This is a genomic window from Xanthobacter sp. 126 (assembly GCF_000526175.1).
GTDB classification, from domain to species: Bacteria; Pseudomonadota; Alphaproteobacteria; order Rhizobiales; family Xanthobacteraceae; genus Xanthobacter; species Xanthobacter aminoxidans.
Window position 1 is genome coordinate 891,627 of the sequence record NZ_JAFO01000001.1, and the last position, 224,429, is coordinate 1,116,055.

Genomic DNA, 224,429 nt, shown 5'->3' on the forward strand with positions numbered 1-224,429 from the left:
CTGCATCTGTCTCAAGGCCACCGGCTGGGCAATGCCATCGAGGGCATGTCGCGCATGTCCGAGGTCTGCGCCGCCACGGGCTTCATGGCCTGGTGCCAGAATACTTTGGTCTGGTACCTCATCAATTCCGAGAACGAGGCGCCCCGCGCCAAATATCTCGCCGCCGTCGCCACCGGACATGTGCTCGGCGGTACCGCTTTGTCCAACCCCATGAAGTCCTTCTTCGGCATTGAAGCCCTGAAGCTGAAGGGCACGCGGGTGGAGGGCGGCTACAAGGTGAAGGGCATCCTGCCCTGGGTGTCCAACCTCGGCCCCGACCATTTCTTCGGCTGCATCTTCGCCGTGGACGGCGCCGCGCCGGTCATGGCGATCATCGACTGCGCCGAGCCGGCCGTGACGCTGAAGCCCTGCGAGCCGTTCCTCGGCATGGACGGCACCGGCACCTACGCCGTGCAGGTGCGCGATCTGTTCATCCCCGACGAGATGGTACTGGCCCACGATGCCATGTCGTTCGTGAAGAAGATGCGGGCCGGGTTCATCCTGCTCCAGGCCGGCATGGCCTTCGGCCTCATCCGCGACTGCATCGCCATGATGCGCGAGGTGGAGGAGCCCCTCGGTCATGTGAACCGCTATCTCGACGTCCAGCCCGACCAGCTTTGCGAGATGCTGGCGGCCATGGAAACCGAAGTGAACACCCTCGCCGAGACGCCGTTCGACGAGAGCCCGGACTACTGGCGCCGCGTGGTCGCCGCCCGGCTGCTCGCCGGCGAGAAGAGCGTCGAAGCCGCCCACAACGCCATGCTCCATTGCGGCGCCCGCGGCTATGTGCGCGCCTCCCGCTGCCAGCGGCGCCTGCGCGAGGCCTATTTCGTCGCCATCGTCACGCCCGCCACCAAGCAGCTGAAGCTGATGCTGGACCAGATGCCGGCCTGAGGCCGGCCGCCCGTTTCAAAACATGAGGGGCAAAAGCCCCCGGTGCCTTCCGAAAGAGTGTCCTCCCGACCCGCAAGAGGGGATCACCATGAGCGCAATCCTGATTTCGCCGTCCGATCTTTCGACCCTCATCCTGTCTGAACCCACCGTGGTCATCGATACCCGCGACCCCGCGAGCTACGCCGCCGGGCACATTCCCGGTGCGGTGAACCTGCATGAAATCTTCACCTTCCTCGCCACCTCGACCCCCGAGGGCTATGCCGAGCTGACGGAAAAATTCGCCGACGCCTTCGGCAAGGCCGGCCTCTCCGGCGCCGAGACGGCGGTGATCTACGAGCAGTCGATGAATTCCGGCTTCGGCCAGTCCTGCCGCGGCTATTTCCTGCTGACCTTCCTCGGCTATCCCAAGGTGAAGGTGCTGCACGGCGGGTTCGCCGCCTGGACGGCCGCGGGCCTTCCTGTCTCCACCGACGTGCCCGAGCCGAAGGCCGCCACCTTCCCGGTGGACCAGGCGGCCGGCGAGGTCATCATCAATGCCAGCGCCATGCTGAAGGCGGTGGAAGACCCGGCCGTCGCCAAGCTCGACGTGCGCGACGTGGACGAGTGGATCGGCGAAAGCTCGTCGCCCTATGGCAAGGATTTCTGCCCCCGCAAGGGCCGGATCCCCGGTGCCAAGTGGATCGAGTGGTACCGCATGATGAAGCCGACTGCCGAAGGGCCGCGCTTCAAGTCCTCCGCGGAGATCCTCGCCGAGTGCGCCACCGTGGGCATTTCGCCCGAGACCCCCGTCTATCTCTACTGCTTCAAAGGGGCGCGGGCCTCCAACACCTTCCTCGCGCTGAAAGAAGCGGGGGTGAAGGACGTGAAGATGTATTTTGGTTCCTGGAACGAGTGGTCGCGCGATCCGTCGCTGCCCATCGAGGAGGGGCACCCGGCCGCGGCCCTCGGCTGAACCGAGCCAAAGGAGCCCCGCCGTGCCCGAGATCATCTGCTATTTCAGCCCCCAGTCCGGATATGCCTATCTGGGGCACGGCCGCCTGCGCGAGATCGCGCGCGCGGCGGGCGCCGACATCCTGTGGCGTCCCGTCGACATCCTGAAGGTCTTCGCCGAGGGCGGCTCCACCGCCCCGGCGAAGCAGTCGCCCCAGCGCAACGCCTATCGCAAGCAGGACATCGTGCGCTGGGCCAAAGTGCGCGGCATCTCCATCAATACCGAGCCGAAGTTCTGGCCCACGGATACGCTTCCCGCCTGTCGTCTCATCGCGGCGGCGCAGCTTGAGGGCATCGACCCCGCCGATCTCATCGGCGCCTGCCTTTCCGCCGTATGGGCGCGGGACATCCAGATTTCCGAGCGGGACAATCTCGTCCGCCTCGCCAATGAGGTGGGGCTGGATGGTGAGAAGCTCGCCACCCTCTCCGACAGCGTGGAAGCGGCCGACAAGATCGCGCGCAACACCGCGGCCGCCATCGAGGCCGGCGTGTTCGGTTCTCCCACCTATTTTGTGAACGGCGAGATGTATTTCGGCCAGGACCGGCTGCTGTTCGTCGCCGCCGCGCTGGGTGTGGCGCAGGAGCCGGTGGCGCAGGAGCATCTGTCGTGAGCGCGCCGCTCGTCATCATCGGCGCAGGGCAGGCGGCGGCACAGGCCGTCACCTCCCTCAAGGCCGAGGGCTATAGCAAGCCCATCATCGTCATCGGCGACGAGCCCTATCTGCCCTACCAGCGCCCGCCGCTCTCCAAGGCCTATCTCGGCGGCGAGATGACCGAGGACCGGCTGGAGCTGAAGGCGCCCGCCTTTTATGCCGAGGCCGGCGCCGAGATGCGCCTCTCCACCCGCGTCGCCTGCATCTTTCCCGTGGACAAGGAGGTGGAGCTTTCCGATGGCGCCCGCCTCACCTACGGCGCGCTGCTGATCGCCACCGGCACCCGCGCCCGGGCGCTGCCTGTGCCGGGTGCGGAGCTGCCCGGCGTGTTCTCCATCCGCAGCATCGACGATGTGAAGCACTTCCGCGCGGCGGCGCAGCCGGGCGCGCGGCTGGTCATCATCGGGGGCGGCTATATCGGGCTGGAGACGGCCGCCAAGGCGAAGACGCTCGGGCTTGATGTCACCGTGGTGGAAGGCGCGCCTCGGCTTCTCGCTCGCGTCGCCTGCACCACCATCTCGGATTTCGCCCGCCTGCTGCATGAGGGGCACGGCGTCACCGTCCTCACCGGCACTGGCGTCGCCCGCATTCTGGGCACCGATGGCGTGACGGGCGTGGAACTTGCCGATGGGCGGGTGCTCCCGGCCGATCTCGTGCTCTCCGCCGTGGGTGCGGTGCCCAACGGCGAAATCGCCGCCGATGCCGGCCTCGTCATGGAGAACGGCATCCGGGTGGATGAGGCGACCCGCACCAGCGTGCCCCACATCTATGCTGCCGGAGACGTGGCCAATTTCCCGAGCAAGCTCTACCGCCGGCGGGTTCGCCTCGAATCCGTGCAAAATGCGATCGATCAGGCCAAGGCTGCCGCAAAAGCAATCAGCGGTGGGGCGGTTGCATACGATCCGGTCCCCTGGTTCTGGTCCGATCAGTATGATGTGAAGCTGCAGATCGCCGGCCTTCTCGACGGGCACGACCGCACCGAATGCGAGGGCGACGTCGCCGCCGGACGCTTCTGCGTCAGGTACTTCTCGGGGGATCGCCTCGTCGCGGTCGCCTCCGTCAACGATCCCAAAAGCCATATGCTGGCGCGCAAGGCGCTCGCCACCCCGCCGCCCGTTCCTGTTCCCGGGTGAGCGTGGCACGGGCATTGCCCTATCCCAGCGTCACATTCGTCCGGTCCATCGCAAGCCCTCACGGAGAGCCCTGATGTCGATGTTTTCCAACCCGTTCTCGCTGAAGTCCACGCTGCGCCGCTGCCTGTGCGGGCGGCACGCGAGCGCGGAGGAGCATGCGGCGGCGGAGCGGGCTGCGACGCTCTCCGATGAGGCGCGCTACAAGGAGGTGGTCGCCTCCGGCCTCATGCGGGCGCTGTTTCCCAACGACCTGAAGCGCCGCGCCTTCCTGAAGGCAGTGGGCACCTCCACGGCGGCGGCAGCCCTCGCCACCTTCTTCCCGCTGGATGTCGCCACCGAGGCCTTCGCCCAGACCGGGAAGCCGGAGAAGACCGACCTGAAGGTGGGCTTCATCCCCATCACCTGCGCCACGCCCATCATCATGGCCCATCCCATGGGCTTCTATACCAAGCATGGCCTGAACGTGGAGGTGGTGAAGACCGCCGGCTGGGCGGTGGTGCGCGACAAGACCATCAACAAGGAATACGACGCCGCCCACATGCTGGCGCCCATGCCGCTCGCCATCTCGCAGGGGCTGGGCTCGAACCCGATCCCGTTCGTCGCGGCGGCCATCGAGAACATCAACGGCCAGTCCTTCACGCTCGGCATCAAGCACAAGGACAAGATGGATGTGAAGTCGTGGAAGGGGATGAAGCTCGCCATTCCCTACGACTTCTCCATGCATAACTATCTGCTGCGCTACCTGCTGGCCGAGAACGGCATCGATCCGGATACCGACGTTCAGCTGCGCGTGGTGCCGCCGCCGGAGATGGTGGCGAACCTCAGGGCGGAGAACATCGACGGCTTCCTCGCCCCGGACAACGTGGCCCAGCGCGCGGTGTTCGACGGCGTCGGCTTCATCCACTCCTTGTCCAAGACCATGTGGGACGGGCACCCCTGCTGTTCCTTCGCGGCCAGCAAAGAATTCATCTCCACCATGCCGAATACTTACGCGGCACTGCTGCGGGCCATCGTGGATGCCACCGGCTATGCCTCCAAGGCCGAGAACCGCAAGGCCATCGCCGAGGCCATCGCGCCGGCAGCCTATCTCAACGCGCCGCCGATCGTGCTGGAGCAGGTGCTGGTGGGCAAGTATGCGGACGGGCTCGGCAACATCAAGGACGACCCCAAGCGCGTCGATTTCGATCCCTTCCCGTGGGATTCCTTCGCGGTGTGGATGCTGACCCAGATGAAGCGCTGGGGGCAGGTGAAGGGTGACGTGGACTACACCAAGGTCGCCAACGAGGTCTTCCTCGCCACCGACGCCGCGAAGGTGATGAAGGAGATGGGCCTCACTCCGCCCGCCACCACGATGAAGTCGTTCTCGGTGATGGGGAAGGTGTTCGACCCGGCAAAACCCGCCGAATACGTCAATTCCTTCGCCATCAAGCGGAGCTGAGGGGATGAAGAGCCTCGGCGTGCGCGCCGGCCTCCTCTCGGTGCTGATGTTCGTCGCCTTCTGCGCGCTATGGCAGATCGCCGTCACCCCGAGCGCGAGTTCGGGGCCGGCGCTCGATCCCGAATATGCCAAGCTGATGGGCATAGCCACGGAGGGCGCCAAGTCCGCCATGCCGGGGCCGCTCGATGTGGCGGGCAAGCTCTGGGACAACCTGAAGCGGCCGTTCTACGACAACGGCCCCAATGACAAGGGCCTCGGCCTCCAGCTCCTCTATTCCATCGGCCGGGTGTTCATCGGCTACGGGCTGGCGGTGCTGGTGGCGGTGCCCATCGGCTTTCTCATCGGCATGTCGCCTCTGGCCTACCGGGCGCTCGATCCCTTCATCCAGGTGCTCAAACCCATCTCGCCCTTGGCCTGGATGCCGCTCGCCCTCTACACCATCAAGGATTCCTCCCTCTCGGCCATCTTCGTCATCTTCATCTGCTCGGTCTGGCCCATGCTCATCAACACCGCTTTCGGGGTCGGGGCGGTGCGCAAGGAGTGGCTGAACGTGGCGCGCACGCTGGAGGTGGGGCCGTGGCGGCGCGCCTTCACGGTGATCCTGCCGGCAGCCGCGCCCACCATTCTCACCGGCATGCGCATCTCCATCGGCATCGCCTGGCTCGTCATCGTGGCGGCGGAGATGCTCGTGGGCGGAACCGGCATCGGTTATTTCGTCTGGAACGAGTGGAACAACCTCTCCATCGCCAATGTGATCGTCGGGATTCTGCTCATCGGCGTCGTCGGCATGGCGCTCGACCTCATTCTCGCGCGCCTGCAGAAGCGCGTGACGTTTCCGGAGTGAGGGCCATGGCGAACGCTAAGAACGAGAGCGATCCCAAATTCATCTCCATCGAGGGCATCGCCCGGCGCTATCCGGCGGCGGGAGGCGGCTCCACCACCATATTCGAGGATCTCTGGTTGCCCGTGGCGCGGGGCGAGTTCATCTGCATCATCGGCCATTCCGGCTGCGGCAAGACTTCGGTGCTGAACATCCTCGCCGGGCTCGAGGAGCCCTCGGACGGCGTGGTGGTGGTGGACGGGCAGGCCATTTCCGGTCCCAGCCTTGATCGCGCGGTGATCTTTCAGGGCCATGCGCTGCTGCCGTGGAAGAGCGTCATCGGCAATGTGGGCTATGCGGTTTCCTCCCGCTGGCGCAAGGCGGGACGCGCCGAGGTGGAGGAGCGCGCGCGCCGCTTCATCGATCTCGTCGGCCTCAAGGGCAGCGAGCTGAAGCGGCCGGCCGAACTCTCCGGCGGCATGCGCCAGCGTGTGGGCATCGCCCGCGCGCTGTCCATCGAGCCGAAGATCCTGCTCATGGACGAGCCCTTCTCCGCGCTCGACGCGCTCACCCGCGGCACGTTGCAGGACGAGGTGCGGCGCATCTGCAAGTCCACCGGCCAGACCGTCGTCATGATCACCCACGATGTGGACGAGGCCATCTACCTCGCCGACAAGATCGTGCTGATGACCAATGGTCCGGAGGCGATGATCGCCGAGGTGGTCGAGAACCCGCTGCCCATGGAGCGCGCCCGCGACAGCATCCATCGCGAAGAGGATTACTACGCGGTGCGCAACCACCTGGTGGATTTCCTCGTCTCCCGCAGTCGCACTTTCAAGGCGGAGATGCCGGTGGGCTATGACCGCCGCCACCCGCCCGTGGTGCGCCTCGGCCGACAGCCGGAGCCCGCGCCCGCGCCGGCCAACACCATTCCCTTCCCCGCCATCGCCAGCGCGCGCGACTGACGGGCCTGCCTCTTCGACCGAACCCAAGCGGAGACCATAAGAAAATGAAGCGCGAGCAACTGACCGAGAAGCTCCTCGACATCAAGCGCGAGAAGGGCTGGACCTGGAAATACATCTGCGACGAAATCGGCGGCATGTCGCCAGTGCTCGTCGTCGGCGCTCTGCTGGGCCAGATGAAGCTGGTGAAGCCGCTGGCGAAGAAGGCCGCCCAGCTGTTCGGCCTCTCCGAGGTGGAAGAGCGGATGCTCAACGAGGTGCCCATGCGCGGCGCGGGCACGCCCATGCCTCCGACCGATCCGCTGATCTATCGCTTCTACGAGTTGGTGATGGTCAACGGCCCGGCGTGGAAAGCGTTGATCGAAGAGGAGTTCGGCGACGGCATCATGTCCGCCATCGACTTCAACATGGAGATGGTGCGCGAGCCGAACCCCAAGGGCGACCGGGTGCAGATCACCATGTCCGGCAAATTCCTGCCCTACAAATATTACGGCAACGAGCAGGGCATCCCCGACTACGGCTTCAAGGAAAGCTGAGCCGGCCCTTCGCCGCGCGGCCAAAGAAAAACCCCGCCGGGTGACCGCCGGGGTTTTTGTTTCGGTCGAAAGGACCAGACCTATTCGTTGAACAGCACCGGCTGCTCGGGCGCCGGCGCCTCGGCGGCAGCCTCGGTGCCTTCGCCGGCCCGGGTGCGGAAGCGGCGGCGACGCGGACGCGGGGCATCTGCCTCGGCGGCCTCTGCACCCTCCTCGCGGGGCGTTTCCGCAGCCGCCTTGGGCTCAGCCTTCTCCGCCTTGGCCACTGCCTTCGGTTCGGCCTTCGGCTCCGCCTTGGGTTCGCGGGGCTCCGCCTTAGGCTCGCTCTTCACTTCGGCCTTGGGCTCGGGGCGCTCCTTGGGAACGGCCGGTGCGCCGGTGATGAAGGACGGCAGGCCGAGATCCTGCTCCTCGACGCGGGGCGCGCGCGGCGGACGGGGCTGCTCGACCTCCTCATTGCGCGGCGCGCGATGCGGACGCGGCTGATCGCCATCGTCGCTGCGGGGCGCGCGGGCCGCGCGGGGCACGAAGCCTTCGCCATTGTCGTCGCGGTTGCGGCGGCGGAACTCGCGCGGCTCGCGCTGTTCCCTCGGCTCGCGCTGTTCCCGCGGGTCACGTTGTTCCCGCTGGTCGCGGGGCTCGCGCTGCTCCCGGGGCTCGCGCTGTTCGCGGGGGTCCCGATTCTCGCGGTTGTCGCGGGCCTCGCGAGGCTGGTAGCTCTCGTCGTCATCCCGATTGCGACGGAAATTGCCCTGCCGATTGTCGCGCTGGCCCCGGTCATCCCGCTGACCACGATCATCCCGCGGCCCACGGTCATCCCGGTAGCCCCGATCTTCGCGTTGGCCGCGATCTTCGCGCGGACCCCGATCATCCCGATTTTCGCGCGACTGGTAGGGTTGCTCGCCGCGGCCATAGGGCTGCTCGTTGCGGCCGTATGGCTGGGGTGCGTCGAGGGAGGACATGTCGTCCATGTCCTCGTCGTCGCCTTCCTCGTCGCGGCCGAAGCCGTTCACCGGGGCAAACTGGCCCTGCAGCGAGGCGATGAGGCGAAGATAGTGTTCCGCATGCTGGAAATAGTTCTCAGCCGCCACGTGGTCGCCGGAGGACTGGGCGTCGCGGGCGAGCTGCTGATACTTTTCCGCAATGTGGTGGGCTGTCCCGCGCACCTTCACATCCGGGCCGTTCGACTCATACACCCGCGTCAAAGGGTTTGAGCTGCGCCGGTTGTTGTTGCGGCCGCGCATGCGCTTCTGCTGACCATTTCTCATATGGATCGATCTCTACTCGCCCGGCGTTCACGCCGCCGTCTGCGCCCGGCCGCATCGCGCCGGTACAATCCGCATATCCCGCCGGGCTTCCCGCTCCGGCGGCGCGCATCTCATGAAACGAACCTTCGGAACTCCACCCCATTGGAATGGGTGCCGTGGAACGCTGCTCCGTCCGCAGGACAAGACCGTCAGATCCGCGGAAGCCGCCTGCGCCGGCGTCCGCGCTGGACCAAAGCGAAAGTCGTCAAGAAGTCAGGATCAGTCCGATCATCGAGCCCCGTTCCGTGCCCCCCAGCACGGGCGCCAATACACGAGATGCCGCAACCACAAGACGACATCGCCGAAGACGACATCACCCAAGATGCCACCGCCTAAGATGTCACCGACATTCCGTGGGCCGCGCGTATTCAGCACCGTGAAACGATCCAACCGCGGGACGCTCGCATGAGCAGCGCCATCGCGCGCTCCACGCTCTCGCATCCCCAGCGACCGAAACATCCGTTTGAGATTTCGGAAGCCCGCATCAGCCCTCTGGACCAATGCTCCGGTTCGATTCCTGCGACTGACACTAGCCATTTCCCTCAAAGGTTCCAAGCCTTTTTTCATCGGCCGGTGGGTGTGCGGCGCCGGGCCACCGGGCGCAAAGGGCGCGCGGGATGCCTCCGAGGTCGGCGCGCGCCGGGCCGAGAAGCCCCAGCCCTGCCGCTTGAACGAGGGCGGCGACGGCGGGTTCCTGCCCCGCGCCGAGTTCGAGAACAGCCGCGCCGCCGGGCTTCAGCAGGCGCGGCAGATCGGCGGCGATGATGCGATAGGCCGCCAGCCCGTCGGCCCCCGCAACCAGCGCCAGCCGGGGATCGTGGAGGCGCACGTCGACGGCAAGTCCCGCCATCTCATCCTCGGTGATGTAGGGCGGGTTGGAGACGACGAGGTCGAAGCCGCCGGCAAGTGCGGTGCCCCAGTCGGCGACAAGAACAGACGCGCGGTCGGCGAGGCCGTTCGCTTCGAGGTTGTCCCGGGCCGTCCGGGCCGCGTCCTCCGAGCGGTCCACGGCGATGCCCGTTGCGGCCGGCCGTTCCGAAAGCAGGGCTGCGAGGATGGCGCCCGTACCCGTGCCGAGGTCGAGGATGCGCAGCGGTGCGGCACGGTTGGGAAAGAGGGACAGCGCTGCCTCCACCAAAGTTTCCGTGTCTGGTCGCGGCACCAGCGTGTCCGGCGAAAGGCGGAAAGTGAGGCTCCAGAACTCCTTGTGGCCGAAGATGCGGGCCACAGGCTCCCCCGCGAGCCGCCGGGCGAGGAGCGCCTCGGCGGCGGCGAGGGTGTCGGGCGCGGCGTGGGCGGCGCCGTGGCTGAGAAGCTCGCCCGTCGGGCATCCGAGGGCATGGGCCAGCAGCAGCCGTGCATCCAACTCCGGCGTCTCCACGCCGCCGGCGGCGAGGCGCGCGGTCATCAGCCGGCGCAACTGGGCGATGGTCAGGTCGGCCGCGGGCGTGTCGCCGGGGCCGGGCACGGCTCAGGCCTCCTCGGCGGCTGCGAGCAGGGCGGCCTGGTGCTCGGTCAGCAGCGGTTCGATGATGTCGTCGAGCGCGGTGCCGGCGATCACCTCCTCCAGCTTGTAGAGGGTGAGGTTGATGCGATGGTCGGTCACGCGCCCCTGCGGGAAATTGTAGGTGCGAATGCGTTCGGAGCGGTCGCCGGAGCCGACCTGCCCCTTGCGGTCAGCGGCGCGGCCGGCCTCCTTGCGCTGGCGCTCCTCGTCCAGCAGGCGGGAGCGCAGCAGCGCCATGGCGCGGGCCTTGTTGCGATGCTGGGAGCGCTCGTCCTGCACCGCCACCACCGTGTTGGTGGGGATGTGGGTGATGCGCACCGCCGATTCCGTCTTGTTCACATGCTGGCCGCCGGCGCCCTGGGCCCGGAACACGTCGATCCGGAGGTCGGATTCGTTGATGTCCACGTCCACGTCCTCCGCCTCCGGCAGGACGGCGACGGTGGCGGCGGAGGTATGGATGCGCCCGCCCGCCTCGGTGGCCGGCACCCTTTGGACCCGGTGGACGCCGCTCTCGAACTTCAGCCGGGCATAGGCGCCCTTGCCGTGGACGGCGGCGACGATTTCCTTGTAGCCGCCCATGGTGCCCTCGCTCTCGGACAGCACCTCCACGCTCCAGCCCTTGTCGGCGGCGTAGCGCGTATACATGCGGTAGAGATCGCCCGCGAAAAGTGCCGCCTCGTCGCCGCCGGTGCCGGCGCGCACCTCCAGGATGATGCCGCGCTCGTCCATGGCGTCCTTGGGCAGGAGCGCGAGGCGCACGGCGGTGGTCAGCTCGGTAATCCGCGTATCCAGCCGCTCCACCTCGGCCTCGGCCAAGGTGCGCATCTCCGGGTCGCCGGCCGAATCGGCGAGCAGCTCCCGGGCGCCCTCCAGGTCGCGTTCCGCGCCGCGCAGCGCCAGCACCTGCTCCACCACGGGGGAGAGATCCGAGAACTCACGGCCGAGGCGGACGAACTCCTCCCCCTCCGCCCCATGCGACAGGGCGGCCTCGATCTCGGCATGCCGGGCGACCAGCTGGTCGAGTTTGGCGAGGGGCAGGGTGTTCATAAGGGGCTGACGGATCCGGACGGTTTCTGGAAAAGGGGCAGGAGCAGAGGCGCGGCAGCGCGCCCGCTAGAGCGGCAGGCCGCAGTCCCGCGCGAACTTGGTCAGCATGGCACGCGGATCGGCAGTGCCGGTACGGTCCTCGAGCAAGGGCAGCAGCACCTTGCGGGCGGCGGAGACGTCGGTCTCAAGGAGCATCGCCTTGACCGGCCCCATGGCCGCCGGGGAGACCGATAGAGAGCGGTAGCCCAGGGCGGCGAGGGCCACCGCCTCCAGCGGCCGGGAGGCCAGTTCGCCGCACAACGTCACGGGCTTGCCATGGCGGAGGCCCGCCTCCGCCACCAGCCGGAAGGCCCGCAGGGCCGGGGGGGAGAGCGGATCGAAGCGGTCGGCGACCCGCACGTTGGCGCGGTCGGCCGCATAGAGGAACTGCACGAGGTCATTGGAGCCCACCGAGAGGAAATCGGCGCGCGACAGGATCTCGTCCAGCTGGAAGAGCAGGGACGGCACTTCCACCATGGCGCCCACTTGGACCCGATCCGGCAGGGCGTGGCCGTGACGGCGCAGGTGAGTCAGCTCCCGCTCCACCATGGCCCGGGCCCGGTCGAATTCATCCACCGCGGCGACCATGGGGAACATCACGCGCAGCTCCCGCCCCGCGCCGGCGCGCAGCAGGGCGCGCATCTGGCTGCGCAGCAGGCCCGGCCGGTCGAGGCCAAGGCGGATGGCACGCCAGCCGAGGGCCGGATTCTCCTCCTCCACCGTGCGCATGTAGGGCAGCACCTTGTCGCCGCCGATATCGAGGGTGCGGAAGGTGACCGGGCGGTCGCCTGCGGCGTCCAGCACGGCGCGGTAGAGCTTCAGCTGTTCGGAGATGCGCGGGAAGGCCGACGCGATCATGAACTGAAGCTCGGTGCGGAACAGGCCGATGCCCGCCGCGCCGGTCTCGGCGATGTGGGGCAGGTCCACCAGCAGGCCGGCATTGAGGTTCAGGTCCACATGCACGCCGTCCTTCGTCACGGAGGGGCGGGTGCGCAGCGCGGCATACTGGGCCTGCCGGCGGGCGCGGAAGCGCACCTTCTCGGCATAGGCCTCCTCGACGTCGCCGGGCGGGCGCAGATGGACCTCGCCGTTCTGGCCGTCGACGATGACCGGATCGCCCTGGTCGGCGAGGCCGGCGGCATTCTCCACCTGTCCCACGGCGGCGATGCCGAGGGCGCGGGCGACGATGGTGACGTGGCTGGTGGTTCCGCCTTCCTCCAGCACGAGGCCGCGAATGCTGGTGCGATCGTAATCCAGCAGCGCGGCCGGGCTCATGTTGCGGGCGACGAGGATGGCGTTTTCGGGCAGCGCTTCCCGCTCCATGCCGCGGGACCGTCCGGTCAGCTCGCGCAGGAGCCGGTTGGCGAGGTCGTCGAGGTCGTGCAGGCGCTCGCGCAGATAGGGGTCCGAGGCGCGCATCATACGGGCGCGGGTATCGGACTGCACCCGTTCCACCGCGCCCTCGGCGGTGAGGCCCGAGAGCACGGCCTCCCGCATCTTGTGCATCCAGCCCCGGTCGTGGGCGAACATGCGGTAGGCTTCGAGAATGTCCCGGTGCTCGCCGGCCTTGGAGAGGCCGTCGTCCTCCAGCATCAGGTCGATGGAGTGGCGCAGCTTGCCGATGGCGGCGTCGAGCCGGGCGGTTTCCTTCACCACGTCGTCGGCGATGACGTTGGTCACCCGGATGCGGGGCTCGTGCAGCACCACATGGCCAAGGCCAAGCCCATCGGCGAGGGCGACGCCCTTGAGATGCAGCGGCCGGCGCACGGCGGGTTCGGCGCCCGGCTTGGCCAGCGCCGTCAGCTCGCCCGAGGCGATCATCTCCGCCAGCACCATGGCGGTGGTCTGAAGGGCCTCGATCTCCTCTTCCGTATAGGTGCGGCGGGCGCGGTTCTGCACCACCAGAACGCCCAGCGTGTTGCCGCCGCGCAGGATCGGCACGCCGAGGAAGGAGTTGTAGATCTCTTCGCCCGTCTCCGGACGGTAGGAGAATTCGGGATGAGACTGGGCGTCGAGCAAGGCGAGCGATTCGGCCTCGCGCGCCACATGGCCGACGAGGCCCTCATCCACGCTCATGACGGTCAGATGAACCGCATCCCGGTTCAGGCCTTCCGTAGCGTACAGCTCAAGGGTCTGATCGACGCGCAGCACGTAGACCGAGCAGACTTCCGCCACCATGTTGGCGGCGATCAGCACAACGATCTTGTCGAGGCGGTCCTGCGCGCTGACCGGCTCCGCCATCACCTCACGGAGACGCCGGAGCAGCACGCGCGGACCGCCGAGCGCGCCACGCATCGGCCGCATCCTTAAAAATGAGCGGGTTCAGTAACCCCGCGAGGCTATCCAACGGATGGCGCGCCCCCGCAGGGCTACCGTCAACGGTTCCGCCCTCAGCTGTCCAGCCCGTATAGCGAATGGAGAGTCCGGACCGCAAGTTCGGTATAGGCCGCATCTATCAGGAAGGAGATCTTGATCTCCGACGTGGTGATGGCGCGGATGTTGATACCACGGCCCGCCAGCGCCTCGAACGCCTTGGCGGCGACGCCGGCGTGGGAGCGCATGCCGATACCGATGACCGACACCTTGGTCACGTCCCCGGCGCCTTCGATCGCCTGGAAGGCGATGGAGTCGCGGGCCCGCTCGATCACCGCCTTGGCGCGCTCGAAATCGGCCGTGGGGACGGTGAAGGTGATGTCGGTATAGCCGTCCGCCGACACGTTCTGGACGATCATGTCCACATTGATGTGCGCGTCCGCCAGCGGGCCGAACACGGCGGCTGCGATGCCGGGCTTGTCGGCGACGCGGCGGATGGAGACCTGGGCCTCGTCCTTGGAGAAGGCGATGCCCGTGACCACCTGCGATTCCATCTGGCTTGCCACGATTTCCTCCTCGTCGCAGATGAGTGTTCCGGCCTTCTCGACCTCGCGCATCTCCGGCGCGTCGGGGTCCACAAGGCTCGAGCGCACGAAGGTGCGCACATTATGCACCATGGCGAGCTCCACCGAGCGCACCTGCAGCACCTTGGCGCCGAGCGATGCCATTTCCAGCATTTCCTCGAAGGCGATGCGGTCGAGGCGGCGGGCCTTGGGCACCACGCGCGGGTCGGTCGTGTAGACGCCGTCCACGTCGGTATAGATGTCGCACCGCTCGGCCTTCAGCGCCGCGGCCACCGCCACCGCCGAAGTGTCCGAGCCGCCGCGGCCGAGCGTCGTGATCCGCCCCGTGGGCAGGTGCATGCCCTGGAAGCCGGCGATCACCGCCACCTCGCCGCCCTCGATAGAGGTGGCCAGACGGTCGGCGTCGATGTCCATGATGCGGGCCGAGCCGTGGGCGTCGTCGGTGGAAATGGGGATCTGCCACCCCTGCCAGGACCGGGCGGAAACGCCCATCTCCTGCAGGGCGATGGCAAGCAGGCCGCTGGTCACCTGCTCGCCGGAGGCGACCACCGCGTCATATTCGCGCGCGTCGTAGAGCGAGGAGGCATCCTTGCACCAGGCCACCAGTTCGTTGGTCTTGCCGGACATGGCGGAGACCACGACGGCCACCTTGTAGCCGGCCTCCACCTCGCGCTTGACGTGGCGCGCCACGTTGCGGATGCGCTCGATATTGGCGACCGATGTGCCGCCGAACTTCATGACAAGCCGAGCCATCGCTCGTGCCTTTCTTCGCCAGATATCCTTGGGGTTGCACGCGTGCGGCGCCGATCACGGCGGCCGGCTTCAGCTCCGCATCATTTTCGCCGGCTGAGCCGGGCACGCGATGCCTGGGGTGCGGAGGTGGCCGAGCGGAACATCCCTTAAGTCCTTGCGCGCGGGGTTCTCGAAGGTCGCGCAGCTGTTGGGGCGCCTCCATAGCGGCAACAGCGGGCCGGGGCAACCGCTCTGCGCAAAGCCGGAAAACCCGCTTGCGGCGCCGGGACCGCACAGGCATCAACCGTCTGTCCCACCGGAGCCCCGCCCATGACCGAAGACGCCTTCGCGCTCGACCCCCGCCTCGCCGCGGATGGACCTGCCGTGGGGGACCTGCCGTTGTGTCATTTGCGGCTGGTGGAGGACCGGCGCTTCTTCTGGGTTTCCCTCACGCCACGCCGGGCGGCCATGTCCGAGGTTTTCGACCTCGATGCCGACGACCGCCTGACGCTCATGGAGGAGGTCGCCCTCGTCTCTCAGGCGCTGAAGGACATCACGGCCTGCGCCAAGCTGAACATCGCGGCACTGGGCAACATGGTACCGCAACTCCACGTGCATATCATCGCCCGGAATCCCGGCGACGCGGCCTGGCCGGGCGTGGTGTTCGGTGCCGGCGCCCGCGAGCCGATGAGCGATCTGGAGCGCCAATCCCGCCTCGATGCCCTGCGCGGGCGGCTCAATGTGCACAGCCCAGCCCTGCCCGTGGGATAGCCTTGCCTCGGCTCCAGCTGCGTGCGACGGTCGCCATCAATTCGCAGCCTGCCGCCTGCCGGGGTCGACTGGTCCATGTCCTTCATTTCCCGCCCCGATCTCGGCGTCTGGCCGACCCTTGGTTATGTGGACAGCCCGCTTGACCGCGCCTGCCACCTGCGTGCCGGCGCCGCCGATCTCCTCGATCATCCAGCCGCCCGCTTCTACCTTCTCGGCGGAGAACTGGTCGCGCTAAAAGGCGCGGGGCCGGTCTTCGATCCCCTGTTCGACCGGGCGGAAGCCGAGGCACGCGGGCGCGGAGAGGCGCTGTTTCTGGGCATCGAGAGCGACGGCGCGCCGCGCTTCGCCAAGGGGTTCGATCCTGCCTTGAGGGAGGCGCTGGAGGGCGATGGGCTCACGGTCCCCGACCTGCGCACCATCGCCGTCAGCGGCCTGATCGCGCCGCATCACCTCGGGCCCGTCGCCTGCGGCAAGGCGTTGCGCGCCTGGCATACGCGGCACGGCTTCTGCGCCAATTGCGGCGCCGCCTCGCGCATCGTGGACGCCGGCTGGCGGCGGGATTGCCCCTCCTGCGGCGCCCAGCATTTCCCGCGCACCGATCCCGTCGTCATCATGCTCACCGCCCGCGGCGACCGCTGCCTGCTCGGCCGGCAGCCGCATTTCGCCCCCGGCATGTGGTCGACCCTCGCCGGCTTCGTGGAACCCGGCGAGACCATCGAGGACGCCGTGCGCCGCGAGACCCTGGAGGAGGCGGGCGTCCGGACGGGGAAGGTTCGCTACTTCGCGACCCAGCCGTGGCCCTTTCCCATGTCGCTGATGATCGGCTGCATCGCCGAGGCAACCAGCGAGGAACTGGTCATCGATCGCAATGAACTGGAGGATGCCCGCTGGTTCGGCCGGGACGAGGTGACGCTGATGCTCACCCGCACACATCCCGACGGGCTGTTCGTGCCGCCGCCCATCGCCATCGCGCACCATCTGATCCGCAGTTTCATAGAGGGCGGGCATGCTTGAACCGGCGGCGCCCGATGGTGCTCCACGCCCGGCGCGCCTTGCCCGTCTGACGCATCTGCTCGACCGCTTCTTTCCTGATTCCCGCCGCGGCACGCGGACCGGGCGCCGGCCGCCCTCCCTCGTCTACGGGCTGGATGACCATGTGCCGCCCGCTGCGCTGATCCCGCTCGCCGCCCAGCACGCCATGCTGGCCGTGACCTTCCTGATCTATCCGGTGCTCGCCGCCACCGAGGCCAAGCTGCCCGCCGACCAGATCTCTGCCATGGTTTCGGCCTGCGCCATGAGCATCGGGGTCGCCACCATCATCCAGTGCATGCGCACCCGCTTCGGCTCGGGCTATCTCGCCGTGCACATCCCTGCGCCCGGAGCGATTCCCCTGGCGGTGCAGGCGCTGGCGCTCGGCGGGCTGGGCCTCATGGCGACGACGACGCTCCTCGTCGGCATCGCGCAATTGTTCATCGCCCGGCTGGTGCGGCCGCTCCGCGTGCTGCTGCCGCCGGAAGTCTGCGGCGTCGCGGTGAGCATGCTCGGCGTCTCGCTCGCGAGCCCGGCGCTCAGGCGGGCGCTCGGGCTCGACCATGGCGCGCTGGTGGAGGAGAATGCCGTTCTCTCCAGCCTCGCGACGGTGGGCATCATCGTGGCCATCACCGTGTTCGCGCCGCGGCGGCTGAAGCTGTTCGCAGTGTTCGCGGGGGCGAGCATCGGCTGGATCGTCGCCCTCTCGCTCGGGGCCGGACGCCCTGAAGCGCCTGAAGCCATTGCCGCGGCGCCGCTCCTCGCCTTGCCGACCCTGACGCTGCCATCCTTCCAGTTTGCCCCGGCGCTGTTTCCGCTGATGGCGTTGCTGGTGGTGATGAACCTCGTGGACGTGCTCTCCGTCACCGTGTCGCTCGAAAAGATGAACGATGCCGACTGGCGCCGCGCCCACATGCCGGCGGCGCAACGTGCGGTAACGGCCTGCGGCATCGGCAACATCCTGAACGGGCTCACCTCCGGCTTCCAGTCGGGGCTCTCGTCTTCCTCGGTGGGCCTCGCCTTCGCCACCCAGTCCACGGCGCGCGTCATCGGCTTCACCGCCGGCATCATGATCTTCGCCATCGCCTTCGTGCCCAAGGCGATCGTGGCGCTCACCCTCATTCCCTCGCCGGTGATCGGCGGCATCCTGCTCTACACCTCGGCCTATCTGGTGGTGGCGGGCATGGACCTCGTGACCTCCCGCCGCCTCAGCGAGCGGCGGGTGTTCGTGGTCGGGCTCTCGGTGCTGGCCGGGCTTTCGGTGGCGCTTTTGCCCATCACCCGCCAGCTTCCGCTGATGCTGCAGCCCTTGTTCTCGACGCCGCTGACGGTCGGGGCGCTCAGCGCCATTCTGCTCAACCTGCTGTTCCGCATCGGCATCGCCCAGGAGGCGGTGGAGGAGGTTCCGGAGGGCGCTCACGCCTTCCCCTTCGTGCGGGATTTCCTTGAAAATCAGGGCGATAACTGGGGCGCTCGGCGCGATGTGATCGCCGCCGCCATCCCCACCGTGGCCCAAGCCCTGGAACTGGTGGCCGACAGCGGTATTGCCGAAGGTCCCATCGAACTGCGTGCGCGGTTCGACGAAAGCCACCTCGATGTCTCGGTCGTCTATGACGGTATCGTCATGGAGGCCCCGAAGGAGCGCCCCTCACCGGAAGCGCTTCTGGGCGACGCCCAGGAGCAGGCTTCCTTCGCGGCCTATATGCTCACCCATCTGTCCGACCATGTGAGCTTCGGCCGCACCGGCGGCCGCGCCCGCATCATGGTGCGGTTCGATCATTAGGCGTTGCCTTCGCTCAAGCGCCGCGCGGGCTGGGATGTTGCCTTCGCTCAGGCGCCGCTCGGGCTTCTTGGCGAGGCTCAGATCGCCGGATCTGAGTCCCCGAATCGCGCCCGGTAGGGATGCGCGGGATAGACGCCCAGGATGCGCATCTCTCTGGAGAAAAAGGCTAATTCCTCCAGCGCCAGCTTCACGGACCGGTCGTCCGGATGGCCTTCCACATCGGCATAGAACTGGGTGGCGGTGAACTGGCCATCGAGCTGGTAGGACTCCAGCTTGGTCATGTTCACGCCGTTGGTGGCGAAGCCGCCCATGGCCTTGTAGAGCGCCGCCGGCACGTTCCGCACGCGGAAGACGAAGGTGGTGATGACCGGCCCGCGCCCCGCCGGAGCCCAGTCGGCGCCGCGGGTCAGGATGATGAAGCGGGTGGTGTTGTGGGCCTCGTCCTCGATGTTCTCGGCGAGGATCTCGAGGCCGTAGATGTCCGCCGCCAGGCGGGAGGCGATGGCTGCGCGGGTCACGTCGTTCGCTTCGGCGATCTCGCGTGCGGAACCTGCTGTATCTGCACCGATAATCGGCGTCAGCGATAGGGTGCGGATGGCCTTGCGGCACTGGCCCAGCGCCATCACGTGGCTCTGCACGGTCTTCAGCGTCGAGAGGCTCGCGCCCTTCACCGCCATGAGCTGGTGGGAGAGGGGCAGGAAGTACTCGCCGACGATGGAAAGGCTCGACTGCGGCATCAGATGATGGATGTCCGCGACTCGTCCCGCCACCGAATTCTCTATTGGAATCATGGCGTAAGCCGCCGCCCCGTTTTCCACGGCGGCGAACGCGTCCTCGAAGGTGGGGCAGGGGACGGCTTCGAAGTCGGGGAAGACCTCGCGGCAGGCGATGTGGGAGTTGGCGCCGGGCTCGCCCTGGAACGTGATGCGTCGGCTCATGGGCATGCTCATTTTTCCTGCGCGAGAAGGGCCCGTGCCCTTTCCAGATGGGACGGGGTATCGACCCCCAGCGGCACCGCGTCAACCACCGCCACGTCGATCCGCATGCCGGCCTCAAGTGCCCGCAATTGCTCGAGTTTTTCTCTTCTTTCCAGGGGGGAGGGCGGCAGGGAGACGAAGCGTTCCAGGGCCGCCCGGCGATAGGCGTAGAGGCCGATATGGTGGTACAATGGTCCCTCGCCGAAGGGGGCCGTGGCGCGGGTGAAATAGAGCGCGCGCAGCAGCCCCGGCGCCAGCGGCGAGCCCACCACCTTGACCACGTTGGGGTCGGTGCGCTCCTCGGCAAGGGTGATTTCGGCGGCCAATGTCGCGATGTCAGCCGAGGTTTCCAGTAGGGGAATCAGTGCCGTTCGGATGGTGTTCGGTAGAATCGTCGGCAGGTCGCCCTGCACATTGACCACGATCTCCACCTCGCCCGCCGGATCGAGGGTGGTGAGCGCCTCGAAAATGCGATCCGAGCCGGAGGGGTGGTCGGCCCGGGTCATCACCGCCTCGAGGCCGGCGGCAGTCACGGCGGCGGCGATCTCGGGGGCGTCGGTGGCCACCGCCACCCGGCCGATGCCGGCTGCGACCGCGCGCCGCGCCACCTCGACGATCATGGGGCGGCCGCCCACGTCGGCGAGCGGCTTGCCGGGCAGGCGCGTCGCGGCCATGCGGGCGGGGATGAGCACGAGCACGCGCCCGGCCTGATGCCCGGTGGGGGCTGGGGCGGGGGAAGGGGTGTCGGCCGGCATGGGCGGGGGTCCTCGGCGGGGTCCGGAAGGCCGCGCCGGGACAGACGCGGGGAGTGGCATTGGGGCGCGCCTTATACGGGTTGCTTCGACCGGTTCAAAGTGCTTAGTGTCGCCGACGGTTCGTGGGGCTCCCCCGCGCGCCATTCATCGACATGCTTGGGGCCGGGCAGCGCGCCGTTTCGGTGCAGCGCCCGGTGGGACACAGGACCTCCGAGGGGCGTAGCGCCGATGGACAGTTTTGAATTGAACAAGATCGCGGGTGCAGTTCTGGGCACGCTCACGCTGACCCTCGGCCTCGGGATCGTGTCCGAAATCCTGTTCACCCCCGAGGCGCCGGCCAAGCCCGGCTTCGAGATCGCGGTGCAGGAAGGCGCAGCTGCTGCCGGTGCGCCGAAGGCGGCGGCCGAGGTTCCGATCGAGCAGCTCTTCGCCACCGCTTCCATCGAGAAGGGTGCGGCTGCGGCCAAGAAGTGCGCCGCCTGCCACAATTTCCAGGAAGGTGCCGGCCCGAAGGTCGGCCCGGACCTGTACGGCGTGGTCGGCCGCGCGGTGGCCTCCACCTCGGGCTTTGCCTATTCCGCGGCCATGAAGGCCAAGGGCGGCGACTGGACGCCTCTGGCGCTCAACACCTTCCTCACCAATCCCAAGGCCGCCGTGCCCGGCACCGCCATGGCCTTCGCCGGCATCGGCAAGGAAGCCGAGCGCGCGGACCTGATCGCGTACCTGAACTCGCTGTCCCACGATCCCAAGCCCCTGCCCACCGCAGCGGCTGCGGCCCCGGCAGCGGCTCCTGCCGCCGCCCCCGCTGCGGCGCCCGCCGGGCACAAGTGATCTGAGGGCTGGGCTCGGGGCGTCTGCTCCGGCCTGATCCTGCTCTGATGAGTGAAGCCCTCTCCCGCCTGCGGGGGAGGGCTTTTTCTTTTGGGGCGGCACGCCGCCGAAAGGCGCGCCGCGTTCGGCGGCCCGGCGCTGTTGCCTCCTGTCATCATCGTCCGACCTCCCCTCTCCCTCTGCGGAAGAGGGCGTTCTGACGGTCAGGAGAAGGCGATGCGCTCGCCTCACCGCAGGTTGTCCGCTCCAGATTGTCCATCTGTCATCGCCCGGACGAGCCGGGCGATGACGGCGGTGAATGGGGAAGCCACCACCCCGCGCCGCCCCCAGTGCCGTTTCACGCCATTGTCATCCCGCTCGCACCGGCAGCCTTGCGCGCTGCCGCTCTCACACGGCCCGCTGATCCTGTCGCCTCAAGGCTTCCGCAGCGTCGCGGTCCGCGCCACCCCGTCCGGGCAGCGCCATGCCCCGCCCGTCGCCGCCATGTTTCTGCCGTCGCGGCGGGTGCCATAATCGGCTATTCCCGGATCGAAGCGCGATCCAACCGGAGTTGCCGATGCTTGCGTCCCTCGCCCGCCGCCTTGCCCTCGCCGCCGCGCTGAGCCTCGCCTTCGGGGCGCCCGGCCGCAGCGCGGAGGACGCGAAACCGGCGCCGGACCCGGCCGCACCTTCGTCCTCCACCGCCGCGCCGGCGGCCACGCCCGCAGCGCCCGTGTTCAGGCACGGCCTGTCGCTGATGGGCGAGCCCGCCTATCCCGCCGGCTTTCCCCATTTCAAATATGTGAATCCCGCCGCACCCAAGGGCGGTCTGCTGCGCCTCGCCGAGGACGGCACGTTCGACACCTTCAACTTCGTGGTGCCGCGCGGTACGCCCGCGGCGGGCATCAATCTGATCTACGACACGCTCATGGTCGCCGCCTCCGACGAGGTGGCGAGCGAGTACGGGCTGATCGCGGAAGGCGTGAGCTACCCGGCGGATTTCTCCTCCGTCACCTATCGCATCCGCGCCGACGCGCGCTGGCATGACGGCAAGCCCATCACGCCCGAGGACGTGGTGTTCTCCTTCGAGGCGCTGACGAAGAACAACCCCAACCAGCGCTTCTATTACAGCCACGTCACCAAGGCCGAGAAGACCGGCGATCGGGACGTGACCTTCACCTTCGACCAGGCCGGCAACCGCGAGCTGCCGCAGATCGTCGGCCAGCTCACCATTCTGCCCAAGCACTGGTGGACCGGCACGGACGCCAACGGCAAGCCGCGCGACATCGCGCAGGGCACGCTGGAGGTGCCGCTGGGCTCGGGCGCCTATCGCATCAAGAGCTTCATCGCCGGGCGCTCCATCACCTACGAGCGGGTGAAGGACTATTGGGCGAAGGACCTCAATGTGAACGTCGGAAAGGATAATTTCGACGAGATGCGCTACGAGTATTTCCGCGACGACACGGTGATGCTCGAAGCCTTCAAGGCCGACCAGTATGATTTCCGCGTGGAATCCTCGGCCAAGAACTGGGCGACCGCCTATGACTTCCCCGCCCGCGCCGATGGCCGCGTGGTGCTGGAGATGTTCGAGAACCGCGCTTCGGGCGTGATGCAGGCATTCATTCCCAATCTGCGCCGCGACAAGTTCAAGGACCCGCGGGTGCGCCGCGCGCTGAACTACGCGCTCGATTTCGATGGCATGAACCACACGCTGTTCTTCGGCCAGTACAAGCGCACCAATTCCTTCTTCTCGGGCACCGAGCTGGCCTCCTCCGGCCTGCCGCAGGGCCGCGAGCTGGAAATCCTCAACGGGCTGAAGGACAAGGTGCCCCCGCAGGTGTTCACCACCGCCTACACCAATCCCGAAAGCGGATCGGAAGAGGCGCGGCGGGCGAACCTTCGGGAGGCGGCGCGGCTGTTCAAGGAGGCCGGCTACGAGGTGAAGAACCGCAAGCTGGTGAACGCCAAGGGCGAGCCCTTCAGCATCGAATTCCTCATCTCCAGCCCGGCCATGGAGCGCGTGGTGGTGTTCTATCGCCCGGCGCTGGAGCGGCTCGGTATCGAGGTGAACATCCGCACCGTGGATACCTCGCAATACATCAACCGGGTGCGCTCGCGCGACTATGACATCATCGTCTCCGGCTGGGGCCAGTCGCTCTCGCCCGGCAACGAGCAGCGCGAATACTGGGGCTCGGAGGCCGCCGACCGGGACGGCTCGCGCAACCTCGCCGGCATCAAGGACCCGGCCGTGGACGCGCTGATCGAGAAGGTGATCTACGCCACCGACCGCGCCGACCTTGTCGCCGCCACCCACGCGCTGGACCGCGTGCTGCTGTGGAACGAATATGTCATCCCCGCCTGGGGGCTGAACTATACCCGCACGGCGCGCTGGGACCGCTTCGCCCATCCCTCGCAACTGCCCGCCTATTCCTTCGCCTTCCCCGACATCTGGTGGTTCGATCCGGCCAAGGCGTCGAAGACCGGCGCGGGGGCGGGCAAATGAGCCTCACGCGCCGCGCGCTGCTGGCGTCGTCCTGCGCGCTCCTCGTGCCCGCTCTGGCGCGGGCGCAGGGCGCTTCGCCCGCCCCTTCGGCGGCGGAGTCCGCGGCAGGGGAGGGCGGCACGTCCGCCGCCGCGGTGGAGCGGCACGGCCTCTCCTTCTTCGGCGACCTGAGGTATCCGGCGAATTTCGCCCATTTCGACTATGTGAACCCGGACGCGCCCAAGGGCGGGCCCTTCTCCCAGCTCGGCCGCGCCACCTATTACAACCAGTCGCTCACCACCTTCGACACGCTGAACCCCTACAACCAGCGGGGCAACGGCGCGCAGGGCATCGAGTTGATCTACGACACCCTGATGGCCGCCGCCGGCGACGAGAAGAGCGCCATGTACGGGCGACTGGCCTCGTCCGTGGTGATTTCGGACGAGGGGCTCACCTACCGCTTCAAGCTGCGGCGCGAGGCGCGCTTCCACGACGGCACGCCGCTGACCTCCGCGGACGTGGTGGCCACCTTCGAGGCCTTCAAGGCGGAGGGCTACGAGACCATCCGCATGGCCCTGCGCGACGTCACCGGCATCGAGGCGGACGGGCCGAACGAGGTGGTGTTCCGTTTCAAGCCGGGCCGCGCGCGCGACGTGCCGCTGACGGTGGCGGGCCTGCCCATCTTCTCCAAGGCGTTCCTCGCCAAGCACCCGTTCGGCCAGTCCTCGCTGGAGGTGCCCATGGGCTCGGGGCCGTACCGCATCGGCCGCTTCGAGCAGGGGCGCTACATCGAGTACAATCGCGTGCCCACCTATTGGGGCCGTGACCTCCCTGTCATGAAGGGGCGCTTCAACTTCGACCAGGTGCGCTACGAATATTTCCGCGACCGGGTGGCGGGCCTCGAAGGATTCAAGGCCAAGGTCTATCTCTTCCGCGAGGAGTTCACTGCGCGTGAATGGGCCACCGGCTATGATTTCCCCGCCGTGCGCGAGGGGCGGGTGAAGGTGGAGACGCTGCCGGACGAGAGCTTCTCCGGCGTGCAGGGCTGGTTTCTCAACACCCGCCGCCCGAAATTCTTCGATCGCCGCGTGCGTGAGGCCATCGGGCTCCTGTTCGATTTCGACTGGACCCGCAAGAACCTGATGTATGACAGCTATACCCGCACCGTCTCCTTCTTCCAGAATTCGGAGATGATGGCGCAGGGCCTGCCCTCGCCGGCGGAGCTGAAGCTGCTCGATCCCTTCCGCGACCGCCTGCCGGAGGAAGTCTTCGGCGAGCCCTACGTGCCGCCCCAGTCCGACGGCTCCGGCGAGGACCGCAACCTGCGCCGGCTGGCCCTCAACCTCCTCAAGGAGGCGGGCTACAGCGTGCAGCAGGGCAAACTGGTGGATGCCAAGGGCGAGGCCTTCAGCATCGAGTTCCTCGACAGCGACGGCAGCATGGAGCGCCACACCGCCCGCTTCATCGGCCATCTGAAGAAGGTGGGCATCGAGGCCACCTTCCGCATCGTGGACCCGGCCCAGTTCCAGCAGCGGCTGCAGAATTTCGACTTCGACCTCGTGGTGCGCCGCTACAGTTTCGCGCCCTATCCCGGCGACGAGCTGCGCGCCTATTTCTCCACCGAGGCGGCGCGCACGCGCGGTTCCTACAATGTGGCTGGTATCGCCGACCCGGCGGTGGACGGCCTCATCAACGCGGCGCTGGCCGCCCCCGACGCGGCGGCCCTCGTCACCGCCTGCCGCGCGCTCGACCGGGTGCTGCGGGCCGGCCGCTACTGGATCCCCCAGTGGTATTCCGGCCAGAACCGCATCGCCTACTGGAACCAGTTCGCCCGGCCGGCCACCAAGCCGCGCTACGAGCTGGGCGTGCTCGACACCTGGTGGAGCACCGGCACCGAGCCCGCTCGCTGAGGGTGGCGCCATATGGATGAATCTTCATGTGAAGCGGCAACCTTTTCCCGCCAATATGCTCTAGCCTCACCTGACGTGTCGCAACGGGACGCCTGATGCTCGCTTACATCGTCCGCCGCATCGCCCTCATGGTGCCGACCATTCTCGGCATCATGCTGGTGTCGTTCGTGGTCATCCAGTTCGCCCCCGGCGGGCCGGTGGAGCGCGTGATCGCGCAGCTGACCGGCGAGGACGTCTCCGCCACCTCCCGCGTCTCCGGCGGCGGCAGCGACTTCAGCGGGGCGGGCGCGGCGGCGCAGGCCGGGGCGGCGGCGGAGATGTCGTCCAAGTATCGCGGCGCGCAGGGCCTCGACCCGGCCTTCATCAAGGAGCTGGAGAAGCAGTTCGGCTTCGACAAGCCGCCCCACGAGCGCTTCCTGAAGATGATCACGGACTATGCCACCTTCAACTTCGGCAAGTCCTATTTCCGCGACATCTCGGTGCTGGAGCTGATCGGCGAGAAGATGCCCGTCTCCATCTCCCTCGGCCTGTGGATGACGCTCATCACCTATCTCATCTCCATTCCGCTCGGCATCGGCAAGGCCATGCGCGACGGCTCGCGCTTCGACGTGTGGACCTCGGCGGTCATCATCGTCGGCTATGCCATCCCCTCCTTCCTGTTCGCCATCCTGCTCATCATCCTGTTCGCCGGCGGCTCCTTCCTCGATCTGTTCCCGCTGCGCGGCCTCACCTCCGAGAATTTCTGGCAGATGAGCTGGCCCGAGCGCATCGCCGACTATGCCTGGCACCTGGTGCTGCCGCTCACCTCCATGGTGCTCGGCGCCTTCGCCACCATGACGCTGCTCACCAAGAACTCGTTCCTGGAAGAGATCCGCAAGCAATACGTCACGACGGCGCGCATGAAGGGGCTGTCCGAGAGCCGGGTGCTCTACGGCCATGTATTCAGGAATGCCATGCTGATCGTCATCGCCGGCTTCCCCAGCGCCTTCATCGCCGCCTTCTTCTCCGGCTCGCTCTTGATCGAGACCATCTTCTCGCTGGACGGCCTCGGCCTGCTCGGCTTCGAGAGCGTGCTCAACCGCGATTATCCCGTGGTGTTCGCCACCCTCTACATCTTCTCGCTGGCAGGCCTCATCGTCGGCCTCATCTCGGACCTCACCTACATGCTGGTCGATCCCCGGATCGACTTCGAGACGCGGGAGGTCTGAGCCATGGATGCCGTTCCCGTGCTCCAGCCCGGCGCGCCCACCGATGTGCCCGCTGCCCGCGACACCGCCCACGGCCCGCTGCCGCCTCCGGGCGAGAGCAAGCCGAAGAGCCGCTTCGCCCTCTCGCCGCTCAACCGGCGGCGGCTGGCCAACTTCCGCGGCAACGGGCGCGGCTACTGGTCGTTCGTGGTGTTCATGGTGCTGTTCGTGCTCAGCCTCGGCGCCGAGTTCATCGCCAACGACAAGCCCATCCTCGTCTCCTATGACGGGGGCTATTACTTCCCCGTCTTCCGCGCCTATCCCGAGACTGCGTTCGGCGGCGATTTCGAGACCGATGCGGACTACCGCGACCCCTTCCTCCAGAAGCTGATCGCGGAGAAGGGCGGCTGGATGGTGTGGCCCTTCATCCGCTTCTCCTATTCCACCCACAATCTGGACCTGCCCACCCCCGCCCCCTCGCCGCCCACCTGGATGCTCACCGAGGCCCAGTGCAAGGCGGCGGCGGAGAAGAAGGGCGTGTCCGGCTGCGCGGGTCTTGAGATGAACTGGCTCGGCACGGACGACCAGGGCCGCGACGTGGTTGCCCGCCTCATCTACGGCTTCCGCATCTCCGTTCTGTTCGGCCTCGCGCTCACCATCGTCTCGTCCGTGGTGGGCGTGGGGGCGGGCGCGGTGCAGGGCTATTTCGGCGGCTGGGTGGACCTCCTGTTCCAGCGCTTCATCGAGATCTGGACGGCCATCCCCTCGCTCTATCTCCTTCTCATCATCTCCTCGGTGCTGGTGCCCGGCTTCTGGGTGCTGCTCGGCATCCTGCTTTTGTTCTCTTGGGTGTCGCTGGTGGGGCTGGTGCGCGCCGAATTCCTGCGCGCGCGCAATTTCGAATACGTGCAGGCGGCGCGGGCGCTGGGCGTGGGCAACCTCACCATCATGACGCGGCACATGCTGCCCAACGCCATGGTGGCGACGCTGACTATGCTGCCCTTCATCCTGTCATCCTCGGTGATGACGCTGACGGCGCTGGACTTCCTCGGCTTCGGCCTGCCCCCCGGCTCGCCCTCGCTGGGCGAACTGCTCTCCCAGGGCAAGAACAACATCCAGGCGCCCTGGCTCGGCCTCACCGGCTTCTTCACCGTGGCGGTGATGCTGAGCCTGCTCATCTTCGTCGGCGAGGCGGTGCGCGACGCCTTCGATCCGCGCAAGACGTTCGGGTGAGGGGGAAACCATGACCGCTGAACCCCTCCTTTCCGTCCGCGACCTCTCCGTCGCCTTCCGCCGTGGCGATGGTGCGCCGCCGGCGCTGGCGGTGAAGACTGTGTCGTTCGACCTCGCCAAGGGCGAGACGCTGGCGCTGGTCGGCGAATCCGGCTCGGGCAAGTCGGTCACGGCGTTGTCGGTGCTGAAGCTGCTGCCCTATCCCACGGCGAGCCACCCCTCGGGCGAGATCCTGTTCAAGGGGCGCGACCTGCTCACGGTGTCGGAGCGGGAATTGCGCGGCATCCGCGGCAACAACATCACCATGGTGTTCCAGGAGCCCATGAGTTCCCTCAACCCGCTCCACAGCATCGAGCGGCAGGTGGGGGAGATGCTGATCCTCCATCGCGGCATGTCCGCCCATGCCGCCCGCGCCCGCACGCTGGAACTGCTCGCCGAGGTGGGCATCCCCCAGCCGGAGGAGCGGCTTTCCGCCTATCCGCACCAATTGTCCGGCGGCCAGCGCCAGCGCGTGATGATCGCCATGGCGCTCGCCAACGAGCCGGACCTGCTGATCGCCGACGAGCCCACCACGGCGCTGGACGTGACCGTGCAGGCGCAGATCCTCAAGCTCTTGAAGGAGCTTCAGGCGCGGCTCGGCATGGCCATGCTGTTCATCACCCATGACCTCGGCATCGTGCGCAAGATCGCCGACCGGGTGTGCGTGATGCAGAAGGGCGAGATCGTGGAGCAGGGCGGGGCGGAGGAGACCTTCCTCCACCCGAGGCACGCCTACACCCAGGCGCTGCTGAAGGCCGAGCCGAAGCCGGACCCGGCCCCCATCGCCCCCGATGCCCCCATGGTGGTGGAGGCGAACGACCTCAAGGTCTATTTCCCCATCAAGCGCGGCATCCTGCGCAAGACGGTGGGCCATGTGAAGGCGGTGGACGGGGTGTCCATCGCCATCCGCCGCGGCGAGACGCTGGGCGTGGTGGGCGAATCGGGCTCGGGCAAGACCACGCTCGGCCTCGCGCTGCTGCGGCTCATCTCCAGCGCCGGGCCCATCGCCTTCCTCGGCAAGCCCATCGACGCCCTGAGCTTCAAGGCCATGCGGCCGCTGCGCTCGGACCTCCAGATCGTGTTCCAGGACCCCTTCGGCGCGCTCTCGCCGCGCATGTCGGTGGCGGAGATCGTGGGGGAGGGGCTGCTGGTCCACCAGCGCCAGCTCTCCGCGGACGAGCGGGACGCGCGGGTGGTGGCGGCGCTCGCCGACGTGGGGCTCGATCCCGAGACGCGGCACCGCTATCCCCACGAATTCTCCGGCGGCCAGCGCCAGCGCATCTCCATCGCCCGCGCCATGGCGCTGGAGCCCTCCTTCGTGGTGCTGGACGAGCCGACCAGCGCCCTCGACATGATCGTGCAGGCGCAGATCGTCGATCTGCTGCGCGCGCTCCAGAAGAAGCGCGACCTCACCTTCATGTTCATCTCCCACGATTTGCGCGTGGTCTCGGCGCTGGCGAGCCGCATCCTCGTCATGCGCAACGGCAAGATGGTGGAGGAGGGGCCGGCGCACGACGTGTTCGAGCATCCGAAGGAGGACTACACCCGCGCTCTGTTCGCGGCCGCCTTCAATCTCGACGCCACCGGCCACGGCGTGGTGCGCCAGTGACGCAAATGGAAGATCGCCCCGCGCGCGTGGACGTGGAAGGCCCGGAGCTGCTGGCCAACGGCTTCCGCCCCTATGAGCGCTACCAGCTCGTGCTGCACCATGCGGACGGCACCAGCGACCATCAGGTGCGCGATATCGTGCGCGGTGGGAAGGTGATTGCCGTGCTGGGTTACGATCCCGAGCGGGACCTGGTGGTGATGATCCGCCAGTTCCGCCTGTCCGCGCACCTCTCCAGCAACCGGGGCGATCTGGTGGAGATCGTCGCCGGCATGGTGGAGCCGGGCGAGGCGCTGGAGGACGCCGCCCGGCGCGAGTGCGTGGAGGAGGCGGGCGTCGCGCCCCGCGCGCTGCTCCCCATCCTGACCTTCACGCCCAGCCCCGGCATCACGGACGAGCTGGCCTTCATCTTTCTCGGCGTCCTCGATGCCTCCCGCCTGCCGGAGCGGGCGGGGTCGCGGGAGGAGACGGAGATGACGCAGCCCTTCGCGCTGCCAGTGGACGAGGCCCTCGCCGCCATCGTCGAGGGGCGCTGCCTCAATGGCGTTCTGATCCTCGCCCTCCAATGGCTGGCGCTGAACCGCGCGCGGCTGCCGGAGCTGATCGCGGCGGCGGAGCGGGGGTAGGGGTCGGTCGCCGCATTCGGCGTTGGCACCAGCCCCTCGAGGCCGTCATCGCCCGGCTCGTCCGGGCGATCCACTGCCCCGCCTGAACCACGCCCGAGACATCGATCCAGCCGAGCCGTGGATCCCCCGGACGAGCCGGGGGATGACGCCGGGATCAGGGCCGTCAGGCGCGAGGAATGGCGGGCGCCCCCACCCTCACGCATGCGGCTCCAGCCGGGCCAGATCGAACGCCGCCACGTCCCTCAGCAGCTCCACGAACGCGCGGGAGCCGTATTCGAAGGCGGCCTCGCCTTTCAGCGCGGTGGCGTGGGTGGCGTCGCCCATGGCGCCGTCGGGGCTCAAATCCTCCGCTAGCCAGCCGAAGCCGACCGGGTGGTTGGCGCGCAGGCGCTGGAATTCGGTTTCCATGGCGATGGAATAGGGCGGGAACGGCCCGGCGTGGCTCATGTCCACCAACTCGGGGCGGAAGGCCAGCATCAGCGAGGTTTCGATCTCCCCGCCATGGATGCCGTGCGCCCGCTCGTGATCGGAGAACAGGCCCACTGGATAGCCGAAGCGGTGCATGGAGCAGGTGACGGCCAGCATCTTGTGGTCCACCCTGAGCGTGCGCGCCACGAGGTCGATCACCGGCACGTTGCCGCCATGGGTGTTCATGAGCACGAGGCGGCGCACCCCGGCGCGGGCGAGGCTGCGGCCCAGCTCCACCCAGGCGGCGATGGCGGTGGCGGGCGAAAGCGTGAGCGTGCCGGCGAACGAGATGTGCTCGTCGGACTTGCCCACCGCCTGGACCGGCAGGAACACCGCATCCACCTCGCGCGGCACCATGAAGGCGATGCGCTCTACATAGGCCTCGGCGATGAACAGGTCGGTGCCCAGCGGCAGATGGGGGCCATGCTGCTCAACGGCGGCGACGGGCAGGACGGCGACCATGCGGGTCTTGTCCAGCGCTGCGAGTGCCGGTGAGGAAAGTTCAGCCCATTTCAGAAACACCGTCCGCCTCCCGCCCCTGAGCGCGCCAGCCCGCGCCGCCCTACCTCCATGGGAAGGAAAAGCCGCATCAAGTCAAGGGTATGGGAGCAGTGGGAGGTACCTCTACCTCGGCGGTTGCCCTCTCCCCTTGCGGGAGAGGGTGGATCGCGGCTCCGCCGCGAGACGGGTGAGGGGTGTGGCGCCGCCTGGGGGGCGCTCGGTGTTGGCCCGGCGAGTCCCCCTCACCCCCAGCCCCTCTCCGCCCGAACTCGGCTGTTGCCGAGTTCGGATCGCAAAGGTCGCAGTCGGCAAAAGCCGACTGCGAGGGGAGAGGGGAGGACGTCTGCTCGCGGCACCGAGAACACCCCGTGAACCTCGCCTAGACACTGATTCGGCCCCCTCCCGTTCCGCGAATGTCCGCGCGCCCCCTTTCGCCATGGCCGTCGCGTCCCGATATGATACAGGACACCCCTCCTTTAAGCGGATTGCGCCTGAGCCGATGGACGACGTCACCCGATGGGCCGTGCTGCCGCGCAATCTGAGGGCGCGGGGGGTGAGCGCGGTCCTTGGCCCGACCAATACGGGCAAGACCCACCTCGCCATCGAGCGCATGCTCGGCCATGAGAGCGGCATCATCGGCCTGCCGCTGCGCCTTTTGGCGCGCGAGGTCTACCAGCGCATCGTCGACCGGGTGGGCGCGGAGAACGTCGCCCTCATCACCGGCGAGGAGAAGATCAAGCCGAAAGGCCGCCACGGGGCCGGCCCGCGCTACTGGGTCTCCACCGTGGAGGCCATGCCGCGCGACCTCGACGTCGCCTTCGTCGCCATCGACGAGATCCAGCTCGCCACCGACCTCGACCGCGGCCACGTCTTCACCAACCGCATCCTGAACCGGCGCGGCCGCCACGAGACGCTGCTGCTGGGCTCGGCCACCATGCGCCCGCTTGTGGAAAAGCTCATTCCCGGCGTGAACGTGGTGGTGCGCCCGCGCCTTTCCACCCTCACCTTCGCCGGTGAGCGCAAGATTTCCCGCCTGCCGCGCCGTTCGGCCATTGTCGCCTTCTCGGCCGAGGAGGTCTATTCCATCGCCGAATTCATCCGCCGCCAGCGGGGCGGGGCGGCGGTGGTGATGGGCGCGCTCTCGCCGCGCACCCGCAATGCCCAGGTGGAGCTCTACCAGTCCGGCGACGTGGACTATCTCGTCGCCACCGATGCCATCGGCATGGGCCTCAACCTCGACGTGGACCATGTGGCCTTCGCCTCGGACCGCAAGTTCGACGGCTGGCAATATCGCAAGCTCAACCCCTCCGAGATGGCGCAGATCGCGGGGCGCGCCGGCCGCGCGACGCGGGACGGCACGTTCGGCACGACGGGACGTTGTCCACCGCTTGAGGAGGAACTGGTCTCCCGGCTGGAGGAGCATGTGTTCGACACTGCGAAGGTGTTGCAATGGCGCAACGCCGTCGCGGATTTCCAGTCGCCCGCGGCGCTCCTCACCTCCCTTTCGCGCCTGCCGAAGGAGGAGGGGCTGACCCGCGCGCCCACCGCCGATGACGTTGCGGTGCTTGAAATCATGAGCCGGGACATGGAGGTGACGGGCCGTCTCGACGGCGCCGCCGACGTGGAACGGCTGTGGGATGCCTGCCAGGTGCCGGACTATCGCAAGGTCTCTCCGGGCGCCCATGCGGAGCTGGTGGGCACCCTTTTCGGGCACATAAAGGGGGGTGGTCGCATCCCCGATGAGTGGTTCGCGCGTCAAATCGCCTTGACCGATCGCGCAGAAGGCGACATCGACACGTTGTCGAACCGGATTGCGCAGGTGAGGACCCTCACCTTCGTTGCGAACCGGCCCGACTGGCTCAGGGATCCGGAGCACTGGCAAGGCGTCACGAGAGGGGTCGAGGACAAGCTGTCGGATGCGTTGCACGAAAGGCTAGCCCAGCGTTTCGTGGATCGGCGGACCAGCGTGCTCATGCGGCGCCTGCGAGAGAACACGATGCTCGAAACTGAAATCAGCAAGACCGGTGACGTTACCGTCGAAGGCCACGTCATCGGCCACCTCCACGGCTTCCAGTTCGCCCCCGACCCCGCAGCCGCGGCCGGTGGCGAGGAAGCGAAGGCTTTGCGCGCCGCCGCCCAGCAGGCTCTGGCCGGCGAAATCGAGCAGCGCGCCCAGCGCCTGTCGCAGGCGGTGGACGAGGCGTTCGTCCTCACCTTCGACGGCACCATCCGCTGGACGGGCGAGGCGGTGGCCAAGCTCATCCCCGGCGACGAGGTGCTGAAGCCGCGCTTCAAGATCATCGCCGACGAGCATCTCACCGGCCCGGCCCGCGACCAGGTGGAGGCGCGCCTCACCCTGTGGGTGGCCGCCCATATCGAGAAGCTGCTCGGTGCGCTCACCAAGCTCGGCACCGCCGAGGACATCACCGGCATCGCCCGCGGCATCGCCTTCCAGATCGTCGAGAGCCTCGGCGTGCTGGAGCGCGCCCGTGTCGCCGACGAGGTGAAGGGGCTGGATCAGGCCGCCCGCGCCACGCTGCGCGGCCATGGCGTGCGCTTCGGCGCCCATCACATCTATCTGCCGGCCCTGCTGAAGCCCGCCCCGCGCGCGCTGGCGGCGGAGCTTTATGCGCTGAAGCACGGCGGCCTCGCCCAGAAGGGCCTCGACGAGCTGCCGCACCTCGCCGCCTCCGGCCGCACCTCCATCCCCGTGGACCACGAGGTGCAGAAGGGCCTGTATCGCGCCGTCGGCTTCCGCGTGTGCGGCGAGCGCGCGGTGCGCGTGGACATTCTGGAGCGCCTCGCCGACCTCATTCGTCCGGCGCTGGCGTGGCGGCCCAACTCCCCCGGCCCCAAGCCGGCCGGGGCGGTGGACGGCCGTGGCTTCACCGTCACCGTGGGCATGACCTCGCTGGCCGGCTGCTCGGGTGAGGATTTCGCCTCCATCCTGAAGTCGCTGGGCTATCGCATGGAGCGCCGCCCCCCGCCGCCGGAGGCCGAGGCCCCCGCCGCAGCGCCGGAAGCGGCCCCCGCGGAACTCGCCCCGCTGCCGGAAGGCGCCATCGAGGCCGACCTCCTGTTCGACGCCCCGGCGGAAGCGCCCCCGCCTGCGGACGAGCCCGTCGGCGAGGATGCCGATGCGCCGGCCGAATCGGCGGACGAGGTGCTCATTGAAGCCCCCGCCGAGGACGTTCCCGCTGAGGAGTTGCCCGCCGAGGAAACCCCCGCTGACGTGGTTCTGGCCGATGCGGCCGAGGCCGAGGCTGCCGCTGAGGCGGCCGAGGTGTCCGGCGATCCCACCGCTGCCGAAGTCGCGGCCGAGGTGGAGGCGCCTGCCGCCCCCGGTGGTCCCGAGGCGGTGGAAGGCGTCGTCGTGGTGGCCGAGGCTGCTGCTGCCGATGCCGCTCCCGCCGAGCCCGAGATGATTGAGGTGTGGCGTCCCGGCCGTCCGCCCGGCGCGCCGCGTCGCGAGCGTCCGGCCGGCGAAGGCCGCCGCTTCGGCGATCGTCCCGGCGGTGATCGCGGCGAGCGCGGTGGCGAGAAGGGTGGCGGCCGCGGCGAGCGCCGCGATGGCCGTCCGCCCCACCGCCGTCCCGAGCACGCCCCCGCCGAGGCCGGTGCGCCCGAGGGCGAGCGCGCGCCGCGTCCGCCGCGCGGAGACCGTCCGCCGTTCCGGGGCCCGCGCGAGAACGAGGGCAACCGCGAGCATCGCGGCCCGCGTCCCGAGCAGCGGGCGGACAACCGCCCCGCCCATCAGGAGCGCCGCCGTGAGAAGCCGGCGGACCCCGACAGCCCGTTTGCCGCCCTCGCCGCGCTCAAGGCACGGCTGGAGGCGGAGAAGAAGGGCAGCTGATCCGTGGCGGATCCAGCGGAGCGGCAGAGGCTCGACCGCTGGATCTGGCATGCCCGCGTGGTGCGCGCCCGCGAGGACGCCGCCGATCTGGTGCGCGCGGGCCATGTGCGGCTCGACGGCGCGCGGGTGACCAGCCCCGGCCACATGGTGCGGGCGGGGCAGGTACTCACCATCGCCCTTGACCGGCAGGTGCGGGTGTTGCGCGTGGTCGCCTTTGCGGAACGTCGGGGAGATGCTACATCCGCCCTCGCGCTTTTCGAAGAAATAACAGAAGCGTGACGGGATTTAGGGGCTGCGGCACGCGCAGTTTTAACGGCCTGCGTCCTGCCGCCGCTTGCGTGGCGCGTGCGCCTGCGCTACCCGAGCCCCTCGAAAGGGATTGACCCATGACCTATGTCGTCACCGAGAACTGCATCCGCTGCAAATACATGGATTGCGTGTCCGTGTGCCCGGTGGACTGTTTCTACGAGGGCGAGAACATGCTCGTCATCCACCCCGACGAGTGCATCGACTGCGGCGTCTGCGAGCCGGAATGCCCGGCCGAGGCCATCAAGCCGGATGCCGAGCCGGGGCTGGAGAAGTGGCTCGCGCTCAACGCCGAATACGCCAAGACCTGGCCCAACATCACCCTGAAGCGCGACGCCCCTGCCGACGCCAAGGAATGGGACGGCAAGCCCGGCAAGGAAGAGCTGTTCTCCCCGGAGCCCGGCCAGGGCGACTGAGGGACCTACTGCGCCGCCCAACGGTGCGTCATGGCCGGGACAAGCCCGGCCATGACGATTGCTTTGAGGCGACGCTTGGCTGGTGCCCCTCAGGGCAGCGCCTCCAGCCGCTCATATTGTGAGAGCACCAGCTTGCCGTCGGCGTCGAGATAGGCGCGGCCGAATTTGGAGGTCTGCAGCCTGTCGGTCTCCTGGTAGATGGTGCCGCCCAGCGGCGGCAAAGCGTTGGGGCGGGCGCAGGGAATGTCGAGCGTCACCTTCTGCCCGACCGAGTAGGCCGTGCCGCGCTCCACCAGCTTCACCGTTCCCGTCACCCCGCAGGTGCCGAACGCGCGCGGCGTGATGGTGACCGCCTCCACCTCCAGAACGATGACGCTCTTCGCCCCGTCGCGGGCGGACGCGTAGACCTGCGGCGACATTAACGCCAGCGCCGGCGCCGCTCCGGCCAGGAGCAGCACCGCCGCGAGGGCGGCCTTGCGGAGGGGGCGGCGGAGCGCTTGCGGCGCGGACCCCGCGACGCGTCTGTGGTCCGTCCTGTGATCCATGCGATCCTCCCGCCCTTGTCGCTCGCGCCGCCACCGTCCGATGCGATGCCCGGCTGTTCTTGCAGTCCGTTCTGGAGCGATTTCCGCCCTTTTGCAAAGGCGCCTTTCGCAGGGGAGGGAGCCGGCCGCTCAGCCCGGCGTTGCGGCGTCCACCGCCGCCTGATGCTCGGCGGCAAGCCGTGAGTCCAGCTCCGCCACCTTGAGCGCCGCCGGCCGGCCGGTGATGCGCCTGACATAATCGGCGATCACGGGCGTCTCCGGCACCAGCTTGAACATCACGCCCCAATGGAAGGCGTTGCCCCAGAGAATGTCGGCCGCCGTGCAGCTGTCGCCCAGCAGATAGGGCTTCGAGGCCAGCTCGCGCGCCACGGTGTCGAGCATGGTGTCGAAGTCGCCATAGGGCGACATGGAGGCCGGGCCGGGGTCGCGCTTCAGCGCGCGGTCCGCGAGGGCGGGCTCGTAGCAGGCCGCGTAATAGACCAGCCAGCGCAGGTACGGCCCACGACCCGGCGCGCCCAAAGCCGGCGCGAAACCGGCCTCGGGGAAAGCGTCGGCGAGATGGATGAAGATCGCCACCTGCTCGGTGACCAGCTCGCCCCGGTGCAGGATGGCCGGCACCTTCCCCATGGGGTTGATGGCGAGATAGGGCGGCTGGCGCTGCTCGCCGGCCTTCATGTTCAGCACATGGAGGCGATAGGGCGCGCCCAGCTCCTCGATGAGGGTGAGCGCGCAGGAGGCGCGTGTGTTGGGCGAGAAGAACAGGGTGACGGTGTCGTCGGCGGTCATGGAGGCTCCTGTCGTCAGCACGTGTGACGACACCCCTCTAACCGGCCAAGGCTGACACCTTCTGTCAGGTTTGCTAGCACTCTTTCCATGCGCGCCAGCCGCCTCCTGTCGATCCTCATGGTCCTCCAGGCCCGCGGTGCGGTCACCGCCCAGGCCCTCGCGGAGGAATGCGAGGTGTCGCTGCGCACCATCTATCGCGACATCGACGCTTTGAGCGCGGCGGGCGTGCCGGTCTATGCCGAGCGCGGCGCGGGCGGCGGCTATCGGCTGCTGGAAGGCTATCGCACGCGGCTGAACGGGCTTTCCGCGCAGGAGGCGCAGGCCCTGTTCCTCTCCGGCCTTGGCGGGGCGGCCACCGCGCTGGGCCTCGGCGCCGTGCTCGCGGCGGCACAGACCAAGGTGACGGCGGGCCTGCCCGCCAACCTGCGCAGCGCCGCAGCCCTGATGCGCACGCGCTTCCACCTCGATGCGCCCGGCTGGTTCCATGCGCCGGAAGAGCCGCCCTTCCTCCAGGCCGTCGCGGCGGCGGCGTGGGAGCAGCATGTCATCGAGATCCGCTACCAGTCGTGGCGGGCCGAGAAGCGCCGGCGCGTCGCGCCCTTGGGCATGGTGCTGAAAAGCGGCGCCTGGTACCTCGTCGGCGCGGTGGACGCCAGCGTGCGGACCTATCGCATCAGCCGCATCCGGGAGCTTGAGCCGCTGGCAGAGCGATTCGAGCCGCCGCCCGGCTTCGACCTCGCCGCCTGGTGGGGCGAGAGCACAAGGCGGCTGGAAGAGGAGATGTACCCGAACCGGGCGACGGTGCGCCTCTCGCCCCTCGGCCTGCGCCTGCTGGAGCATGTCACCTCCGCCGTCTCGCGGGCAGGCATGGTGGTGGGGGAGCCGGACGCCGAGGGCCATCGGGTGGTCACCCTGCGCGTCGGCTCGCTGTGGGAGGCATCCAGCGAGCTGATGCGCTTCGGCACCGAGGCGGAGGTGCTGGAGCCGCCGGAGCTGCGGGCGCGCATCAGGGAGACGGTGGAGAAGATGGGGCGGATCTACCCGCCCTGAGCGCGGCGCAGGCTTTCGCCGGCTGAGCCTGCGCGTCCGCGCGCGTCGACGGCCTTCCGATGTGGGAGGTGTTATGGTACGGCATCACATCGCCGAAATTGAACAAGCGGAAGCTCTGCCCGGTGGAAACACGACCTTGGCCGTGGTCCTTTTGCGGCGGGATCGGGCGGTATCTCCTCACAGTCTGACAGGGGACCATCGCCCTTCCAAGGGGCTGCCTTGGGGGGAAACAGCATGATTTCGCGTTCGTCGATTGCCCTTGCCGCTTTGCTTTCATCCGTCTCGTTCGGGGCCCTGGAGACCGCCCAGGCGCACGAATTCTCGAACTTCTACGTGTTCGGCGACAGCCTGAGCGACGCGGGAACCTATTACGTGGTCGTCGACGGCCAGCCCCAGTCGGTGCGGGGTTCACGGTGAACCCCGGCAAGGTCTGGGACATGCGGGTGGGCGAGCATTACGGGATCGACGTCTCGCCCTATCTCGCCATCGACACGGTGAGTGGCACCAGCACGGTGGTGGGCGGCACCAATTACGCCCAGGGCGGCGCCTGTGTGGATTCGGGCTACAATATTCCCAAGTGCGTCGTCTATCCGAGCAACACCCTGGGCGAGACGCAGCAGCTCCAGACCTACCTTGCGTCCACCGGCGGCGTGGCCAACCCCAACGCGCTTTATTCCATGTGGGCGGGCGCCAACGACGTGTTCAGCCAGGCAATCCTGTGGAACGGCGGGGCCGAGACCAAGGAGCAGGCCATCGCCAACGTGGCTACCGCCGCCGACCAGCATGTGGCCAATATCGCCACTCTGTCCCGCGCCGGAGCCCGCTACATCATCGTTCCGAATCTGCCTGACATCTCCAAGGCACCCGTCACCGGCATCCTCGGCGACGCCGCCTTCTTCTCCGAGGCCGTTTCTTCTCCGAGGCCGTCACCACCTACAACACCACCCTCAACCAGGACCTGCGCCGGCTCGGCGGCTCGAACATCATCTTCGTGGATGATTTTGCGCTGCTGAACGAGGTCATCGCCAATCCGGCCATGTACGGCTTCACCAATGTGACCAGCAAGGCCTGCACCCAGCTGTTCTCACTCACCTGCACCGCCAGCACCCTCGTGGCGCCGAATGCCCAGAACGACTACCTCTTCGCCGACATCGTGCATCCGACTCCCGCCGGCCACGCCCTGCTGGCGGAATACATCGAGTCCATCATCGATGCGCCCGGCCTCATCGGCATGCTGGCGGAAAGCCCGATCTATGTGGGCCGCGGCATCTACCGCACCCTCGACACCCGCATCGGCACGGGCACGCCCAAGGGTTTCCAGCTCTATACCAACATCGATTACAGCACCTACAGCCTCGACCCGACCCGCGACCATTCCGGCTCGGACGGCAGCGCCACGGCCGGCTATGTGGGCCTGGAATACGGCTTCGGCAACGGCATCAGCGTCGGCGTCTTGCTGAGCTACGCCAGCGGCAGCTACAATTTCAGCGTGCTCAGCGGCGGCTACGACGCCGACATGTTCAACGGCACGATCTACGCCAATGCCCGCTTCGGCGGCGCCTTCGCCCAGCTCTCCGGCACCATGGGCTCCATCGACTACAACTCGATCCAGCGCCAGTTCGCGCTCGGCGCGGCGCTGCGCACCGACATGGGCAATACCAGCGGCATCTATTATGGCGCCCGCCTCGCCACCGGCTACGACTTCACCTTCGGCTAGGCGACGCTCACGCCGCTGGCGCAGCTCACCTACCAGCAGGCGACGGTGGATGGCTATGCGGAGACCGCCGGCAATTCCAGCGCCATGTCGTTCGGCAACCAGCTGCGCGAACTGTTCTACGTGACCCTCGGCGGGCAGGCGAGCTATGCCTTCGTGGTGTCCGGCCTCACCATCCGCCCCAATGTGCAGGCGAGCTGGAACTACGACTTCCTGAACCAGGACCGCTCCGTCACTGCCGGCCTTCTCACCGCCCCCGTCACCTTCGCCATGCCGGTCTACCAGCCCGGCCGCGCGTGGACCAACCTCGCGGCGGGCCTCACGGTGGAGGCGGCCAACGGCCTGTCGTGCAATTTCACCGTGGGTGAACAGCTCGGCCAGGATCAGGTGTCCAGCGCCTATGTGAACGGCGGCATCGTCTACAAGTTCTGAGGCTAGAGCGCGATCCGGGCGGATTGAATCGATCCGCCCGGTGAATCGCCCTCTAAACTCAACCAAGAGAACGCGTGATCCGATCAGATTGCATCGCAATCTGATCGGCGCGTGCTCTGTGGCCCCGCCGGGGCCATCCTTGCGGGATCGGGGTGCGGGGCGCGGTGCCGCGCCCCGATGCCGTTTCAACACGGCATTTCATGGCGCGCGATTTGCCCTTATAAGGCGCCCATGCTCGACCAGACGCCCAACGCCGCCCTCGCGGACCTGCCCGATTTTGCCCGCCGGCGCACCTTCGCCATCATCTCCCATCCGGACGCCGGCAAGACCACGCTGACGGAAAAGCTGCTGCTTGCCTCCGGCGCCATCCGCATGGCGGGCCACGTGAAGGCGCGCGGCGAGCGCCGCCGCACCCGGTCCGACTGGATGGAGATCGAGCAGCAGCGCGGCATTTCCGTCACCTCCTCGGTGATGACGTTCGAGCGCGACGGCATCGTCTTCAACCTGCTCGACACGCCCGGCCATTCGGACTTCTCGGAAGACACCTACCGCACCCTCTCGGCCGTGGACGCGGCGGTGATGGTGATCGACGCCGCCAAGGGCATCGAGAGCCAGACCCGCAAGCTGTTCGAGGTCTGTCGCCTGCGCGACATTCCCATCTTCACCTTCGTCAACAAGGTGGACCGGGAAAGCCTCGACCCCATCGCGCTGATGGACGAGGTCTCCTCCACCCTCGCCCTCGACCTCACCCCGCTCACCTGGCCCATCGGCATGGGCGTGGATTTCCGCGGCCTCATCGACATCGCCAACAAGCGCGCGCTGCTCGCCACCGAGCGCGGCGGCCCGCTGGTGCGTGAGGTGCCGTTCGAGACGCCGGAGGACCTCATCGGCCTCGACGGCGTGGAGGAGCGCATCCTCAACGAGGCGGTGGAGAGCCTGACCCTGGCGCTGGGCGTGCTGCCGCCGTTCGATCTTGCGGCCTTCCGCGAGGGCCATCTCTCGCCGGTCTATTTCGGCTCGGCGCTGAAGGAGGCGGGCGTGGCCGAACTGCTGTTCGGCCTCGGCTCCGTCGGCCCCAGCCCGCTGCCGCGTTCCGCCGCCGGCGACCGCACCGTGGAGCCGGCCGAGGATCTCGTCTCCGGCTTCGTCTTCAAGGTGCAGGCCAACATGGACCCGAACCACCGGGACCGCGTGGCCTTCGTGCGCCTGTGCTCCGGCCGCTTCAAGCGCGGCATGAAGCTGTTCAACCCGCGCGAGAAGCGCAACATGGCCATCGCCAACCCCATCTTCTTCTTCGCTCAGGAGCGCGAGACGGTGGATGAGGCGGTGGCCGGCGACATCATCGGCATCCCCAACCACGGCATGCTGCGCGTGGGCGACACCCTCTCCGAGGGCGAGAGCATCAAGTTCGAGGGCCTGCCGGACTTCGCCCCGGAAATCCTGCGCCGCGTGCTGCTCTCCGACCCCATGAAGGCCAAGCAGCTGCAGAAGGCGCTGCAGGACATGGCGGAAGAGGGCGTCGTGCAGGTCTTGAAGCCCGTCTCCGATCCCGCGCCCATCGTCGGCGTGGTGGGCACCCTCCAGCTCGACGTGCTCGCCGCGCGGCTGGAGAAGGAATACGGCGTGCCCATCCGCTACGAGACCACCTCCTTCGTCACCGCCCGCTGGATCGTCGGCGAGCGGGCCGAGGTGGACCGCTTCCTGGAACTCAACCGCTCCTCCACCGCGCGTGATCGCGACGAGGCGCCGGTCTATCTCGCCCGCAGCCAGTGGGTGCTGGACCGCGCCATCGAGGAATACCCCAAGCTGAAGTTCGTGGCCGTCAAAGAACGCGCCTGATCCCTTTTTTCTGACCTGAGCCGGGGCGCGCTGGACGCGGTCCCTGATGCCGCCCAACTGGAGGACCCGATGGCCGACGCCGCCCGCCTTGCCGAGCTTTCCACCATCATCGACGACGCCTTCGAGAAGCGCGCCGAGATCGGCTTTTCCACCACCGGCACCGTGCGCGACGCGGTGAACGAGGCCCTGACCCTCCTCGACAGCGGCGCCGCCCGCGTCGCCGAGCAGGGCGCCAACGGCGCCTGGACGGTGAACCAATGGCTCAAGAAGGCCGTTCTGCTCTCCTTCCGCCTCAACGACATGGAAGCCATTCCCGGCGGTCCCGGCGGCGCCCACTGGTGGGACAAGGTGCCCTCCAAGTTCGCCACCTGGGGCGAGGCCGAGTTCCGCGCCGCCGGCTTCCGCGCCGTGCCCGGCGCCATCGTGCGCCGCTCCGCCTTCATCGCCCCCAACGTGGTGCTGATGCCCTCCTTCGTGAATCTCGGCGCCCATGTGGGCGAGGGCACCATGGTGGACACCTGGGCCACCGTCGGCTCCTGCGCGCAGATCGGCAAGAACGTGCATCTCTCCGGCGGCGTCGGCATCGGCGGCGTGCTGGAGCCGCTCCAGGCCGGCCCGGTGATCATCGAGGACGACTGCTTCATCGGCGCCCGCTCCGAGGTGGTGGAGGGCGTGGTGGTGCGGCGCGGCTCCGTGCTCTCCATGGGTGTGTTCATCTCCGCCTCCACCAAGATCATCGACCGGCAGACGGGCGAAGTGTTCATCGGCGAGGTGCCGGCCTATTCAGTGGTGGTGCCCGGCGCGCTCCCCGGCAAGCCGCTGCCCGACGGTACGCCCGGCCCCTCGCTCTATTGCGCGGTGATCGTGAAGCGCGTGGACGCGCAGACCCGCTCCAAGACCTCCATCAACGACCTCCTGCGCGATTGAGATCGCGCCGGCCGGGGAGGGGCTGCGGAGGGGTTTCCCCGGTGGCGTGCCGGCGCCGCGGGGCGAGGAATGCGACCTGTTGGCAATGCGGAGATTCCGGCTTGCCAACCAAGGCCGAGCCGCTATATTCCGCCGCCTCGCCTGGATGCGACGCCCTCGCGGCACGCTCCCTTCCCCGAGCCATCTTGGAGACGACCGGCGAGACCCGGCCACGCCCCTGCGGCGATGGCTGGAAACAGGGGCGACGGGATTGCGGGCCTTCAACCAGCCCGCCGCAAGATCGTAGCCCCCGTGTTCCGCGTGTGCCTCGGTACATGTGGCTGAAGAGATGGCCGAGTGTTTGGAGGCGCACAGATCGCCTTCGGCGGTCGTCTCTGTGTGAAGTTCTGCGTGCGCCCTGCGCATGCGGCTGGAGAGGTGGCCGAGTGGTTGAAGGCGCACGCCTGGAACGCGTGTATACGGGAAACCGTATCGAGGGTTCGAATCCCTCTCTCTCCGCCAGTTTCAACAACTAAGCATCTGAAAATACAGCGATATTTGATGCGGCGCGAATTCGTGCCCCAGCATCTGCCCCAGCGCGTGCGTTAGCTCGTGGTGGTCCCTGGTGGACACAAGCGGGATTTGCCGAGAGCGCGCGGGGAGGGGCCAGGCTGCGGGCCATAATGACTTCGTCCACCAGCGGGACAAAAACCGAACACAGTGTGAACGGCCGCGCGCGCCCCAGCTTGACCGGAAGTGAAGATGTGGTTGATGCTGGGACATCCTTTTGCCGATTCGCAAAAGGAAAGGCCGACACGTGGACTAGACGTGCCGGCCTTGGGTTGTCACCGCCGGTCAGGGCGGAAACGTGTGATCACGAGCGGAACGTGTCTCTGTTCGCGATGCATGTCAATCCCTGCTGGCTTCAAAGGACTTGAAACATGCCAGTATGGAATGTCGCAGTCGTCCGCGAGCAAGGTCAGACGTTCGCGGTCGTCGCGGTTAAGGATCACGTCATCAACAGCCCGTCGGAGCGGGAGGGGTTGATAGCCTGGTGGTCTCGCGAGCTTGGTTGTCGCGTCGCACTGCTAGGAGCACAACGTCACCAGACCTTCGGTCCTCCGGACATTGTCCGTTGGCTCCAGGGCGTGAGCCCTGATCGTCTCCCGTGGAGGCAGATGACGGTCGCCGCGTAATGCCGGCCAGCACTTCCATCGCGCTTACGAGCGCCTGAAAGACGAGGCGGCGCTCTTCCTCATCCTTGGGGGCGAGCGCCGCCTCATCGTCCATCTGGAAAATCAGGCCGGTTGGGCCTTCTATCGACAATCGCATAGCCGTTCCTCGAGCCGGGCCTCAGACGCTCATTTTAATGCTGCGTCCTTTCGTGAGGATAAATTCGGGGGAATGCCCACGCGGTAGCGTGTGCTTCATCAACCTGCATCCCGCTTCCACGCTACCGCCCCGGCGTCCACACCCCCACGACGCGCCCCATCAATTTCTCGGCCGCGTGCTCGGTGTTGAACGGGCCTTCGCTGGTGCCGAAGCGGCCTGATCGCAGGGCGGCCTCGCGGTCCCGCGGATCGGCCGGCGGGATCCAATGCCGGGCCATCCAACATGTCGCGGGCTCGGCGCCGGGCTCCGCCTGCTGCACCCACCCGCCGCCGGGCCGTCGATAGCGGGGCCGCCCCACCATCTGGCACAGGGCAAAGGTGCGGCCGCACTCGATCCGTGGATCACGGTACGCGATCAGGAACAGCTCGCCCTGCGCCGGCTGGTGGTCGGCGAGGTCCACCACGGCCAACTCGCCGCGGCGCAGGTGCGGGTGGAAGACATCGTCCTCCACCGGGAACGTCATGTGACCCGGCGGGAGCGTCGGCAGGATCATCAGGGCGCGCAGCTCGGGCTGGTGCTCAAATTGGACGGCTGACACAGAGTGAGTTTTTGTTCGCTCCTGCCTGCGGAGAAGGCTCCACCACGCGCTTCCTTGGTTTCTTGGGCGGAGAGTGCTCAAATGAGGCCCACTTGGGAAGCGATGGTTCCTTATTGTACGGGACACGTTCATTGGATTGCACTCGAGAGCGAGCGTGGCGATGCCTGGAAAGCAGTCGGACGATGCCGCGAAGAGGATTTTGCTATTTTGCGGCATATTCATATTTTGTTTGCTCGTTCTTTGCGTTGTTGGCCTGCTTATATCCTTCGCGACTGGATGCATTGGCCACAGCTTTGATAGGCCCGGCTTTATATTGTTTTGTATTTTTTCACTTTCATTCCTATCTTACCACTATTACAAAATGTATTTTAGATTCGAAATTATAAATGAATGGAAAGAGCCTGATTTCGTACGTAAATATTTCTCATTTATAAATAGAGATGAAATCAAAAAGTTGGACTCAAACAGGATAGCGTCTGAATCCTGCATAATGCAGGCGTTCATATCCGCCATTATGGTGTGCGTTCTATTTTACTATATTTTTCACAACAACCCGGCGTGTCCGATACCGCTCTTGAATTCGTTATGAGAATCGCTCAACTGGCATAAGGTTACGATCTGCCTTCGGGCCTTCGGTCGTTTCTCAGTCGGCGCTGGCTCAGGCTGTCCGGAAGCTGCCGCGCAGTGGCGAGGGCGCGGCCAGGGCGGCCGGACGATGTGCGGCGGGTCATGCTGTGGCTCCTTCCAGAAAGCTCAGGGCCGCCTGCATGAGGTTCGGCACGGCATCGGCGCCGTCGAAGTCCTCACACATCTCCACCGCCAGCTTTAGGGCAACAATCGCCCCCGCCTTGCTTGTGGCGGCCGGGATGCGGCCTTCGTTGATCGCGTGCCAGATCGGCATGGGCGCGTCGTCCGGGATGTCGCCCACGGTCGCGTTGAGCTGTTCACACTCGGCGCGATAGTCCGCGATGAGAGCCACGAGCGGGTCGGCAGCTCGGGCAGGGGCCGGGCCGAGAAGCGCGACCGCTGCGGCTCCTGCAAGGAGGCCCCGGCGGCTGGGGAGGTGCTCAGACATGGGCGCCTCCCACGGCGAGCGAGCGCAGCGCGGCCGACATGTTGGTGATGATCTGCGCGGGGCCGTAGCGACCGGTCAACACCTCCAGATCGGGGTATACCGCAGCGTGAGCGGCATAGGCCGCGAGCCCGCCGGGCGTCGCTGGGCGGCAGGCGCAGAAGGCATCCCACAAGGCGCCTTCCTCGTCGAGCGCGGCATCCCAGCCGGCATCCGTGCTGTCCATTTCGTTCAGGCGAGCCCGAGCGGCAGCGTGGGCCGCGATGACCGCGAATACGGGATCATGCGCAGCGACGGCCGAAGCCCCCGCCACCGTGACGCCGATGGAAAGCGCGGCAGTACCGAGCAGGACGCCGCGGCGGGAAAGGGTGCGGGGCTCACGCATGGGTCGCGCCAGCATGTGCCTACCAGGAGCATCCGGCTCACAGGATCGATATTGTAGCGCCACGGCGAGAACAGATGCACATGGCCCCAATCGCGAATGTTGGTCGCAACGGCATCGCCAGCCTCGTAGACCCTGACCGCGATGCCCCGTTCGATGAGATGGGCCGCTGCAGCGAGCCCAATGGGGCCCCCTCCGATGACGGCAACCGGCAAGCTCTGCATTTAGACCTCCCGTTATTCTAGAATCTTAGAATAAATGAGCAAGAAAAGGCCGTTCAGACGGCCCTTTCGGATGCCTCGGCGACGCAGCCTTCATCGGCGCAGCATTCATCTGCGAGAAAGCCGATCAATGCATTCATCGCAGGGTAGACGGCCCGACAGATCAGAGTCGTCGCGTGCCGTTCCTGAGAGATCAGGCCGTTCAGGACCAGCCGCTGCAGATGATGCGAGAGGGTCGATGCGGGAATGCCAACGCGCTCCTGCACCTGATTGACCGGGAGGCCGCCACGCCCTGCGCGGACGACCGTCCGATAGACCTTGAGCCTCGTCGGATTTCCAAGCGCCTCAAGCTGCTTGGCGGCTAATTCGATATTCATGGAATTAACCTAGGACCCGCCGATCTGCCGGTCAATGGCTCTTTCGAGCATTGTCGAATTAGTCGGCCGGCCGGATTCTCCCTGCCTCCGCCGTCCGCTCGTACCAGCCCTTGGAGCGGTTCACGATCCACACCACCGAGAGCATCACGGGCACCTCGATCAGCACGCCCACCACCGTGGCGAGCGCCGCTCCCGAGGTGAAGCCGAACAGTGAGATGGCCGCGGCCACGGCCAGTTCGAAGAAGTTCGACGCCCCGATCAGTGCCGAGGGCCCGGCGACGCAGTGCGACTCGCCTGTTGCGCGGTTCAGCAAATAAGCGAGGCCGGCGTTGAAATAGACCTGGATCAGGATCGGCACCGCCAGCAGTGCGATGACGAGCGGCTGGGCGATGATCGCCTCGCCCTGGAAGCCGAAGAGCAGCACCAGCGTCGCCAGAAGTGCCACGAGCGAGAGCGGTCCGAGACGCGCGAGTACCCCGTCCAGCGCCGCCTGCCCGCCTTGGGCCAGCAGCCGGCGGCGCAGCAATTGGGCGACGATGACCGGAATGACGATGTAGAGCACCACGGACAGCACCAGCGTGCCCCAAGGCACCGTGATGGCGGAGAGGCCCAGCAGCAAGGCGACGATGGGCGCGAAGGCGACCACCATGATGGCATCGTTCAGCGCCACCTGCGACAGCGTGAAATGCGGCTCCCCCTTGGTGAGGTTCGACCACACGAACACCATGGCGGTGCAGGGCGCCGCCGCGAGGATGATCAGACCGGCGATGTAGCTGTCGATCTGGTCCGCCGGCAGCAGAGGCCGGAACAGCCAGCCGATGAACAGCCAGCCGAGCAGCGCCATGGAGAAGGGCTTCACCGCCCAGTTGACGAACAGCGTCACGCCGATGCCGCGCCAGTGCCGGCCGACCTCGCCGAGGGCGGCGAAATCGATCTTCAGCAGCATGGGCACGATCATCAGCCAGATCAGCACCGCTACCGGCAGGTTCACCTGCGCGATTTCGACGGCGCCGATGGCGTGGAACACCGATGGCGCCAAATGCCCGAGGACAACGCCCGCAACGATGCACAAACCGACCCACACGGTGAGATACCGCTCAAACAGGGACATTGCTGATCTCCGTACTCAGCCGGCGATGCGCCGGCCGGCCTCGTCCACCACGCGCTCGCCATCCTCCTTGGTGAAGGCGCCCTGCTGCTGCGGCAGCAGATCGAGCACCCGTTCGGACGGACGGCACAGGCGCACACCCAAAGGCGAGACCACGAAAGGACGGTTGATGAGGATGGGATGGGCCATCATGGCGTCGAGCAGGGTGTCGTCGGAATGGGTGGGATCGCCCAGCCCGAGTTCCGCATACGGCGTGCCCTTCTCGCGCAAGGCGTCCCGCACGGACAGTCCGGCGCGCGCGATGAGCTGCTTAAGCAAGGCGCGCGACGGCGGCGTCTTCAGGTATTCGATCACATGCGGCTCGATCCCGGCATTCCGGATCATCGCCAGCGTGTTGCGCGAGGTGCCGCAATCCGGGTTGTGATAGATGATGACGTCCATGGCCGCACCTCAGGCCACGTCGGAACGCGGATCAGTGCCACCTTCGAGGCGGCCGATCTCGCGCAGCCTGGTGCCGAGGGCGAGGCGGTCGAGCTTGGTGATCGGCAGCGCCGTGAACACCGAGATGCGGTTCTTGAGATAGCGGAAGGCGGCGTTGAAGGCCGCTTCCCGGACGATGCCGCTGCCCTCCACCGCGGCGGGGTCTTCGATGCCCCAATGTGCGGTCATGGGCTGTCCGGGCCAGATGGGACAGGCTTCGCCGGCCGCGTTGTCACAGACGGTGAAGACGAAATCCATCACCGGCGCGTTCGGCTCGGCGAATTCGAGCCAGCTCTTGGAGCGAAAGCCATAGGTCGGATAGCCGAAGGCATTCAGCGTGCGGATCGCGAGCGGGTTCACCTCGCCCTTGGGTGCGCTCCCGGCCGAGAAGGAACGGAAGCGGCCGGCCCCGTCCTTCGCCAGGATGCTTTCCGCGAGGATCGAGCGGGCGGAATTGCCGGTGCACAGGAACAGCACGTTGAACACGTGGTCGGAGCTCGTGTCAGGCATGGGTGTCCTCAGTCTTGGGTTCGCAGGCGCAGGACAAGGCGGCAACGGCTGGGGCGCAGACCTCGGGATGCCCGTTGCAGCAATCGCGCATCAGGAACGCCACGAGGTCCGAGAGGGCCGGGTAGACGGCGCTGTAGATGATGGATCGCCCGTCCCGCCGCGAGCGCACCAGCCCGGCCTGCTCCAGATGGTTCAGGTGGAAGGACATGCGGGAAGAGGAAGCGCCATCCATGGCCTCGCCGATGGCGCCCGCAGGTAACCCCTCCGGACCGGCCTGCACCAGAAGGCGCACCACGCGGAGACGGGTTTCCTGAGAAAGCGCGGCGAAGGCGGAGAGGGCGCTCGATTCATCCATGAGTCAATATTTCAAGATTTATTGAGATATTAGATAGCGCGACTCTCCGAGAACGGCAACCTTGGTTTTAGCGATCAGTGTTTTGTGCCGAGGCGGCGTCGCACTCCCGATCGATCACTGCGACAGCACATGCCTCCGTAAAGACGGTAGCAGAGCCTAAAGGAGGTGCGGCCGAAATCCGTCTCGTCGCCAGAGCGCCGCCGGGTTGAAAACATCCGCGCAAGCGTTGCCGCACTCAAGCGGCGAGCCAGCGGGCGACGTCGTCCGGCTTCGGGAGTCCACCGGCATGTACCACCTTGCCGTCGATGACGATGCCTGGGGTCGAGGCGATGCCGTAGCCGGCGATCACCGCATAGTCGGTGACCTTTTCCACCGTGACATCGAGCCCGAGTTTGGCCGCCGCGTCTCGCACCATCTGCGCCGTCGCCTCACAGCGCGAGCAGCCGGGGCCGAGCACTTTCACGTCTTTCATGACTTCAGCCTTTCCGGTTTCAAGAAAACAGCGCGTTGAACAGGAAACCCACGGCGAGGATGCCGGTGGCGACCACGCCGATGAACACGGCGATCAGCTTCAGGCTCAAGACTTTGCGCAGGATGATCATTTCCGGCAGCGACAAAGCGATTACCGCCATCATGAAGGCGAGCACGGTGCCCAGCGCAGCCCCCTTGGCCAGCAGAGCCTCGACCACCGGGATGATGCCCGCGGCGTTGGAATACATGGGAATGCCCAGCAGGACCGCGGCCGGCACCGACCACCACGCGTCCCGTCCCATGATGGAGGCGAGGAGGTCCGCTGGCACGTAGCCGTGAATAAAGGCGCCCGCCGCGATGCCCGCGATGATCCACATCCACACCTTGCCGACGATGTCGCGCACCGCCTCGAGGCCGGCCCTGATGCGATCCACCAGCGTCATGCCGTTCGGCGGCAGATCGACGGGAGCCGCGCGCACGTTACGCACCCAGTCTTCCAGCCAGCCCTCCAGATGCAGCCGACCGATGACCCAGCCGGCGACGATGGCCACCCCAAGGCCGAAGGCCAGATAGGTGAGCGCCACCTTCCAGCCCACGAGCGCGAACAGCAGGCCCAGCGCCACTTCGTTGACCATGGGCGCGGCGATGAGGAAGGAAAAGGTGACACCGAGGGGGACGCCGGCGGAGACGAAGCCGACGAACAGGGGCACCGCCGAGCAGGAGCAGAAGGGCGTGACGATGCCGAGACCGGCGGCGGCGACATTGCCGAGCCCCTCGCGCCGTCCGGCGAGCAGCGCACGCGTGCGCTCGGCGGAGAAGAAGCTGCGCACCACGCCCATGGCGAACACCACCAGCGTCAGCAGCATCAGCACCTTGGGCGTGTCGTAGACGAAAAATTCGACAGCTTCGGCCAGATGGCTGCCGGGCTCCACCGGCAGGCGGGCCACCAGCCATTGGGAGAACGGCGCCAGCTGGGCATAGACCACGAACCAGATCGCGATCGCCGCGACCGTTGCCGCAGCCCAGGCCAAAGGCGATGCCCCAGGCGGCGGCTTGCGCTCGGTCAATGACAGGTCAGCGCTCATGCTGCTCTCCTATCGGACGAAGCATTCAGGCTGTTGAGAACAGCACCGATTATGGCGGCCTGCTCGGCCGGTAATTCGGGGTTGCGACGGTAGCGCACCCATTGGGCATCCCGCCGGTCGATCACCATGCCGGCCTGCTTGAGCACCGCCATATGGCGCGACATGCGGGATTGGGTGACGCCGAGGACGCGCACAAGCTCGCATACACAATGCTCGCGCCCGTCCCACAGGAGTTGGACCGCCGCGAGGCGGGTGGGTTCGGCCAGGGCCGACAGAAGGGTGAGCGCAGAGTCCATGGCTTCCATTTACGCTCATGCGCATATGCGTGCAAGCGCATAAATGATGTCATTGTCGGTGGCGCGGAGGTTTCGGGCATCTAGGACGACCGTCTCGGGTCCGACAACCCGCCGCCCTGCCTCGCGCGGGAGGACGGGGAAGCCGTCCGCCGTGCATCGCGAGTGTGGTGCCGCGCCTGATCGATCCGGCAGGAAGGCGCAGGCGCGGCCTAAGGTGTTCGGGCTCGCCCCCGGCGCAGTTCGGAGGGGCGGACCTGTCCGCCCCGAGGTAGGGAGAGCGTCATGAAGATCAAATCCGTTTCCGTTGCGCGGTTCGCAGCGCTCACGCTGGCCGCGGCATTGTCCGCTGTGCCGGCGAGCGCCCAGATGGGCGGTGGGCCCGGCTCTGGTCCGGGCATGATGGGCCAGGGTGAGGGCTATATGGGGCCCGGCCAGGGAGGGTGGGGCCCCGGTTTCCATCGCTCGGCTCGGAGTATGATGGGTGGCTGCGGAGGCTGGATGACGGGTGATGCCGACGGCCAGTTGCCCGCCTTCATCGAGGGGCGTGTCGCCTTCCTGAAGGCCGAGCTCGGCGTCACCGATGCGCAGGCCAAGGTGTGGGACGCCTATGTGGCGGCGATGAAGAACAATTTCATCAGCATGCAGGGCCTGCGCCAGGCCATGCGCGCCAGCTTTGACGCGGACACGCCGATGGATCGTCTTGAGTCCCGCATCTCGGTGATGGAAGCCCGCGCCGCTGCTCTCAAGGATATGAAGCAGCCGCTAAGCAACCTCTACGCCGCGCTCAGCGATGACCAGAAGAAGAAGGCCAACGATCTGCTCACCGGCATGGGATGCATGATGTGAGCCTGACGAGACGCGACGCCGGCCCGGGCGGGTGCCCGCCCGGGCCACAAAACAACCGGCGGTCTCGCTCCTGAACCGGAGGAGAAAAGGGGCTCACGTCAGAGTTTCTGAATGCGGGCGAGTTCTTTGTCGTTAGGGCACAGGCGCATGAGCTTTGACGACGCATCGCGCACGCGGGCGGTGTCGCCCGATTGCAGCGCTTCATGCCGTGCGAGACTGAGCAGGTCGACGTCGAAAGGGGGCGGTCGAGAGCTACGCGTATCACGGTCGCGCGCTCGCGCGGCGTCTCGACGGCCACAGCGACATCGAAGGCGCCGTCAATCTCGTCGGGCGGGCCGAAGGCGCTGTCCACGCGTCTACAGCGCGGCTTCGTAAATGGCGAGAGCGTCCGCCTCGGTGACCGGGCGCGGGTTGTTCACCAGCAGGCGCGTCTGCTTCATCGCCTCCGCAGCCAGAAGCGGCAAGTCGTTGCGGGTGATGCCGACGGCGGCGAGCCCCGGGGGCAGGTCGAGGGCGCGGCTCAGGTCCGCCAATGCCGTGGCAAACGCGGCGGCCCGCTCCGTCGCAGGCACGTCGGCCAGCTCTGGGAAGGCGTCCGCGGCGATCTCGCCGTAGAGCGTGGCGGCGGCGGGCATGTTGAAGCGCAGCACCGGGGCCAGCACCAGCGCATTGGACAATCCATGCGGCACATGGAAATGCCCGCCAATGGGATAGGCGAGCGCATGCACCGCGGCGACCGGGGAATTGGCGAACGCCTGCCCGGCGAGAAGCGAGCCGAGCAGCATATCGCTGCGCGCCGCGATATTCGCTCCGTCGAAGGTGGCGATGCGGATGGCGCCGCCAAGCAGCCCCAAGGCCTGCCGGGCGAGTGTGCGCGACAGCGGATTGTTGTTCGGTGAGGCGGAGGTGTAGGCCTCGATGGCGTGAACCATGGCGTCAATGCCGGTGGCGGCCGTCACCGCCGGAGGCAGGCTCAGGGTCAACTCGGCGTCGAGGATCGCCATGTCGGGCAGCAGATGCGGCGTCACGACGCCCATCTTCGTGGCCGCGCCCGTGGTGATGATGGAAATGGGCGTGACTTCCGAGCCGGTTCCGGCGGTGGTGGGCACCAGTACCAGCGGCAAACGCGGCCCGCGGGCGCGGTTAACGCCGTAGATGTCTGCGAGCGCTTCGCCGCTGCCGGCGATCAGTGCCGCCACCTTCGCCACGTCCATCGGCGATCCGCCGCCGATGGCAAGAAGGCCGCTCGCCCGGTGCGCAGCGACGAGGTTGGTCAGGGCGGCGACGTTCGCCTCCGGCGGGTCCGCCACCACATCGTCGAAAATGGCGACCGCGATCCTGGCGGCAGCGAGGGAGGCGAGGGCGGGAGCGACAAGCCCGGCCGCGCGCAGGCTCTTGTCGGTGACGAGAACGACGCGCGGGCCGAGCAGCGGGCCGGCCAGATCTGCGATCCGGCGCGCGGCGCCGGGCTCAAGCACGATGGAGCGCGTGGTGTTGAAGACGAAGCCTGCCATGGTCTGCCTTTCCGCCGTCAGGAGCCGCGGCCGATGCGGATGCCCGCGGCTTCCCGGTCGAAGGTGTCGGAGGTGACGCCGGCGGCGCGCAACTCGTGCTTCTGCACCTTGCCGCTTGCGGTCTTGGGCAGCGCTTCCACCTGCCGGATATAGCGCGGCACCATGTAGTGCGGGATGCCGGCGGCCAGGAAGCGGATGAGGTCCTCGGCGTCGAGAGCCGCGCCTTCCACCGGAGTTACCACCACCAGAACCTCGTCCTCGCTGAGAGCGCTGGGCACGGCCACTGCGGCGCATTCCTTCACGGCTGGATGGGTGCGCACCTCGGCTTCCAGCGCGAAGGAGGAGATGTTCTCGCCGCGGCGGCGGATGACGTCCTTCAGCCGGTCGACGAAGAAGAAGTTGCCGTCGGCGGTTCGGCGGAAGCCGTCGCCGGTGTGGAACCAGCCGTTGCGCATCGCCTCGGCGGTGGCCGCGGGATTGTTGTAGTAGCCCTTCATCAGGGCCCACGGCCGGTGGGCGCGGATGACGAGCTCGCCGGTCGCCCCCTCCGGCACCTCGAGGTCGTGCTCATCGACGATGCGCAGTTCGAACCAGGGGCGGGGCTGGCCGGCGATGCCCTTTTCGGTGATGCCGGGGCCGGCGTGGAGGGGGCTCGCGATCTCGGTCATGTTGTAGATGGTCCAGGCCTCGACGCCGAAGCGTTCGGCGAAGGCGGGACCATCCTCGCCGAAGGGCGTGATGAAGGCGCGGCGCAGGGGATGGTCACGGTCGGTCGCGGCCGGCGGGGCCTTCAGGAGGAAGCTCGCCATCACGCCAAGCAGCAGCACGTAGGTGGATCCGGTCTCGCGTACGGCGGGCCAGAAGTCCTGGGTGCGGAACTCCCGCATCATGCCGATGGAAAGGCCGCGCGCGAGCTGGGCGTAGACGTAGAGCGTCGATCCGCAGTGGAAGATGGGGCCGCAGATCAGGCAACGCTCGTCGTCCGCCACGGCGAACGCGTCGGGGCCCATGGTGTAGAGCTGGGTGTAGGACGAGATCACGCCCTTCGGGCTCCCCGTCGTGCCCGAGGTGTACATGATGGCCTGGGTATCCCACGGCTCGATGGGGCGGTCGAGGTCGAGATCGGCGGGCGCGAAATCGTCCCGGTCCTCCAGGGCCACGACATCGAGGCCCGGCACCGGCTCAGGCACGCCCGCCACCGTGAGGACGACGGAGAGCTTGCCCGGCGCCACCTCCCGCAGTCGGGGCAGAAGACCTGCCTCCGCGATCATCAGCGGGGCGTCGGCATCGTTCAGGATATGCTCCAGCGGCCGGCCGCGGCTCGCAGTATTGAGGGGCACGTAGACGGCGCCGAGGTAGTTGATGGCGAACCAGGTGGCCAGCAGCTCGGGCCCGTTGCCCATGAAGCAGAGCACATGGTCGCCCCTCCGGACGCCATGGCGGACGAGCGTGGCCGCGCGCCGACGCACGCGGGCGAGCGCCTCCGCATAGCTCCAGGTGCAGGTTTCGGCAGGCCCCGGCCAGAATTGCACGAAGGGCGCCTGCGGTCGCTCCGCCGCGCGGCGCTCAAGCATGGCGCGCAGCACCGCATGGTCGCGCGACAGCGCTGCTTCCCGCTCGCTCATCCTCGTCCTCTCCCTTGGCCGGCGTATTCGTGACGCGCTTGGAGCCTGTTGCAAAGGCCCAATCCTTATGCAACATACTCAGTAGTATGTAAAGGACGGGCTGTTCGGAGGGCCTGCAGCGCCATGAAAATCGTGGAGATCGAGCGGGCCGGCGCCATCGCCGTCGTGCGCTACGACCGCGGCGGCAAGGCCAATGCGCTGAGCCTTGCCGCCATCGAGGCGCTCACGGCCGCCGCGGCCGAGCTGGAGGCGGACACGACGGTGCGGGTCGTGGTGCTTGCCGGCACGCCCACCCGGTTCTCCGCGGGGGTGGACCTCAAGGACGACGCCCTTTGGCGGCCGGATGACGCCATCGCAGCGCGCCATCATGCCATGGCCGCAGGCGGACGCATGTCCGAGCGCTGGCGTCGCCTGCCGCAGGCGGTGATCGCCGCGGTGGAGGGGCCGGCCATCGGCGGCGGTGCGATCCTGGCGCTGGCGGCCGACTTCCGGGTTCTGGCGGACGGCGCCTTCTTCCGTTTCCCGGAGGTGCGCCTCGGCATGACGCTGGGCTGGGGCGGCCTGCCGCTGCTCTCCGCTCTGGTGGGGCCAGCCCGCGCCAAGCGGCTCCTCTTCTGCGACGAGACCGTCTCCGCCGCCGAGGCGGTGGCGATGGGCCTTGCCGACAGGAGCGCACCGCAGGGCGGCGCACTCGACGCCGCGCGGGCGTGGGCCGGCGAGATTGCGGCCTGCCCACCCCTCGCCCTCGCCATGACCAAGCGCGCGCTTGATGGCTCGGCGGGTGGCAACTGGGCCGCGGCCTACGAGGCCGACCAGTTCCTGCTGTCCAGGCTGGTTTCGGAGGCGACCAGCTAACGGGTCGTCCCGTCAAGCAACGACGGCGGGCTCAAACCGCCGCGTCCCCAAAAGCACCCAAGGGAGGATATCTGATGACGCGCGGATTTTTCGGCCGCGCCGCTCTGGCGGCGCTCGTCCTGTCCGGCGGTCCGGCGGCTGCGGAGACCTGGCGTCTCGGCGTGCTCACGGACATGTCCGGCATGAACGCGGACCTCGCCGGTCCCGGTTCCGTCGCTGCGGCGAAGATGGCGGTGGAGGATTTCGGCGGCAAGCTGCTCGGCCGTGACGTCGAGGTCATCGTCGGCGACCACCAGAACAAGCCGGACGTGGGCGCCAGCCTGGCGCGCGGCTGGATCGACCAGCAGAGCGTGAAGGCCATCATCGATGTGCCGACGTCTTCGGTCGCCATGGCGGTGCAGGAGGTGACGCGCAACACCGACACCGCATTCCTCGTCTCCACCGCGGGTTCCTCGGAGCTGACGGGCAAGGCGTGCTCGCCCTCCACCGCCCACTGGACGTGGGACACCTATGCCCTCGCCAACGGCACCGGCCGTGCCATGACGCAGGACGGCGGCAAGAGCTGGTTCTTCATCACCGTGGACTACACCTTCGGCCACGCGCTGGAGAAGGACACGAGCGAGGCCGTGAAGGCGGCGGGCGGCACCGTGGTGGGCAGCGTGCGGCACCCGCGCGAGACCTCGGATTTCTCCTCCTACCTGCTGAAGGCGCAGGCCTCCGGCGCCAAGGTGGTGGCGCTGGCCAATTCCTCCGGCGACACCATGACGGCGCTGAAGCAGGCGCAGGAATTCGGCATCACCCAGGGTGGCCAGCGCATCGCCGGGATGCTGCTGTTCCTCACCGACGTGCATGCGGTCGGGCTCGACATCGCCAAGGGCCTGACGCTGACCACCGGCTTCTACTGGGACTATGACGACGCGACGCGTGCCTGGTCGAAGCGGTATGCGCAGCGCATGAACGGCCGCATGCCCACCATGGTGCATGCGGGCGTCTATTCGGCGGTGACGAATTTCCTGAAGGCCGCCGAGGCGGCCGGCACCGTCACCGGATCGCAGGTGATGGCCAAGCTGCGCGAGGCCCCCATCAACGATTTCTTCGCCCGCAACGCCTATCTGCGCAAGGACGGTCGCCTCGTGCACGACATGTACCTCGTGGAGGTGAAGGCGCCGAAGGACTCCAAGGGGCCGTGGGACTATTACAAGGTTCTGCGCACCATCCCCGGAAAGGAAGCGTTCCGCCCCATCGAGGAGAGCGCCTGCCCGCTGGTGAAGGGCTGAGGGGCTCTCCGGACGGAACGGGTCGGGCGCCCGCAGCCCCTGGATGCCGGCGCAAGAGAAATGGACTTCGTGCAGGACCGGGGAGGCCGTCGCGGCCTCCCCGTGTTCAGTGAGGGAGGGAGCCGTCGTGGACCATTCGCAGCAGAAGGCTGCCGTTTCCGGCATCGTCATTCTGGCTGACCGCGTCCGCCCCGAATGGGTGGATTACAACGGCCATATGGGCGATTTCGCCTATGGCATCGTCTTTTCCGATGCCGCCACGGCCTACATGGAGCGCCTGGGGCTGGACGCCGACTATCGCACCACGCAGGCCGCAACTCTCTACACGCTCGACAGCCGGATCGGATACCTTCACGAATGCCACGAGGGCACGGCACTTTCGGTCGAGCTGGTGGTGCTGGCGGCGGATGCCAAGCGCATGCACATCCTCATGCGGCTCATCGATGCCGAGGGCGTGGCGCTCGCCTTGTGCGAACAGGTGCTGATGCATGTCTCCCGTGCCGCGGGCGCGCCACGGGCCGCGCCCTTTCCCGCCCACGTGCAGATGCGCCTTGATGCCGATGCGGCGGCCCACGCCCCCCTCCCGCGCCCGGCCTGGCTCGACAGGCGCATCGGCCTTTCGGCACGGGGCTGATCCTGAGGCGGCCAAAAAATGGCCCCGGATTGCTCCGGGGCCTTCAGGCTGCTCGGGAGAAACTCACGCCACCTCGAACAGGCCGGCCGCGCCCATGCCGCCGCCCACGCACATGGTGACCACCACGTAGCGTGCGCCCCGACGGCGGCCCTCGATGAGGGCATGGCCTGTCATGCGGGCGCCGGACATGCCGTAAGGATGGCCGATGGAGATGGCGCCGCCGTTCACATTCAGCCGCTCGTCGGGAATACCGAGCCGGTCGCGGCAATAGAGGAGCTGGGCAGCGAAGGCCTCGTTCAGCTCCCACAGGCCGATGTCATCCACCGTCAGGCCGTGACGGGCCAGCAGCTTCGGCACGGCGAAGACCGGGCCGATCCCCATTTCTTCCGGCGCGCAGCCCGCCACCGCCATGCCGCGGTAGATGCCCAGCGGAGAAAATCCGCGCCGCTCGGCCGCCCTGGCCTCCATCAGCACGCAGGCGGAGGCCCCGTCAGAGAGCTGAGAGGCGTTGCCCGCGGTCACGCAGCGGCCTTCCGCCACCTCGATGCCGCCCTTGAACACCGGCTTCAGCGCCGCGAGGCCTTCCGCGGTCGTATCGGCGCGGTTCCCCTCGTCCTGCGTGAGGCGCACCGTCTCGCGGCGGGTCTCGCCCGTGGCTTTGTCGGTGATGACCTTCACGGTGTCGAGGGGCACGATCTCATCGTCGAAAGCGCCTCGGGCCTGCGCCTGCGCCGTGCGCTGCTGGGACTGGAGGGCATAGGCATCCTGCGCCGCGCGGGAGACGCCGTAGCGCGCGGCCACGATCTCGGCGGTCTCGATCATGCTCATGTAGGTCGAGGGCACGTGAGCATCCAGCCAGGCGTCGTGCCAGCCAAAGACGTTCATGCGCTCGTTCTGCACCAGCGAGACCTGCTCGACGCCGCCGCCGACCGCGATCTCCATGCCCTCGCCGACGATCTGCCGGGCAGCGATGGAGATGGCCATGAGACCCGAGGCGCACTGGCGGTCGACGCTCTGGCCGGGCACCTGGACGGGCAGGCCGGCGCGCAGCGCGGCGGTACGGCCGATGTTCATGTGCGTCGTGCCCTGCTGCAGGGCGGCACCCATGATGACATCCTCCACCTCGCCGCCCTCGAGGCCGGCGCGGGCGAGCGCGCTCGCAATGGCGTGGCCGGCGAGCTGAGGGGCGCTGGTGTCGTTGAAGGCACCGCGATAGGCCTTGGCGATGGGCGTGCGGGCGGTGGAGACGACGACGGCTTCCCTCATGATGCGGGATCCTTCCGGGGAACGTGGAGAGTTGCTGCGAGGGCCCTCAGCTCCGGGCTGAGCGGCTGCGGGCGGCGGCTGGCGCGGTCCACATAGACATGGATGGTGCGCCCCACCGCGGCTGTGAGGGGAGCGCCGGACCGGAACAGGCCGAAGCCCCAGGTGAGGCTGGAGCTGCCGATGCGCTCGATGCGCACGCCAACCTCCACTTCGTCCGGGTAGCTCACCTCGGAGAAGTAGTCGCAGCCGACCTTGGCGACGATGCCGATGGGCCCGGTGCCGGCGAAGTCGAGCGCACCCGCCCCGATCAGCGCCCGGTTGAGGGCGCTGTCGAAATATTCGAGATAGACCACGTTGTTCATGTGGCCGTAGCGGTCCACGTCGTTCCAGCGCGTCTGCATGGCATACAGGCGCGGGAACGCCGTCCGCCCCTCGGGGGCGGGGCGAGGCTCGCTCATGGAAGCTCCCTTCAGGCCGCCGCGATGGCTGCGGCCTTGGCGCGCGCGATGATGCGCTCCACATGGGCAAGGCCGGCCTCGGTCTCGATCGCATTGTCCAGCCGGGCGAGATCGGCAAAGGCGGCCGCGACCGCTTCGGGGGTGCGCTGGCTCTGCGGCAGGAACACGCCTTCCGTCTCCACGATCGCCATGCGTGACACGGTGCCCGCGCCGGCGAGCAAAGCGGTGCGGCTCGGCGCCTCCTCGCTCACGAGGTAGAGGGCGGCGGGCGTGACATTCTCGGGTGCGAGATGGGCGAGGGTCTGTTCGTCCAGCATGTCGCCGGTCATGCGGGTGGCGGCCGTGGGCAGAACGGCGTTGACGCGTATGCCGTACTTTTCGCCCTCGAAATGCAGCACGTTCATGAGGCCGATGAGCCCGGCCTTGGCGGCGCCGTAGTTGGACTGGCCGAAATTGCCGTAGACGCCGGAGGTGGAGGAGGTCATCAGCACGCGGCCGTATTTCTGCGCGCGCATGGTCTCCCACACCGCCTTGGTGGCGTTGGCCGAGCCCAGCAGATGCACCGCGACCACAGCCGCGAAATCCGCCATATCCATCTTGGCGAAGGTGCGGTCGCGCAGGATGCCGGCGTTGTTGATGAGGACGTCGATGCGGCCGAACGCCTGTAGGGCAGCCGCTGCCATCGCTTCCATGTCCGAAGCGGAGGTGACGTTGCCGCCGTCCGCAATCGCTTCGCCGCCGCCGGAGCGGATCTCGTCCACCACCGCCTGCGCCGCGGCGGTAGAGCCGCCGGTGCCGTCGCGGGCGCCGCCGAAATCGTTCACCACCACCTTGGCGCCGCGGCGGGCGAGCTCCAGCGCATGCGCGCGGCCGAGCCCGCCGCCGGCGCCCGTGACGATGGCCACCCGCCCCTCGAACGAGATGCTCATGCCTTGTCTCCCTTGAGAATCAGAACCAGCCATTCCGCCGCGAGGGCCGGCTTGGCGGCGTGTTCGAGCTCGACGGTCACGTCGAAGCGATTGAGGATGCCGCCGCCCTTGGGCTCCTGCGCGGCGACGCGGAACACGCCGCGGATGCGCTGGCCCACCGGCACCGGCATGAGGAAGCGCACCTTGTCGAAGCCGTAGTTGATGCCCACCTCGCCCGGCCCGGGCAGCTCCATCACCTCGGCGCCGAGCTTCGACAGCAGTGACAGCACCAGGAAGCCGTGGGCGATGGTGCCGCCAAAGGCGCTCTCCCTCGTCGCGCGCTCGGGGTCCACATGGATGAACTGATGGTCGGAAATGGCGTCCGCGAACAGATCGACGAGAGGTTGGGTCACGTCGAGCCAGCCGCTCACGAGGGGCGGAGCGCCGGGGGAGGGGATGGGAAGGGACATCGGGACCTGTTCCGGCTTGTCCTGCGGCGGCATCGCGCACGGACGGGATGTTGGCTTACAACATACTCGGTAGTATGCATTTGCGAGGGGCTTTGTCCAGCCACCTCATCCGGGTGAAGGATTTGCAATCGTTCGCTAGGCTGCGGGCGCGCGGCAGCCTAGCGTGCAGGCGCACTTAGCAAGGGTCTGGGCAGGACATGGCAGGAAAAGGCAACGCTGGCAAAGCCAAGACGGTCTCGGGCAAGACGGCCACGACTAAGACGGCCACGGGCAAGACGGGCGCCGGCACGGTGGGCGAAGCGATGGCGGGCGGGAGCACGCTGGATATCCGGAGCGACGGCACCGGCAATGCCGACATCCTCGAGGCGGCTGCCGCGTGCTTCATGGAGCAGGGCTTCTCCGCCACGAGCATCGACGACGTGGCGCGCCGCCTCGGCGCCACCAAAGGCCGCATCTATCATTACTACGCCTCGAAGACGGACCTCTTCTTCGACGTGCACCGCGAGGGCATGGACCGCCTGTTCGCCGCGGTGGAAACGGCGTCGGCGATGCCGGGCACGGCCGGCTCGCGCCTTGCTCGAATGCTGAAGGCACACGCGCTGGCGTCAATGGAGAACCATGCCTACATCGCGGTTGTGGTGCAGGGCGTGCACATGCACCGGCTGGCGGCCACCACCCCGGCCCAGCGGCGCACCCTTGATGCCGTGATGGACATGCGCCGTCGTTACGAACGCTTGTTTCGATCCATGCTCGACACGGCTCTGGAAGACGGCAGCGCGATAAGCGAATCTCCCTCACTCACCATCAAGGCTGCGCTCGGCGCCATCAACTGGATGTCGATCTGGTACCGCCCCAAGGCCGGCGAGACGGCCGCGGACCGCGAGGCGCTGGCGGAGCAGATCGTGCGCCCGCTACGCTTCGGCTTCGAGCCTCGACGAGGCTGACTGCAGCCGGTTCAGGATGCTTTGGTGCCCTGCTTCGGCCTCTGCATGAATTTCGATCGAGCAGCGCGGGGGCACCATGTCGGCGCTGGAAGTACACGACAAACCGTGGCTTGCGCGGGGATTGCTCCGGCGCAATAAGATCGAAATGTGAAATAGCTGTTTCAGTTACCTTGGGATAGTCTGCCATTGCCCTCAGCCGGGGCGGCGGGGCATTTCATGACAACCTGACGCTGGTGATCGACGGCATCGACGGTCGCACGCATCACGTCTCCGGCGTTGATCAGGCGAAGGTCGCGGACGCCCGCATCGGCAGCGTCATCGAGATCGGCGCGGCTGACGCCGGACCACGCCCGGCCGACCGCGCCATGGCCGGCATGGCCGAGGACCGCATCTATCGACCGAGCCGCCATCTGGAGCAGGCCCGGTTCGATGGCCGTGTGCCCGGCGGCGACTATGAGGGGTTCGTCGATGCGCATGTGCGCCGTCTGGAGGCGCTGCGCCGAAACGGGATCGTCGAGCGGATCGACGCCGACCAGTGGCGCATCCCGCAGGACTTCGAGACCCGCGCTGCCGCACATGATGCGGGCCAGGGACGGCAGCTCAATATCCGCGTCCTCTCGACCTTCGATCTGGAGACGCAGATCACGGCGGATGGCGCGACCTGGCTCGACCGGAAGCTGGTCGGGCGCGGACCGTCTGATGTTGCACCGGCGGGGTTCGGACAGGACGTGAGTCAGGCCATGGACCGTCGCCGCGAGCGGCTGATCGAACAGAGTGACGCCACCCGTCAGCAGAACGGCCGCGTCCTTTATCGCAGCGATCTTCTATCGACGTTGGAAGCGCGCGAGGTCGCCCGCGCCGGGGCGGAGCTGGCGGCCACCAGGCCCATGCCGTTCCGCGCGGCCGGCGACGGCGAGACCGTCAGCGGCACCTTCACCGGAACCGTCCAGCTCACCAGCGGCAAGTTCGCCATCGTCGAGAAGAGACACGAGTTCACGCTGGTTCCGTGGCGGCCGGTCATCGATCGGCAGCTTGGGCGGGAGGTGACAGGCATCGTTCAGGGCGGATCGGTGTCGTGGCAATTGGGTCGGCAGAAGGGGCTTGGATTGTGACGGATTCGGAGGTCGCCTTCAAAGCGTTGGATTTGACGATCGCGCCTCCTCGAGGAGCCAGTTCGCGAACACCTGTATTGGACCTTCACTCAACCGGATCGGCTCCGGCAGGATGAGGCAGAAGGTCTTGGAGATCGACTCCCCATCAGGCCAAGGCGCGACCAAGCGACCTTCCGCCAGTTCGCTTTCGATATAGAGGCGCGGCACGAGCGCAACGCCGAGACCGGCCAACGCGGCTTCGATTTGCATGGAGTGAAGATCATAGCGGGGACCGATCGCAGGATTGGTCAGCACGACCCCGGCCTCTTCGGCATAGAGATGCCAGGCGTCCGGGTTCTGGCGGCGATGGAGCCGCGGCAGCGCATCGAGGGCTGTGGCAGGGTCTCGGCCCCTGATCAGCGCCGGATGGCAGACCGGAACCAGCACCTCATGCAGCAAGCGGTGCGTCCGCATTCCCGTCCAGGCAGGATGCTCAAAATGGATGGCGGCGTCGAACCCGCTGCCGGTGAGAACGAATGGCTCCATCCGTTCCGCAAGATGCAGGGTGATATGCGGATGGCGCTCCTGGAACGGCTTCAGACGCGGGATGAGCCAACGCGTGGCGAACGTCGGCAGGATTGCGATGTCGAGGCTCGCGCCGTCGCTCGGCTGCCCCATCAGATATTGGCTGTCGCGCTCCAGCCGGTCGAGTGCCTCGCGGACCTGAACCGCATAGCGCTCTCCATTCGGTAAAAGCCGGACGCGATTGCCGACCCGCTCGAACAGCGTGACGCCGAGGAAGGCTTCCAACCGGCCTATCTGCCGACTGATCGCCCCTTCGGTCAGGGCCAGTTCGTCGGCTGCGCGAGCGAAGCTACCATGACGCGCCGACGCCTCGAACGCCATGAGTGCGGAATTGCTGGGAATTTTGCGGCGCATGATGGTTCCTGACAAGATGGTTCGGCATTCGATCCGCCGCCACCTTGATATTAGGTCACTGAAGCGTGATCCATTGTCGATATATAGCCATGCATTGGCAGGATATCATGATGAAACATCAACGAAAGACAAGATCGGAAGGACAATCTTCCGATCGAAGGTGGAATAGTGATCTATACGGTGGAATGCAGCTTTGCCGATCCCGGCAGCGAAGCGGAATGGAACGACTTTTACAGCCTGGACAAACTGCCAGCACTCATTTCGGTGACCGGCTTCCACACCTCGCAGCGTTTCAAGGCGCTGAGCCGTGGCTGCCCCGTCTATCTCGCCCTACACTCGATCGACGGCCTCGATATTCTGACGGGCGAGGAATACCGCCAGAGGGGCGGCGGCAATTTCGCCCGCTGGCAACAGCACATCACCGACTGGCACCGGAACCTCTACGGTGGCATTGACCGCGCGCCGGGCATTGGCGAGGGCGAATATCTGGCGTTGAGCGCAGAAGGCCCCGAGCCTCTGATTGGGCTTGGCCTCACCCCATATGCGATGCAGGCGGTCGCGATGGAGAAGTTCCCGGAACACCGCTGGCTCGCCAAGGTGGGCCGCGGCAACGTGCCTGACATCGAGCATCTATCTGAAGGCGTTCATGTCTATGTGCCGATGACGGTGCAGTTGACGAGCAAGGGTGACGCTGCTGTTGGGAAGACGCGGTAGGCCTAATGCCGAATGTCACGATCTATATTCCCGCAGACAGGATGCCGCCGGACGAAGCCCTGGCAGAACTCACGGAGCAATGCACAGAACTTTGCACCGGCATTCTCCGCGCGGCATTGGCGAACGTGCATATTGTCTATGTCGCTGTCCGGCATGGCCGGGGGCACCCCGCTTTCGCAGAAATCCAATATCGCCTTGAGCCATTTCGGACGCCGCCAGTCATGGTGGAGTTCATGGAAGGGCTGGACGAGGCCATCAAGGGCAATATCGGCCTCACCGCGCGCATCCGTTGCTTTGGCTATGAAGCGTCGAGCATTCACGCGTGGAACTGAGCGGATGCCAGGAGAAAACCAATGTCGAGTTTCACATTACCCAGCCAACAGATCGGTGATTTAACAATCACCGCCGTCAGCGATGGCTATCTCCACGCCAGTTTCGATTTCCTCGCGAATATCGACCCGGCCGATGCCGCCCGTATGCAGGAAAATGCGGGGATAACGGATCATACCTCGATCCATATCAACTGCTACCTGGTGCGCAGCGGCGGTCGCGCGATCCTGATCGACGCCGGAGCGGGTGGTTTCAAGCAGTGGGGCGGTCGACTAAAAAACAATCTGCTACTCGCTGGCATCCAGCCTTCCGAGATCGATGCGATCCTGTTGACGCATGCCCATCCCGATCACGTCGGGGGGCTGATGGGCGCTTCAGGCGAAGCCGTCTTCCCGAACGCCGAGCTTGTCGCTCACCATCGAGAAGTCGCGTTCTGGCAGGATGACGGCAATCTAAGCCGCGCGCCCGAGCGTACGCGTGGCAACTTCCTCGTGGCGCGTCAGGCGTTCGATGGCTATCGCGACAGGCTGCGTACCTTCGACGGCGGCGAGGTGCTGCCCGGCATCACGGCGATGCCGCTGCCGGGACATACAGCCGGACACACCGGCTATCGGCTGGATTCAGGTGACAAGAGCCTGCTGGTCTGGGGCGACATCGTTCATTTCCCGCAGATCCAGATTCCGCGTCCCGACGTATCGATCGCGTTCGATCAGGATGCGTCGCTCTCAGCCGCGACACGATCGAGGCTTCTGGACTGCTTGGCCGCCGAGCAACTGCTAATCGCGGGCATGCACCTCGGCGAACCCGGCTTCGCACGGATCGAGCGAAAAAAGTTGGCCTACGGTGTCGCATATGAGGAATGAGCGAGTGCCGCTGTCGGCGCGATCTGCGTTCGAAACTACAGAGCATCCGCAGCGGGGTGCTGGCCCTCGGCCCTTCGCTGCTGTCGAGGGCTATGATGGAAGCGGCAGCCGTTCATCCACGTTTACGCGCTCAAACCGCACGCAGCAGAAAATCTCTAACGTACACGACACGAGGATGGCGCAGCGCCGTCTTGTTCCAGACGAGATAGAGCGTGTTGTCCGGCCCCGGCCGCGTCGTCGGCAGTTCCACGAGTTGCCCGCTCGCCAGCGCTTCGGCGCATAGATAGTCCGGCAGCACCGTCCATCCCGTTCCGGCCTGGGCCATGCCGATCAGGATACGCAAGTCGGGCGCCGTCACCACGGCCTGCATGTCGGGGGCCTTGCCAAAGACGTGTTCGAAGAACGGGTGCAACAACGGCAGGGTCTCATCATAGGCGATACAGGGCAAACCGCACAGGAATTCGGCGGTGACGATGCGCGCTTTGGTCCGTTCTGTAATAGCCGGTGCGGCGACCAGCATCAGGCGTTCCCGACCCAGTTCGGCAAAGCCATGGACGCTGCCGTTTGGCGATGAAGCGGTGACGGCAAGATCGGCATGGCCCTCGTCGAGCGCCGCATAGATACGCTCGCGATTGCCAGTCTGGATGCGTAGCCGCAGACCTTCCCCGACGAGCGGCGCCAGGGCGGGGCCGATGCGGGCGGAAAGATATTCCGCCGGGCCGACCAGATGGACGGTGCCGCTCAAATGGCTGGAGCGCGCCCGGGAAGGCAAATTGTATCTGTATGTCGGCATCGACCGCACCTCTAAGTTCGCCTTTGCCCAACTCGTTGACAAGGCCACCACGGCGACGGCACGCGCTTTTCTCGATGCGCTGGTGGCCGCCGTTCCCTACAGGATCGAGATCGTTCTGACCGACAACGGCATCCAGTTCGCCGACCTGCCGAAGAACCGTTCCGGTCCGACCGCCATGTGGCGCGGGCATCCCTTTGATCGCGCCTGTCAGGCTCATGGCATCGAACACCGGCTGACAAAGCCAAAGCATCCCTGGACCAACGGGCAGGTCGAGCGGATGAACCGTACGATCAAGGAGGCGACCGTCAAACGCTTCCACTACGACGACCACGAACAACCACCCGCGCACCATGCCGCGCAATCCTCGATCCAGCTCGTGAGCGCGACCTTCCGATAGGGCGCGGCCGTGTCGACGCGCACGAAGTCGAGCCCCGCAGCCGCAACGGCTTCCGCCACCACGTCGCCGGCGCGATAGTCCCGATAGAGGATGGCGATGTCGCCGAGTGCGCGTCCCGGTTTGGCGGCGAGCGCGGCAGGAATGATCTCAGCGACCGCGTGCGCGGCCTGGCCTTCCAGCCCGTCGTCACATTTGACGAAAGCGATCACCGCCTGGCGATCCGGATCGTTCGATTGATAACCGCGCGCTTCGCCGAGCGCCATTTCTGAGGCGCTGACGATCCGCGAGGCCGAGCGATAGTTGAGCTGGAGCTGAACGCGCTCGACATCCTCGCGCTCGGCTAGCTCCTGCAGCAAAGCGCCGTCCGCTCCCGTGAAGCCGTAGATTGATTGATCAGGGTCTCCCACCGCAAAGAGGCGGACACCGCCGTCGAAGGCCACGTGCTTGACGATGCGATGCAACGCGACGCCGAGATCCTGATATTCATCGACCGCGAGCACCGGGAATTTTGCCTGCAGCAACGGGAGCACCCAATCGTGCTCTGAGACCAGCCGCTGACCGAAAATCACAAGGTCGTCGAAATCGACGAGGCCTGTCCGCCGCAGCTCGGCCTCGTAGCCCTCAGCCCAGGCCGCAAGCTCCTCCTCGCTGGTCCAGTCTTCCGAGGTCCGGTCGAGGATTGACCGCCGATGACGTCCGAGGTCCATCGGTTTGTTCGGATGACCCACGCCGAAGAGCCTGTCGCCGATCCGCTTTATCACCTGGTCGCTCTGACGTTGAGTGGCGACCGCGAGCGGAAACGGGACCGGCAGATCGGCAAGCCGACCGTAGGGCATCAAAAGATGCCGCAGGCAAAAGCCATGGACCGTGCCGATGAAAAGATTCGGCGCCTCTCGCAGGCCGAGCCGTTCCAACCGGCGTGTCAGTTCGCGCGCGCACTCCTGGCTGTAGGTAATGCACGCCGCGCCGCGTGGCGCGCGTACATCTTCAGCCATGATCCGGGCTAGCTTAAGCACCAGCGTCTTGGTCTTGCCGCTGCCGGGGCCGGCGAGCACGACGCAATGGCCCGTCGAGTCATAGGCGGCTTGCTGGCCAGGGTTACTGGCCAAGTCCGCCGCCTGGGCGAGATATGCGGCGCTAACACTACGCAAGGGCATCGCGAATGTGCTCCAGCGCCCTCCGGATATAGTCCGGGCACGTATCCTCATCGACGTGCGGCACCAGCGCCTGCGCGAAGCGCCCCTTGCCGATCCGTTCGATAAGCTTGATCAGGTGCTCCTCATCGAGCGTGTCGGCGTCGTCGACCCAGCCTTGAATCAGGTCGCGGGTCGCCTGGTTGATCGACAGCTCCTCCCCGATGACCTGCTGCATCGCTTCCGCCAGACCGCCGCAGAACAGCTCCGGCTCGAGCGTGTTGCCGTTTACGAAATAGCCGAGTGGCTCCGCACGGGCGATCACGGCGTCGGCGTCCAGCGGCGTGTAGTTCACGCCGTTCTCGACCAGGCGCAGCACATTAATGAGGCGGCGGCGCACCAGCGGCGGGTTCGCGCCGTTCGGATCGCGATCGGTCAGGATGACGTGGGGAATGTTCAGGCCCTGAGGACCCAGCAGCTTCACATAGGGCGTGAAATTGGTGCCGCTCACCGAGCAGACCGTGATGCCCAGCATGTCGAGCGGTATGCCGAGCGCCTCGGCGAATGCGGGAATGAGAAACCGCTCAGCATCGCCTTCGACGAGGATGACGCCTCGCGCAAAGAAGATCTCGCCCCGGCTGACGTCGATGTAGCGTTGGAGATCGGCCTCGTCGCGTGCGGTCAGCGGAGCCGTCGCTGTCGAGACCGCGGTCGTCGCGTCTTCGCCGGCATCGTGCCGGAGCAGGACGATCGAGCGGATCGGTGTAACGCTTGCAATATGCGGTGAATGCGTCGTGAGGATGGTTGTGAGCGGCGGCACATCTTCCTCATCACCCGCAGCTCCGCCGAGGAAATACCGATAGACCAGCCGCTGCACATGCGGATGTAGATGCGCCTCGGGCTCTTCGACCACGAAAAAGGTGTGGTCGCGCTCACCATCGGTCACCAGGCGATCAAGCTCGAGGCTCGCCAGTCTCGACATCAATGTCCGAGAAGTTTGCAAAATTTCTTATTTTTACCCGCGAGATGCGCAAACTTCTCTCCCAATCCTATTGATGCCAACCTGTTCAGGACGAGCCCTTGCACGGCATCCGCCGACTCTTGACCTAGAAAAGAGTGTACACTTCGTGCTACACAACTTCCATATTTGGGAGCATGAAAGCGACAGCATAGTCGCGGTACCGAGCTCGGCCACCGAAGGCGCCGGACTTCGGTGCCAAGCTGTTGGGGGGGGGCAATGATCCTAACGGACAATGAAACCAAGGTTGACCTCCTCAACAACGAGGCGATCGCGGCAACCGTCATCAGGCTCCTACGCGATCGGCCGGATCAACCGGTCACTGTCGGTGTTCACGGTGATTGGGGAGCAGGCAAATCCAGCGTGCTGGAAATGATCGAAGCGGGCTTCGAAGGCGAGGCGAAAGTCCTCTGTCTGAAGTTCAACGGTTGGCGTTTCCAAGGATTCGAAGACGCCAAAATCGCTCTCATCGAGGGCATCGTCACCGGCCTCATCGATAAGCGCCCCGCCCTCACCAAGGCAGGCGAGGCAGTCAAGGATGTCTTTCGGCGTATCGACTGGCTCAAGGTTGCGAAAAAAGCCGGAGGGCTCGCCTTCACCACCTTCACAGGAATTCCAACACCTGATCAAATTCAGGCCATCGTGGGAACGCTGGAAGGTTTCCTCGCAGATCCGGCAAAACTCGCTACCAAGGATAATCTCCAAGCCGCCGTCGAAGGTGTGAAGGGCCTACTCAAGCCCAAGAGCGACGGCGCCTCGACCAATGTCCCCGAGGAGATCAACGCATTCCGGAAGGCTTTCGACGGCCTCCTCGACAAAGCCGGCGTCGAGCAGCTCGTTGTCCTGATCGATGACCTAGATCGCTGCCTCCCAGATACCGCGATCGAGACGTTGGAGGCTGTGCGCCTCTTCGTCTTCACATCGCGTACTGCTTTCGTCGTCGCCGCGGACGAGGCGATGATTGAGTATGCCGTGCGCAAGCACTTCCCCGATCTGCCGGACACCACCGGCCCACAGACATATGCTCGGAACTATCTTGAAAAGCTCATCCAGGTGCCGTTCCGCATCCCGGCGCTCGGCGACACGGAAACACGGATCTACGTAACGCTTCTCCTCGTCGGTGCCGAACTCGGCGAGAACGACGCCGCATTCAACGCCTTGATCAAGATTGCTCGTGAACGGTTGAAGCGCCCTTGGACCTCGGGTGCGCTCGATGCAGCCACAGTCAGAACCGCGCTGGGCGAAAAGGCTTCGCGCACCAACAATGCGTTGGCGCTCAGCGATCAGATCGGGCCGATCCTGGCAAGCGGCACCAAGGGCAACCCGCGTCAGATCAAACGGTTTCTGAACACGCTGGTGCTGCGGCAGCGCACTGCCGAAGCGAGGGGGTTCGGCGACGACGTCAAGCTGCCGGTGCTTGCGAAGCTGATGCTTGCCGAACGTTTCCTTCCACGTCTCTTCGACCAGATTGCCGCTGCCGCCGCAGCGGCAGCAGATGGAAAATGCCCCGACCTATCGGCCCTCGAGGCTGCGGCAACCGCCAAGGAAGACACCAGTCCCGTCAAGCCCAAGAAGCCTTCCGTGAAGGGGGATGACGACGCGAAGCCCGCGCCCAAGCTGGAAGCCGTGAAAGCCACCGAAAGCGCGCTCCTGAGCGAATGGCTTTCGTCGCCGGCGATCAAAGCCTGGGCAGCGGTGCCTACAGCTATCGGCGGCGAAGATCTTCGTCCATACCTGTTCGTCGCCAAGGACCGGAAGGACTATTTCGGTGCAGCCTCCGTGCTTGGCCACTTGGCGACTGTGGTCGAGCAGCTCTTCGGCGGCAAGTTCGCGGTGCAGGGGCTGGAAGCCGATCTTAAGCGCCTGGCTCCACCAGAGGCTGCACAAGTCTTTGAAGCTGTGCGCGGCCGTGTCGTCGGCGGCGACAGCTTTGACACCGAACCGCCGGGCGCTACCGGCTTGGCGGTCCTCGTTAAGGCGCAGCCAACGCTTCAAAACAGCCTCGTCGATTTCCTGGAGTCGTTGCCACGTAATCGGCTCGGCCCTTGGGTCTGCAGCGGCTGGGAGGGCGTCCTCAAGGACGGCGACGCCAGTCAACGCTTCGACCGCCTCCTCCAAGCGTGGAGCAAAGAAGGAAGCGTAATGCTGAAGACAGCCGCCAGCGGCGTACTACGCACTCGGCAGGGACCGAGCATTCGGGGGCTTAACTGATGGGCACCTCCAGTGCATTCGGCGGCCAGGGCGGCGGAACGCCTCTCGTCCCGAGCTGGCTAGGCGATGATGGCGCACCGCCGGCCGCTCCAGACGGAACTCCACCAAATGTTGGGCCACCAGATGGTTCGCCTGCGGATGCGCCAACAGACGGTGCCCCACCAGCCGCTCCTCCGGAACCGCCGTCCCGCCCGCCGATACCGCCGTTAGCCGATCCAGCGCGCTTCTCAGCGGCTCGCAACAACTTCTCACGTTTTGCTGGTTCGGGCGGCAGCGATCGCAAGAGCCTCGGTCGAGCGGTGTCGCACTATGTGGGCTCATCCTCAGGCGGGGCACGCACGGCCGCTGCACGGATGGGATCGGCGCGTGGCGCGGGCAGCCGCTTGCTTGGCTTCCTGTCAGATGCCGTTAACCGCGGTGCGACCGAAGCCCTTCGGGCGCTCAACCTCGGCGCTCTCGCTGGGCGGCCGATCGAAGAAATCTTCCTCGGTTTGGCGGACTATGTATGCCCTGACGGAGGTTCGATCGATGAAGGCATCGCACGCGAAGCATTTATCGAGACGATCACCGATCTCGCCGGCGCAGGCATAACCGACCTCGACGGCCTCACCGCCGACCAGATGCAGACGGTATTCGAACTCTACGCCACCAACGCGATAGAAGCGCGGCTCTGCAACGACATCGGGGCGAAAACGATCACCCTGCCGTCGGACAGCCGCGAAGCTGCGCGTGTCCAGGCGCAATTGAACGACTTCATCCGGCGCGGCGTGGCCGATGCGCTCACGACCGCTCGTGCCGCCGCTGCTGCGCTTACGCCCGATCGTGTGCTCCAATTTGTCGGTCGCATTTACGAGCAGGCGTTCGGGATCTTGCAGATCATGGGCGAGGCGGAGGCGGAAGGCGCATGAGGAGACACGTCATCATAGGCCGATACGGCCCTGGCGACCGCAGCCGCTTCCCACTCGGCGATGGCGAAGTCGAAACACGTCTCGACCTAATTGCCGGCGAGCGGACACTCGATCACGGGATCGGCCGCGCGATAAGCGATCTGTCACGGCTCGATGTTCACCCCACGGAAATTGGTGTCGACATCCTGGTCCTGGCCGCTCATGTCCATGCTGCGGACACGCGCATTTCGCGGGCGACTGAATCGCAAGACGGCTGGACCCGCGAAATCCGGCTGATCGTTCCCGTCGCCGACCCCGATCGCTGGACCGCGGTCGCGCCGACTTTCGTCCGGATGCTGAACTTTCTCACCGGCGACCGCTGGTCGATCGCGTTCCGCGCCCGACCACATCTTTTCGTCAGGGTCGCGCCTGCTCGCCCTGCTCGACTCATCGGTCCTCCGTTCGATGACCTTGCACTTTTCTCGGGTGGCCTCGATAGCCTCATCGGCGCAATCGATGCTCTCGAAAATGGCCGAACACCGCTTCTGATCAGTCACGCAGGCGAAGGTGCGACCAGCGATGCGCAGTCCACCATCTTCGATACGTTGAAGACCCACTATCGCGGTCGCGCGTTCGATCGCCTGCGCCTTTGGATGGCGTACCCGGATGGTTTCGTCCGCGGATCAGAAGGAGAGAACACGACGCGAGGCAGGTCGTTCCTGTTCTTCGCCCTCGGCATCTTTGCCGGCAGCGGCCTCGAAGTGCCGTTCAGCTTGAAAGTTCCCGAGAACGGCCTCATCGCTGTCAACGTGCCGCTTGATCCTTTGCGCCTCGGCGCGCTGAGTAGGCGCACCACCCATCCTTTTTACATCGCCCGCTGGAATGACGCGCTCCATGGGCTTGGCCTGAACGGCAGGATTGAAAATCCCTATTGGGACAGGACCAAGGGTGAGATGGTCGCTGCCTGCGCCAATGGTGCGTTACTTCGCGGGCTGGTTCCCTCGTCGTTGTCCTGCGCATCTCCGACCAAAGGGCGCTGGCAGGGCCTTGGCACGCAGCATTGTGGCTATTGCCTGCCCTGTCTCATCAGGCGGGCAGCCCTCGTTGCCGGCTTACGCCCTGATCCAGATCCAACCGTTTATACGGTCGATGACCTCACCGCCCGCGCGCTTGACACACGCCAATCAGAAGGCGTCCAAATTCGCTCCTTCCAGCTCGCGATCGATCGGCTTCGCGCCCGACCGGCGCTGGCGCCGATCCTCATCCATAAACCTGGTCCGCTCTTCGATGAATCGCCGGCCCGGCAGATGGCGCTCGCAGGTGTCTACCGGCGAGGTCTTGAGGAGGTTGGCGCGCTGCTGGCAGACGTGAGGACGCGGCCGGGATGACTGAGAATGCTCAAACCGCCGGCGTCGACTTCCACTGCCATCTCGACCTGTATCCCGACCATGAGGCCGCGATCGCTAGGGCGGAAGCAGCTCGGATCTACACACTGACCGTCACGACGACGCCGAAGGCCTGGGCGCGCAACCAGGAGCTCACGCGCCACACCCGCTATGTGAGGGCTGCGCTCGGCCTGCATCCGCAACTCGTGGCAGAGCGCGCCGCGGAGCTGCCATTGTGGGAGCGCTTTCTATCTGAGACACGCTATGTCGGCGAAGTCGGCCTCGACGCCGGTCCGCGCTTTTACAAATCCATGGATGCGCAAAAGCGCGTGTTCCGCGGTATTCTCGAGCGATGCGCGGAAGCCGGAAACAAAATTCTCACGGTGCACAGCGTGAGGAGCGCTTCGGCAGTTCTCGATATGATTGAACAGCATCTCCCTCAAGACCGCGGCACCGTCGTGCTTCACTGGTTCACCGGAAGCAAAAGCGAAGCTCGACGTGCAGCGATGCTCGACTGCTATTTTTCCGTCAATGCCGAGATGACCCGCACGGATCGTGGCCGTTCTCTCGTCCGCGACTTGCCCATAGATCGGATCCTAACGGAAACAGACGGCCCCTTCACGCAGGTTGACGGCCGTCCCAGCGAACCCGCTGACGTGAAAGCCACGGCGGCCGCAATCGCCGGCATTCGGAAGGTCCCGGTGGATGCCGTGACAACGGCGCTAAGATCGAACCTTAGCTCGCTATTGGCACGACGCCCTTGAAGGGCTAGAAAAATTGTCAGCTTCGTGCTACATAAGCCGCCGATCTGTAGTGCGAAGGTGTCAAAATGCCGACTCCACACAACCCTCCTGCTGCTGTGCGGCGCGCGCTACGCAAGCTTGGAGCGGACATTCACGATGCCCGTCGACGCCGACGGCTGCCGATGGCGGTCGTAGCCGAACGCGCGTTCACGTCTCGCTCGACATTGCAGCGGGTCGAAGCTGGGGACACCAGCGTCAGCGTCGGCATCTATGCCGGCGTCCTGCAGGCGCTCGGCCTGCTCGACGGTCTGAGCCAAGTTGCCGACATCAGCAACGACAGCGTCGGCCAGGCGCTCGCCAGCGCTGACCTGCCCAAGCGCACCCATCTCAAGCGGCCAACCGGATCGTCCTCCGATGGCTGACTTCGAGGTCCATATCGATTTGGACGGCCGCACACGGCCGATCGGGCGGGCGAGGAGCAATCGTGTCCGAGGCGCGGAGACCATCCTCTTCGAGTATGACGGGGCATGGCTTGAGGATCCAGACCGCTTTTCGCTGGAACCGGCGCTTGCACTGACGCGCGGCGCCTTCGCTCCTCCGGCGGGACTGACGACCTTCGGATCCATCGGGGACTCCGCGCCGGACACCTGGGGGCGCCGCCTCATGCAACGTGCGGAGCGGCGAAACGCCCAGCGCGATGGCCGCACCCTGCGCACCCTGGCCGAAAGCGACTATCTGCTCGGCGTCGCCGACGAGACCAGGCTTGGCGCGCTTCGCTTTCGCTGGGTTGGCGAGGACCAATTCCAGGCGCCGATCCGTGCAGGCGTTCCTGCTCTAATCGAGCTCGGCCGATTGCTCCAGATCACCGAGCGGATTCTCCGGGACGAGGAAACGGACGAAGATCTCCAGCTCATCTTCGCCCCCGGCTCCTCCCTCGGCGGTGCGCGTCCGAAGGCGTCGGTTATCGACCAACACGGTCACCTCTCGATCGCCAAGTTTCCGAAGGAAACCGACGACTACAGCATGGAGACCTGGGAAGAAATCGCGCTGCGGCTGGCTGACCAAGTCGGCATCGCCACCCCACAACACAGACTTATCGAAGTCGCCGGCAAGGCGGTGATGCTATCGCGGCGCTTCGACCGTGCTGGCACGATCCGTATTCCTTTCCTGTCCGCAATGGCGATGATGGGCGCAAAAGACGGTGAACGCGGTAGTTATCCCGAGATCGTCGATGCCCTGGCTCAGTACGGCGCTCAGGGGAAATCCGACGCTCATGCCCTTTACCGGCGCGTCGTCTTCAACGTACTGATCTCCAACGTGGACGATCACCTACGCAACCACGGCTTCTTGTGGCTCGGAAAGGCGGGATGGTCACTTTCCCCCGCCTACGATCTCAATCCCGTTCCGACCGATCTCAAGGCGCGGGTTCTGACAACCAACATTGATCTCGACGAGGGCACTTGCTCGCTCGATCTGCTCGAACAGGCATCAGAGTATTTCGCCCTCACGCTGGCGCAGGCCCGCGACATCATCAAAGAGGTTGCAACCGTGACCGCGACGTGGCGCGAGACCGCTACGGCGGTCGGCGCGCGCGCTGCCGAAATCAACCGCATGGCCAGTGCCTTCGAGCATGATGATCTCAAGCGAGCGCTGGCCTTATGACGAGAACCTTCCTTCACAGTTTCGATCCACCATCTGCCAGCGCCGTCACTGGCGCGACCGTCGACCTAGACGTAGCAGATATTGAGGATGCCGGTATCCGCGAAGTGCTCCAGACACCGGGCGCTGCCTATGGCGCATGGTCCATTCTCGACGCACTCCTGGCGCCGACCGGCGTGGGCACGCCTTTCATTTTCAAACAACCGCTCGGCCACGCGCGCGAAGTGAAGGTCGCGTTGTCAGGCCTATTTGGACGATTTGTAGCCCGCGCTTATCTCGAACGATATTTCGGCCTCTCCATCTTCGCCCACCTCGGCAACAACGTGATCGATCTCGACCGTCGCAAGCAGGCCAGGATCAAGCGCCTCGCCCGAGGCGATCTCCCCGACTGGATCGCATGCAAATCTGATCTGACCTCGCTCACAATCGCGGAGGCCAAGGGCTGTCACGACCCGGGCGGACCGGCGAAAGCGCTCGCGCGCGCTTGGACGCAAGCAGGACGCATCGACGTGACGCTCAAAGGCCGAAGAGTCACCGTGAAGCGGATCGCGGTCGCCACCCGGTGGGGCGTAGCCAATTCTAATCCCGCTGACGCCTACTTGTCGGTTCGCGATCCCGTCGACGAGGGCGATCCGATCGATCAGCAAGACAAGGACGCTCCCTTTATTGGTTTGCTCCGTCTGCATGTCGCCAATATGATCGAACCCCTTGGCCATGCCGAACTCGCCCAGGCGCTGCGCACGCTGACACGCCAAACCTTCCCGCGACCACTCCGGGATGCCGCCGCGCGCGCCCGCGCCGTTCTCGACAATGCGCCGATAGGACAAGTGGAGAAGGCCCAAGACATTGACGGCTTGGTGGGCGGGATCGTCACGCGGGCTGGCCCGATCACCGACGCGGTCGCCAGCACCGTCGATCAGGAGGCCTTGGTCCGGCTCAACCTACGTCCGGTTTTCGTCGGAGTAGACCGAGACCTAATCCGTGCGGCAATCGACGGCGAAGCGGTGACCATTCGCGGCCGTCTGGCTGAAAAGGTGAGTCCCGGTGATTTCGCGCGGCCGGATCGCGCTGGCGGCTGGATCATCCCGCTCGGCACAGAACGACGCATAATTGGAGGCGCCTAAACCGTGGACACTGGATTTGTAGATCTCGACATACTCCTCACACGGATTCGGCATCCGCAGTCGAAGGTGTATTTTCTTGACGCCGTGAAAGCCTACAAGGCCGGCGCGTTGCGTGGCGCACTCACCTCCGCCTGGGTCGCCCTCGTGTACGATGTAATCGCCAAGTACCGCGGGCTGAGCGCCATGGGCGACGCGGCCGCGATTGCGTTTCTCCAGTCCTGGGACAACGCGACTGTCGCAGGCGACATCGCCAAGCTGCTTCAGCTTGAAGGGAGCATCCTCGAAGATGCGACGGCCAACACCCAGGTCGTCAATCGCATCGCCAAAACCCATTTGGAGCGCCTTCGCGAAGATCGGCATCTCTGCGCCCACCCAGCCTTCTCGGCGGAGGCCGATCTCTTCGAACCATCGCCAGAGCTGGTGCGGCTTCACCTCGTCAATGCTGTCGATCTCGTGCTGTCGCAAGAACCCCTGCAGGGCAAGGCGATCTTCGACCTCTATGACGTTGACGTCCAGTCACCGGGCTTTCCGACCGCCTATGAGCGCATCCTCGACTATGTCGAGCAACGCTACCTCGCGCGGGTCCGCGCCCAGAACGTCCGCAATTTCGGCACGGTGCTTGCCAAATCTCTCCTGAAGGGCGTGCCGGCGCAATGGGACCCGCTCCATCGCAAGATCATTCCTTCGCTAGTCGCGGTGCGCGACCGCGCCGCTCCTGCTTGGCCGGACGTCGCGCAGGCAATCATCAGGCTGGTCGACAATCTCGAGCCGGCGAACCGGCCTCGCGCCATCGCCTTCATCGCGGCTTTTCCGGATTTCTGGCCACAGCTTCAGGAGCCGACACGCACGGCCCTGCAGGCGACGATCGACAATGCCGACCCAGCGACGCTCGCCGACTATCGCATCCTGGCCGGCGTGACCCTCCCGCAATTCCGCGCCGCGCTGTTAGCCCTCATCGCCGCCCTCGATCGAGAGCACCTCGTCAACGCAGTCGCTTCGCAACCGCTCGCCGACCTGTGGGCCCGGGCAGTCGAAGAATACCAAGGCTCTGGTAGCTGGCGCAGGTCAGAAGCGAACTTCAGCGACCTGATCACGCCATTCGCCGGCGGGCTCGGCAGCCAACAACTCGACCAGCTTCTCGACGCCGTGATCGACAACGGGCAGAATTGGGACGCAGCCGAGACAGACACGCTTCTACTCGCTCTGCTGCGCAACGCGACGCCCGCCGACCGCCCGAGCCATGATGCGCGGAATCGCTTCTATCAACACATTCGCCGGATGCGCCGGACCGACAAATACGAAGACGTTATCACCTTCCTTCAGTCCGACGGCTGGGTGCTGCCGCCGCCGGAAACGCTGGCTGAGGATGATGAATAAGCCGGCGCGGAAACGCAGGCCGGCCAGACGAAGCCCGCAGACATGAGAGTCAGACAGGCGACTGCGGGTCGCGGGCCGCGTGGACGCCCGGCGCCTGAATCCGCCCTAGCAACAGCGGCAGCTTGCTGTTCTTGAAATGCCAGTTCGACAGCGGCGCGATCCCTGGATTGGGCGTCGCGATTCCCGGTGTCGGCACCGGTTGGCCCGCATTTTGGGCGCTGAGGATGGGGCGGCCGAGGTCGCCCGGCAGCGGCGGACCGAGCTTCGGGATACCGGCATAGTCCTTCGGCAAGGCGGCAAGGCCGTCGGGCGTCGTCCGGTTGTCTTCGCCACCTCGGCCAGCAGCGCATTGGTCAGCGTTGTCTTGCCGGTCGAGGTGCCGCCGGCGACGAGGATGTTGGCGCGGGAGGAGACAGCCGTCCGCAGTGCTTCGGCCTGAGCGGCAGTCATGATCCCCGCGCGCACGTAATCGTCGAGCGTGAACACGGCGACGGCGGGCTTGCGGATGGCGAAGGCCGGGGCTGCGACCACCGGCGGCAACAACCCTTCGAACCGCTCGCCGGTCTCGGGCAGTTCGGCCGAAACGCGCGGGGCTCCGGCATGAACCTCAGCGCCGACGTGATGTGCGACCAAGCGCACGATGCGTTCGCCATCGGCCGGCGACAGATGCTCGCCCGTGTCCGATAGCCCTTCGGAAAGACGATCGATCCAGATACGCCCGTCGGGGTTCAGCATTACTTCGACGACGGACTCATCTTCCAAAAGCCTCCTCGGCAGCGATCATGCGGGTCTTGATGAAGCAGTCCGCTTTGTAGACGCACGGATCCTTCGCCTTGCCGGGACCGCGACGGCGGATTTCACGGCAGACGAAGGCGGGTTCGCGCCCGTCGATCGCTTCCACGATGTCGAGCAACGTGATGCGCTCCGGGTCGCGCGCCAGCCGATAGCCGCCGCGCGGCCCCGGCACGGCATCAATGACGGAAGCAGCAGTGAGCGCCCGCAAGTGCTTCAGAAGATAGGTTTCCGAGACGCCGTGCAGTTCGGCGAGGCTCTTACCCGGAAGCACTTTGCCCTCCGGCAGGCCCGCGAGCACCAGCGCGCAGTGCAATGCCGCCTCCACCCCGTCGCTCATGCGCCGCATCGCCGTCTCCCGTTCCGCTCTTGGATTACGCCCTAATCATGGATATATATTATCCATGATTTCACACCAACTCAATTCGATACAGGAGGCCTCCATGCACCCCAGACTGAACATCGCCTCCCTGGCGCCCGAGCTCTATCAGGCCGTCCGAGCCCTCGACGGTGCCGTGACCAAGTCGGGCCTCGACAAGCGCACGCTGCATCTCGTCAAGCTGCGCGCCTCGCAGATCAACGGCTGCGCCTACTGCGTTGACCTGCATGTGAAGGACGCTCTGGCGGACGGGATGGACGCCCACCCGCATGGCATCACCTCGATGCATCGAAGGCATCGATGCCGGTGAGTTCGGCCGAGAGTGTCCAGAGCCGCTCGGCCTCATCGGGATCGGCGGCGTAATCTCGAACCCCGACGAACGGTTCGCCTGCAGTCTCGGCGCGCACGGCAATATCGCAATCCTCGCAATAGAGACCGGCAAGACCGTCGAGCATCGGCGAGGTCGCGGCCCATACTTGCGTCGCCGCGCCCTGCTCAGGCGTCTTGAAGGTCGGGTCGGCTGGCGCACCGCTCGTGTCGAGCCAGCCCTCGGCGATCATCTCCGCCTGCGCCAGATGCCGCTGAAGCGGCGTGAAGATCTTTCCGGGATGAAGCGAGAAGGCCTGCACGCCGGCTTCGCGCCCAAGCCGGCCGAGATGGACGGCGAATAGCGCATTCGCCGTCTTCGACTGGCCGTAGGCGCGCCATTTGTCGTAGCCGCAAACAAAATGAAGGTCGTCCCAACGGATTGGCGAATTGTGGTGGCCGGCCGAAGAGACCGAGATGACACGTGCACCACCTTCGAGCAGCGGCCAAAGCGCGTTTGTCAGCGTGAAATGCCCGAGGTGATTGGTGGCGAACTGCGCCTCCCAGCCTGGTCCTACCCTCGCCTCCGGGCAGGCCATGATGCCGGCGTTGTTGATCAGAATATCGATGTGTTGGCCACCGGTGAGGATGTGCTCGGCGAAGGCGCGCACGCTGTCGAGGTGCGACAGGTCCAACGGCTCGACCGTCACGCCGACGATGTCCTTCGTAGCTGCCGCCGCTGCCGCTGGATTGCGTGCGGCAACGATGACCTGGGCTCCAGAAGCGGCAAGCGCCCTCGTCGTTTCCAAGCCGAGCCCCGAATGGCCTCCGGTGACGATCGCGCGCTTACCGGTGAGATCGATATTGGCGAGAACATCCGTCGCGGTGCTTCTTGCCCCATAGCCGGACCCGAGTGGTTTCTGATTGTCGATCATAGTGTCTCTCCAAGAGGTGCGGTTTCGCCCGCATGTTTGCTCTCGGGAATGATGACCCGTGGCGCCCGCACGATCCATGTCGTATAATCTGCCTTTCCTTCTCGATCGTCTGGATTTTCGCCTTGGACCCATTGTCCGACGTTCTGTCGCTTCTGAAGCCGAAAACCGCCATCAGCGCGGGCCTTGACGCAGGCGGTGAGTGGGCAATCCGCTTTCCTCCGCATGACGGCATCAAATTCAATGCGGTCATGCGCGGCGCCTGTTGGGTCCAGGTCGACGGGGAACCGGAGCCGCGACGGATCGAAGCCGGCGACTGCTTCCTGCTCACGCGCGGCCGTCCGTTCCTCTTCGCGACGGACCTCGCATTGCCCCCGATCGAATCTCCCACCATTTATGATCAGGCAGTCGACGGCATGGCGACCTGCAACGGCGGCGGCGACTTTTTCTTGATCGGCGGCCGTTTTTCTTTCGAAGGCGATCATGCCGGAATGTTGTTCGGCTCCTTGCCGGCAATCGTTCATGTGCGTGACGCCTCGAACCAGGCTGCCGTTCTGCGCTGGTCGCTGCAGCAACTGGCTGCGGAACTGAAAGATCGGCCTCCAGGCGGCACGCTGATGGCGGAGCACCTCGCTCAGATCATGCTCTTGCAAGTCTTGCGGCTCTGGCTCGCCTCCGGGACGGACAAACCCGCCGGATGGTTGTCGGCGCTGTCCGACCCCCGGCTGACGAGAGCGCTCGGCGCCATGCACGCCGAGCCCGCTCGCCACTGGACGCTCGCAGAACTGGGAGCCATCGCCGGCATGTCGCGCAGCACTTTCGCTGCGCGCTTCCGAGAAGCGGTTGGACAACCGCCCCTGGACTATCTCATCCGCTGGCGCATGGTGCTCGCGGCTGAACGGCTCAAGCGAACGAACGACAGCGTCGGGGCGATCGGCTTTTCCATCGGCTATGAATCCGAAGCGGCCTTCAGCACGACCTTCCGGCGGGTCGTCGGCTGTGCGCCGGGAAAGTTCCGACGAGACGACGCTCCCTGAATCTTCTCTGCCGCGCGCCGTGTCCGCTGACCGCTTTCCGATCAACGGGTCGAAGTCGAACTTGCGTGTCATTCCACGGGAGGAATCTCCGCCTCCCGTGCCAAAGCAGATTGGACGGACGCCCGCGCGCTGATCCGCAGCATGTAGCGCGCGGTCGCCGGCCAACGGTCGAGATTGATCGAAAACCCCTTCATCCAGCCGAGCACGGTGAAGAGATAGGCGTCGGCGACAGTGAAGCCGTCGCCCACCAGATAATCCCGAGATGCGAGGTTCGCCTCGATGAAGTCGAGGCGCCGGAACAGCCGATCCCGGAAGATCACCAGCGCCTCCTCCGGCAAGGCTCGATTGAACAGCGGGCTCGATCCGGCATGGACCTCGCTGGTGATGAAGTTGAGCCATTCCTGGAGCCGAACCCGTGCCAGGGCGCCAGGGGCCGGAGCCAATCCCGCCTCCGGCTTCAGGTCGGCCAGATATTGAACGATGGCCGGCCCTTCGGTCAGAACCTCGCCGGTATCGAGTTCGAGTGCCGCGACATAGCCCTTCGGATTGATGGCGAGGAAGTCCTCTCCCGTGGATGTGCGTTTCGTCCGATTGTTCACGCGGACGAGCTCGTAGGGCAGTCCGACCTCCTGAAGCACGATGTGCGGTGAGAGCGAACAGGTGTCGGGCGCGAAATAGAGCTTCATCGTCGGGGCCTCGCTGAGGGGGTGCGTTGCCCCCCACATTGACAGGCCTCTTGGCATTATAAAAATTACTCGAACAATTTCTTTATATAAGATGAGCTACTATGAACCTGACCCAGCTCCAGAGCCTGATCGCCGTCGCCGAGGCCGGCAGCTTCACCGCAGCCGCGGACAAGCTCGGCGTCACCCAATCGGGGATGAGCCAAGCCCTGGCGGCACTCGAAGAGAGCCTGGGAGTAAAACTGCTCATCCGGCAGCCACGGGGTGTCGCGTTGACCGCCTTCGGAGAGCGCGCGTTCGACCATGCGCGTGCGGCCCTTTCGCATCTGGAGGCGATTGAAAGGGAGGCAATGGCGCTGATCGGCGAGGAGACCGGTGCCATCCGTCTGGCGGGGTTCCCGAGCGTCTTCGCCACGGTCCTTCCGCCCTTGCTTCGGCGTTTTCGTACGCTCCATCCGGGCATCGACCTCGTGCCGCTCGAAACCGACGACATGGAAGTGGAGGCTTGGCTCGCCGCGGGATCGATCGACCTCGGCGTCGTTCTCAACCCGTCTCCGGCCAGAAATGCCGTTCCCCTCGGACGGGATGCCTGGGTTCCGATCCTGCCGGTAGCGCATCCCCTGTCACGGCGTACTTCGGTCTCGTTGGCCGAACTGGCGGCCGCGCCCTTCGTTCTCGCCACCGGCGGGTGCCATACGAACGCCCGCTCGCTCGCCGACGCCGCTGGGTTGACGCTCCAGAACGTGCAGATCGAGGTGCGCGACTGGGCGAGTGCGATTGCCCTGGTGCGGGAGGGCGCGGGTGTCAGCCTCGTGCCGGAATCCACCCTGCCGGAACAGCAACGCGGCTTCCGGGTTTCGAAACTCACTTCACCGCTGCATCGCGAGTTCGGGCTCGTCGCTTCGTCCGCGCGCCCGTTGTCGCGGGCCGGAAGTCTGTTCGTCGAGATGGCGCGTCGCTCGACCGCGCCAAAATTGGCATAGCGCAAGACGCGCGGACGGACCGGCTTACGGGCTCCGACATCATGACGCGTTATCAACATCTCTCCTCCTCCCGAAGGTGAAGAAGCTGAGTGCGGCCAGCCCCCAAACGCCGACGGTGCCGTAGAGCATCACATCTCCGAAGCCGCCAGCCAGTGCGGCAAGACTGATCACCTTCGACGCTCCCAAAGCAGACTGATCGAGGGCGGAGACATTTCCGGCGGCAATCTGTTCAGCAACGTGCCGAAGTTGGGCCGCATCGAATGCACCAGTTGCTGCGCTGAGGCGCTTCTGGACGCCCGCAAGCAAGACGAAGCCCATGAGCGCGATGTTGATGGCGAGCGAGATCATCCGGGCACTCATATCGATGCCGGATGCCATGCCGGCCCTGTCGCTCGATACCGATCCGGTCGTGGTGTTGGTGACCGGCGTGTTGGTCGCCCCGAGGCCGATCCCGGCCAGCAACGCGCCGATCAACGTCGTCGCCAAGGCCAGTGACCCGCCGCTTGTTCCAAGCTTCATGATGAAAAAGCCGAGACCGATCACGACCAGTCCCGCCGGGATGACCGTGCCGGCGCCAAGGCGCAACGAAAGGCGTTCGGCGAAGGGCGGGACAACTAGTGTCGGCAGGGTGTAGGCGAGCAACGCGAGGCCAGCGGTCAGGCCATCGAGCCCGAGCCCTGCCTGAAACCAGATCGGCAGATAGATCATGAACGGCCAGAAGCTGAAGTTCATGCCCATCGAGCCGAACAGCGCTCCGGAAAAGGGCCGGATCCGGAACACCGAGAAATCGAACATCGGGTGCGGCACGATCTGCTCGACAACGATGAAGGCGACGAGGCTGAGGGCGGCTGTGGCGACGATCGCCAGCGCGATCGGACTGGTGAACCCAAGTTCGCTGCCCTGAGTAATGACGTAGGCGACGCAAAAGACGGCCAGTGACAGGGTCGCGATGCCGCCGAGATCCAGGCGCCGAGCGGCTGGATCCTTCGATTCCCGAACACCGCGCCAAGCCAGGATGACGGTCAACACGGCGATGAAAGCGTGGACCAGAAACACCCAGGCCCAGCCCATCAAGGCTGCGATCCCGCTGCCGATCACCGGACCGAAGCCGAGACCGAACCCGGTAACGATGCCCCACCAGCCGAAAGCCCGGGCTCGATCGGCCGCCGTGCTAAACTGATGCGAGAGCACTGCGATCCCACAAATCAGCATGGCGCCGCCGCTCGCGCCTTGGAGTGCGCGCCCGACGATGAGGATCATCATGTTGGGAGCAAGGCCGCACAGCAGGGACGTGGCGCCGAACGCAACGATGGCGACGACGAGGAGACGCTTGCGCCCGAAGCGATCCGCCAGTGTGCCGGCTGCCATGAGGACCGTCGCCACGGCGATGGTGTAGGCGTTCATCGTCCACTGGAGCTCATGAAAATCAGCGTGAAGGACTGTCTCCAGCGTCGGCAGGATCGCCGGAACGCTTGATATTTCGAAGCCGAACATCAGAGCCGACAAGCAGATGGCGGCCAAGGCAAGGTTACCTTGCCGCGAGTAAGCAAAGGACATGATCAGGCCTTTCAGCGCCGAGGTTACTCGGCGTCCCGCGCGCGGCCGTTCACCCCCAACGGCTGAAGCCGGGGTGGCACGGCAGTCTTGCGAGCGACTGTTGTTGATGGACCTGATCGTAGGCGAAACTTGACGATATAAGAATGATATGTCTGAGTATTTCAGAGACAACAAATATGGATGATCAAAATGGCATCCCTCGATGTCGAGTCGGTCCAGGCTTTCGTGGCCATCGCCGACCTTCAGAGTTTCACGCGAGCGGCGGAAGCCCTTGGCACCACGCAAGGGGCGATCAGCGTCAAGCTGCGACGCCTGGAAGAGCGGATCGGCCAGCGGCTGATCGAACGCACGCCGCGCCACGTCCGGCTCTCCGCACACGGCGCCGTCTTTCTCGACCGGGCTCGCGACTTTCTTGCTGCGCATGAAGCGGCGCTGTCGGCGCTCGCTTCCACCACCCCGCGCCGCTTCGGGCTCGGCATCGCCGCGCATGTGGCCGGACCGGAGCTTCCGACCCTTCTGGCGCAACTCAACGCGTATGATCCGGGCCTGCGCATCGAGGTCCGCCTGGAGAATTCGCGCACGCTGCTCGACGCCTTCGATCGTGGAGAGCTGGACGCCTGTATCATTCGTCGCGAAGACGACCGGCGTGATGGCGAGGTTCTCGGGCCGGAACATTTCGGATGGTTCGCCGCGCCGAATTTCGAGCATCGGCAAGGCGAGCCCCTGCGGCTGGCCGCCCTGTCGCCTTCCTGTGGCGTGCGCGATATTGCGACCCGTGCCCTCGACGAGGCAGGCATCGCCTGGACGGAAGTGTTCCTGGGTGGCGGCTCGTCGGCGGTGACGGCTGCCGTCTCCGCCGGACTCGCCATGGCCGTCTTTTCCTGTCGCCTTGCTCCGCCTGGCACCATCGAAATCGGCGAGCGCTTCAGGCTGCCGCGTCTGCCTTCGTCGGAGATCGTGCTGCACTCGACGCTCACCGATCCCAAGTCGCGCGCCGCGCTGCGTACGCTCGCCGCCGCGTTCCGTGAGCATCGTGCGATGGCCGGATAGCGGGCGCGGAACGAACGCCCGCAGCCAGCTACGTTTATCGGACGGTGTTGCCGGCTCCCTCATGACGTTCTCGATGCCCGTTCCGGCGCGATCTGATCGACAATGGTGAAGGTTAGGCCAGTCCAATACTCGCCCGCGTCGGCGATCGCGATGGATCGTTCCGCCTCCTCGATGGCGGCATGACCACCGGACAACAGGAAGCTCTCGACATCCTTCATCGAAGCGAAGGCCATGAGCGTCACACCATCGATCCGGCTGGCTACGGGATGGAAGAACGGCGCGCCCGCGGTGACGGGACCGATGTTGTGCAGTTGGACGTAGCGCTTCACGAGGCGCTGCGTATCAGCCTGGCCGACCACCAGCTTGGCATGGTCGTGCAGCCAGCGGCGCTGGAAGGTCTCGCGGTCGAGATCATCGCGCCGGATGTGCGTCTTGATCAGGACGATCGAGTCGTCACCAGCCGTGTTCGGCATGATGATGAACTGGCGGGCCAGTACCGGCCCGAGATCCCGGAAGATGGCCTGATCCTCGGGAAGGATCTTGCGACGAACACGCTCGGCACCGAGAACCGCTCCGAGATCGTCGAGCCCCGCGAAGTTGAGATACGCGACCCCGTCCCACTGCGGACGTCGGTAGGGCTCGACGTGACCGACGATGGTCTCGAACAGGCGACCGTCCGCGTCGAGCGGTGGCTGGTAAGGCGGCGGGTTCAAGCTCGTCGGTCCCGACGCCACACGGTGAATCTGATCGTAACGCAACAGGCGACTGATGGTCTTGCGATCGTCCGCCTCGTCGGGATGGAGGAAACGCGGGCCGTGCACCTTGCGCCAGTAGTCCCCCCATGTTTCGAAACTGAGATTGGGGTCGGGTTTCGACGCGTTGGCGGCCGGATCGGCGCGCAATAGGAACGAGAACAGCACCGTCAGCGGAGCGGTTCGAGCGTCGGGCTCGGTTGACGTGGACGGTGCGACAGAGGCGGTCATCGGGCGTACTCCTTTGAAGCGAAGGGAATGGATGGCGGAAGGAGAGAGCGCAGCAGCGCGACGAGGCCGCAGGCGGCGCCTGTGAGGCACACACCGACCCAGCCGTAGCGGCTCCAGGCCCAGCCGCCGACGAGCGCACCGATCGCCATGCCGATCATGGCGGCGGTCATCAGCAGCCCGTTCAGCCGGCTGCGCGCTGTGGGGTCGATCATCGTGACGATGGTCTGGTGCGAAACCAGCGCGGCCATGACGCCGAGATCGAACAGCACCGCTCCCGCGATCAGCGCGGCGATCGAATGCGGCAACAGCAGCATCAGGGTGAAGGCAAGAGCGACCAGCAGACAGCCGAGCCGGATGGCGATGGCAGGTCCCCGAGCGTCGGCGAGCCGTCCGAACAGAGGGGCGCCGAAGGCCCCCGCCGCGCCGGCCAATCCGAAGGCGCCGGCCACACCCGCACCGAGATAGAGCGGCGGCTCCGCCAGCATCAGCGCCAGGGTCGACCAGAAGGCGCCAAGGGTTGCCGCCAGCAGGCCTTGCGTCAGAAGAGCCTTGCGCAGCACGCCATGTCGCTCGACCAAGGTGGCGAGGCTCAGGAGAAGAGCGCCGTAGGAACCGTTGGCGGTCGCCGGCTGGAGCGGCAACCAGCGCCAGACCGCGAGGCCTACCAGCGCCACCATGGCGGCGGCCAACGCGTAGATCGCTCGCCAGCCGAAGAGATCTCCGACGACACCACCCAAGGTGCGAGACAACAGGATGCCGCAGAGCAGGCCCGTGGTCACGAGCCCGATGGTGCGACCGCGCTGTTCGGTCGTCGCGAGGTGCGCCGCCATGGGCACGAAGTCCTGGCCGAGGCTGCCGAGCAGTCCGACACCGAGGCTGACGGCGAGAAGCACGAAAAAATTCGGTGCGAGAGCCGTCGCCAGCAGGGCAAAAACGAGCAGGATCGACTTGGTAAGGACGAGCCGCTTGCGGTCGATGAGATCGCCGAGCGGGGCCAGCAGCAGCATCCCGAGCGCATAGCCGGCCTGGCTCACGGCAGGGACGAGGCTCGCCGGTTCCGATCCGATGCCGAAGGTCTCGCGTACCAGCGGAACCACCGGCTGGATGTAATAGACATTGGCGACGCCGACGCCCGCTCCGATCGCCAGCAGCCAGATCAGAGCCGGCGGGATCGACCGCCTCTCTTTGTCTCTGCCGGTGGAATGTGATGGTCCTGGCATGGCGCCGCTCCGTGGGATGCGGGCCGGACGACCCTACCCGGAGCATTTTATTGGCGACTGTAGTGGCGATAAATCGCCTCATATGGCAATATGAGTTGACTGATAGTCGTCAATAGGTCGCGATGATTTCCGCCGAACACCTCAGTGGCATAACAGCCTTCGTCCAAGCCGCCGACGCGGGCGGATTCACGCTGGCGGCGGAGAGGCTCGGCCTGTCGAAATCCGGTATCGCCAAGAGCGTGGCGCGGCTCGAGGATCGGCTCGGGGTTCGATTGTTCAACCGAACAACACGTCGCTTCGCGCTGACGACAGAAGGTCAATCCTTCTACGAGACCTGCGTGCGCGTCCTGGCCGATCTGGAAAACGCAGAGGCGGCACTCAACGCCCATCGCCTGCGGCCACGCGGGCGACTGCGGGTCGATCTGCCCGTGGTGTTCGGTCGACGCTGGGTCCTACCCGTGCTCCTCGACATTGGCGAGCATTATCCGGACCTGTCGCTGGAGGTCTCGCTGACCGATCGGCGCGTTGATCCGATCGACGAAGGCATCGACCTGGTGATCCGCATCGGCGATCTCGATGACAGCTCCACACTCGTTGCGAGGCGGCTGGGTGTGCAGCAATCGGTGCTCTGCGCCAGCCCCGATTATCTCGACAGGCACGGGAGCCCCACCTCGCTCGATGATCTGGGCGCTCATGCCTGCATCGTCTTTGGCCGGGGCGGACAGTCCTTGCCGTGGTGGTTCCTGGATGGGAAGGGGGCGCCCATGGCGAAGCCCGTCTCCGGACGGCTCTCGTTCAACCACAGCGAAGCCATCTGCGATGCAGCCCTCGCCGGCCAAGGCATCGCGCTCCTCTCGACTTGGCTGATTGCCGACCACCTACGCGACGGACGTCTTGCAAAGGTGCTGCCGGCGGTACCGACGCGAGGCTTTCCGATCCACGCTCTCTGGCCGCAAACTCGGCAGATGAGTGCGAAGGTGCGCGTTGTGGTCGACGAACTGGTGAACCGCTTCTTGCCCGAACCGCCGTGGGATCGCGATAGATAAGTCTATGCTCCATCTTTTCCGGTGTGAGATCAGATCTCCAATCCCTTCTGCCGCCCTAATTGCCACGACACCGATCCACCCTGCACGATGCCCGATACCTCGCGACCAAGCTGGCGGTCGATGACTGGCCGCCACGGGACAAGTGTGAACTCGTGGGACTTCTCGACGATCGCGAACTTGCCGCTCGATAGCTGCACGGTTCCGGTGAACTTCCCCGCGATGGCTTCGCCATCAGCAGCAACTCGGAACGGCAAGGCCCTCTTCGCTGCCATCTCTTCGCCGACACGGGTGAGTTCACGCTCTTGAAGCGCGGCGATCAGGTTGCGCCGATATGCGACGCGTCCGTCGGATTGGCGAACAGCGTCGCCGTGATCGATCAACGCCTCGCGCCGGCGCGCCATCGCCTCGTGCACCTGGTTGCCAAATCCTGACGACGACAGGTCGGACACGCCCACACCGACCAGCCGCCGGTCGAGCCAGGTCGCGCCGTCCGATCCGATCTGGTGTTCGAGGTCGAGGGTCGAGAGGATACGGATATTGGCACGGGCATTGCGCCCTGAGTCATAGGCAGCAGCCCGCTCCTCGAAGTCCTGCGGGATGCGCCACTGATCGCCGTCGATCCGTTCGGCGATGCCCGCACGGCGCAACGCCTCCAGTCGGCGGACATGGGCATCGACGAACCCCTCATAATCGCCGTTCGGCACGCGCCCCTCGAAGCGAGCCTGCTCCAGATGACGGATCGGTCGATAGATGCCGTCCTCGGCCATGCCGGCAATGGCGCGATCAGATGGACGGCCAGCGCTGTCTGGCGGTCCGATCTCTATGATACTGCCTATGCGGGCGTCCTCGACACGCTCCGGATCGATGCCCGAGACATGGTGCGTGCGTCCGTCGATGCCATCGACCACCAGCGTCAAGTTCTCTCCCAGCTCGTCTGATAGATGCTTGTCGATGACGCGACCGACGACCGGCGTCGTGGGCGTGCCGTCGTGAATCTGGAAGCTCATCGGGTCGCGTTCGGCACCCTCGGCCCGGAGTGCCTTCTGCATGGTGCGGATGATATCGCCGCGCTCGCCCATCTCGCGCAGGGTCGGCTCCAGCCGCTCACTCAATTCCCAGACACCCGGTGCGTCCTCCTTAGCGAGGCCCATGTCGCCCAGTTTACCGAGACGGCGTAGCCGCATGGTCCGGTCAGACTGGCCGCGCAGATCGCCCGGTTCAGATCGGAGGTCAAGCAAGCGGTCCTCTGCCTCGGCGATCATCGCCCGGTCGATGCGGGTCAAGCGATCCTGGTCGATCTCCGTCATTAGCTTGCGGCGCTGCTCGATCTCGGTAACCGGGCCAAGTTCCAGCGTCGCCAGTTCGCTCGCCCGCTCGCGGAAGCCATTGGCGAGATAGTCGCCGTTGATGACGAGATCCTCGCCGAGCGCATCACGGCCATTGACGATGACGTGGACATGGGGATGGCCGGTGTTGTGGTGATTGACGGCAACCCAATCGAGTTTCGTGCCGAGGTCGGTCTCGATCTGCGCCATCAGCTCGCGGGTGTAGCCGGTCAGGTCGGCGAGATCGGCGGCGTCTTCGGGCGAAACGATGAAGCGGAACTGGTGGCGATCATCCTGGCCACGATCGAGGAAAGCGTCGCCATCAGCGCGATCCTCCGTCGCGGAATAGAGCCGACCGCGCTCACCATCGCGCGATGTGCCATCGCGCTGGATATAGCGCAGATGCACGGCGGCCTTTCCGCTCTTGCCCGCACCCCGGACAGAACGGGATTTGACGATGACGCGGCGGCTGCCGGGCTGGCGGTGGCTCCAACCGTTCGACAGGTTGCGGGCGCGCACGAAGGCCGCGCCGCGACCGCGCTGCACGCCCCGGCCGGAGGCGACGATGCTCTTTCCCTTGGTGGCGCGACCGGAACCACCGCTCTTCGCCGGTCGGCTTCGGCCAGACGCCGCCTGCTGCTGGCGCGTGACCTTCCGCACCTTGCTGAGGAAGCTCTTGGCCTGTCCGGCTTTCCCGTCATTGGATCGGACGCGGCCGGGCTTTGGCCGAAAATGATCGTCGTCTTCCCTCATGGCAGCCGATCCACCCGAAACCGCCGATTTCGGGCAGGAGTGCCGCGAGTAATGCCTGAAATGCGGGCTTTTCCACGCGTCATGGCACCATGGCGGTCCGGCGACGGTGCCGTCCCAAACAGTGTGCAGACAAGGGCTTGCCCTGCGGATCGGACCCATGGGGTGCCGTCCGCTTTAATCTTGCCCTCCGCCCTTTGCCCCCTTCGTGCCCCTCCTACTGATGGATGAGACCGTTGCCAGCCCCATCCGCTGTACACTGAAGCCTCCCTCTGGGCGGAGGCGATCACTAACCTCATGGCTGTCGTCCCGCATCCGCTCGCGCAACGAACAGACCGCCCGACTGCGGCACGATGGCGGAGAGATCACGCACGGTGACCGCCTGCGGGGTGTCGTCCATGTGCTCGTCGGACTGCACGGGAGGGACCGTCGCCTTGCTCAAAGGCTGCGAGATGAAAAGCGGAGCACGGGTCCAGGAGAGCGGATCGGCGGGCGCAATCATGGCCGCGCCGGTGGTCTCGCTGCCGCTGACGATCGGCGCGAGGGCGGCGACATAAGCGCGGGTTTCCGGTGGAAGTGGGTGGCCCTTCAGCGCCTCCTCGTAGCGCCCGGGACCGGCGTTGTACGCCGCGATCCACTCTGGCGATCCATAGCGATCGAACAGTTCGCGGATATAGGCCGCGCCCGCCACGATGTTGTCGTGCGGGTCGTAAGGATCGTCACCCAGGCGGTAATGCACGCGCAACTCGGCCCAGGTCTTCGGCATGATCTGCATCAGCCCGATCGCCCCTTTGGGCGAGGTGGCGCGTGGATCACCGTCACTCTCGGCGCGCATCACCGCGCGAATCCAGGTGGCGGGAAGCTCGAAGCGCTGTGCCGCCTCGGCGATGTGATCGCCATAGGGATCGCGCGATGACGGTTGGACAACAGGCGGAGTCTGCGCCAGCGCAATCACAGGAATCGTACTGCCGGACAGCAAGCCTGCGAGCAGGATGATCACCAATCGCGCGGGCGCACTCTCTCCACTGCGACACCAGCCTGCCAGCGTGCTCGCTGCGGTCAAGGGTCCGCGCACTGCGCCGATCTTCGATCGCCCTTGACCTCCGCTGCGCGCGCCGGCCAACCGATCGTCGAGCGGGACGAAGGGATGAGACGGTATTTCCGCGAACAAAGGGATGACCGATCGCACGGAGATCGCGCACGCGCGCAGGCTGTCGGATCGCATGATGTCACTCCCGCTCGCCGCGCTTCGGAGCACGGTTCCAGTGCAGCGACCAGGACGCGCCAGCTTCATCGTCGCGGAACAGGTTGGCGCGGATTGGCTGCGGCAAGGCCGGGTCATCGATGACGAGCGCGATGTAGTCCCCGGCCCGTTCGCCTGTACGCTTCCAGCCCGCGCCGATCTCCGGCCCTTCCTCGTTGCCGTTGTGGACGCGGTAGTCCGGCGCGTTGTCGGCATCGGTCGGCTCTGCCGGAACGATGGTGATCTCACGAAAGAGCGTGAAGGTGTGGACGCGCCCGACAAAGCCGGTGGTTTCGCGGGTAAACTCGCCAATTTGCGGCATAGGAATCCTCTTCGAGTTGGTGGGGAAACGAACGGTGGTGCGGCACTCACCGTGTCGGAGCGTGCCAGACGAAGCGGCCGTCACCCTCCTCATCGGTGTAGATCGGCGTCGCCGTGCCGATGACGGCATGTGCCGGGATCAGGCCGAAGTAGCGACCGTCCAGACTGTCGGGAACGTCCGGGTTCATCAGGAAGAGATCGCCTTGCGCGATGTTCCGGCAGCCCTGCCAGACCGGCAGATCGCGGCCCGTGCGGTCGCGATCGAGCGCGTCACCGAGCGGCACATGATCGACCGTGATGGTGCGCCCGGTGCGACAGACTTCGTGTCAACGCCGATCGCCTCTATGGCATCGATGTGCTGAAGGACGCGCTCGACCTTGGGCCAGCCCTCGATTCTGAGCAGGATCTCGCCGCCGGGACGCACGAAAGGCAGCGTCTGGCAGGGTTCGCCCAGCGCCACCGCACGCACGATGTCGATGCGCGACGTGATCGTGCCGAAATCGTTCGACGCCCACCGCACGAAGGCGAAAACGCTGCCGGGTCGATAGAAAAAGACACGTCGACGGCGGTCGAGCACCTGTTCACGGACCTCGCGGCCGAACCTGATCCAGTTCTCGATCCGCTTCTCGATGTGCGTCAGTTCGACTTGCGTGAAAGCGTCGGCGGACTGGGTGCGCGGTGCGGCACCGCCATGGGAATGGGAAGCGGTGGCGCCGGTCATGGGCGATCTCCATCGTTGGTCGGCGGGAATTCGCGCGCGAGCAGATCGCGCAGCATGTCGGCCACGGTGATGCCGCGCTGAAAGGCGACGATCTTGATGCGGCCGCGCAGTTCGGGCGTGATGTCGATGGTCAACCGCGCGGTGAAGCGTGCTGCCTCGTCGTTGCGCGGCGCGTCGGCTGCCTTGATCCAGTTTTCCGGATCGGCGGGCCGGGCCGCAAAGCGGCGACGGATCGGGTGCGCGCTCATGGCAGTGCCCTTCCCGTGATCAGCCGTCCGATCTCCGCAGCGAGTGCCGCGATCTCGCGCGCGGCCTGACTGTCGGGATCGATTTCGGAGGCGAGCCGACCGGACTGTGCGGCATCGGCGAAGACGACGCGCTGGCCGATGGTCGTCGCCAGCACCGGCGGGTCATGATCGGCGAGCGTCTCGGCAGTCTCGCGGGCGATGACGGTGCGCGCGCCGCAGCGGTTGAGCACGAAGCGCGCCGCCAAGGCCGGCCGGTAGATGCGCGCCTCGGCGACGAGCGCCAGCATCTCGGCGGAGGCCCAGCCGTCGAACGGCGATGGCTGCACCGGGATCAGCACCAGGTCGGCGGCCAGCAGCGCGGAACGCATCAGCCCGGCGATACGCGGCGGTCCGTCAATGACGATGTGATCGACATCGCGCGCCAGCTCGGGCGCTTCCCGGTGCAAGGTATCGCGCGCCAGGCCGACGACGCCGAACAGCCGGACACCGTTCTCACGCCCACGTTGCTGCGACCAATCCAGCGCCGAACCCTGCGGATCGGCGTCGATGAGGGTCACATGCTTGCCCCTCCGGGCCCATTCACCGGCGAGATGCAGCGCCAGCGTCGTCTTGCCAACGCCGCCCTTCTGATTGAGGAGCGCGACGATCATGGCGTCCGCCTTCCGGCGGCACCGGCACCACGGTCGCGTTGCGCGCGCGCCGACAAAGAAGAGTTAGATTCTCTGTTAGAGTCTAAGTTAGCGGCCGGATTTCGCGTTTCAGGCCAGAGTGTTAACTGCGGTCCGTGCGCCCGATCTGCCGATAGGCCTGCGCCTGATGTGCCGACAAACGCGATTGGCGAACTCGGCAAACCAGGCCCGAACGTCGTCGAGCGGCAGCGTATTGCCACGACGGACATCGGTCGCAACGGAGAGAGTGTCGTAGTCCTTGAACAGCGCCACGCATTTTTCCGCAGGGAAAACGGAGGGACTTACGGACAGCGACGCCTCGAACGCCAAGGGGCGGCTTTGTATGAGCGTGTCGTAAGCAGCTTTGAGTTGCGCGCCGGCAAGACCATAATTCTCCAGCAATGCGAGGACTGCCTGCGCGAGCTGGTTGTCGCGTTCGCCGGAAATATACTCACGGAAGGATTTCAGAACCTGGCTCTGAAATTTCTGCCGCGCGTGGATCGTGCATTTATATTCGTAGACGGTGGCTTTCGTCAGCGTCTTGGTCGCGGGGTCCACCGTCACCTTTACGCCGTCGGTGCCCTGATTGGTCGACTTGAGATGCGAATGGTCGATCTTTTCGTCGCCTGTCTTCCCTTTGCCGGCCGCTACCCAGCAGATGATCTCGAACAGCAGGCCGTCGCGATGCTCGATGCCTTTATCCGTCGTGGGGTGAAGATCCTTTTCCAAGGTCGCCTTCAGTTTCGCAGTGATCTTTGGCGCACCGAGTTGCGTACCCTCCAGGATCAAGGCTGCGTGGAAGGCTTGCCCGACCAAAACTAACGCCACCAAATGGGCAAGCTCGTCAGGGCCATCGACGACCCATTGCTCTCCCTCGCATTGGGGAAGCGCGGACATCGGATTCAAGGTCAACGGCATGGTTCAATCAGGTCCCAAGCAACATTCGAAAATCGTCGACGCCATGATCTCGCATCGCTTGGATCGCAGCGATCCGGGTTTTTCGATCCGTTTTGGTATCTTCGACGAACCGGGTGCTCCGCAACCCCGCAACGTGACTATCGCTCATCTCGTGGTGAAGCGCACCCGCGATGACGGCTGCAAGATACCAGTCGAACCGTATCAAACGGGCGTCCTGCGCGATTGCGAGATAGGTGCTCGCCTCAGCATCCGAGCCTAGAGCGGACGCATTGACGACGAAGCTATCGTCGCGGCGATCGCCGAAGCCGAGACCTTCATGTCGATCGAGAGCATCTCGCTCCGAAACATCGATCTGAACCGTCCCTGAGCGGTCGTAAAATCCTTCGATGCTGGACCTTTCTCTTGGGTCGGCTGCAGAACGGCGGCTATCTCCATGGCGGCAACTAATACCGGCCCATCCGCTCCCGGCCCCATCCCGGACGTAACAGTCTAGCTGAGGAAATGCCAAAAAGTCCGGCGCTTCGTACTTTGCCCGATTCTCAATTGCCTCCCATAAAAGCCATCGACGGCGGCAACAGCGTCGGCACTCGCTTCACTCCGTTCACCCAGGCATCAACCATGTCGGCCCATTCCTGGAGCATGTGCCGGCGCTGCGGTTCATATTCCGCCTTGTTGTAGACGCCGCGCGATGAGCGACCGTCTTCATGGGCGAGGCACTTCTCGATCCAGTCGCTGTTGAAGCCCATCTCGTTCAGGAGCGTCGAGCCGGTCCGGCGCAGGTCGTGAACCGTGAACGGCTCCAGCGGCAGCCCCTCCGTCTTCGCTCGCGCCACGACGGCCGTGGTCACGCGATTAAAGGTCGCCCGCGACATGGGGGCGTCGGCGTCATAGCGGGACGGCAGCAGGAAGCGCGAGTTTCCGGCGCAGGTCTTAAGCGCAATCAGGATGTCGAGCGACTGTTGCGACAGATAGACGTTGTGGGCCTTCGACCGCTTCATGCGCTCCTTCGGAATGTTCCAGACGGCGTTCTCGAAATCGACTTCGTCCCAGACCGCGTCCTGCAGCTCGCTCTTGCGCACCATGGTGAGCAGGATCAGACGCAAGCCAAGACGGATCGTCGGCAGGGTCGGCACATGCTCGATCTGCTGCAGCATAATCTTGATCTCGGTCGGCGACAGCGCGCGGTCCTTCGGCTGGAAGGTCGCGATCGAGGCCGGCCCGACCTCGTCGGCCGGGTTCGGCACCTTCTCGCCGTGCAGGATGGCGAAGGCGAAGATCTGTTTGACGATGCCGCGGGCGTGGATGGCAGTCGCCGGCGCGCCGCGCTCTTTCACCTTGGCGCAGAGCTGTCGCAGATCGTCCGGCGTCACCTCGGTCAGAAGGCGGTTCTTCCAGGCGGGGAGAATGTCGCGATCGAGGATCGCCTTGCGCATCGACCGGGTGCTTTCCGCCATCCGCGCTTCCTTGATCCATAAGGCGCTCACCGCACCGAAGCTGCGCTCCATCGCTTTGCGCCGCTTGTCGCGCTGCTTCTCGTGCGCGGGAGAAAGCCCCTCCGCCACCTGCTTGCGGGCGGCGATGCAGCGCTCGCGGGCTTCGGCGAGCGTGAGGCCATCGGCGCCATAGCGGCCGATCGTCAGCGTCTCCCGGCGACCGTTCAAACGGTAGTCGTACCGGAAAGTGATTTGGCCTGTCGTGGCGACGGAAACGTACATACCGTCACGGTCGGCCACCTTGTATATTTTATCCTTTGGTTTCAGCCTCTTGATGGCCATATCGGTGAGCATGGGGACGGCCTCGTTGACGATCCAAAGCGCCTTTTCGAGCCCCAATTTTACCGTCAAATCCGATACCGTCAATCAACACGAATAATCGTTATAAAACAGCGTACTAACTTGTTTTTCCGTGGGCTGCTTCCATTTTTGGCCTGACGGTAGGGCAAAAATCCGGCAGACGGCGAAAAACGCATACCGTCGTGCGCACCGTCAGAGTCCATCGCTTCAAGGCGATAGGCTCCGATAGTGAACACTTGACTTTTTCTTTGATTTCAGCTAGTTATGATGATGCTGCGATAGTTCGCGAAACGCCGCGAACCACATCATTTCATTCCCACTCGATGGTCCCCGGGGGCTTCGACGTCACGTCGTAGACCACGCGGTTGACGCCATTCACCTCGTTGATAATGCGGGTGGCGGTGCGGCCGAGGAAGGTCATGTCGAAGGGGTAGAAGTCGGCGGTCATACCGTCCACCGAGGTGACGGCGCGCAGCGCCAGCACGTGGTCGTAGGTGCGGCCGTCGCCCATCACGCCCACGGTGCGCACGGGCAGGAGCACGGCGAAGGCCTGCCAGATCACGTCGTAGAGGCCGGCGTAGCGGATTTCTTCGAGATAGATGGCGTCGGCCTTGCGCAGGATGTCGAGCTTCTCCTGCGTGACCGCGCCGGGGCAGCGGATGGCGAGGCCGGGGCCGGGGAAGGGGTGGCGGCCGACGAAGCTCTCCGGCAGGCCGAGCTCCCGGCCGAGCGCGCGTACCTCGTCCTTGAACAGGTCGCGCAGGGGCTCCACCAGCTTCATGTTCATGCGGTCGGGCAGGCCGCCCACATTGTGGTGGCTCTTGATGGTGACGGAGGGGCCGCCGGCGAAGGAGACGCTCTCGATCACATCCGGATAGAGCGTGCCCTGGGCGAGGAAATCGGCGCCGCCCACCTTCTTGGCCTCGGCGTCGAACACGTCGATGAAGAGCCGGCCGATGGTCTTGCGCTTCACTTCCGGGTCTTCGACGCCCTCCAGCTCCTTCAGGAACAGGTCGGCGGCGTTCACATGGACGAGGGGGATGTTGTAGTGGCCGCGGAAGAGCGAGACCACCTCGTCCGCCTCGGCCTGGCGCATCAGGCCGTGGTCGACGAACACGCAGGTGAGCTGGTCGCCGATTGCCTCATGGATGAGCACCGCCGCGACGGAGGAATCCACCCCGCCGGAGAGGCCGCAGATGACCCGGCCGGTGCCCACCTGCTCGCGGATGCGGGCGATGGCGCGCTCGCGGAAGGCGCCCATGGTCCAGGTGCCTTCGAGGCCCGCCACCTTGCGCACGAAATTGGAAAGGAGGCGCGCGCCGTCCGGCGTATGCACCACCTCCGGGTGGAACTGCACGCCGTAATAATTGCGCGACACGTCGGCGATGGCGGCGAAGGGGGCGTTCTCGGAGGTGGCCACCACCTCGAAGCCCTCGGGCAGGCGGGTCACACGGTCGCCGTGGCTCATCCACACGGTGTGGCGCTCGCCGGGGCGCCAGACGCCGTCGAAGAGCGGCACGGACTTCTGAACCGTCACCTCGGCGCGGCCGAACTCGCGGTGATGGCCCGCCTCCACCGCGCCGCCGAGCTGCGCCGCCATGCACTGCTCGCCATAGCAGATGCCCAGCACCGGCACGCCCGCCCCGAACGCCGCGTCCGGCGCCTTGGGGCTCTGCCCCTCGATCACCGAGGCGGGACCGCCGGAGAGGATGATGGCCCTGGGCTTGAGGCGGGCGATGGCCTCCTCCGCCTTCTGGAACGGCACCACCTCGGAATAGACCCCGTCCTCGCGCACCCGCCGGGCGATGAGCTGCGTCACCTGGCTGCCGAAATCGATGATGAGGACGGTGTCCTGGGAGGTGGCGGGCGCGGCGGTCATGGGCAAGCCTTGGGCGAGAGGGCGGTTTCGGCCCTTCCTTTAGCCGCAAAGCGACGATTCCAAAAGTCAAGCGCCGCGCAGGGCTCGTATGAGCCCGCGGCTCGGCTCTAGATGCGCGTCCAGAACGGCTCGCAACCGGCGGGCGCGTTCACGGCACCGGAATGGCGGCGCTTCAGCTCGGTGCAGGCAAATTCCCGGGCCTGTTCGGGGAGGCGGGAATTGATGGCGGTGCCGATCTCGTCATAGGGCTCGCCGGAGGCATAGACATAAAAGGCCCAGTAGCCGCCGACGAGGACGACCACGAGGAGCAGCAGGCGGATGAGACCCATGGCGCGACGCCTTCTCCTTCACCCGTGCGCGTCACGGGCAAGGCGGGAACGCCGGAGCTGCGGTGAAGGTTCACGCCGGGCCGCTGGGCGGGAGCGGAGCGCCACAGGGGGGCGAGGGGGGAGCAGAAGGCGAGCATGAGGAAGAGGGGGATGGCCGCGACGATGCCGTAGATTGCTGCCGCAAAGCAAATGTTGGCATCGAAATTCGTCTTTCGGAATTCCTCAGGCGTCATGTAAATCGTGTGCCTTGCGGCACCATACGGTGGGCCTTTTTGATATGTGGCCCGCGTGTCGTTCTGAATCTCCCGCTGCGTCCTGAATATTGCGCCCCAGCACAAGGGAACTGTGATAGGAACGCAAAAGACCCAGACAATTAACCAGATCGTGGTGCCGTTCTTGTCGATGACCCAACCAGGGCAGTAGGTCCGGCTGGAATCGACCCATGTCAGAATGCCGATCTCGGTGCCGAGGACCAGGAGACAGCCAAGCGCAGCCAGCCGCGTCACCTTCAGCTGGAACTTCGGTGTCAGCTTGGGAAACGGGTTCCAGTCTTCGCTGTAGCTCGGCATGGCGCGTCTCCGCGGGACATAGGCGCCCGCCTCACCCCGCCCGCTTCATCACGCTCACGAAGAAGCCGTCCGTGCCGGTGCGGCGCGGGGTCATCAGCAGGCCCTCGCGGCTGGCCAGCGCCGCTTCCGCCAGCGCGGGGCCGGAGGCGCCCAGCGCCAGCACGGCCTCGGTGGGGGAGATGGGGGAGAAGTCCTCGCGCTTGTTAAGGAGGGCGCGCACCTGGGCGCCGTTCTCCTCGTCCAGCAGAGAGCAGGTGACATAGGCCAGCCGGCCGCCGGGGCGGACATAGTGAGCGGCCTGTTCCAGGATCTTGGCCTGCTCGGCGGTGCGCTGGGCGAGGGCGCCGGGGCGCACGCGCCATTTGGCGTCGGGGTTGCGCCGCCAGGTGCCCGTGCCGGTGCAGGGGGCGTCCACCAGAACGAGGTCCATCTTGCCTTCGAGGTCGTGCAGCACGTCCTCGGCGCCACGTGGGCTCCTCACCTGCACATTGCGAACGCCGGCGCGGGCGAGGCGCTCGTGCATGGGCTTCAGGCGGCGGATGTCGCTGTCATGGGCGTAGATCTGGCCCTTGTTGTCCATGAGCGCGGCGAATTCCAAGGTCTTGCCGCCGGCGCCGGCGCACAGATCCAGCACCTGACCGCCGGGGAGGGGGCGGGCGAGAATGGCGGCAAGCTGGGAGCCCTCGTCCTGCACCTCGATCTCCCCACGCAGGAAGGCGGGCTCGGCGTTGACCGGAGGCGCCTTGCCTTCGGAATCGAGCTTGATGCGCAAGGCGAGCGGCGAGAAACGGCAGGGCTCGGGATGAAGGTGGGAAAGCTCCGCCTTCACCGCCTCGGGCTCGCCCTTCAGCGTGTTGATGCGCAGGTCCAGCGGCGCACGGGCGGCCAGCGCCGCGCCTTCCTCGACCGCGCTGTCGCCGAACACATGCCGCAGCGAGGCGTGCAGCCACTGGGGATAGTCGCCGCGCACGAAGGGGGGCGCGCCCTGAAGGCTCGGATCGGCGAGGCGGCTGCGCTCGGCCTCCGACAGGGGCGCAGGGGCGAAGCGGCCGCCGTCGGCAAGGGCGGCAATGGCGTCAACCGACAGGCCGCGCATGAGCACCAGCATGCCGAGCACGAGGGCGCGCGGCTCTTCCGACCCCATCACATGGGCGGCGGAGGCGCGCCGGCGCAGGGTGTCGTAGAGGATGCCAGCGATGGCCGCGCGGTCGCCCGATCCGGCGAAGCGGTGGGAGAGGCCCCAGTCCTTCAGCGCATCTGCGGCGGGGCGGCGGCGCGCGGAGAGGTCGGCGAGGATTTCGATGGCGGCGGAAAGGCGGGCGGCAGGGGTCACGGCGGCTCTTCTGGTTGTCGGATCAGGCCTGCGGCGCGGCGGGGGCAAGCCCTTCCGCGGTCAGCTGCCGGGCGAACTGGTCCAGGGCGCGGGCCAGCTTCTCGTCGATGATGTGGAGATATTCGGTCCAGTCGGCATAGCCGGTCAGCTCGGCCTTGCCGTCGCTGATGCCGCGAAGTCCGAGGAGGGGCACACCGTGGCGGCGGGCGGCGCGCAGCACGGCGAAGGTTTCCATGTCCACCATATCCTCGGGAATCGCGTCATAGGCCGCGCCCGAGATGATGGCCCCGCCGGTGGAGAGGGAGGCTTCCGGCACGCCGGCGATGCGGTGGGGCAGCTCCACCACCACCGGCTCGTCAAGGAAGGGCGTCTTGCCGCGTTCGAAGCCGAGCGCCGAGGCATCCATGTCGCGATAGGCGACCCGGGCGACCTGATAGACTTCCGCGTGATCGAGCCGCCGCGAGCCGGCCGACCCCAGCGTCACCACCAGGTCCGGATGACGGCCCTGATGGTGCAGGATGGCGAGCGCCCGCGCCGTCTCCACGGCCGCCTCCACCGGGCCGACGCCGGTGATGAGCGGGTCGATGCGGGCCTTCAGGTGCTCTCCGTATTCCTGGCTGGTCGCCATGACGAAGAGCACGTCATGGCCGCCGAAGGCGAGGACGTGGCGGGCGGGATCGGTCATCGCAAGTTCCAGTGGGGCGCCCGGCCGGGCGCCCGGTCTGCAAAGACCTCAACTCCTCGGCTGCCGCGGCCCGCCTGTCAACCGCCCCGCTTTCAGATGTTGAGGAGGATGGCGAAGGCGAACAGAACCCACATCAGGGTCAGCACGGCAAGGCTCGCAAGATCGAGGCTGACCCCGCCGATGCCGCGCTCGGCCCGCAGCTTGGGGGAGAGCATCTGGGGGAAGGCGGCGGCGAGGCGCAGCAGCACGAAGATCCAGGCCAGCACCACGAAGGCCACGTCCGCCTTGCGGGTGAACAGGGCGAGGCAGGTCAGGGTGTAGAACAGCACGGCGGCAAGGCCGGCGCGCAATCCGTCCGCCGTCACCTCGGTGGAGCGCACGGCGCGCAGCAGCACGGCGAGCACCAGGGCCACGTGGACGAAAAGCGGGAGAAGGATCATCTGAACGGTCATGAATGCCTCCGGGGAGCGCGGCCTGGCATCGTGTTCGCCAAGCGCGAGCGCTGCCACAGGCGGAACCGCCGGCGCGTCCGTTCGTTCCCTCGCTGCATTCTTTCCCGTGGCGCGTCTCTCTGAGGGCGGTCTCGGCGGGCGAATGCATCGGCGCGCGGCGTCCCGTCCTGGCACGGCCACGCGGCCGCGCGGAGGCGTCGGACATGAGCCATCAGCAGGATATCCGGGAGTTGCGGCGCAAGGTCGAATCCGGCCGCGCCCCGCGTCCCTTCTTCACCCGCGTGTCGCAGGCGGTCTCGCGCTATGCGGGCAAGCCCGCCACCTTCATCATCGCCGTTCTGGTGCTTGTGGTTTGGGGACTCACGGGGCCGATCTTCGGCTTCAACGACACATGGCAGCTGGTCATCAACACCTCCACCAGCATCGTCACCTTTCTCATGGTCTTCCTCATCCAGAACAGTCAGAACCGCGACACGGCCGCGCTCCAGATCAAGCTGGACGAGTTGATCGCCCGCCTGGAAGGCCCCCGCGAGAGCCTGCTCGACCTCGAGGACCTCGACGAGGAGGTGCTGGAGCGCCTCCGGCTGGAATATGCGCTGCTCGCCGACAAGGCGCGCGAGAACGGGGACAGAAGGGGGCGGGTGCCCCTCTCCGAGGCGCCCCAGTGCGATCCCGGTCAGGGGAGGACCGAAGGCGCGCCTGCGGCCGGCTGAGCCTTCTGTTCAGAGTGCCGCGACGGCAAACGCCTCGGGCGGCGCTCCGGCGCGCATCCGCGCCGCCATGGTCTCGTAGGCGCTCTCGATGTGGCGGGCATAAAGGTCCACGGCGAACAGCGGCGAGGCGGGCAACCCCGCCTGGAGGCGGGCGCGCACCTCGGCAAGCGCTGCGGGATCACGGGCGAGCGAAACGGCGAGCGCCTCGAACGCTGCGGGCGTGGTGGTCGCGAGATCGCCCAGGCCCATCTGCCGCATGAGGCTGTCCGCCACCCGCGAGGCGAAGGAGCGTCCGGTGCGCGTCACGATGGGCACCCCGCGCCGCAGCGCATCGCTGGCGGTGGTGTGGGCGGTGTAGGGGAAGGTGTCGAGGAAGAGGTCCGCATGGCCGATGCGGGCGAGATGCTCCTTCAGCGGCACGCGCGGCGCGAACACGAGCCGCGACGGGTCGAGCCCGCGCCGCGCGGCTTCCCGGCGCAGATTGTCGTCTGTGCCCGCCCGCCCCTCCAGCAGCCAGAGCACCGATCCCGGCACGGCGGCGAGAATGCGGGCGAAGCTGGAGAAGGTCTCCGGGTCAAGCTTCCAGGCGGCGTTAAAGGAGACGAACACGAAGGCGTCTTCGGGCAGCCCGCAGGCGGCGCGTCCCGGCGGCTCGGCGACGGGCAGGTCGGGATCGTTCGGCTGGTAGCAGTGCGGCAGCTGGACGATCTTTTCGCTGTAGAAGGGCGCATCCGCGAAGGGCAGCACCACCGGATCGCCGATCACGTAGTCGAAAAAGCTGGCTCCGCTGGTGCCGGGATAGCCGAGGAAGCCCACCTGCACAGGCGCCGGGCGGTGGGCGAACAGGGCCATGCGCTCGCCCTGTGTGTGGCCCATAAGGTCGACGGCGATGTCGATACCGAGCCCGGCCATCTGTCGGGCGATGTCCTCGGTGCTCGCCTTCTCCACATCGAGGAAGCGGTCCACCGCCCCCTTCACCCGCGCCCGCTCGGGCGAGCCGTCGTCCGGACCGATGGAGACGGCGGTGATCTCGAACCGGCTGCGGTCGTGCCGCTCCAGCAGGCCGGCTATGAGGTGGGTGGTGGGATGGATGCGGAAGTCGGCCGAGACGTAGGCCACGCGGATCGGGCCCGTGGCCGCGCGCCGGGCGGAGTGATCGAAAACGAGCGGCCGTGCGGGCGTCTTCTCCGCCTCCACCCAGCGCCGTGCCCCGGGGAGATGCATCGCGGGGTCGTCCAGATAGAGCGTGAGGAAGGGAATGGAGGGCGCGCTCTGGCCGATGGCGCCGAGCCGCAGGTTTTCCAGAAGCCGCGCGTGGCCGCGCCAGTCGCAGGTGGCGCGGCGGCCGGGAAACAGCACGTTGGCGGCGAGCGGCAGGGTCGGGTCGCGCGCGAAGGCCTCGCCCATGGCCGCGACTTCCTCGGCCGAGCGCTTCAGCGCGCCGTAAGCGAGGGCGAGATTGTAATGGAGCTTGGGATCTTCCGGCCGCCGCGCCAGCGCCTTGCGATAGAGCTCGATGGCCTCCGCCTCGCGGCCCTGCCGGGCGCGGCAGATGCCGAGCAGCTGGATGACGTCGGCATGATCCGGGACGGACTTCAGGATCTTGCGATAGGCCCGCGCCGCGTCCTCATACTGCTCGCGCAACTGGAGCTGGTAGCCGTCATAAAGCAGCTTCGCGAGGGGCGGGGGGAGCGGAGGGGGCTGGGACATGGTCTCGGTCGGCTGGGCTCTGCAAGTCGGCTGGGCTCTGCAAGTCGGCTGGGCGCAGCCAGCGCGAAGGGGAGGCGTTGCGCGCCTCTAGCATGCGGGCGCCGATGGCGATAGGCAGGGGCTGGCGCGCCCGGCCGCCACGCCGGCCACCGACCGATCTTCTGGAGGAACCCCATGCCGCTTTATGCCCTCGACGGCATCGCCCCGGAGCTGCCCGCCTCCGGCAATTTCTGGATCGCCCCCACCGCCGTCCTCATCGGCCGGGTGATCGTGAAGGAGGGCGCGAGCATCTGGTTCGGCGCGGTGCTGCGCGGCGACAATGAGCCCATCGTTGTCGGCGAGGGCACGAACATCCAGGAGAACTGCGTTCTCCACACCGACCCCGGCTATCCCATGACGCTCGGCCCCAAGGCCACCATTGGCCATAATGTGACGCTGCATGGCTGCACGGTGGGGGAGGGGGCGCTGGTGGGCATGGGCGCGACCGTGCTGAACGGCGCGGTCATCGGCGATCACTGCCTCGTCGGCTCCATGGCCCTCGTGACCGAGGGCAAGACCTTCGAGCCCTATTCGCTCATTGTCGGCGCTCCGGCCAAGGTCGCCCGCACGCTGGACGAGGCGGCGGCCGAGCGGCTGATCGCGACGGCGGCCGGCTACCAGCACCGCTGGCCCCAGTATGCGGCCGGCCTCAAGCGCATCGACTGAGGGTCCGCCGTATTTCAATGCAAAACGGGCCGGAACCGCGGCGTCGGTTCCGGCCCGTTTTCGTCTCGCTGAGGCAGAAGCCGGCGAGGCGACCCTTTGAAGGTCAAGCTGTCAGCGGCCGGTGCCCACCACCGGCGGCACCCTCGTCTCGCCGAGGGACACCCACTGGGAGGGGTCCTCCTTGGACTGGCGCTTGACGAAGCGATAGCCCGTGTCGGTCCAGGTGTGGATGTCGGCTTCCTGGTTGTCGAGGATGAGGTCGCCCTTGTCGGTGATGACGGTGAGCACGGCGTGGCCGTCGCCTTCGTGGTCGCGCACCACCGTGATGAGCAGAACCGAAGTCGGCCAGCCGGCGTTGATGAGGCGGCGGCGCTTTTCGAGCACATAGTCCTCGCAATCACCGCGGCCGTCGTCGGGATAGGCCCAGCGCTCGGTCTCGCCGTAATGGTCGAGGTCAGTTTCGGGCTGGACCACTTCGTTGACGGTGCGATTGACGCGCTCAAGCTCGGCCTTGTGCTCGGCATCGAGCCGGATCGCGGGCATGAGGGGACCGGCGGCGCGGCAGTCGGCGCCGTTCTCGGCGCAGAAACGGACATAGCCGGACGGGGCGGAGGTGTAGCGCCCATCCGCGAGGTGGCGCGGCGCGAAGGCGGCGGCGAGGTTTGCGAGACGGAGCTGCCCGCGGGCGTCCTGCGCGGCGGCGGGGACGCTTGCGCCCAGAAGCGCGACCCATGCGGCCAGCGCCAGAGGAAGGCTGAGGAGCGAAACGCGCTTCGACATTGCCGGGGGTCCGAGCGGAGTTAACAAAAAGATAATGCCTCAAGCCGCCGGGCTTGGCTCCGTCAACCTTCTGTTAACCTTAACAGCCCGGTTTCAAAATACCTCCCGATTTTGCGATCCTTTTGGGCTGTTGCACCGCCGCCACCCCGGCACGCGCGACGCGACACTATTGCGCTTGGCGCGTCCCTCGACCGATGCTAGTGACTGACGCGTCAGTCATAGCGAGGCGCCCATGGCGCGAAGCCCTTCGGACCCACGCGAGACCGCGCCCGCGCCACAGGCCCGGCGGCGGCGCGCGCCGGTCATGGACAAGGGCGAGCGGCGCCGCTCCATCCTCGATGCGGCGCTGGCGGAGTTCGCGGCCCACGGCTTTGCCGGCACGCGGCTGGACGATGTGGCGCGCCGGGCCGGCGTCGCCAAGGGCACGCTCTATCTCTACTTCTCCGACAAGGAGGCCCTGTTCCGCGGGCTGGTGCAGGAGACGCTGTCTCCCGTCCTCGTCGATGCCGGCGGCATGGTGGCGCTGTTTCCGGGAACGACCCGCGAGCTTCTGGACCTTCTCATCGAGCTGCTCGCCCAGCGCGTGCTGGAAACGCCGGCACAGGCGCTGGTGCGCCTGATGATCGCCGAGGGGCCGCGCTTTCCGGAGCTTGCCGCTTATTATCACCGGGAAGTGGTGGTGCGCGGCCTCGCCCTCATCCGCGCCATCGTCGCGCGGGGCATCGCCCGCGGCGAGATCGACAGCGACATTCCCGCCCGCTTCCCCCAGCTCGTCATCGCCCCGGCCATCGTCGCGGTGGTGTGGAACAGCATGTTCGGTGCCTTCGATCCCCTCGACGTGCGCCAGTTCCTCGCCGCCCATCGCGACATGATCCTGCGCGGCCTTGGATGGAGAGAGACGTGACCCGCGCTCCCGCATTGTGCACCATGCTAGTCCGTGCCCTTGCCCGTGCCCTCGCCCTCGCCGCCGCGCTCGGCCTCGCAGGTTGCAACGGCGACGGGGCAGGCGGCTTCTCCGGCTATGTGGAGGGGGATCTGGTGTTCATCGGTCCCACCGAGGCAGGGCGCGTCACCGCGCTCCTGGTGGAGGAGGGGGCGCAGGTGAAGGCCGGGCAGGTGCTGGCGAAGGTGGAGGACGATCTCCAGACCGCCGACCGGGACGCTGCCGCCGCCCAGCTCAAGGAGGCCGAGGCCCGCCTCGCCAATGCCCGCTCGCCCCTCCAGCGGCCGGAGGAGGTCGCGGTGCTGGAAGCCTCGGAGCGGCGCGCCGCCGCCGCCCTCGACCTCTCCCGCATCGAGCTGAACCGCCAGAAGACGCTGGTGCCCAAGGGCGCGTCGTCCCAGGCCAATCTCGATTCCGCCCAGCACCAGTACGACCAGAACCAGGCCGCCCTCGACGAGGCGCAACGCCGCATCGCGGCCGCCCGCATCGCCTCGCGCAACCAGGACATCGACGCCGCCGAGCAGGCCGCGCAGGCGGCGAAGGCCAACCTCGCCGCCGCCCAGATCCGGCTCGACCGCCGCACGGTGAAGGCCCCGGCCGACGGTCCCGTGCAGACCGTCTATTACCGGCCGGGCGAGATGGTGCCGGAGGGCCGGCCCATCGTCTCCGTGCTGCCGCCGGGGCTGGTGAAGGTGCGTTTCTTCGTGCCGGAGGCGCAATTGCCGAAGGTCAAGGCCGGTGCACCGGTCACCGTCACCTGCGACGGCTGCGCGCCGTTCACCGCCAAGGTGTCCTTCATCGCGGCGCAGGCTGAATATACCCCGCCGGTGATCTACAGCCGCGAGGAGCGCTCCAAGCTCGTCTACATGGTGGAAGCGCGGCCCGACGATCCCGCCAAGGCGAAGCCCGGCCAGCCGGTGAACGTGACGCTCGGAGCCGCGCCGTGAGCACGGCGGCGGCGCCGGTGCTCGATCCGGATGTGGTGATCGAGGTGGAGGGCCTCTCCAAGAGCTTCGGCGGGCATCGTGTGGTGGACAATCTCACCATGCGGGTGCGGCGCGGGCAGATCTACGGCTTCCTCGGCCCCAACGGTTCGGGCAAGACCACCACCATCCGCATGCTGTGCGGGCTGCTGACCCCGGACGCGGGCCGGGGCACCTGTCTCGGCATGGACATCCTCACCGAGTCCCGCGCCATCCGCGAGCACGTGGGCTACATGACCCAGCGCTTCTCGCTCTATCAGGACCTCTCGGTCCGTGAAAATCTGGAATTCGTCGCGCGGCTCTACGGCGTCCCCCAGCCGGAGGCTGCGGCGACGCAGGCGCTGCAGCGGCTCGGGCTTGAAGGGCGGGGCAAGCAGCTTGCTGGCGCGCTTTCGGGCGGCTGGAAGCAGCGACTTGCGCTCGGCGCCTGCATCCTGCCCGGACCCGACCTCCTGTTGCTGGACGAGCCCACCGCCGGCGTCGACCCGCAGGCGCGGCGCGAATTCTGGGAGCAGATCCACGACCTCGCCGCCGAGGGCCTCACCGTGCTGGTCTCCACCCATTACATGGACGAGGCGGAGCGCTGCCACGAGATTGCGTACATCGCCTATGGCAAGCTGCTCGCCCAAGGCACGGTGCAATCGGTCATCGCCGCCGCCGGCCTCACCACCGTGACGGTGGAGGTGAAGGGTGAGGCGGGACAGGAGGCCGGGCGCATCGCCCGTGACCTCGCCCGCGACCTGTCCCAGCGCGCGGGGGTGGACATGGTGGCGCCCTTCGGCACGGCCCTGCACATCTCCGGCCGTGACGGCGCGGCGCTGGAGGCGGCCCTCGCGCCTTTCCGCTCGGACGAGCGCCTCGCTTTCCGCGCCGATGCGCCGACGCTGGAGGACGTGTTCATCGACCTGATGCGCCGCTCCAAGGACGAGCTGCGATGAGCGCCCGCGCCGCGCGGGGCGGCTTCCTGACGCGCGTCGGCGCCATGATCGTGAAGGAGTTCATCCAGCTCCGCCGCGACCGGGTGACGTTCGCGACGATGATCATGATCCCGCTGCTGCAGCTGATCCTGTTCGGCTATGCCATCAACACCACGCCGCGCAACCTGCCCACCGCCGTCTTCACCCACGAGAACAACGAGGTGAGCCGCGCCATCCTCGCCGCCCTGCGCAACACCGCCTTCTTCGCCTTCGTGCGCGAGGTGAAGAGCGCGGAGGATGCCGAGCACATGATCCGCTCGGGCGAAGTGCTGTTCTTCGTGGAGATTCCGGCGGGGTTCGAGCGGTCGCTGCGGCGGGGGGAGACGCCCCTGCTTCTCGTGGCGGCGGATGCCACCGATCCCGTCGGCTCGGCGAACGCGCTGGCCGCGCTTGCCGGCGTCGTCAATTCGGCCCTCGTGCGCGAGCGGTTCGTGGATGCGCCGGGCAACGCCGCGTTCGAGATCGTCCAGCACCGCCGCTACAACCCCGCCGGCACCAGCCAGCTCAACATCGTGCCCGGCCTGCTCGGCACCATCCTCACCATGACCATGCTGATCTTCACCGCCCTTTCGGTGACGCGCGAGATCGAGCGGGGGACCATGGAGAGCCTCCTCTCCATGCCCATTCACCCGGTGGAGATCATGCTGGGCAAGATCACGCCCTATGTGCTGGTGGGCATCCTGCAGGCGCTGCTCATCATGGGCGCGGGGATGATTCTCTTCGGCGTGCCGCTGGAGGGCAGCGCGATCCTGCTGGCAGTGGCGACGCTGCTGTTCATCGTCGTCAACCTGTCCATCGGCTACACCTTCTCCACCCTGGCGCAGAACCAGCTCCAGGCGGTGCAGATGTCGTTCATGTTCTTCCTGCCCTCCATCCTGCTGTCGGGCTTCATGTTTCCGTTCTCGGGCATGCCGCTCTGGGCGCAATGGATCGGCGAGGGGCTGCCGCTCACCCATTATCTCAGGATGGTACGCGGCATCCTTCTGAAAGGGTCCGGCTTCTCCGACCTGACCACCGATGCGGGCGCGCTGGTGGTGCTGATGCTGGTCGCAATGGCCATAGCCGTGGCGAGATTCCGGCAAACTCTGGACTAAAAGCCGTGCGGCATGTGGCCGCGAAGTTTTGGCGCTTGCCGGAAACCGGGCTGTGGAAAATAGTGGCCCTTCTGGCGGAGCCTGGAGGCGTTCCAGGCTCGCGCGTCCAGCGTTTGCACGATGGCTATGCGACCCGATGTCCGCTGCATTGCGGCGATGGGCTTGGCGACTTGCGACGGCCCGCCACAGCGCACATCCGTATTTCGCCGGGCATAGCCTTTGACATGCGTCAAGGTGAAAAACGGTCCTAGGGCGTTGTTCTGCGTCCTAGTCCCCCGGGTGTAGTTGTGCGCTCCGGCGTGAAGGGTCCACAGATGACAACATTGCAAGCTCCAATCCAGCCCCCGGCGAAGTCGTTGAGGTGGGGTGAGGGCGCTCTCATCGGGGTGTTCTCCCTCTTCGCCCTTTTCTCGATCGTCGTGGCGGCGAAGGCCTACACGCCGGAATACGCGTTCCACGCCTACCTGTTCGCCGCGGCGAGCATCGCGGCGGTGTTCGCCATCGGCAACCGCTACATGAACCGCTCGGCCGGCTCGGTGCCGCAGTTCATCGATGGCAAGCCCAACTACAACATGGACGTGGTGAAGTTCGGCACCATCGCCGCGGTGGTCTGGGGCATCGCCGGCTTCCTCGTCGGCGTCATCGCCGCGCTGGAACTCGCCTTCCCGGCCGTCAATCTCGACTTGTCCTGGATTTCGTTCGGCCGGCTGCGGCCACTGCACACCTCGGCGGTGATCTTCGCCTTCGGCGGCAACGTGCTGATCGCCACCTCTTTCTACGTGGTGCAGCGGACCTCGCGCGCGCGCCTCGCCGGCGACCTCGCCCCCTGGTTCGTGATGCTGGGCTACAATTTCTTCATCGTCATCGCCGGCACGGGCTACCTTCTGGGTATTACCCAGGGCAAGGAATACGCCGAGCCCGAGTGGTATTCGGACCTGTTCCTGACGGTGATCTGGGTCACGTATCTCCTGGTGTTTCTCGTGACCGTGCTGAAGCGGACCGAGCCGCATATCTATGTGGCCAACTGGTTCTATCTCGCCTTCATCATCACCATCGCGGTTCTGCATCTCGGCAACAACGCCACGATCCCGGTATCGGTCTTCTCGCCGAAGTCCTACATCTTGTGGTCGGGCGTGCAGGACGCCATGTTCCAGTGGTGGTACGGGCATAACGCGGTGGGCTTCTTCCTGACCGCCGGCTTCCTCGCCCTGATGTACTATTTCATCCCGAAGCGTGCCGAGCGGCCGGTCTATTCCTACCGGCTGTCCATCGTGCACTTCTGGGCGCTGATCTTCATCTACATCTGGGCCGGCCCGCATCACCTGCACTACACGGCGCTGCCGGACTGGGCGCAGACGCTGGGCATGACCTTCTCGGTGATCCTGTGGATGCCCTCCTGGGGCGGCATGATCAACGGCCTCATGACGCTCTCGGGCGCCTGGGACAAGCTGCGCACCGATCCCGTCATCCGCATGATGGTGGTGGCCGTGGCCTTCTACGGCATGTCCACCTTTGAAGGCCCGATGATGTCGATCCGGGCGGTGAATTCGCTCAGCCACTACACCGAATGGACGATCGGCCACGTGCATTCGGGCGCGCTGGGCTGGGTCGCCTACATCTCCTTCGGCGCCATCTATTGCCTGGTGCCCTGGCTCTGGAACAAGCGCGAAATGTATTCGGTCAAGGCCATCAACTGGCACTTCTGGGTCTCGACCCTGGGCATCGTGCTCTACATCTCTTCGATGTGGGTCGCGGGCATCCTGCAGGGCCTCATGTGGCGCGCCTACACGCAGCTGGGCTTCCTCGAATACTCGTTCATCGAAACGGTCGAGGCGATGCACCCGCTCTACGTGATCCGCGCCCTAGGCGGCATCCTCTTCCTCGCCGGCGCGCTCGTCATGGCGTGGAACGTCTGGAAGACCATCACCACCCCCCAGACCGCAGCCGAGCGCGAGCTCGCCCTGCAGGCGGCCGAGTGAGGAGGCGAGCATGGCGACCCAAGGCACCTCCATCTGGTCCAAGCACCAGATCTTCGAGAAGCACTCCTACTGGCTGATGCTCGGCATCCTGGTGATGATCTCCATCGGCGGCCTCGTCGAGATCGCTCCGCTCTTCTACCTGAAGAGCACGATCGAGACGGTGGAGGGCATGCGCCCCTACACCCCGCTCGAGCTGGCCGGCCGCAACATCTACGTCCGCGAGGGCTGCTACAACTGCCACTCGCAGATGATCCGCCCGCTGCGCGACGAGGTGGAGCGCTACGGCCACTACTCGCTGGCGGCCGAGAGCATGTATGACCGCCCGTTCCAGTGGGGCTCCAAGCGCACCGGCCCGGACCTCGCCCGCGTCGGCGGCAAGTATTCGGACCTGTGGCAGGTGGAGCACCTGAACAACCCGCGCTCCGTGGTGCCGGCCTCCATCATGCCGAGCTACCCCTGGCTGGCGAAGACCAAGCTCAACGCCAAGCACATCGGCGAGGAGATGCGGGTCCAGCAGATCCTCGGCGTGCCCTACTCCGACGAGATGATCGCCAAGGCGCAGGATGACCTGAAGACCCAGGCGACCACCGATGCCGCCGACACCGACGGCCTGCAGAAGCGCTATCCCAAGGCGCAGGGCCGCGACTACGACGGCAATCCCGGCGAACTCACCGAGGCCGACGCGCTCATCGCCTATCTGCAGATGCTGGGCACGCTCGTCGACTTCAAGCTCTACGACAACCAGGCGAATGTGAGGTGATCGATGCAAGACACCTATCTCGGCCTTGCGGCCTTCGCCCAGACGGGGGGCCTGATCCTCTTCGTCGTCGCCTTCCTGCTGGTGGTCGCTTACGCCTTCTGGCCCTCTAAGGCGAGGAAGAAGGAATTCGACGACGCTGCCAACATTCCGCTCAAAGAGGATTGATCCCGTGAGCACGACCAACGACACCCACGGCAAGGTCGACCAAGCAACCGGCGTCTCGACCACCGGTCATGAATGGGATGGCATCTCCGAACTCAACAACCCGCTGCCGCGCTGGTGGCTGTGGGTGTGGTACGCCTGCATCGTCTGGGCGATCGGCTACTGGATCCTGTATCCGGCGTGGCCGCTCGTTTCCTCCGCGACGCCGGGCCTTCTGGGCTGGCATTCGCGCTCGGCGGTGGCGATGCAGATCGCCGATCTCAACGCCATCCGATCGGAGAGCGCAGCCAAGCTCGCCAATGCCTCGCTCGAGCAGATCGAGCAGACGCCGACGCTGCTCTCCCTCGCCCGGGCCCAGGGCCGCGTGGCTTTCGCCGACAATTGCGCGCCCTGCCACGGCGCGGGCGGCGGCGGTGCCACCGGCTTCCCCAACCTCAATGACGATGACTGGCTGTGGGGCGGTTCGCTGGAGCAGATCCAGACGACCATCGAGCACGGCATCCGCGCCAACGATCCCGACACCCGCCAGGGCAGCATGCCGGCCTTCGGCAAGGACGGCATCCTGCAGAAGCCGGAAATCTCGGCGGTGGCGGACTATGTGCGGACCCTTTCCGGCATCGCCAAGCCCGGCGCAGATTTCGCCAAGGGCAAGGAAGTGTTCGAGGGCAATTGCGCCGCGTGCCACGGCGAGGATGGCAAGGGCAACCAGGAGATGGGCGCCCCGAACCTCACCGACGGCATCTGGCTCTACGGCTCCGACAAGGCCACCATCGAGTATGGTGTCACCAACGGACGCGGCAACGTGATGCCAGCCTGGCACGCGCGCCTCGACCCGACCACGATCAAGGCTCTCACCGTCTACGTCCACTCGCTGGGCGGCGGACGCTGAGCCTGAAGTCCGGGGCTTTCCGCCCCGGACGCGCCCACCGACCAGTCTTCCGGGCGGACACGCGCACCGCCCGGATTGGCCGAGAGGCGCAGATGCCAAAAGGTCGCGCGACCAAACGTCGGCGCGACCTTTTGCTTTGGGGATCACATCTACATTCTAAGATATGAATGTAGCGCTGCAGAATGGAGACGGGGGTCTCCGGGTCTGCGCCGAGGGGCAAGGCCCCGACGTACGGCCGGTCCGTCATGACCGGCGAACTGCGGTGAAGATGATGACTGCCCTGTCCACCAAATCCGAGGACAAGAAGGCCCCCGTGGTCGTGAGCGGCGAAGAGGACATCCCGCTCTACGAAGCCCGGCGCCAGATCTATCCCCAGAGCGTCCATGGTCGCTTCCGCACCATCAAGTGGGTTTTGCTCGGGATCACCCTCGGCATCTACTATCTGCTGCCATTCGTGCGCTGGGACCGCGGGCCGGACGCGCCCAATCAGGCGGTGCTCATCGATTTCCCGGCCCGTCGCTTCTATTTCTTCTTCCTCGAGATCTGGCCCCAGGAATTCTATTACGTCGCCGGCCTGCTCATCCTCTCCGCGCTCATCCTGTTCCTGATGAATGCGGTGGCTGGCCGCGTCTGGTGCGGCTACCTCTGTCCGCAGACGGTGTGGACCGACCTGTTCATGGCAGTAGAGCGCCTGATCGAGGGCGACCGCCGCGAGCGGATGATCGCCGACGCCCAGCCCTGGTCCGTCGACAAGTTCGCCCACAAGACGCTGAAGCACTCCATCTGGCTGCTGATCGCCTGGTGGACCGGCGGCGCCTGGGTGCTCTATTTCGCCGATGCGCCGACCCTGGTGGTGGAGCTCGCCACCTTCCAGGCGCCCGCCGTGGCCTACATGTCCATCGCGGCGCTGACCTTCACCACCTATGCCCTCGCAGGCCACATGCGCGAACAGGTGTGCACCTATATGTGCCCATGGCCGCGCATCCAGGCCGCGCTGACCGACGAATACGCGCTCAACGTCACCTATCTCTACGATCGCGGCGAACCCCGCGGCTCGGTGAAGAAGGCGGCCGTGCTGCGCGAGAAGGGGCTGCCCGCCGGCGACTGCGTGGACTGCGGCCAGTGCGTCGCGGTGTGTCCCACGGGCGTCGACATCCGCCACGGTCTCCAGCTGCCCTGCATCCAGTGCGGCCTGTGCATCGATGCCTGCAACACGGTGATGCACAAGATCGGCCGTCCGGGGAACCTCATCACCTATGAGAGCGAGGCGAATCTTGAGGCGCGCGCCGCCGGCAAGCCCTTCGTCCAGCGCATCCTGCGCCCGCGCACCATCCTCTACGGCGTGCTGATCGCCCTCGTCTCCGGCCTCATGCTCACCGCGCTGATCGGGCGCTCGACGGAAGGCGTCGCCGCCATCCACGACCGCAACCCGCTGTTCGTGCGGCTCTCCAGCGGTGCGATCCGCAATGCCTACACCATCCGCCTCATCAACAAGAAGCTGGAGGAGCGGACCTTCATCCTCTCCGTCGAGGGTGTTCCCGACGCCAGCCTCGAAGTGATCGGCGACAATGCGGACGGCCTCACCATCGGCCCGGACCAGACGCGGGAGGTCCGCGTGCTCGTCACCACCGGCGACAAGCTTCCGCCTGCGGCTTCCCTGCCGGTGACGTTCCGCATCCGCGACAAGGCCTCCGGCCTGTCGGCCTCCGTCACCGACCATTTCATCGGCCCCTGAGCGGGCCGCACGAAGGGAAATACACCATGGCTCGAGCCTCTGCCCCGGCCGCCACCACCCCGAAGGCTCCGCGCGAACTGACCGGCCGCGCGGTGCTCGCCATCCTCCTCGCCTTCTTCGGCGTGGTCATCGGCGTCAACGTCATCATGGCGCGCTTCGCCGTCACCACCTTCGCGGGGGTGGAGACCGAAAGCTCCTACAAGGCAGGCCTTGCCTTCACCGCCGAGCATCAGGCGGCCGAGCGGCAGGCGGCCATGCACTGGAAGGTGGACGTGTCGCTCGGCTCGCCCGGGGGCGGGGCCCGCGAGGTCAACATCGTGGTGCGCGACGCCAATGGAAAGCCGCTCACCAACCTCGTCGCCGATGGCGAGCTGGCCCATCCCACCGACGCCCGCCGCGATGTGGCGCTGGACCTCGAACCGCTGGGCGACGGCCGCTACCGCGCCCGGACCCAGGCCGGAGCCGGCCAGTGGGATCTGGTGATTGATTTTGCGCAAGGCGGCGAGCGGGTCTTCCGGTCCAAGAATCGTGTGCAGCTTCCGTAAGCCGCTTAAACGGGCAACCGGCATCCTCCGGGCCTCCCGAGGCGGCATCGAGACTGCCGGGCGGCTACCGTCCAGTGCCGCCCGTGCCTTGGGTACGAGAGGCTGGGCGGCTCGTCGCGCCGCCGGCCTGTCGTACTCTTTTTATTTCATGGCACGGTGCTGATCCGTGTCGCGGGCTGAGCCCGCACCCCTCCCTGCAGCCCCCGGGGACCTGAAGATGTCTGAGGCGATCGACTATTCCATCTTCGTCGGCACGTCCGAGGACGGTCTGGCGCAGATGAGTCTCGCCATCGACGGCATCGATTGCGCCGCCTGCATCGGCGAGATCGAGAACGGGGTGAAGGCGCTGCCCGGCGTGGTGCGCGCCCGCCTCAACTACTCGACCCACCGCCTCACCGTCGCCTGGTCGGAAGGCACGTCGCCCGACCGGGTGGTGGGGCAGCTGGAGGCGCTCGGCTACCGCGCCCATCCCTTCGCCGGCCGGGCGGAGGAGAGCGAGGCGCGGCACGCCCGCTGGCTGCTGCGCTGCCTCGGCGTCGCGGGCTTCGCGGCCATGAACATCATGCTGCTGTCGGTCTCGGTGTGGTCGGGCAACGTCACCGACATCACCCCCGAGACGCGCGACTTCTTCCACTGGATCTCCGCGCTCATCGCGCTGCCGGCTGCGGCCTATGCCGGGCAGCCCTTCTTCCAGAGCGCGGTCAGGGCCATCCGCTCCGGCCGGCTGAACATGGACGTGCCGATCACCATCGGCGTCACGCTGGCGCTGGGCATGAGCGTGCTGGAAACGGCCATGAGCCAGCCGCACGCGTATTTCGACAGCGCCATCATGCTGCTGTTCTTCCTCCTCGCCGGCCGCTACCTCGATCACGAGGCGCGCCGGCGCACCCGCGCCACGGCCGGCAACATCGCCGCGCTTCGGGGCGAGATGGCCCATCGCATCGGCGCCGACGGCGTGCCCGTGCTGGTGCCGGTGCAGGCGCTTCAGCCGGGCGACACCATCCTCATCCATCCCGGCGAGCGGGTGGCGGCGGACGGCGTGGTCGCCTCCGGCCTCTCGGCGGTGGACGAAAGCCTCGTCACCGGCGAGACGCTGCCTCGGGCCCTCAAGGCGGGGGATCATGTCTATGCCGGCAGCCTGAACGGCGAGGGCGCGCTGCACCTCACCGTCACCGCCGGCGGCGAGAACACGCTGGTGGACGATGTGCAGCGCCTGCTCGACGGCGCTCTGGCCGAGAAGGGCGCCTATGTGCGCCTCGCCGACCGGGTGGCGCGGCTCTATGCGCCGATGGTGCATCTCACCGCCCTCGTCTCGGCCATCGGCTGGCTCTTGGCCGGCGCAGGGCTGCACGATGCGGTGATGATCGCCGTGGCCGTGCTCATCATCACCTGCCCCTGCGCGCTGGCGCTTGCCGTGCCGGCGGTGCAGGTGACGGCGACGGGCCGGCTGTTCCGCGCCGGCATGCTCATCAATGCCGGCGACATGCTGGAACGCCTCGCCGCCGTGGACACGGTCGTGTTCGACAAGACCGGCACCCTGACCCTGCCCGAGCCGGCGCTGGCCTTGCCGCGCGGCGCCGATCCGGACCTGGTGGCGCTGGCCGGCCGGCTGGCCCTGTCGAGCCGTCATCCGCTCGCCGGCGTCATCGCCGCCCGGGCGAAGGGGCCGTCGCTGGAGCGTGTCACCGAGGTGAGCGGGCAGGGCATCGAGGCGATCATCGACGGCCGCCGCGCCCGCCTCGGCAGCCTCTCCTTCTGCGAGGCCGTGGCTCCCGCCGATCTGCCCGCCGACGCCTCCCTCATCGCCTTCCGCCATGGCGAGAAAGTGCTCGTCATGGGCGTCGCCCAGGCGCTGCGGCCCGATGCGTGCGAGGTGGTCGCCGAGCTGAAGGCGCGTGGGCTCGACGTGCGCATCCTCTCGGGCGATCGTCCCGCCGCCGTGGCCCCGGTCGCCGCGGCGCTCGGCATTGCGCAGGCCGAGGCCGGCCTCAAGCCCGCCGACAAGATCGCCGCGCTGGACGCCCTCAAGGCCGAGGGCCGCCGCGTGCTCATGGTCGGCGACGGCCTCAACGACGCGCCGGCCCTCGCTGCGGCGGCCGTGTCCCTGTCGCCTGCGACCGGTGCGGCCGTCACCCAGGCCCATGCGGATGCGGTGTTCCTCGGCCGCCGGCTGTGGCCCGTGCTCGCCGCGGTGGACGGCGCCCGCACGGCGGCGCGGCTCATGCGGCAGAACCTTGCCATTGCGGTGGGCTACAACATCATCGCGGTGCCGCTCGCCATCGCCGGCTTCGTGACGCCGCTGGTGGCGGCGCTCGCCATGTCCGGCTCTTCCATCCTTGTGACCGTGAACGCCTTGCGCGCGGCCCGTCCCGGGCGCAAGGAAGAGGCGGTGGGGGATGACAGCGCGACGGGCGAAGCCGGTGCGCTCACGGAGGTGGCGGCGTGAACGTCCTCGTCTATCTCGTGCCCCTCGCGCTGCTGCTCGGCCTCGGCGGCCTGTTCGCCTTCCTGTGGAGCCTCAAGAGCGGGCAGTATGACGACCTCGACGGCGCGGCCGTTCGCGTCCTGTCCGACGACGACCTGCCGGACAGTGCAAGACCCGCGTCAAGCGCCGCCCCGGAAAGGCACCGCTCGTGAGGCGCGCCGCGCCCGCTCCCGAACCCCGCGCGGGGATGCTGGTCTGCGTCTGCGACCCGCAGCTCGACGCTCCGGCCAATGACAACGGCCCCCGTGCCGTCTCCACCTTCGGCCTCGCGGTGGGCTTCGCCTTCGCCGTGCTGGCGCAGACCGTGGCTTCCGCCGCGCTACCGCTGGCCGGTGCGCAGCTGGCGCCCCGGCCGGAACTCGTCACCTGGCCGTTCGCCGCCCTGCTGCTCGGCGCGGCGCTCGCCTCCTTCCCCGCCTCCTTCCTGCGCGATGCCTTCGGCCGGCGCACCGGTTTTGCCCTCGGCGCCTCGGTGGGCATCGCCGGCGGCGCCCTGCTGGTGGCGGCGCTGATCCAGCGCCAGTTTGCCTGGGCCTGCCTTGGTGCCCTGTGGCTCGGCATGGCGCAGGGCTTCTCCTTTTTCTACCGGCACGAGGCGGCCGCCGCGAGCGGGCGGCCCGCCGCCGCCACGGCCGGTGTGCTGGCCGGCGGTCTCCTCGCGGCTGTGGCCGGGCCGACGCTGGCGGGCTTCGCCGAAAGCCTCGCCGCCCCCTTCTTCCTGGTCGGCGCCGCGGCGCTGGCGGCGCTGGCGCACACCTGCTCGCTGGGCGTCGCGGTGATGCTGGCGGACGATCCCACCTCCACCTTCCGCCCCAAGGTGACGGCGCCCCTGTCGGCCATCGTGTGGCCGACGCTGGTGGCCGGCACGGCTTGGTTCGGCATGAACGCCGTCATGTCCGGCGCGCCGCTGGCGCTGGTGGGCTGCGGCATCGGCGGGGCGGCGGTGTTCGGCTTCATCGCCCTCCACGTCGCGGCCATGTATGCGCCGGCCGTGCCGCTGGCCCTCGCCGGGGATCGCCTGCCGCCGCTGGCCATCGCGCTGACGGGCGTCGTGCTGGTCGCCATCGGCGTGCCGCTGCAACGTCTTGCGACGCCGGAGAGCATCACGGCGGCGCTGATCTGCGTCGGTGCGGGCTGGTCCGTCGCCACGGTGGGGGCCACCGCCTGGATCTACCAGTCCGGCCAGCCGAGCCGCCTCGCTCTGGCGCTCCATGACGGCGGGCTGTTCGCCCTCGCCATCTGCGGCGCGCTCACCGGCTACCTGCTGGCCTGAATCGTCCCGGAGCGGTAGGCAGGGGAGACGAACCCCGGAGCCTCGCCGTGACCCATCCCTTCGCCCTCGATGGACAGACCGCCCTCGTCACCGGCTCGGCCTCCGGCCTCGGCTTCGAGATGGCGATGGCGCTGGCGCAGGCCGGTGCCCATGTCCTGGTGAACGGGCGCCATGCCGAGCGGCTCGGCGCCGCCGTCACCGCCATCATCCGCAAGGGCGGCAAAGCGGAGCCCTTCCTGCTCGACGTGTTCGACGCGGCGGCGGTGGATGCGGCCATGGCCAAGGCCCCGCCCATCCACATCCTCGTCAACAATGCCGGCGCCCGCGACCGCCGCGCCTTCCTCGACATGGAGGACGCCGACTTCCGCCGGCTGGTGGAGATGGACCTGCTTGCCCCCGCCCATCTCACCCGGCAGGTGGCGCGGGGCATGGTGGCGCGCAAGGCGGGCGGGCGCATCATCAACATCACCTCCATCGCCGGTCCGCTCTCCCGCGCCGGGGATGCCGCCTACACCACGGCCAAGGGCGGGCTGGAGGCGCTGACCCGCGCGCTCGCCGCCGATCTCGGCCCGCACGGCATCACGGTGAACGCCATCGCCCCCGGCTACATGCTCACCGCGGCCAACGAGGCGCAGTCGCGCGACCAGACGCTCAGGGAATGGCTCTTCCGCCGCACCTCGCTCGGCCGCTGGGGGCACCCGGAGGAGGTGGCGGGGGCGGCGGTGTTCCTCGCCTCGCCGGCGGCGTCCTACATCACCGGCCAGATCCTGGCGGTTGATGGGGGCTATATGGCGCACTTTTGAGGCGCGCCTCAGCGCACCCAGAAGCGCGGCATGAACAGCACCAGCACGGTGAGGATTTCCAGCCGCCCCAGCATCATGGCGGCGGTCAGCAGCCACAAGGCGGGATCGGGCAGGCCACCGAAATTGGAGGCCGGCCCCACCACCGGACCGAGGCCCGGCCCCACATTGGCGAGGCAGGCGATGGCCGCCGAGAAGGCGGTGCGCAGATCGAGCCCCATCGCGTTGAGCGCGACACCCACCAGGAAGAAGGTGAGGAGATAGAGGAAGACGAAGGAGAGCACCGAGCCCACAACGTCGTCAGACACCGGCGCCCCGCCATAACGGATGGGGAAGATGCCGGCCCGGAACGAGATGCGCTTCAGGTGCTGGCGGATGGCCTTGGCGGTAATGGCGAGCCGGAGCGCCTTCAGCCCGCCCGAGGTGGAGCCGGTGCAGCCGCCGAGGAACATCAGCACGAAGAAGAGGGCATCCGAGAACGGGCCCCAGTTGGTGTAGTCCACCGACATGAAGCCGGTGGTGGAAATGAGCGAGCTGACCGTGAACAGCGCACTGCGCAGCGCCATCTCGCCGCTGGCGATGCCCTGGAGGCTCTGCTGGGCGAAGGACAGCAGCGTGAACACGCCGACGATGGCGAGGAAGACCCGCACCTCGGGATTGGTGAACAGCCGGCTCGCATCCCCCGACAGCGCCCGCACATAGAGCGGGAAGGGCAGGGCCGCGGCCAGCATGAAGACGATGGCCACATAGTCCACCGCCGGGCTCGCGAAAACCGAGAGCGAGGCGTCCGAATTGGCGAAGCCGCCGCTCGACAGGGTGGACATGGCGAGCGTCACCGCATCGAACGGCTTGAGGCCCGCCGCCAGATAGCACCCGGCGCAGATGACGGTGAGCAGCACATAGGCCTGGAGCAGGCGCTTGGCGATGCTGCCCGCGCGCGGCAGGAACTTGTCGGACTTATCGGAGGATTCGGTGCGGAACAGCTGCATCCCGCCGATGGAGAGCACCGGCATCACGGCGATGGCGATGGCGATGATGCCGATGCCGCCGAACCAGTGCAGCAGCGCCCGCCACAGGAGGATGCCCGGCGACATGGCGTCGAGCCCAGACATGACGCTGGCGCCGGTTGTGGTGAGGCCGGACATGCTCTCGAACATGGCCCGCGTGAAGGAGAGGCGGGAAGACCCCCACATCAGCGGCAGCGCGGCGAACACCGAGAGCACCACCCAGACCGAGGTGGTGAGCACGAAGGCCTGTCGCAGATCGAGCTTGCGGGTGAGCTGGCCGCGCCCGGTCATCCACAGGAGCACGCCGACGAAGATGGTGACGGCGGCCGAGCCGACGAAGGCCGCGCCCGCGAACGTCTCCCTGCTGTTGGCGCGGGCGGCGAAATCGGCCACGGCGGGCGCCAGCATGGCGGCGCCGAGGATGGCGAGCAGGATGCCGAGCGTGGCCGCGACCGGGCGCAGGCTGAGGACCGATACGGCCTCGGCCTCCACGGTGGGAATGCCCGCGTGCATGATCTCCCCTCTCGCCCGGTTCGCTGCAACGTCAATAAAGGACAGGGGCCAAAAAAAACTAAAGCCGAAAAGGCCAAGGCTGAAAAAGGTTAAAGCTAAACAGGTTTCCCCGCCCGGCCTGCGCCGGGCGGATGAGTGGGATCAGTTGAGGACGCGGCGCACGTCCGGCACGTCCAGCGAGAAGGCCGGTATCTCGATGGAGAAGGCCTCCCCCGTGTCGGTGACCATCTCGTAGCGTCCGCGGATGATGCCGGTAGCCGTGTTGAGCGGCACCCCGCTCGTGTATTCGAACCGGCCGCCGGGCGGCAGGGTCGGTTCCTCACCGACGACACCGGCCCCGTGCACCTCCTCGGTGCGGCCGTTGGCGTCGGTGATGATCCAGTGGCGCGCCTTGAGCTGCACCGTCTCCTGGCCCAAATTGGCCACCTCGATCGTATAGGCCCAAAAATGACGGCCCTGGTCGGGCTCCGACCGCTCGGCCACATAACGCGGCGTCGCGGTCACCTGAATGTTCCGAGTGATGGCGCGGTACATACCCGCTCGACCTCCTCACACCGCGGGAGAAAATGCCCCCGCGGCGCATAGTGAACCTGCGTTGTCGCCCGCGCGCAACAGGACATGGTGCGGCGCGGCAGTCCGCGCGGCACGACGCCTGCAATCACAAGGCTTCGGCGGCTCCGGTCAGGTCGGCGATCAGGTCGTCGGCATGCTCGAGGCCCACCGAGAGGCGCAGGAGGCCGTCGGAAATGCCCATCTCCGCCCGCGTCTCCGGCGTGAATCGCTGGTGCGTGGTGGTGGCGGGGTGGGTGATGAGGCTCTTCGCGTCGCCCAGATTGTTGGAGATGCGGATGAGCCGCAGGGCATTGGCGAAGCGGAAGGCGCCGGCCTTGCCGTCCTTCACCACGAAGGTCACGAGGGTGCCGCCGCCCTTCATCTGCCGCTTCGCCAGCTCCGCCTGGGGATGATCGGCGCGGCCGGGATAGATCACCTTCTCCACGCCCGGCAGGGCGGCGAGGGCGTCGGCCACCTTGCCGGCGCTCGCCTGCATGCGCTCCACGCGCAGGGCCAGCGTCTCCAGCCCCTTCAGCATGATCCACGCATTGAAGGGGGAGATGGAGGGGCCGGTCTGGCGCAGGAAGGTCTGGAGGTGGTCGGTGACGAACTGCTTGGAGGAGAGGATCACCCCGCCGAGGCAGCGGCCCTGGCCGTCCACATGCTTGGTGGTGGAATAGACCACCACGTCCGCTCCCAGCTCGAACGGGTGCTGGAGGAGGGGGGTGGCGAACACGTTGTCCACCACGAGACGCGCCCCCGCCGTGTGGGCGATCTCTGCCACCGCGGCGATGTCGATCAGGTCCAGCGTCGGATTGGTGGGGCTTTCCAGGAAGAAGATCTTGGTGTTGGGCTTCACGCCCGCCTTCCAGGCGTCGAGGTCGCCGCCGTCGATGAGCGTGGTCTCGACGCCGAAGCGGGGGAGGAAGTCCTCCAGGATCCAGCGGCAGGAGCCGAACAAAGCGCGGGCGGCGAGCACATGGTCGCCGGCGGAGAGCTGGCACAGCAGCGCGGCATTCACCGCCGCCATGCCGGAGGCCGTGGCGCGCGCCGCTTCCGCCCCTTCGAGCAGGGCCATGCGCTCCTCGAACATGGCGGTGGTGGGGTTGGAATAGCGGGAATAGACGAAGCCGGGGTCTTCGCCCTTGAAGCGCGCCTCGCAGCTTTCGGCGTCGTCATAGACGAAGCCCTGCGTCAGGAAGAGCGCCTCGGAGGTCTCACCGAAGGGGGAGCGCGTCGTCCCGCCATGGACTAGCCGTGTTTCCGGGTGGAGTGTAAGGGGATCGCGGGGGACGAACCGGGGGGGCTTTGGCGCCACGGACATGACGGTCTCCGAGGGGAGGCCGAGGGGACCGGACCGGGCGTTCGCCCTATGCGCAGACGGAGCTGCTGCATAGACGTACTCGCCTTGTCGTCTCCCCGGCCTTTTAGCATGGTTGTTTAACGTGGCTGCAAGCCGGCCGGCTCAAATTCTCCACCGCCGCACTTAAGAGCGGGGCCCCCCTTGGCGTCAAGGGCTTCGTCCGGTAAATCGAACAAAAAGGACGGGAAAGCGGATATGACGATGCGTGCCACGGAGCATCTGAAACCCGGCATCCTGCCTGCAGAGGCAATCGGCGCGCTGAAGGCGTCCGGCGCCATCGCCTGCCGCAAGGCGCTGGACGACGACCAGATCCAGCCGGCGAGCCTGGACCTGCGCCTCGGCCGCACCGCATGGCGGGTGCGTGCGAGCTTCCTGCCGGGCGCCGGCGTCTCGGTGAAGGAACGCCTCGGCGATCTCGCCCTGCATGATTTCGACCTGACCAAGGGCGCGGTGCTGGAAACTGGCTGCGTCTATCTGGTGGAACTGTTCGAGCGGCTGAAGCTGCCGGCGGACCTGGCCGCCGCCGCCAACCCCAAGAGCTCCACCGGGCGGCTCGACGTGTTCGTGCGCGTGATCACCGACGGCGCGCGGGCCTTCGACACCATCCCGGCCGGCTATAATGGCCCGCTCTATTTGGAAATCTCGCCGCGCACCTTCCCCATTCTCGTGCGCACCGGCTCGCGCCTGTCGCAGGTGCGCTTCCGCCGGGGTGTCTCGCGGCTGTCCGATCTGGAGCTTCTGAACCTCCAGACCGCCGAATGCCTCGTGGATGCGACGAGCCCGGACGTGGCGGCGGGCGGCATCGCGCTGGGGGTGGACCTCGCCGGCGATGCGCTGGGCGGTCTCATGGGCTTCCGGGCCAAGAAGCATACGGGCGTCATCGACGTGGATCAGGCCGGCGTGCTGGACGTGGCGGACTTCTGGGAGCCCATCCACGTGCGCGCCGACCGGCCGGCCAATCTGGTGCTCGATCCGGATGCCTTCTACATCCTCGCCTCCCGCGAGGCGGTGCATGTGCCGCCGGACTATGCGGCGGAAATGGTGCCGTTCGATCCGCTGGTGGGCGAGTTCCGGGTGCATTACGCCGGCTTCTTCGATCCCGGCTTCGGCAATCCGGCGGCCGGCGGGCGCGGTGCGCGGGCGGTGCTGGAGGTGCGCTCCCGCGAGGTGCCGTTCATCCTGGAGCACGGGCAGACCGTGGGCCGCCTCGTCTACGAGCGCATGGCCGCGCGCCCACACACGCTCTATGGCGCCGACATGCGCTCCCACTATCAGGGCCAGGGGCTGAAGCTCTCCAAGCACTTCAAGCCGGTCGCGCTATAGAGCGCGATCCGAGCGGATCAAAATCAACCCGCTCTGTGAGTCGCCCTCTGAACCCAGAGTGGAGAATGCGCCGGCTCGTCCTTGGAGCGCTCCGTTGCGCGTGTCGACGGGGATGCTGCTGACTTGAACGTTGGCCGTCGTTAAAGGTTGCCGCCGTTAAAGAAAGCCGCAGCGGGCGCCAGACACGGCTTGCGTATGACGGGTCAACGCGAAATGGTCGCCTTCCACTTTCCAGCAGCTTTCGACCAGGCGCAATTGTAATCGCCAGCGATCATATTGCCCTGTACGGTTCCGGTATATTCGCAGCCGGCCTTGCCAACACCTGGCCCGGACGTGTCATCCCGCGTGATCGAAACGACATTTCCACTCACGGTCATCTGAAGACTGGCGCGGACAACGCGATTGTCTTTGGTCCAGACGGCCTGAAATGTGTTGGACCGGCCGACGCGCGTCCACACGCCCTGCCATCCGGCTTCCTGCTCGTTCCAGATTGTGCCCAGATCGACGGGCGTCTGGGCGTTGGCCAGATGCATTCCCGCAGTCGTAAGCGCCATCACGGCGACCAAATTGCAAACGCCGGCCCTTGTCATCGTCTCCCTCCGCATGGGTGATGGTCGTGGCACCCCAATTTTGCTCGGCCGTCACCTCGATTTCGACTCTACAGCCACTTGGACTGCGATCAAGGCTGGATCTAAGGCGCTGGCGTGGCCGGGGCGGCACCCGCAGCGATCATGTCTTCCTTGCGCCACGGCTTGTCGCGCAGGCCCGCATTGAGTTCACGCAGGGGGCGCAGCAGCGCTTCTGAATAGGCGAGATAGTCCGCCACCAGCGGCAGGGTCTCGCGCAGTTTGGCGTCGTCGGCGAGGCCGAGCACGGTGGAAACAGCGGCGGCCACGGCGGGATTGGCGGCATCGGCGCTCCCGGCGCCGGCCTCCCCCAGCACCACCTCGAAGGCGGTGAGGGTGCGCGAGCGGGCCGCCTCCACCACGGTCAGGAGTTGCTCCGAGGGGTTCGCGGCGGCGAGGCGGTGGGCCACGTCCTCCATGAGGGCGAGATAGGTGATGAGCACGTCGAGGGTGGAGACGATGTTGGCCACGTCTCCCGCCGAATGGCCGAACACCTGTTCGGCGCCGAGATTGGGCAGACGCAGGCCGAGGGAGCGGACATCCCGCACCAGCGCCGCGACACTGGTCGTCTCGCCGGGGTGCGGCCACCACGATGCAAAGGCCGCCCGGCAGCGCCGGAGCAGCGCGCGCACCTCGGGCCGCACCTGATCGGTGAGGTAGACCGGCAGCACGATGAACGACACCGCCAGCGCCACCGCCGCGCCGATGGCCGTCTCGTAGACGCGGGCGACCATGCCCTCCGGCCCGAGCCCGGAGATGATGTGGAGGCCCAGCACCACCGAGAGGCCGACCGCGGCGGAGGCGATGTCGTAGCGGTCCTTCTGGGTCACCACGGCGATCATCTGCGCCAGCATGCAGAAGCCGGCCATGACCCAGATCTGCCCTTCCAGCGCGAGGAACAGGCCGAAGCCCAGCGCCACGCCGATGAGCGTGCCCACCGTGCGGTAGCGCACCCGCATGTAGGTCTCGCCCACGCTGTTGCCGATGACGAACATGACCGTCATCGTCGCCCAATAGGCATGATCGAGATGGACGATGAGGTCGAACGCCGTGGTGATGGCGGTTGCCATGGCGCCCTGGCAGGCGACCCGGTAGGGCGCGGAGAGGATCTGGCGGCCGTCCGTCGCCTTCACGAAGAGGGGGATCGCCCTGGGCGGCGGGGGCAGGGCGTCCTGCTCGTCATCCGGATGGGGCGGGGGGAAGGGCGCCATCTCGGCCGCCGCGATGCCGGTGACCACCATGGAGAGGCGATCGAAGGCGGTGAGCGCCCGCAGAAGCGCGAAGCGCGCCTCGCCGGGCAGGTCCGGCGAGAAGGCAACGAGACGCAATTGCGCCACCGCGCGCTCGAACCGTTCTTCCGCATGCACATCGGAGACATCCACCGCCTCCAGTCGGCGGGCGATGTGGTCGGCTGCGGCGGCGAAGGGCTGGCGCCAGTCCACGGTGTCGGGCGTCTTCTGCGGCACGCAGCCGGCGAGAAGCTGCACCGCCACGCGCAGGCGATAGAAGCGCACGCGCAGCTGCTCGAAATCGGGCTGGGCGGCGGGGTCTTCCGCGATGGCGTTGGCGAGGGCGTTCCAGACGCGCCCGCGCAGGTGCTCCAGCACCTCGGACGCATCCGGCGGGAAGGGATGATTGTCGCGCACCGCCGCCGACAGCTCGCGCAGGTAGGTGGCGACGGCGCTCTGCATATCGAGGGTGGTGTCCACGAAGGCGTTCACCGCCGACGGCCGCCACGGCGAGAGCCGCACCGCCGCCGCCACCAGCGCCCCCTGGCAGAAGGCGAGGAGCAGCATGGCCGCCTCCATCCGCGTCGGGCGGATGATGGTGCCCACCGTCGCCACCACGATCAGCGCGAGGCCGAGGCGCTGGCCGTCCATGCCGGAGCGCCTGAGCGCCAACGCGATGAAGGACAACGGGATCAGCAGCAGCTTCTGCACCATGTCGTTGGCCGCGCCGTTGCCGGGGCCGATGGCGGTGAGAAGCACGAGGAAGGCGACGGAGACGCCGAACAGGCGCAGCATGGTGCGCCCTTCAGCGGCGGCGCTGGCGCCGGGATTGAACGAGATCATCACCAGCGCGGCGCAGCCGGCCATCATCGGGAAGGTGGTGTCCATGCCCAAGCGGAACCCCACCGAGGTGGCGTAGCCGGTGGCGATGACGATGACGAAAGAGATGCCCAGCGCGAGCGCGCGCGTGGTGTCGATGCCACCGGGGTCGTGGTCGGCCAGCCAGTGCTTCACGCGGCGGGCGAACGGCTCGCGCGGACGGTGGCGTGGCGGGGCAAGGGGTTCCATCGTGCGGGCTCGGCTGTTCCTGTCGGGCGGGACGGTGGATGACGAAAGAATTTGGCCTAAGCGCGGTCGCCTTTTCGCAGGCGGGCCTGACGGGGACGGGTCTGATGGGGATAGTGTGCTCTGGTGGTCAACACGGAGACCGGGCGGCGTGTCACCCTTCAAACTCTACTGCTTCGCCCAGTCGGGCAATGCCTATCGTGCCGCCCTCATGCTGGAGCTGTGCGGGCTCGTCTGGGAGGCCCGGTTCGTCGACTATTTCAACGGCGAGACCCGCACCGAGGCTTACAAGCGCGACGTGAACGAGATGGGCGAGGTGCCGGTGCTGGTGGATGGTGCGCTGAAGCTGTCCCAGTCGGGCGTGATCCTCGACTATCTCGCGAAGAAGACCGGCCACTTCCTGCCCGACGACGAGGAAGGCCGGCGCGAGGTGCTACGCTGGATTCTCTTCGACAATCACAAGTTCACATCCTACTTCGCCACCCTGCGCTTCATGGTCGAGCTGCGGGGCGAGGGCGAGAACGAGCTGAGCGCCTTCCTCAGGACACGCGCGAGGGCGGCCTATGCCGTCGCGGACAAGCACCTGCAGGCTTCGGACTTTCTCGTGGGCGACCGGCCCACCATCGCCGACATCTCGCTTGTCGGATACATCTACTATCCCGAGCGGGCGGGCGTGGTGGTGGAGGATTATCCCGCTCTGGCCCGCTGGGCCGGCCGCATCGCCGCCCTGCCGGGGTGGAAGGCGCCCTACGAGCTCATGCCAGGCCATCCTCTGGTCATCGCCGAGACGCTCTGAGCTTCAACTTTCCGCCGATCTGCTCTAAGCGGATGCGGCAGTGCACAAGCGCCGAACCGCGGCGCGGCAGGTGAAGGCGCCGGGAACGGCGGGTGAACGGGAACACGTTCATGGCGGGTGAGACGACGGCGCGGGTCACGGAGCTTTATGCGGCGAAACTTGCCGCTGGGGAAATCTCGGAAGATCCGGCCCAGGCCGAAGTGGTGAACGAGTTCGCCCGGCTGGAGCTGGAACTGCGGCAGCGGGCGCTGGCGCAGAAATCCTCGGCGCTCGGCTGGCTGTTCCAGCGCCGCGCCCCGGTCCAGCCCAAGGGCATGTATGTCTACGGCAAGGTCGGCCGCGGCAAGACCATGCTCATGGACCTGTTCCTCGATGCGCTGCCGGCCAAGGGCAAGCGCCGGGCGCATTTCCACGAATTCATGGGCGACGTGCACGAGCGCATCTTCCGCGAGCGGCAGGCGCAGAAGCAGGGCGAGCGCAAGAGCGCCGACCCCATCGCCCCGGTGGCGCAGGCGCTGGCCGACGAGGCCAAGGTGCTGTGCTTCGACGAATTCCACGTCACCGACATCGCCGATGCCATGATTCTCGGCCGGCTGTTCGAGAAGCTGTTCGCCGATGGCGTGGTGGTGGTGGCCACCTCAAACGTCGCGCCGAAGGATCTCTATGCCGGAGGCCTCAACCGTGCGTTGTTCCTGCCCTTCATCGGCGAGATCGAGCAGCGCATGCGTGTCATGTCCCTCGATTCCCGTACCGACTACCGCATGGAAAAGCTGGAGGGCGTGAGCACCTGGCACACGCCGCTCGGCCCGGCCGCCGACGCGGCGGTGGCGGCGGCCTGGCGCCGTCTCGCCGGCCCCACCGGCGGCAAGCCGGGGGAGATGCTTCTGAAGGGGCGCAAGCTCGCCATTCCCGCCATGGGGCAGGGCGCGGCGCGCTTTTCCTTCGCCGACCTGTGCGAGGCGGCGCTGGGACCGAACCCGGACTATCTCAGCCTCGCCCGCCAGTTCCACACCATCGTGCTGGAGCACATCCCCATTCTCGGGCCGGACCAGCGCAACGAGGCGAAGCGCTTCATCTCGCTCATCGACACGCTCTACGACGCCAACGTGAAGCTCATCGCCTCGGCTGCCGCCGAGCCGGAGCAGCTCTATCTCGGCACCGAGGGGGCGGAGGCGTTCGAGTTCGCCCGCACCATCTCGCGCCTGCACGAGATGCGCTCGGACGAATATCTGGCCAAGCCCCACGGCCGCACGGATTCGGTGGCCTCCGGCAACACCACGGGCCTGGTCGAGACCTGAGACTTATCGTTCGGTGAAGAAGGTCATCACCACCTTGTCCCTCTCGCCCACGAGGCAGAGGAAGCGGTGGGCCTTGTCCGAGCGGTCGCGTTTGATATAGGCCTCGCCCATCAGCACGGCGGTGATCTTCTCCTGCCCCACGGTGGTGTCGGCCTTGGCGATGGTGAGGCCGTCCATGTCGATGAAGATGTCGTCGACGGAGGGCGAGCGGGCCTTGAGCCGCGCCATCGCATGGGCCTTGCAAGCGGCGGCGCGCTCGGCATCCTCGGGGGCCTCGGCTTCGGCGTCCTTGAGCGCCTCCTCGGTGACGGTCTGTTCCGCCCGCGACTTCAGCGCATCTTCCGGCTTGGGCGCGGCCAGAGGCGGCGCGACCTGCGGCGGCACGACGGGCGATGTGGCCGGCGCGGGTGTTTCCGTGGCGGGCGCGGGGCGCGGGGGGACGGGATCGGCCGGGGCGGCCTGCTGCGCCAGCGCGGGGCCGCTCAGGAGCGCGCCCGCGAGGAATAGCCCCGCAAGGGCAGGGCGGAAGAGGCGGATCGGGCGGGCAGACGTCATTGTGTCCTCCGGATGGTTTCGGAGGACAACGCAGGCGCGGCCATATGGTGCCGTCGCGCCTCTGCTTTGGTGAAGCCTATCTTACGTGCCGGCCGGTGAGGGCATAGCAGAAGGCGTCGAGCATCTCGGCCTCGGCTTCCTTCAGCGTGCCGTCGGCGCTGATGACGCGCATGCCGGCCTTGAGCAGGGTGGCGATGGCCTCGGTGCCGCTCTCGAACAGGGTGTCGAGAGAGCTTTCCACGGATTCGGGCGTCGGCCGCAGGCGGGCGACCCAGGCGGCAAGGCGCTCGCGCTCGGTGCCGGTGAGGTCGATCTCCTCGGCGGCGCAGGCGCGCTCGCAGAAGAACACCATCTCCTCCACCTCCGCCGCGCCGATCTCGCGATCCGCCCGCGCCAGCGCGGCGAGGAGCGTGATGCCGGCCTTGCGGATGACCATGCGTATGCGGTCCCAGCGCTGGTCCTCGGGTTCCTCCGGGGCCACCACCTCCGCGTCCTTGGGCCAGATGAAGCCGAAGGTCTCGTAGAAAAAGCGCGACAGCGGCTCGCGCTTCGCCCCGTCGAGGTCGGTCACGCCGGTGATGCGGTCCACCCGGAAGGCGCGCGCCGCCTGCCGCTCGTGGCATTTTGCGATGAGGATGGGCACACCTTCCACATTGCGCTGCACCGCCCACACCGAGATGCGGCGGTGGCTGATATTGCCCGCATGGTCCACATAATCGATGGCGAAGGACTGGCCGTCGGCGGGGTCATGGTCCTCCGCCGCACCGGCGGCGAGGGTGTCGTGGGGGTCGTCCTCGGGCACCGAGAGGCGGTGAGCGTCGGTATAGAAGGGGGCGCCGATCATCTCGACCCGGTCGAGGATGAAGGACTTCAGCGAGGTGATGGCGTTCATGGGGGCGCTCACATTGAGGCCGACGGTTCACGCATCGGGCCGACGACGGTTCTCCCATAGATAGCTGGCGCAGCGTCGCCGATAAAGCTTTTCCCCGTGGGGCCTGCCCCTGTGCCTCAGTCCCGGTCCAGCGCATCCCGGATCAGCAGCGCGATGTGGCGCGCCTTGCGGCCCGAACCGTGCTCGATCTGGTGGCGGCAGGAAAAGCCATTGGCGATCAGCGGCGCGTCGTCCGGTGCGGCGCGCATGGCGGGCAGAAGGGCGATTTCGGCCATCTGCATGGAGGCATCATAATGCTCCGCCTCCAGCCCGAAGCTGCCGGCCATGCCGCAGCAGCTCGTCTCCACGATGTCGTAGGAGAAGCCGGGGATGAAGGAGAGCACCTTGCGCGTCGCCTTCATCACCCCGAACGCCTTCTGGTGGCAGTGGCCGTGCAGCACCGCCTTCGCACCGGGAAGCGCCTTCAGCTTCAGACGCAGGCCCCGGTTTTGATGCTCGCGGGCGAGGAATTCCTCGAACAGGTAGAGCTGCTTGCCCAGCGCGCCGATCTTCGGGCCGAGGCCGAGGCTGTAGAGTTCGTCCCGCAGCGAGAGCAGGCAGGAGGGCTCGAGGCCGATGATGGGTGTGCCGGCGGCGATCTCGCCCTCGAAGGCGGCGAGCACGCGCTTTCCCTCGCTGCGCGCCTTCTCCACCATGCCGGTGGTGAGGTAGGTGCGGCCGCAGCACAAAGGCCGGTCGGGCTCGGCGTCGGCGGGGTCGGGCTTGGCGATGCGCACGCGATAGCCGGCGAAGGTCAACACCTCGCGGGCGGCCTCCGCCACCTCCGGCTCGAAATGGTGGCAGAAGGTATCCACGAACAGGATCACGTCGCCCCGCTCCGCCAGATGCGGCGCGGCCGGCGGCGCCACATAGGCCGCCGGTGCCGGCTCCGGGATCGGCCGGCGCGCGCTGATGCCGAGGAACCACTCGGCGAGCCGGGCCATCAGCGGCACGCGGTTGCGCAGGAGAATGGCGCGGCGCAGCAGGCGGCGGTGGCGGCCGGTCCATTCCGGCACCCCGCCGAACAGGCGGGTGCGCAGGGGCACGCCCTTGATCTCGTGCCGTTGCGCCAGATACTCGGTCTTGATGAGCGTCATGTCGACGGCGCTCGGGCATTCCTTCTTACAGGCCTTGCAGGAGACACACAGGTCCATGGCGGCGTCGAGCCGCGGATCGGCGAACGCGGCCGCGTCGCCGCCGTCGTTCAAAGCCACCTTGAAGGCGGCGACGCGGGCCTCGGTGGAATGGGCGCGGTCGCCGGTGATGCGGTAGCTCGGGCACATCACGCCCTTGCCGGTATTCTGACAATCGCGGCTGTGCATGCACACGGCCACGGCCTTGGCGTAGTTCCCGCCGGTGGCGGGAATGCCGGAATAGGCGTCGCCGATGCCGTAGGTGTCGTAAGCCGACCAATCCAGAAAGGTTTTCATGCCGCGGGCCCCGTTCGCCCGCGCCCATGCAAGAGGCATACCCCCGAACACACGAAGAGCCCGGCGGTGCACGTGGGATAGGCGTGCGCCACCGGGCACCAGCCACAGCCTGCGGGACGAGCAGGACACCTGCGGCCGGAGGGAGACGGCCCCTGTTCGGCCCGTCTCTGGATCGAAGCGGAGACGACCTGCGGGAGGTCAGAACCGCGTCGTCAGCGTGGTCAGCCAGGCCGGGGAGACCTGAACCAGCGCCGCTTCGATCCGCTTATCGGCGCCGGTGGCGATCAGCAGCCCGACCACCACCAGCACGAGACCCATGAGCGCCTTCGCCCCCTTGCCACCGGAGATCATCCGCGACCGCCAGCGCATCAGCGTGGGGCGGGAGAGGGTTCCGGCGAGCGCCAGCGGCAGGCCGGCGCCGAGGCCGAACAGGCCCATCACCGCCGCCACCTCGCCAAGGTCGCGGCCCTGCGCGGCGAGCACCGAGGCGGCGCCCAGCGTCGGGCCGACGCAGGGGCTCCACACCGCGCCGAGCAGCAGCCCGACGGCGAACTGGCCGCCCACCCCCTCCGTCGCGAAGCCGGAGAGGTGCCGGCTGGCGAGGTCGCTCACCGGCCCGCCCGCGGTGGCGAGCCGCGTCTGCAAGGGCGGAACGGCGAGGACCGCGCCGATGCCGATCATCAGCACCGCGCCCACCATGCGGAAAGCGTCGCCCTCCAGCCCGATGGCGTAGCCGACGGTGGCGACGAACAGGCCGATGACGGTGAAGGAGAGCGTCACCCCCACCGCCAGCGCCAACGGGGCGAGGCGGTGCTCGGCCGCTGCCGCGCCGAGCACCAGGGGCAGCAGCGGCACCACGCAGGGCGACAGGATGGAGAGCACGCCCGCGAGAAACGCGAGGCCGAGGCTTCCGAGGGCCATGGCCGCCTCAAACGCCCTTGGCCAGCAGCGCCTCGATGGACGGCTTCGCGGTATCACCCACGGAACGGCCTTCCTCGGTCTTGCCCTTGTAGACGATGAGGGTGCTCTGCGAGCGGGCGCCGAACGCCTTCACCGCATCCTTCTGGCTGTCGAAATCCACGCGGAACACCGCCACGTCCTTGAACTTGGGGGTGGCCAGCAGCTCACCGAGGATGGGGGCCTGGGCCGCGCACACCGGGCACCAGCTGGCGTGGATCTCCACGAGGATGGGCTTGCCCGCCTTCTGCGCGTCGGCAAAGGCGGCGGGCGTGTAGGCGGCGTGCTCGGTGGCGGCGTGTGTGGTGGCGCCGTGTTCGGTGCCGGCGAGGGCGGATGCGCCGGCGAAGGCGGCTGCGGCGAGGGGGAGGGCGATCGCGAAGGCGAGGGTGAAACGGCGGCTGAACATGGATGGCGTCCTTCTTCCCTGGATCGGCTGCGCTTGGCCGACAGGGGGCTTTTCGGGCGCCGGCCGGCGGCGGTTACCGGCGGGGACTGCCATCACGGGCAGTTGATCGGCGTTCACAGGCTCCCCCAATTCCGCTAGACCACGGTCCTGCATTCGGCCGGCGCGGTCCGGCCCGGGAGGATTTTGCTCCGTGAACGATCAGGTGAAGCTCGTCCTTGCCTCCGGCTCTCCCCGCCGCCTCGCGCTGCTGAACCAGGCCGGCATCGAGCCGGACCTTCTCATGCCCGCCGACGTGGACGAGACGCCCGAGCGCGGCGAGCTGCCCCGCCGCCTCGCCCAGCGCCTGTCGCAGGAGAAGGCGAAGCTGGTGGCCGGCCGGGCCAAGGACGCCGACATGAACGCGCTGGTGCTCGCCGCCGACACCGTGGTGGCGGTGGGCCGGCGCATCCTGCCCAAGCCGGACCTGGTGGACGAGGCGGAGGCGTGCCTGCGCCTGCTCTCCGGCCGCACCCATCGCGTCTATACCGGCGTCTGCCTCATCGATCCGCGCGGCCGCACCGCCACCCGCCTCGTGGAGACGCGGGTGCGCTTCAAGCGGCTGTCGCGCGACGAGATCAACGATTACCTCGCCTGCGGCGAGTGGCGCGGCAAGGCCGGTGGATATGCCATCCAGGGCATTGCCGGCGGCTTCGTGGTGAAGCTCGTGGGCTCCTACACCAACGTGGTCGGGCTGCCGCTTTCGGAAACCCTCGGCCTGCTGACCGGCCAGGGCTACGACGTGCGCGCCGGCTGGGTGGAGCGCGCGGCGTGAGCGCGGATACCCCCGCCAAGCCCATCCCCGCCGCCCGGCCGTGCCCCATCTGCGGCAAGCCGCCGGTGGAGCGCTACAAGCCCTTCTGCTCCAAGCGCTGCGCCGACGTGGACCTCAACCGCTGGCTGTCCGGCAGCTACGCCATCCCCGGCCGTCCCGAAGAGGACGAGGACGGGGAGAGCGGCCCGCCCGAGCGCGAATAGGCGCCCGCCGCCCCACCTTGACGGCTCCCGTTACGGCGCGCGAGGGTGCCGCAGGTCTGGCACGGGCCGGGTCTGGCAGCGGAGCGCACATCATGGCGGCGGTGGAACGGGCGGCGGCGGACATTCCTTCCTTCCGGACCCACGCCTTCATCGACGGGGCCTTCGTGCCGGCCGCCTCCGGCCGCACCTTCAGCGCCGTCAATCCCGCCACCGGCCACGCCATCGCCGAGGTCGCGGCCTGCGATGCGGAGGATGTGGACCGCGCCGTGAAGGCCGCGCGCCGCGCCTTCGAGGATCGTCGCTGGGCCGGCCAGCGCCCGCTGGAGCGCAAGCGCGCCTTGCTGCGCTTCGCCGATCTCATCCGCACCCACCGGGACGAGCTGGCCCTCACCGAGACGCTGAACATGGGCAAGCCCATCTCGGACGCCCGCGCCGTCGACGTGCGCGCGGCGGCCGACTGCTTCGCCTATTACGGGGAGTGCTGCGACAAGGTCTATGGCGAGGTCGCGCCCACCACCGACGACAATCTCGCTCTCGTGCTGCGCGAGCCCCTCGGCGTGGTCGGCTGCGTGACGCCGTGGAACTTCCCCATGATCATGGCCGCCTGGAAGGTGGCACCGGCGCTGGCCATGGGCAATTCCGTGGTGCTGAAGCCGGCGGAAGAAAGCCCGCTCACTGCGCTGCGCCTCGCCGAGCTGGCGGCGGAGGCCGGCATCCCCGACGGGGTATTCAACGTGGTGCCGGGGCTCGGCGTCGAGGCGGGCAAGGCGCTGGGGCTTCACATGGATGTGGACGCCATCGCCTTCACCGGCTCCACCGAGGTGGGCCGCTATTTCCTGCGCTATTCCGCCGAGAGCAACATCAAGCGCGTGGCGCTCGAACTGGGCGGCAAGACCGCCTTCGTGGTGGCGCACGACGTGAAGGACCTCGGCGCCGTGGCCGAGGCGGTGGCCGGCGGCATCTTCTTCAATCAGGGCGAGATGTGCACGGCGGCCTCGCGGCTGCTGGTGGACAACCGCATCCGCGCCGAGCTGGTGGAGCGTGTCGCCGCGCTCGCCCCGCGCTGGATGCCGGGCGACCCGCTCGATCCCGATGCGCCGGCCGGTGCCGTCGTGAGCCGCGAGCACCAGGGCCGCATCCTCTCCGCCATCCAGGCCGGCGGCGAGAGCGGGGCACGGCTGGTGACGGGCGGCACGGCGGTGCGCACCGAGACCGGCGGCGCCTTCGTGGCCCCCACCGTGTTCGACGACGTGGCTCCGTCGTCTGCGCTGGCGCAGAACGAGATCTTCGGGCCGGTGCTGTCGGTGATCGGCTTCGACGGGCTGGACGAGGCGGTGGAGATCGCCAACGGCACCGTTTACGGCCTCGGCGCCTCGGTGTGGAGCGCCGACCTTGCCGCCGCCCACAAGGTGGCGCGCCGCTTCAGGGCCGGCATCGTATATGTGAACTGCTTCGACGCCGACGACATCACCACCCCCTTCGGCGGCGTGAAGCAGTCCGGCTTCGGGCGCGACAAGTCCCTGCACGCGCTGGAGAAGTATTCCGACCTCAAGACGGTGTGGACGCGGCTCTAGCGTTGGGGTGCGCTATCCCTCACCGCCGCTCCAGCAGATGCACTTCTTCGGTCGCTTCCCATTGGCCCTTGAGGGCATCGGGACGGGTGACGGCATCGAGGTGCGTCACCTGATAGCCGGCGTCGTGCAGTGCATGGACCTCCACCGAAGGCACGGAGAAGGGCGGGCCGCCGACGAGGGACTGGTCATAGACGAGCGTCACCACCAGCTGCGGCACCGCCCCGGTGATGGCCGTGACATGGGCGGCATAGCGCGGGCGCATGTCGGGCGGCAGGGCGATCAGCGCGGCGCGGTCGTAGACCGCATCCACCGGGCCAAGGGTCTCGGCTTCGAGGGCGAAGATGTCGCCCTGGAAGATGTCGAGGCCGGGCGCGCTGAAGCGCATGAGGTCGCCGGCCGCGGTGATCTCGGGCACCACCTCCAGCTCGGCGAACAGCTCCTCCACCGCGATGCGGCTCAGTTCCGCGCCGGCCACGGCGAAGCCCTGTCCGAGCAGATAGGCGATGTCCCGCGTCTTGCCGCACAGGGGAAGGAAGATGCGCGCGCCGGGCGCGAGGCCGAGGCGGTCGAGGTGCTTCACCAGATAGGTATTGGGCTTTCCCTCGTGAAAGCCGATCTGCTTCGTCTCCCACCGCGCCTGCCAGAACCCCGGTTCCATGCCCTCGCCTCCGCACGCTCGATCCATCGGGCGCAGCTTTAGCAGATCAGGCGGGCGGCGATAGCGCGGGGGTGGCCCACGGTCCCGCTTTCGCGCTAGAACCGAAGAGGTTCAACACGGAGCATCGCCATCGTGACGTCCGCCCCCCTGTCCAACTCCACCGCCCACTGGCGCGCGCTGGATGCGGCGCACCACCTGCATCCGTTCTCCGACACGAAGGCGCTGAATGCCGAGGGGGTGCGGGTCATCACGCGGGCCGAGGGGGTCTATGTCTTCGACAGCGACGGCAACAAGATCCTCGACGGCATGTCGGGCCTGTGGTGCTCGCAGGTGGGGCACGGGCGGCACGCCATCGTCGATGCCATGGCGCAGCAGCTCTACCAGCTCGATTATTACAACACCTTCTTCAAGACCACCCACCCCGCCGCGGCGGAGCTGGCGGCGGCCATTTCCGAGGTGGCGCCGGCCCATATGAACCATGTGTTCTTCACCTCCGGCGGTTCGGAGGCGGTGGACACGGTGCTGCGCATGGTGCGCCATTACTGGGCGGCGCTGGGCAAGCCCGAGAAGCACATCTTCATCTCCCGCCGCAACGGCTATCACGGCTCCACCATGGGCGGCGCCTCGCTCGGCGGCATGAAGCCCATGCATGCGCAGGGCGGCCTGCCCATTCCCGGCATCATCCACGTGGCCCAGCCCTATTGGTGGGCCGAGGGTGGCGAGATGAGCCGCGAGGATTTCGGCCTCTATGCCGCGCGCGAGGTGGCCCGCGCCATCGACGAGGCGGGGCCGGAGAATGTGGCGGCCTTCATCGGCGAGCCCATCCAGGGTGCCGGCGGCGTCATCATCCCGCCCGCCAATTACTGGCCCGAGGTGGAGAAGATCTGCCGCGAGCGCGACGTGCTGCTGATCTGCGACGAGGTGATCTGCGGCTTCGGGCGCACGGGTCGCTGGTTCGGCTGCGAATTCATGGGCGTGAAGCCGGATCTCATCACCTTCGCCAAGGGCGTGACCTCCGGATACTTCCCGTTGGGCGGTGTCATCGTCGGCGATCACTTCGCCGAAGGCTTCATTGAGCATGGCGGCGACTTCAACCACGGCTACACCTATTCCGGCCATCCCGGCGGCTGCGCGGCGGCGCTGGCCAACCTGAAGATCATGCACGAGGAAAATCTGGTGGAGCGGGTGCGGACCGATATCGGCCCCTATCTGCAGGAACGCTGGCTGAAGCTCGCCGAGCATCCGCTGGTGGGCGAGGCGCGCATGGTGGGTCTCATCGGCGCCATCGAGCTGACGCCGCAGAAGGCCACCCGCGCCGCCTTCGCGGCCGAGGAGGGCACGGTGGGCCTCATCTGCCGTGATTTCTCCTTCAAGGAGGGGCTGGTGATGCGCGCGGTGCGCGACGGCATGATCCTCGCTCCGCCCTTCACCCTGTCGCACGAGGAGGCGGACGAACTGGTCGCCACCGCCTGGCGGGTGCTGGACCTCACCCATGCGGAGCTGATCAAGCGGGGGATGATGGTTCCCGTTCCGCGCGTGCCGGCGAAGGCCGTGGCGGGCGCCTGAGCGCGCTCCACGCGGCAAAGCCGAAGTCAAAGATGGCGCGGGCGGGGCGAAGGTCAAGGTTTTCGCTCCACGCTGTCTCAAGTCATTCCGCAGTTTTTTAAGCTGTTGCGCGTGGCAGGGAACGTTTTTGCGTCGACCACTGTTTCTGATGCGATCTCAACGCAGCAGGAGAGGTAAGATGCGAAAGACGTTGCTGATGAGTACCGTGATCGCCGCCCTTGCGGCTCCCGTGATCGTTCCCGCCGCGGCATTCGCGCAGGCGTCAACCGCCACCGGCGCGGTGGGCGGCGCGGCTGTCGGCGCGGTAGTGGGCGGCCCTGTGGGCGCGGTGGTGGGCGGCGTGGTCGGTGCCGGTGTCGGCGCGGCCGCCGAGCCCCCGCAGGAGGTGCGCACCTACGTGATGAAGGAGCGTCGCCCCTCCGTCCGCATGGAGCAGGAGGTGGTGGTGGGCCGCCAGCTTCCGCCCAACGTGGCGCTCTACAGCATCCCGCAGAACAGCGAGTATGAATACACGGTGGTGAACGACCGCCGCGTCATCGTCGAGCCCAAGACCCGCAAGGTGGTCTACATCGTCGAGTGACGAAAGCGCTGGTACCGCGTCGAAGGCGCCACCCCTTGGGGCGGCGCCTTTGGCGTGTCAGGCGACCGGCGCGGAGTCCGCAAACTGCGGATGCGCGGCACTGAAGGCGTCGAACCAGGCGACGAGCTTGGGGTGATCGGCCCGCCAGTCGCCGGCGAAGCGGAAATCGAACCAGCCCAGCGCGCAGGCAAGCGCAATGTCGCCCACGTTCGGCGTGCCGGAATAGGGCTCCACCTCGGTCTCCAGCGCATCGATCGCGCGCAGGCGCTTGCCGGCCTGATGCTCCAACCAGCGCGGCTCGTGCTTCTCCTGCGGCCGGAAGCGCGCCTCATAAAGAATGAGGATGCCTGCATCCATCATCCCGTCAACGAGGGCCTCGCGGCGCAGCACCGTGATGCGCGCGGCCGGCTCGGTGGGCAGGATGCGCCCGTCGCCGGCCAGATGGTCCAGATAGGCGAGGATCACCGACGAATCGAACAGGACCTCTCCATCCCCGGTCAGCAGGGCCGGAATCTTTCCGAGCGGGTTCTGCTGGCGCAGCGAGTCGTTGGGGTCGAGCGTGTCGGCGGCCTCCAGCTCGAGCGGGATGTCGAGAATGGCGGCGGCGACGCGCGCCTTGCGCGCGAAGGGGGAGGTGGGGGAGTGGCGGAGCAGCATGGGCAGGGGCATCCGGGTGGGAATGCCCTTCCCTAGATCGTTTGAGCCCGGTGTGAAAAGAGGAAATCGCGCGGGCTCAGGGCGCGGGCGTGACGGTGACGACCGTGGTGTTGGTGCTCATCCTCTTTTGGCCGCCCGCGCTTCCTTGCACGGTCAACTCCGCGCGCAATCGACGAACCATGCCGTCTTCTACGTCAATCTTCTGGTTCAGACGAACGTCCATCTTCATCTGGCGGAACGCCTCTTCGACCATTCGCTCGTTGACGGCGGGAGCGGACGGTAGGTCGGCCGCAACCCGCCGTAAGATCGACAGCATCATGTTGCGAAAGGAGGTCGGGTCGGGCGTGACAGTGGCCAGAATGCTGAAGCGTTCCGGCCTCGCATCGGCGGTGAGCTGCTGGACCCTATCGCTTCGCAGGATGCCGCCAAAAGGACTGGGGAGAACGCCGTCGGTTCGCTGTTCGACGCCAGGTCTCAGGCCGGTGTTCTGCCACTCGGCGAGCATCGGCAGCGGATCAAGCCAGACAGTAGCTACACGCCCGTCCTTGGGTTGCAGCATGGAAGATATAGCTTGCCGCAGAATGGCGGCAGTCTGCGGCTTATCGGCGAAAGGAACCGCGATGCGCTCGACGACGGCGCTGGCGAGCGGGCGCACCTCGGCTTCATTCACCACGCGCAGCGGCTTTCCGGCAGCGTCGGTGATGCCCTCCACTGTGATGTCGCGGAACATGGCGAAGGCGGCTGCGGTAAGGTTCTCGGTTTCAATATTGCCGTCCGAATTGACCTCGCGTAGCACCCGCGTCACGCGATAGCCCGCGCCCTCGCGTGCCGTGTAGGCAACTTCGTAGCGCATGGTCGTCCGCGATTGGTGCGGAGTGGGGCCGCTCGCATCGGAGTTGACGGTCTCGGTAACGATTTGCCACCGGCTGCCCACCGCCGGCGCGAACGGCTGGGCCCATTGAGCCTCGGCGGGGGGCGTCTGGGGTGCCGGCTTCGGCGCGGGCTTCTGTGTCCCCTGTGAGGTCGGCTCGGCGATGGCGGAGCCAACGAGAAGCAGGGTCGCAACGAGGCCAATGGCCCCTGCGCGCACAGGCCTCCCAGGGGGCTGCACCTGCACTTTTCCCCCGAGCGTTCCGTGCCGCGCAGATGTCCCCGTCATGCCCTGACCCCCGTGCCGGGCTCAACCCCCGGCGGTAAGCCAGGATACACGCACGCGCCCGGCCCCGTCCCGTGCCAGCAGCGGGGCGAGGGCGTTGAGCACGGTTTTCATCTCGTCGGCCAGCGTGAAGGGCGGATTGACGATGATGAGGCCGGAGCCGGAGAGAGTGTCCAGCGCGCGCACCTGGGCGAAATCGAGTTCCACGCGCAGCGTCTTGGGCAGCTTCAGACTGGCGACATCGCGGCGGAAGGCGTCCACCGCGCGCAGGTCCTTGATGGGATACCAGAGCATGAAGATGCCGGTGGCGAAGCGCCGGTGCGCCGCCTCCAGCCCCGTCACCATGCGCTGGAATTCGCCGGGCTCCTCGAACGGCGGGTCCACCAGCACCACGCCGCGCCGCTCGCGCGGGGGGAGGTGCGCGGCGAGGGCCTGCCAGCCGTCCTGGGCGAGGATTTTCACCCGGCCCTCGGCGCGCGGGTCCTCGCCCACGCGCTTCTCCAGCTTCACGCGCTCTTCCTTGTTCAGCTCGCAGAACAGGAACTTGTCCTGCGGCCGCGACAGGGCGAGGGCGAGGGCCGGGGAGCCGGGATAGAGCTTGCGGCCGCCTTCGCGCAGGCCGCGCACGCAATCGAGATAGGGCGCGAGCAGCGCCGCGGCGGGGGCGGGGAGGGAGCCGGCGTCCTGCGCCGCCAGCACCGCCTCGATGCCGGCATCGGCCTCGCCGGTCTTGCGGGCGTTGATTCCGTCGAGATCATACAGCCCGGTGCCGGCATGGGTGTCGAGCACGCGATAGGGCGCATCCTTCTTGCCGAGATAGGCGAGCACGCGGGCGAGCGCGGCGTGCTTCATGACATCGGCCGGGTTTCCGGCGTGGAAGGCGTGGCGATAATTCATCTCGGCTCGGCGATGGCGCGGAAGGGAGGGTGTGGATGGCGCTGGCAGCTGTGACGTAGCGGTATTGTGGCCCTCGTGACGCCGTGCGACCGTTCCGGCGTGACGCATGGACGCCGGGACGTCAAGCGGCAGCGCTCCACCCGCGCCCCCCGCGTCCGCAGGAGGGAAACATGAAGCCTCTCGTTTTCGCGCTGTCCCTTGTTGCCACGCTCGCGGTCGCGGTGCCCGCTTCGGCGCAGCAGGCGCCCTCCCTCGTCGGGACCTGGAAGGGGCCGAGCGACGGTGTGGGCATGGAAATGGGCTATGTCACCGCCGATTACGGCCTCGTCGTCGAAGAGCAGCGCGGCCGCTCCTTCAAGGCCAAGGTGGTCTATCCGGTGCGCGGCGGCACCAAGTCCGAGCCGGTCTTCGGCACGCTCACGCCCGATCTGAAAACCCTCTATCTGTCGGGTGACGACGGCATCCACATCGGGACGATCCAGCCCGACGGCGTGATCGACCTCTGCTATCTGGAAGCCGACGACGACGACGCGCTGGCGCTCTGCGCGCGCCTCACCAAGCAGCCCTGACGACGGGTCGGGAACCGGCCGGCGGGTGCCCTCAGCGCCCGCCGCGCACCGGCGGCATTACCATGCGCGAGAGGCGGCAGGCGCGGCGCTCCACCTCCGGGCAGGGCTGGAAGGCGAGGTCGCGGCTGAGGCACACCCGCACTTCCCGCAGCCGGCGCCGGTCGCAATCCACCGAGATCATGCCGGTGTCGAGGCCGGGATTGGCGGTGCGGAAGGCGTCTTCCACCTCCTGTGGCGAAACCATCTTGTAGTCGTCGAGGCGGGAGAACTCCGCCGGGATGACCACCTTCGCCTTCGCCGCACGCACCTGATCGAAATAGGCCTGCGGCGACAGGCCGGAGCAGGTGCCGTGCTTCTTCCATTCATAGATGACGAGGCGCCGGCTCGGCATCACGTCCAGCATGGAATTGGCAAGAGGGTTGGGCACGTAGGGCGGCGGGTTCTGGCAATATTGCGGGAAGCCGCGCTCGTACTGCGGCCACAGGCCGTGCACCACGAAGGCGTAGGGGCGGGTGAGCGAGCATTGCGGCTCGCTGTCCGCGCGCTTGCCCTGGTCCTCGCAATAGGTCGGCGACCAGGACAAGGAGAGGACATAGAAATCGAACTGGCCGGGCTGGCCCTCGGCCCGCGCCGGGCCATGGACCGCGAGCGCCAACAGCAGCGCGAGACCGGCGGCGAGCCGGCCTGCGGTCGTCCGCAGGGCCTGCGCGAAAGAAGCCTGCGCGAAAGGCCGCGTCACGGACCCGCCATCTTGCAGGACGGAGCATAGGCGTAGTTGCGGTCGAGCCCGACCACGCACCATTCCACGCCCCAGGTGGCGCCGGTCCAGCCGCCGTCCTCGATGATGGAATAATAGATGACGCGCTTCTTGAGGTCGTTGGTGAAGACCGTGCCGCGGCAGTAGCGGCGCGGCTGGTATTCCTGCCCCCACGGCCGGAAGGCGATCTCGTGCACCTTCTCGAAGTCGGTGATGGAAAGGCTGGAGGCCCAGAAGCGCCGCTCGGTCTCGGCGAAGCGGGTAGCGATGAGGTCGAGCGCCTCCTGGCTGTCGCAGGCCGGGACGACGCCGGAATAATTCGGGCCGGAGAGCCAGAAATTCAGCTCCAGCAGGTTCGCCGCCTTGGCCGGGGCGACGGACACGGGCGCAAACGCAAGCGCAGCAACGGCCGCCGTTGCGGCGATCCGGCCGATCGAGGCTCCCAAGGCCGCGCGCACGCGCTTCATCTTGCCGCCAGCCTTTTCGCCAACGGCCTTCGCGCCCAGCGCCCGCTCACCCATGGTCGTCTCCACTTCGGCCTTCCGCCCCTCCGGGCGTACCTCGGCGGGACGATGCGGCCGGGTTCGGCCGCGGTCAAGGACGCGGCGGCAACACCTTAAGAGAAAATGAACGAGCGGTTCGATGGCGCCTGTCGTGCTCTCGCCGGAAAAGACCGGCAAGCTGCCTGGGTCCGACTCGCGGGAGGAGCCCCGAATGCCGCAAACGACGCCCCACCTCGTGGCCGCCGGCCGGAGCGGACCTGTGCCTTCGGGCCTGCCGCGCTTCTCCACCGGGCGGGAGGCGGCGCTGGAGATGCGGCCGGACCAGCCGGTCTATTGCTTCCGCCCGGAGGTGCTGGCGGCGGACGCTGCGGCCTTCCTCGATGCCTTTCCCGGCAAGACCGCCTATGCGGTGAAGACCAATGGCGAGCCCATGGTGCTCGACGTACTGGCGCGATCGGGCATCAATGCCTTCGATGTCGCCTCTCCCGCCGAGTTCGCGGCGGCGCGCGCCGCGGCGCCGGGGGCGGAACTCTTCTACATGCACCCGGTGAAGGCGCAGTCGGACATCCGCCTCGCGCTGGAGCATTACCGCATCCGCGCCACCGCCCTCGACCATGAGGACGAGGTGGCGAAGATCCTGCGCATCGTCCGCGCGCTCGATCTCGATCCGGAAGACCTCACCTTGTTCGTCCGCATCGCCTCCAAGGGGGAGGCGGCCTACGAGCTATCGCGCAAGTTCGGTGCGGCGCCGGGCCATGCGGCGGAACTGCTCCAGCGCATCCATGGCCTCGGTATCCGCTGCGGCCTGTGCTTCCACGTGGGCAGCCAGGTGGAGGATGTGGACACCTATGCCCGCGCCGTCGCCACCGCTGCCGAGGTGCGCGACGCGGCCAAGGTGCCCATCTCGGTCCTCGACGTGGGCGGCGGCTTTCCGGCGACCTATGCGGTGGACCCGCGCCGGCCGGTGCCGCCCATGCCGCCGCTGGGCGAGATCGTCGGCGGGCTGATGGGGGCGGTGGAGCGGCACGGCTTTTCCGGCATCCCGCTGGTGGCGGAGCCGGGGCGCGTCATCGTCGCCCGCGCCTTCTCGGTCATCGTCCGGGTGCTGCTGAAGAAGGGCCAGCGGCTCTACATCAATGACGGCGTGTGGTCGTCTTTGTCGGATTCGTGGACGGGGAAGATCCTGCTTCCGGTGCGTCATATCCCCGATCCCGCCCGCCGCCGCCGGCCGGGACGGGCGGACGTGATGGCGCCGTTCCGCATCTACGGCGCCACCTGCGACAGCGTGGACGTGCTCTCCCGCCCCTTCTATCTGCCGGAGAGCGTGGATACGGGCGACTGGATCGAGATCGGCCACATCGGGGCCTATTCCCTCTCCCTGCGCACCCGCTTCAACGGCTTCTACCCCGACACGTTCGTGGAGGTGACGACGCCGTTCGACGCCGGTGAGGCGCCGGACGGCTTCGCCGAGCCCGAGCGGCGCGGCGGCGTGGAGGGGTAAGGAAAGGCGGAGCCTTCAACCTGAGCTGTCATGCCCCGGCTTGTCCGGGGCATCCACCGTGCCGACAAAGCGATGTTTTGTTTCCCGAGAGGCCGCCCGGCCGCTGAGTGGATCCCCGGACAAGCCGGGGGATGACAACGACCCGGGCGGCGGCAACACGTTCCCTAAAACCAGATCTTCTGGGTCTCGCGGCCCTTGTAGAGGTCGGCCACATACGCGCCGTAGCCGTTGAAGAGCTCGGTCGGCACGCGCTGGCCGGTGGCGATGTCCTCTTCGCTCGCCTGGCTCCAGCGCGGGTGCGGCACCTTGGGGTTCACATTGGCCCAGAAGCCGTATTCAGAGCCCTGCAACTGCTCCCAGAAGCTCACCGGCTGCTTGTCGGTGAAGGTGAAGCGCACGATGCCCTTGATGGACTTGAAGCCGTATTTCCACGGCAGCACCAGCCGGAGCGGCGCGCCGAACTGATTGGGCGCGGGCTTGCCGTAGACGCCGGTGACGAGGAAGGCGAGCTCGTTGGTCGCCTCTTCCAGCGTCAGGCCTTCCACGTAGGGCCACGTATAGCGGAAGTCCCTCTGGTTGGGCGCGACCTTCGGATCGAGGAAGGTCTCCATCTTGATGTATTTCGCGCCCGAGGTGGGGGCGGCGAGGGCGACGAGGTCCTTCATGGGAAAGCCCGTCCACGGCACCGCCATGGACCACGCCTCGACGCAGCGGTGGCGATAGAGGCGTTCCTCGAACTTCACCTTCTTGAAGAGGTCGTCGATGCCCATCTCTTGGGGCTTCTCCACCAGCCCGTCGATCTTCACCAGCCACGGACGGCGCTGGAAGCGCGTCATGGAGGGGCCGACGACCTTGCCGTAGCTGAACTCGTAATAATTGTTCACGAGGCTCGACTTCGCCTCCGGCGTCACCGGCCGCTCAAGCGTGTAGTGGGGGTTCCGGGGGGCGGGGTAAAGGCTGGCCGAGGGGTCGGGAATGTCGCCGACGCGCTGGGCTGCGGCAGGGCTGGAGAGCGTCCCGGCGCCGAGGCCGGCGAGGAGCATCGCCCCCGCGCCCATGGCCTGGCGGCGGTTGAGATAGACGTCCTCCGGCGTTGCCGCCGATTCGGGAAGTTCCCAGCCGCGCCTTGATCTGATGAGCATTCAGTGTCCTCCGTCGCGGCGCCAAGATCGGGGCGGGGGGACGAAGGGGCAAGTCACACAGGCGTGTCTCACACGGGCGTGTCTTACGCGCCGGGTGTGAGTCCTCTCCCGTGGGCTCACTGGGGGGCGGAGGCGGATTGCTCGAGGGTCAGCGTCGCGCCGGCGATGGAAACGCTGAGGCCGCTGTCGGACGATACGCTGAGGGGTTGCAGCGTCACCTGCTTGGTGGCGTCGTCGGAGGCGAGCATGTTGGCGGAGAAACCCGGGCCGAGGGAGAAGCCGGTGGAGATGCCGACATATTTCCCCGCCAGCGCGCCGGGCGCCACGGCCGGCGAGGTGGCGATCACCGCCCAGAGCATGCTGGCCTGATCGGACACGCCGAAGTCGAGCCCGATCCGCTCCATGGTGCCGCTGTAATAGTGATTGACCCCCATGGAGGGCCGGTATTCGCATTTCACGGAGCGGGAGGAGCCGAAGCCGTAGCCGGTGGCGAAGGCGCTGCGGCATTCCAGCAGGCCGGCCGCCACCTGGGGCATCGCCGGGCCACCGAAGGCCGGCGCCAGCGTGGCGGCGAAGCCGGCGCCGCAAAGCGCGACCGCCACCGAACGAGACAGAAACCTGGACATGCCGAACCCCTCCGCACAGGGATGGCGCCTCGGCGGGGACATGTCTTCCGGCCGAGGCAAAGCTCACTCTGCCACGAAGGCTGCGGCCCTTTTATGGTGGGTCGCGAAATACCTTCAGTTCGGCAGCAGAATCAGGGTCAGGTCGGCGATGCCGGCCGCGACGTCGGCGCCCACCATGCCCTCCACCGAGATGGTCTGCAGGGCGATCTGGTTGCTGGAGCCGCCGAGCAGCACGTTGGCGCCCGCGCCGATGGTCCAGGCGGCATCGGCCGAGACGCCGATATAGCTGCCGGCGATGTCGCTGGGGTTGGGCCGGGCGGTGGGGGCGAACACGGCCCAGGCGAGCGTATCGGCGGCGAGCACGCCGAGATCGATGCCGAAGCGGGAGATGGTGCCCTTGTAGCGCGACAGCACCACATAAGGCTGCGCCGCATTGTCCCGGAATTCACAGGCCGCCTCGCGCATGGAGCCGAGCACGAAGCCGATGGACGGCGCCACCTTGCACACCAGCATGCCGGACTGGACCAGCGGTCCCGTCGGAGGCGGGGGAAGCTGCACCGGCGGGAGGGGCTGGGCGGCAGCCGGAATCGCGGCGGCGAGGACGGTCGAGGCAGCAAGAAGGGCGGCGGTGATGGTGGCGCGCATGGACAATCCCCCGGATGGCGACGCTCGAGAGGTACGTCGTCGGGGAGTCCCGTGCAATCTCCGCCCCGGGCGGCTTGGCGCGCGCGGAATCATGCGGCGGAGCGGGCGGAGACAGAGGCTTGAAAATGCTCGCGCCCCCGGTTGGGCCGGGGGCGCGGGGCAGGCTTGCAGATGGGGCAGATGCCGTTGCGGCAGGAGGCGCTTGGGCCGTCCTGCCGCCGGGCAGGGCCGAATCAGCGCAGGGTGAGGTCCGACACGCCGAGGGCGAGGTTGAGCCCGGTCTGGCCTTCGAGCGACAGCGGCTGCAGCGCGAAGGTGTTCTGGGAGCCGCCCACGAGGACGTTGGCGCCGAGGCCCACGCCGATGGAGGCCGAGCCAGCCGCACCCACATAGGTGCCGCGCAGGGCGCCGGCGGGAACCTTGGCGGACGGGGCGAACACGCCCCACACCAGGGTGCCGCGGCCGTTCACGCCGATGTCGAGGCCGAAGCGGCGCACGGTGCCCTGATAAGTGCCGCGCTTGGCGCCGTGGACGGCCGGGCGGAACGCGCAGCTCATCTCGCGGACCGAGCCGATCACGAACGCCACGTTGGGCGCCATGTTGCAGGTCAGCGTGCCCACCTGGACGCGGGACTGGGCCGAAGCGGGAAGCGCGCCGGCGACGAGCACGGCGGCAGCAGCGAGGCCGGCCTTGAGAACAGTCTTCATGATGTCGTTCCTCCTGTGGGAAGCGGGCGGGTCGAATCCGGCGCCCGACGACCGCGCAGCCTTAGCCCAGACTTCACCGCGGCGCCAACGCTCCAGTTGGCGCAGGGTTCCGTTTTCCCGTCGCTGTTGCAATTCCCACCCTCCAGGAAGGTAAATTTCACGGGAGGCCGGGCGGACGCGGGGCCGGCGCGGCGGTCTGGTCGAGAGCGAGCGACGGGTGCCGCTCGCTCCCGTAGGGTCAGGCCAGGGAGCCGCAGAAGCGCTGGATGCGCCGGCAGGCTTCCTCGAGGTCCGAGGTGGCCGTGGCGTAGGAGATGCGGAAGGCCGGGCCGAGGCCGAAGGCCGAACCGTGCACCACCGCGACGCCTTCCGCATTGAGCAGCTCGGTGGCGAACACCTCGTCATTGGTGATCTGCACGCCCGTGGGCGTGGTCTTGCCGATGGTGCCGGCGCAGGACGGGAAGACGTAGAAGGCGCCTTCCGGCTTCGGGCAGGTGAGGCCCTTGGTCTGGTTCAGCATGGAGACCACGAGGTCGCGGCGCTCCTTGAACACCTTGTTGTTGGCGGCAATGAAGTCCTGCGGCCCGTCCAGCGCCTCGAGCGCCGCCCACTGGGCGATGGAGGAGGGGTTGGAGGTGGACTGGGACTGCAGCGTCCCGATGGCCTTGATGAGCGCCTCCGGGCCGGCGGCGTAGCCGATGCGCCAGCCGGTCATGCAATAGGCCTTGGAGACGCCGTTCATGGTCAGCGTGCGGTCGTAGAGCGCGGGCTCCACCTGCGCCGGGGTGACGAACTTGAAGTCGTCATAGACGAGGTGCTCGTACATGTCGTCGGTGAGGATCCACACGTGGGGATGCTTCACCAGCACGTCGGTGAGCGCCTTCAGCTCGTCGAAGCTGTAGGCCGCGCCGGAAGGGTTCGAGGGCGAGTTGAAGATCAGCCACTTGGTCTTCGGCGTGATGGCGGCTTCCAGCACCTCGGGACGCAGCTTGAAATTGTCTTCCAGCGTGGTCATCGCCGGCACCGGGGTGCCGCCGCAGAATTCCACGATGTCCGGGTAGCTCACCCAGAAGGGCGCCGGGATGATGACCTCGTCGCCGGCGTCGACCGTGGCGACCAGCGCGTTGAACAGCACCTGCTTGCCGCCGGTGCCGACCGTCACCTGCGAGGGCTTGTAGTCCAGCCCGTTCTCGCGCTTGAACTTGCGGCAGATGGCGGCCTTCAGCTCGGGAATGCCGTCCACGGCGGTGTACTTGGTCTCGCCGCGACGGATGGCCGCGATGGCGGCTTCCTTGATGTTGTCAGGGGTGTCGAAGTCCGGCTCGCCGGCCGAGAGCGCGATGATGTCCCGCCCCGACGCTTTCAGCTCCCGCGCCTTGTTGGAGATGGCGATGGTGGGGGAGGGCTTGATGCGCTTGAGGGCGGACGAAAGGAGGCTCATGGCCTTTGGGCTCCGGGACGCGCGATCGTGGACGGAGCGAATGCCGCGGCACGGGCGCAACGATGACAGGTCGAGGGCCGGCCGGATGCCGGCGGGCGGACACTAGTTCAGAGCCTTGCCGTGAACAAGCAAGGATCGTGAATGTCGCGCCACGCCGGATTGATGGATCGCCGCGCGGCGCCGACCGCCTGCAATCGGGGCTTGCGGCCTCCCCGGCCTGCCGCCACATGCTGGGCGTTCGGGGGCGGGGAGGACGGTTGAGGTGCTGACTCTCTATTCGACGCAGTCGTCGGGCAATTCCTACAAGGCGCGCCTGATGCTGGCGAAGCTCGGCTGGCCGTTCCGCCTCGTGGAGGTGGATATCTTCGCCGGCGAGCATCGCACGCCGGAATTCCTCGCCATGAACCTGGAGGGGCGGGTGCCGCTCCTCGATGTGGACGGGCGCTTCCTCGCCGAGTCCAACGCCATCCTCTTCTATCTCGCCGAGGGCACGCCGCTTCTCCCCACCGACGCCTTCGCCCGCGCCGAGGTGCTGCGGTGGATGTTCTTCGAGCAGAACAGCCACGAGCCGGGCATCGCCACCGCCCGCTTCTGGCTGCGGCAGGTGCGCGGCGGCCGCGAGTTGCGGGCCCATGACGTGGATCGCTGGATGGAGGAGGGCTATGCGGCGCTCAAGGTGATGGAGCGGCACCTGTCCGCCCGCCGCTATTTCGTCGGCGATGCGCTCACCATCGCCGACATCGCCCTCTTCGCCCACACCCATGTGGCGGAGGAGGGCGATTTCTCCCTCGCCGCTTTCCCTGCCGTGCGGGACTGGCTCGCCCGCGTGGCGGCGGAGCCGGGGCATGTGGACATGGGCTGGCGGCCCGGGAACCCGGCGGCCGATCCGGCGCAGGCCTGAGCGACGCAATCCTGAGCGACGCAATGGCGCGCCAAAACAGCGGGGACGGCTCGCGCGTCCGTGAGCGATCGACATCATCTTGCCATCATCCGTGAGGGCTAAGCCGCCGTCGCGCCACGATTCTTTTCCACCCTGCCTTGCGTCGGCGGAACTGATTCGCCCCTTTTCCCGTTGCTGGAGAGCGCGCGGAACAGGGGATGAGGAGGCCGCCCCAATGAGCGAGACCATCATGTCCGGACGTTGTGACGTCGGCGGTTACATGGAAGCAGGGCACTTTTCCCTCACCCGCCGGGCCGTGCGCCAGTCGCCGGCGGATCCCGAGCTGCTGGCCCGCGCGGTGCGCGCCCACAAGGAGGGCGATGCGCTGGCCCAGGCGGTTCTCACCTTTGCCCTCATGGTCGCCATCGGCGCCGTGGCGCTGGTGCTCGGCGGTCATGCGGCCATGGCGGGGGATCTGATCGCCGGTGGCGTCACGGAGTCGACCGGCTTCCTCCTGTCGCTCGGCGCGGTCGGCGGCGCGGTTCTCCTGTCGGCACTTGCGGCGCAGCGCCTCGCCACCTCTCGCGTTGAAGCCCGCGCGCGTGCGCGGTCGCGTTGATCCGGCAGCGCGGCATACGCCCACGCCGCTGAACGCCGTGCTGCCCGAGGCGCAGCGTGCCGCCGGACCGCGAACGAAGCGGCGGCGCGGCGTAGGCGGTGCGGCGCTCGGCGCCATCCTTCTCCTCTTCCTGCTTGCGGCCGCGACCTACGCGTTCGCACAGCCGGTGGACGCCCGGATCGGCGGCGAGCAGGTGCGCGTGGTGCCCTTCGCCACCGGCCTCGACACGCCCTGGAGCATCGCCTTCCTGCCCGATGGCCGCCTCCTCGTCACCGAGCGCGACGGGCGGCTGCGCCCCATAGATGCGACGGGCAAGGTGGGCGCGCCCATCTCCGGCGTGCCCAAGGTCGCGGCGCGGGGGCAGGGCGGCCTGCTGGATGTGGTGCTCGATCCCAAATTCGCGCAGAACCGCCTGATCTATCTCAGCTATGCCGAGCCGCGCCCGGAAGGCGCCGCCACCGCCGTCGCCCGCGGCAGGCTCGCCGAAGACCTCTCCCGCCTGACCGACCTGGACGTGATCTTCCGCCAGCAGCCGGCGGTCTCCGGCGGCAACCATTTCGGCTCCCGCCTCGTGTTCGCGCCCGATGGCATGCTGTTCGTCACCCTCGGCGAGCGGTTCAACTACATGGACAAGGCGCAGGACCTCTCCACGACCTTGGGCAAGGTCGTCCGCATCGCGCCGGACGGCTCAATTCCGGCCGATAATCCCTTCGTCGAAAGGGCCGGCGCCCGGCCTGAAATCTGGAGCTATGGCCACCGCAACGTGCAGGCCGCGGCCATCGAGCCGGGCACCGGCGCGCTGTGGACCGTCGAACATGGCCCGCGCGGTGGCGACGAGGTGAACCGGCCGGAGGCGGGCGAGAATTACGGCTGGCCGGTGATCGGCTATGGCCGGCACTATTCCGGTGCCCAGATCGGCGTCGGCACGGCCAAAGAGGGCATGGAGCAGCCCTTGTTCTACTGGGACCCCTCCATCGCCCCGTCCGGCGCCGCCTTCTACACCGGCGCTGCGCTTCCAGGCTGGCGCGGCCAGCTCTTCGTCGGCGCGCTGGCGGGGCAGGCGCTGGTGATGGTGAAGGTGCGCGACGGCGCCGTCATCGGCGAGGAGCGCCTGCCGCTGGGCAAGCGCATCCGCGACGTGCGCATGGGGCCGGACGGCGCGCTCTGGCTCGCGGCGGAGAGCACCGGCGAGATCCTGCGCGTGGTGCCGGCCGGGCGCTGACCGGATTCCCTCAGTCCCCTAAAGCGACCTAAGATCGGACCGCCGCAGCCGCGCGGCGTCCGACCCGGAGTTCCCATGGCCTCGACCCTGCTCGCCCGCAACGCCCTCGTGCTCGTGACCATGGACGGCGAACGGCGTGAGATCGCGGGCGGCGGGCTCTATGTGGAAGACGGCCGCATCGTCGCCGTGGGCCGGCCGCAGGACCTGCCGGCGAGCGCCGACGAGGTGATCGACCTCTCCGGCCATGTGGTGATGCCGGGCATGGTGAACACCCACCACCACATGGTGCAGAGCCTGACCCGCGCCGTGCCGGCAGCGCAGGATGGGGAACTCTTCACCTGGCTGCGCTCGCTCTATCCGCTGTGGGCGGGCCTGACCGGCGAGATGGTGGAGGCGGCGACGGAAATCGCCATGGCGGAGCTGATCCTCTCCGGCTGCACCACCTCCTCGGACCACCTCTACATCTACCCCAACGGCGCACGGCTCGACGACTCCATCCGCGCGGCGCGGCGCATCGGCATGCGCTTCCATGCGGCGCGGGGCGCCATGACCATCGGCGAGAGCAAGGGCGGCCTGCCGCCCGACCGGGTGGTGGAGGACGAGGGCTTCGTGATGAAGGATACCGAGCGGCTGATCGGCGCCTATCACGACCCCGCCCGCTACTCCATGCTGCGCATCGTGCTCGCGCCCTGCTCGCCCTTCACGGTGAGCCGCGACTTCATGCTGGAGACGCTGAAGCTCGGCCGCGACAACAACCTGACGCTCCACACCCACCTCGCCGAGAACGACAGCGACGTCGCCTTCTCCGAGAAGACGTTCGGCATGGGGCCGACCGAATATGTGCGCTCGCTGGGCTGGGTAGGGCCGGATGTCTGGCACGCCCACTGCGTGAAGCTGGACGACGACGGTATCGCTCTGTTCGCCAAGACCAGCACGGGCATCGCCCATTGCCCGTGCTCCAACATGCGCCTCGCCTCGGGCATCGCGCCGGTGAAGCGCTTCCTCGCCGAGGGCATCCGGGTGGGGCTCGGGGTGGACGGCTCCGCCTCCAACGACAGCGGCCACATTCTGGGGGAGGCCCGGCAGGCCATGCTGCTGCAGCGCGTCGCCCATGGTCCCGACGCCATGAGCGCGCGCACGGCGCTGGAAATGGCGACGCTGGGCGGCGCCCGGGTGCTCGGGCGTGACGACATCGGCGCGCTGGCCCCCGGCATGGCGGCGGATTTCATCGCCTTCGACATGTCTCGCCTCGCTTACGCAGGGGCGCTGCACGATCCGGTGGCGGCGCTCATCTTCTGCCAGTCGCAGGATGTGTCCCTCAGCGTCATCAACGGGCGGGTGGTGGTGCGCGACGGGCGCCTCCTCACCATCGACCTCGGTGCCGCCGTGGCGCGGCACAACGCCATGGCCGCCGAACTGGCGCGCTTCGCTTCCGCTTGATAAGACGTCCCGCGGCGGCTGGCGGCCCGCCCTCCCGGTGCCGGAAACGGCGCTGCTTTTTTGAAGAAGACCGTCCGGAGTTGACGATGGGCAAACGCATCGTCGCGGTGCGCTACAGTCCCGACTGGCTCGCCCTGACCGACGACGACACCCGCCGCTTCCTGCGCCGCCACCACATCGACGAGAATTTGCTCGTGGATTTCATGGCGCTGTGGGATGGCAACCTGAAGGTGGATTACCGCAGCTTCCGCGACGAGATCGCCAAGCTCTCCCGCGCGAGCTTCGCCGCCGTGCGGGGTGCCGAGGTGATCTCCCACGAGGTGCTGCGCGAGACGAAGCGCGGGAGCGACGATCTCATCGCCTTCGTGGACGACGACGACTGGCTCTCCCCCGGCCTGTTCGAGGAACTGGACAAGGCCTGCCCGCGCCCGCTCAACGGCATCTGGTGGGGCTCGATCCTGGTCGGCCCGCAGCTGACCACCTACGAGGAATCGCAGACCGTCCCGCTGATCGAGCTGCGGCCGCTGAAGCGGGTGATTTACACCAACAATTATGCCGTCACCGGCCGCGCGCTGAACCACCACGGCTATCCACGCCTGTTCGAGCACTATCACGCGGACCGGCGGTTCGGAAAATTCTGGTGGCCGCCCAAGAAGGTGCCGCTCTATCTCTCGGCCGCCTCCAAGCACCCGTGCTCCACGGTCTCGGTGCAGTTCTTCATGGGCGAGCCCCAGTTCCGCGCCGACCCGCGCCGCCACGTGGAGCGCTTCGCCGACCAGCTGGCCGAGGCTGTGATCCCGGCCGAATACGGCTGGCTGAAGCAGCCCGTGGACGCCGTCGAGGCGCTGGTGCGCCGCGCGCTCGGCTGAGCGGTCTTCGGCTTTGCCTTCGCTCAGGCGCCGCGCGGGCCGGCTTTGGCGCTGTCTTCGCTCAGGCGCCGCGCGGGCTGAACGCGCGGCGCCGATGCCGCGCCGCCGCGCTCAGAACTTGTGGAAGATGAAGAAGGCGCCAGCCGAGATGAAGGCGAAGCCGAGCAGGTGGTTCCAGCCCAGCGGCTCCTTCAGATAGAGCACCGAGAAGCCGGCGAAGACGATGAGGGTGATGACCTCCTGCATCGTCTTGAGCTGGGCCGTGGAATACACTTCCGAGCCGAAGCGGTTGGCCGGCACGGCGAGGCAATATTCAAAAAAGGCGATGCCCCAGCTCGCGATGATGGCGAGAACGAGCGGCGCCGACTTGTGCTTGAGGTGCCCGTACCAGGCGAACGTCATGAAGACGTTCGAAGCCACGAGCATGACGATGGGCAGGATCTGGGGGGGCAGAAGGTTCGTCAGGGCGGGCATGCGGGGCGGGTCCTCGATGAGAACCGACCCTTTAGAGCATTTTGACCGGGAGCGGACTCCGTTTCGTAGGGGCACGCAGGCAGGCTGGCGGTCGCAGCGTCAGGCGAATGTCAGGCTCCGGGTCATCACCGGCGCCTGCCCCGGCACCGCTAGGTCGAAGACGAGTTCGGGGATATCGCCTGCAAGGCGGAGCACCAGTTCCTGATAGCCGCCGGCGCCCGCCGCCCCCGCGGCCGCCGCCACCCGTCGGCTGGACAGGACGGCAACGCCCGGCCGCGGCCGGGCGCTCCAGTAATGCGGGCTCAGGCCCGGATAGGGCAAGGCGACGAGGAGATCGTCATCCTTTGGCGGCTGCGGCGCGCTTGCGCTTGGGGTGGTGAGCCACAAGGCCTGCGGCGGCAGGCTCGGCGGCCGAGGGGGCTGCTGTGACATAGGCATCCCAGAAGACGTATTCGTTGTCGATGGCACACTCATTGTAGGCGATCCGGCCGAAGCCGTCCTCACCCCAGCTCCTCCCCCAGCTGTTCTTGATGATCCAGGCGCCCTGATCGTCGTCATAGCCGACCACCGCCACGGCGTGGAGACCCACATATTCGCCCGCGGCGTGGCTGTAGATGCCCCGGCCGTATTGCAGGAAGTCCTCGAATACCTTGAGCACGGCGATCACCGGCCCCCGGTAGGCGATGGCCTTGCGGCGCTGGGCCGAGGTGCCGGCACTCTCCCATCCCGTGACCCAGGCCACCGGGGGGATGTTCTGTCCAGGCGCGTCCTGGCCCGGATAGGGGAAGTCGCTTTCGCGGCCGACGCCGTGGGTGCGGGCATAGCCCAGCGCGGCCTCGGGCCACCATCCCTGCGCGCAGGTTCGCCCGCCGCCGAAGAAGAGCGCCGCCTCGGACAGGTCGTGGCCGGGGTCGGCCTCGTCCTGGGCGATGGCGAGCCGGCTTTCGACCGCCGCCACGGTGGCGAAGGCGACGCAGGCGCCGCACGCGCCCTGGTTGCGGATGGGCGTCACGAAATTGGTGCCCCCGCGTGCGCTGCGCCAGTCGATGCTGCGGGGCGCGGGCGGCAGGGCCGCGAAGGCGGCGGATTCCACGCCGCGCGCCAGCGTGAGCTGGGCCATCGCCACCTGGGGGTCGACGATGATCCCGAGATGGGCCTGCCCACCGCCGGTCTCCGCCACCGAGAAGACGGGCTTCTCGGCGGGCGTCCAGTCGAACTTGCGCAGGGCGATCTCGGTCTTGAGTTCGGCAAGATCCAGCATGGGTCAGCCCCTGCAGGTCTCGGCGAAGATCTGGTCGCCGATCTTGATGAGACCGTTGAGGACCGGGCCGGCGACGGTGCCGGCACCGGGAATGAAGACCAGCACGGTGGCGGCCACTTCCAGCAGCGGCTTCGCCTTGGGCCAAAGGCCACAGAAATCGTTGCCGACGCCGGCACCGGCGGTCGCGGCCTGCGGCTCGTTCGCGGCCGCAACCGCGTCGGTGATGATCTTGGCTCCGGCCTGGGCTGACAAAGTCATTGTTGCGCTCCCCTCCAAGTGGAAGCGCAACCATAGGGCGAGTGATCTGGTGATACAATCAAAAGGATGTTATTCGCGGAATATACAACTTAAACGAGCGTCTTCCGGGTCAGCCCCTCATGCCCCATATTCCCCCCATGGCCAAAGCATCCCGTCCCGGAAAGCTCGGTGAGCGCTCCCAGCGTCATTTCGAGCCGGCGCCCCAGCAGGCGCTTGATCCCGCCGTTGCGAAATCCCTCGGGCTGGAGCCGGGGGCGCTTTCGCTCGACTTCGAATCGGCCGGGGCTTCGGCCACCGTGCAGGCGCTGTCGCGGCTGATCGAGACCGGGCGGCCGGAGGTCAACGGCCAGACCTGGGTGCCGCACCGTCCGCCGCGGCCGGAGAAGTCGGAAGGCGGCGTCCCCTTCACCATGAAGAGCGACTTCCAGCCCGCCGGCGACCAGCCGCAGGCCATCAAGGAATTGTGCGCGCAGGCCGAGGCGGGGGACCGCGACCAGGTGCTGCTCGGCGTCACCGGCTCGGGCAAGACCTTCACCATGGCCAAGGTGATAGAGCAATTGCAGCGTCCGGCCATCGTGCTCGCGCCCAACAAGACGCTCGCCGCCCAGCTCTATGGCGAGTTCAAGAGCTTCTTCCCCGACAATGCGGTGGAATATTTCGTCTCCTACTACGATTATTACCAACCGGAGGCCTATGTGCCCCGGACGGATACCTATATCGAGAAGGAATCCTCCATCAACGAGCAGATCGACCGCATGCGCCATGCGGCGACGCGCTCGCTGCTGGAGCGGGACGACGTGATCATCGTCGCCTCGGTGTCGTGCATCTACGGTATCGGCTCGGTCGAGACCTATTCGGCCATGACCTTCGACATCAAGGTCGGCGAGCGCATCGACCAGCGCGGCCTGATCGCCGATCTCGTGGCCCTGCAATACAAGCGCATCCAGTCGGATTTCGCCCGCGGCACCTTCCGCGTGCGCGGCGACAGCGTGGAGATCTTCCCCGCCCACTATGAGGACCGCGCGTGGCGCGTCTCCCTGTTCGGCGACGAGGTGGAGAGCATCGCCGAGTTCGATCCGCTCACCGGCCAGAAGAGTGGCGACATGAAGAGCGTGCGCGTCTACGCCGCCTCGCATTATGTCACCCCGCGCCCGACGCTGATCCAGGCCATCTCCGGCATCAAGGCCGAGCTGAAGATGCGGCTCGACGAGCTGTACAAGATGGGCCGCCTTCTGGAGGCCCAGCGGCTGGAGCAGCGCACCCGCTACGATCTGGAGATGATGGAGGCGACGGGAAGCTGCGCCGGCATCGAGAATTATTCGCGCTGGCTCACCGGCCGCAAGCCCGGCGAGCCGCCGCCCACCTTGTTCGAATACGTGCCGGACAATGCCCTCGTCTTCATCGACGAGAGCCATGTGACCGTGCCGCAGATCGGCGCCATGTATCGCGGCGACTTCCGCCGCAAGGCGACGCTGGCGGAATACGGCTTCCGCCTGCCGAGCTGCATGGACAACCGCCCGCTCCGCTTCGAGGAGTGGGAGGCCATGCGGCCGCAGACGGTCCACGTCTCCGCCACCCCCGGCTCGTGGGAGATGAACCAGACCGGCGGCGTGTTCGTGGAGCAGGTCATTCGCCCCACGGGCCTCATCGATCCGCCGGTGGAGGTGCGCCCGGCGCGCACGCAGGTGGACGACCTCCTCGGCGAGGTGCGGGCGGTGGCGGCCAAGGGCTACCGTACCCTCGTTACCGTGCTCACCAAGCGCATGGCCGAGGACCTGACGGAATATCTGCACGAGAACGGCATCCGCGTGCGCTACATGCACTCGGACATCGACACCATCGAGCGCATCGAGATCATCCGCGACCTGCGCCTCGGGGCGTTCGACGTGCTTATCGGCATCAACCTGCTGCGCGAGGGCCTCGACATTCCCGAGTGCGGGCTCGTCGCCATCCTCGATGCGGACAAGGAAGGCTTCCTGCGCTCGGAAACCTCGCTGGTGCAGACCATCGGCCGCGCCGCGCGCAATGTGGACGGGCGGGTGATCCTCTATGCGGACCACATCACCGGCTCGATGGAGCGGGCCATGGCGGAGACTTCCCGCCGTCGCGAGAAGCAGGTGGCCTACAACACCGAGCACGGCATCACGCCGGAGAGCGTGAAGAAGGCCATCGGCGACATCCTCAATTCCGTCTACGAGCGCGACCACGTGCAGGTGGATGCGGGCCTCGCGGAGGAGGGGGCGGCCTTCGGGCACAATCTCAAGGCGGTGATGGCGGACCTGGAGAAGCGCATGCGCGCCGCCGCCGCCGACTTGGACTTCGAGACCGCGGCGCGCCTGCGCGACGAGATCCGCCGGCTGGAGGCCACGGAACTTGCCGTCTCCGACGATCCGCTGGCGCGGCAGGAGGCCGTGGACGACCGCACCGGCGGCTACAAGGGGGCGCGCAAATACGGCAAGGCGGCCAACCTGCCGCCGAAGGAGGAGTCCGGGCGCCTGCTGCCGCGCGGCCGGGGCAAGCCCTCAGCCAAGGGCCGCGGGGCGGCCGCCGATCAGGACGGGATGGGGGAGGCGCAGGCGCCCTACACCCCGCCAAGCGCCGCCACGCCGAAGGCGGCACGCACCCCGGCCGAGACGCCGCTGGCAGCGCCTCTACCCACCCGCGCCCACAAGCCGTCCCTCGACGACATGGGGCCGGGCTCCGACCGCGTGGTGCCGCTGGCCGAAGACACCTTCCGCCCCGGCCCACGTCCCGATCCCGGCACCAAGGGCTATCGCAAGGGTGGCAGGCGGAAGGGGTAGGGAAGGCCCCGTTGGCGCCGTCATGCCCCGGCTTGTCCGGGGCATGACGGCGCCGCAGGCTCGGCGCTTCAGAACGCGGAGCGGACCCGGCCGTGCCGTGGACCCTCCGGACGAGCCGGAGGGTGACAGCCTGCTCTTATGTCACCTGCTCTTATGTCACCTGCTCTTATGTCACCTATCGCCGGCTGATCCGCCCGATGACCAGTTCGTCGATCTCCAGCCGGCGGATGCGCGCGCGGCCGATGGCGAGGCGGCCGATGGCGACGGCGCCCACCGCGAGCGCCCCGAAGGCCAGCGCGCCGATGGCGATGGCGCCGATGGACCCGGCGCCCAGAGACCCCGCGCCCACGGAGCCTGCACCGACAGCCCCGGCCCCCACGGCCGCCTTGCGGATGCGGCGCTTGCGGGCGGGCGGTGCGGCGGGAGCCTCGACCTCTGGGGCGTCGGTCTCGGGATCGGCGGTCATCGCATGTCCTCGGATCGGGGGGCTCGGGATCGGAGAAAGGCGGCTCAGGGCACGAGGCTGTGGGCGTCCCAGTCGTGCCGCGGCACCTCGGCGCCCAGAGTGTAGCTGAACGCGACCACATCCATGCCGTCCGGGCTGGTCTTGCAACGATAGGCGAGGTGGTACCAGTGCTCGCGGCTGCGGATGGCCGCGCCGGGGGCGGAGATGGCGGCATCGCCGTGCCGGAAGTCGCCGAGCTTGGGATCGGCGAAGGCATAGGCCACCACCTCTTCCGGCCGCATGTCCTTGTGTTCTCGGCCGATCTCGCCCATGGCGCGGGCGTTGCAGCGCTGCTCGATGCGGGTGCCGGGGTCCACATGGAGCATCATGTCGTCGTGCCGGCCGGGACCGGCGAGCGCCGGAGCGGCCGTTGCGGCAGTGAGGAGGACGAGGGGCAGCACGAGCGGGCGAATCACGGCTGGAGCATCTCCGCAGACAGGGAAGCGTGCCGCCTCTAGGCCGAATCTGTGGCAGGGATGGGACGGGATGGTGGCGTGGTAGGGAACAGGGGTCTCGCCCGCCGGAGCCCCTGCGTGTTATGGTGTTCACGATACAGCTTCGGCCGCGCGGGGCGCGGGGCGGCCCACCGTAAACGCAGACAGGACGGATGTTCGGGATGACGGGGGACGAACGGCCGATGATCCTCGCCCTTCAGGGCGGCGACCGGGAAGCGATCCAGTCCTTGCTGGCGGAAGCGGCGCGGCGGCTTGCCGCGCAGGGCGTGCGCGTGCTCGGCGTGGTGGAGCACCTGACCCCCGGCTGCGCCCACGAAGACGTGCTGCTGCTCGATCTCGTCTCCGGCGAGACCAACCGCCTGCATCAGGACCTCGGCCCCGGCGCGGCCGGGTGCAGCCTCGATCCGGCGGGCCTCGCCGCCGCCTCGGCCGGGGTGGAGCGGGCCATCGCCGATCGCCTCGCCGAGGGCGGCGACCTGTCCGACACGGTGGTGGTGCTCTCCAAGTTCGGCCGGCAGGAAGCCGAGGGCCGTGGCCTCACCTCTGCGTTCCATGCGGCGGTGGCGGCCGAGCTGTGCGTCCTCACCTCAGTCTCGCCCAGCATCACCGCCGAATGGGCGGGCTTCGCCGGCGACCTCGCCGAGCTGCGCCCGGCGGTGCCGGCGTCCATCGATGCGTGGTGGGGCGTGCCCGTTCCCGAACCGGCGGAATAGCCGGAGCGTTTCCGGGCGAAGGGGCACCGGTTCGCGTAACGGAAACGCGTAAAACCCCCTAGATCCCGATATCGTCCAGGCTGCGCCCGCGCGTCTCGATGCGGTAGTGCCAGGTCACGACCGCGCCCAGGAGCGAGGCGGCGATCAGCATGAACAGCAGCGTGCGGGTGCCGAGGTCCGCCAGCAGGATCGGGAACAGGAAGGCGGTGAGCACCGCCCCGATCTTGGCGAAGGCCGCGGCGAAGCCCGCCCCCATGCCGCGGATGCGGGTGGGGAAGACCTCGCCGGCGATCAGGTAGGTCTGCGCGTTGGGGCCGAGATTGGTCATGAAGTTGAACAGCATGAAGCCGATGACCACCATCGTGACGGCGCGGTCGCCGCTGTAATAGGTGGAGAGCGCGGCCACCAGCAGGCCCGCCGCGCAGCCGACGAAGCCGGCGATCTGCAGCGGGATGCGGCCGATGCGGTCGGACAGCGCCACCGCCACGCCGATGCCCACGAGCAGCAGCAGGTCGATCAGCGCCGCCCCCTCCGAGGCGAGCAGATCCGCCGAGACGAGATCACTCAAATTGCGCCCGACATCGGCCTGATGGCCGAAGGCGGCGGCGAGGATGGTGGGGGTGAAGATGCCGATGCCGTAGGTGGACAGGTCCTGCAGGAACCAGGGCACCGCGGCGAGGACGGTCGCGCGCCGGTTGTGCGGGGTCTTGAACAGGGCGGCCGGGGTGCGATCGTGGCCCTGATCGTGCGCTGCCCCTCCGGCATGGCCGTGGTGGCGATGGCTGAGCGCGATGGATTTCGGATATTGCGGCGAGCGGGCGAGCAGGCGCTGCGCCGCCTGCTGGGCCTCCTCCACGCGGCCGTGGGCGAGCAGCCAGCTCGCGCTTTCCGGCACGAACAGCCGGGCCACCGCCACCGCCACGGCGGGCAGGATGGCCGCCGCATACATGAGGCGCCAGGCGGAGACGGCCTCGATGTTGGACAGGACGAGATAGCCGAGCAGGGTGCCGGTGAGCGCCCCCACCGCCTGGAAGCCGAAGGCGCTGAGAACGAGCCGCCCGCGCGCCACGGACGGGATGCTCTCGGAGATCACCAGATGGGCGGTGGGATAGTCGCAACCGAGCGCGATGCCGATGCCGAACAGGAACACCACGGTCCAGCCGAAGGAGGGGCTGACCGCCAGCAGCGCGAGGAAGATGATGAAGATCACCATCTCCGCCACGAACATGAGCTTGCGGCCGAACTGGTCGGCGAGGCCGCCCAGCAGCAGCGCGCCGAAGAGGATGCCGGCGAGGCTCGCCGCGCCCACGAGGCCGTGCTGGAAGGCGTCCATGCCGAATTCGCGGGACATGAGGGGCAGCGTCACGCCCGTCATGAACACCACGAGGCCCTCGAAGAACTTGCCCGCCGCGGCCAGCCACCAGATGCGCCACTGCATGGCGGTCATGGGGGTGGCCGCCACCCGCGTGCCGTCGCGCCAGATCGGGGTCTCGTCGATATAATCCTGCACCGAGCGCTTGTGGTCGAACCCGCGCAGGTCCCGCATCTCGTTCATGGCCTTCCCCCACGCTCCAGCGTGACAGAAAGCGTGCGAGCCGTGAATTGCCTATGACGGTCGCGGGGCCGGCTACCGTCCCGGGGGCTGGCGGGCCGAAAGGGGAGCGGCTAAGAAAGACGTTCACCGGCGTGCTGCCCGGCCGTTTCCGCGGCCTCTCAGCGCAAGGCGCGCCCCCTCCCGTCCGGCGCCGCAGGTTCCCATGGTCTTTTCCCGCGTCTCTGCTTTGTCCCTCGCGGCCCTTGCCGCGAGCCTCGCCCTCGCCGCCTGCCAGGGCAATCCGGATAGCTGGGGCACCGGCGTGGTGAAGCAGACGGACGCCTTCGGCGACTATTCGGAGACGGTGGTCTCCGTCCCCAAGCCCACCGCCGGGCCGCGCCAGTTCGAATGCACGGGCCCATTCGCGCCCAACACCACCGCCATCAACATCGCCGCGGACTTCGGGCAGGCGAACGTCATCACCGGCAACATCATGTCGCCAGACGGCAGCACCGCGCCGGGCATCATCCTCCTGCCCAACGATCCCGCCTTGAGCCTGGAGATCGCCTGGAAGGACCCGGCCAACATGGCCGCCCCGCGCCGGGTGGCCTTCACCGAAAGCTCGGCCTGGACCGTGAACGGCATCGGCATCGGCACCAGCCTCGCAGACCTTGAACGGGCCAACGGCAAGCCGTTCCGCATCCAGGGCTTCGGCGGCAATGCCGGCGGCGTGGTGGCCGACTGGCGCGGCGGGCGGCTGGGCAATCTGGGCGGCGGCTGCGTGCTCGGGGCGCAGCTGGCGCTTTCGGCCGGAGCCTCGGACGGCGCGCAGGCGCGCGTTTCCGGCCCCAAGGTCTACACCTCGAACGATCCCGCCATCCGCGCCGCCAACCCGAGCGTGGGCGTGTTCTGGGTGAATTACCGGTAGGAGGAAGGGCGCCGATCGTCGCGAATTGCGAAACCAGCGCCGGCGTTAAGATTAACGCTCTCTAAATACCGCTGAGCCCGCGCCGTCGCCTTTCCAAGAAGCGTGGCGGTTGTAGAGTGCCACTGCGCGTCGCGGACCCAACCGCGCGCAGGAGACACTCCAATGAAACGCCTGATCCTAGGAGCGCTGCTGGGGGCCGTCTGTGCCGTCAGCGGAGCCTTCGCACAGGGGGCGCCTGCCAATGCCCCCGCCGCGAGTGGCCGGCCCGCCAACATCGAAGAGTTGAATGGCGTCCAGTGGTTGTTCGTGCAGGTGGCGGATTCCATTTCCGTCACCGACAAGACCATCACGCTGAAGGGCGTCGCGCCGCAGGTCATCATGTTCGCCGACCGCCCCGAGCGGATCACCGGGGACGCGTCGACGGCGACCTTCATCAAGATCTGGAACGAGGGGAAGGACAGCTTCCAGAAGGACCCGCCCAACGCCACCCTCTCGGTGACGGTGAACGGCGAGCCCAACCTGTCGGTGATCGAGCTGTCGAATCCGGTGCTCTCCGGCGACACGCTGACCTACGACTACAAGCTCCTCAGCGAGGACAAGCCCCTCTCCGGCACCAATGCCAGCCTGTTCATCGACTGGTGGCACTATCACCGCTGGTGGGGTCCCGGACCCGGCCGCTGGGGCGGTGGCGGCTGCTGGCGCGGCCCGTATGGCGGCCTGCACTGCCGCTGGTGAGCCTGATCTTCCGCCGTTAGACGCGCGCCCCGCCCGCACCCCGCGGCGGGGCGTTCGCGTCTGTGGCCGTCTGCCATGATGGTGCCGTCTTGATGGTGCCGTTTCACCCGCGCGTGCCAGCACCCCGCTGCCGCCGGACGTCGCTCCTCGAAACCGTGAGAGACATCATGATCCGCCCCAGGGCCGCCCTGCGCCCGCTGACCCTCGCGCTGACCTTCGCCGCGGGCCTTGCGACTGCCGGGCTCGTGCAGTCGGCCTTCGCCGACCAGCCCAACATGCAGCGCGCGCTCGAGGCGCTGCGCACCGCGCGCGCCTTCCTGCAGCAGGCGGAGCCCAACAAGGGCGGCCATCGCGAGCGCGCCATCGACCTTGTGGACCGGGCCATCGGCGAGACCGAGGCCGGCATCCAGTTCGCGCGCTGACCCCGGCGCCGCCTTGTTTTCGGAAAGTTGCTGATGGCCGATTGGATCTCGTTCTGGAATGGTAGTCACGCCATCTATGTGAATGACCGGCACAAGGCGGTGCATTATGCGGCCATCGCGACCGATCTCGTCGGCTTCCTGCCGGGGCCGCACGCGCGGGTTCTGGATTTCGGCTGCGGCGAGGCCCTGGCCTCGGCCGAGCTGGCGTTCCGCTGCGCGCACCTCGTGCTCAGCGATGCCGCGCCGGCGGTGCGCGATCGCCTGAAGGGGCGCTTCGTCGCCGCCCCCACCATCGATGTGATGTCCCCCGAGGAGGTCTCGGCCCTGCCGGACGGCAGCTTCGACCTCATCATCTGCAATTCGGTGGCGCAGTATCTCTCGCGCGACCTGCTCGCCAGCCTCGTCCTGGAATGGCGGCGGCTGCTGGCGCCGGGGGGGCGGCTGCTGATTGCCGACGTCATCCCGCCCCATGTGAGCGCGCTGGCCGATGCCGAGGCGCTGCTCCGGCTCGCCGCGCGGGAAAAATTCCTGCTGGCCGCGGTCGCCGGCCTCGCCCGCACCGCCATCTCCCCCTATCGCAAGCTGCGCGCGGAACTCGGGCTGACCACCTACGAGGAGGCGGAAGTACTCGCCTTGCTCACGAAGGCCGGCCTCGCGGCGCGGCGGGTCGAGCCCAATATCGGCCACAACCAGCAGCGCATGGCCTTCATCGGCGAACGCGGCGCCTGAAGCCCGCGCGGCGCTTGAGCGTAGACAGCACAAGAAGCCCGCGCGGCGCTTGAGCGTAGACAGCACAAGAAGCCCGCGCGGCGCTTGAGCGTAGACAGCACAAGAAGCCCGCGCGGCGCTTGAGCGGAGACAGCGTAGCGAGCCCGCGCGGCGCTTGAGCGTAAGCAACACAAGATCCCCGCGCGGCACTTGAGCGTAGGCGGCGCCGGCGTGACTTCTCAGCCGCGCACCGCGCTCCGATGGGCGAAGGCCCAGACGCGGTAGCCGGTGAAGGTCCACATCATGGTGATGCCGGTGGTGAGGAACTGGGCGAGCAGATAGAACAGCCCTGCCTTGTCCACGAACAGCCACATGAGGGTTTCGTTGAGCACGAAGGCCACCCCCGCCACCACGATGAAGCGCGGCACCGCACCGGCATGGGAGCGCGTGGCGTCGAAGGTGAAGCGGCGGTTGAGGATGTAGGACACGATACCGCCCACGACGAACCCCACCGCCGAGCCGAGCACGGGGCCGACGGCATCCATCTCCACCAGGATGGCGAGCGTGGAGAAATGGGCGACGGCGGCGGTGAGGCCCACGCCGACGAATCGGGCGAACTGGCGGATCAGGTCGCCATGGCGCGCGCGGTATTCATTGACCGTCCGGGCGAGGGAAGGCGGCAGCACAGGCGTCTCCGGCAGGAAAACGAACAGGAATCCTTCAGGCCGAGGCAGCGCGGGCGGGCGCCGGACACCCCGCGAGGATGTGTATTCCGGGCGCGGCGTCATCTCGGTGACATGGCTTCCGTCGCCGCAAATTATGGTCTAAGGAAGCCCATCAGCGCCAAGGGCCCGGGAAATTGCGCAGGTGTGACATCCGTGAGGTGTGACATCCGCGCCGCGTCCCGCCCGCGCGCAAGTCTGGGAGCAGGCCCCGGCCAAGCTCGTACCTTTCTGGGGCGCGTGACCCGCGGCCCTTTTTTTGCGCCCGGCGGGCGCTAGGAAGGCGCGGGCGCTGCGACGGGGCGGCTCCTGATGGAAACGGATCCCGTTGTCCTCGCCGGCTCAGCGGCGCGGGTGGCGGTGGTCGAGAGCTCAAAGACGGATATGCCGAAACGCACCGATATCGAAACCATCCTCATCATCGGCGCCGGTCCCATCGTGATCGGGCAGGCCTGCGAATTCGACTATTCCGGAACGCAGGCGGTCAAGGCGCTCAAGGAGGAGGGATACCGGGTCGTCCTCGTGAACTCGAATCCCGCGACCATCATGACCGACCCGGACATGGCGGACGCGACCTATATCGAGCCCATCACCGCCGAGATCGTCACCAAGATCATCGAGAAGGAGCGCGGCGACCGCTCCAAGGGCTTCGCGCTGCTGCCCACCATGGGCGGCCAGACCGCGCTCAACTGCGCGCTGTCGCTCAAGAAGATGGGCACGCTCGAAAAGTATGACGTCGAGATGATCGGCGCCACCGCCGAGGCCATCGACAAGGCCGAGGACCGCGAGCTGTTCCGCGAGGCCATGACCAAGATCGGCCTCTCGACGCCCAAGTCCCGCCAGATCAAGACCCTGCCCCAGGCGCTCGAGGCGCTGGACGAGGTGGGCTTGCCCGCCATCATCCGCCCGTCCTTCACCATGGGCGGCACCGGCGGCGGCATCGCCTACAACAAGGCGGAGTTCATCGAGATCATCGAGCGCGGCATCGATGCCTCCCCCACCAACGAGGTGCTGGTGGAGGAGAGCGTGCTGGGCTGGAAGGAGTATGAGATGGAGGTTGTCCGCGACAAGGCGGACAACTGCATCATCATCTGCTCCATCGAGAACATCGACCCGATGGGCGTGCACACCGGCGATTCCATCACGGTGGCGCCGGCGCTGACGCTCACCGACAAGGAATACCAGATCATGCGCGACGCATCGCTTGCGGTGCTGCGCGAGATCGGCGTGGAGACCGGCGGCTCCAACGTGCAGTTCGCGGTGAACCCCGAGGACGGCCGGCTCATCGTCATCGAGATGAACCCGCGCGTGTCGCGCTCCTCGGCGCTGGCGTCGAAGGCCACGGGCTTCCCCATCGCCAAGGTCGCCGCGCGCCTCGCGGTGGGCTACACGCTCGACGAGATCGAGAACGACATCACCGGCGGCGCCACCCCGGCCTCCTTCGAGCCCACCATCGATTACGTGGTCACGAAGATCCCGCGCTTCGCCTTCGAGAAATTCCCCGGCGCCGAGCCAACGCTGACCACCGCCATGAAGTCGGTGGGCGAGGCCATGGCCATCGGCCGCACCTTCCAGGAATCGCTCCAGAAGGCGCTGCGTTCGCTGGAAACCGGCCTGTCCGGCCTCGACGACATCGAGATCGAGGGCCTCGGCCAGGGCGACGACAAGAACGCGGTGCGCGCGGCGCTGGGCACGCCCACGCCCGACCGCCTGCTCTATGTGGCGCAGGCCATGCGCCTCGGCCTCTCCGACGAGCAGATCCACGCCGCCTGCAAGATCGATCCATGGTTCCTCGCCGAGATCCGCGGCATCGTGGAGATGGAGCAGAAGGTGCGCCGGCTCGGCCTGCCGGAGACGGCCGGCCAGTTCCGCCGCCTCAAGGCCATGGGCTTCTCGGACACCCGCCTCGCCGCGCTTGCCGGCCTCCACGAGGGCGAGGTGCGCGCGCGGCGCCATGCGCTGGATGTGCGCCCCGCCTACAAGCGCATCGACACCTGCGCGGCCGAGTTCGCCTCGCCCACCGCCTACATGTACTCGACCTACGAGACGCCCTTCGCCGGGACCCTCGCCGACGAGGCGCAGCCCTCCGACAAGGAGAAGGTCATCATCCTCGGCGGCGGTCCCAACCGCATCGGCCAGGGCATCGAGTTCGACTATTGCTGCTGCCATGCCGCCTTCGCTTTGAAGGATGCCGGCTATGAAGCCATCATGGTCAACTGCAATCCGGAGACCGTCTCCACCGATTACGACACCTCGGACCGGCTCTATTTCGAGCCGCTGACCGCCGAGGACGTGCTGGAACTGATCGCCCGTGAGAAGACCAATGGCACGCTGAAGGGCGTCATCGTGCAGTTCGGCGGCCAGACGCCGCTGAAGCTTGCCAAGGCGCTGGAGGATGCGGACGTGCCGATCCTCGGCACCTCGCCCGACGCCATCGATCTCGCCGAGGATCGCGACCGGTTCAAGACGCTGCTCGATCGCCTGAAGATCCGCCAGCCGGCCAACGGCATCTCCTACAGCGTGGAGCAGGCCCGCCTCGTCGCGGCCGAGCTCGGCTATCCCATGGTGGTGCGCCCCTCCTACGTGCTGGGCGGCCGGGCCATGCAGATCATCCGCGAGGAGCGCGAGCTGGGCGACTACCTGCTCGAGACCCTGCCGGGCCTCGTGCCGCAGGAGATCAAGGCGCGCTATCCCAACGACAAGACGGGCCAGATCAACACCGTCCTTGGCAAGAACCCGCTCCTGTTCGACCGCTATCTGTCCGACGCCATCGAGGTGGACGTGGACGCGCTGTGTGACGGCAAGGACGTGTTCGTCGCCGGCATCATGGAGCACATTGAGGAGGCGGGCATCCATTCGGGTGACAGCGCCTGCACGCTGCCGCCCTATTCGCTCTCGCCCGATACCCTCGCGGCGCTGGAGAAGCAGACCGCCGCCATGGCGCTGGCGCTGGGCGTCGGCGGCCTGATGAACGTGCAGTACGCCATCAAGGGCGACGAGATCTACGTGCTCGAAGTGAACCCGCGCGCCTCGCGCACGGTGCCGTTCGTCGCCAAGGTCATCGGCCTGCCCATCGCCAAGATCGCGGCGCGGGTGATGGCCGGCGAGAAGCTGGCGGGCTTCAACCTCGTGCAGCCCAAGCTCGGCCACATCGCGGTGAAGGAGGCGGTGTTCCCCTTCGCCCGCTTCCCCGGCGTGGACACGGTGCTCGGCCCGGAGATGCGCTCCACCGGCGAGGTGATGGGCCTCGACACCGATTTCGGCGTCGCCTTCGCCAAGAGCCAGCTCGGCGGCGGCACCAAGGTGCCGCAGTCCGGCACGGTGTTCGTCTCGCTGAAGGATGGGGACAAGATCCGCATCCTGCCCACCATGAAGATGCTGGTGGACCTCGGCTTCAAGATCATCGCCACGTCAGGCACCCAGCGCTTCCTTGAGGAGCACGGCGTGCCGGCGGCGAAGATCAACAAGGTGCTGGAGGGCCGCCCCCACATCGTGGATGCCATCAAGAATGGCGGGGTCCAGCTGGTGTTCAACACCACCGAGGGCGCGCAGGCCCTTGCGGACAGCCGTTCGCTGCGCCGCGCCGCCCTCTTGCAGAAAGTGCCGTATTACACCACGCTGTCCGGAGCCATCGCTGCGGCGCAGGGGATCAAGGCCTATGTGGGCGGCGACCTGACGGTGCGTCCGCTGCAGGGCTATTTCGGTGCCGGGGGCGACAGCGCTCCCGTCAGCCCGCGGGGCGCAGCCCCCGTCGCCTGATCCCGGAAGGGAACACCGGCGCGCGGCCTTTGGGCCGGCGCGCATCCGTCGCGGCCGTCCGGCGTCTCAAGGCGCGGGGCGGGTGCATCGCCCGGGGGCCATGGATCGCCCGAACCGGGACAGTCGCCGCAGCCGAGGCGCCGAAAGGCGCCGCGGGGCGGCTTTCTTTTCGGCGCCGGCACCACCTGAGGTGGGGCTCCGGCGCACCGAACCGTTTCAGGAGGTCTGACAAGGACCCATGGAGAAGATTCCGATGACGGCGGGCGGCTTTGTCGCCCTCGAGCAAGAGTTGAAGCAGCGTCAGCAGGTGGAGCGTCCGCGCATCATCAATGCCATCTCGGAGGCGCGCGCCCATGGCGACCTGTCCGAGAACGCGGAATATCACGCCGCCAAGGAGCAGCAGTCGCTGAACGAGGGCCGCATCGCCGATCTGGAGGACAAGATCTCCCGCGCCGAGGTGATCGACGTCTCGAAGCTCTCCGGCGACATCGTCAAGTTCGGCGCCACGGTGACGCTGGTGGACGAGGACACCGAGGAAGAGAAGGTCTGGCAGATCGTCGGCGACAGCGAAGCCGACGCCAAGGCCGGCCGCATCTCCATCTCCTCGCCGGTGGCCCGCGCGCTCATCGGCAAGAAGAAAGGCGCCTCCGTGGAGGTCGTCACCCCCAAGGGCGCCCGCTCGTTCGAGATCGCGGACGTGCGCTGGGCCTGAGCGGGAGAGGGGCGCAGCGGGGCTCCGGGGGCACATGGCCTCCGAGCGCTGCCGACGTATCGAGCTTGCTCGCCTTGCCCCATCCTCTCCGCCGTCATGCCCCGGCTCGTCCGGGGCATCCACCCCGCCGCAGGTGCGGTGCCGACAAGACGTAAGCCAGCCCGGCCGCGCCGTGGATATCCCGGACAAGCTGGGGGATGACGCCGCTCAAGATCCACGAAGCGCGCGAATCTCAGCCGCCGCAGCGCCCTCCGGTGAGATGACGCCTCACGCCCCCTTCGGCAATCCGGCTTCCAGCGGCACGATCGGCGCGTCCTTGGACTGTTTCAGCGTCAGGGCCGTCTTCACGTTGCGCACGTTGGGCGCGGCGGTGATATCCAGCACGAAGGTCTGGAAGGTGCGCAGGTCCGGCGCCACGCACAGCATCAGGAAATCCACGTCGCCCGAGAGCATCCAGGCGCTGCGCACCAGCGGCCAGCCGGCGATGCGCTCCTGGAAGGCGTCGAGGTCGACCTCCGCCTGGCTGATGAGATGCACCATGGCGAAGGCCATGAGGTCATAGCCGAGCCGCTTCTCGTCCAGCAGCGCGCGGTAGCCCTCGATGATGCCCTCCTCCTCCAGCGCGCGCACGCGCCTGAGGCAGGGCGGGGCGGAGATGCCGACGCGCCGGGACAATTCCACATTGGTCATGCGACCGTCCCGCTGCAGCTCGTCGAGGATTTTCCAGTCGACAGCATCGAGGCGAACGGTCAAGGCACGGCTCCTTGGGGGCAAGGCTTGGGGGCAGGGTCGATGGTGCCGCCGCCAGGGCGGCGAACAGGGGCATTACGTCCGCGCACCTTAGTCTCCGTATGCGGCAACGCAACGAAATAATATTGCGTCGTTTGCGCTGCGAAGGGACAGAAGCTGCCGCCTTGTGGGCGGGGGAGGGAGCCCCTACATTCGGGCATAGCTCACGCTGCGGCCATCGGGCGGCCTGCCACACGGCCCGGTCCTTCTCTTGTCGCGGTTTCCAGCCTTTCGAGCTTCTGGTTTTCGAGGACGTCATGACCACCCACAGCGCCAAGGTCGTCATCATCGGGTCGGGTCCGGCCGGCTATACCGCGGCCATCTATGCGGCCCGTGCAATGCTGGAGCCGGTCCTGTTCGAGGGCATCCAGCCCGGTGGCCAGCTCACCATCACCACGGATGTGGAGAATTATCCCGGCTTCGCCGATCCCATCCAGGGCCCGTGGCTGATGGAGCAGATGCGCGCCCAGGCCGAGCACGTGGGCACGAAGATCATCGCCGACCATGTGAACACGCTCGATCTGTCCAAGCGGCCGTTCCGCCTGGAGACCGAATCGGGCGACACATGGCTCGCCGACGTGGTGATCCTCGCCACCGGCGCCCAGGCGCGCTGGCTCGGCCTCGAATCGGAGGCGGCGTTCCGCGGCTTCGGTGTCTCGGCCTGCGCCACCTGCGACGGCTTCTTCTATCGCGGCAAGGAAGTCGTGGTGGTGGGCGGCGGCAACACGGCGGTGGAAGAGGCGCTGTTCCTCACCAATTTCGCCTCCAAGGTCACGCTGGTGCACCGCCGCGACGCCTTCCGCGCCGAGCGCATCCTGCAGGATCGCCTGTTCGCCAATCCCAAGGTGAGGGTGGTGTGGCACTCCGAGGTCGCCGACGTGGTGGGCGAGAGCGGCGACATCTCCAAGGTCACCGGCGCGCGCCTGCGCGACGTTCGGACCGGAACCCTCACCGAGCTACCCGCTGACGGCATATTCATCGCCATCGGTCATGCGCCTGCCACAGAGCTGGTCAAAGACCAGTTGAAGCTCAAAGAGAGCGGATACGTGTGGACTGCGCCGGATTCGACGGCAACGTCGGTGCCGGGCGTGTTCGCGGCCGGCGATGTGGCCGATGATGTCTATCGCCAGGCGGTTACGGCCGCGGGGCGGGGCTGCATGGCGGCGCTGGAGGCGGAGCGGTTCCTCGCCCACCACAGCGTGGCGCAGGCGGCGGAGTAAATCGTCCGGGCGCGGGGAACCGCCCGGGGACGATCTAAAAGGGTTCAAGGAAGGCCGCGGGGCGGGGAGCCCGCGGCTTCTCCCGAGACAAGCGAAAAACAGCACCACCTCGCCGGCCGGACGCCGGTGATGCTCAAGGGGCTCGGGCCGGATGGATTGGGACAAGCTGAAGGTCTTCCACGTCGCCGCGGAGGCGGGCTCCTTTACCCATGCCGGCGAGACGCTGGGGCTCTCCCAGTCGGCGGTGAGCCGGCAGGTCTCGGCGCTGGAGGCGGAACTGAAGGTTCCGCTGTTCCACCGCCACGCCCGCGGCCTCATCCTCACCGAGCAGGGCGAGCTGCTCTACCGCACCGCCCATGAGGTGTTCCTCAAGCTGGAATCGGCGCGCGCCCAGCTCACCGACAGCCGCGAGAAGCCCAACGGCGACCTGCGCGTCACCACCACCATGGGCCTTGGCACCCACTGGCTCACCGCGCGGGTGGGCGAGTTCGTGGAGCTGTTTCCGGACATCCGCATCCAGCTCATCCTCACCGACGAGGAACTGGACCTTGCCATGCGCGAGGCGGACGTGGCCATCCGCATGCGCCAGCCGGTGCAGCCGGACCTGGTGCAGCGCAAGCTCTTCACCGTGCATTTCCACGCCTATGCCTCGGCCGACTATCTCAAGCGCCACGGCCATCCGCGCACGCTGGACGAGCTGGACAAGCACCGCATCCTGCTGCTCGGCGGGCCGATCCCCTCCTATTTCCAGGGGCTGAACTGGCTGGAGCATGCCGGCCGCGACGGCTCCACCCCGCGCATTCCCGCCTTCGAGGTCAACAACGTGCTCGGCCTCAAGCGGGCGGTGGAGCGGGGCGTGGGCATCGGCACCCTGCCGGACTATCTCTCGGACGATTCCACCTCGCTGGTGCAGCTCTTCACCGATCGCGAGACGCCCAAGCTGGAGGCATACTTCACATATGCTCAGGAAATGCGCTCGGTGGCCCGGATTCAGGTCTTCCGCGACTTCCTGATTTCCAAGGCGCAGCGCTGGAATTACTGATTTATGACGTTCGAAGGTGCTATGGTAGGGTGAGGATTGCCTAGCCAAGCGCTGAGCACATGCCTGATATGCGGTCAGTATACGTTGCATTCTGCCTATTCGGGGAGCATCTTTCCCTTGCGCTGATTGCATCCTGTGCGGTGCATCAGCTGTTCCCCTCTGGAAGGTTCGCTGCTCTGCAGCGATACTTGCCGGGTCCCGACCAGGACCCGGCATTTTTCTTTTGTGGGGTTGATTTTTCAGGGTGCCGCAGCGGCTCTTTTCCCCCAATGTCGGTTACCGGCCTCGAGGCCGGGGCAACTGGACCGGGGTGTGTCATGGCACTTCTCAAGCGTGGGCTCGCGGGCGAGCCGGTGAAGATCCTTCAGGCCAAGCTCGGGGTGACTGCGGACGGCCAGTTCGGCCCCGGCACCGAGGCGGCCCTCAAGGCCTACCAGACCCAGCACGGCCTTTCGGCGGACGGCATCGCCGGCCCGGACACCTTCACGGCGCTCGGCCTGCCGGAGCTGGTGCTGCTCACCGTGGGCACCAAGGGCGAGGCGGTGAAGAAGCTGCAGACGGCGCTGGGCATTCCCGCCGACGGCGCCTTCGGCCCTGCCACCGCCAAGGCGGTGAAGGAGTTCCAGGAAAAGAACGGGCTGGACGCGGACGGCATGGCCGGCCCCGACACCCTCGCCAAGCTCCCGGCCTTCGCCGGCGTGTTCTCGCCGGAGGCGGTGGCCAAGTCCCAGACCGCGCCGGGCACCATTTCCATCGATGCCAAGCCCGCCGAGGCCGGCGCCACCGCCGCGCCGAAGAAGAGCATCTGGCAGACCATCACCTCCTTCTTCTCCTGATCCGCGGGAAGCGGCGGGGGGAACAGGGGCAAGTCCCGGGCGTTGGCCCGGGATGAACCTTGCCCCTTTCCACCCGCCGCGCTCCGGCGTTGAACCCCATACGGCCGCCCTCGCGGGCGGCCCGTTCCCCCCGACCGAGCCCGGCCGTCCGCCGGAGCCGCCCATCCTGCCGCCGGGCCCGGTGGAGGACCCGCCGGATTTTCCCGAGCCCGGCCCGGACCTGCCCCCGCTCCCCGAGGGCGATCCCTCCCGCGAGCCGCGCCGCGATCCCGACCCGGAGCCGCCGCCGCTGAGCGATCCCGTCGATCTGCCGGAGCCGCCCGCGCGCATGGCGTGAGGCCCGCTCTGGCGGGCGTCCGCGGCGGGGCCTATGCTTGGGCCTCACCACCCGACGCGAACGCGACATGCTCAGAGCCCTGATGGATCGATTGGTGAAGCCCGCCGCCCAAGCCCTCACACTCACCCTCGCCATTGCCGGCCTGCCGCTCGCGGCGGATGCGCGGACCGACCGGCCGGACCTGTTCGTGGACGTGGCGGGCGTGGTGCCGGACGCGGTGTTCGACGTGCGCTATTTCTCCACCGACAATTTCGTCGGCACGCGCGTGGACGGCTACGGCGCCGCCCGCTGCTTCCTCACCCGCCCGGCCGCCGAGGCGCTGGCCAAGGTGGCGGCGGAGGCGAGGAAGAAGGGACTCGGCCTGCGCATCTTCGATTGCTACCGCCCGGCCCGCGCCGTCGCCCATTTCGCCCGCTGGGCCAGCGACCTGCGGGATGAGAAGACCAAGCCCACTTATTATCCCGACGTCGCAAAGAAGGACCTGTTCGCGGAGGGCTACATCGCCGCCCGATCGGGCCATTCGCGCGGCTCGACGCTGGACCTGACCCTGTTCGATCTCGCGACGCGGCGGGACATCGACATGGGCACGCCGTTCGACCTCTTCAGCCCGCGCTCCTGGCCGGACTCCGCCGCCGTCACCGCCGCCCAGCGCGGCAACCGCCGGCTGCTCGCGGGACTGATGAGCGAGAACGGCTTCAAGCCGTTCGACAAGGAATGGTGGCACTTCACACTGAAGGACGAGCCCTTCCCGGACACCTATTTCGACTTTCCCATCGAGTAGGGCCGACCCGTCCTCAGTTCGGCGCGATCTCCTCCACCTTCAGCCGGCGGCCGAGGGTGTCGAAGAAATCGCCTTCGTTCAGCACCAGCCGGTTCTCGCGGATGCGCTGTTCCAGCGCGCGCAGGCGGCCGCGTGCCTCGGCGTTTTCCAGCGGGCCTGCGTTCTCCACCTGCGCGAAGAAGGCGGCGCCGTCCCATACCTGCCGCGAGCCGGCAAACAGGGCGATCATGCCGGCCCAGTCCACCTCGTCGCCGATGATGTTGAGGAAGGTGGAGGCGAGCGGCTTCACCTCCGGCTCGGCGATGCGCACCAGCACCACCAGCGCGGTGAAGCCGCCATGGTCGGCGAAGGTGGCGGTGAGCCAGTCGTCGAAATCGGTGGCCATCGGCGTTCAGAAGTCCACGAGGGGCGTGTCGGGAAGATAGTGCTCGAACAGGTACCAGAAGGCGCTCTGCCGCGTCGTGGCGTACCAATCCTCGAACGCCGCGAGGGCGGCGAGGGCGGCCTCGGGCGCCGCCTCGCTCTCCATCTCGAACAGCGCCACGGCGACCGGGGCAAAGCGCACGAGCACCTCGGCGCGGGCCTCGCTGTCGTCGGACCAGCCGAGCCGCGCGCGCAGCAGCGCCTGCCCGGCGGCGGCGGCCATCTCGGCGTCGCCGATGCCATCGAGGGCGGTGGCGAGGGAGCGCATCAGATCGGCCCGGCGCCAGGCATGGGCGCGTTCGCGCGCCAGTTCCTCGGTGCGGCGGGCGGCCTCGGCGCGATAGGCCGTCTCCGCCACATCGGCCGCGACTTTCGCGGCGTCCAGGCGCGCCAGCACGGCGGCACGGGCCTCGATGGCAGGATCGGGCGCGGCTTCGGGGGCCGGGATGGGGAGGTCGGTCTCGGGGCTCATCGTCCCTTCCCGTAGCTGCGGGGGCGCGCATCGGGCGCGGGCTGCTTCGGATTTGGCGCAGCGGAATTTGGCGCAGAGGAATTTGGCGGAAGAGAGTGGGAGTCGAACCCACCAAGGACCGGCTCGCGGCCCCTCCCGGATTTGAAGTCCGGACGCCCCACCAGGGACGCTTCTCTTCCCCGCGACGGCGCCGCCGCGGTCGTCTCCGGCGCATCGTCCGCCGCTCCGGCGAACAGGTCCAGCCGGAACGGATTGATGCGCCTCAGATCGCCGCGACGCAAGGTGAGGCCGTGGCGGTCGAAGAATTCGAGGATCTGGATCGCCACCTTGCGCCCGTTCTGCACTTCGTCGCGGAAGGCGGCGGCGGTGAACTCGTCCTTCATGCGGGGGCCGGAGAGGCGGGTGATGATCTCCACCATCTCCGACACCACCGGGCGCAGGAAGAAGTGGTCGTGGGCCACCTCGTCCACCCGGCCCATGCGGCCGAGCAGCTTCATCAGGCGGCGCACCTCCGGCTCGGGTACGGCGAGGAGGCCGGCGATGTCGCGCACCCGCGGCGGGCGGAAGCGCTCCTCGCCGGTGAGCAGCGGCTTGATGCGCGCCCACAGCGCCTCGTCGGCGGCGGCGAGCTTCACCGAGAAGTCTGCCCGGCGCACCCAGGCGCCCTCCTGCCGGATGGTGCCGGCCGGCAAGGCGGCGAGCGCGGCGAGGAAGGCGGCCGCCGGCAGGCGCGGTTCCAGCATCATGCGCAGCCGCTCGCGGCCGAGGCCGGGCAGGTCCGGGTTCTCCGCATGGAAGGCATCGAGCGCGGCCATCACGCTGGCCGAGAAGGTGGCAAGCGTCGCCTGCGTCAGCGCCAGCGTGGCGGCGCCCGCGGCAAGGCGGGCGAGATCGAGCCGCTGCGCCAGCGCCTCCGTTTCCTCAGCGGAGAGCGCCCGGTCGCGGGCGAACGCGTCGAGATCGACGAAATGCGGCGGCACGGCCAGAAGCCCGGCCAAAGCCTCGGCGGGATCGCGCTGCGCCAGCGCATCGAGCTGGGCAATGCGCTCGGGCGTGCGGCGCTTACGGCGCGGTCCCCGCAGATCGAGGAAGCGGCCGCCGCCGATGGTGCGCTGGGCGGAGGTGTCGCGGATGACGAAGCGGTCGCCCGCCGCCGCGGCGATGGGCGCCTCCAGCACCAGCTGCACCTTGCCGGTGCCACCGGGGGGGATGGCGTCGCCGAGCAACACGAGGCGCGCGCCCACCTCGCGCGCCGCATGGTGCAGGCGCACCGGTAGCCACTGGGCGATGGGGCGGGGCTCGCTGGCCAGAACCTTCAGCTCGGCGTCGATATGGTCGGCGGGCGCGTGCAGGGCCGGGTCCAGCACCACGTCACCGCGGGAAATGGCCTCCTTGGAGATGGCCTCGCCGGCGAGGTTGATACCGCAGCGGTCGCCGGCGACGCCGGTCTCGGCGACGCGGTCCTGCGCGCGGATGGAGCGCACGCGGGCGGCAATGCCGGAGGGGCTCACCGTCACCCGGTCGCCCACCTTCACCGCGCCGGACAGCACCGTGCCCGTCACCACCGTTCCCGCGCCGGAGAGGGTGAAGCTGCGGTCCACGGCGAGGCGGAACCGCCCGCCGCCGGCCCGCCGGCCCAGGGTCCGCGCGGCGTCCACCAGCATGTCGCGCAGCGCGTCCACCCCGTCGCCCCGCGCTGCCGCCACGGGCAGGATAGGGGCGCCGGCAAGGCCCGTGGGAGCGAGGAGGGCGGTGATTTCGGCTTCCACCGCGGCGAGGCGGTCGGCATCGGCGAGGTCGGCCTTGGTGAGGGCGACCACGCCCTTGTCGATGCCGAGCAGGTCCAGGATGGCGAGGTGCTCGCGGGTCTGCGGCATCACGCCATCGTCGGCGGCCACCACCAGCAGGGCGAAATCGATGCCCCCCGCGCCGGAGAGCATGGTGTGCACGAACTTCTCATGCCCGGGCACATCCACGAACCCAAGGACCTCGGGGTTCACCTCGTCTCCCACCGGGAGATAGGCGAAGCCGAGGTCGATGGAGATGCCGCGGGCCTTCTCTTCCTTCAGACGGTCGGTATCGACACCGGTGAGCGCACGCACCAGCGTGGTCTTGCCATGGTCGATATGTCCGGCCGTGCCGATGATCACATGAGCGCTTTCGAGCGAAGTGGATACCGGTTCGCGTGAAGAAAACGCGCCAACGCGAAACGCTAAGGCATTTCCGTGATGACGCGAAACAGGGAAATGCCTTAGGGCAGCTCCCCCAGCGGAATGGCGGCGCGGCGCTGGGCGGCGGCGGTTTCTTCCGGGCTCAGCGTGGCGCTGACCGCGTCGAAGAAACGGTCGGCGAGGGCGCTGTGCCCTGCGCGGGCGCGCAGCAGCCAGGCGAAGGCGGCGATCTTGTCGTGGGGCACGCCGGCGCCGAGATGGTAGGCGGCGCCGAGCATGGCCTGCCCGTCCGCGTCGCCCGCCTCGGCCCCCTTGCGCCACCAGCGCGCGGCTTCCACCGGGTCGCGATCCGTGTCCAGCGCGTTGTGGGCGATCATGCCGAGACGCGTCATGGAGGAGGCAACGCCCTGCTCGGCCGCGGCCAGCGCCCAGCGGCGGGCCTCGGTGGCGTCGGCGGGCATCACCTCGCCCTCCAGCAGCATCCAGCTCAGCATGTCCTGCGCGGGGGCGTCGCCGTCCTCGGCGGCGGCGCGGTACAGCTCGGCGGCGCGGGCATAGTCCTGCGCCACGCCCTGGCCCTTGAAATAGAGGGTCGCGAGGTTGCGCCGGCCCACCGGATCACCACCCTCGGCGGCCAGTTCCAGCCAGCGGCGGGCGAGGTCTAGGTCCTGGTCGACGCCGAGGCCGTCCACGAAGCAGGCGCCGATATTGTTCTGGGCGCGGGCATTGCCGGCGCGGGCCAGCGGCTCCCAGATGTTGAGCGCGGCCTCGTACTGGCCGGCGGTGGCCGCCGCCAGCGCCTCGGCCATCAGCTCCTCGGGGGAGCGGGGGTCGGCGACCGGCTCTTCCGGCGCAGCCTCTTCCGTGAAGGCGGGCTCGGTGTAGGAGACCTCGGCATAGCTTGCCTCAGCGGTGTAGGTCTCGACGAAATCGGGCGCCGCGACCTCGGGGGCCGCGACATGCGGCGCAGGTTCCGGCGCGGGGGCCTCGACGGCGGGCGCGTCCGACGTGCTGGGCGCACGGGCGAACACGATCTCCTCGAAATTCAGCTCCACCGCCGGGGCTTCCGGCTCGCGCGCGGGCGGCACATGGGCGTGCGGCTCATGAGTGTGCGTCTCATGGGCGACCGGCTCCGGCTCGGAGACGGGGGCGAAGGGGTTGTCCCCCCGCATCCGCTCTTCGAGGCGGGGGCGCCGCGGCGCAGGGGCGACGGGACGTTCCTCGGCCGCGGGGCGCGTGGGGGCAAGGCCGCTGGCGATGTCGCCGAGCAGCGCGTCGAGATCCACCTCGGCCTCGCTCACCGGGCGGCGCTCGCTGGCGCGCTGCAGGCGGGGCATGGGCGGATGGACGTGCGGGGGCCGGGGCTGTGCGCGATCCTGAACAGAGCGATCCTGGGGCGCATCGGTCGGCGTATCCGGGTCGTCCGGTCCCCCACCCTTGCCCTTCAGTCGGTCAAGCCAGCTCATGTGCCCCCTCCAAAGCGGTCACGGACGCGACAAGCGCCGCTTCGTCCTCAAGGCATCTCACATCCAGCACCAGCGCCTGATCGTCAATCCGTCCGATGACCGGAACCGGCAACCGTCGCATGGCGTCGGTCAGCCGGCCGATGGCGCCGCCGCTGCCGTCGCGGGCACGGATGGCGAGGCCGACGCCCTCCAGCGTCTCCAGCGGCAGAGCGCCGGAGCCGATCTGGCTGCGGCACGGCGCGGCCTCCACGGTGAAGCGTTCGCCGAGGATGCGCTGAAGATGCGGCGCCAGTCGGGCAACCTGGGCGGCCAGATCCTCGCGCGAGCGGGTGAGGTAGCGAAGTGTGGGAAGACGGGACGCGAGGCGGTCCGGGTCGCGGTAGAGCCGCAGCGTCGCCTCGATGGCGGCGAGGCGCACCTTGTCCACGCGCAGCGCCCGCTTCATGGGATTCTTGTTGATGCGGGCGATGAGATCGCGCCGCCCGACGATGAAGCCGGCCTGCGGGCCGCCGAGCAGCTTGTCGCCGGAGAAGGTCACGATGTCCGACCCCTCCGCCAGCGCCTCCCGCACGGTGGGCTCATGCACGAGGCCGTAGCGGGAGAGGTCGGCCAGCGTGCCCGAACCGAGGTCGTTGACCAAAGGCACGCCGCCGGCGCGGGCGATCTCGGCGAGGTCGCGGGGCGGCACCTCGGCGGTGAAGCCCTCGATGCGGTAATTGGAGGTGTGGACCTTGAGGATCACCCCGGTCTCGGGGGCGATGGCGTCGCGATAGTCGCGCGGGTGAGTGCGATTGGTGGTGCCGACTTCCGCCAGCTCCGCGCCGGCCCGGCGCATGATCTCCGGCATACGGAAGGCGCCGCCGATCTCGATCAGCTCGCCGCGCGAGACCAGCGCCGGCTTTCCCGGCGACAGGGTGTTCAGCACGATGAGGACGGCGGCGGCGTTGTTGTTCACCAGCGTCGCGTCCTCGGCGCCGGTCAGCTCGCAGATGAGGCCGCGCACATGGTCGTCGCGCTCGCCGCGGTGGCCGCCGTCGAGGTCGTATTCCAGCGACACGGCGTTGCGCATGGCGCTTGTGGCGGCCTCGATGGCCTCTTCGGCGAAGATGGCGCGGCCGAGATTGGTGTGCAGCACCGTACCGGTGAGGTTGAACACCGGCTTCAGGCTGGGCGCGGCGGCGGCATCGAGCCGGGCGAGGGCGGCGGCGGCGATCTCCTCTGGCGTCGCGGGGGCGCCGGCACCGGCCTTGAGCGCGGCGCGGCGCTCGTCGAGGGCGTCGCGCACCGCCTGCGTCGCCGCCTGCCGACCATGGCGCTCCACGGCGGCGCGGGCGGCCTCGGCCTTCAGCACCTGATCCACGGAGGGGAGCAGGCGCAAGGGCGGGGCGGGGGAGAGGGCCGCCGGTGCGTTCGCCATCTCGCCCCCTCAATAGCCGAGAAGGAAGGGGTTGAAGGCGGCACGCCGATACGGGCCATCCTTCTGCTTGATGTCGAGGGCGAGGCTCGCCACGTCGTCGGCCACCGGATCGAGGCCGTCATCCTGCGCGAGATAGAACACCTTGGAATAAGCGTGGCAGGTGTCGCAGGTCTCGGCTTTCACCGCGCCGTTGCCGCCCTCCACCTCCTGATAGCCGATGCCGGCGGTGGAGCCGCAGGCGGTGCAGCGCACCCGCACGAAGTTCCAGAGCGTGCCGCACAGGGCGCAGGCACAATAACGGGCGCCATGGGAGGTGGGCCAGTTGACGATGAGGCTGCCCACCGGCGGTCCGCCGCAGGTGGGGCACACGCCGTCGCCCACCGGCACGAGGCGGGAGGCGTCGAGCTGGGACGCGAGGCGGGCGAAATGGGCTTCCAGCGCCGCCGCCACATAGAGGTGCTCGGCCATCGCTTCCTCGGGGATGGAGGAGGCGAGCACGTTGCGGATCATCTCGCCGCGCGCCACGTCGGAGGCCATACGCACCCGCTCCAGGGCGGTTCGGGCGGCTTCGGGCTGCTCGATCTTGGTCGCTTCCGCCAGCGCCCGCTCGAACAGGGTGTCGAAGGCGGCATCGGTGGTGAAATGGCTGCGGTCGAGGGGCGGCATCTCGTTGGCGCGGGCGCGCTCGACCTGGGCGGCGTCCACCGGCTCGGGCGCGGGCGTCGCGGCGACGGCGGCGTGCTGCGCCTCGCAGAGCCCGGCGAGAAAGGTAAGGTAGGGCGCTAGGGGATGGCTGTGCGCCAGATGCCGGAACCGCGCGGCGCGCCGCGCGAACAGGGTCGAGGGGTCCGGCAGATACGCGAAGGTCGGGGCCGTCACGCCCTCCAGCACGGAGGGATCGGGAATCGGGGGCGCCGAGGTGGGGCCGAAGGTACGCGACATGATGACCTCACGAACCTCACGGGTCACGTGCACCGGACAAGAACCCCCCGGTCGCTCGCGGCGGCCGGGAGGCCATTATAGGGGTAAGCGCTATTCCGCGGGAGTCCCGCGGGTGCCCGACTTGCGGGAGCTGACCAGCTCGCGGAACCACTTGCGGTGGTGCCGCCATGCCCAGCCGCCCGTTACCTGCCCCTTGGTCATGGCGCTGATGGTGCCCTTGACCCAGATGGCAGCGTATACGTGGACGATCCACACGCAGATGATCGCCACCGCCGCTAGCGCATGCACCAGAAGCGCGATGCGCTGCTGCTCGATGGTGGTGTAGGAGGCGAAATAGGCCTGCCAGATCACCACGCCCGAGGTGATGAGCACCATGATGAGCAGGCTCATGCCCCAGAACACCAGCTTCTGCCCGGCATTGTACTTGCCGAGTTCGGGCAGCTTCTCCTCATGGCCGGCGATGACGTCGCGGATGCGGCGCATCCAGGTGCCGTCCTCGCTCTTCCAGAGGTTGGCCTTCCAGAAGCGCAGGAACATGCCGGCGAAGGAGAAGAAGAGCACCACGCCGATCCAGGGATGGATGGTGCGCGTCATCTGCCCGCCGCCGAACAGGCCGGTGAGAAAATAGAGGCTGGGGTGGAAAAGAGCGAGGCCCGAGATGGCCAGGAGGATCAGGCTGATGGCCGTCACCCAGTGGTTGATGCGGGCGCCCACCGTGTAGCGGTCCACCTGCACGGGGCGACCCGGATGAACCGCGTCGCCTTTCTCCAGATCGTAGGGTGCGCTCATGAGCGACCTCCGGACGACAGCTTCTCGGCCGTCAGCTTTTCGGCGTTCGCCTCGTCTTCAGGCGACACCTTGTTGGCCCCGTTGACGAGGTAATGCAGCGCGCCGGCGAGGGCGGCAAAGCCCATGACGCCGAGGCCCACATATTTGGTCACGCCCTTCCACGCCTCGACGATGGGGCTGATGCGCGGATTGTCCGGCAGGCCCGCATAGATCGAAGGCTTGTCGGCGTGCTGCAGCACGTACATGACGTGCGTGCCGCCCACGCCGGGCGGATCATACAGGCCCGCATTCTTGTAGCCGCGGGACTTCAGATCCTTGATGCGGCCCTCGGCCCACTGCTTCATCTGCGTCTTGGTGCCGAAGACGATGGCCTGGGTGGGGCATGCCTTCTGGCAGGCGGGACCCTGGCCGACCGCCACGCGGTCCGAGCACAAAGTGCACTTGTAGGCCTTGTGATCGACCTGCGAGATGCGCGGGATGTTGAAGGGGCAGCCCTTCACGCAATAGCCGCAGCCGATGCACTTGGCGTGGTCGAAGTCCACGATGCCGTTGGAATACTGCACGATGGCGCCGGGCGCCGGGCAGGCCTTCAGGCAGCCCGGATCGGCGCAATGCATGCAGCCGTCCTTGCGGATGAGCCATTCGAGATTGTCCGTCTCGGGGTTCACCCATTCGGTGAAGCGCATGAGCGTGAGCGAGGCGGGCGTCAGGTCCGGCGGGTTGGTGTAGGTGCCGTTGAAGGTGCCGATCTCCTCATGGAGCTCGTTCCATTCGAGGCACGCCGCCTGGCAGGCCTTGCAGCCGATGCACTTCGACACGTCGATGAGCTTGGCCACCGGCTCCTTGAACTCGACCTGCGAGGGGGAACCGGAGGCCGAGCGGCGGACGAGGTCCGCATCGCTCAGCTTGGGCGCCACGGGGGCGGTGGTGGGGTTCGGAATCGGAGGAAACATGCTGGTTCTCCTTTTCCTTACGCCACCGGCCCGGTGGAGGGCTCGATGTTGACCAGGAACGCCTTGAACTCCGGCGTCTCGATGTTCGCGTCACCCACGAAGGGGGTCAGCACGTTGGCCGGGAAGCCCTTCTTGGCGGCACCGACGAAGCCCCAGTGGATGGGGATGCCGACGATGTGCACGGGCTTGCCGTCCACCATCAGCGGACGGATGCGCTTGGTCACGTAGGCCTTGGCGAAGACCGAGCCCCGCTTCGACCACACGCGGACCCAGCCAGCGTTCTGGATCGACTTCTCCTTCGCCAGTTGCTCGGAGATTTCCACGAAGAACTCGGGCTGGAGCACCGAATTCACGTGGTTGTTCTTCGTCCAGTAATGGAAGTGCTCGGTGAGCCGGTAGGAGGTCGCCGCATAGGGGAACTCCTTCGACGCCACGTCCGCGAACTGGGCGAAGTCGTCCTTGAACACGCGCGCCACCGGGTTGCCCCGCACCTTGGGGGCGATCAGGTTGGCGACCGGGCTCTCGAACGGCTCGTAATGCACCGGGAACGGTCCGTCCCGCATCATGCCCCGGGTGAACAGGCGGGAGACGCCTTCCGGGTTCATGATGAACGGGCCGACATCCTGCGGCTTGGCGGTGGGGGCGATGTCGGGCACGTCGTAGCCCGTCCACTTGGCCCCGTCCCACCAGATCAGCTTGCGGGTGTCGTCCCACGGCTTGCCGTCGATGTTGCACGACGCGCGGTTGTAGATGATGCGGCGGTTCGCCGGCCAGGCGAACGACCACTTCAGATACGCGCCGGTGTCGTCGGGATCGGAATTGTCCCGGCGCGCCATCATGTTGCCCGCCTCGGTGTAGCAGCCGGAATAGATCCAGCAGCCCGCCGCGGTGGTGCCGTCGTCGCGCAGCACGCCGAATGTCGGGACCTGCTTGCCCGCCTCAAGGACCTTCTTGGTGGGGTCGTTGGGGTCGAGCACGTCCGAGACCACGTAGCCGTTGAGCTCCTTGGCAAGCTCGTCCGGCGAGGGCTCGTGCGGGTCCTTGTAGTTCCAGGTGAGGTTGACGATCGGATCGGGGAACGCGCCGCCGTCCTTCTTATACATCTCCTTCAGGCGCAGATGGATCTGCGCCATGATGTAGATGTCCGTTTTCGCCTCGCCCGGAGGGGTGCCGGCGGCCCAGTGCCATTGCAGCCAGCGGCCCGAATTCACCAGCGAGCCGTTGTCCTCGGCGAAGCAGGTGGTGGGCAGCTGGATGACTTCCGTCTGGATCTTCGACGGATCGGCCTGGTTGTAGACGCCGTGATTCTCCCAGAAGCGCGCGGTCTCGGTCTCCAGCGGATCCATGATCACGAGGAGCTTTAGCTTGCCGAGCGCCTCCGCGAGCTTGGCCTTATTGGGGAAGGCCTGCAGCGGGTTGAAGCCCTGGCAGAAGTAGATGTTCATCTTCCCCTGCTTCATCAGCTCGAACGCGCGCAGGATGTCGTAAGACGGCACGTCGAGCTTCGGCAGGTAGTCGTAGGCCCAGTTGTTGTCCGCCGTCGCCGACTGACCCCACATGGCCTTCTGGAAAGAGACGAAGAACTTCTTGTAGTTCTGCCAGTAGCTCATCTGGTTGGGACGCAACGGCTTGAAGCCGCGCGTCGACATGTAGGCGTTGAAGTCCGGCTCCTTCTCCGTCGGGATCGTGAGATAGCCCGGGATCAGGTTGGACATCAGGCCGATGTCTGTGAGGCCCTGGATGTTGGAATGCCCGCGCAGGGCGTTCATGCCGCCGCCGCGCACGCCGATATTGCCCAAGAGAAGCTGAAGCATCGCCATGCAGCGGATGTTCTGCGAGCCCTTGGAATGCTGGGTCCAGCCGAGCGCGTACATGGAGGTCATCGTCTTGGTGGGCGACGAACACTCCGCCATCATGGACGCCACCTTCAGGAACTTGTCCTTGGGCGTGCCAGTGATGCGTTCGACCAGTTCCGGCGTGTAGATGGAGACGTGCTGCTTCAGAAGGTTCCAGACGCAGCGGGGATGCTGGAGCGTGTCGTCCACGACCGCATAGCCGTCCGGGCCGATCTCGTAGTCCCAGGTGGAGCGGTTGTAGTCCCGCTTCATCTCGTCATAGCCCGTGAACAGGCCGTCCTGGTACCCGAAGCCTTCCTTGACGATGTAGCCAACGTTGGTGAACGCCTTCACATAGTCCCACTGAATCTTGTCGTTCTGGATGCAGTAGTTGATGACGCCCAGAAGGAAGGCGATGTCGGTGCCTTGCCGGATGGGGGCGTAATAGTCCGCCACCGCGGCCGAGCGCGTGAAGCGCGGGTCCACGACAACGAGCTTGGCGCCACGGGTGGCCTTCGCCTCCGTGACCCACTTGAATCCGCACGGGTGCGCTTCAGCGGCATTGCCGCCCATGATGACGACCAGATCCGTGTTCTTGATATCGGTCCACGAATTGGTCATCGCGCCACGGCCAAAAGTTGGGCCCAAACTGGACACCGTGGGGCCGTGTCAGACGCGCGCCTGATTGTCGAAAGCCAGAATTCCGGTCGAGCGCACCACCTTGTAGGTGGCGAACGCGGTTTCGTTGGTGGTGGCGGAGGCGGCGAGGAAGCCGGTGGTGAGCCAGCGGTTCACCGTCACGCCGTCCTGGTTCTTGGCGATGAAGTTGGCGTCGCGGTCCGCCTTCATGGCCTTGGCGATCTTGTCGAGCGCCTCGCCCCAGGAAATCTTCTCGAACTTGTCGGAGCCCGCGCGCCGGATCATGGGCTGCTTGAGGCGCTGCTCGGACTTCACGATGTCGAGCAGGGCCGCGCCCTTCGGGCAGAGCGTGCCGCGATTGGTGGGGTGGTCGGTGTCACCCTCGATATGGGTGATGTCCGCCTTCTCGCCCTTGGCAAGATTGCCCTTGGAGAAGATGAGGATGCCGCAGGCCACCGAGCAGTAGGTGCAGGTGTTGCGCACCTCGGTGGTGTTGACGAGGCGGAATGGCTTGATGGTGGAGGCCAGGGCCTCCTCGATGGGACCGAATCCCAACGCGCCCAGCGTCGTTCCCGCCACGCCCGCGCCCGCCGTTTTCAAAAACTGGCGCCGCGAGAGCTCCATGTTCATCGAAGGAAGCCTCCGACCTTGCGTGCCCCGACCGGGGACGGTTTCGGACGGCCACGGGGCCGCTCCGGGAGCTGGATCACCCAGCGTGATCGGACGGTATTTTGGAACTGGAATGATGTCAATTTGGGTCGGCGCAACTCCGCGTGTTTGAACGAAAATCGCCTTCCTGTCGCATGTTGCGATGCGGCACGCCGGCGGTTGCCGGTTGCCTCTAGTGACGCAAGGGAATGCAGTTTTGCGGCGCGGCCTGATTGTGCGCTGCCGAAGCATGGCCGACATCACGGAAAGGAGCGTTGACCGCGCTTGCAACCCTGACGCAGAGTGCCCGCGTGAAGGTCGGTTTGGCTCCCGCGGGTCGGGGCGCACACTCTATCCAGTCGGATACAACATATCCCGGGCGGCAGCGTCGCTGGCGGGGCCGCGGGAGCGTATCCGCGCGTCTAGGGGCGGTCGGGTCTTTGCCTGTGCGCGACGTGACGGGCGCGTTGGCGCTCGCCCTCCTGCTCGCGGCTGGACCTGTCCTCGCCGCGCCCGCCGCCACGGCGGAGGAAGAGCGCGCTGCGCCGGGCCTCCTCGCGGCCGTCGAAGGCCATCCGCTCGCCCCCGCGCTCTCGCTCGGCGCCCTCGATGGCGCGCCGGTGGCTCTTACCGCGGGCGATCCTCCGACCATCGTCCATTTCTTCGCCACCTGGTGCGCGCCCTGCCGCACCGAGCTTCCGGCCCTCGCCGATTTCGCCCGCTCAAGCGGCGTCCGGGTGCTGCTGGTGGATGTGGCCGAGCCCGCCGACCGCATCCGCCGCTTCTTCGCCGAAGGGACGGCTGGCGCCGCGCCCGGTCCTGTCCTCATCGACCAGAACCGCGCGGCGGCGCGGGGGTGGGGCGTCAGCCTGCTGCCGGCGAGCTTCGTGGTGATCTCCGGCCGTCTCGTTCTCGCCCGCGAGGGTGAGGTGGACTGGGCCGATCCTGAAACCCGCGCCGCGATCCGCGTCGCGGCGCCGCCCCCGCAAAAAAACCAATCAAAAGAAGCCCAGGGAGAACAGACCCGATGACCACCCGTCGCGACTTTCTGAAAGCCGGCGCCCTTGCTGGCGTCTCCGCCGGTGCCGCCGCGCTGCTGCCCCGCGCCGCCTTTGCGCAGGCGGCCGCGCAGACGGCCCCCGCGGCGCGCGTGTTTGCGCCTACCGTGGGCAACTGGCGCAGCTTCCAGATCACCACCACGGTCGAGATCCTGAAGCCGGCCGGCACGGTGCAGGCCTGGCTGCCGGTGGCCTCCTTCAGCAATCCGGACTGGTTCAAGCCCGGCGAGAACACCTGGACCACCAACGCCAAGACCGCAAAGATGGTGCGCGACGCCCGCTCCGGTGCTGACATGCTGCACCTCGCCTGGGCCGAGGGCGAGCCCGCGCCCAAGGTGGAGCTGGTCAGCCGCGCCACCAGCCGCGATTTCGCCGTGGACCTGACCAAGCCCGGCAAGCCCGCCCCGCTCACCGCCGAGGAGCGCCGCCGCAACACCGCCGCCACGGACCTCATCCCCACGGACGGCATCGTGAAGGCGACCTCCGACAAGATCGTCGCCGGCAAGGCGTCCGAGCTGGAGAAGGTCCACGCCATCTTCGAGTGGATCGTCGAGAACACCTATCGCAATGCCGCCACCCGCGGCTGCGGCATCGGCGATATCGCGGCGCTGCTGAAGAGCGGCGATCTCGGCGGCAAGTGCGCCGACCTCAACGCCTTGTTCGTCGGCCTCGTGCGTGCGCAGGGCATTGCGGCGCGCGATGTCTACGGCCTGCGCGTGGTGCCCTCGCGCTTCGGCTACAAGAGCCTCGGCGCCAATTCCGAGATCGTCACCAAGGCGCAGCACTGCCGGGCCGAGGTGTTCCTCTCCGAGTTCGGCTGGACCCCCATGGACCCCGCCGACGTGCGCAAGGTGGTGCTGGAGGAGCCCCCGGGCAAGCTCGCCCTCGACGACCCCAAGGTGGTCGCCGCGCGCAAGGCGCTGTTCGGCGCGTGGGAGGGCAACTGGTTCGCCTACAACACGGCGCACGACGTGGTGCTGCCCGGCTTCGACGGGCCGCACCTCGGCTTCCTGATGTATCCGCAGGCGGTCAGCGCCGGCAGCCTCATCGACTGCCTCGATCCGGACAATTTCAAATATACCATTCGCGCCGCTGAAATCGCGGTGTGATCCAGACGCCGGTCAGGGCGTGATCCTCGCCGTGGTGGCGCTCAGCGTCGCCCGGCGAGGACATTCTTTCCAAACATATCCCTGCGCGGCGTGATCGGCCGCGCGGCTGCTCCCCTCATGGAACCCGCGCCATGCTCGATGTGCCCAACCCGCCCGTCCGCCTCACCAGCCTCGCCCATGGCGGCGGCTGCGGCTGCAAGCTCGCGCCGTCCGTGCTGCAGGAGCTGCTGGCGGGGCAGGCGAGCGGCGGGCCGTTCGAGCGGCTGCTCGTGGGTACCGAGACGGGGGACGACGCGGCCGCCTACGATCTCGACGGCGAGACCGCCATCATCGCCACCACGGATTTCTTCATGCCCATGGTGGACGACCCCGACCATTTCGGCCGCATCGCCGCGACCAATGCCATCTCGGACGTCTACGCCATGGGTGGCGAGCCGCTGATGGCCCTTGCCATCCTCGGCATGCCGCTGGGCAAGATCGACACCGCGACCGTGCGCGCCATCCTCGCCGGCGGGCAGGCCATCTGCGCCGAGGCGGGCATTCCGGTGGCAGGCGGCCATTCCATCGACTGCCCGGAGCCGGTCTATGGCCTCGCCGTCATCGGCCGGGCGCCCAAGGCGCGGCTGCGCCGCAATTCCACGGCGCGCGCGGGGGATGCGCTGATCCTCACCAAGGCGCTCGGCGTCGGCGTCTATTCCGCCGCCTTCAAGAAGGATGCGCTCTCCCCCGCCGCCTATGACGAGATGATCGCCTCCGTGACCAGGCTGAACCGCGTGGGCGCGGCGCTGGGCAAGGAAGTGGCGGTGAGCGCCATCACCGACGTGACCGGCTTCGGCATTCTCGGCCACGGGCTGGAGATGGCGCGCGGCTCGGGCGCGACGCTGGTCATCGAACGCGCCGCGCTGCCCTGGCTTTCGGACGCGGAAAAGCTGGTGCGGGAAGGCTTCGTCACCGGCGCCTCGCACCGCAACTGGGCGAGCTACGGCGCCGAGGTGGATCTGCCCGAAGGCACGCCAGACTGGCAGCGCCACCTCTTCACCGATCCCCAGACATCCGGTGGGCTGCTGGTGGCCTGCGCGCCCGAGGAGGCCGACCGTCTGCTGGCCGACATCCGCGCGGCGGGCTATCCGGCGGCGGTACGCATCGGCCGCGTGGAGGCCGGGCCGGGGCGGGTGCGCATCGCCGGCTGAGGCGACAAGCGGGGGCGCTGGCGGGACGCCGGCGCAGGAATCAAGGAACCATGCGGCGTGGCAGGTCGTTCTCCCGACGAAAGGAGAACGGACATGCCCTTCACCGACGCCTTGAACTTTTATTCGACGGCGCCCCGGCGCCCGTCTCCCGTCGTGCTGCCCTCGCCCAATGCGGCGCGCATCTGCGCAACCGCGATCGTGGGCGGCATCATGTTCCTGCTGGCCTCGGGCGCGCCCGCGCCGGCCGCCGCGCAGACGGCCGCACCCGCGACGCAAACCGGCGCCTGCGAGGAACCGCCGCACACCGCCGCGACGCCCCCGGCGCATGGCCCGGATTCCGGCACCAAGCCCGGCAGCGAAGGCTCCACTGCCTGGAGCGGTGGCTCCTATACCGGCCTCACGCCCCATGCGGGCACTCCGGCATCGCCCACCCGTCAGCCGGATACGGTCTCCGGCGTCAATCCGAAGCCGGAGCCGCAGGGGAAGTGCTGACGGGGCGCTCGGCTCTCGCCCAATGGATGGGGCCGAGATCATAGGCCAGCTGATGGTGCACCACGGCGGCGTCGGCGTCTGACGCATCGCCGGTGCGGGCGGTCACCCGCCGCACCAATTCCTCCGCCGGCGCATCGAGCCAGATGCCGGCGAACGGCAGTCCTGCCTGCGTCGCGACCTTTTCGATGGCGTCGCGCTCATCGGGGCGTGCATGCACCGCATCCACGATCACCGTATAGCCGCTGGAGAGGACGCGCCGCGCCAGTGTCCGCAGCCGCTCATAGACGCGCGGGCTCACCTCGGCCGCATAGGCTTCAGCGGGAAGCTTTTCCGTTTCCGCCACCTTGAAGAGGCGCTTGCGCTCGATATCCGAGCGCAGCACGACCGCACCGGGCGCCCGCGCTCCGAGGCAGGGGGCCATCTTCGCCGCCCATGTGCTCTTGCCGCTGCCGGATAGCCCGCCCACCGCCCAGAGGGTGGGCCCGGAGGGGGCGGCCGTCTCCACAGTTCCATCACCGAACCGGACCGGTCCGGGCTGTGTGGTGCCGAGGAGGTCGATGGTCTGCCGGAAGAAATGGGCGACCCGCGCCTCCGCCTGTGCCCGCTGTTCCCCCTCCAGATGCGCCAGCCCCGCCGCCTCTACCTTCGCCCTTATGCCGGCGCGCAGGCTGAGGAAGAGCGGCAGCGCCGCGAGCCCGTCGAGCTGCGCGTCATCGCTCGCCCAGAGGTAGCGGTTGAAGATGGCGTTGGCCTCCTTCCGCAGCCCGCGCTGCCAGAGATCCATGAGGAGGAAAGCGAGGTCGTAGAGGACATCGCAGGTGGCGATCTCGTCGTTGAACTCGATGGCGTCGAACAGCACCGGCTTGCCGTCGAGGAGCACGATGTTGCGCAGGTGCATGTCGCCATGGCAGCGGCGGACGAAGCCCGCCCCGGTGCGGGCCGCCAGCAGCGGGCGCACCCGCGCCAGCGCCGCGCGGGAGACTTCGGCGAGCCGCGCCACGTCTTCCGCCGGGAACAGGTCCGGCCGGGCGGAGAATTCGGTGATGTTGTCTTCGAGATAGGTGGAAAGCGCGGCCGCGGTGTCGAAGCCCCGACGCTCGGGCGCGGCGGCGTGGGCGCTCACCACCATGGCCGCGACGGCCTTGACCAGGTCGGGCGTGAGCTCGCCGCGTTCGGCGATCCTGTCGAGGGTGAGATCGGTGTCGAAGCGGCGCATCTTCACCGCATAGTCCACCACCTCGCCCTCGCCGCCCAGCGCGAGGCCATCCGCGGTGCGCACGATGGGCACCACGCCGAGATAGAGGCCGGGTGCCCCCGCGCCCGATATCTCCACCTCGGCGGCACAGGCGGCGCGGCGCTTCTCCAGCGTGGAGAAATCCATGAAGGGGAAGAAGACCGCGCGCTTCACTTTGTAGGCGAACGGCCCGGCGAGGAAGACGGCGGCGCCGTGGGTGTCGATGCGCGTCACCGCGTCCGAAAGGCCGTGGGTGGCTGGATCGGCGAGGAGGGCGAAGACGGCGCCCTGATCGGCGACCACATGGTCGCCGGCGCTCTTTTGGGGCGGTTGCGCAGGTGCCATGGTCGCCTCGCACTGCACGCCCTTCTCCCCTTGCGGGAGAGGGGCCGGGGGTGAGGGGTGAGGGCTTGGCGGCCGCGTCCACAGCCCCCTCATCCGTCACGCGGCTTTGCCGCGCGCCACCTTCTCCCGCGAGGGGAGAAGGGTAAAGCCTGCCTGCTCCCTCAGGGCGTGATGGCCACCTTCAGAACGCCGTCGCGCTGGTTGGCGAAGAGGTCGTAGGCGGCCTCGATCTCGTCCAGCTTGAAGCGGTGGGTGACGAGGGCGCGGGCGTCCACGCGGCCGGATGCGACCACGTCCATCAGCCGGCGCATGCGCTCCTTGCCGCCGGGGCAGAGCGAGGTGACGATGGCGTTGTCGCCGAGGCCCGCCGAGAAGGCATCGAGCGGGATCTTCAGGTCGCCCGAATAGACGCCGAGGGAGGAGAGCGTGCCGCCGGGGCGAAGCACCCGGAGCGCCGCCTCGAACGTCTCCTGCCGACCGAGCGCCTCGATGGCCACGTCCACGCCCCGCCCGTCGGTGAGGCGGAGGATTTCCTCCACCGGATCGACCTTGGAGAAGTCCACCACGAGGTCGGCGCCCATGGCGCGGGACATTTCCAGCCGCGCGGCGACGCGATCCACCGCAATGATGCGCGTCGCGCCCATGAGCTTGGCGCCGGCCGTCGCGCACAGGCCGATGGGACCCTGAGCGAACACGGCCACCGTGTCGCCGATCTTCACCTTGCCGCTTTCGGCGCCGGCGAAGCCGGTGGACATGATGTCCGGGCACATCAGGACCTGTTCGTCGGAGAGCGCCTCCGGCACCGGGGACAAATTGGTCATGGCGTCGGGCACGACGAGATATTCCGCCTGCGCGCCGTCGATGGTGTTGCCGAAGCGCCAGCCGCCCATGGCCTTGAAGCCGTGCTTCGTGCGCGGGCCGTCCTGCGAGCACTGGCCACACAGGCAGGCGTTGGAATAGCCGGAGGGCGTGATGGCACCGGCGATGACGCGCTGGCCTTCCTCGAAGCCCTCCACCGCCGAGCCGAGCTTCTCGATGATGCCCACCGGCTCGTGGCCGATGGTGAGGCCCTTCTGCACCGGATACTCACCCTTGAGGATGTGCACGTCGGTGCCGCAGATGGTGGTGGTGGTGATGCGGATGAGCGCGTCGAGCGGGCCGACATCGGGGATGGGCTTTTCATCCAGCACGATGCGGTTCTTCTCGACGAAGACGGCGGCCTTCATCTTCGAGCGGCCGGGGCGCTGGCGTTCCACATAGGCGGCGGGGGAGAGCATATCCGTCATGGCGTTCCTGCCTTTCCGTCGAGCCGCGTGCGCGGCTGCCCTGCGGTATTTTAATATTGGTCCGGTGCCGGCGGGACATTGATGCCCATCAACGCGGGCGACGCGGTTTCGGCACCGCAGGCGGAGAGTGTAGACTGACGGAAGCGGCCCTTTTCGGGCCGGCCGATCATTTCAGCCGGGGATTTTCATGACCGAAGACAGCGAGGCGGCGCAGATCGCGCCTCAGGCCATTGCGCGCTGGACAGGGCTGCCCGAGGACGCGCCGCTGCGCATCTCCCTCACGCGGGCCGATCTCGACAATCTGCTGCTCGGCCTGCGCACGCTCGCCATCGGCCAGAGCGAGCTGGCGGCGGCGCTGGTGGCGCATATCAACCAGGACCCCGGCGAATGCCACGAGGCGGTGCTGCGGGCGGGAGACCTCTCCCGCGCCGCCTTCGGCCGCATCAACGGCTTCGCCGGCGCCATCATGGCCGGAGCCGTGCCGGAGGGGTGAGCCCGCGCGGCCCAAGCCCGCGCGGCGTCGGAGCGCGCCTGCCTCGGCCCAAGCCCGCGCGGCGTCTGAGCGTGCCAGCTTAAACTTCAGGCCAGCGCGCGCTCGCCCTGAACCTCCGCGCCGGTGCGCGCCTTCTCCACCAGATGGCCGGCGAGGCGGTGGGCCAGCGCCATGATGGTGAGGGTGAGGTGCTTGTCGGGCAGCACGGGCACCACGCCGCCGTCGCAGACATAGACGTTGTCGAGGTCGTGCAGCTTCAGGTCCGCATCCACCACGCCCTTGTCCGGATCGGCGGTGGTGGCGGTGGTGCCGGCATAGTGGATGCCGGTGCCGGTATTGTCTCGCGAGGGATAGATGGAGGTCGCCCCGGCATGGCGCAGCACCTGGCGGCCCCAGCCGTTCATGGCCTCCATCATGGCTTCCGCGCGCGGGGTGGCGGAGAAGTCCACCGCCACATGGCGCACGCCGAAGCGGTCGCGGGTCGTGCCCGGCCGCACCCTATTGGCGGGGGTGGGCTCGCCGGCGCAGAACAGGCCGAGCGTCACGTAGGAATGGAACATGAAGCGGGCGAGCCGCTCCTTCATGAAGGGCGGGAAGCGCTTCATGCCGGCGAGATAGTGCGGGATATCAGGCACGCCGTGGATGGCGTGGCCGATGAAGGGGAATTCCTCCCCGTCCGGCAGCCAGCCGCGCGACATGAGGATGAGCAGGTCGCCATAGCCGATGTCGAAGTCGCGGCCCTTGCCCCACAGCTTCCACAGCGAGGTGGAGAGCACGGCCTTGGGATTGTCCTGCAGCCGCAGGCCGAGCTGGCCGGCGGCGTTGCCCATGCCCTCGGGCGCGGCTTCGTCGGCGGAGTTGAACAGGATGCGCGGGCTCTCGATGGCGCCCGCCGCGAGCACCACGGCATCGGCGGTGAGCACGCGCGCCTCGCCGGTGGCCATGTCGCGATATTCGACGCCCATCACCCGCTTCGTGCCCGGCTCGCGCAGCAGCCGCACCACCTTGGCGCCCTGGCGCAGCTCGTAATTGGGCAGGTTCTCGATCTCGGGCAGCAGCCGGGCGGTGAACTTATAGACCGCGCCGGTGGGGCATCCGGAGGTGCAGATGCCGGTGGAGACGCAGGCGTTGGGGCTGTCCGGCCGGGTGTCGATGGCCTTGCGGTTGGGGATGGCGTGCGAATAGGGCTCGTCCATCGCGTTGACCGCATCGACGATCATCATGTCGGCGGGGCGCAGGGGCTTGGGCGGCACATAGATGCCGTCCGGCAACTCCTCCAGATGCTCCTCGGTGCCGCAGACGACGATGCGCCGCTCCACCGCCTCGTAATGGGGCGCGAGGTCGGAATAGGAGATCGGCCAGTCCCGGAAGTCGCGGGCGGAGAAGCGCACGCTCACGCCGTTCCACAGGTTCTGGAGGCCGTTGACGGCGAGGATCTGGTAGTGGTGGAAGTTATTGTCCGGCCAGCCGGTGGAGCCGTCCCCGCCCTTCTCGAACAAGGGATGGACGAACAGGCTGTCATGCGGCTCGGCCGGCCACACCGTGTTGGCGCGGATGCCGAAATCGAGCTGGGTGCCCGGCGGGTCCACGCGCTTGAAATGGTCGTCGGCGAGGCGCCCGCCCTGCTCCAGCGAGACCACGTTGAGGCCCGCCTTCGCCAGCTCGTAGGCCAGCATGCCGCCGCCGGCCCCGGTGCCGACGACGATCACGTCGCAATGGGTTGCCTCAGCCACGCGCGCCTCCCGAAGCCTTCTCGGCCAGCGGCCGCTCGCCGACCAGCGGCCATTCCCCCACCGAGCCCAGGAAGCTGGGCGAGGCGAAATGCACATATTCGAAGAAGGTGCCCACCGCTTCCGCATCCTCGGCGAGGTGCTCGCGATGCACCGCGCCTTCGGGGAAGCCGGAGCGTTCGGCGATGCGCCGGAAGGCGGCGTTGAGCTGGGTGTTCAGCACCGCGATACGGGCAAGGTCCGCCACCATCGGCTCCAGTGCCGCGTGGTAGGGGCCGAGCGGCAGGAGGGCGACGACGAGCGCCTCGAAATCGAGGGGGGCGTCGGGAGAGGTCTCGCTCATGGGGTCTCCTCAGGCCGCGTGCAGGCGGCCGAGCTCGCGCAGGGGCCGGCCGCTTCTGAGGTGGCGCTCGATCTCTTCCAGGCTCACGCCGTTGGTCTCGGGCACCAGCCACTGGGTGAAGGCGAGGCCGGCGACGCACACCACGGCATAGAGGCCGAACACGCCGGCAAGGCCAAACTCGGCCACCAGCACCGGGAAGCTGAACACCACGATGAAGTTGAAGCCCCAGTTCACCAGCGAGGCGATGCTCATGCCCAGCGCCCGGCAATCCAGCGGGAAAACCTCGGACATCATCACCCACGGCAGCGGGCCGATGGCGATGGCGAAGGAGGCGATGTAGAGCACGAGGCCGGCGAGGGCGAGCACGCCCAAAGACGGGCTGCCGGTGGCCGCCGCGATGGCGATGGCACCGAGCGACACGGCGGTGCCGGTGAAGCCGATGAGCAGCAGCAGGCGGCGGCCGAGCCGGTCGATGAGCATCATGCCCACCACCGTCATCAGCACGTTGACCACGCCGATGCCGGCGGTGGCGAGGATCTGGGTGGTGGTGGAGCTGAAGCCCGACAGCTCGAACACGGTGGGCGCGTAATAGATCACCGCGTTGATGCCGGAGAGCTGCTGCAACAGGAACAGGCCCATGGCGACGATGAGCGCCGGGCGCACGCGGGGCGAGAGCAGGTCCGCGAAGGTGGCCTTGCGGCCCTCGTCGGCGGCCGCGGCGGCGCGGATCTCCTCATATTCGGCGGCGACCGCGGGGTCGCTCTCCGGCCGCTCGCGCATGCGGGCAAGCGCCGCCTTCGCCTCGGCGCTGCGGCCGCGCATGGCGAGCCAGCGGGGCGTGTCGGACAAAGCGAAGATGCCGCCGAACAGCATCACCGCCGGCACCGCGCCCATGGCGAACATCCAGCGCCAGTTCTCGTCGAAGGCGTAGCCCACCACATAGGCGCCGAGGATGCCGAGCGTGATGGCGAGCTGGTAGATGGAGACCAGCATGCCGCGCTCCTTGGCCGGCGCGCTCTCGGAGATGTAGAGCGGGGCCATCATGGCGGCGACGCCCACCGCGAGGCCGATGACGAGGCGCGCGAGGGTGAGGGTGATGAGCCCGCCGGCCAGCGCGCTCAAGAGCGCACCGCCGATGAACAGGATGGCGGACCACAACAGCAGCTTGCGGCGCCCGGCGGCAGCGGCGAGGCGGCCGCCGATGATGGCGCCGATGAAGGCGCCGAACGGCACCGCCGCCGTCATCATGCCCTCGGCCACGGGATCGATGCCGAGGTCGCGGCGGAGCGGTGCCAGCGCCCCGGCGATGACGCCCTCGTCGAAGCCGAACAGCGCCCCGGCGAGGCCGGCGATGGCGGCGATCAGGTAGATCATGGGCGCTTCCCTTCGCGCTTGTCCGCTCGCCGGACAGCCCGGCGGCGCGACCTCTTGTCTTGCTGAAGCTCGATGGGTGCGGGCCTCAGGCCAGCACCACGCGCGCCACCTTGCGGACGGCGGCGATGATGTCGTCCTCATCCTTGGTGGTCAGGGTCGAAGCGATGGTGAGCAGCGCGCCGCGGGCGTGCAGGTTGTCGCAATGGGGCAGGGCGCCAGCGGCGTAGCTGTAGCTCTCGCCGAAGGCGTTGGACGGGTGGGTCCAGGGGAAGCCGTCGCGGCTGTCCGAGCGCTTGTGCACGAGGCTCGGGATGTTGGAATACCAGTGCATCCCCCACTCGCGCATGGCGAGGCAGGCGAGCGAGCCGGCCGGACCGGCGATGCCTTCCGCGCGCAGGGCGTCGACGAAGCGGCGGGCGGTGGCCTCGTCCTTCAGCGTCATCAGCAGGAACGGGCCGGTGTCGCCGGAGGGGTCGGGCACGGTGCGGAAGCCGAGGCCGGGGATGTCGGAGATCGCATTGCGGATCCGCCACTTGGACGCGCGCATGGCCCCGGTGATCTGCGGCAGCTTGCGCATCTGGGCGAGGCACATGGCGCCCGTCAGCTCGGACATGCGGGCGCCGACGCCCCAGAGCTGGCAGCTCTCGTCGGAGGTGTCGAGCCGGCCCTTCTCGTTGCGGGGATAGCCGAGATCGTGCAGCGCGACGATGCGGCGGAACAGGTCGTCCCGCTCCGTCACCACCATGCCGCCGTCGCCCGAGGTCATGTTCTTGTTGAGCTGGAACGAGAAGATACCGATGTCGCCGAAGGTGCCCACGGCCTTGCCGTTCTGGCTGGAGCCGGCGGTCTGGGCGCAATCCTCGATCAGGGCGATGCCCCGCTCGCGGCAGATGCGGGCGACGTCGGCGACGCGGCCGGGCGCGCCGCTCATGTGCACCATCAGCGCCGCGCGGGTGTTGGGGCCGATCTTGCGCGCCACGTCCGCCGGATCGAGGGTGAAGCAGTCGTCCACGTCCACGAGCTTCGGGATGGCGCCGGCGCGCACCACGGCGGCCACGCAGCTCACCCAGAGATAGCCGGGCACCAGCACTTCGTCGCCGGGCCCGATGTCGAGGGCCGACATGGCGATGGTCAGCGCGGCGGTGCCGGAGGAGACGCCCAGCGCGTGCTTGTGGCCGAAGGCGGCGCACCATTCCTTCTCCAGCGTGTCCACCATGTGCTGGAGGTCCGGGCCGTAGAAGCGGAAGGGGCTGCGGGCACGCACCACGCGCGAGACCAGTTCCAGCTCTTCCTCGCCGATCCAGTGGGCGCCGGGCAGCTCCCACGGCAGGGGCGCGGTGCGGACCGGTTCGCCGCCCTCGATGGCCAAGCGGTTGGCGTGTTCGTGTGTCGCCGCGGAAACGGTCACGGGGTACCCTCCCTGACGGCAGCTCCGGCGAGATGCCGGGCCTATCGCCGCTCGATTTTTTGTACTTATGCTCTACTGTAGGTCGCGCTTACAAGTCCCGCAGGCCTCTCCATCTCGCGCACGTTATCCGCGCTCTACCCCCATACCCGTCGGATCACATGGCAACCTTGTTCCTCACGGCGGGCCTCGTCCTCCTCAACGGCATGCTGTTCGGCTTCAGCACGGCCTCCATCGCCGGCGTGGTCGGGACCATTTCCGAGGCGTTCGCCCTCTCCACCCGCGCCACCGAGATGATGGTGACCTCGCTGCTGGCCGGCTGCTTCGTCGGCGCGGTGCTGGCCGCCCCCATCTCCCAGCGCATCGGCCGGCGCCCCTCCTGCCTGCTCGCCGCGACCCTGGCCTTCGCCGGCTACGCGCTGGTGCCGCTCGGGCAGGCGATGGCGCCGGGCGTGGGGATGCTGGTGGCGGCGCGCATCCTCATCGGCCTCGGGGTCGGCCTCTCCTCCATGGTGGTCCCCATGTATGCGGCGGAGGTGACGCCGGCCCGCCATCGCGGCGCGGTGGTCTCCCTGTTCCAGCTCGCCGTCACCATCGGCATCCTGCTCGGCTATGCGGTGCCCCTCGCGCTCACCGGCCATGCCAGGTGGGACCAGATGCTGGGCGGCGGCGTGCTCATCGCGGCGGCCTGCGCGGGCGCCGTTCTGCTGCTGCCGGAAAGCCCGCGCTGGCTCCTCTCCCGCGGACGGATGGCGGAGGGCGCGGCGGCCGCGCGGCGGCTGGGCCTTGCCGGCGAGATATCCATGGGCGAGGGCGAGGGCGTGCCGGCCGGCAACTGGCGCGCCGTGCTGGGCCGGGGCAGCACCAGGGCGGTGCTCATCCTGTGCAGCGTGCTGTTCGTGCTGCAGAACTTCTCCGGCATCGACGGCATCCTCTATTACGCCCCGCACATCTTCACCGAACTCGGCTTCCCGGCCGGCGTCGCGGCGCTCGCCGCCACCTTCGGCCTCGGCCTCGTCAACGTGCTGGCGACCATGGCGGCCATGATGCTGGTGGACCGTCTCGGCCGCCGCCCGCTGCTGATCGCCGGCTCGGCGGCCATGGCGGTGAGCCTCGCCGTGGTGATCGGCGCGGCGCTGGCAGACTGGCCCTATGTGGCGCTCGCGGGCCTGTGCGCCTACATCGTCGCCTTCGCCCTGAGCCTCGGCCCGCTGCCCTATGTGCTCATGTCCGAGCTGTTCTCCTCGGCCATCCGCGAGCGGGGCATCGCCGCCGCCTCGGCGACGAGCTGGCTGTTCAACGCCATTGTGGCGGCGAGCTTCCTTTCGGTGGTGGAGGGCATCGGCCTTGCCGCCACCATCGGCATCTTCCTCGTGGTGTGCGTCGCCTCGCTGTTCATCTCCCTCGCTTATGTGCCGGAGACGCGGCAGGTGGAGCTGGAGGACATCGAGAAGGACGTGCTCGCCGGAAAAGCCCTGCGCCGGCTGGGCGCGTAAGCGTTTCGGCGCGTACCGGAATAGGCTAGAGGAGGGGCGGAGCAAGGCCGCGCAGGGGGAGCCAGATGCCAGCGACGTACGAGGTTTCGGGGCTGCTGAGCTTCACCATCGCCATCCTCGTCTACTTCCTCGGCGCCGGCCTCAACGAGATCATCGCCCCGCTCAAGCGCTGGAACATCCCGGAGGCGGTCACCGGCGGCATCCTCGCCGCGCTCGCCACGCTCTTCGCCTACAAGGTGGTGGGCCTCGCGGTGAGCTTCGACCTCAATGCCCGCGATCTGCTGCTGCTCTATTTCTTCACCGGCATCGGCCTCAATGCCCGCGTCTCCGACCTTTCCACCGGCGGCAAGCCGCTGGTGATCCTGCTGCTGCTGACGGTCACTTATCTGGTGCTGCAGAACGTCGTCGCCGTCGGCGGGGCGGCGGTGCTCGGCCTGCCCCATGGCGTGGGGCCGCTTCTGGGTTCGGTGTCGCTGGTGGGCGGCCATGGCACCACCATCGCCTGGGCGCCGCTGATCTCGCAGCGGTTCGACCTGCCCAACGCGCTGGAAATCGGCATCGCCAGCGCCACGCTCGGCCTCGTCATCGCCAGCCTCGTGGGTGGCCCGGTGGCGGGCCTGCTCATCGCCCGCTTCAACCTGCGCGGCACGGGCGACGACGCCCCCATGGTGGGCCTGCCGGATACCCCGGCCGAGCCCGAGGGCGGTTCGGTCAACTACAAGAACATCCTCGTCACCATCCTCGCGCTCAACCTCGTCATCATCATCGGCTATGCGCTGGAAGGCGTGGTGGAGAAGACCGGCCTCAAGCTGCCCATGTTCGTGGTGTGCATGCTGGTGGCCATCGTCATCACCAACGTCCTGCCGAAGCTCGCGCCGCGCCTTCCGTGGCCCGCCCGCACCCCGGCGCTTGCGCTGGTCTCGGACCTGTCGCTGAAGATCTTCCTCGCTATGTCGCTGATGAGCATGCAGCTCTGGACGCTGGGCGGCCTCGGCCCGGCGCTGGCGACCGTGCTGGGGCTGCAGACGCTGGTGGCGGTGGCCTACATCCTGTTCGTGGTGTTCCCCGCCATGGGCCGGGACTATCAGGCGGCGGTGCTGGCGGCGGGCTTCACCGGCATCAGCCTCGGCGCCACCCCCACCGCCATCGCCAACATGACCGCCGTGACCCGCACCCACGGCCCGGCCCCCATCGCCTTCATCATCCTGCCGCTGGTCTCCGCCTTCTTCATCGACATCGCCAACGCGCTGGCGATCGGCTTCATGCTGAGGTGAGGGGGCGGGGACACGGCGTCGCGCGCGTTCCACACGCTCGTCGTGCCCGGCCTTGTGCCGGGTATCGATGTCGGGCCGACGGGACGGCGCCGCGAGGGTCGTTCCGGCCGGGCCATGTCGGGTTGCGAGAGAGGGAGTGAGGCTGCTTGGGTTAAGGGGCTTGCGCAGAGACCCCGCTCAAACCTGTCCGCTGTCATCGCCCGGCTTACAAGGCTACGCCCCTGCCATTCCCACCGTCGCCATGCCCGGTCGATCCACGTGGATGGCCGGGACAAGCCCGGCCATGACGGCGGTGAAGGCCGGATGGGGTGTGCGTCACTCTTCGACGTCGTCGCTCCGCTCGTCATGCCCGGTCGGCCTCAGACGACGATGGTCAAAGCCCACCATCGAGACATTCCAATGTCTTCGGCCCCCATTGTCTTCATCAAAATCTTGATGCCATGATGTTCATGCGATGCATTTGCATCGTCGATGACTGTTTTAGAGGTGGCCGGAGCCTCGCATCATTCGCGAAGTCTGCGGCGTGATTTTGAATCATTCCATAAAGAGACGAGGACATGATCGTTAACGTGATCTTCGGCTCCGACGGCGGAGCCACCAAGGGCGTTGCGTCCCGGATTTCCAAGAAGTGCCAGGGCCGTGCGGTGGACATCAAGACGGCGAGCCCGGCCGATTTCGAGAATTGCGAACTGCTCATCCTCGGCTCGCCCACCTATGGCGACGGCACGCTCCAGACCGACTGGGAGGAGCATATCGACAAGCTCCGCGGTGCCCGGCTGAAGGGCAAGAAGGTGGCCCTGTTCGGCACCGGCGACCAGGAGAGCTATCCCGGCTCCTTCGTGGACGCCATGGGCATCCTCTATGACGAGGTGACGGCGCTGGAGGCGGTGGTGGTCGGTTTCACCGACACCAAGGGCTACGACTATCTCAATTCCACCGCCGAGCGCGACGGCAAGTTCGTCGGCCTCGCCCTCGACCAGGACACCCAGTCCGGTCTCACCGACAAGCGAGTGACCGCATGGCTCAGCACCATTCTCTAGAGGCCGCCTGCGATCCGCCGCACGAGGCGGAGGCCGGCTGGCCACCCGCGCCGGTGCGCCTTGCGGTGCCGGAGGAGGCAGGCGCCATGCAGCGCCTGTTTCACCATCATCTCTACGAGCTGGGGCGGGGCGTGCGGCCGCTGTTCCTGATGACGCTGGCGACGCGGGAGCTGCCGCCGCTTCTGGCGCGGCTGGAGCGGGCGGGCATCGACCATTTCGTGCAGCAGGTGAGCCCGGCCAAGGCCAACCTTTTCTTCGGCCGCGACGCCTTCGTCGCGGTGGCGCGGGCGTTCGTCACCCGGCCGCTCAACGCGCTGACGGCGGAAGAGGACTTCATGCTGGGGACCCTGCTCGGCTACGACCGCGAGCAGCAGTGCCGCCGCTACCTCACCCGCTCCGGTCGCGGGCTGGACCGGCCGGCGCTGGCGGCGGAATAGGTCTCTCTTCTTGCGTCATCGCCCGGCTGGTCCGCGCGATCCACGGTATGGCTGGTTCCCGTCGTCGGCCATCGCACAAGCGGAGCGATGGATCGCCCGGCCAAGCCACGGGACAATGATGGTACAGGTGATCGCGTTCCGGCCGGCAAAGGCCGCGCGCTCCCCTCAGACCGCACCCTCCGCATGGCGGGTCGCCAGCGGCAGGGAAGCGGTGGCCAGGAAGGAGCGGTAGCGCCGCCGGGCATCCATGGCGGTGCCGTTGTCGGAGATGGCCGCTTCCTGCAACTCCGCCAGCGCCCAGGGGGTGGGCTCCACCGGCACGGCGACGATGGCCGGCGCGGCGCGGGTGGTGATCTCGATCACGTCGTGGGGGGTGAGGGCCTGGAGGGCATGGGCGGCAAGCTGGCGCTGGTAGGCCCGCCGCTCGGGGGACAGCTCTTCCCACGGCTCCAGCAGCGGATAACGCTGCTGCGAATAGGCGTGCATCGCCCGCGCCATCCGCTCCACCATGTCCGTCGAGACCATGCCCGCCCCTCGATGCCCTGACCCTTTAGGTGTGACGGTATCAAGGTGCGCAACCCGGGCGCGTCCCCGTCCTTCCGTCACCGCGAGGATGACCCGGGGGTTCTTTCCCGGAGGTTGCCGCCGGTCCGGCTGACACCGCGCATTCGACTCATGGTGAACACCCCCTTAACGTCACCGATACCCCTCCCGGCAACCTCGGGTGACACCCGGTTCGAATTGTGATTCCGGGCGGTGTCCAATTCGCCGCAAACGGCCTATAGGATGGCCGAAATCGTCAAGGGAGCCGAAGAATGTCCGTGAAGCTGAGCGACCTGAAGGTGAAGCTGTTCACCGACGGCGCCGACAAGGCGCAGATCGTGGAAATGGCGAAGCAGCCCCACATCGCCGGCTTCACCACCAACCCCTCTCTGCTCCGCAAAGCCGGCGTAACCGATTACGAATCCTACGCCCGTGATCTCGTGGCGGCGGTGCCGGACCGGCATATCTCGTTCGAGGTCTTCTCCGACGACATCCCCGAAATCCGCGCCCAGGCCCGCGTCATTGCCACCTGGGGCGAGCATGTGCATGTGAAGCTCCCGGTCTCCACGACCCGCGGCGAAACCTTGTACGAGCTGGTCCGCGACCTCGTTCAGGACGGCGTGAAGGTGAACCTCACCGCCATCTTCGACGTGCCCCAGGTGGACGAGGGCGTGAAGGCCCTTGCCGGCGGCGCCCCTTCCATCATCTCGGTTTTCGCCGGCCGGCTGGCCGACCTCGGCATCGACTACAGGCCGGCGATTTCCCGCGCCGTCGAGCTGTCTCGGGCCACCCCGAACGTCGAGGTCATCTGGGCTTCCACCCGCGAGGTGTGGAACGTGATCGAGGCGGACGAGATGGGCTGCCACATCATCACCGCCCCCGCCGACGTGCTGAAGAAGCTGCCGGCGCTGGGTTCGCGCACCGCCGCCGAGCTGTCCCTGGACGCCGTGAAGGCCTTCCGCGCCGACGCCCTCGCCGCCGGCCTGACCCTCGATCTCAAGGGCCGCGCCGCCGCCGAGTGAGTTTCACCCCCGCCTGATTACGAACAGTGCACGCCGCGGCATTGCGCAGCAGCGTCGCGCTGTTACACTGGCCGCAAGGCGCAGCCGGCCGCGGACCTTCGCGGCTGGCCTGAGCGCACGGGACCGCCTTGCGGCGAGGGACAGGACATGAGGGACGAGACGCACGGGCCCGCCGGGGGTCCGGAGCAGTCTTGCCGTAGCGGAAACGTTGCCGAGGCAACGGATTCTCCGTTGCGTGCGGGGACGGGCGATGGTCCGAAGGACCAGCCTCCTGCCGTCCGCCCTTGCGCCACTGCCGCTCCGTCTCAGGATCGGCGGACCGAATCGCGGGTGCCGAGCCCGCACGGCATTTATGCCGCCATAGACCTCGGCACGAACAATTGCCGCCTCCTGATCGCCCGCCCGACGGCCCGCAGCTTCCGCGTAGTGGATGCCTTTTCGCGCATCGTCCGCCTCGGCGAGGGGCTTGGCGCCTCCGGCCGGCTGTGCGACGGCGCCATGGCGCGGGCGCTGGGTGCGCTTGAAATCTGCGCCACCAAGATGGATCTGCGCGGCGTTACCCGTGCCCGAATGGTCGCGACCGAAGCCTGCCGGTCCGCCGTCAACGGCGAGGATTTCTGCTCCCAGGTGGAAGCGCGCACCGGGCTGACGCTGGAGGTGGTGGACCGCCGCACCGAGGCGGGTCTCGCTGCTACCGGCTGTGCGCCGCTGGTGGACCCCTCCTGCGAGGGGGCCGTGTTGTTCGACATCGGCGGGGGGTCCACGGAAGTGGTCTGGCTCGGCCGCCGCTCGGCCGGCGATGACGGCCCGCCGCGCGCCCGCATCCGCTCCTGGGTGTCGCTGCCGGTGGGCGTCGTCTCCCTGTCGGAGCGCCATGGTGGCGTGAAGGTGTCGCCGGACATCTTCCACACCATGGTGAACGAGGTGTGCGCCATGCTTGATGGCGTGCGACAGAGCTGGGGCGTGCGCGCTCCCGCCCGGCTGCATCTTCTCGGCACCTCGGGCACGGTGACGACGGTCGCCGGCATCCATCTCGGTCTTGACCGCTACGACCGCGCCCGTGTCGACGGGGCCTGGCTCGGCGCCAGCCACATCGAGCAGGTGGTGGAGCGGCTGATGACCATGAGCTTCGAGGAGCGGGTCGCCAATCCCTGCATCGGCGCCCAGCGCGCGGATCTCGTGCTCGCCGGCTGCGCCATCATGGAGGCGGTGCGCCGTATTTTTCCCGCCGACCGGCTCCGGGTGGCCGATCGCGGGTTGAGGGAGGGGATGCTGGTGCAGATGATGCGGGCGGACGGCGTGTGGCGGAACGGCCGCTCGGCTGACGGATTCCATGCGAACGCGCCGAACGGAAGCCGCCCAGCGTGACCACCCCACCCCGCGGGCCGGACGGCCGGCCGTTGAAGGTGCGCGTCAAGACCTCGCGCGGCCGCACCACGTCCCAGCAGAAATGGCTTCAGCGCCAGCTGAACGACCCTTATGTGGCCCGCGCCAAGCGCGAGGGCTGGCGTTCGCGCGCCGCGTTCAAGCTGATCGAGATAGACGAGAAGGTGAAGCTCCTGAAGCGGGGCATGCGCATCGTCGATCTCGGCGCCGCGCCCGGCGGCTGGAGCCAGGTGGCGGCGCAGAAGATCGGCCTGGAGCAGGGGCAGGGCAAGATCGTCGCCATCGACTTGCTGGAAATGGACGCCATTCCCGGCGTCGCCTTCGCCCAGATGGACTTCCTTGCCCCCGAGGCTCCGCAACGGCTGATGGAGATGCTGGGCGGGCAGGCGGACTTCGTGATGTCCGACATGGCGGCCAACGCCACGGGCCACAAGAAAACCGACCATTTGCGGATCGTCGGACTCGTGGAACTGGCGGCGGACTTCGCCCGGCAGGTGCTCGCGCCCGGCGGCGCCTTCCTCGCCAAGGTGATCCAGGGCGGAACCGAGGGCACGCTGCTCGCCAACCTCAAGCGGGATTTCGCGCTGGTGCGCCACATCAAGCCCGCTGCCAGCCGCGCCGATTCTGCGGAACTTTATGTCCTCGCCACCGGCTTCCGGGGAAAAGCCGATGCCGGGGCAGAAGAAAGCGACGAGGCGGAGGGTTAGTCTGGCGGCACTTCGCTGCGCGGGTCGTCCAGGTCCGGCTTGCGGGCGGTGAGTGAGGCGCCCGCATCCTTCGGCAGGGGAATGAAGAAGAAGATGCTGAGTGCGCTTACCGCTGCCACCACGAGGAAGGCGGCGGAGAAGTCGCTTTGCGTCACCGCCACCTCGCCGCGCGAAGCCCGCATGGTTTCCAGCACAAGGCCCGCTACGGCGACGCCGAAGGAGAGCGACACCTGCTGTGCCACGCTGGCGAACGATGTGGCCCGGCTCATCTCGTCCGGTTCGACATCGGCATAGCTCAGCGCGTTCAGCGCGGTGAACTGCAGCGAGCGCAGGAAGCCTCCCACCAGCAGCAGCGACGCGATGAGCCAGTGTGGCGTCAGCGGCGTGAAGGTGGCATTGATCGCGATGAAGCCACTGCACAGGAACACGTTGGCGAGGAGAACCCGTTTGTAGCCGATCCGCCGCAGCAGTTTGGCGGCGGTGAACTTCATGGCCATCGCCCCGGCCGAGGCGGTGAAGGTGAGCAGGCCCGAGGCAAAGGGCGAAAGGCCGAATGAGAGCTGCAGCATCAGCGGCAGCAGGAAGGGCATGGCACCGATGCCCACGCGGAACAGGGAGCCGCCCACCACGCCGGCGCGGAAGGTGCCGTGGCGCAGCAGCTTCAAATCCAGCACGGCGTGTGGTGTGACCCGCGCATGGCGGACATAGAGAAACAGGAAGAACGCCCCCGTGGCGCCGATGGTGAGCGCCGCCCATTGCGGCACCAGCACCTCCTGCCCTAGCACAGCGAAGCCGAAGACGAGGCCGGCGAGACCGACGCCCGACAGGATCAGGCCCTTGAGATCGAGCGGGGGCACGTCCTCCTCGCGCACGTTCTCGATGAAGCGGGTGGCGAGGAACACTCCCAGCACGCCGATCGGGACATTGATGAAGAAGATGAGGCGCCAGTCGAAATAGGTGGTGATAAAGCCGCCCAGCGGTGGGCCGAACACCGGGCCCAGCAGGGCGGGAATGGTGAGCCAGGCGAGGGAAGAGACCAACTCGGACTTGGGCACCGAGCGCAGGATGACGAGCCGCCCCACCGGCACCATCATGGCTCCGCCCATGCCCTGGATGATCCGGTAGAGCACGAAGTCCGCCAGCGACGACGACAGCCCGCACAGGATCGAGCCGATGGTGAAGATGACGATGGCGGAGCGGAAGACCGTGCGCGCGCCGTAGCGGTCGGCGGCCCAGCCGCTGGCCGGGATGAAGACGGCCAGCGAGAGCAGGTAGGATGTTAGCGCCAGCTTCAGCGCCACCGGGTCCTCGCCGAGGTCGGCGGCGATGGCGGGCAGGGAGGTGGCGATGACGGTCGAATCCACCTGCTCCATGAAGAGCGCGCAGGCGACGATGAGCGGGATCAGGATCTGAGGCGGGAGCGCCTTGAGCTGCATCGGCTTACCCTTGGGCCGGCCCGTTCGGGCTCCGGCGTTTCCCCTTCCCCGCAATATGCGGAGGAGACGCCCGGATCAACCAGCGTTCGGCGCATGGTCTCGCCCCGATCCTTGCAGCACGGGCAGGGCACACCATATGGAGATCGGGCCTCAAGGAGGGCCCGGGAAGGCCATGATCTACATTCTCGCCGCTCTGCTGCCGCCCGTCGGCCTGCTGGTGAACGGGCAGCCTATCTCGGCGATCATCAATCTCGTGATGATCGTGCCATGCATCCTGCTCGGGCTGGTTTTCCCCTTGATGTTCCTCGTGCCTTCGGCCCATGCGGTGATCGCGGTGCATATGAAGCGCACCGACCGCCGCCAGCGGGAGGTCATCGAGGCCATCCAGCGCTCGGGCGGCGTACCGCCGCGTGACTGGCGCCCCTGAAGGCCGAGGCGGGTATGCCCCCGCCTCCTCTGGGACTATTCCACCACCAGAACGATCTTGCCCACGTGCGCGCTCGCATCCATGCGGGCGTGCGCTCCGGCAGCGTCCGTGAGGGGGAATGTCTCATCCATCACCGGACGGTACTGTCCGGCGGCGATCAAAGGCAGTACACGCTCGACGATGGCTGCGGCGATGGCCGCTTTTTCGGCGACCGGGCGCGAGCGCAGGGTGGAGCCGGTGTGGGTGAGGCGCTTCAGCATGAGGCGCATGAAGTCCACCTCGGCCTTCGCGCCCTGCTGGAAGGCGATCTGCACGATGCGGCCGTCCTGCGCTGCCGCTTCGTAATTCTTCTGAATGTAGGGGCCGCCGATCATGTCGAGGATGACGTTGGCGCCCTTGCCGGCGGTGAAGCTCTTCACCTCGGGGACGAAATCCTGCGTCCGGTAGTTCACCGCGAGGTCGGCGCCGAGCTTCACGCAGGCAGCGCACTTTTCGTCCGATCCGGCGGTGACGACCACGCTGGCACCGAGCGCCTTGGCCAACTGGATCGCCGTGGTGCCAATGCCGCTCGCTCCGCCGTGCACCAGCAGCGTCTCTCCGGCTTTCAGCCCACCACGGTCGAACACGTTGCTCCAGACGGTGAAGACAGTCTCAGGCATAGCCGCTGCCTCGGCCATGGAGAGACCTTCGGGAACCGGCAGGGTGGTGGCCTCATGGGCGGGGCAATATTCCGCATAGCCGCCGCCGGTTACGAGGGCGCACACCTTGTCGCCGATCTTGTAGGTGCTCGCACCCTCGCCCAGCGCCACCACGGTGCCTGCGATCTCCAGTCCCGGAATGTCGGAGGCGCCGGGCGGCGGCGGGTAGAGACCCTTGCGCTGCATCACGTCCGGCCGATTGATGCCCGCTGCCGCAACCTTCACCAGCACCTCTCCCGGCGCGGGCTTCGGCACCGGCCGGGGGCCGGGCACCAGCACCTCGGGGCCGCCGGGGGCGCTGACGGTGATGGCGGTCATGGTCTCGGGCAGGGGGACAGCGGCGCTGGTCATGGAAAGCTCCGGTGGGGCACCCAGCACGAAGCTCTTCCCAGCCCGGCCACGGCGCGCAAAATAGGGCGATCATACAGGAGGCACCCGCGCCTGAGGCAGCGGCGGTCGCCGCGGAGAATAGGGAAGGGGAGGAGCAAAGCCAATGGATGAGGAGATCAAGCCGAAGCCCGTCGATCCCTTGGCGCTCGCCGACGTGTCGCGTCTGTCGGTGGACGAGATCGAGGCGCGCATTGTCACGCTTAAGGCGGAGATCGCGCGGCTGGAGGCGGCGCTCGCCTCAAAGCGTGCCTCACGCGCGGCGGCGGATGCGGCGTTCAAGCTGTAGGGACGGAAAAGGCCGTTGGACCCTGCGCTTGCGCCGGGGCCTTTAGCGCGGAATGGGCGCGGCTAGCCGGTTCGCATTAACGCGGCGTTAATATCCGGCGCGCATTCTGGTGTCGTCCGTCGGAAAAGATCCTCCCCGGACTTCTGGCAACTTTCCCTGTCGGACTGCGAGCCGCCGCAAGGCGGCTCTTCTTTGGCCAGCCCCCGATATCCCCAGTCTGATCAGTGCAGTTCCCCTTTACGGGGATGCCGACGCTGCGCTTCATGCCGGTCCAATCACAGGAGCGGCCGGTGGACGAGGCGCGGGACAAGAGAGACGGGATCACGCGAGGCTTCGAACGCCTCGCTGTGGCCGAGACACGCCTCGCCGCGTCCGCTCTCTCCGCTGCCGACCGCGAAACCCTAGCGCGCCTGCGCTCGGATATCGCGGCCGGTCTTGTGCTGCTGCTCAGCCGGGCAGATGGCTGCATCTCCCGGGCCGAGATGGCGACCGCGGCAGCGCCGCTGAAGCTGGTCCTTCCCGCAAACGTGATCGGGCGCCTGCCGGCCGCCGCGCGCCTCGCTGCGCTGGATCTGGCAGCCCTCGCCGAGGGGGTCACCAACGGGTTCGTGGTGGCACAGGCGGCCGAGCCCCAAAACGAAAAGCCGCGACGGCGGCAGGGCCGCCCGCGGCTTGAACTCGTCATTCCCTGAGCCGGTCCCTTTGCGCGAACCGGTTGTGCGCTTGCGTCGCTGCGGCGGAGGCGCGCAGCTTCGCAGCGGCAGCGAGGGGCCTGAAGGCCCCTCCGGCCTCAGCCCTTGAGGAGCGCGCCGAACTTGTTCTTGAAGCGGGACACGCGGCCGCCGCGGTCCATCAGCTGCTGGCTGCCGCCGGTCCACGCGGGATGGGTGCGCGGATCGATGTCGAGCTGGAGGGTGTCCCCCTCCTTGCCGTAGGTCGACCGGGTCGTGTACTCGGAACCGTCCGTCATCACCACCTTGATGAAGTGGTAATCGGGGTGGATGTCGCTCTTCATTGGTTCAATCCTTTATCGCCACGCCCGCCCCGCCGGGGGAGGCAGCGTCAATTTCGGTTCCTGACGGAAGTGGCGGGTCTATAGCCGAGTGGATGCCTTGACACAAGCCGACACCTCATCTGCCCCTGTCGACAGCCCCGAAACCCGCGCCGACGCTGAGAAGCGCAGGCGCGACCTGAAGCCGCTGGCGGGCCTTGCACCCTATCTGAAGCGGTATCGCGGCCGGGTGGCGGGGGCGCTCTGTGCGCTGCTGGCCGCCGCGCTCGCCACGCTCGCGCTGCCCATCGCTGTGCGGCGCATGATCGATTTCGGCTTCGCCGAGGACCATGCGGGGCTCGTGGACCAGTATTTCGGCGTGCTGGTGGCGGTGGCCGCCGTGCTCGCGCTCGCATCCGCCGCCCGCTACTACCTCGTGACGACTCTGGGCGAGCGGATCGTTTCGGACCTGCGCACGGCGGTGTTCGCCCGCCTCGTGACGCTGGACGGCGCCTTCTACGATTCGGCCCGCTCGGGCGAACTTACCTCCCGCCTCACTGCCGACACCACGCAGCTCAAGTCCGCGGTCGGTGCCTCTGCCTCTACGGCCCTGCGCAATCTCATGATGTGCATCGGCTCGGTAGCGATGATGGTCGTGACGAGCCCCCGCCTCTCCGGCCTCGTGCTGGTGGCCATTCCCATCATCGTGCTGCCGTTGATGGCTTCAGGCCGCAAGGTGCGCCGTCTGACCCGGCAGGCGCAGGACACCCTCGCCGATGCGTCCGCTTATGCCGCCGAGGCGCTGAACAGCATGCGCGCACTGCAGGCGGCGAGCGCCGAGGGCGTGGCGCGGCAGCGTTTCGACGGCGCTGTGGAAGAGGCCTTCGGTGCCGCCCGGCAGGCGACCCAGGCGCGCGGCTGGCTCACCGGCATCGCCATCTTTCTGGTGTTCGGCTCGGTGGTGGCGGTGCTGTGGGCGGGTGCCCAGTCGGTGCTGGCCGGCACCATGACATCGGGCGCTCTGGGCCAGTTCGTGCTCTATGCGGTGCTCGCTGCTGCCTCCCTCGGCAACCTTTCCGAGACCTGGGGCGAGATGTCGGCCGCCGCCGGCGCTGCCGAGCGGATCGGCGAACTGCTCAAGGTCGAGCCTCAGGTGCGCCCGCCGGCCCGGCCGGTGCCGCTGCCGGGGCGGGTCAGCGGCGCCATCCGATTCGACGAGGTGTCCTTCTCCTATCCCACGCGGCCCGATCAATCGGCGCTCGCAGCCATTGCATTCTCCATCAAGCCCGGGGAGCGCGTCGCCCTCGTCGGCCCGTCCGGGGCTGGCAAGAGCACCGCGTTCCAGCTGCTGGAGCGCTTCTACGACCCGCAGGCCGGGCGCATCCTCCTCGACGACATCGATATCCGCGAGGCGGATCCCGTCGCCGTGCGGCGGCAGATGGCGCTGGTGCCGCAAGAGGTGGCCATCTTCGCCGACAGCGTGCGGGCGAATATCCGCCTCGGACGCCCCGAGGCCACCGACGCCGAGGTGGAGGAGGCCGGCCGCGCAGCGCTGGTGGATGAATTCGTCGCCCGCCTGCCGCAGGGCTGGGACACCATGGTGGGCGAGCGCGGCGTGATGCTTTCCGGTGGCCAGCGGCAACGCATCGTCATCGCCCGCGCCATCCTGCGCGGCGCGCCCATCCTGCTGCTCGACGAAGCGACGAGCGCCCTCGATGCGGAAAGCGAGACACTGGTACAGACGGCGCTGGAGCGGTCGATGGAAGGGCGGACCACGTTGGTCATCGCCCATCGCCTTTCCACGGTTCTGTCGGCCGACCGCATTCTGGTGATGGAAGCCGGTCGCATCGTGGACGAGGGCACCCATGCGGAACTGGTCGCCAAGGGCGGCCTCTACGCACGCCTCGCGCAGCTCCAGTTTCACGCTGCGGCGTAGGCCTCAGGCGCCGCGCCATTCCATCCGGTACGTCAGGCGGCCAGACATGGGGTTGGCGCCTTCGGAGACGATGGAGAGCCCCATCTTCTCGTAGAAGCGCACGGCGCGTGGGTTGTCCTGGTTCACGTCGAGGGCGCCGAGGGCGGGGGAGAGCCGGCGCGCCTCCGCCATGAGCGCCTCGGCCGCACCCTTGCCCCAGGCGCGCGGCGCCACTGCGAGCTGGTCGAGATAGCCAGTGCCGGGATGGATGACGACGAAGCCGGCGACGGGGCCGTCCTTGTGCCCCTCCCGCGCCACGCGGATCAGCGCGCCGCCGGCGGTCAGGCTATCCAGATGGCTTTCCAGCCAAGGCAAGCGCGCGGGAAAATCGATATCGGGCATCGTCTTCGCCCAGGTCTCCACCCACAATTGCGCCATGGCTGGCCGGTCCTGAGGCGTCGCCGCGGCGAGAACGTAGGCGGGAACGGGCTCTTTGGGCGGTTCTTGGGCGATCTGGTCGGACATGGCGGCTCCGGCGGTTGCCCCACACTGCGCCTGTCCGGTTGCCGTCGCTTTAATGCCTCCGTGGTTCAGGCCGGCAGCGGCCTCTCGACCAAGTAAAGCAGGCGCGAATCGCCCAGCGCCGCCGTTCGGCGGTCGGCCTCCCGTGTGGGCCGCAGATGGGTGGTGACTGGCGCCGGGATCAGTCCGCCTCCGGCTTGTTGACTGCGTCGAAGGCGAGGTGGATGGCGTGGTCGCGCACGTCGGGCGGCCAGCCGGCTGTCGTCTGCTCCAGCCCCGCCCGGTCGTCGGCAAACAGGGCGCGGGTGGCCTCTTCGTAGCCGGGCAGGTCGCCGGCCAGTGCCTGCATGAAATGATAGGCTGCGGTCTGAGCGGAGCGCCGCTGCTGCGGAGCGCCCCGTCGCCGGGCCTCATCCACCAGGCGGCGCAAGGTCGCCGAGGCGCCGCTCGGCTGGGCGGCGAGCCAGTCCCAGTGCCGGGGCAGCAGCGTCACCTCGCGTGCGACAACACCTAGCTTCGGGCGGCCGCGGCCCTTGCCGGGTGCCTTGGACTCGGTGGCATCCGGTGTGGAGGGGGGATCGAGGCGGGCGAGGATTTCGGGATCGCTGCCGCGCAGGTCGAGATCGATGAGCCGCCCGGTGGCATCGTCGAAGACGAGCACGCTCTCTCCGGCCTCGGTTGCCGCCTTCACCGCCAGCGCCACGTCGGCGAGGGGACCACGCCGGAGGAGGCGCATTCCGGCAAAGGCGGTGCATGGTCTGGCGGGGGAGGGGGACACGGGAGGGCTCCTGCTTTGGGCATGAAAATACCCGGATGAAAATATCTGTCCAGCCCGATCGTCCGGCGGCCAGCCGCTTATTCGCAGATGGTCAGAGTCACTGGATCAGCGTCGGGCGGCACTAGTTCGGCCATGGAGTGGCAGGTGCCGGCCATGCAGATCTGCCAATCGGCCGTGGCGCCGGAGCGGCGCAGGATCACCTCCCGCTGCGGCGCCAGTGTGGGATGGGCGACGTAGAAGCCGCCCTTCAGCACGGCGCCCTCCGGCGGCTCCATGCCGGCGCCCGAGCCTTGGACACGCACCTCGGCGAGCACGAGGCCGTCGGAGGTGGCGCGCCAGTCCTCCTGCCACGCGCTCTTCTGCACCGAATGGGTCCAGGCGAGGGTGATGGCTGCGGCGAGCCGCACCACGGTGGCGCCCGTCGCCAAACAGACAAGGGCCACCCCTCAGGCCACGGCCGGACGCGACCGGTTCTTCCAGTAGTGCCAGCCAATGAAGGCGGCAGAGGCGGCGAAACCGATCTCGTCGGTCATGGGCAGTGCGAGGATGAGCAGCGCCGCAGCGGCGAAGGCGATGATGCGCTCGATGACGTTGAGCGGCGCCAGCAGATAGCCGGTGGCGGTTGCGGCCCACAGGATGATCGCGACGATCGCCTTCACGAACACATAGGCGACCGCCGGCCAGAAGCCGATGAGATCGGCCATGGGATCTCCGTTCTGCAGCATCAGCGCGGGAGCATAGACCGCCATGAACGGCACCACATATCCCGCCACCGCGATGCGCGTCGCGATCCAGCCGATAGTTTGTCCCGACGCCCCCGCGATGGGCGCCGCCGCGAAGGCGGCTAGCGCCACCGGCGGGGTCAGGTCGGCCATGATGCCGAAATAGAAGACGAACATGTGAGAGACGATGAGCGGCACCCCGAGCGCCAGCAGCGCCGGGCCGGCGATGGAGGCGGTGATGATGTAGTTCGGGATGGTGGGTAGCCCCATGCCGAGGATGAGGCAGGCGATCATGGTCAGCACCAGCGACAGGAACAGCGAGTTCTTGCCCACCTCCACCACGAACGTTGCGAAGGTGGTGGCGACGCCGGTCAGGGTGAACACGCCGATCATGGTGCCCACCAGCGCGCAGGCGATGCCCACGGGCAGGGCATTGCGGGCGCCGTCCGCCATGCTCTCGATGCTGATGCGCAGCGTCTCGCGCCCGCCCTTCACAAAGAACAGGATTGCGACCAGCACCGCGATGACCGTGGCGACGCCGTTGATGCCATACTCGACAAAGCTCGCCGCCGACAGGCCGAGCACGATCCAGAACACCACCCGCAGCCCGTAGGGGCCGATGAGCCGCGCCACTGGCGCGCCCAGCACGATGAGGGCGGTCAGCGCGAGACCCACCGTGCCAGCGAACAGCGGCGTGTAGCCGGAGAACAGCAGCCACACCAGCGCTGCCAGCGGCAGGATGAGGTACCAGTTGTTCTTGAGCGCCAGCCAGGCATTGGGGCACTTGTCCTTGGGCAGGCCGGAGAGACCGTCCTTGCCGGCCTCCAGATGCACCATGGCGAAGACGGTGAAGAAATAGAGGAAGGCCGGGATCACCGCCGCTGTTGCGATGGTGGCGTAAGGCACGTCGATGGTCTCAGCCATGATGAAGGCGACCGCCCCCATCACCGGCGGCATGATCTGCCCGCCCATGGAGGCGGTGGCCTCCACCGCGCCGGCGAATGCCGGCTTGTAGCCGAAGCGCTTCATCAGCGGGATGGTGAACTGGCCCGTGGTGACCACGTTGGCCACGCCCGAGCCGTTGATGGTGCCCATCAGCGCCGAGGAGATCACCGCCACCTTGGCCGGGCCGCCCTTGGCGTGGCCCACCGTGCCCATGGCGAGGTCGTTGAAGAGCTGGATCATCCCGGCGCGCTCGAGAAAGGCGCCGAACAGGATGAACAGGAAGATGAAGGAGGAGGAGACGTAGGTGGGCGTGCCGTAGATGCCCTCGGTGCCGAGGAACATCTGGTCCACCACCTGCACATAGTCGAACGGGCGGTGGTCGAGGGGCGCGGGCAGGTATTCGCCGAACAGGCCGTAGAGGATGAAGCCGCCGCACATGATGGGCAGCGAGGCGCCCATGAGCCGGCGCGAGCCCTCGAATACCAGTGCCACGGCAATTGTGCCGACCACGATGTCCAGGGTGGAGGGATCGCCGGCCCGCTGGATCAGCGCGGCATAGAACACCCAGTGATAAAGCCCGACGATGAAGGAGAAAATGCCGAGGCCCCACAGCACGAGGCGCTCGGTGCCGGTCTTGTGGTTGGCGGCGATGGCGAAAACTACCAGAAGCAGGAAGCCCACATGGATCGAGCGCACCACCTGGCTGGCGAGCGGGCTCCAGGCCGCCGTGATGACCTGGAAGGTGGAGAAGGCCACCGCAATCCAGAACACCGTGCGGCCCCACGTCCCCGGCCCCCAGGTGAGGTCGAGCAGCGCGTCATCCACCACCACGGGCGCGCCGTGGTCGGGATTGTTCACGTCGTGGCTCACCGGTGGGGCGGTCTGCGGGGTGTGGAGCGAGGAGGTCATGGGTCAGGGCTCGCGGCGGCTGGCACGGTCTGGAACGGGAAACGGCGGCGCTGGAGCGCGCCGCCGGCAAGGCAATCGAGCGGGCGTCTGGTCCCTTGGATCAGGGCGTGACGCCCTTTTCCTTGAAGAACTTCTCGGCTCCCGGATGGAAGGCAACCGGCGAGCCCTTCATGGCATTGGCGAGGGTGATGGACTTTGCCGCGGAATGGGCCGCGGCCAGTTCCGGCAGGTTCTCGTAGATGGCCTTGGTGATGGCGTAGACCTCATCGTCCTTCAGATCGGACCGTGTGACGAGGAAATTCGGCACGGCGGCCGTCGCCACGTCCGCGCTCTGGCCCTCATACGTGCCCGCCGGGATGGTGGTCTTGAGATAGGGCGCGCCGATCTTGTCGATCACCGCGCCGGGCACCTCCACCACCACGATCGGCACCGAGTTGGCGAGATCCTTGATGGAGGCGACGCCGAGGCCGGCGGACTGCAGCGTGGCGTCGAGCTGGCGATTCTTCATCAGCTCCACGGACTCGGCGAAGGGCAGGTATTCGATCTTTCCGAGGTCCTCATATTTGAGGCCGGCCGCATTGAGAATGGCGCGGGCATTGAGTTCCGTGCCGGACTTGGGCGCGCCCACGGAGAGGCGCTTGCCCTTGAGATCGGCGATGGTCTTGATGCCGGAATCCTTGGAGGCCACGATCTGGATGTAGTTGGGATAGATGCCGCCCAGCGCCCGCACCTTGGTGAGCGGCGTTTTGAAACCGGCCTCTTCCTTGCCGGCCGCGCCGTCGGCGAGGCTATCGGCGAGGGTGAAGGCGACCTCGCCCTTGCCCTGCTGGATGAGGTTCAGATTCTCCACCGACGCCTTGGTCGCCTGCACCGAGGGGCGGGTGCCGGGCACCTTCTCGCCGATGACCTTCGAGATCGCGACGCCAAGCGGATAATAGACTCCGGACGTCCCGCCGGTGAGGACGTTGACGAACTCGGCCCGTGCGGCGGCCGGGGCGAGGGCGAGCGCGCAGGAGAGGGCGGCTGCGGCAAGATGGGCGGGTCGAAAGGCTTTGGCTGCGGCGGACAGGCGCTGCATTGGCGTGCTCCCTTGTTATCGATCGTTGCAGGGAGGCTACCGTCTCGCACCGTAAAGGCCAGCGCCTTTCTGACTCTTGCGACTAAAGTCGTATGCGCGGTTGCCGGGTATGGCCAAGCTTCATCCGACCTCAGCTCCGTCGTACCAGCATCGGCCCGTAGATGATGACGAAGCCGGTGAACGCGGCGGACCAGAAGGCGGCCGCGGCCAGCATGAGCGGTGCCATCCATTGGGGGAGGCAAGCCATGGCCACGCGCGCCACAAGTGCTGCAACGACAAAGAGATATACCGCGACGGTGCCGGGCGTTGCGGCTAGCGCCTGGCCGGAATGGCCGAGGGTCGCCCGTGTCATCATGGCCAAAGTCATGCCGCCGATGCCGCCGATGGCCCAGACGTGGAGCCCGACTGCGGGCGGCACATGATCCGGCGCCAGCGCCGTCGCTCCGGCCGCGAGGAAGCCCAGCGCCACCAGCAGGAAGGCGCCGTGCAGCACCAGAACCAGTGGGTCGGCGAAGGTCCGCCAGCCGCGCCAGCGGGCAAGCCTGGCCAGGGATGCAAGCCCGGCCGCGATCAGCGCGATGCCCGTCAAACCCTTGTCGGGAAAGGCGATCCAGCCAATGAGCGCCAGTGCGGAAAGGCCGAGGGCATAGGCATCCCAGCGGTCGAACGGCGCCGGCCGTTGTTCATTCGGCCGCCGTACCAGCCAGTTGCCGGTGAAGCTCGGCACCACCCGGCCGCCGAACAGGAGGATGAGGAAGACGATCAGGGCCAAAGCCGCCCGCCCCGCATGGTCGGCATCGCCGGTGAAATGGGCCTCCAGATGGAAGGCGAGATTGGCGCCGGCGAGCAGGCCCACCATAGCTATAACCTTGAGATTGCGCCAGTTTTTCCCCGCAGTGACCTCCCGCGCCACCACCAGTGCGAATACGACGAGGAAGGCGACGTCGATCACCGCCGCCGTCGCCCAGCCGATGCGGGCGGAGACGAGAACGGCGGCGCGGCCCGCAAACCAAAGCAGGGCAAGGCTTCCGAGGGCGGTCCCGGCGACCGGGAGGCGGCCGGTCCAGTTGGGGATGGCGGTGAGGAGGAAGCCGGCGATGACGGCGGCGCCGTAGCCGAACAGCATCTCGTGGGCATGCCATTCGACGGCGGAAAATGCAGTCGGGAGAATGACTTCACCGAGAAACACCGCCGGCCATATGGCGATGGCGGCGAGGGCGAACAGGCCGGCGCCGAGGAAGAAGGGGCGGAAGCCCCGGCTCAGCAGGGCGAGGCCGGTGAAGGCGCGGAAAGTGGCAGCGGTGCGCATGGCTATAGTCCTGAAATATAGAAAGAATTTTTCTCATCCACCCAGCGCTGACATATGCCGTGCCAGGCCCGGCGCGCCGCCGCGGGTGATGACGAAGTCGTGCCCGCGGGGCTTCGCCTGGATGGCTTCGGCGATGGCCTCCACCAACGCCGCCTCGCCGCCAGTGCGCAGGCAAGTCTTTAGATCCACTGCATTTTCCTGGCCGAGGCAGGTGTAGAGAACGCCCGCCGCGCTTACCCGGATACGGTTACAGCTCTCGCAAAAGGAATGGCTCATGGGGGTGATGAAGCCGATGCGGCCGCCGGTTTCCTCGACGCGGGCGTAGCGGGCGGGGCCGCCGGTGCGATCAAGTGTGTCGGTCAGAGAAAAATGCTGCTCGATCAAGGCCCTGAGCTTGTCGAGCGGCAGATATTGGTCGACCCGGTCCACCCCCACGTCGCCCAGTGGCATGGTCTCGATGAAGGTGATGTCCATGCCGTGCCGGTGGGCGAATTCGATGAGTTTCACCACCTCATTCGGTGTGGAATCCGCGAGTGCCACCACGTTCAGTTTCACAGTCAGTCCGGCAGTCCGTGCGGCACGGATGCCGTCCATCACGACCGGCAGCGATCCGCGCCGGGTGACCTGCCGAAAGGTATCAGGGTCCAGCGTATCGAGGGACACATTCACCCGCCGCACCCCGAGGCGGGCGAGGTCGTCCGCGTGGCGGGCGAGCTGGGTGCCGTTGGTGGTCAGCGTCAGCTCCTTCAGCGCGCCCGAGGCGAGGTGGCGGGAGAGGGAGGCGACGAGGTCCATGATGCCCCGCCGCACCAGCGGCTCGCCGCCGGTGAGGCGCAGCTTGGTGACGCCCTGGCGGATGAAGGCGGTGGCGAGGCGGTCCAGCTCCTCGATGGAGAGCACCTCGTTGCGCGGCAGGAAGGTCATGTCCTCGGCCATGCAATAGACGCAGCGCAAGTCGCAGCGGTCCGTCACGGAGAGGCGCAGATAGGTGATGCGGCGGCCGAACAGGTCGATGAGTGAGCAGGGAGAGGCCGGCACGGGGCAGGGGGCGATCTGGGTGGGCATGGCTCAGGCCTCCTCCGCCGCGCGGGCGGATGGCGGGGGGAAGGCGCCGCAGCTACAGGTGCCGACACCACAGGCCCCAAGGCCGGGGAAGGCCTCGGCGTCCATCTCCAGGAAGGCGGCGATGGCGTGCCGGCGGGCGGCGGTCATGGGCTCGGCGGGGGCGCGGATGAGGGTGTCGAGAGCGGGCAGAGCGGCGAAGTCTTCGGGCGAGGAAATGGTGGCGCCGAGGTCACGCAGCAGGCCGTCGCCGATGCCGTAGATCCAGCCGTGCACCGTCACCTGATGGCCGCGCGCCCAGGCGGCCTTCATGACCGGCGTGGCGGCGAGGCGGCGCATCTGCAAGGCGACGTTCAGCTCGCACATGCGGTCGATCTGCCGGGCGGCATCGCCGGCCGCCGCGATCTCCCGGCGGTGGCGGCAATAGAGATCGACGATGGGGGCGAGCCAGTGGTCCACCAGCGCGCTGCCGCCGGTGCCGGCGGCATTCTCCAGCGCGCGCCGCACGCCGCCGCAGCCATAATGGCCGCAGACGATGACATGGCGCACGCCCAGCACTTCCACGGCGAATTCCAGCACCGCCAGCATGTTCATGTCGCTGGAATGGATGACGTTGGCGATGTTGCGGTGGACGAACAATTCGCCCGGATCTAGCCCCACCACGTCGTTCGCCGGCACCCGGCTGTCGGAGCAGCCGACCCACAGGAAGCGCGGCGCCTGCTGCTCGGCGAGGCGGCGGAAGAAGGTGGGGTCCCCTTCCGTCTTGGCGCGCGCCCAGGCGAGATTGTTGTCGAACAATTCGTCGAGGATGCCGTCCGGGCGGGGGCGCTCAGCCGTGCCCATGACGGTCTCCACCATGGCCTCCGCCGCCCCCGCAGCCGCCGCCCCCGCCGCAGCCACAGCCGCCGCCGTCACGGGAGGCGTCTTCGGCCTCCCGCGCTGCCGCCGCCGCATCGTCCTTCAGCGCCCATTCGGTCATGGTCCGAAGGCAGGTGGCGGCGGGATCGGTGCTGCGCTCCAGCGCGGTCATCAGCGCCAGCCAGTCCTCGTCGCCCGCATGGTCGCCGAAGCGGGCGCAGGCGGAGGCGGCATAATCCGCCGCGCGCTCCCCATAGGGCGCCCCGGCCGCATCGGCGCGGGCGACGAGGGAGAGGTCGCCGAGGCTGATGAGGGTTTCCTGCGCGAACCGTTCGTCGCGCAGGCGCCGCAGCAGGCTTCCGAGCAGCATGGCGGCCCCCTATTGCACGAGGGGCGATTGCGCCCCTTCCATGGATATGCCGCGAATGTCGGCGCGGCCGATGAGCAGGCTCACATACTGGCGCATGGCGGCGTGCCAGGAGGACAGCTCCAGGTGGCCGGCAATGGCCTCCCTCACCATCTCGAACGGCAAAGCGCGCCCTTCCACGCAATGGGCGAGGCGGACGATGTGGAAGCCGTAGCGCGTCTCCACCGGCACGGGGTGGATGGCGCCCGGCTCCATGGCCGCCAGCGCCGCCTCGAACTCCGGCACGGTCTGGCCCCGGCCGATCTGGCCGAGGCTACCACCCACCTCGCGGGAAGGGCAGGCAGAGGCCTCGCGCGCGGCGGCCTCGAACGCCACGGCACGGGAGAGAAGGCCGGAGAGCAGGGCTTCGGCCTGGTCCCGCGCCGCCTGCCGCGCGCCCGCATCGGT

218 protein-coding genes, 2 tRNA genes, 9 pseudogenes and 1 riboswitch (2 of these 230 cut by a window edge) are annotated in these 224,429 nt (G+C 67.6%); of the genes and pseudogenes, 112 read left to right on the top strand and 117 right to left on the bottom strand.

The genetic code is table 11. The features are described 5' to 3' along the window. From XAN126_RS0104180 to cynS, 8 genes are all read left to right on the top strand, one after another. On the top strand, positions 1–933 hold the 3' portion of the coding sequence (locus XAN126_RS0104180) for an acyl-CoA dehydrogenase family protein (protein WP_029876693.1). 201 nt of this gene lie to the left of the window's left edge; only the last 933 of its 1,134 coding nucleotides appear in the window; the start codon falls outside the window, past its left edge; the stop codon is at positions 931–933. 88 nt (positions 934–1,021) lie between these two features. Beyond that, complete coding sequence (locus tag XAN126_RS0104185) at positions 1,022–1,885, top strand: sulfurtransferase (protein ID WP_024277348.1); 864 nt, start codon at positions 1,022–1,024, stop codon at positions 1,883–1,885. A gap of 22 nt (positions 1,886–1,907) precedes the next feature. Beyond that, positions 1,908–2,534: a 2-hydroxychromene-2-carboxylate isomerase gene (locus tag XAN126_RS0104190; RefSeq protein WP_024277349.1), complete on the top strand. Its 627-nt coding sequence runs from the start codon at positions 1,908–1,910 to the stop codon at positions 2,532–2,534. Then, positions 2,531–3,709, top strand: a complete 1,179-nt coding sequence (locus tag XAN126_RS0104195) for an FAD-dependent oxidoreductase (RefSeq protein ID WP_024277350.1) — start codon at positions 2,531–2,533, stop codon at positions 3,707–3,709. The genes XAN126_RS0104190 and XAN126_RS0104195 overlap by 4 nt, the downstream gene beginning before the upstream one ends. 73 nt (positions 3,710–3,782) lie before the next feature. After that, entirely contained in the window at positions 3,783–5,147 is a 1,365-nt protein-coding gene (locus tag XAN126_RS0104200; protein WP_024277351.1) for a CmpA/NrtA family ABC transporter substrate-binding protein, read from the top strand. 4 nt (positions 5,148–5,151) lie between these two features. After that, the gene (gene ntrB / locus XAN126_RS0104205; protein WP_024277352.1) at positions 5,152–5,991 is read left to right on the top strand and encodes a nitrate ABC transporter permease; all 840 of its coding nucleotides are present in this window, start codon (positions 5,152–5,154) and stop codon (positions 5,989–5,991) included. Positions 5,992–5,996: 5 nt separating this feature from the next. Next, entirely contained in the window at positions 5,997–6,932 is a 936-nt protein-coding gene (locus tag XAN126_RS0104210; RefSeq protein WP_024277353.1) for an ABC transporter ATP-binding protein, read from the top strand. A gap of 44 nt (positions 6,933–6,976) precedes the next feature. Continuing rightward, positions 6,977–7,465 (top strand): cyanase, encoded by a 489-nt coding sequence (cynS, locus tag XAN126_RS0104215; RefSeq protein ID WP_024277354.1) that lies wholly within the window; start codon positions 6,977–6,979, stop codon positions 7,463–7,465. A gap of 80 nt (positions 7,466–7,545) precedes the next feature. Here cynS and XAN126_RS0104220 read toward each other — a convergent pair whose 3' ends face one another. From XAN126_RS0104220 to XAN126_RS0104240, 5 genes are all read right to left on the bottom strand, one after another. Next, positions 7,546–8,709 carry a DUF4167 domain-containing protein gene (locus XAN126_RS0104220; protein WP_051460541.1) on the bottom strand — a complete coding sequence of 388 codons (1,164 nt, stop codon included), beginning with the start codon at positions 8,707–8,709 and terminating at the stop codon, positions 7,546–7,548. A gap of 592 nt (positions 8,710–9,301) precedes the next feature. After that, positions 9,302–10,240 carry a peptide chain release factor N(5)-glutamine methyltransferase gene (gene prmC, locus XAN126_RS0104225; protein ID WP_245272207.1) on the bottom strand — a complete coding sequence of 313 codons (939 nt, stop codon included), beginning with the start codon at positions 10,238–10,240 and terminating at the stop codon, positions 9,302–9,304. A 3-nt stretch (positions 10,241–10,243) separates the two neighbouring features. Continuing rightward, positions 10,244–11,326, bottom strand: coding sequence for a peptide chain release factor 1 (gene prfA, locus XAN126_RS0104230; RefSeq protein WP_024277357.1), 1,083 nt, complete (start codon positions 11,324–11,326; stop codon positions 10,244–10,246). 66 nt (positions 11,327–11,392) lie between these two features. Beyond that, the gene (gene ptsP / locus XAN126_RS0104235; protein ID WP_024277358.1) at positions 11,393–13,660 is read right to left on the bottom strand and encodes a phosphoenolpyruvate--protein phosphotransferase; all 2,268 of its coding nucleotides are present in this window, start codon (positions 13,658–13,660) and stop codon (positions 11,393–11,395) included. A 95-nt stretch (positions 13,661–13,755) separates the two neighbouring features. Next, positions 13,756–15,015, bottom strand: coding sequence for an aspartate kinase (locus tag XAN126_RS0104240; protein ID WP_024277359.1), 1,260 nt, complete (start codon positions 15,013–15,015; stop codon positions 13,756–13,758). 309 nt (positions 15,016–15,324) lie between these two features. Between XAN126_RS0104240 and XAN126_RS0104245 the strand changes: the two genes are divergently transcribed. The 3 genes from XAN126_RS0104245 (at position 15,325) to XAN126_RS0104255 (ending at position 18,577) form a co-directional block, all read left to right on the top strand. Next, entirely contained in the window at positions 15,325–15,765 is a 441-nt protein-coding gene (locus XAN126_RS0104245) for an HIT family protein (RefSeq protein ID WP_024277360.1), read from the top strand. A 75-nt stretch (positions 15,766–15,840) separates the two neighbouring features. Further along, a complete protein-coding gene (gene nudC, locus XAN126_RS0104250) occupies positions 15,841–16,779 on the top strand; it encodes an NAD(+) diphosphatase (protein WP_024277361.1) in 939 nt (312 codons plus the stop codon). Next, complete coding sequence (locus XAN126_RS0104255) at positions 16,772–18,577, top strand: solute carrier family 23 protein (protein WP_024277362.1); 1,806 nt, start codon at positions 16,772–16,774, stop codon at positions 18,575–18,577. Before nudC ends, XAN126_RS0104255 begins: the two co-directional genes overlap by 8 nt. Before the next feature lie 77 nt (positions 18,578–18,654). Here XAN126_RS0104255 and XAN126_RS0104260 read toward each other — a convergent pair whose 3' ends face one another. Further along, the gene (locus XAN126_RS0104260; RefSeq protein WP_024277363.1) at positions 18,655–19,515 is read right to left on the bottom strand and encodes a prephenate dehydratase; all 861 of its coding nucleotides are present in this window, start codon (positions 19,513–19,515) and stop codon (positions 18,655–18,657) included. 8 nt (positions 19,516–19,523) lie between these two features. Then, positions 19,524–20,309 carry a 3-deoxy-manno-octulosonate cytidylyltransferase gene (locus tag XAN126_RS0104265; protein ID WP_024277364.1) on the bottom strand — a complete coding sequence of 262 codons (786 nt, stop codon included), beginning with the start codon at positions 20,307–20,309 and terminating at the stop codon, positions 19,524–19,526. Between the two features lie 228 nt (positions 20,310–20,537). Between XAN126_RS0104265 and XAN126_RS0104270 the strand changes: the two genes are divergently transcribed. The 7 genes from XAN126_RS0104270 to XAN126_RS0104300 all read left to right on the top strand — a co-directional run bounded on the left by XAN126_RS0104270 (position 20,538) and on the right by XAN126_RS0104300 (position 30,202). Beyond that, on the top strand, positions 20,538–21,140 hold the full coding sequence (locus XAN126_RS0104270; RefSeq protein WP_051460542.1) for a c-type cytochrome: 603 nt from the start codon (positions 20,538–20,540) through the stop codon (positions 21,138–21,140). Positions 21,141–21,876: 736 nt separating this feature from the next. Further along, positions 21,877–23,622, top strand: a complete 1,746-nt coding sequence (locus tag XAN126_RS0104275) for an extracellular solute-binding protein (protein WP_245272348.1) — start codon at positions 21,877–21,879, stop codon at positions 23,620–23,622. After that, entirely contained in the window at positions 23,619–25,511 is a 1,893-nt protein-coding gene (locus XAN126_RS0104280; RefSeq protein ID WP_024277366.1) for an extracellular solute-binding protein, read from the top strand. Before XAN126_RS0104275 ends, XAN126_RS0104280 begins: the two co-directional genes overlap by 4 nt. 95 nt (positions 25,512–25,606) lie before the next feature. Further along, positions 25,607–26,719: a microcin C ABC transporter permease YejB gene (locus XAN126_RS0104285; protein WP_024277367.1), complete on the top strand. Its 1,113-nt coding sequence runs from the start codon at positions 25,607–25,609 to the stop codon at positions 26,717–26,719. Positions 26,720–26,722: 3 nt separating this feature from the next. Further along, positions 26,723–27,931, top strand: a complete 1,209-nt coding sequence (locus XAN126_RS0104290) for an ABC transporter permease (protein WP_024277368.1) — start codon at positions 26,723–26,725, stop codon at positions 27,929–27,931. Positions 27,932–27,941: 10 nt separating this feature from the next. Then, positions 27,942–29,579, top strand: a complete 1,638-nt coding sequence (locus tag XAN126_RS0104295) for an ABC transporter ATP-binding protein (protein WP_024277369.1) — start codon at positions 27,942–27,944, stop codon at positions 29,577–29,579. 5 nt (positions 29,580–29,584) lie between these two features. Next, positions 29,585–30,202 carry an NUDIX domain-containing protein gene (locus XAN126_RS0104300; protein WP_024277370.1) on the top strand — a complete coding sequence of 206 codons (618 nt, stop codon included), beginning with the start codon at positions 29,585–29,587 and terminating at the stop codon, positions 30,200–30,202. Between the two features lie 195 nt (positions 30,203–30,397). Here the strand turns inward: XAN126_RS0104300 and XAN126_RS0104305 are convergent, their stop codons facing one another. Then, positions 30,398–31,186: a creatininase family protein gene (locus XAN126_RS0104305; RefSeq protein ID WP_280938299.1), complete on the bottom strand. Its 789-nt coding sequence runs from the start codon at positions 31,184–31,186 to the stop codon at positions 30,398–30,400. A 484-nt stretch (positions 31,187–31,670) separates the two neighbouring features. Between XAN126_RS0104305 and XAN126_RS0104310 the strand changes: the two genes are divergently transcribed. The 3 genes from XAN126_RS0104310 (at position 31,671) to fdxA (ending at position 35,746) form a co-directional block, all read left to right on the top strand. Further along, entirely contained in the window at positions 31,671–35,024 is a 3,354-nt protein-coding gene (locus XAN126_RS0104310) for a helicase-related protein (RefSeq protein ID WP_024277372.1), read from the top strand. Between the two features lie 3 nt (positions 35,025–35,027). Continuing rightward, the gene (locus tag XAN126_RS0104315; protein ID WP_024277373.1) at positions 35,028–35,303 is read left to right on the top strand and encodes a S4 domain-containing protein; all 276 of its coding nucleotides are present in this window, start codon (positions 35,028–35,030) and stop codon (positions 35,301–35,303) included. 107 nt (positions 35,304–35,410) lie between these two features. Then, positions 35,411–35,746 (top strand): ferredoxin FdxA, encoded by a 336-nt coding sequence (gene fdxA, locus XAN126_RS0104320; protein ID WP_024277374.1) that lies wholly within the window; start codon positions 35,411–35,413, stop codon positions 35,744–35,746. A gap of 89 nt (positions 35,747–35,835) precedes the next feature. On the opposite strand, the gene XAN126_RS0104325 is transcribed toward fdxA, so the two are convergent. Both XAN126_RS0104325 and XAN126_RS0104330 read right to left on the bottom strand, forming a co-directional pair. Next, positions 35,836–36,291 (bottom strand): hypothetical protein, encoded by a 456-nt coding sequence (locus tag XAN126_RS0104325; RefSeq protein ID WP_024277375.1) that lies wholly within the window; start codon positions 36,289–36,291, stop codon positions 35,836–35,838. Between the two features lie 129 nt (positions 36,292–36,420). Further along, a complete protein-coding gene (locus tag XAN126_RS0104330; RefSeq protein ID WP_024277376.1) occupies positions 36,421–37,077 on the bottom strand; it encodes a glutathione S-transferase family protein in 657 nt (218 codons plus the stop codon). An 87-nt stretch (positions 37,078–37,164) separates the two neighbouring features. Between XAN126_RS0104330 and XAN126_RS0104335 the strand changes: the two genes are divergently transcribed. From XAN126_RS0104335 to XAN126_RS0104360, 7 genes and pseudogenes are all read left to right on the top strand, one after another. Further along, positions 37,165–38,127, top strand: a complete 963-nt coding sequence (locus tag XAN126_RS0104335; RefSeq protein WP_024277377.1) for a YafY family protein — start codon at positions 37,165–37,167, stop codon at positions 38,125–38,127. A 234-nt stretch (positions 38,128–38,361) separates the two neighbouring features. Beyond that, on the top strand, positions 38,362–38,544 hold the full coding sequence (locus XAN126_RS26810) for a hypothetical protein (RefSeq protein WP_024277378.1): 183 nt from the start codon (positions 38,362–38,364) through the stop codon (positions 38,542–38,544). Next, positions 38,541–39,140: an SGNH/GDSL hydrolase family protein gene (locus XAN126_RS29235; RefSeq protein WP_024277379.1), complete on the top strand. Its 600-nt coding sequence runs from the start codon at positions 38,541–38,543 to the stop codon at positions 39,138–39,140. The genes XAN126_RS26810 and XAN126_RS29235 overlap by 4 nt, the downstream gene beginning before the upstream one ends. Before the next feature lie 218 nt (positions 39,141–39,358). After that, positions 39,359–40,273 (top strand): annotated as a pseudogene (locus XAN126_RS28875) (autotransporter outer membrane beta-barrel domain-containing protein). Positions 40,274–40,504: 231 nt separating this feature from the next. Further along, positions 40,505–42,112, top strand: coding sequence for a peptide chain release factor 3 (locus XAN126_RS0104350; RefSeq protein WP_024277382.1), 1,608 nt, complete (start codon positions 40,505–40,507; stop codon positions 42,110–42,112). A gap of 69 nt (positions 42,113–42,181) precedes the next feature. After that, complete coding sequence (dapD, locus tag XAN126_RS0104355; RefSeq protein WP_024277383.1) at positions 42,182–43,039, top strand: 2,3,4,5-tetrahydropyridine-2,6-dicarboxylate N-succinyltransferase; 858 nt, start codon at positions 42,182–42,184, stop codon at positions 43,037–43,039. A gap of 411 nt (positions 43,040–43,450) precedes the next feature. After that, positions 43,451–43,540, top strand: a tRNA-Ser gene (locus tag XAN126_RS0104360). Between the two features lie 931 nt (positions 43,541–44,471). Here the strand turns inward: XAN126_RS0104360 and XAN126_RS0104365 are convergent. The 12 genes and pseudogenes from XAN126_RS0104365 to XAN126_RS0104415 all read right to left on the bottom strand — a co-directional run bounded on the left by XAN126_RS0104365 (position 44,472) and on the right by XAN126_RS0104415 (position 51,305). Further along, on the bottom strand, positions 44,472–44,903 hold the full coding sequence (locus XAN126_RS0104365; RefSeq protein ID WP_081762797.1) for a hypothetical protein: 432 nt from the start codon (positions 44,901–44,903) through the stop codon (positions 44,472–44,474). A gap of 772 nt (positions 44,904–45,675) precedes the next feature. Next, entirely contained in the window at positions 45,676–46,023 is a 348-nt protein-coding gene (locus tag XAN126_RS0104370; RefSeq protein ID WP_024277385.1) for a hypothetical protein, read from the bottom strand. Further along, positions 46,016–46,405, bottom strand: coding sequence for a hypothetical protein (locus tag XAN126_RS28880; RefSeq protein WP_245272408.1), 390 nt, complete (start codon positions 46,403–46,405; stop codon positions 46,016–46,018). The genes XAN126_RS0104370 and XAN126_RS28880 overlap by 8 nt, the downstream gene beginning before the upstream one ends. Positions 46,406–46,485: 80 nt before the next feature. After that, a pseudogene (locus tag XAN126_RS28885) lies at positions 46,486–46,626 on the bottom strand (FAD-dependent oxidoreductase); the annotation flags it as partial. Between the two features lie 53 nt (positions 46,627–46,679). Beyond that, a complete protein-coding gene (locus tag XAN126_RS0104380) occupies positions 46,680–47,000 on the bottom strand; it encodes a metalloregulator ArsR/SmtB family transcription factor (protein ID WP_024277387.1) in 321 nt (106 codons plus the stop codon). Positions 47,001–47,058: 58 nt separating this feature from the next. Then, entirely contained in the window at positions 47,059–48,111 is a 1,053-nt protein-coding gene (gene arsB / locus XAN126_RS0104385) for an ACR3 family arsenite efflux transporter (protein WP_024277388.1), read from the bottom strand. Between the two features lie 15 nt (positions 48,112–48,126). Further along, complete coding sequence (gene arsC / locus XAN126_RS0104390; protein WP_024277389.1) at positions 48,127–48,549, bottom strand: arsenate reductase (glutaredoxin); 423 nt, start codon at positions 48,547–48,549, stop codon at positions 48,127–48,129. A gap of 9 nt (positions 48,550–48,558) precedes the next feature. After that, complete coding sequence (locus tag XAN126_RS0104395) at positions 48,559–49,098, bottom strand: arsenate reductase ArsC (protein WP_024277390.1); 540 nt, start codon at positions 49,096–49,098, stop codon at positions 48,559–48,561. Beyond that, positions 49,091–49,453 (bottom strand): metalloregulator ArsR/SmtB family transcription factor, encoded by a 363-nt coding sequence (locus XAN126_RS0104400; RefSeq protein WP_024277391.1) that lies wholly within the window; start codon positions 49,451–49,453, stop codon positions 49,091–49,093. The genes XAN126_RS0104395 and XAN126_RS0104400 overlap by 8 nt, the downstream gene beginning before the upstream one ends. Positions 49,454–49,688: 235 nt before the next feature. After that, entirely contained in the window at positions 49,689–49,925 is a 237-nt protein-coding gene (locus XAN126_RS0104405) for a thioredoxin family protein (RefSeq protein WP_024277392.1), read from the bottom strand. 19 nt (positions 49,926–49,944) lie between these two features. Next, positions 49,945–51,009 (bottom strand): permease, encoded by a 1,065-nt coding sequence (locus tag XAN126_RS0104410; RefSeq protein WP_024277393.1) that lies wholly within the window; start codon positions 51,007–51,009, stop codon positions 49,945–49,947. Next, complete coding sequence (locus tag XAN126_RS0104415; protein ID WP_024277394.1) at positions 51,006–51,305, bottom strand: metalloregulator ArsR/SmtB family transcription factor; 300 nt, start codon at positions 51,303–51,305, stop codon at positions 51,006–51,008. Before XAN126_RS0104415 ends, XAN126_RS0104410 begins: the two co-directional genes overlap by 4 nt. Positions 51,306–51,587: 282 nt before the next feature. On the opposite strand from XAN126_RS0104415, the gene XAN126_RS27535 reads away from it, so the two are divergent. Beyond that, positions 51,588–52,151 carry a Spy/CpxP family protein refolding chaperone gene (locus XAN126_RS27535; protein WP_081762515.1) on the top strand — a complete coding sequence of 188 codons (564 nt, stop codon included), beginning with the start codon at positions 51,588–51,590 and terminating at the stop codon, positions 52,149–52,151. A 356-nt stretch (positions 52,152–52,507) separates the two neighbouring features. Here XAN126_RS27535 and XAN126_RS0104425 read toward each other — a convergent pair whose 3' ends face one another. Beyond that, on the bottom strand, positions 52,508–53,665 hold the full coding sequence (locus XAN126_RS0104425; RefSeq protein WP_024277396.1) for an iron-containing alcohol dehydrogenase: 1,158 nt from the start codon (positions 53,663–53,665) through the stop codon (positions 52,508–52,510). 17 nt (positions 53,666–53,682) lie between these two features. Beyond that, positions 53,683–55,290 (bottom strand): AMP-binding protein, encoded by a 1,608-nt coding sequence (locus XAN126_RS0104430; protein ID WP_024277397.1) that lies wholly within the window; start codon positions 55,288–55,290, stop codon positions 53,683–53,685. 123 nt (positions 55,291–55,413) lie between these two features. Here XAN126_RS0104430 and XAN126_RS0104435 point away from each other — a divergent pair, with 123 nt between their 5' ends. From XAN126_RS0104435 to XAN126_RS0104445, 3 genes are all read left to right on the top strand, one after another. Continuing rightward, entirely contained in the window at positions 55,414–56,145 is a 732-nt protein-coding gene (locus XAN126_RS0104435; protein WP_024277398.1) for an enoyl-CoA hydratase/isomerase family protein, read from the top strand. Positions 56,146–56,219: 74 nt separating this feature from the next. Further along, positions 56,220–57,422 carry an ABC transporter substrate-binding protein gene (locus XAN126_RS0104440; protein ID WP_024277399.1) on the top strand — a complete coding sequence of 401 codons (1,203 nt, stop codon included), beginning with the start codon at positions 56,220–56,222 and terminating at the stop codon, positions 57,420–57,422. A 127-nt stretch (positions 57,423–57,549) separates the two neighbouring features. Then, the gene (locus XAN126_RS0104445; RefSeq protein WP_051460544.1) at positions 57,550–58,056 is read left to right on the top strand and encodes a thioesterase family protein; all 507 of its coding nucleotides are present in this window, start codon (positions 57,550–57,552) and stop codon (positions 58,054–58,056) included. 63 nt (positions 58,057–58,119) lie between these two features. Here XAN126_RS0104445 and XAN126_RS0104450 read toward each other — a convergent pair whose 3' ends face one another. The 4 genes from XAN126_RS0104450 to XAN126_RS0104465 are packed head-to-tail and all read right to left on the bottom strand — an operon-like array spanning position 58,120 to position 61,158. Continuing rightward, positions 58,120–59,322, bottom strand: a complete 1,203-nt coding sequence (locus XAN126_RS0104450) for an acetyl-CoA C-acyltransferase (RefSeq protein ID WP_024277401.1) — start codon at positions 59,320–59,322, stop codon at positions 58,120–58,122. Next, on the bottom strand, positions 59,319–59,780 hold the full coding sequence (locus XAN126_RS0104455; protein ID WP_024277402.1) for a thioesterase family protein: 462 nt from the start codon (positions 59,778–59,780) through the stop codon (positions 59,319–59,321). Before XAN126_RS0104455 ends, XAN126_RS0104450 begins: the two co-directional genes overlap by 4 nt. Before the next feature lie 11 nt (positions 59,781–59,791). Further along, complete coding sequence (locus XAN126_RS0104460) at positions 59,792–60,709, bottom strand: SDR family NAD(P)-dependent oxidoreductase (RefSeq protein ID WP_024277403.1); 918 nt, start codon at positions 60,707–60,709, stop codon at positions 59,792–59,794. Beyond that, a complete protein-coding gene (locus XAN126_RS0104465; protein WP_024277404.1) occupies positions 60,706–61,158 on the bottom strand; it encodes a MaoC family dehydratase in 453 nt (150 codons plus the stop codon). The genes XAN126_RS0104460 and XAN126_RS0104465 overlap by 4 nt, the downstream gene beginning before the upstream one ends. 197 nt (positions 61,159–61,355) lie before the next feature. Here XAN126_RS0104465 and XAN126_RS0104470 point away from each other — a divergent pair, with 197 nt between their 5' ends. Both XAN126_RS0104470 and XAN126_RS0104475 read left to right on the top strand, forming a co-directional pair. Beyond that, positions 61,356–62,102 (top strand): TetR/AcrR family transcriptional regulator, encoded by a 747-nt coding sequence (locus tag XAN126_RS0104470; protein ID WP_245272208.1) that lies wholly within the window; start codon positions 61,356–61,358, stop codon positions 62,100–62,102. A gap of 218 nt (positions 62,103–62,320) precedes the next feature. Next, positions 62,321–63,214: pseudogene (locus tag XAN126_RS0104475) on the top strand (DUF3363 domain-containing protein); the annotation flags it as partial. Between the two features lie 18 nt (positions 63,215–63,232). Here the strand turns inward: XAN126_RS0104475 and XAN126_RS0104480 are convergent. Next, on the bottom strand, positions 63,233–64,132 hold the full coding sequence (locus XAN126_RS0104480; RefSeq protein WP_024277405.1) for a LysR substrate-binding domain-containing protein: 900 nt from the start codon (positions 64,130–64,132) through the stop codon (positions 63,233–63,235). Positions 64,133–64,300: 168 nt separating this feature from the next. Between XAN126_RS0104480 and XAN126_RS0104485 the strand changes: the two genes are divergently transcribed. The 3 genes from XAN126_RS0104485 to XAN126_RS0104495 are packed head-to-tail and all read left to right on the top strand — an operon-like array spanning position 64,301 to position 66,039. Beyond that, positions 64,301–64,846, top strand: coding sequence for a hypothetical protein (locus XAN126_RS0104485; RefSeq protein WP_024277406.1), 546 nt, complete (start codon positions 64,301–64,303; stop codon positions 64,844–64,846). A gap of 5 nt (positions 64,847–64,851) precedes the next feature. Further along, positions 64,852–65,178 carry a hypothetical protein gene (locus XAN126_RS0104490; RefSeq protein WP_029876706.1) on the top strand — a complete coding sequence of 109 codons (327 nt, stop codon included), beginning with the start codon at positions 64,852–64,854 and terminating at the stop codon, positions 65,176–65,178. A 21-nt stretch (positions 65,179–65,199) separates the two neighbouring features. Beyond that, positions 65,200–66,039 (top strand): MBL fold metallo-hydrolase, encoded by an 840-nt coding sequence (locus XAN126_RS0104495; protein WP_024277407.1) that lies wholly within the window; start codon positions 65,200–65,202, stop codon positions 66,037–66,039. 130 nt (positions 66,040–66,169) lie between these two features. Here the strand turns inward: XAN126_RS0104495 and XAN126_RS0104500 are convergent, their stop codons facing one another. After that, positions 66,170–66,784: a substrate-binding domain-containing protein gene (locus tag XAN126_RS0104500; protein WP_024277408.1), complete on the bottom strand. Its 615-nt coding sequence runs from the start codon at positions 66,782–66,784 to the stop codon at positions 66,170–66,172. A gap of 19 nt (positions 66,785–66,803) precedes the next feature. On the opposite strand from XAN126_RS0104500, the pseudogene XAN126_RS26825 reads away from it, so the two are divergent. Then, positions 66,804–67,169, top strand: a pseudogene (locus tag XAN126_RS26825) (DDE-type integrase/transposase/recombinase); the annotation flags it as partial. On the opposite strand, the gene XAN126_RS25975 reads toward XAN126_RS26825, so the two are convergent. Both XAN126_RS25975 and XAN126_RS0104510 read right to left on the bottom strand, forming a co-directional pair. Beyond that, positions 67,151–68,437 carry an ATP-dependent helicase gene (locus XAN126_RS25975; RefSeq protein ID WP_348550902.1) on the bottom strand — a complete coding sequence of 429 codons (1,287 nt, stop codon included), beginning with the start codon at positions 68,435–68,437 and terminating at the stop codon, positions 67,151–67,153. The pseudogene XAN126_RS26825 and the gene XAN126_RS25975 sit on opposite strands and share 19 nt — an antisense overlap. Continuing rightward, positions 68,373–69,344 (bottom strand): TOPRIM nucleotidyl transferase/hydrolase domain-containing protein, encoded by a 972-nt coding sequence (locus XAN126_RS0104510; protein ID WP_024277409.1) that lies wholly within the window; start codon positions 69,342–69,344, stop codon positions 68,373–68,375. The genes XAN126_RS25975 and XAN126_RS0104510 overlap by 65 nt, the downstream gene beginning before the upstream one ends. Before the next feature lie 255 nt (positions 69,345–69,599). Between XAN126_RS0104510 and qatA the strand changes: the two genes are divergently transcribed. The 8 genes from qatA (at position 69,600) to XAN126_RS28615 (ending at position 78,766) form a co-directional block, all read left to right on the top strand. Further along, positions 69,600–71,591, top strand: coding sequence for a Qat anti-phage system ATPase QatA (gene qatA / locus XAN126_RS0104515; RefSeq protein ID WP_024277410.1), 1,992 nt, complete (start codon positions 69,600–69,602; stop codon positions 71,589–71,591). Then, on the top strand, positions 71,591–72,499 hold the full coding sequence (qatB, locus tag XAN126_RS29335) for a Qat anti-phage system associated protein QatB (protein ID WP_029876709.1): 909 nt from the start codon (positions 71,591–71,593) through the stop codon (positions 72,497–72,499). Before qatA ends, qatB begins: the two co-directional genes overlap by 1 nt. Further along, positions 72,496–73,866, top strand: coding sequence for a Qat anti-phage system QueC-like protein QatC (qatC, locus tag XAN126_RS0104525; RefSeq protein ID WP_024277412.1), 1,371 nt, complete (start codon positions 72,496–72,498; stop codon positions 73,864–73,866). The genes qatB and qatC overlap by 4 nt, the downstream gene beginning before the upstream one ends. Next, the gene (qatD, locus tag XAN126_RS0104530; protein WP_024277413.1) at positions 73,863–74,627 is read left to right on the top strand and encodes a Qat anti-phage system TatD family nuclease QatD; all 765 of its coding nucleotides are present in this window, start codon (positions 73,863–73,865) and stop codon (positions 74,625–74,627) included. Before qatC ends, qatD begins: the two co-directional genes overlap by 4 nt. 65 nt (positions 74,628–74,692) lie before the next feature. Then, positions 74,693–75,028, top strand: a complete 336-nt coding sequence (locus XAN126_RS0104535; protein WP_024277414.1) for a helix-turn-helix transcriptional regulator — start codon at positions 74,693–74,695, stop codon at positions 75,026–75,028. Further along, on the top strand, positions 75,021–76,268 hold the full coding sequence (locus tag XAN126_RS0104540; protein WP_024277415.1) for a HipA domain-containing protein: 1,248 nt from the start codon (positions 75,021–75,023) through the stop codon (positions 76,266–76,268). Before XAN126_RS0104535 ends, XAN126_RS0104540 begins: the two co-directional genes overlap by 8 nt. Beyond that, entirely contained in the window at positions 76,265–77,389 is a 1,125-nt protein-coding gene (locus tag XAN126_RS0104545) for a hypothetical protein (RefSeq protein WP_024277416.1), read from the top strand. The genes XAN126_RS0104540 and XAN126_RS0104545 overlap by 4 nt, the downstream gene beginning before the upstream one ends. A 3-nt stretch (positions 77,390–77,392) precedes the next feature. Beyond that, positions 77,393–78,766 (top strand): hypothetical protein, encoded by a 1,374-nt coding sequence (locus tag XAN126_RS28615; RefSeq protein ID WP_197024001.1) that lies wholly within the window; start codon positions 77,393–77,395, stop codon positions 78,764–78,766. Between the two features lie 169 nt (positions 78,767–78,935). Here the strand turns inward: XAN126_RS28615 and XAN126_RS28890 are convergent. The 3 genes and pseudogenes from XAN126_RS28890 to XAN126_RS0104560 all read right to left on the bottom strand — a co-directional run. Further along, positions 78,936–79,091 (bottom strand): annotated as a pseudogene (locus XAN126_RS28890) (conjugal transfer protein TraI); the annotation flags it as partial. Further along, a pseudogene (locus XAN126_RS27545) lies at positions 79,085–79,543 on the bottom strand (ATPase, T2SS/T4P/T4SS family); the annotation flags it as partial. The pseudogenes XAN126_RS28890 and XAN126_RS27545, both read right to left, overlap by 7 nt. Beyond that, a complete protein-coding gene (locus XAN126_RS0104560; RefSeq protein ID WP_029876710.1) occupies positions 79,518–79,907 on the bottom strand; it encodes an Rrf2 family transcriptional regulator in 390 nt (129 codons plus the stop codon). The gene XAN126_RS0104560 and the pseudogene XAN126_RS27545, both read right to left, overlap by 26 nt. A 94-nt stretch (positions 79,908–80,001) precedes the next feature. On the opposite strand from XAN126_RS0104560, the pseudogene XAN126_RS0104565 reads away from it, so the two are divergent. Continuing rightward, a pseudogene (locus XAN126_RS0104565) lies at positions 80,002–80,193 on the top strand (carboxymuconolactone decarboxylase family protein); the annotation flags it as partial. A gap of 19 nt (positions 80,194–80,212) precedes the next feature. Here the strand turns inward: XAN126_RS0104565 and XAN126_RS0104570 are convergent. Then, on the bottom strand, positions 80,213–81,178 hold the full coding sequence (locus XAN126_RS0104570) for an SDR family NAD(P)-dependent oxidoreductase (RefSeq protein WP_024277420.1): 966 nt from the start codon (positions 81,176–81,178) through the stop codon (positions 80,213–80,215). 122 nt (positions 81,179–81,300) lie between these two features. Here XAN126_RS0104570 and XAN126_RS0104575 point away from each other — a divergent pair, with 122 nt between their 5' ends. Beyond that, complete coding sequence (locus tag XAN126_RS0104575; RefSeq protein WP_024277421.1) at positions 81,301–82,212, top strand: AraC family transcriptional regulator; 912 nt, start codon at positions 81,301–81,303, stop codon at positions 82,210–82,212. A gap of 68 nt (positions 82,213–82,280) precedes the next feature. Here the strand turns inward: XAN126_RS0104575 and gstA are convergent, their stop codons facing one another. Then, positions 82,281–82,898 (bottom strand): glutathione transferase GstA, encoded by a 618-nt coding sequence (gene gstA / locus XAN126_RS0104580; RefSeq protein WP_024277422.1) that lies wholly within the window; start codon positions 82,896–82,898, stop codon positions 82,281–82,283. A 101-nt stretch (positions 82,899–82,999) separates the two neighbouring features. Between gstA and XAN126_RS0104585 the strand changes: the two genes are divergently transcribed. Then, on the top strand, positions 83,000–83,878 hold the full coding sequence (locus XAN126_RS0104585) for a LysR family transcriptional regulator (protein WP_024277423.1): 879 nt from the start codon (positions 83,000–83,002) through the stop codon (positions 83,876–83,878). Between the two features lie 39 nt (positions 83,879–83,917). Here the strand turns inward: XAN126_RS0104585 and XAN126_RS0104590 are convergent, their stop codons facing one another. Beyond that, on the bottom strand, positions 83,918–85,435 hold the full coding sequence (locus XAN126_RS0104590) for an MFS transporter (RefSeq protein WP_024277424.1): 1,518 nt from the start codon (positions 85,433–85,435) through the stop codon (positions 83,918–83,920). Between the two features lie 189 nt (positions 85,436–85,624). Between XAN126_RS0104590 and XAN126_RS0104595 the strand changes: the two genes are divergently transcribed. Next, a complete protein-coding gene (locus tag XAN126_RS0104595; RefSeq protein WP_024277425.1) occupies positions 85,625–86,485 on the top strand; it encodes a LysR family transcriptional regulator in 861 nt (286 codons plus the stop codon). A gap of 59 nt (positions 86,486–86,544) precedes the next feature. Here XAN126_RS0104595 and XAN126_RS0104600 read toward each other — a convergent pair whose 3' ends face one another. Together XAN126_RS0104600 and XAN126_RS0104605 are read right to left on the bottom strand one after the other, a co-directional pair. Beyond that, a complete protein-coding gene (locus XAN126_RS0104600) occupies positions 86,545–87,468 on the bottom strand; it encodes an EthD domain-containing protein (RefSeq protein ID WP_024277426.1) in 924 nt (307 codons plus the stop codon). Next, the gene (locus XAN126_RS0104605) at positions 87,465–88,688 is read right to left on the bottom strand and encodes an MFS transporter (RefSeq protein ID WP_081762517.1); all 1,224 of its coding nucleotides are present in this window, start codon (positions 88,686–88,688) and stop codon (positions 87,465–87,467) included. Before XAN126_RS0104605 ends, XAN126_RS0104600 begins: the two co-directional genes overlap by 4 nt. A gap of 122 nt (positions 88,689–88,810) precedes the next feature. Here XAN126_RS0104605 and XAN126_RS0104610 point away from each other — a divergent pair, with 122 nt between their 5' ends. Continuing rightward, positions 88,811–89,734 (top strand): LysR family transcriptional regulator, encoded by a 924-nt coding sequence (locus XAN126_RS0104610; protein WP_024277428.1) that lies wholly within the window; start codon positions 88,811–88,813, stop codon positions 89,732–89,734. Positions 89,735–89,763: 29 nt separating this feature from the next. Here XAN126_RS0104610 and XAN126_RS0104615 read toward each other — a convergent pair whose 3' ends face one another. The 9 genes and pseudogenes from XAN126_RS0104615 to XAN126_RS28145 form a co-directional block, all read right to left on the bottom strand. After that, positions 89,764–91,812, bottom strand: coding sequence for a DUF3363 domain-containing protein (locus XAN126_RS0104615; RefSeq protein WP_024277429.1), 2,049 nt, complete (start codon positions 91,810–91,812; stop codon positions 89,764–89,766). Positions 91,813–92,104: 292 nt separating this feature from the next. Beyond that, complete coding sequence (locus XAN126_RS0104620) at positions 92,105–93,034, bottom strand: lytic transglycosylase domain-containing protein (protein ID WP_081762518.1); 930 nt, start codon at positions 93,032–93,034, stop codon at positions 92,105–92,107. A gap of 4 nt (positions 93,035–93,038) precedes the next feature. Continuing rightward, positions 93,039–93,374, bottom strand: a complete 336-nt coding sequence (locus tag XAN126_RS0104625; RefSeq protein ID WP_024277431.1) for a DUF736 domain-containing protein — start codon at positions 93,372–93,374, stop codon at positions 93,039–93,041. Positions 93,375–93,420: 46 nt separating this feature from the next. After that, positions 93,421–93,657: a S26 family signal peptidase gene (locus XAN126_RS0104630; protein ID WP_245272209.1), complete on the bottom strand. Its 237-nt coding sequence runs from the start codon at positions 93,655–93,657 to the stop codon at positions 93,421–93,423. Continuing rightward, positions 93,561–94,094, bottom strand: a complete 534-nt coding sequence (locus tag XAN126_RS0104635; RefSeq protein ID WP_024277432.1) for a DUF2840 domain-containing protein — start codon at positions 94,092–94,094, stop codon at positions 93,561–93,563. The genes XAN126_RS0104630 and XAN126_RS0104635 overlap by 97 nt, the downstream gene beginning before the upstream one ends. Beyond that, a complete protein-coding gene (locus XAN126_RS0104640; protein ID WP_024277433.1) occupies positions 94,091–94,342 on the bottom strand; it encodes a hypothetical protein in 252 nt (83 codons plus the stop codon). Before XAN126_RS0104640 ends, XAN126_RS0104635 begins: the two co-directional genes overlap by 4 nt. Beyond that, a complete protein-coding gene (parA, locus tag XAN126_RS0104645; protein ID WP_024277434.1) occupies positions 94,339–94,992 on the bottom strand; it encodes a ParA family partition ATPase in 654 nt (217 codons plus the stop codon). The genes XAN126_RS0104640 and parA overlap by 4 nt, the downstream gene beginning before the upstream one ends. Continuing rightward, a pseudogene (locus XAN126_RS28895) lies at positions 94,989–95,168 on the bottom strand (replication protein A); the annotation flags it as partial. The gene parA and the pseudogene XAN126_RS28895, both read right to left, overlap by 4 nt. Further along, entirely contained in the window at positions 95,101–95,928 is an 828-nt protein-coding gene (locus XAN126_RS28145; RefSeq protein ID WP_024277435.1) for a hypothetical protein, read from the bottom strand. The pseudogene XAN126_RS28895 and the gene XAN126_RS28145, both read right to left, overlap by 68 nt. On the opposite strand from XAN126_RS28145, the gene XAN126_RS28150 reads away from it, so the two are divergent. After that, positions 95,927–96,187 carry a hypothetical protein gene (locus XAN126_RS28150; RefSeq protein ID WP_155982219.1) on the top strand — a complete coding sequence of 87 codons (261 nt, stop codon included), beginning with the start codon at positions 95,927–95,929 and terminating at the stop codon, positions 96,185–96,187. The two genes, XAN126_RS28145 and XAN126_RS28150, sit on opposite strands and share 2 nt — an antisense overlap. A gap of 280 nt (positions 96,188–96,467) precedes the next feature. On the opposite strand, the gene XAN126_RS0104660 is transcribed toward XAN126_RS28150, so the two are convergent. The 6 genes from XAN126_RS0104660 to XAN126_RS26830 form a co-directional block, all read right to left on the bottom strand. Further along, entirely contained in the window at positions 96,468–97,715 is a 1,248-nt protein-coding gene (locus XAN126_RS0104660) for a tyrosine-type recombinase/integrase (RefSeq protein WP_024277436.1), read from the bottom strand. Between the two features lie 316 nt (positions 97,716–98,031). Then, positions 98,032–99,600, bottom strand: a complete 1,569-nt coding sequence (gene guaA, locus XAN126_RS0104665) for a glutamine-hydrolyzing GMP synthase (protein WP_024277437.1) — start codon at positions 99,598–99,600, stop codon at positions 98,032–98,034. 107 nt (positions 99,601–99,707) lie between these two features. After that, the gene (locus XAN126_RS0104670; RefSeq protein ID WP_024277438.1) at positions 99,708–99,929 is read right to left on the bottom strand and encodes a hypothetical protein; all 222 of its coding nucleotides are present in this window, start codon (positions 99,927–99,929) and stop codon (positions 99,708–99,710) included. Positions 99,930–100,529: 600 nt separating this feature from the next. Beyond that, complete coding sequence (locus XAN126_RS0104675) at positions 100,530–101,831, bottom strand: RsmB/NOP family class I SAM-dependent RNA methyltransferase (protein WP_024277439.1); 1,302 nt, start codon at positions 101,829–101,831, stop codon at positions 100,530–100,532. 22 nt (positions 101,832–101,853) lie between these two features. Further along, complete coding sequence (locus XAN126_RS0104680; protein ID WP_024277440.1) at positions 101,854–102,516, bottom strand: 5'-methylthioadenosine/S-adenosylhomocysteine nucleosidase; 663 nt, start codon at positions 102,514–102,516, stop codon at positions 101,854–101,856. Positions 102,517–102,608: 92 nt separating this feature from the next. Then, entirely contained in the window at positions 102,609–102,968 is a 360-nt protein-coding gene (locus tag XAN126_RS26830) for a hypothetical protein (protein WP_024277441.1), read from the bottom strand. 203 nt (positions 102,969–103,171) lie between these two features. On the opposite strand from XAN126_RS26830, the gene XAN126_RS25980 reads away from it, so the two are divergent. Next, positions 103,172–103,681, top strand: a complete 510-nt coding sequence (locus XAN126_RS25980; protein ID WP_024277442.1) for a low affinity iron permease family protein — start codon at positions 103,172–103,174, stop codon at positions 103,679–103,681. 9 nt (positions 103,682–103,690) lie between these two features. Here XAN126_RS25980 and XAN126_RS0104695 read toward each other — a convergent pair whose 3' ends face one another. Next, on the bottom strand, positions 103,691–105,391 hold the full coding sequence (locus XAN126_RS0104695) for a tetratricopeptide repeat protein (protein ID WP_024277443.1): 1,701 nt from the start codon (positions 105,389–105,391) through the stop codon (positions 103,691–103,693). 174 nt (positions 105,392–105,565) lie between these two features. Here XAN126_RS0104695 and XAN126_RS0104700 point away from each other — a divergent pair, with 174 nt between their 5' ends. Beyond that, the gene (locus tag XAN126_RS0104700; RefSeq protein ID WP_024277444.1) at positions 105,566–106,096 is read left to right on the top strand and encodes a gamma carbonic anhydrase family protein; all 531 of its coding nucleotides are present in this window, start codon (positions 105,566–105,568) and stop codon (positions 106,094–106,096) included. Between the two features lie 111 nt (positions 106,097–106,207). Here XAN126_RS0104700 and XAN126_RS0104705 read toward each other — a convergent pair whose 3' ends face one another. Continuing rightward, complete coding sequence (locus XAN126_RS0104705; RefSeq protein ID WP_024277445.1) at positions 106,208–106,876, bottom strand: transglutaminase-like cysteine peptidase; 669 nt, start codon at positions 106,874–106,876, stop codon at positions 106,208–106,210. A 232-nt stretch (positions 106,877–107,108) separates the two neighbouring features. Between XAN126_RS0104705 and XAN126_RS0104710 the strand changes: the two genes are divergently transcribed. From XAN126_RS0104710 to XAN126_RS0104775, 14 genes are all read left to right on the top strand, one after another. Continuing rightward, complete coding sequence (locus XAN126_RS0104710) at positions 107,109–107,780, top strand: TetR/AcrR family transcriptional regulator (protein ID WP_024277446.1); 672 nt, start codon at positions 107,109–107,111, stop codon at positions 107,778–107,780. Continuing rightward, entirely contained in the window at positions 107,777–108,766 is a 990-nt protein-coding gene (locus XAN126_RS0104715) for an HlyD family efflux transporter periplasmic adaptor subunit (RefSeq protein WP_245272210.1), read from the top strand. Before XAN126_RS0104710 ends, XAN126_RS0104715 begins: the two co-directional genes overlap by 4 nt. Further along, complete coding sequence (locus XAN126_RS0104720) at positions 108,763–109,740, top strand: ABC transporter ATP-binding protein (RefSeq protein ID WP_024277448.1); 978 nt, start codon at positions 108,763–108,765, stop codon at positions 109,738–109,740. Before XAN126_RS0104715 ends, XAN126_RS0104720 begins: the two co-directional genes overlap by 4 nt. Further along, positions 109,737–110,873 (top strand): ABC transporter permease, encoded by a 1,137-nt coding sequence (locus tag XAN126_RS0104725; protein WP_024277449.1) that lies wholly within the window; start codon positions 109,737–109,739, stop codon positions 110,871–110,873. The genes XAN126_RS0104720 and XAN126_RS0104725 overlap by 4 nt, the downstream gene beginning before the upstream one ends. A 314-nt stretch (positions 110,874–111,187) precedes the next feature. Next, complete coding sequence (ccoN, locus tag XAN126_RS0104730) at positions 111,188–112,852, top strand: cytochrome-c oxidase, cbb3-type subunit I (protein WP_029876720.1); 1,665 nt, start codon at positions 111,188–111,190, stop codon at positions 112,850–112,852. Positions 112,853–112,862: 10 nt separating this feature from the next. Beyond that, entirely contained in the window at positions 112,863–113,612 is a 750-nt protein-coding gene (gene ccoO / locus XAN126_RS0104735) for a cytochrome-c oxidase, cbb3-type subunit II (protein ID WP_024277451.1), read from the top strand. A 3-nt stretch (positions 113,613–113,615) separates the two neighbouring features. Next, positions 113,616–113,777 carry a cbb3-type cytochrome c oxidase subunit 3 gene (locus XAN126_RS0104740; RefSeq protein ID WP_024277452.1) on the top strand — a complete coding sequence of 54 codons (162 nt, stop codon included), beginning with the start codon at positions 113,616–113,618 and terminating at the stop codon, positions 113,775–113,777. Positions 113,778–113,781: 4 nt separating this feature from the next. Continuing rightward, the gene (gene ccoP / locus XAN126_RS0104745; protein WP_024277453.1) at positions 113,782–114,663 is read left to right on the top strand and encodes a cytochrome-c oxidase, cbb3-type subunit III; all 882 of its coding nucleotides are present in this window, start codon (positions 113,782–113,784) and stop codon (positions 114,661–114,663) included. Between the two features lie 271 nt (positions 114,664–114,934). Further along, positions 114,935–116,398 carry a cytochrome c oxidase accessory protein CcoG gene (gene ccoG / locus XAN126_RS0104750; RefSeq protein ID WP_081762799.1) on the top strand — a complete coding sequence of 488 codons (1,464 nt, stop codon included), beginning with the start codon at positions 114,935–114,937 and terminating at the stop codon, positions 116,396–116,398. A gap of 26 nt (positions 116,399–116,424) precedes the next feature. Beyond that, a complete protein-coding gene (locus tag XAN126_RS0104755; protein WP_024277455.1) occupies positions 116,425–116,943 on the top strand; it encodes a FixH family protein in 519 nt (172 codons plus the stop codon). 217 nt (positions 116,944–117,160) lie between these two features. Beyond that, positions 117,161–119,389: a heavy metal translocating P-type ATPase gene (locus tag XAN126_RS0104760; protein WP_024277456.1), complete on the top strand. Its 2,229-nt coding sequence runs from the start codon at positions 117,161–117,163 to the stop codon at positions 119,387–119,389. Next, a complete protein-coding gene (gene ccoS / locus XAN126_RS0104765; RefSeq protein WP_024277457.1) occupies positions 119,386–119,580 on the top strand; it encodes a cbb3-type cytochrome oxidase assembly protein CcoS in 195 nt (64 codons plus the stop codon). The genes XAN126_RS0104760 and ccoS overlap by 4 nt, the downstream gene beginning before the upstream one ends. Further along, entirely contained in the window at positions 119,577–120,701 is a 1,125-nt protein-coding gene (locus tag XAN126_RS0104770; RefSeq protein WP_029876723.1) for a hypothetical protein, read from the top strand. The genes ccoS and XAN126_RS0104770 overlap by 4 nt, the downstream gene beginning before the upstream one ends. Before the next feature lie 47 nt (positions 120,702–120,748). Further along, the gene (locus XAN126_RS0104775; protein WP_024277459.1) at positions 120,749–121,504 is read left to right on the top strand and encodes an SDR family oxidoreductase; all 756 of its coding nucleotides are present in this window, start codon (positions 120,749–120,751) and stop codon (positions 121,502–121,504) included. Positions 121,505–121,512: 8 nt separating this feature from the next. Here XAN126_RS0104775 and XAN126_RS0104780 read toward each other — a convergent pair whose 3' ends face one another. From XAN126_RS0104780 to XAN126_RS0104790, 3 genes are all read right to left on the bottom strand, one after another. Continuing rightward, complete coding sequence (locus XAN126_RS0104780; RefSeq protein ID WP_024277460.1) at positions 121,513–123,021, bottom strand: TrkH family potassium uptake protein; 1,509 nt, start codon at positions 123,019–123,021, stop codon at positions 121,513–121,515. 141 nt (positions 123,022–123,162) lie between these two features. After that, a complete protein-coding gene (apaG, locus tag XAN126_RS0104785; RefSeq protein ID WP_024277461.1) occupies positions 123,163–123,555 on the bottom strand; it encodes a Co2+/Mg2+ efflux protein ApaG in 393 nt (130 codons plus the stop codon). 124 nt (positions 123,556–123,679) lie between these two features. Continuing rightward, positions 123,680–124,897, bottom strand: coding sequence for an O-succinylhomoserine sulfhydrylase (locus XAN126_RS0104790; RefSeq protein WP_024277462.1), 1,218 nt, complete (start codon positions 124,895–124,897; stop codon positions 123,680–123,682). A gap of 83 nt (positions 124,898–124,980) precedes the next feature. Further along, a riboswitch (SAM riboswitch) is annotated at positions 124,981–125,061 on the bottom strand. A 70-nt stretch (positions 125,062–125,131) separates the two neighbouring features. Here XAN126_RS0104790 and XAN126_RS0104795 point away from each other — a divergent pair. Then, positions 125,132–126,259, top strand: a complete 1,128-nt coding sequence (locus XAN126_RS0104795) for a 2'-deoxycytidine 5'-triphosphate deaminase (RefSeq protein WP_029876724.1) — start codon at positions 125,132–125,134, stop codon at positions 126,257–126,259. A gap of 203 nt (positions 126,260–126,462) precedes the next feature. Here the strand turns inward: XAN126_RS0104795 and XAN126_RS0104800 are convergent, their stop codons facing one another. Together XAN126_RS0104800 and XAN126_RS0104805 are read right to left on the bottom strand one after the other, a co-directional pair. Then, complete coding sequence (locus XAN126_RS0104800; protein ID WP_155982220.1) at positions 126,463–126,792, bottom strand: hypothetical protein; 330 nt, start codon at positions 126,790–126,792, stop codon at positions 126,463–126,465. Positions 126,793–126,950: 158 nt separating this feature from the next. After that, a complete protein-coding gene (locus XAN126_RS0104805) occupies positions 126,951–129,182 on the bottom strand; it encodes an FUSC family protein (protein WP_024277465.1) in 2,232 nt (743 codons plus the stop codon). A gap of 148 nt (positions 129,183–129,330) precedes the next feature. Between XAN126_RS0104805 and XAN126_RS0104810 the strand changes: the two genes are divergently transcribed. Both XAN126_RS0104810 and zapE read left to right on the top strand, forming a co-directional pair. Beyond that, the gene (locus tag XAN126_RS0104810; RefSeq protein ID WP_024277466.1) at positions 129,331–129,975 is read left to right on the top strand and encodes a glutathione S-transferase family protein; all 645 of its coding nucleotides are present in this window, start codon (positions 129,331–129,333) and stop codon (positions 129,973–129,975) included. Positions 129,976–130,085: 110 nt separating this feature from the next. Then, on the top strand, positions 130,086–131,273 hold the full coding sequence (gene zapE, locus XAN126_RS0104815; RefSeq protein WP_024277467.1) for a cell division protein ZapE: 1,188 nt from the start codon (positions 130,086–130,088) through the stop codon (positions 131,271–131,273). A 3-nt stretch (positions 131,274–131,276) separates the two neighbouring features. Here the strand turns inward: zapE and XAN126_RS0104820 are convergent, their stop codons facing one another. The 5 genes from XAN126_RS0104820 to XAN126_RS0104840 form a co-directional block, all read right to left on the bottom strand. Next, complete coding sequence (locus XAN126_RS0104820) at positions 131,277–131,828, bottom strand: hypothetical protein (RefSeq protein ID WP_024277468.1); 552 nt, start codon at positions 131,826–131,828, stop codon at positions 131,277–131,279. A gap of 76 nt (positions 131,829–131,904) precedes the next feature. Then, positions 131,905–132,720 (bottom strand): WYL domain-containing protein, encoded by an 816-nt coding sequence (locus XAN126_RS0104825; RefSeq protein ID WP_024277469.1) that lies wholly within the window; start codon positions 132,718–132,720, stop codon positions 131,905–131,907. Between the two features lie 116 nt (positions 132,721–132,836). Beyond that, on the bottom strand, positions 132,837–134,189 hold the full coding sequence (locus tag XAN126_RS0104830; RefSeq protein ID WP_024277470.1) for a (Fe-S)-binding protein: 1,353 nt from the start codon (positions 134,187–134,189) through the stop codon (positions 132,837–132,839). 198 nt (positions 134,190–134,387) lie between these two features. Further along, positions 134,388–135,110: a cytochrome c biogenesis CcdA family protein gene (locus XAN126_RS0104835; protein WP_024277471.1), complete on the bottom strand. Its 723-nt coding sequence runs from the start codon at positions 135,108–135,110 to the stop codon at positions 134,388–134,390. 7 nt (positions 135,111–135,117) lie between these two features. After that, the gene (locus tag XAN126_RS0104840; RefSeq protein ID WP_024277472.1) at positions 135,118–135,555 is read right to left on the bottom strand and encodes a thioredoxin family protein; all 438 of its coding nucleotides are present in this window, start codon (positions 135,553–135,555) and stop codon (positions 135,118–135,120) included. Between the two features lie 190 nt (positions 135,556–135,745). On the opposite strand from XAN126_RS0104840, the gene XAN126_RS0104845 reads away from it, so the two are divergent. The 3 genes from XAN126_RS0104845 (at position 135,746) to XAN126_RS0104855 (ending at position 138,143) form a co-directional block, all read left to right on the top strand. Then, positions 135,746–136,366, top strand: a complete 621-nt coding sequence (locus XAN126_RS0104845) for a Maf-like protein (RefSeq protein WP_024277473.1) — start codon at positions 135,746–135,748, stop codon at positions 136,364–136,366. Then, positions 136,363–136,569 carry a DNA gyrase inhibitor YacG gene (gene yacG, locus XAN126_RS0104850; RefSeq protein ID WP_024277474.1) on the top strand — a complete coding sequence of 69 codons (207 nt, stop codon included), beginning with the start codon at positions 136,363–136,365 and terminating at the stop codon, positions 136,567–136,569. Before XAN126_RS0104845 ends, yacG begins: the two co-directional genes overlap by 4 nt. A 92-nt stretch (positions 136,570–136,661) precedes the next feature. Continuing rightward, complete coding sequence (locus XAN126_RS0104855; protein WP_024277475.1) at positions 136,662–138,143, top strand: aldehyde dehydrogenase; 1,482 nt, start codon at positions 136,662–136,664, stop codon at positions 138,141–138,143. Positions 138,144–138,162: 19 nt separating this feature from the next. On the opposite strand, the gene tmpT is transcribed toward XAN126_RS0104855, so the two are convergent. After that, positions 138,163–138,801, bottom strand: a complete 639-nt coding sequence (tmpT, locus tag XAN126_RS0104860) for a thiopurine S-methyltransferase (protein ID WP_024277476.1) — start codon at positions 138,799–138,801, stop codon at positions 138,163–138,165. A gap of 132 nt (positions 138,802–138,933) precedes the next feature. On the opposite strand from tmpT, the gene XAN126_RS0104865 reads away from it, so the two are divergent. Next, positions 138,934–140,367 (top strand): aspartate aminotransferase family protein, encoded by a 1,434-nt coding sequence (locus tag XAN126_RS0104865; protein ID WP_024277477.1) that lies wholly within the window; start codon positions 138,934–138,936, stop codon positions 140,365–140,367. A gap of 178 nt (positions 140,368–140,545) precedes the next feature. Then, complete coding sequence (locus tag XAN126_RS0104870) at positions 140,546–140,947, top strand: DUF1236 domain-containing protein (RefSeq protein WP_051460547.1); 402 nt, start codon at positions 140,546–140,548, stop codon at positions 140,945–140,947. A gap of 57 nt (positions 140,948–141,004) precedes the next feature. Here the strand turns inward: XAN126_RS0104870 and XAN126_RS0104875 are convergent, their stop codons facing one another. From XAN126_RS0104875 to rlmJ, 3 genes are all read right to left on the bottom strand, one after another. Further along, a complete protein-coding gene (locus XAN126_RS0104875; protein ID WP_024277479.1) occupies positions 141,005–141,604 on the bottom strand; it encodes a glutathione S-transferase in 600 nt (199 codons plus the stop codon). 76 nt (positions 141,605–141,680) lie between these two features. After that, complete coding sequence (locus XAN126_RS0104880) at positions 141,681–142,457, bottom strand: hypothetical protein (protein WP_155982221.1); 777 nt, start codon at positions 142,455–142,457, stop codon at positions 141,681–141,683. A gap of 327 nt (positions 142,458–142,784) precedes the next feature. After that, positions 142,785–143,657, bottom strand: coding sequence for a 23S rRNA (adenine(2030)-N(6))-methyltransferase RlmJ (rlmJ, locus tag XAN126_RS0104885; RefSeq protein ID WP_024277481.1), 873 nt, complete (start codon positions 143,655–143,657; stop codon positions 142,785–142,787). 170 nt (positions 143,658–143,827) lie between these two features. On the opposite strand from rlmJ, the gene XAN126_RS26835 reads away from it, so the two are divergent. After that, complete coding sequence (locus tag XAN126_RS26835) at positions 143,828–144,226, top strand: hypothetical protein (protein ID WP_024277482.1); 399 nt, start codon at positions 143,828–143,830, stop codon at positions 144,224–144,226. Between the two features lie 31 nt (positions 144,227–144,257). Here the strand turns inward: XAN126_RS26835 and XAN126_RS0104895 are convergent, their stop codons facing one another. Together XAN126_RS0104895 and XAN126_RS0104900 are read right to left on the bottom strand one after the other, a co-directional pair. Then, positions 144,258–144,965, bottom strand: a complete 708-nt coding sequence (locus tag XAN126_RS0104895) for a ribonuclease T (protein ID WP_024277483.1) — start codon at positions 144,963–144,965, stop codon at positions 144,258–144,260. Further along, positions 144,962–145,504 (bottom strand): hypothetical protein, encoded by a 543-nt coding sequence (locus tag XAN126_RS0104900; protein WP_245272211.1) that lies wholly within the window; start codon positions 145,502–145,504, stop codon positions 144,962–144,964. The genes XAN126_RS0104895 and XAN126_RS0104900 overlap by 4 nt, the downstream gene beginning before the upstream one ends. Before the next feature lie 253 nt (positions 145,505–145,757). On the opposite strand from XAN126_RS0104900, the gene XAN126_RS0104905 reads away from it, so the two are divergent. After that, positions 145,758–146,987 carry an alanine racemase gene (locus XAN126_RS0104905; protein WP_024277485.1) on the top strand — a complete coding sequence of 410 codons (1,230 nt, stop codon included), beginning with the start codon at positions 145,758–145,760 and terminating at the stop codon, positions 146,985–146,987. Between the two features lie 164 nt (positions 146,988–147,151). Here the strand turns inward: XAN126_RS0104905 and msrP are convergent, their stop codons facing one another. The 5 genes from msrP to XAN126_RS0104930 form a co-directional block, all read right to left on the bottom strand. Then, a complete protein-coding gene (gene msrP / locus XAN126_RS0104910; protein WP_024277486.1) occupies positions 147,152–148,129 on the bottom strand; it encodes a protein-methionine-sulfoxide reductase catalytic subunit MsrP in 978 nt (325 codons plus the stop codon). A 116-nt stretch (positions 148,130–148,245) separates the two neighbouring features. Continuing rightward, positions 148,246–148,755 carry a DUF992 domain-containing protein gene (locus tag XAN126_RS0104915; RefSeq protein ID WP_197024002.1) on the bottom strand — a complete coding sequence of 170 codons (510 nt, stop codon included), beginning with the start codon at positions 148,753–148,755 and terminating at the stop codon, positions 148,246–148,248. A gap of 114 nt (positions 148,756–148,869) precedes the next feature. Beyond that, on the bottom strand, positions 148,870–149,400 hold the full coding sequence (locus tag XAN126_RS0104920) for a DUF992 domain-containing protein (RefSeq protein ID WP_024277488.1): 531 nt from the start codon (positions 149,398–149,400) through the stop codon (positions 148,870–148,872). 233 nt (positions 149,401–149,633) lie between these two features. Beyond that, positions 149,634–150,107, bottom strand: a complete 474-nt coding sequence (locus XAN126_RS0104925; RefSeq protein WP_029557114.1) for a DUF992 domain-containing protein — start codon at positions 150,105–150,107, stop codon at positions 149,634–149,636. Between the two features lie 238 nt (positions 150,108–150,345). Then, positions 150,346–151,548 carry a pyridoxal phosphate-dependent aminotransferase gene (locus XAN126_RS0104930; protein ID WP_024277490.1) on the bottom strand — a complete coding sequence of 401 codons (1,203 nt, stop codon included), beginning with the start codon at positions 151,546–151,548 and terminating at the stop codon, positions 150,346–150,348. A gap of 262 nt (positions 151,549–151,810) precedes the next feature. On the opposite strand from XAN126_RS0104930, the gene XAN126_RS0104935 reads away from it, so the two are divergent. From XAN126_RS0104935 to XAN126_RS0104955, 5 genes are all read left to right on the top strand, one after another. Continuing rightward, on the top strand, positions 151,811–152,449 hold the full coding sequence (locus tag XAN126_RS0104935) for a glutathione S-transferase family protein (protein ID WP_024277491.1): 639 nt from the start codon (positions 151,811–151,813) through the stop codon (positions 152,447–152,449). A gap of 214 nt (positions 152,450–152,663) precedes the next feature. Beyond that, positions 152,664–153,047, top strand: coding sequence for a hypothetical protein (locus XAN126_RS0104940; protein WP_024277492.1), 384 nt, complete (start codon positions 152,664–152,666; stop codon positions 153,045–153,047). After that, positions 153,031–154,269 carry a PQQ-dependent sugar dehydrogenase gene (locus XAN126_RS0104945; protein WP_245272212.1) on the top strand — a complete coding sequence of 413 codons (1,239 nt, stop codon included), beginning with the start codon at positions 153,031–153,033 and terminating at the stop codon, positions 154,267–154,269. The genes XAN126_RS0104940 and XAN126_RS0104945 overlap by 17 nt, the downstream gene beginning before the upstream one ends. Positions 154,270–154,344: 75 nt before the next feature. After that, a complete protein-coding gene (locus XAN126_RS0104950; RefSeq protein WP_024277494.1) occupies positions 154,345–155,709 on the top strand; it encodes an 8-oxoguanine deaminase in 1,365 nt (454 codons plus the stop codon). Between the two features lie 86 nt (positions 155,710–155,795). Then, positions 155,796–156,578, top strand: a complete 783-nt coding sequence (locus XAN126_RS0104955; protein ID WP_024277495.1) for a hypothetical protein — start codon at positions 155,796–155,798, stop codon at positions 156,576–156,578. A 111-nt stretch (positions 156,579–156,689) separates the two neighbouring features. Here the strand turns inward: XAN126_RS0104955 and XAN126_RS0104960 are convergent, their stop codons facing one another. The 4 genes from XAN126_RS0104960 to XAN126_RS0104975 all read right to left on the bottom strand — a co-directional run bounded on the left by XAN126_RS0104960 (position 156,690) and on the right by XAN126_RS0104975 (position 158,571). Further along, on the bottom strand, positions 156,690–157,052 hold the full coding sequence (locus XAN126_RS0104960) for a DMT family protein (protein WP_024277496.1): 363 nt from the start codon (positions 157,050–157,052) through the stop codon (positions 156,690–156,692). A gap of 99 nt (positions 157,053–157,151) precedes the next feature. Then, positions 157,152–157,373, bottom strand: a complete 222-nt coding sequence (locus XAN126_RS0104965; protein WP_024277497.1) for a hypothetical protein — start codon at positions 157,371–157,373, stop codon at positions 157,152–157,154. 16 nt (positions 157,374–157,389) lie between these two features. After that, on the bottom strand, positions 157,390–158,313 hold the full coding sequence (locus XAN126_RS26840) for a C1 family peptidase (protein WP_024277498.1): 924 nt from the start codon (positions 158,311–158,313) through the stop codon (positions 157,390–157,392). Positions 158,314–158,316: 3 nt separating this feature from the next. Continuing rightward, complete coding sequence (locus XAN126_RS0104975; protein ID WP_024277499.1) at positions 158,317–158,571, bottom strand: hypothetical protein; 255 nt, start codon at positions 158,569–158,571, stop codon at positions 158,317–158,319. Positions 158,572–158,708: 137 nt separating this feature from the next. Here XAN126_RS0104975 and uvrB point away from each other — a divergent pair, with 137 nt between their 5' ends. Continuing rightward, positions 158,709–161,372, top strand: coding sequence for an excinuclease ABC subunit UvrB (gene uvrB / locus XAN126_RS0104980; RefSeq protein WP_024277500.1), 2,664 nt, complete (start codon positions 158,709–158,711; stop codon positions 161,370–161,372). A gap of 175 nt (positions 161,373–161,547) precedes the next feature. On the opposite strand, the gene XAN126_RS0104985 is transcribed toward uvrB, so the two are convergent. Next, positions 161,548–161,838, bottom strand: coding sequence for a hypothetical protein (locus XAN126_RS0104985; protein ID WP_245272213.1), 291 nt, complete (start codon positions 161,836–161,838; stop codon positions 161,548–161,550). Positions 161,839–161,882: 44 nt separating this feature from the next. Further along, on the bottom strand, positions 161,883–162,293 hold the full coding sequence (locus XAN126_RS0104990; protein WP_024277501.1) for a DUF930 domain-containing protein: 411 nt from the start codon (positions 162,291–162,293) through the stop codon (positions 161,883–161,885). A gap of 200 nt (positions 162,294–162,493) precedes the next feature. Here XAN126_RS0104990 and XAN126_RS0104995 point away from each other — a divergent pair, with 200 nt between their 5' ends. Further along, positions 162,494–163,045, top strand: coding sequence for a DUF2478 domain-containing protein (locus tag XAN126_RS0104995; protein ID WP_024277502.1), 552 nt, complete (start codon positions 162,494–162,496; stop codon positions 163,043–163,045). Positions 163,046–163,103: 58 nt separating this feature from the next. Here XAN126_RS0104995 and XAN126_RS0105000 read toward each other — a convergent pair whose 3' ends face one another. Then, positions 163,104–164,600: an MFS transporter gene (locus XAN126_RS0105000; RefSeq protein ID WP_024277503.1), complete on the bottom strand. Its 1,497-nt coding sequence runs from the start codon at positions 164,598–164,600 to the stop codon at positions 163,104–163,106. Between the two features lie 202 nt (positions 164,601–164,802). On the opposite strand from XAN126_RS0105000, the gene XAN126_RS0105005 reads away from it, so the two are divergent. From XAN126_RS0105005 to XAN126_RS0105020, 4 genes are all read left to right on the top strand, one after another. Next, a complete protein-coding gene (locus XAN126_RS0105005; protein WP_024277504.1) occupies positions 164,803–165,507 on the top strand; it encodes a hypothetical protein in 705 nt (234 codons plus the stop codon). Between the two features lie 162 nt (positions 165,508–165,669). Continuing rightward, entirely contained in the window at positions 165,670–166,242 is a 573-nt protein-coding gene (locus tag XAN126_RS25990) for a hypothetical protein (RefSeq protein WP_024277505.1), read from the top strand. A 167-nt stretch (positions 166,243–166,409) separates the two neighbouring features. Beyond that, positions 166,410–166,664, top strand: a complete 255-nt coding sequence (locus XAN126_RS0105015) for a hypothetical protein (RefSeq protein ID WP_024277506.1) — start codon at positions 166,410–166,412, stop codon at positions 166,662–166,664. A gap of 33 nt (positions 166,665–166,697) precedes the next feature. Then, a complete protein-coding gene (locus XAN126_RS0105020; RefSeq protein ID WP_024277507.1) occupies positions 166,698–167,393 on the top strand; it encodes a class I SAM-dependent methyltransferase in 696 nt (231 codons plus the stop codon). Between the two features lie 218 nt (positions 167,394–167,611). On the opposite strand, the gene XAN126_RS0105025 is transcribed toward XAN126_RS0105020, so the two are convergent. Next, on the bottom strand, positions 167,612–168,058 hold the full coding sequence (locus XAN126_RS0105025) for a GtrA family protein (protein WP_197024003.1): 447 nt from the start codon (positions 168,056–168,058) through the stop codon (positions 167,612–167,614). A 420-nt stretch (positions 168,059–168,478) separates the two neighbouring features. Between XAN126_RS0105025 and carB the strand changes: the two genes are divergently transcribed. Next, on the top strand, positions 168,479–171,853 hold the full coding sequence (gene carB, locus XAN126_RS0105030) for a carbamoyl-phosphate synthase large subunit (protein ID WP_024277509.1): 3,375 nt from the start codon (positions 168,479–168,481) through the stop codon (positions 171,851–171,853). A 238-nt stretch (positions 171,854–172,091) separates the two neighbouring features. Further along, a complete protein-coding gene (greA, locus tag XAN126_RS0105035) occupies positions 172,092–172,565 on the top strand; it encodes a transcription elongation factor GreA (RefSeq protein ID WP_024277510.1) in 474 nt (157 codons plus the stop codon). A gap of 267 nt (positions 172,566–172,832) precedes the next feature. Here the strand turns inward: greA and XAN126_RS0105040 are convergent, their stop codons facing one another. Continuing rightward, the gene (locus XAN126_RS0105040) at positions 172,833–173,318 is read right to left on the bottom strand and encodes an Lrp/AsnC family transcriptional regulator (RefSeq protein WP_024277511.1); all 486 of its coding nucleotides are present in this window, start codon (positions 173,316–173,318) and stop codon (positions 172,833–172,835) included. A gap of 293 nt (positions 173,319–173,611) precedes the next feature. On the opposite strand from XAN126_RS0105040, the gene trxB reads away from it, so the two are divergent. From trxB to XAN126_RS0105065, 5 genes are all read left to right on the top strand, one after another. Further along, on the top strand, positions 173,612–174,574 hold the full coding sequence (gene trxB, locus XAN126_RS0105045; RefSeq protein ID WP_024277512.1) for a thioredoxin-disulfide reductase: 963 nt from the start codon (positions 173,612–173,614) through the stop codon (positions 174,572–174,574). Between the two features lie 151 nt (positions 174,575–174,725). Further along, complete coding sequence (locus XAN126_RS0105050; protein WP_024277513.1) at positions 174,726–175,616, top strand: LysR family transcriptional regulator; 891 nt, start codon at positions 174,726–174,728, stop codon at positions 175,614–175,616. A gap of 317 nt (positions 175,617–175,933) precedes the next feature. Then, the gene (locus XAN126_RS0105055; protein WP_024277514.1) at positions 175,934–176,452 is read left to right on the top strand and encodes a peptidoglycan-binding protein; all 519 of its coding nucleotides are present in this window, start codon (positions 175,934–175,936) and stop codon (positions 176,450–176,452) included. Between the two features lie 52 nt (positions 176,453–176,504). Further along, positions 176,505–176,789 carry a hypothetical protein gene (locus XAN126_RS0105060; RefSeq protein WP_024277515.1) on the top strand — a complete coding sequence of 95 codons (285 nt, stop codon included), beginning with the start codon at positions 176,505–176,507 and terminating at the stop codon, positions 176,787–176,789. A 67-nt stretch (positions 176,790–176,856) separates the two neighbouring features. Then, on the top strand, positions 176,857–177,570 hold the full coding sequence (locus XAN126_RS0105065) for a M15 family metallopeptidase (RefSeq protein WP_197024004.1): 714 nt from the start codon (positions 176,857–176,859) through the stop codon (positions 177,568–177,570). Between the two features lie 13 nt (positions 177,571–177,583). On the opposite strand, the gene XAN126_RS0105070 is transcribed toward XAN126_RS0105065, so the two are convergent. From XAN126_RS0105070 to fdnG, 10 genes and pseudogenes are all read right to left on the bottom strand, one after another. Next, positions 177,584–177,955 carry a hypothetical protein gene (locus XAN126_RS0105070; RefSeq protein ID WP_024277517.1) on the bottom strand — a complete coding sequence of 124 codons (372 nt, stop codon included), beginning with the start codon at positions 177,953–177,955 and terminating at the stop codon, positions 177,584–177,586. A gap of 6 nt (positions 177,956–177,961) precedes the next feature. Next, positions 177,962–178,465: a hypothetical protein gene (locus tag XAN126_RS0105075; protein WP_024277518.1), complete on the bottom strand. Its 504-nt coding sequence runs from the start codon at positions 178,463–178,465 to the stop codon at positions 177,962–177,964. A gap of 83 nt (positions 178,466–178,548) precedes the next feature. Beyond that, positions 178,549–178,644: transfer RNA gene (locus XAN126_RS0105080), tRNA-Sec, on the bottom strand. 135 nt (positions 178,645–178,779) lie between these two features. Further along, positions 178,780–180,615, bottom strand: a pseudogene (gene selB, locus XAN126_RS27560) (selenocysteine-specific translation elongation factor); the annotation flags it as partial. Between the two features lie 101 nt (positions 180,616–180,716). Then, on the bottom strand, positions 180,717–181,445 hold the full coding sequence (locus XAN126_RS0105095; RefSeq protein WP_038194391.1) for a tetratricopeptide repeat protein: 729 nt from the start codon (positions 181,443–181,445) through the stop codon (positions 180,717–180,719). A 643-nt stretch (positions 181,446–182,088) separates the two neighbouring features. Further along, positions 182,089–183,519, bottom strand: coding sequence for an L-seryl-tRNA(Sec) selenium transferase (selA, locus tag XAN126_RS0105100; RefSeq protein WP_024277522.1), 1,431 nt, complete (start codon positions 183,517–183,519; stop codon positions 182,089–182,091). A 9-nt stretch (positions 183,520–183,528) separates the two neighbouring features. Next, the gene (fdhE, locus tag XAN126_RS0105105; protein WP_024277523.1) at positions 183,529–184,461 is read right to left on the bottom strand and encodes a formate dehydrogenase accessory protein FdhE; all 933 of its coding nucleotides are present in this window, start codon (positions 184,459–184,461) and stop codon (positions 183,529–183,531) included. Positions 184,462–184,551: 90 nt separating this feature from the next. Further along, positions 184,552–185,250, bottom strand: a complete 699-nt coding sequence (locus XAN126_RS0105110) for a formate dehydrogenase subunit gamma (RefSeq protein ID WP_024277524.1) — start codon at positions 185,248–185,250, stop codon at positions 184,552–184,554. Further along, positions 185,247–186,203, bottom strand: a complete 957-nt coding sequence (fdxH, locus tag XAN126_RS0105115) for a formate dehydrogenase subunit beta (protein ID WP_024277525.1) — start codon at positions 186,201–186,203, stop codon at positions 185,247–185,249. Before fdxH ends, XAN126_RS0105110 begins: the two co-directional genes overlap by 4 nt. Before the next feature lie 17 nt (positions 186,204–186,220). Continuing rightward, complete coding sequence (gene fdnG, locus XAN126_RS0105120; protein WP_081762527.1) at positions 186,221–189,307, bottom strand: formate dehydrogenase-N subunit alpha; 3,087 nt, start codon at positions 189,305–189,307, stop codon at positions 186,221–186,223. 464 nt (positions 189,308–189,771) lie between these two features. Here fdnG and XAN126_RS0105130 point away from each other — a divergent pair, with 464 nt between their 5' ends. From XAN126_RS0105130 to XAN126_RS0105145, 4 genes are all read left to right on the top strand, one after another. Next, positions 189,772–190,356 (top strand): TlpA disulfide reductase family protein, encoded by a 585-nt coding sequence (locus tag XAN126_RS0105130; RefSeq protein ID WP_197024005.1) that lies wholly within the window; start codon positions 189,772–189,774, stop codon positions 190,354–190,356. Beyond that, positions 190,353–191,492 (top strand): transglutaminase-like domain-containing protein, encoded by a 1,140-nt coding sequence (locus XAN126_RS0105135; RefSeq protein ID WP_024277529.1) that lies wholly within the window; start codon positions 190,353–190,355, stop codon positions 191,490–191,492. The genes XAN126_RS0105130 and XAN126_RS0105135 overlap by 4 nt, the downstream gene beginning before the upstream one ends. 131 nt (positions 191,493–191,623) lie before the next feature. Further along, entirely contained in the window at positions 191,624–192,682 is a 1,059-nt protein-coding gene (gene selD, locus XAN126_RS0105140) for a selenide, water dikinase SelD (protein WP_024277530.1), read from the top strand. 93 nt (positions 192,683–192,775) lie between these two features. Next, a complete protein-coding gene (locus XAN126_RS0105145; RefSeq protein WP_024277531.1) occupies positions 192,776–193,174 on the top strand; it encodes a hypothetical protein in 399 nt (132 codons plus the stop codon). Here the strand turns inward: XAN126_RS0105145 and XAN126_RS0105150 are convergent. Continuing rightward, positions 193,140–194,753 (bottom strand): bifunctional aminoglycoside phosphotransferase/ATP-binding protein, encoded by a 1,614-nt coding sequence (locus XAN126_RS0105150; RefSeq protein WP_038225668.1) that lies wholly within the window; start codon positions 194,751–194,753, stop codon positions 193,140–193,142. The genes XAN126_RS0105145 and XAN126_RS0105150 overlap by 35 nt on opposite strands. Positions 194,754–194,914: 161 nt before the next feature. Further along, a complete protein-coding gene (locus tag XAN126_RS0105155) occupies positions 194,915–196,030 on the bottom strand; it encodes an NAD(P)-dependent alcohol dehydrogenase (RefSeq protein ID WP_038225670.1) in 1,116 nt (371 codons plus the stop codon). Between the two features lie 196 nt (positions 196,031–196,226). Here XAN126_RS0105155 and XAN126_RS0105160 point away from each other — a divergent pair, with 196 nt between their 5' ends. After that, positions 196,227–196,532, top strand: coding sequence for a hypothetical protein (locus tag XAN126_RS0105160; RefSeq protein ID WP_024277534.1), 306 nt, complete (start codon positions 196,227–196,229; stop codon positions 196,530–196,532). An 86-nt stretch (positions 196,533–196,618) separates the two neighbouring features. On the opposite strand, the gene XAN126_RS0105165 is transcribed toward XAN126_RS0105160, so the two are convergent. From XAN126_RS0105165 to XAN126_RS0105180, 4 genes are read right to left on the bottom strand one after another with little or no spacing between them, the layout of a single operon-like run. Continuing rightward, positions 196,619–198,265 carry a GMC family oxidoreductase gene (locus XAN126_RS0105165; RefSeq protein ID WP_024277535.1) on the bottom strand — a complete coding sequence of 549 codons (1,647 nt, stop codon included), beginning with the start codon at positions 198,263–198,265 and terminating at the stop codon, positions 196,619–196,621. Continuing rightward, positions 198,258–198,605, bottom strand: a complete 348-nt coding sequence (locus tag XAN126_RS0105170; protein ID WP_024277536.1) for a hypothetical protein — start codon at positions 198,603–198,605, stop codon at positions 198,258–198,260. Before XAN126_RS0105170 ends, XAN126_RS0105165 begins: the two co-directional genes overlap by 8 nt. Positions 198,606–198,614: 9 nt before the next feature. Further along, positions 198,615–200,120, bottom strand: a complete 1,506-nt coding sequence (locus XAN126_RS0105175; RefSeq protein ID WP_081762529.1) for a sugar porter family MFS transporter — start codon at positions 200,118–200,120, stop codon at positions 198,615–198,617. Then, positions 200,065–201,387 (bottom strand): aminotransferase class V-fold PLP-dependent enzyme, encoded by a 1,323-nt coding sequence (locus XAN126_RS0105180; protein ID WP_029557157.1) that lies wholly within the window; start codon positions 201,385–201,387, stop codon positions 200,065–200,067. Before XAN126_RS0105180 ends, XAN126_RS0105175 begins: the two co-directional genes overlap by 56 nt. A gap of 158 nt (positions 201,388–201,545) precedes the next feature. On the opposite strand from XAN126_RS0105180, the gene XAN126_RS0105185 reads away from it, so the two are divergent. From XAN126_RS0105185 to XAN126_RS0105200, 4 genes are all read left to right on the top strand, one after another. Further along, positions 201,546–202,880 carry a sugar porter family MFS transporter gene (locus tag XAN126_RS0105185; protein WP_024277539.1) on the top strand — a complete coding sequence of 445 codons (1,335 nt, stop codon included), beginning with the start codon at positions 201,546–201,548 and terminating at the stop codon, positions 202,878–202,880. Positions 202,881–202,945: 65 nt separating this feature from the next. Next, positions 202,946–204,154 (top strand): sodium/glutamate symporter, encoded by a 1,209-nt coding sequence (gltS, locus tag XAN126_RS0105190; RefSeq protein ID WP_024277540.1) that lies wholly within the window; start codon positions 202,946–202,948, stop codon positions 204,152–204,154. Positions 204,155–204,711: 557 nt separating this feature from the next. Then, a complete protein-coding gene (gene fldA, locus XAN126_RS0105195; RefSeq protein ID WP_024277541.1) occupies positions 204,712–205,194 on the top strand; it encodes a flavodoxin FldA in 483 nt (160 codons plus the stop codon). Continuing rightward, positions 205,173–205,631, top strand: coding sequence for a DUF2023 family protein (locus XAN126_RS0105200; RefSeq protein WP_197024006.1), 459 nt, complete (start codon positions 205,173–205,175; stop codon positions 205,629–205,631). The genes fldA and XAN126_RS0105200 overlap by 22 nt, the downstream gene beginning before the upstream one ends. Positions 205,632–205,796: 165 nt before the next feature. On the opposite strand, the gene XAN126_RS0105205 is transcribed toward XAN126_RS0105200, so the two are convergent. Beyond that, positions 205,797–206,156: a hypothetical protein gene (locus XAN126_RS0105205; RefSeq protein WP_024277543.1), complete on the bottom strand. Its 360-nt coding sequence runs from the start codon at positions 206,154–206,156 to the stop codon at positions 205,797–205,799. A 290-nt stretch (positions 206,157–206,446) separates the two neighbouring features. Here XAN126_RS0105205 and XAN126_RS0105210 point away from each other — a divergent pair, with 290 nt between their 5' ends. The 3 genes from XAN126_RS0105210 to XAN126_RS0105220 all read left to right on the top strand — a co-directional run bounded on the left by XAN126_RS0105210 (position 206,447) and on the right by XAN126_RS0105220 (position 209,289). Then, on the top strand, positions 206,447–207,196 hold the full coding sequence (locus XAN126_RS0105210) for a transaldolase family protein (protein WP_024277544.1): 750 nt from the start codon (positions 206,447–206,449) through the stop codon (positions 207,194–207,196). Between the two features lie 147 nt (positions 207,197–207,343). Beyond that, positions 207,344–208,564: a Ppx/GppA phosphatase family protein gene (locus XAN126_RS0105215; protein WP_081762530.1), complete on the top strand. Its 1,221-nt coding sequence runs from the start codon at positions 207,344–207,346 to the stop codon at positions 208,562–208,564. Beyond that, positions 208,561–209,289, top strand: coding sequence for an RlmE family RNA methyltransferase (locus XAN126_RS0105220; RefSeq protein WP_024277546.1), 729 nt, complete (start codon positions 208,561–208,563; stop codon positions 209,287–209,289). Before XAN126_RS0105215 ends, XAN126_RS0105220 begins: the two co-directional genes overlap by 4 nt. Here XAN126_RS0105220 and XAN126_RS0105225 read toward each other — a convergent pair. Continuing rightward, positions 209,286–210,725 (bottom strand): DHA2 family efflux MFS transporter permease subunit, encoded by a 1,440-nt coding sequence (locus XAN126_RS0105225; protein WP_024277547.1) that lies wholly within the window; start codon positions 210,723–210,725, stop codon positions 209,286–209,288. The genes XAN126_RS0105220 and XAN126_RS0105225 overlap by 4 nt on opposite strands. A 172-nt stretch (positions 210,726–210,897) precedes the next feature. Between XAN126_RS0105225 and XAN126_RS0105230 the strand changes: the two genes are divergently transcribed. Beyond that, the gene (locus tag XAN126_RS0105230; protein ID WP_024277548.1) at positions 210,898–211,152 is read left to right on the top strand and encodes a hypothetical protein; all 255 of its coding nucleotides are present in this window, start codon (positions 210,898–210,900) and stop codon (positions 211,150–211,152) included. 35 nt (positions 211,153–211,187) lie between these two features. On the opposite strand, the gene XAN126_RS0105235 is transcribed toward XAN126_RS0105230, so the two are convergent. Next, positions 211,188–212,201 (bottom strand): NAD(P)H-quinone oxidoreductase, encoded by a 1,014-nt coding sequence (locus XAN126_RS0105235; RefSeq protein WP_024277549.1) that lies wholly within the window; start codon positions 212,199–212,201, stop codon positions 211,188–211,190. Positions 212,202–212,343: 142 nt separating this feature from the next. On the opposite strand from XAN126_RS0105235, the gene XAN126_RS0105240 reads away from it, so the two are divergent. Next, complete coding sequence (locus XAN126_RS0105240; RefSeq protein WP_024277550.1) at positions 212,344–212,526, top strand: DUF1192 domain-containing protein; 183 nt, start codon at positions 212,344–212,346, stop codon at positions 212,524–212,526. Positions 212,527–212,816: 290 nt separating this feature from the next. Beyond that, the gene (locus XAN126_RS0105245) at positions 212,817–213,218 is read left to right on the top strand and encodes a hypothetical protein (protein WP_024277551.1); all 402 of its coding nucleotides are present in this window, start codon (positions 212,817–212,819) and stop codon (positions 213,216–213,218) included. A 98-nt stretch (positions 213,219–213,316) separates the two neighbouring features. On the opposite strand, the gene rpmE is transcribed toward XAN126_RS0105245, so the two are convergent. Continuing rightward, on the bottom strand, positions 213,317–213,541 hold the full coding sequence (rpmE, locus tag XAN126_RS0105250; RefSeq protein ID WP_024277552.1) for a 50S ribosomal protein L31: 225 nt from the start codon (positions 213,539–213,541) through the stop codon (positions 213,317–213,319). A 175-nt stretch (positions 213,542–213,716) separates the two neighbouring features. Here rpmE and XAN126_RS0105255 point away from each other — a divergent pair, with 175 nt between their 5' ends. Beyond that, entirely contained in the window at positions 213,717–215,453 is a 1,737-nt protein-coding gene (locus XAN126_RS0105255; RefSeq protein ID WP_245272350.1) for an ABC transporter transmembrane domain-containing protein, read from the top strand. 3 nt (positions 215,454–215,456) lie between these two features. Here the strand turns inward: XAN126_RS0105255 and XAN126_RS0105260 are convergent, their stop codons facing one another. From XAN126_RS0105260 to XAN126_RS0105305, 10 genes are all read right to left on the bottom strand, one after another. Further along, positions 215,457–215,957, bottom strand: a complete 501-nt coding sequence (locus tag XAN126_RS0105260) for a GNAT family N-acetyltransferase (protein WP_024277554.1) — start codon at positions 215,955–215,957, stop codon at positions 215,457–215,459. Between the two features lie 178 nt (positions 215,958–216,135). Beyond that, complete coding sequence (locus XAN126_RS0105265) at positions 216,136–216,732, bottom strand: DUF2239 family protein (protein ID WP_024277555.1); 597 nt, start codon at positions 216,730–216,732, stop codon at positions 216,136–216,138. A 77-nt stretch (positions 216,733–216,809) separates the two neighbouring features. Continuing rightward, complete coding sequence (locus XAN126_RS0105270; protein ID WP_024277556.1) at positions 216,810–217,175, bottom strand: DUF1850 domain-containing protein; 366 nt, start codon at positions 217,173–217,175, stop codon at positions 216,810–216,812. A gap of 3 nt (positions 217,176–217,178) precedes the next feature. Beyond that, entirely contained in the window at positions 217,179–219,308 is a 2,130-nt protein-coding gene (locus XAN126_RS0105275) for a TRAP transporter permease (RefSeq protein ID WP_024277557.1), read from the bottom strand. 100 nt (positions 219,309–219,408) lie between these two features. Then, a complete protein-coding gene (locus tag XAN126_RS0105280; RefSeq protein ID WP_024277558.1) occupies positions 219,409–220,386 on the bottom strand; it encodes a TAXI family TRAP transporter solute-binding subunit in 978 nt (325 codons plus the stop codon). 130 nt (positions 220,387–220,516) lie between these two features. Continuing rightward, positions 220,517–221,695, bottom strand: coding sequence for an NnrS family protein (locus XAN126_RS0105285; RefSeq protein WP_024277559.1), 1,179 nt, complete (start codon positions 221,693–221,695; stop codon positions 220,517–220,519). A gap of 33 nt (positions 221,696–221,728) precedes the next feature. Continuing rightward, entirely contained in the window at positions 221,729–222,760 is a 1,032-nt protein-coding gene (moaA, locus tag XAN126_RS0105290) for a GTP 3',8-cyclase MoaA (protein ID WP_024277560.1), read from the bottom strand. A gap of 3 nt (positions 222,761–222,763) precedes the next feature. Further along, a complete protein-coding gene (locus XAN126_RS0105295; RefSeq protein WP_197024099.1) occupies positions 222,764–223,600 on the bottom strand; it encodes a carbonic anhydrase in 837 nt (278 codons plus the stop codon). Further along, a complete protein-coding gene (locus XAN126_RS28155; RefSeq protein WP_024277562.1) occupies positions 223,587–223,985 on the bottom strand; it encodes a hypothetical protein in 399 nt (132 codons plus the stop codon). Before XAN126_RS28155 ends, XAN126_RS0105295 begins: the two co-directional genes overlap by 14 nt. Positions 223,986–223,994: 9 nt before the next feature. Further along, positions 223,995–224,429: the 3' portion of a peptidylprolyl isomerase gene (locus XAN126_RS0105305; protein ID WP_024277563.1), read on the bottom strand. Its footprint extends 408 nt past the window's final position; only the last 435 of its 843 coding nucleotides appear in the window; its start codon lies off the right edge, out of view; the stop codon is at positions 223,995–223,997.

Coding starts and splice junctions, on each gene's coding strand:
- XAN126_RS0104185 (WP_024277348.1), top strand. CDS start 1,022: ATGAGCGCAATCCTGATTTCGCCGTCCGATCTTTCGACCCTCATCCTG.
- XAN126_RS0104200 (WP_024277351.1), top strand. CDS start 3,783: ATGTCGATGTTTTCCAACCCGTTCTCGCTGAAGTCCACGCTGCGCCGC.
- ntrB (WP_024277352.1), top strand. CDS start 5,152: ATGAAGAGCCTCGGCGTGCGCGCCGGCCTCCTCTCGGTGCTGATGTTC.
- XAN126_RS0104210 (WP_024277353.1), top strand. CDS start 5,997: ATGGCGAACGCTAAGAACGAGAGCGATCCCAAATTCATCTCCATCGAG.
- cynS (WP_024277354.1), top strand. CDS start 6,977: ATGAAGCGCGAGCAACTGACCGAGAAGCTCCTCGACATCAAGCGCGAG.
- XAN126_RS0104220 (WP_051460541.1), bottom strand. CDS start 8,709: ATGCGCGGCCGCAACAACAACCGGCGCAGCTCAAACCCTTTGACGCGG.
- prfA (WP_024277357.1), bottom strand. CDS start 11,326: ATGAACACCCTGCCCCTCGCCAAACTCGACCAGCTGGTCGCCCGGCAT.
- ptsP (WP_024277358.1), bottom strand. CDS start 13,660: ATGCGTGGCGCGCTCGGCGGTCCGCGCGTGCTGCTCCGGCGTCTCCGT.
- XAN126_RS0104240 (WP_024277359.1), bottom strand. CDS start 15,015: ATGGCTCGGCTTGTCATGAAGTTCGGCGGCACATCGGTCGCCAATATC.
- XAN126_RS0104245 (WP_024277360.1), top strand. CDS start 15,325: ATGACCGAAGACGCCTTCGCGCTCGACCCCCGCCTCGCCGCGGATGGA.
- nudC (WP_024277361.1), top strand. CDS start 15,841: ATGTCCTTCATTTCCCGCCCCGATCTCGGCGTCTGGCCGACCCTTGGT.
- XAN126_RS0104255 (WP_024277362.1), top strand. CDS start 16,772: ATGCTTGAACCGGCGGCGCCCGATGGTGCTCCACGCCCGGCGCGCCTT.
- XAN126_RS0104260 (WP_024277363.1), bottom strand. CDS start 19,515: ATGAGCCGACGCATCACGTTCCAGGGCGAGCCCGGCGCCAACTCCCAC.
- XAN126_RS0104265 (WP_024277364.1), bottom strand. CDS start 20,309: ATGCCGGCCGACACCCCTTCCCCCGCCCCAGCCCCCACCGGGCATCAG.
- XAN126_RS0104270 (WP_051460542.1), top strand. CDS start 20,538: ATGGACAGTTTTGAATTGAACAAGATCGCGGGTGCAGTTCTGGGCACG.
- XAN126_RS0104275 (WP_245272348.1), top strand. CDS start 21,877: ATGGGCGAGCCCGCCTATCCCGCCGGCTTTCCCCATTTCAAATATGTG.
- XAN126_RS0104280 (WP_024277366.1), top strand. CDS start 23,619: ATGAGCCTCACGCGCCGCGCGCTGCTGGCGTCGTCCTGCGCGCTCCTC.
- XAN126_RS0104285 (WP_024277367.1), top strand. CDS start 25,607: ATGCTCGCTTACATCGTCCGCCGCATCGCCCTCATGGTGCCGACCATT.
- XAN126_RS0104290 (WP_024277368.1), top strand. CDS start 26,723: ATGGATGCCGTTCCCGTGCTCCAGCCCGGCGCGCCCACCGATGTGCCC.
- XAN126_RS0104295 (WP_024277369.1), top strand. CDS start 27,942: ATGACCGCTGAACCCCTCCTTTCCGTCCGCGACCTCTCCGTCGCCTTC.
- XAN126_RS0104300 (WP_024277370.1), top strand. CDS start 29,585: ATGGAAGATCGCCCCGCGCGCGTGGACGTGGAAGGCCCGGAGCTGCTG.
- XAN126_RS0104310 (WP_024277372.1), top strand. CDS start 31,671: ATGGACGACGTCACCCGATGGGCCGTGCTGCCGCGCAATCTGAGGGCG.
- fdxA (WP_024277374.1), top strand. CDS start 35,411: ATGACCTATGTCGTCACCGAGAACTGCATCCGCTGCAAATACATGGAT.
- XAN126_RS0104325 (WP_024277375.1), bottom strand. CDS start 36,291: ATGGATCACAGGACGGACCACAGACGCGTCGCGGGGTCCGCGCCGCAA.
- XAN126_RS0104330 (WP_024277376.1), bottom strand. CDS start 37,077: ATGACCGCCGACGACACCGTCACCCTGTTCTTCTCGCCCAACACACGC.
- XAN126_RS0104335 (WP_024277377.1), top strand. CDS start 37,165: ATGCGCGCCAGCCGCCTCCTGTCGATCCTCATGGTCCTCCAGGCCCGC.
- XAN126_RS26810 (WP_024277378.1), top strand. CDS start 38,362: ATGATTTCGCGTTCGTCGATTGCCCTTGCCGCTTTGCTTTCATCCGTC.
- XAN126_RS0104350 (WP_024277382.1), top strand. CDS start 40,505: ATGCTCGACCAGACGCCCAACGCCGCCCTCGCGGACCTGCCCGATTTT.
- dapD (WP_024277383.1), top strand. CDS start 42,182: ATGGCCGACGCCGCCCGCCTTGCCGAGCTTTCCACCATCATCGACGAC.
- XAN126_RS0104365 (WP_081762797.1), bottom strand. CDS start 44,903: ATGATCCTGCCGACGCTCCCGCCGGGTCACATGACGTTCCCGGTGGAG.
- XAN126_RS0104370 (WP_024277385.1), bottom strand. CDS start 46,023: ATGTCTGAGCACCTCCCCAGCCGCCGGGGCCTCCTTGCAGGAGCCGCA.
- XAN126_RS28880 (WP_245272408.1), bottom strand. CDS start 46,405: ATGCGTGAGCCCCGCACCCTTTCCCGCCGCGGCGTCCTGCTCGGTACT.
- XAN126_RS0104380 (WP_024277387.1), bottom strand. CDS start 47,000: ATGAATATCGAATTAGCCGCCAAGCAGCTTGAGGCGCTTGGAAATCCG.
- arsB (WP_024277388.1), bottom strand. CDS start 48,111: ATGTCCCTGTTTGAGCGGTATCTCACCGTGTGGGTCGGTTTGTGCATC.
- arsC (WP_024277389.1), bottom strand. CDS start 48,549: ATGGACGTCATCATCTATCACAACCCGGATTGCGGCACCTCGCGCAAC.
- XAN126_RS0104395 (WP_024277390.1), bottom strand. CDS start 49,098: ATGCCTGACACGAGCTCCGACCACGTGTTCAACGTGCTGTTCCTGTGC.
- XAN126_RS0104400 (WP_024277391.1), bottom strand. CDS start 49,453: ATGGATGAATCGAGCGCCCTCTCCGCCTTCGCCGCGCTTTCTCAGGAA.
- XAN126_RS0104405 (WP_024277392.1), bottom strand. CDS start 49,925: ATGAAAGACGTGAAAGTGCTCGGCCCCGGCTGCTCGCGCTGTGAGGCG.
- XAN126_RS0104410 (WP_024277393.1), bottom strand. CDS start 51,009: ATGAGCGCTGACCTGTCATTGACCGAGCGCAAGCCGCCGCCTGGGGCA.
- XAN126_RS0104415 (WP_024277394.1), bottom strand. CDS start 51,305: ATGGACTCTGCGCTCACCCTTCTGTCGGCCCTGGCCGAACCCACCCGC.
- XAN126_RS27535 (WP_081762515.1), top strand. CDS start 51,588: ATGAAGATCAAATCCGTTTCCGTTGCGCGGTTCGCAGCGCTCACGCTG.
- XAN126_RS0104425 (WP_024277396.1), bottom strand. CDS start 53,665: ATGGCAGGCTTCGTCTTCAACACCACGCGCTCCATCGTGCTTGAGCCC.
- XAN126_RS0104430 (WP_024277397.1), bottom strand. CDS start 55,290: ATGAGCGAGCGGGAAGCAGCGCTGTCGCGCGACCATGCGGTGCTGCGC.
- XAN126_RS0104435 (WP_024277398.1), top strand. CDS start 55,414: ATGAAAATCGTGGAGATCGAGCGGGCCGGCGCCATCGCCGTCGTGCGC.
- XAN126_RS0104440 (WP_024277399.1), top strand. CDS start 56,220: ATGACGCGCGGATTTTTCGGCCGCGCCGCTCTGGCGGCGCTCGTCCTG.
- XAN126_RS0104450 (WP_024277401.1), bottom strand. CDS start 59,322: ATGAGGGAAGCCGTCGTCGTCTCCACCGCCCGCACGCCCATCGCCAAG.
- XAN126_RS0104455 (WP_024277402.1), bottom strand. CDS start 59,780: ATGAGCGAGCCTCGCCCCGCCCCCGAGGGGCGGACGGCGTTCCCGCGC.
- XAN126_RS0104460 (WP_024277403.1), bottom strand. CDS start 60,709: ATGAGCATCTCGTTCGAGGGGCGGGTGGCCATCGTCACGGGCGCCGGC.
- XAN126_RS0104465 (WP_024277404.1), bottom strand. CDS start 61,158: ATGTCCCTTCCCATCCCCTCCCCCGGCGCTCCGCCCCTCGTGAGCGGC.
- XAN126_RS0104470 (WP_245272208.1), top strand. CDS start 61,356: ATGGCAGGAAAAGGCAACGCTGGCAAAGCCAAGACGGTCTCGGGCAAG.
- XAN126_RS0104480 (WP_024277405.1), bottom strand. CDS start 64,132: ATGCGCCGCAAAATTCCCAGCAATTCCGCACTCATGGCGTTCGAGGCG.
- XAN126_RS0104490 (WP_029876706.1), top strand. CDS start 64,852: ATGCCGAATGTCACGATCTATATTCCCGCAGACAGGATGCCGCCGGAC.
- XAN126_RS0104495 (WP_024277407.1), top strand. CDS start 65,200: ATGTCGAGTTTCACATTACCCAGCCAACAGATCGGTGATTTAACAATC.
- XAN126_RS25975 (WP_348550902.1), bottom strand. CDS start 68,437: ATGAGGATACGTGCCCGGACTATATCCGGAGGGCGCTGGAGCACATTC.
- XAN126_RS0104510 (WP_024277409.1), bottom strand. CDS start 69,344: ATGTCGAGACTGGCGAGCCTCGAGCTTGATCGCCTGGTGACCGATGGT.
- qatA (WP_024277410.1), top strand. CDS start 69,600: ATGATCCTAACGGACAATGAAACCAAGGTTGACCTCCTCAACAACGAG.
- qatB (WP_029876709.1), top strand. CDS start 71,591: ATGGGCACCTCCAGTGCATTCGGCGGCCAGGGCGGCGGAACGCCTCTC.
- qatC (WP_024277412.1), top strand. CDS start 72,496: ATGAGGAGACACGTCATCATAGGCCGATACGGCCCTGGCGACCGCAGC.
- qatD (WP_024277413.1), top strand. CDS start 73,863: ATGACTGAGAATGCTCAAACCGCCGGCGTCGACTTCCACTGCCATCTC.
- XAN126_RS0104535 (WP_024277414.1), top strand. CDS start 74,693: ATGCCGACTCCACACAACCCTCCTGCTGCTGTGCGGCGCGCGCTACGC.
- XAN126_RS0104540 (WP_024277415.1), top strand. CDS start 75,021: ATGGCTGACTTCGAGGTCCATATCGATTTGGACGGCCGCACACGGCCG.
- XAN126_RS0104545 (WP_024277416.1), top strand. CDS start 76,265: ATGACGAGAACCTTCCTTCACAGTTTCGATCCACCATCTGCCAGCGCC.
- XAN126_RS0104560 (WP_029876710.1), bottom strand. CDS start 79,907: ATGCGGCGCATGAGCGACGGGGTGGAGGCGGCATTGCACTGCGCGCTG.
- XAN126_RS0104570 (WP_024277420.1), bottom strand. CDS start 81,178: ATGATCGACAATCAGAAACCACTCGGGTCCGGCTATGGGGCAAGAAGC.
- gstA (WP_024277422.1), bottom strand. CDS start 82,898: ATGAAGCTCTATTTCGCGCCCGACACCTGTTCGCTCTCACCGCACATC.
- XAN126_RS0104585 (WP_024277423.1), top strand. CDS start 83,000: ATGAACCTGACCCAGCTCCAGAGCCTGATCGCCGTCGCCGAGGCCGGC.
- XAN126_RS0104590 (WP_024277424.1), bottom strand. CDS start 85,435: ATGTCCTTTGCTTACTCGCGGCAAGGTAACCTTGCCTTGGCCGCCATC.
- XAN126_RS0104595 (WP_024277425.1), top strand. CDS start 85,625: ATGGCATCCCTCGATGTCGAGTCGGTCCAGGCTTTCGTGGCCATCGCC.
- XAN126_RS0104600 (WP_024277426.1), bottom strand. CDS start 87,468: ATGACCGCCTCTGTCGCACCGTCCACGTCAACCGAGCCCGACGCTCGA.
- XAN126_RS0104605 (WP_081762517.1), bottom strand. CDS start 88,688: ATGCCAGGACCATCACATTCCACCGGCAGAGACAAAGAGAGGCGGTCG.
- XAN126_RS0104610 (WP_024277428.1), top strand. CDS start 88,811: ATGATTTCCGCCGAACACCTCAGTGGCATAACAGCCTTCGTCCAAGCC.
- XAN126_RS0104615 (WP_024277429.1), bottom strand. CDS start 91,812: ATGAGGGAAGACGACGATCATTTTCGGCCAAAGCCCGGCCGCGTCCGA.
- XAN126_RS0104620 (WP_081762518.1), bottom strand. CDS start 93,034: ATGCGATCCGACAGCCTGCGCGCGTGCGCGATCTCCGTGCGATCGGTC.
- XAN126_RS0104625 (WP_024277431.1), bottom strand. CDS start 93,374: ATGCCGCAAATTGGCGAGTTTACCCGCGAAACCACCGGCTTTGTCGGG.
- XAN126_RS0104635 (WP_024277432.1), bottom strand. CDS start 94,094: ATGACCGGCGCCACCGCTTCCCATTCCCATGGCGGTGCCGCACCGCGC.
- XAN126_RS0104640 (WP_024277433.1), bottom strand. CDS start 94,342: ATGAGCGCGCACCCGATCCGTCGCCGCTTTGCGGCCCGGCCCGCCGAT.
- parA (WP_024277434.1), bottom strand. CDS start 94,992: ATGATCGTCGCGCTCCTCAATCAGAAGGGCGGCGTTGGCAAGACGACG.
- XAN126_RS28150 (WP_155982219.1), top strand. CDS start 95,927: ATGGTTCAATCAGGTCCCAAGCAACATTCGAAAATCGTCGACGCCATG.
- XAN126_RS28145 (WP_024277435.1), bottom strand. CDS start 95,928: ATGCCGTTGACCTTGAATCCGATGTCCGCGCTTCCCCAATGCGAGGGA.
- XAN126_RS0104660 (WP_024277436.1), bottom strand. CDS start 97,715: ATGCTCACCGATATGGCCATCAAGAGGCTGAAACCAAAGGATAAAATA.
- guaA (WP_024277437.1), bottom strand. CDS start 99,600: ATGACCGCCGCGCCCGCCACCTCCCAGGACACCGTCCTCATCATCGAT.
- XAN126_RS0104670 (WP_024277438.1), bottom strand. CDS start 99,929: ATGGGTCTCATCCGCCTGCTGCTCCTCGTGGTCGTCCTCGTCGGCGGC.
- XAN126_RS0104680 (WP_024277440.1), bottom strand. CDS start 102,516: ATGACCGATCCCGCCCGCCACGTCCTCGCCTTCGGCGGCCATGACGTG.
- XAN126_RS26830 (WP_024277441.1), bottom strand. CDS start 102,968: ATGACCGTTCAGATGATCCTTCTCCCGCTTTTCGTCCACGTGGCCCTG.
- XAN126_RS25980 (WP_024277442.1), top strand. CDS start 103,172: ATGAGCCATCAGCAGGATATCCGGGAGTTGCGGCGCAAGGTCGAATCC.
- XAN126_RS0104695 (WP_024277443.1), bottom strand. CDS start 105,391: ATGTCCCAGCCCCCTCCGCTCCCCCCGCCCCTCGCGAAGCTGCTTTAT.
- XAN126_RS0104700 (WP_024277444.1), top strand. CDS start 105,566: ATGCCGCTTTATGCCCTCGACGGCATCGCCCCGGAGCTGCCCGCCTCC.
- XAN126_RS0104705 (WP_024277445.1), bottom strand. CDS start 106,876: ATGTCGAAGCGCGTTTCGCTCCTCAGCCTTCCTCTGGCGCTGGCCGCA.
- XAN126_RS0104710 (WP_024277446.1), top strand. CDS start 107,109: ATGGCGCGAAGCCCTTCGGACCCACGCGAGACCGCGCCCGCGCCACAG.
- XAN126_RS0104725 (WP_024277449.1), top strand. CDS start 109,737: ATGAGCGCCCGCGCCGCGCGGGGCGGCTTCCTGACGCGCGTCGGCGCC.
- ccoN (WP_029876720.1), top strand. CDS start 111,188: ATGACAACATTGCAAGCTCCAATCCAGCCCCCGGCGAAGTCGTTGAGG.
- ccoO (WP_024277451.1), top strand. CDS start 112,863: ATGGCGACCCAAGGCACCTCCATCTGGTCCAAGCACCAGATCTTCGAG.
- XAN126_RS0104740 (WP_024277452.1), top strand. CDS start 113,616: ATGCAAGACACCTATCTCGGCCTTGCGGCCTTCGCCCAGACGGGGGGC.
- ccoG (WP_081762799.1), top strand. CDS start 114,935: ATGACTGCCCTGTCCACCAAATCCGAGGACAAGAAGGCCCCCGTGGTC.
- XAN126_RS0104755 (WP_024277455.1), top strand. CDS start 116,425: ATGGCTCGAGCCTCTGCCCCGGCCGCCACCACCCCGAAGGCTCCGCGC.
- XAN126_RS0104760 (WP_024277456.1), top strand. CDS start 117,161: ATGTCTGAGGCGATCGACTATTCCATCTTCGTCGGCACGTCCGAGGAC.
- XAN126_RS0104780 (WP_024277460.1), bottom strand. CDS start 123,021: ATGCACGCGGGCATTCCCACCGTGGAGGCCGAGGCCGTATCGGTCCTC.
- apaG (WP_024277461.1), bottom strand. CDS start 123,555: ATGTACCGCGCCATCACTCGGAACATTCAGGTGACCGCGACGCCGCGT.
- XAN126_RS0104790 (WP_024277462.1), bottom strand. CDS start 124,897: ATGTCCGTGGCGCCAAAGCCCCCCCGGTTCGTCCCCCGCGATCCCCTT.
- XAN126_RS0104795 (WP_029876724.1), top strand. CDS start 125,132: ATGACGATGCGTGCCACGGAGCATCTGAAACCCGGCATCCTGCCTGCA.
- XAN126_RS0104800 (WP_155982220.1), bottom strand. CDS start 126,792: ATGCATCTGGCCAACGCCCAGACGCCCGTCGATCTGGGCACAATCTGG.
- XAN126_RS0104805 (WP_024277465.1), bottom strand. CDS start 129,182: ATGGAACCCCTTGCCCCGCCACGCCACCGTCCGCGCGAGCCGTTCGCC.
- zapE (WP_024277467.1), top strand. CDS start 130,086: ATGGCGGGTGAGACGACGGCGCGGGTCACGGAGCTTTATGCGGCGAAA.
- XAN126_RS0104820 (WP_024277468.1), bottom strand. CDS start 131,828: ATGACGTCTGCCCGCCCGATCCGCCTCTTCCGCCCTGCCCTTGCGGGG.
- XAN126_RS0104825 (WP_024277469.1), bottom strand. CDS start 132,720: ATGAACGCCATCACCTCGCTGAAGTCCTTCATCCTCGACCGGGTCGAG.
- XAN126_RS0104830 (WP_024277470.1), bottom strand. CDS start 134,189: ATGAAAACCTTTCTGGATTGGTCGGCTTACGACACCTACGGCATCGGC.
- XAN126_RS0104835 (WP_024277471.1), bottom strand. CDS start 135,110: ATGGCCCTCGGAAGCCTCGGCCTCGCGTTTCTCGCGGGCGTGCTCTCC.
- XAN126_RS0104840 (WP_024277472.1), bottom strand. CDS start 135,555: ATGTTCAGCCGCCGTTTCACCCTCGCCTTCGCGATCGCCCTCCCCCTC.
- XAN126_RS0104855 (WP_024277475.1), top strand. CDS start 136,662: ATGGCGGCGGTGGAACGGGCGGCGGCGGACATTCCTTCCTTCCGGACC.
- tmpT (WP_024277476.1), bottom strand. CDS start 138,801: ATGGAACCGGGGTTCTGGCAGGCGCGGTGGGAGACGAAGCAGATCGGC.
- XAN126_RS0104870 (WP_051460547.1), top strand. CDS start 140,546: ATGCGAAAGACGTTGCTGATGAGTACCGTGATCGCCGCCCTTGCGGCT.
- XAN126_RS0104875 (WP_024277479.1), bottom strand. CDS start 141,604: ATGCTGCTCCGCCACTCCCCCACCTCCCCCTTCGCGCGCAAGGCGCGC.
- XAN126_RS0104880 (WP_155982221.1), bottom strand. CDS start 142,457: ATGCGCTACGAAGTTGCCTACACGGCACGCGAGGGCGCGGGCTATCGC.
- rlmJ (WP_024277481.1), bottom strand. CDS start 143,657: ATGAATTATCGCCACGCCTTCCACGCCGGAAACCCGGCCGATGTCATG.
- XAN126_RS26835 (WP_024277482.1), top strand. CDS start 143,828: ATGAAGCCTCTCGTTTTCGCGCTGTCCCTTGTTGCCACGCTCGCGGTC.
- XAN126_RS0104900 (WP_245272211.1), bottom strand. CDS start 145,504: ATGGGTGAGCGGGCGCTGGGCGCGAAGGCCGTTGGCGAAAAGGCTGGC.
- msrP (WP_024277486.1), bottom strand. CDS start 148,129: ATGCTCATCAGATCAAGGCGCGGCTGGGAACTTCCCGAATCGGCGGCA.
- XAN126_RS0104915 (WP_197024002.1), bottom strand. CDS start 148,755: ATGTCCAGGTTTCTGTCTCGTTCGGTGGCGGTCGCGCTTTGCGGCGCC.
- XAN126_RS0104920 (WP_024277488.1), bottom strand. CDS start 149,400: ATGCGCGCCACCATCACCGCCGCCCTTCTTGCTGCCTCGACCGTCCTC.
- XAN126_RS0104925 (WP_029557114.1), bottom strand. CDS start 150,107: ATGAAGACTGTTCTCAAGGCCGGCCTCGCTGCTGCCGCCGTGCTCGTC.
- XAN126_RS0104930 (WP_024277490.1), bottom strand. CDS start 151,548: ATGAGCCTCCTTTCGTCCGCCCTCAAGCGCATCAAGCCCTCCCCCACC.
- XAN126_RS0104940 (WP_024277492.1), top strand. CDS start 152,664: ATGAGCGAGACCATCATGTCCGGACGTTGTGACGTCGGCGGTTACATG.
- XAN126_RS0104950 (WP_024277494.1), top strand. CDS start 154,345: ATGGCCTCGACCCTGCTCGCCCGCAACGCCCTCGTGCTCGTGACCATG.
- XAN126_RS0104955 (WP_024277495.1), top strand. CDS start 155,796: ATGGGCAAACGCATCGTCGCGGTGCGCTACAGTCCCGACTGGCTCGCC.
- XAN126_RS0104960 (WP_024277496.1), bottom strand. CDS start 157,052: ATGCCCGCCCTGACGAACCTTCTGCCCCCCCAGATCCTGCCCATCGTC.
- XAN126_RS26840 (WP_024277498.1), bottom strand. CDS start 158,313: ATGCTGGATCTTGCCGAACTCAAGACCGAGATCGCCCTGCGCAAGTTC.
- XAN126_RS0104975 (WP_024277499.1), bottom strand. CDS start 158,571: ATGACTTTGTCAGCCCAGGCCGGAGCCAAGATCATCACCGACGCGGTT.
- uvrB (WP_024277500.1), top strand. CDS start 158,709: ATGGCCAAAGCATCCCGTCCCGGAAAGCTCGGTGAGCGCTCCCAGCGT.
- XAN126_RS0104985 (WP_245272213.1), bottom strand. CDS start 161,838: ATGACCGCCGATCCCGAGACCGACGCCCCAGAGGTCGAGGCTCCCGCC.
- XAN126_RS0104995 (WP_024277502.1), top strand. CDS start 162,494: ATGACGGGGGACGAACGGCCGATGATCCTCGCCCTTCAGGGCGGCGAC.
- XAN126_RS0105000 (WP_024277503.1), bottom strand. CDS start 164,600: ATGAACGAGATGCGGGACCTGCGCGGGTTCGACCACAAGCGCTCGGTG.
- XAN126_RS0105005 (WP_024277504.1), top strand. CDS start 164,803: ATGGTCTTTTCCCGCGTCTCTGCTTTGTCCCTCGCGGCCCTTGCCGCG.
- XAN126_RS25990 (WP_024277505.1), top strand. CDS start 165,670: ATGAAACGCCTGATCCTAGGAGCGCTGCTGGGGGCCGTCTGTGCCGTC.
- XAN126_RS0105015 (WP_024277506.1), top strand. CDS start 166,410: ATGATCCGCCCCAGGGCCGCCCTGCGCCCGCTGACCCTCGCGCTGACC.
- XAN126_RS0105020 (WP_024277507.1), top strand. CDS start 166,698: ATGGCCGATTGGATCTCGTTCTGGAATGGTAGTCACGCCATCTATGTG.
- carB (WP_024277509.1), top strand. CDS start 168,479: ATGCCGAAACGCACCGATATCGAAACCATCCTCATCATCGGCGCCGGT.
- greA (WP_024277510.1), top strand. CDS start 172,092: ATGGAGAAGATTCCGATGACGGCGGGCGGCTTTGTCGCCCTCGAGCAA.
- trxB (WP_024277512.1), top strand. CDS start 173,612: ATGACCACCCACAGCGCCAAGGTCGTCATCATCGGGTCGGGTCCGGCC.
- XAN126_RS0105050 (WP_024277513.1), top strand. CDS start 174,726: ATGGATTGGGACAAGCTGAAGGTCTTCCACGTCGCCGCGGAGGCGGGC.
- XAN126_RS0105055 (WP_024277514.1), top strand. CDS start 175,934: ATGGCACTTCTCAAGCGTGGGCTCGCGGGCGAGCCGGTGAAGATCCTT.
- XAN126_RS0105060 (WP_024277515.1), top strand. CDS start 176,505: ATGAACCTTGCCCCTTTCCACCCGCCGCGCTCCGGCGTTGAACCCCAT.
- XAN126_RS0105065 (WP_197024004.1), top strand. CDS start 176,857: ATGCTCAGAGCCCTGATGGATCGATTGGTGAAGCCCGCCGCCCAAGCC.
- XAN126_RS0105070 (WP_024277517.1), bottom strand. CDS start 177,955: ATGGCCACCGATTTCGACGACTGGCTCACCGCCACCTTCGCCGACCAT.
- XAN126_RS0105075 (WP_024277518.1), bottom strand. CDS start 178,465: ATGAGCCCCGAGACCGACCTCCCCATCCCGGCCCCCGAAGCCGCGCCC.
- XAN126_RS0105095 (WP_038194391.1), bottom strand. CDS start 181,445: ATGGCCGAGGCGCTGGCGGCGGCCACCGCCGGCCAGTACGAGGCCGCG.
- selA (WP_024277522.1), bottom strand. CDS start 183,519: ATGGCGAACGCACCGGCGGCCCTCTCCCCCGCCCCGCCCTTGCGCCTG.
- fdhE (WP_024277523.1), bottom strand. CDS start 184,461: ATGTCGCGTACCTTCGGCCCCACCTCGGCGCCCCCGATTCCCGATCCC.
- XAN126_RS0105110 (WP_024277524.1), bottom strand. CDS start 185,250: ATGAGCGCACCCTACGATCTGGAGAAAGGCGACGCGGTTCATCCGGGT.
- fdxH (WP_024277525.1), bottom strand. CDS start 186,203: ATGTTTCCTCCGATTCCGAACCCCACCACCGCCCCCGTGGCGCCCAAG.
- XAN126_RS0105135 (WP_024277529.1), top strand. CDS start 190,353: ATGACCACCCGTCGCGACTTTCTGAAAGCCGGCGCCCTTGCTGGCGTC.
- selD (WP_024277530.1), top strand. CDS start 191,624: ATGCTCGATGTGCCCAACCCGCCCGTCCGCCTCACCAGCCTCGCCCAT.
- XAN126_RS0105145 (WP_024277531.1), top strand. CDS start 192,776: ATGCCCTTCACCGACGCCTTGAACTTTTATTCGACGGCGCCCCGGCGC.
- XAN126_RS0105150 (WP_038225668.1), bottom strand. CDS start 194,753: ATGGCACCTGCGCAACCGCCCCAAAAGAGCGCCGGCGACCATGTGGTC.
- XAN126_RS0105155 (WP_038225670.1), bottom strand. CDS start 196,030: ATGCTCTCCCCCGCCGCCTATGTGGAACGCCAGCGCCCCGGCCGCTCG.
- XAN126_RS0105160 (WP_024277534.1), top strand. CDS start 196,227: ATGACCGAAGACAGCGAGGCGGCGCAGATCGCGCCTCAGGCCATTGCG.
- XAN126_RS0105170 (WP_024277536.1), bottom strand. CDS start 198,605: ATGAGCGAGACCTCTCCCGACGCCCCCCTCGATTTCGAGGCGCTCGTC.
- XAN126_RS0105175 (WP_081762529.1), bottom strand. CDS start 200,120: ATGAGGACGACATCATCGCCGCCGTCCGCAAGGTGGCGCGCGTGGTGC.
- XAN126_RS0105185 (WP_024277539.1), top strand. CDS start 201,546: ATGGCAACCTTGTTCCTCACGGCGGGCCTCGTCCTCCTCAACGGCATG.
- gltS (WP_024277540.1), top strand. CDS start 202,946: ATGCCAGCGACGTACGAGGTTTCGGGGCTGCTGAGCTTCACCATCGCC.
- fldA (WP_024277541.1), top strand. CDS start 204,712: ATGATCGTTAACGTGATCTTCGGCTCCGACGGCGGAGCCACCAAGGGC.
- XAN126_RS0105200 (WP_197024006.1), top strand. CDS start 205,173: ATGGCTCAGCACCATTCTCTAGAGGCCGCCTGCGATCCGCCGCACGAG.
- XAN126_RS0105205 (WP_024277543.1), bottom strand. CDS start 206,156: ATGGTCTCGACGGACATGGTGGAGCGGATGGCGCGGGCGATGCACGCC.
- XAN126_RS0105210 (WP_024277544.1), top strand. CDS start 206,447: ATGTCCGTGAAGCTGAGCGACCTGAAGGTGAAGCTGTTCACCGACGGC.
- XAN126_RS0105215 (WP_081762530.1), top strand. CDS start 207,344: ATGAGGGACGAGACGCACGGGCCCGCCGGGGGTCCGGAGCAGTCTTGC.
- XAN126_RS0105225 (WP_024277547.1), bottom strand. CDS start 210,725: ATGCAGCTCAAGGCGCTCCCGCCTCAGATCCTGATCCCGCTCATCGTC.
- XAN126_RS0105230 (WP_024277548.1), top strand. CDS start 210,898: ATGATCTACATTCTCGCCGCTCTGCTGCCGCCCGTCGGCCTGCTGGTG.
- XAN126_RS0105235 (WP_024277549.1), bottom strand. CDS start 212,201: ATGACCAGCGCCGCTGTCCCCCTGCCCGAGACCATGACCGCCATCACC.
- XAN126_RS0105240 (WP_024277550.1), top strand. CDS start 212,344: ATGGATGAGGAGATCAAGCCGAAGCCCGTCGATCCCTTGGCGCTCGCC.
- rpmE (WP_024277552.1), bottom strand. CDS start 213,541: ATGAAGAGCGACATCCACCCCGATTACCACTTCATCAAGGTGGTGATG.
- XAN126_RS0105260 (WP_024277554.1), bottom strand. CDS start 215,957: ATGTCCGACCAGATCGCCCAAGAACCGCCCAAAGAGCCCGTTCCCGCC.
- XAN126_RS0105275 (WP_024277557.1), bottom strand. CDS start 219,308: ATGACCTCCTCGCTCCACACCCCGCAGACCGCCCCACCGGTGAGCCAC.
- XAN126_RS0105280 (WP_024277558.1), bottom strand. CDS start 220,386: ATGCAGCGCCTGTCCGCCGCAGCCAAAGCCTTTCGACCCGCCCATCTT.
- XAN126_RS0105285 (WP_024277559.1), bottom strand. CDS start 221,695: ATGCGCACCGCTGCCACTTTCCGCGCCTTCACCGGCCTCGCCCTGCTG.
- moaA (WP_024277560.1), bottom strand. CDS start 222,760: ATGCCCACCCAGATCGCCCCCTGCCCCGTGCCGGCCTCTCCCTGCTCA.
- XAN126_RS0105295 (WP_197024099.1), bottom strand. CDS start 223,600: ATGGGCACGGCTGAGCGCCCCCGCCCGGACGGCATCCTCGACGAATTG.
- XAN126_RS28155 (WP_024277562.1), bottom strand. CDS start 223,985: ATGCTGCTCGGAAGCCTGCTGCGGCGCCTGCGCGACGAACGGTTCGCG.